The sequence below is a fragment of the Steroidobacteraceae bacterium genome, assembly GCA_041395505.1.
Classification (GTDB): domain Bacteria; phylum Pseudomonadota; class Gammaproteobacteria; order Steroidobacterales; family Steroidobacteraceae; genus JAWLAG01.
The window spans coordinates 718,701-911,357 of record JAWLAG010000002.1 but is presented as its reverse complement, the minus strand read 5'-3'; the positions used below and the strand labels follow the sequence as shown (position 1 = coordinate 911,357).

189 protein-coding genes and 1 riboswitch (1 of these 190 cut by a window edge) are annotated in these 192,657 nt (G+C 62.9%); of the genes, 129 read left to right on the top strand and 60 right to left on the bottom strand.

The window, feature by feature from the left end; all coding sequences use genetic code 11:
- Positions 1-177 precede the first annotated feature (177 nt).
- From R3E77_16870 to R3E77_16850, 5 genes are all read right to left on the bottom strand, one after another.
- Positions 178-2,481 carry an AAA family ATPase gene (locus R3E77_16870; protein MEZ5501092.1) on the bottom strand — a complete coding sequence of 768 codons (2,304 nt, stop codon included), beginning with the start codon at positions 2,479-2,481 and terminating at the stop codon, positions 178-180.
- 9 nt (positions 2,482-2,490) lie between these two features.
- A complete protein-coding gene (locus R3E77_16865) occupies positions 2,491-4,848 on the bottom strand; it encodes a DEAD/DEAH box helicase family protein (GenBank protein ID MEZ5501091.1) in 2,358 nt (785 codons plus the stop codon).
- Positions 4,845-5,996 (bottom strand): restriction endonuclease subunit S, encoded by a 1,152-nt coding sequence (locus R3E77_16860; GenBank protein ID MEZ5501090.1) that lies wholly within the window; start codon positions 5,994-5,996, stop codon positions 4,845-4,847. The genes R3E77_16865 and R3E77_16860 overlap by 4 nt, the downstream gene beginning before the upstream one ends.
- On the bottom strand, positions 5,993-7,534 hold the full coding sequence (locus R3E77_16855; protein MEZ5501089.1) for an N-6 DNA methylase: 1,542 nt from the start codon (positions 7,532-7,534) through the stop codon (positions 5,993-5,995). Before R3E77_16855 ends, R3E77_16860 begins: the two co-directional genes overlap by 4 nt.
- A 309-nt stretch (positions 7,535-7,843) precedes the next feature.
- Positions 7,844-9,088, bottom strand: a complete 1,245-nt coding sequence (locus R3E77_16850; GenBank protein MEZ5501088.1) for a serine hydrolase — start codon at positions 9,086-9,088, stop codon at positions 7,844-7,846.
- A 218-nt stretch (positions 9,089-9,306) separates the two neighbouring features.
- Between R3E77_16850 and R3E77_16845 the strand changes: the two genes are divergently transcribed.
- The 7 genes from R3E77_16845 (at position 9,307) to R3E77_16815 (ending at position 20,393) form a co-directional block, all read left to right on the top strand.
- Positions 9,307-11,730 (top strand): TonB-dependent receptor, encoded by a 2,424-nt coding sequence (locus R3E77_16845; GenBank protein MEZ5501087.1) that lies wholly within the window; start codon positions 9,307-9,309, stop codon positions 11,728-11,730.
- Between the two features lie 32 nt (positions 11,731-11,762).
- Complete coding sequence (locus R3E77_16840) at positions 11,763-13,493, top strand: amidohydrolase (GenBank protein ID MEZ5501086.1); 1,731 nt, start codon at positions 11,763-11,765, stop codon at positions 13,491-13,493.
- A gap of 18 nt (positions 13,494-13,511) precedes the next feature.
- Positions 13,512-14,777: an SLC13 family permease gene (locus R3E77_16835; protein ID MEZ5501085.1), complete on the top strand. Its 1,266-nt coding sequence runs from the start codon at positions 13,512-13,514 to the stop codon at positions 14,775-14,777.
- Positions 14,774-16,321, top strand: coding sequence for an amidase (locus tag R3E77_16830; GenBank protein MEZ5501084.1), 1,548 nt, complete (start codon positions 14,774-14,776; stop codon positions 16,319-16,321). The genes R3E77_16835 and R3E77_16830 overlap by 4 nt, the downstream gene beginning before the upstream one ends.
- Positions 16,322-16,412: 91 nt before the next feature.
- On the top strand, positions 16,413-18,146 hold the full coding sequence (locus R3E77_16825; GenBank protein ID MEZ5501083.1) for an amidohydrolase: 1,734 nt from the start codon (positions 16,413-16,415) through the stop codon (positions 18,144-18,146).
- A complete protein-coding gene (locus tag R3E77_16820; GenBank protein ID MEZ5501082.1) occupies positions 18,124-19,281 on the top strand; it encodes a hypothetical protein in 1,158 nt (385 codons plus the stop codon). Before R3E77_16825 ends, R3E77_16820 begins: the two co-directional genes overlap by 23 nt.
- Positions 19,278-20,393: a P1 family peptidase gene (locus tag R3E77_16815; protein MEZ5501081.1), complete on the top strand. Its 1,116-nt coding sequence runs from the start codon at positions 19,278-19,280 to the stop codon at positions 20,391-20,393. Before R3E77_16820 ends, R3E77_16815 begins: the two co-directional genes overlap by 4 nt.
- A 28-nt stretch (positions 20,394-20,421) precedes the next feature.
- Here R3E77_16815 and R3E77_16810 read toward each other — a convergent pair whose 3' ends face one another.
- Genes R3E77_16810 through R3E77_16795 form a run of 4 tightly spaced genes read right to left on the bottom strand, consistent with a single transcriptional unit; the run spans position 20,422 to position 25,760 of the window.
- Positions 20,422-21,489, bottom strand: coding sequence for a DUF1838 family protein (locus R3E77_16810; protein ID MEZ5501080.1), 1,068 nt, complete (start codon positions 21,487-21,489; stop codon positions 20,422-20,424).
- A complete protein-coding gene (locus tag R3E77_16805) occupies positions 21,482-22,663 on the bottom strand; it encodes an efflux RND transporter periplasmic adaptor subunit (GenBank protein MEZ5501079.1) in 1,182 nt (393 codons plus the stop codon). The genes R3E77_16810 and R3E77_16805 overlap by 8 nt, the downstream gene beginning before the upstream one ends.
- Complete coding sequence (locus R3E77_16800) at positions 22,663-25,035, bottom strand: FtsX-like permease family protein (GenBank protein ID MEZ5501078.1); 2,373 nt, start codon at positions 25,033-25,035, stop codon at positions 22,663-22,665. The genes R3E77_16805 and R3E77_16800 overlap by 1 nt, the downstream gene beginning before the upstream one ends.
- A complete protein-coding gene (locus R3E77_16795) occupies positions 25,035-25,760 on the bottom strand; it encodes an ABC transporter ATP-binding protein (protein MEZ5501077.1) in 726 nt (241 codons plus the stop codon). The genes R3E77_16800 and R3E77_16795 overlap by 1 nt, the downstream gene beginning before the upstream one ends.
- 334 nt (positions 25,761-26,094) lie before the next feature.
- On the opposite strand from R3E77_16795, the gene R3E77_16790 reads away from it, so the two are divergent.
- The 42 genes from R3E77_16790 (at position 26,095) to R3E77_16585 (ending at position 54,970) form a co-directional block, all read left to right on the top strand.
- A complete protein-coding gene (locus R3E77_16790) occupies positions 26,095-26,526 on the top strand; it encodes a hypothetical protein (protein ID MEZ5501076.1) in 432 nt (143 codons plus the stop codon).
- A gap of 1,538 nt (positions 26,527-28,064) precedes the next feature.
- The gene (locus tag R3E77_16785; protein ID MEZ5501075.1) at positions 28,065-28,355 is read left to right on the top strand and encodes a hypothetical protein; all 291 of its coding nucleotides are present in this window, start codon (positions 28,065-28,067) and stop codon (positions 28,353-28,355) included.
- A 1,427-nt stretch (positions 28,356-29,782) separates the two neighbouring features.
- Complete coding sequence (locus tag R3E77_16780; GenBank protein ID MEZ5501074.1) at positions 29,783-30,106, top strand: DUF4258 domain-containing protein; 324 nt, start codon at positions 29,783-29,785, stop codon at positions 30,104-30,106.
- Positions 30,103-30,318 carry a hypothetical protein gene (locus tag R3E77_16775; protein MEZ5501073.1) on the top strand — a complete coding sequence of 72 codons (216 nt, stop codon included), beginning with the start codon at positions 30,103-30,105 and terminating at the stop codon, positions 30,316-30,318. Before R3E77_16780 ends, R3E77_16775 begins: the two co-directional genes overlap by 4 nt.
- A gap of 178 nt (positions 30,319-30,496) precedes the next feature.
- Positions 30,497-30,682, top strand: coding sequence for a hypothetical protein (locus R3E77_16770; GenBank protein ID MEZ5501072.1), 186 nt, complete (start codon positions 30,497-30,499; stop codon positions 30,680-30,682).
- A gap of 1,473 nt (positions 30,683-32,155) precedes the next feature.
- Positions 32,156-32,608: a hypothetical protein gene (locus R3E77_16765; protein MEZ5501071.1), complete on the top strand. Its 453-nt coding sequence runs from the start codon at positions 32,156-32,158 to the stop codon at positions 32,606-32,608.
- Between the two features lie 100 nt (positions 32,609-32,708).
- Complete coding sequence (locus tag R3E77_16760) at positions 32,709-33,125, top strand: hypothetical protein (GenBank protein ID MEZ5501070.1); 417 nt, start codon at positions 32,709-32,711, stop codon at positions 33,123-33,125.
- 132 nt (positions 33,126-33,257) lie between these two features.
- Positions 33,258-33,755 carry a hypothetical protein gene (locus R3E77_16755; GenBank protein ID MEZ5501069.1) on the top strand — a complete coding sequence of 166 codons (498 nt, stop codon included), beginning with the start codon at positions 33,258-33,260 and terminating at the stop codon, positions 33,753-33,755.
- A 759-nt stretch (positions 33,756-34,514) separates the two neighbouring features.
- Positions 34,515-34,790 carry a type II toxin-antitoxin system RelE/ParE family toxin gene (locus R3E77_16750; protein MEZ5501068.1) on the top strand — a complete coding sequence of 92 codons (276 nt, stop codon included), beginning with the start codon at positions 34,515-34,517 and terminating at the stop codon, positions 34,788-34,790.
- A gap of 3 nt (positions 34,791-34,793) precedes the next feature.
- Positions 34,794-35,075 carry a putative addiction module antidote protein gene (locus tag R3E77_16745; protein MEZ5501067.1) on the top strand — a complete coding sequence of 94 codons (282 nt, stop codon included), beginning with the start codon at positions 34,794-34,796 and terminating at the stop codon, positions 35,073-35,075.
- Between the two features lie 382 nt (positions 35,076-35,457).
- Positions 35,458-35,778 (top strand): hypothetical protein, encoded by a 321-nt coding sequence (locus R3E77_16740; protein ID MEZ5501066.1) that lies wholly within the window; start codon positions 35,458-35,460, stop codon positions 35,776-35,778.
- A 161-nt stretch (positions 35,779-35,939) separates the two neighbouring features.
- Positions 35,940-36,170: a ribbon-helix-helix domain-containing protein gene (locus R3E77_16735; GenBank protein ID MEZ5501065.1), complete on the top strand. Its 231-nt coding sequence runs from the start codon at positions 35,940-35,942 to the stop codon at positions 36,168-36,170.
- Positions 36,157-36,420, top strand: coding sequence for a type II toxin-antitoxin system RelE/ParE family toxin (locus tag R3E77_16730; GenBank protein ID MEZ5501064.1), 264 nt, complete (start codon positions 36,157-36,159; stop codon positions 36,418-36,420). Before R3E77_16735 ends, R3E77_16730 begins: the two co-directional genes overlap by 14 nt.
- Before the next feature lie 129 nt (positions 36,421-36,549).
- A complete protein-coding gene (locus R3E77_16725; protein ID MEZ5501063.1) occupies positions 36,550-36,828 on the top strand; it encodes a type II toxin-antitoxin system RelE/ParE family toxin in 279 nt (92 codons plus the stop codon).
- The gene (locus R3E77_16720; GenBank protein MEZ5501062.1) at positions 36,828-37,121 is read left to right on the top strand and encodes a HigA family addiction module antitoxin; all 294 of its coding nucleotides are present in this window, start codon (positions 36,828-36,830) and stop codon (positions 37,119-37,121) included. The genes R3E77_16725 and R3E77_16720 overlap by 1 nt, the downstream gene beginning before the upstream one ends.
- A 1,019-nt stretch (positions 37,122-38,140) precedes the next feature.
- Complete coding sequence (locus R3E77_16715) at positions 38,141-38,401, top strand: helix-turn-helix transcriptional regulator (protein ID MEZ5501061.1); 261 nt, start codon at positions 38,141-38,143, stop codon at positions 38,399-38,401.
- Positions 38,402-39,473: 1,072 nt separating this feature from the next.
- A complete protein-coding gene (locus R3E77_16710) occupies positions 39,474-39,932 on the top strand; it encodes a VOC family protein (protein ID MEZ5501060.1) in 459 nt (152 codons plus the stop codon).
- 122 nt (positions 39,933-40,054) lie between these two features.
- Positions 40,055-40,282, top strand: a complete 228-nt coding sequence (locus tag R3E77_16705) for a hypothetical protein (protein MEZ5501059.1) — start codon at positions 40,055-40,057, stop codon at positions 40,280-40,282.
- Between the two features lie 280 nt (positions 40,283-40,562).
- Positions 40,563-40,802, top strand: a complete 240-nt coding sequence (locus tag R3E77_16700) for a hypothetical protein (protein ID MEZ5501058.1) — start codon at positions 40,563-40,565, stop codon at positions 40,800-40,802.
- Positions 40,803-40,825: 23 nt separating this feature from the next.
- A complete protein-coding gene (locus tag R3E77_16695; GenBank protein ID MEZ5501057.1) occupies positions 40,826-41,221 on the top strand; it encodes a DUF1801 domain-containing protein in 396 nt (131 codons plus the stop codon).
- 168 nt (positions 41,222-41,389) lie between these two features.
- Positions 41,390-41,770: a RidA family protein gene (locus tag R3E77_16690; protein MEZ5501056.1), complete on the top strand. Its 381-nt coding sequence runs from the start codon at positions 41,390-41,392 to the stop codon at positions 41,768-41,770.
- Positions 41,771-41,816: 46 nt separating this feature from the next.
- Positions 41,817-42,443 carry a DUF1697 domain-containing protein gene (locus tag R3E77_16685; GenBank protein ID MEZ5501055.1) on the top strand — a complete coding sequence of 209 codons (627 nt, stop codon included), beginning with the start codon at positions 41,817-41,819 and terminating at the stop codon, positions 42,441-42,443.
- A gap of 7 nt (positions 42,444-42,450) precedes the next feature.
- Positions 42,451-42,795: a DMT family protein gene (locus tag R3E77_16680; GenBank protein MEZ5501054.1), complete on the top strand. Its 345-nt coding sequence runs from the start codon at positions 42,451-42,453 to the stop codon at positions 42,793-42,795.
- Positions 42,796-42,864: 69 nt separating this feature from the next.
- A complete protein-coding gene (locus tag R3E77_16675) occupies positions 42,865-43,302 on the top strand; it encodes a cupin domain-containing protein (GenBank protein ID MEZ5501053.1) in 438 nt (145 codons plus the stop codon).
- Between the two features lie 53 nt (positions 43,303-43,355).
- Positions 43,356-44,198, top strand: a complete 843-nt coding sequence (gene bla, locus R3E77_16670; GenBank protein MEZ5501052.1) for a class A beta-lactamase — start codon at positions 43,356-43,358, stop codon at positions 44,196-44,198.
- A gap of 40 nt (positions 44,199-44,238) precedes the next feature.
- Entirely contained in the window at positions 44,239-44,652 is a 414-nt protein-coding gene (locus R3E77_16665) for a GNAT family N-acetyltransferase (protein ID MEZ5501051.1), read from the top strand.
- Positions 44,653-44,677: 25 nt separating this feature from the next.
- Entirely contained in the window at positions 44,678-45,358 is a 681-nt protein-coding gene (locus R3E77_16660; GenBank protein ID MEZ5501050.1) for an SDR family oxidoreductase, read from the top strand.
- A 62-nt stretch (positions 45,359-45,420) separates the two neighbouring features.
- Positions 45,421-46,266: a GFA family protein gene (locus R3E77_16655; protein MEZ5501049.1), complete on the top strand. Its 846-nt coding sequence runs from the start codon at positions 45,421-45,423 to the stop codon at positions 46,264-46,266.
- Positions 46,267-46,342: 76 nt separating this feature from the next.
- Positions 46,343-46,681 (top strand): YciI family protein, encoded by a 339-nt coding sequence (locus tag R3E77_16650; protein ID MEZ5501048.1) that lies wholly within the window; start codon positions 46,343-46,345, stop codon positions 46,679-46,681.
- A gap of 71 nt (positions 46,682-46,752) precedes the next feature.
- Positions 46,753-47,016: a DUF1272 domain-containing protein gene (locus tag R3E77_16645; GenBank protein ID MEZ5501047.1), complete on the top strand. Its 264-nt coding sequence runs from the start codon at positions 46,753-46,755 to the stop codon at positions 47,014-47,016.
- 143 nt (positions 47,017-47,159) lie between these two features.
- The gene (locus tag R3E77_16640; protein MEZ5501046.1) at positions 47,160-47,696 is read left to right on the top strand and encodes a hypothetical protein; all 537 of its coding nucleotides are present in this window, start codon (positions 47,160-47,162) and stop codon (positions 47,694-47,696) included.
- Positions 47,693-48,739 (top strand): MBL fold metallo-hydrolase, encoded by a 1,047-nt coding sequence (locus R3E77_16635; protein ID MEZ5501045.1) that lies wholly within the window; start codon positions 47,693-47,695, stop codon positions 48,737-48,739. The genes R3E77_16640 and R3E77_16635 overlap by 4 nt, the downstream gene beginning before the upstream one ends.
- Positions 48,718-49,497, top strand: a complete 780-nt coding sequence (locus R3E77_16630) for a glutathione S-transferase family protein (GenBank protein MEZ5501044.1) — start codon at positions 48,718-48,720, stop codon at positions 49,495-49,497. Before R3E77_16635 ends, R3E77_16630 begins: the two co-directional genes overlap by 22 nt.
- 46 nt (positions 49,498-49,543) lie before the next feature.
- On the top strand, positions 49,544-49,903 hold the full coding sequence (locus R3E77_16625) for a hypothetical protein (GenBank protein ID MEZ5501043.1): 360 nt from the start codon (positions 49,544-49,546) through the stop codon (positions 49,901-49,903).
- 307 nt (positions 49,904-50,210) lie between these two features.
- Positions 50,211-50,468, top strand: a complete 258-nt coding sequence (locus R3E77_16620; GenBank protein ID MEZ5501042.1) for a hypothetical protein — start codon at positions 50,211-50,213, stop codon at positions 50,466-50,468.
- A 119-nt stretch (positions 50,469-50,587) separates the two neighbouring features.
- Positions 50,588-51,139 carry a DUF1566 domain-containing protein gene (locus R3E77_16615; protein ID MEZ5501041.1) on the top strand — a complete coding sequence of 184 codons (552 nt, stop codon included), beginning with the start codon at positions 50,588-50,590 and terminating at the stop codon, positions 51,137-51,139.
- A gap of 86 nt (positions 51,140-51,225) precedes the next feature.
- Positions 51,226-51,543: a glyoxalase/bleomycin resistance/dioxygenase family protein gene (locus tag R3E77_16610; protein ID MEZ5501040.1), complete on the top strand. Its 318-nt coding sequence runs from the start codon at positions 51,226-51,228 to the stop codon at positions 51,541-51,543.
- A 56-nt stretch (positions 51,544-51,599) separates the two neighbouring features.
- Entirely contained in the window at positions 51,600-52,097 is a 498-nt protein-coding gene (locus R3E77_16605) for a DUF3291 domain-containing protein (protein ID MEZ5501039.1), read from the top strand.
- 6 nt (positions 52,098-52,103) lie between these two features.
- On the top strand, positions 52,104-52,574 hold the full coding sequence (locus R3E77_16600) for a hypothetical protein (GenBank protein ID MEZ5501038.1): 471 nt from the start codon (positions 52,104-52,106) through the stop codon (positions 52,572-52,574).
- A gap of 43 nt (positions 52,575-52,617) precedes the next feature.
- A complete protein-coding gene (locus tag R3E77_16595; GenBank protein ID MEZ5501037.1) occupies positions 52,618-52,995 on the top strand; it encodes a cupin domain-containing protein in 378 nt (125 codons plus the stop codon).
- Between the two features lie 213 nt (positions 52,996-53,208).
- Positions 53,209-54,015, top strand: coding sequence for a class I SAM-dependent methyltransferase (locus R3E77_16590; protein MEZ5501036.1), 807 nt, complete (start codon positions 53,209-53,211; stop codon positions 54,013-54,015).
- A 178-nt stretch (positions 54,016-54,193) separates the two neighbouring features.
- Positions 54,194-54,970: a VOC family protein gene (locus R3E77_16585; protein ID MEZ5501035.1), complete on the top strand. Its 777-nt coding sequence runs from the start codon at positions 54,194-54,196 to the stop codon at positions 54,968-54,970.
- 29 nt (positions 54,971-54,999) lie between these two features.
- Here the strand turns inward: R3E77_16585 and R3E77_16580 are convergent, their stop codons facing one another.
- The 5 genes from R3E77_16580 to R3E77_16560 all read right to left on the bottom strand — a co-directional run bounded on the left by R3E77_16580 (position 55,000) and on the right by R3E77_16560 (position 61,020).
- A complete protein-coding gene (locus tag R3E77_16580; protein ID MEZ5501034.1) occupies positions 55,000-55,437 on the bottom strand; it encodes a hypothetical protein in 438 nt (145 codons plus the stop codon).
- Positions 55,438-55,527: 90 nt separating this feature from the next.
- Entirely contained in the window at positions 55,528-56,496 is a 969-nt protein-coding gene (locus R3E77_16575) for a VOC family protein (GenBank protein ID MEZ5501033.1), read from the bottom strand.
- A complete protein-coding gene (locus tag R3E77_16570; GenBank protein MEZ5501032.1) occupies positions 56,489-58,246 on the bottom strand; it encodes a hydantoinase B/oxoprolinase family protein in 1,758 nt (585 codons plus the stop codon). The genes R3E77_16575 and R3E77_16570 overlap by 8 nt, the downstream gene beginning before the upstream one ends.
- 2 nt (positions 58,247-58,248) lie before the next feature.
- Positions 58,249-60,351 carry a hydantoinase/oxoprolinase family protein gene (locus tag R3E77_16565; GenBank protein MEZ5501031.1) on the bottom strand — a complete coding sequence of 701 codons (2,103 nt, stop codon included), beginning with the start codon at positions 60,349-60,351 and terminating at the stop codon, positions 58,249-58,251.
- Positions 60,352-60,369: 18 nt separating this feature from the next.
- On the bottom strand, positions 60,370-61,020 hold the full coding sequence (locus R3E77_16560) for a hypothetical protein (GenBank protein ID MEZ5501030.1): 651 nt from the start codon (positions 61,018-61,020) through the stop codon (positions 60,370-60,372).
- A 106-nt stretch (positions 61,021-61,126) separates the two neighbouring features.
- On the opposite strand from R3E77_16560, the gene R3E77_16555 reads away from it, so the two are divergent.
- Genes R3E77_16555 through R3E77_16530 form a run of 6 tightly spaced genes read left to right on the top strand, consistent with a single transcriptional unit; the run spans position 61,127 to position 68,978 of the window.
- Positions 61,127-62,779, top strand: coding sequence for an acyl-CoA mutase large subunit family protein (locus R3E77_16555; GenBank protein MEZ5501029.1), 1,653 nt, complete (start codon positions 61,127-61,129; stop codon positions 62,777-62,779).
- A gap of 4 nt (positions 62,780-62,783) precedes the next feature.
- A complete protein-coding gene (locus tag R3E77_16550) occupies positions 62,784-63,188 on the top strand; it encodes a cobalamin-dependent protein (GenBank protein MEZ5501028.1) in 405 nt (134 codons plus the stop codon).
- Between the two features lie 21 nt (positions 63,189-63,209).
- On the top strand, positions 63,210-64,751 hold the full coding sequence (locus R3E77_16545) for a long-chain fatty acid--CoA ligase (GenBank protein MEZ5501027.1): 1,542 nt from the start codon (positions 63,210-63,212) through the stop codon (positions 64,749-64,751).
- Positions 64,752-64,753: 2 nt separating this feature from the next.
- Positions 64,754-65,713, top strand: coding sequence for a methylmalonyl Co-A mutase-associated GTPase MeaB (gene meaB, locus R3E77_16540; GenBank protein MEZ5501026.1), 960 nt, complete (start codon positions 64,754-64,756; stop codon positions 65,711-65,713).
- Complete coding sequence (locus R3E77_16535) at positions 65,710-67,464, top strand: acyl-CoA dehydrogenase (GenBank protein MEZ5501025.1); 1,755 nt, start codon at positions 65,710-65,712, stop codon at positions 67,462-67,464. Before meaB ends, R3E77_16535 begins: the two co-directional genes overlap by 4 nt.
- Positions 67,461-68,978, top strand: a complete 1,518-nt coding sequence (locus R3E77_16530) for a long-chain fatty acid--CoA ligase (GenBank protein MEZ5501024.1) — start codon at positions 67,461-67,463, stop codon at positions 68,976-68,978. Before R3E77_16535 ends, R3E77_16530 begins: the two co-directional genes overlap by 4 nt.
- A 45-nt stretch (positions 68,979-69,023) precedes the next feature.
- Here R3E77_16530 and R3E77_16525 read toward each other — a convergent pair whose 3' ends face one another.
- The gene (locus R3E77_16525) at positions 69,024-71,471 is read right to left on the bottom strand and encodes a TonB-dependent receptor (protein ID MEZ5501023.1); all 2,448 of its coding nucleotides are present in this window, start codon (positions 71,469-71,471) and stop codon (positions 69,024-69,026) included.
- Between the two features lie 133 nt (positions 71,472-71,604).
- Between R3E77_16525 and R3E77_16520 the strand changes: the two genes are divergently transcribed.
- Both R3E77_16520 and R3E77_16515 read left to right on the top strand, forming a co-directional pair.
- The gene (locus tag R3E77_16520; protein ID MEZ5501022.1) at positions 71,605-73,629 is read left to right on the top strand and encodes a 3-hydroxyacyl-CoA dehydrogenase/enoyl-CoA hydratase family protein; all 2,025 of its coding nucleotides are present in this window, start codon (positions 71,605-71,607) and stop codon (positions 73,627-73,629) included.
- A gap of 44 nt (positions 73,630-73,673) precedes the next feature.
- Positions 73,674-74,717: an LLM class flavin-dependent oxidoreductase gene (locus tag R3E77_16515; GenBank protein ID MEZ5501021.1), complete on the top strand. Its 1,044-nt coding sequence runs from the start codon at positions 73,674-73,676 to the stop codon at positions 74,715-74,717.
- Here R3E77_16515 and R3E77_16510 read toward each other — a convergent pair.
- The 6 genes from R3E77_16510 to R3E77_16485 all read right to left on the bottom strand — a co-directional run bounded on the left by R3E77_16510 (position 74,714) and on the right by R3E77_16485 (position 80,788).
- A complete protein-coding gene (locus R3E77_16510) occupies positions 74,714-75,925 on the bottom strand; it encodes a thiolase family protein (GenBank protein MEZ5501020.1) in 1,212 nt (403 codons plus the stop codon). The two genes, R3E77_16515 and R3E77_16510, sit on opposite strands and share 4 nt — an antisense overlap.
- A gap of 3 nt (positions 75,926-75,928) precedes the next feature.
- On the bottom strand, positions 75,929-77,512 hold the full coding sequence (locus tag R3E77_16505; GenBank protein MEZ5501019.1) for a GMC family oxidoreductase: 1,584 nt from the start codon (positions 77,510-77,512) through the stop codon (positions 75,929-75,931).
- Positions 77,500-78,084 (bottom strand): gluconate 2-dehydrogenase subunit 3 family protein, encoded by a 585-nt coding sequence (locus R3E77_16500; GenBank protein ID MEZ5501018.1) that lies wholly within the window; start codon positions 78,082-78,084, stop codon positions 77,500-77,502. Before R3E77_16500 ends, R3E77_16505 begins: the two co-directional genes overlap by 13 nt.
- A 5-nt stretch (positions 78,085-78,089) precedes the next feature.
- Complete coding sequence (locus tag R3E77_16495) at positions 78,090-79,202, bottom strand: LLM class flavin-dependent oxidoreductase (GenBank protein MEZ5501017.1); 1,113 nt, start codon at positions 79,200-79,202, stop codon at positions 78,090-78,092.
- 2 nt (positions 79,203-79,204) lie between these two features.
- Positions 79,205-79,696: a MarR family transcriptional regulator gene (locus R3E77_16490; protein MEZ5501016.1), complete on the bottom strand. Its 492-nt coding sequence runs from the start codon at positions 79,694-79,696 to the stop codon at positions 79,205-79,207.
- 63 nt (positions 79,697-79,759) lie between these two features.
- A complete protein-coding gene (locus tag R3E77_16485; protein ID MEZ5501015.1) occupies positions 79,760-80,788 on the bottom strand; it encodes an NAD(P)-dependent alcohol dehydrogenase in 1,029 nt (342 codons plus the stop codon).
- Between the two features lie 43 nt (positions 80,789-80,831).
- On the opposite strand from R3E77_16485, the gene R3E77_16480 reads away from it, so the two are divergent.
- Positions 80,832-81,650: a methyltransferase domain-containing protein gene (locus R3E77_16480; protein MEZ5501014.1), complete on the top strand. Its 819-nt coding sequence runs from the start codon at positions 80,832-80,834 to the stop codon at positions 81,648-81,650.
- Positions 81,651-81,685: 35 nt separating this feature from the next.
- On the opposite strand, the gene R3E77_16475 is transcribed toward R3E77_16480, so the two are convergent.
- A complete protein-coding gene (locus R3E77_16475; GenBank protein ID MEZ5501013.1) occupies positions 81,686-82,396 on the bottom strand; it encodes a hypothetical protein in 711 nt (236 codons plus the stop codon).
- A gap of 149 nt (positions 82,397-82,545) precedes the next feature.
- Between R3E77_16475 and R3E77_16470 the strand changes: the two genes are divergently transcribed.
- The 21 genes from R3E77_16470 to R3E77_16370 all read left to right on the top strand — a co-directional run bounded on the left by R3E77_16470 (position 82,546) and on the right by R3E77_16370 (position 96,029).
- Positions 82,546-83,712 carry a sensor histidine kinase gene (locus R3E77_16470; protein MEZ5501012.1) on the top strand — a complete coding sequence of 389 codons (1,167 nt, stop codon included), beginning with the start codon at positions 82,546-82,548 and terminating at the stop codon, positions 83,710-83,712.
- 3 nt (positions 83,713-83,715) lie between these two features.
- The gene (locus R3E77_16465; protein ID MEZ5501011.1) at positions 83,716-84,357 is read left to right on the top strand and encodes a response regulator transcription factor; all 642 of its coding nucleotides are present in this window, start codon (positions 83,716-83,718) and stop codon (positions 84,355-84,357) included.
- Positions 84,358-84,414: 57 nt separating this feature from the next.
- A complete protein-coding gene (locus R3E77_16460) occupies positions 84,415-84,672 on the top strand; it encodes a ribosomal protein L7/L12 (GenBank protein ID MEZ5501010.1) in 258 nt (85 codons plus the stop codon).
- A complete protein-coding gene (locus R3E77_16455; GenBank protein MEZ5501009.1) occupies positions 84,672-85,133 on the top strand; it encodes an isoprenylcysteine carboxylmethyltransferase family protein in 462 nt (153 codons plus the stop codon). Before R3E77_16460 ends, R3E77_16455 begins: the two co-directional genes overlap by 1 nt.
- 51 nt (positions 85,134-85,184) lie before the next feature.
- A complete protein-coding gene (locus tag R3E77_16450; protein MEZ5501008.1) occupies positions 85,185-86,156 on the top strand; it encodes a class I SAM-dependent methyltransferase in 972 nt (323 codons plus the stop codon).
- Between the two features lie 42 nt (positions 86,157-86,198).
- A complete protein-coding gene (locus R3E77_16445; GenBank protein ID MEZ5501007.1) occupies positions 86,199-86,549 on the top strand; it encodes a TfoX/Sxy family protein in 351 nt (116 codons plus the stop codon).
- Between the two features lie 104 nt (positions 86,550-86,653).
- Positions 86,654-87,115, top strand: a complete 462-nt coding sequence (locus tag R3E77_16440; GenBank protein MEZ5501006.1) for a hypothetical protein — start codon at positions 86,654-86,656, stop codon at positions 87,113-87,115.
- 59 nt (positions 87,116-87,174) lie between these two features.
- Positions 87,175-87,465 carry a hypothetical protein gene (locus tag R3E77_16435; GenBank protein ID MEZ5501005.1) on the top strand — a complete coding sequence of 97 codons (291 nt, stop codon included), beginning with the start codon at positions 87,175-87,177 and terminating at the stop codon, positions 87,463-87,465.
- A 67-nt stretch (positions 87,466-87,532) separates the two neighbouring features.
- On the top strand, positions 87,533-87,979 hold the full coding sequence (locus R3E77_16430; GenBank protein ID MEZ5501004.1) for an SRPBCC family protein: 447 nt from the start codon (positions 87,533-87,535) through the stop codon (positions 87,977-87,979).
- A 13-nt stretch (positions 87,980-87,992) separates the two neighbouring features.
- Positions 87,993-88,427 (top strand): hypothetical protein, encoded by a 435-nt coding sequence (locus tag R3E77_16425; GenBank protein MEZ5501003.1) that lies wholly within the window; start codon positions 87,993-87,995, stop codon positions 88,425-88,427.
- A 43-nt stretch (positions 88,428-88,470) separates the two neighbouring features.
- Positions 88,471-88,830: a DUF5683 domain-containing protein gene (locus R3E77_16420; GenBank protein ID MEZ5501002.1), complete on the top strand. Its 360-nt coding sequence runs from the start codon at positions 88,471-88,473 to the stop codon at positions 88,828-88,830.
- Entirely contained in the window at positions 88,827-89,582 is a 756-nt protein-coding gene (locus R3E77_16415; protein ID MEZ5501001.1) for a hypothetical protein, read from the top strand. Before R3E77_16420 ends, R3E77_16415 begins: the two co-directional genes overlap by 4 nt.
- A 67-nt stretch (positions 89,583-89,649) precedes the next feature.
- Positions 89,650-90,237: a GNAT family protein gene (locus R3E77_16410; protein MEZ5501000.1), complete on the top strand. Its 588-nt coding sequence runs from the start codon at positions 89,650-89,652 to the stop codon at positions 90,235-90,237.
- Positions 90,238-90,288: 51 nt separating this feature from the next.
- Positions 90,289-90,756, top strand: coding sequence for an OsmC family protein (locus tag R3E77_16405; GenBank protein ID MEZ5500999.1), 468 nt, complete (start codon positions 90,289-90,291; stop codon positions 90,754-90,756).
- A 3-nt stretch (positions 90,757-90,759) separates the two neighbouring features.
- The gene (locus R3E77_16400) at positions 90,760-92,118 is read left to right on the top strand and encodes a sulfatase (GenBank protein ID MEZ5500998.1); all 1,359 of its coding nucleotides are present in this window, start codon (positions 90,760-90,762) and stop codon (positions 92,116-92,118) included.
- A 56-nt stretch (positions 92,119-92,174) separates the two neighbouring features.
- Positions 92,175-92,573 (top strand): HIT family protein, encoded by a 399-nt coding sequence (locus R3E77_16395; GenBank protein ID MEZ5500997.1) that lies wholly within the window; start codon positions 92,175-92,177, stop codon positions 92,571-92,573.
- On the top strand, positions 92,570-93,787 hold the full coding sequence (locus R3E77_16390) for a serine hydrolase (protein MEZ5500996.1): 1,218 nt from the start codon (positions 92,570-92,572) through the stop codon (positions 93,785-93,787). The genes R3E77_16395 and R3E77_16390 overlap by 4 nt, the downstream gene beginning before the upstream one ends.
- Positions 93,788-93,793: 6 nt before the next feature.
- Positions 93,794-94,426 carry a DUF2238 domain-containing protein gene (locus tag R3E77_16385; protein MEZ5500995.1) on the top strand — a complete coding sequence of 211 codons (633 nt, stop codon included), beginning with the start codon at positions 93,794-93,796 and terminating at the stop codon, positions 94,424-94,426.
- A 49-nt stretch (positions 94,427-94,475) separates the two neighbouring features.
- Positions 94,476-95,000 carry a GNAT family N-acetyltransferase gene (locus R3E77_16380; GenBank protein MEZ5500994.1) on the top strand — a complete coding sequence of 175 codons (525 nt, stop codon included), beginning with the start codon at positions 94,476-94,478 and terminating at the stop codon, positions 94,998-95,000.
- Between the two features lie 12 nt (positions 95,001-95,012).
- Entirely contained in the window at positions 95,013-95,393 is a 381-nt protein-coding gene (locus R3E77_16375; GenBank protein ID MEZ5500993.1) for a VOC family protein, read from the top strand.
- Between the two features lie 27 nt (positions 95,394-95,420).
- Positions 95,421-96,029 carry a carbonic anhydrase gene (locus R3E77_16370; protein MEZ5500992.1) on the top strand — a complete coding sequence of 203 codons (609 nt, stop codon included), beginning with the start codon at positions 95,421-95,423 and terminating at the stop codon, positions 96,027-96,029.
- Here R3E77_16370 and R3E77_16365 read toward each other — a convergent pair.
- Positions 96,026-96,478: a DUF3024 domain-containing protein gene (locus R3E77_16365; GenBank protein MEZ5500991.1), complete on the bottom strand. Its 453-nt coding sequence runs from the start codon at positions 96,476-96,478 to the stop codon at positions 96,026-96,028. The genes R3E77_16370 and R3E77_16365 overlap by 4 nt on opposite strands.
- A gap of 30 nt (positions 96,479-96,508) precedes the next feature.
- Here R3E77_16365 and R3E77_16360 point away from each other — a divergent pair, with 30 nt between their 5' ends.
- On the top strand, positions 96,509-96,685 hold the full coding sequence (locus tag R3E77_16360; protein ID MEZ5500990.1) for a hypothetical protein: 177 nt from the start codon (positions 96,509-96,511) through the stop codon (positions 96,683-96,685).
- Here R3E77_16360 and R3E77_16355 read toward each other — a convergent pair whose 3' ends face one another.
- Entirely contained in the window at positions 96,686-97,843 is a 1,158-nt protein-coding gene (locus R3E77_16355) for a glycosyltransferase (protein ID MEZ5500989.1), read from the bottom strand.
- 122 nt (positions 97,844-97,965) lie between these two features.
- Here R3E77_16355 and R3E77_16350 point away from each other — a divergent pair, with 122 nt between their 5' ends.
- The 4 genes from R3E77_16350 to R3E77_16335 are packed head-to-tail and all read left to right on the top strand — an operon-like array spanning position 97,966 to position 102,779.
- Positions 97,966-99,282 carry an amidohydrolase gene (locus R3E77_16350; GenBank protein ID MEZ5500988.1) on the top strand — a complete coding sequence of 439 codons (1,317 nt, stop codon included), beginning with the start codon at positions 97,966-97,968 and terminating at the stop codon, positions 99,280-99,282.
- A gap of 20 nt (positions 99,283-99,302) precedes the next feature.
- Entirely contained in the window at positions 99,303-100,700 is a 1,398-nt protein-coding gene (locus R3E77_16345) for an MBL fold metallo-hydrolase (GenBank protein ID MEZ5500987.1), read from the top strand.
- Between the two features lie 5 nt (positions 100,701-100,705).
- On the top strand, positions 100,706-101,494 hold the full coding sequence (locus R3E77_16340; GenBank protein MEZ5500986.1) for an SDR family oxidoreductase: 789 nt from the start codon (positions 100,706-100,708) through the stop codon (positions 101,492-101,494).
- Entirely contained in the window at positions 101,484-102,779 is a 1,296-nt protein-coding gene (locus tag R3E77_16335) for an MFS transporter (protein ID MEZ5500985.1), read from the top strand. Before R3E77_16340 ends, R3E77_16335 begins: the two co-directional genes overlap by 11 nt.
- A 25-nt stretch (positions 102,780-102,804) precedes the next feature.
- Here the strand turns inward: R3E77_16335 and R3E77_16330 are convergent, their stop codons facing one another.
- The gene (locus R3E77_16330) at positions 102,805-104,097 is read right to left on the bottom strand and encodes a protein kinase (protein MEZ5500984.1); all 1,293 of its coding nucleotides are present in this window, start codon (positions 104,095-104,097) and stop codon (positions 102,805-102,807) included.
- A gap of 12 nt (positions 104,098-104,109) precedes the next feature.
- A complete protein-coding gene (locus tag R3E77_16325) occupies positions 104,110-106,074 on the bottom strand; it encodes an energy transducer TonB (protein ID MEZ5500983.1) in 1,965 nt (654 codons plus the stop codon).
- A gap of 308 nt (positions 106,075-106,382) precedes the next feature.
- On the opposite strand from R3E77_16325, the gene R3E77_16320 reads away from it, so the two are divergent.
- From R3E77_16320 to R3E77_16305, 4 genes are read left to right on the top strand one after another with little or no spacing between them, the layout of a single operon-like run.
- On the top strand, positions 106,383-107,720 hold the full coding sequence (locus R3E77_16320; GenBank protein ID MEZ5500982.1) for a cytosine permease: 1,338 nt from the start codon (positions 106,383-106,385) through the stop codon (positions 107,718-107,720).
- A gap of 8 nt (positions 107,721-107,728) precedes the next feature.
- Complete coding sequence (locus tag R3E77_16315; GenBank protein ID MEZ5500981.1) at positions 107,729-108,673, top strand: endonuclease/exonuclease/phosphatase family protein; 945 nt, start codon at positions 107,729-107,731, stop codon at positions 108,671-108,673.
- A gap of 46 nt (positions 108,674-108,719) precedes the next feature.
- Complete coding sequence (locus R3E77_16310; GenBank protein MEZ5500980.1) at positions 108,720-109,655, top strand: hypothetical protein; 936 nt, start codon at positions 108,720-108,722, stop codon at positions 109,653-109,655.
- A gap of 7 nt (positions 109,656-109,662) precedes the next feature.
- Complete coding sequence (locus R3E77_16305) at positions 109,663-110,154, top strand: GNAT family N-acetyltransferase (protein MEZ5500979.1); 492 nt, start codon at positions 109,663-109,665, stop codon at positions 110,152-110,154.
- On the opposite strand, the gene R3E77_16300 is transcribed toward R3E77_16305, so the two are convergent.
- Genes R3E77_16300 through R3E77_16290 form a run of 3 tightly spaced genes read right to left on the bottom strand, consistent with a single transcriptional unit; the run spans position 110,148 to position 113,334 of the window.
- On the bottom strand, positions 110,148-110,864 hold the full coding sequence (locus R3E77_16300; protein ID MEZ5500978.1) for a DUF4197 domain-containing protein: 717 nt from the start codon (positions 110,862-110,864) through the stop codon (positions 110,148-110,150). The two genes, R3E77_16305 and R3E77_16300, sit on opposite strands and share 7 nt — an antisense overlap.
- Positions 110,865-112,493, bottom strand: coding sequence for a hypothetical protein (locus R3E77_16295; protein ID MEZ5500977.1), 1,629 nt, complete (start codon positions 112,491-112,493; stop codon positions 110,865-110,867).
- Positions 112,494-112,497: 4 nt separating this feature from the next.
- Positions 112,498-113,334 (bottom strand): OmpA family protein, encoded by an 837-nt coding sequence (locus tag R3E77_16290; GenBank protein ID MEZ5500976.1) that lies wholly within the window; start codon positions 113,332-113,334, stop codon positions 112,498-112,500.
- A 183-nt stretch (positions 113,335-113,517) separates the two neighbouring features.
- Here R3E77_16290 and R3E77_16285 point away from each other — a divergent pair, with 183 nt between their 5' ends.
- Positions 113,518-113,721 (top strand): dodecin family protein, encoded by a 204-nt coding sequence (locus tag R3E77_16285; protein ID MEZ5500975.1) that lies wholly within the window; start codon positions 113,518-113,520, stop codon positions 113,719-113,721.
- Positions 113,714-114,202, top strand: coding sequence for a rhodanese-like domain-containing protein (locus R3E77_16280; protein ID MEZ5500974.1), 489 nt, complete (start codon positions 113,714-113,716; stop codon positions 114,200-114,202). The genes R3E77_16285 and R3E77_16280 overlap by 8 nt, the downstream gene beginning before the upstream one ends.
- Positions 114,203-114,205: 3 nt before the next feature.
- On the opposite strand, the gene R3E77_16275 is transcribed toward R3E77_16280, so the two are convergent.
- The 9 genes from R3E77_16275 to R3E77_16235 all read right to left on the bottom strand — a co-directional run bounded on the left by R3E77_16275 (position 114,206) and on the right by R3E77_16235 (position 125,648).
- Positions 114,206-115,942, bottom strand: a complete 1,737-nt coding sequence (locus R3E77_16275; protein ID MEZ5500973.1) for a DegV family protein — start codon at positions 115,940-115,942, stop codon at positions 114,206-114,208.
- Between the two features lie 74 nt (positions 115,943-116,016).
- Entirely contained in the window at positions 116,017-116,757 is a 741-nt protein-coding gene (locus R3E77_16270) for a general secretion pathway protein GspB (GenBank protein ID MEZ5500972.1), read from the bottom strand.
- 8 nt (positions 116,758-116,765) lie between these two features.
- Complete coding sequence (locus R3E77_16265) at positions 116,766-118,415, bottom strand: AAA family ATPase (GenBank protein ID MEZ5500971.1); 1,650 nt, start codon at positions 118,413-118,415, stop codon at positions 116,766-116,768.
- A gap of 98 nt (positions 118,416-118,513) precedes the next feature.
- The gene (locus tag R3E77_16260; GenBank protein MEZ5500970.1) at positions 118,514-119,704 is read right to left on the bottom strand and encodes a DNA polymerase IV; all 1,191 of its coding nucleotides are present in this window, start codon (positions 119,702-119,704) and stop codon (positions 118,514-118,516) included.
- Complete coding sequence (locus R3E77_16255) at positions 119,683-120,441, bottom strand: DUF3667 domain-containing protein (GenBank protein MEZ5500969.1); 759 nt, start codon at positions 120,439-120,441, stop codon at positions 119,683-119,685. The genes R3E77_16260 and R3E77_16255 overlap by 22 nt, the downstream gene beginning before the upstream one ends.
- A 105-nt stretch (positions 120,442-120,546) precedes the next feature.
- Positions 120,547-123,141: an acyl-CoA dehydrogenase gene (locus R3E77_16250; GenBank protein MEZ5500968.1), complete on the bottom strand. Its 2,595-nt coding sequence runs from the start codon at positions 123,139-123,141 to the stop codon at positions 120,547-120,549.
- Between the two features lie 68 nt (positions 123,142-123,209).
- On the bottom strand, positions 123,210-124,193 hold the full coding sequence (locus R3E77_16245) for a malate dehydrogenase (GenBank protein MEZ5500967.1): 984 nt from the start codon (positions 124,191-124,193) through the stop codon (positions 123,210-123,212).
- Between the two features lie 31 nt (positions 124,194-124,224).
- Positions 124,225-125,064, bottom strand: coding sequence for a hypothetical protein (locus R3E77_16240; GenBank protein MEZ5500966.1), 840 nt, complete (start codon positions 125,062-125,064; stop codon positions 124,225-124,227).
- Positions 125,061-125,648 carry an RNA polymerase sigma factor gene (locus R3E77_16235; protein ID MEZ5500965.1) on the bottom strand — a complete coding sequence of 196 codons (588 nt, stop codon included), beginning with the start codon at positions 125,646-125,648 and terminating at the stop codon, positions 125,061-125,063. The genes R3E77_16240 and R3E77_16235 overlap by 4 nt, the downstream gene beginning before the upstream one ends.
- Positions 125,649-125,917: 269 nt before the next feature.
- On the opposite strand from R3E77_16235, the gene R3E77_16230 reads away from it, so the two are divergent.
- Genes R3E77_16230 through R3E77_16215 form a run of 4 tightly spaced genes read left to right on the top strand, consistent with a single transcriptional unit; the run spans position 125,918 to position 128,389 of the window.
- Positions 125,918-126,109, top strand: coding sequence for a hypothetical protein (locus R3E77_16230; protein MEZ5500964.1), 192 nt, complete (start codon positions 125,918-125,920; stop codon positions 126,107-126,109).
- 33 nt (positions 126,110-126,142) lie between these two features.
- Positions 126,143-126,583, top strand: a complete 441-nt coding sequence (locus tag R3E77_16225; protein MEZ5500963.1) for a GntR family transcriptional regulator — start codon at positions 126,143-126,145, stop codon at positions 126,581-126,583.
- Positions 126,567-127,445: an ABC transporter ATP-binding protein gene (locus R3E77_16220; protein ID MEZ5500962.1), complete on the top strand. Its 879-nt coding sequence runs from the start codon at positions 126,567-126,569 to the stop codon at positions 127,443-127,445. Before R3E77_16225 ends, R3E77_16220 begins: the two co-directional genes overlap by 17 nt.
- Positions 127,442-128,389 carry a hypothetical protein gene (locus R3E77_16215; GenBank protein ID MEZ5500961.1) on the top strand — a complete coding sequence of 316 codons (948 nt, stop codon included), beginning with the start codon at positions 127,442-127,444 and terminating at the stop codon, positions 128,387-128,389. The genes R3E77_16220 and R3E77_16215 overlap by 4 nt, the downstream gene beginning before the upstream one ends.
- 21 nt (positions 128,390-128,410) lie before the next feature.
- On the opposite strand, the gene purT is transcribed toward R3E77_16215, so the two are convergent.
- Positions 128,411-129,607, bottom strand: coding sequence for a formate-dependent phosphoribosylglycinamide formyltransferase (gene purT / locus R3E77_16210; GenBank protein MEZ5500960.1), 1,197 nt, complete (start codon positions 129,605-129,607; stop codon positions 128,411-128,413).
- 59 nt (positions 129,608-129,666) lie between these two features.
- Between purT and R3E77_16205 the strand changes: the two genes are divergently transcribed.
- The 5 genes from R3E77_16205 to R3E77_16185 are packed head-to-tail and all read left to right on the top strand — an operon-like array spanning position 129,667 to position 133,386.
- Positions 129,667-129,909 (top strand): CDGSH iron-sulfur domain-containing protein, encoded by a 243-nt coding sequence (locus tag R3E77_16205; GenBank protein MEZ5500959.1) that lies wholly within the window; start codon positions 129,667-129,669, stop codon positions 129,907-129,909.
- Between the two features lie 34 nt (positions 129,910-129,943).
- Complete coding sequence (locus tag R3E77_16200) at positions 129,944-131,053, top strand: ABC transporter permease (GenBank protein MEZ5500958.1); 1,110 nt, start codon at positions 129,944-129,946, stop codon at positions 131,051-131,053.
- Positions 131,053-131,823 carry an ATP-binding cassette domain-containing protein gene (locus R3E77_16195; protein MEZ5500957.1) on the top strand — a complete coding sequence of 257 codons (771 nt, stop codon included), beginning with the start codon at positions 131,053-131,055 and terminating at the stop codon, positions 131,821-131,823. Before R3E77_16200 ends, R3E77_16195 begins: the two co-directional genes overlap by 1 nt.
- A complete protein-coding gene (locus R3E77_16190) occupies positions 131,813-132,748 on the top strand; it encodes an MlaD family protein (protein MEZ5500956.1) in 936 nt (311 codons plus the stop codon). Before R3E77_16195 ends, R3E77_16190 begins: the two co-directional genes overlap by 11 nt.
- Positions 132,745-133,386 carry an ABC-type transport auxiliary lipoprotein family protein gene (locus R3E77_16185; protein MEZ5500955.1) on the top strand — a complete coding sequence of 214 codons (642 nt, stop codon included), beginning with the start codon at positions 132,745-132,747 and terminating at the stop codon, positions 133,384-133,386. The genes R3E77_16190 and R3E77_16185 overlap by 4 nt, the downstream gene beginning before the upstream one ends.
- Here the strand turns inward: R3E77_16185 and R3E77_16180 are convergent.
- Positions 133,347-134,837, bottom strand: coding sequence for a phospholipase D-like domain-containing protein (locus R3E77_16180; protein MEZ5500954.1), 1,491 nt, complete (start codon positions 134,835-134,837; stop codon positions 133,347-133,349). The two genes, R3E77_16185 and R3E77_16180, sit on opposite strands and share 40 nt — an antisense overlap.
- Positions 134,838-135,103: 266 nt before the next feature.
- On the opposite strand from R3E77_16180, the gene R3E77_16175 reads away from it, so the two are divergent.
- The gene (locus tag R3E77_16175) at positions 135,104-135,898 is read left to right on the top strand and encodes a hypothetical protein (protein ID MEZ5500953.1); all 795 of its coding nucleotides are present in this window, start codon (positions 135,104-135,106) and stop codon (positions 135,896-135,898) included.
- A 43-nt stretch (positions 135,899-135,941) separates the two neighbouring features.
- Here R3E77_16175 and R3E77_16170 read toward each other — a convergent pair whose 3' ends face one another.
- Positions 135,942-138,440 (bottom strand): EAL domain-containing protein, encoded by a 2,499-nt coding sequence (locus R3E77_16170; protein ID MEZ5500952.1) that lies wholly within the window; start codon positions 138,438-138,440, stop codon positions 135,942-135,944.
- 181 nt (positions 138,441-138,621) lie between these two features.
- Between R3E77_16170 and R3E77_16165 the strand changes: the two genes are divergently transcribed.
- Positions 138,622-139,371: a M15 family metallopeptidase gene (locus R3E77_16165; protein ID MEZ5500951.1), complete on the top strand. Its 750-nt coding sequence runs from the start codon at positions 138,622-138,624 to the stop codon at positions 139,369-139,371.
- Here the strand turns inward: R3E77_16165 and R3E77_16160 are convergent.
- The 4 genes from R3E77_16160 to R3E77_16145 form a co-directional block, all read right to left on the bottom strand.
- Positions 139,346-140,296, bottom strand: coding sequence for a hypothetical protein (locus R3E77_16160; GenBank protein ID MEZ5500950.1), 951 nt, complete (start codon positions 140,294-140,296; stop codon positions 139,346-139,348). The genes R3E77_16165 and R3E77_16160 overlap by 26 nt on opposite strands.
- 199 nt (positions 140,297-140,495) lie before the next feature.
- The gene (xth, locus tag R3E77_16155) at positions 140,496-141,269 is read right to left on the bottom strand and encodes an exodeoxyribonuclease III (protein ID MEZ5500949.1); all 774 of its coding nucleotides are present in this window, start codon (positions 141,267-141,269) and stop codon (positions 140,496-140,498) included.
- Between the two features lie 16 nt (positions 141,270-141,285).
- Positions 141,286-141,903 carry an SH3 domain-containing protein gene (locus R3E77_16150; protein MEZ5500948.1) on the bottom strand — a complete coding sequence of 206 codons (618 nt, stop codon included), beginning with the start codon at positions 141,901-141,903 and terminating at the stop codon, positions 141,286-141,288.
- Positions 141,900-143,939, bottom strand: a complete 2,040-nt coding sequence (locus R3E77_16145; GenBank protein ID MEZ5500947.1) for a M3 family metallopeptidase — start codon at positions 143,937-143,939, stop codon at positions 141,900-141,902. The genes R3E77_16150 and R3E77_16145 overlap by 4 nt, the downstream gene beginning before the upstream one ends.
- 182 nt (positions 143,940-144,121) lie before the next feature.
- Between R3E77_16145 and gorA the strand changes: the two genes are divergently transcribed.
- Entirely contained in the window at positions 144,122-145,474 is a 1,353-nt protein-coding gene (gene gorA, locus R3E77_16140) for a glutathione-disulfide reductase (GenBank protein ID MEZ5500946.1), read from the top strand.
- Positions 145,475-145,486: 12 nt separating this feature from the next.
- Here the strand turns inward: gorA and aroE are convergent, their stop codons facing one another.
- A complete protein-coding gene (gene aroE, locus R3E77_16135; protein ID MEZ5500945.1) occupies positions 145,487-146,332 on the bottom strand; it encodes a shikimate dehydrogenase in 846 nt (281 codons plus the stop codon).
- A 91-nt stretch (positions 146,333-146,423) separates the two neighbouring features.
- Between aroE and R3E77_16130 the strand changes: the two genes are divergently transcribed.
- The 3 genes from R3E77_16130 (at position 146,424) to R3E77_16120 (ending at position 148,153) form a co-directional block, all read left to right on the top strand.
- Positions 146,424-146,960, top strand: coding sequence for a sigma-70 family RNA polymerase sigma factor (locus R3E77_16130; GenBank protein MEZ5500944.1), 537 nt, complete (start codon positions 146,424-146,426; stop codon positions 146,958-146,960).
- An 11-nt stretch (positions 146,961-146,971) separates the two neighbouring features.
- Positions 146,972-147,670 carry a DUF3379 family protein gene (locus R3E77_16125; GenBank protein MEZ5500943.1) on the top strand — a complete coding sequence of 233 codons (699 nt, stop codon included), beginning with the start codon at positions 146,972-146,974 and terminating at the stop codon, positions 147,668-147,670.
- A gap of 63 nt (positions 147,671-147,733) precedes the next feature.
- Complete coding sequence (locus R3E77_16120; protein MEZ5500942.1) at positions 147,734-148,153, top strand: hypothetical protein; 420 nt, start codon at positions 147,734-147,736, stop codon at positions 148,151-148,153.
- Positions 148,154-148,196: 43 nt separating this feature from the next.
- Here R3E77_16120 and rlmJ read toward each other — a convergent pair whose 3' ends face one another.
- The 5 genes from rlmJ to R3E77_16095 all read right to left on the bottom strand — a co-directional run bounded on the left by rlmJ (position 148,197) and on the right by R3E77_16095 (position 154,582).
- On the bottom strand, positions 148,197-149,069 hold the full coding sequence (rlmJ, locus tag R3E77_16115; protein MEZ5500941.1) for a 23S rRNA (adenine(2030)-N(6))-methyltransferase RlmJ: 873 nt from the start codon (positions 149,067-149,069) through the stop codon (positions 148,197-148,199).
- Positions 149,066-151,570, bottom strand: a complete 2,505-nt coding sequence (locus R3E77_16110; GenBank protein MEZ5500940.1) for a DNA topoisomerase I — start codon at positions 151,568-151,570, stop codon at positions 149,066-149,068. Before R3E77_16110 ends, rlmJ begins: the two co-directional genes overlap by 4 nt.
- An 88-nt stretch (positions 151,571-151,658) precedes the next feature.
- On the bottom strand, positions 151,659-152,132 hold the full coding sequence (locus tag R3E77_16105) for a DUF494 domain-containing protein (GenBank protein ID MEZ5500939.1): 474 nt from the start codon (positions 152,130-152,132) through the stop codon (positions 151,659-151,661).
- Complete coding sequence (dprA, locus tag R3E77_16100) at positions 152,129-153,244, bottom strand: DNA-processing protein DprA (GenBank protein MEZ5500938.1); 1,116 nt, start codon at positions 153,242-153,244, stop codon at positions 152,129-152,131. Before dprA ends, R3E77_16105 begins: the two co-directional genes overlap by 4 nt.
- Positions 153,245-153,334: 90 nt before the next feature.
- Complete coding sequence (locus tag R3E77_16095; protein ID MEZ5500937.1) at positions 153,335-154,582, bottom strand: LysM domain-containing protein; 1,248 nt, start codon at positions 154,580-154,582, stop codon at positions 153,335-153,337.
- 185 nt (positions 154,583-154,767) lie between these two features.
- Between R3E77_16095 and def the strand changes: the two genes are divergently transcribed.
- Genes def through R3E77_16065 form a run of 6 tightly spaced genes read left to right on the top strand, consistent with a single transcriptional unit; the run spans position 154,768 to position 161,765 of the window.
- Positions 154,768-155,301 carry a peptide deformylase gene (gene def / locus R3E77_16090; GenBank protein MEZ5500936.1) on the top strand — a complete coding sequence of 178 codons (534 nt, stop codon included), beginning with the start codon at positions 154,768-154,770 and terminating at the stop codon, positions 155,299-155,301.
- Between the two features lie 23 nt (positions 155,302-155,324).
- Positions 155,325-156,269 carry a methionyl-tRNA formyltransferase gene (gene fmt / locus R3E77_16085; protein MEZ5500935.1) on the top strand — a complete coding sequence of 315 codons (945 nt, stop codon included), beginning with the start codon at positions 155,325-155,327 and terminating at the stop codon, positions 156,267-156,269.
- The gene (gene rsmB, locus R3E77_16080; GenBank protein MEZ5500934.1) at positions 156,262-157,638 is read left to right on the top strand and encodes a 16S rRNA (cytosine(967)-C(5))-methyltransferase RsmB; all 1,377 of its coding nucleotides are present in this window, start codon (positions 156,262-156,264) and stop codon (positions 157,636-157,638) included. Before fmt ends, rsmB begins: the two co-directional genes overlap by 8 nt.
- Positions 157,635-158,207 carry a DUF4390 domain-containing protein gene (locus R3E77_16075; GenBank protein MEZ5500933.1) on the top strand — a complete coding sequence of 191 codons (573 nt, stop codon included), beginning with the start codon at positions 157,635-157,637 and terminating at the stop codon, positions 158,205-158,207. The genes rsmB and R3E77_16075 overlap by 4 nt, the downstream gene beginning before the upstream one ends.
- Positions 158,204-160,390, top strand: coding sequence for an ATP-binding protein (locus R3E77_16070; GenBank protein ID MEZ5500932.1), 2,187 nt, complete (start codon positions 158,204-158,206; stop codon positions 160,388-160,390). Before R3E77_16075 ends, R3E77_16070 begins: the two co-directional genes overlap by 4 nt.
- Before the next feature lie 10 nt (positions 160,391-160,400).
- A complete protein-coding gene (locus R3E77_16065; GenBank protein MEZ5500931.1) occupies positions 160,401-161,765 on the top strand; it encodes a sigma-54 dependent transcriptional regulator in 1,365 nt (454 codons plus the stop codon).
- 47 nt (positions 161,766-161,812) lie between these two features.
- Here the strand turns inward: R3E77_16065 and R3E77_16060 are convergent, their stop codons facing one another.
- The 4 genes from R3E77_16060 to R3E77_16045 all read right to left on the bottom strand — a co-directional run bounded on the left by R3E77_16060 (position 161,813) and on the right by R3E77_16045 (position 167,483).
- On the bottom strand, positions 161,813-162,541 hold the full coding sequence (locus R3E77_16060; GenBank protein MEZ5500930.1) for a putative Ig domain-containing protein: 729 nt from the start codon (positions 162,539-162,541) through the stop codon (positions 161,813-161,815).
- A 110-nt stretch (positions 162,542-162,651) separates the two neighbouring features.
- Positions 162,652-162,741: riboswitch (cyclic di-GMP riboswitch) on the bottom strand.
- Positions 162,742-162,869: 128 nt separating this feature from the next.
- Positions 162,870-163,427: an SPOR domain-containing protein gene (locus tag R3E77_16055; GenBank protein ID MEZ5500929.1), complete on the bottom strand. Its 558-nt coding sequence runs from the start codon at positions 163,425-163,427 to the stop codon at positions 162,870-162,872.
- Positions 163,424-165,181, bottom strand: a complete 1,758-nt coding sequence (locus R3E77_16050; protein MEZ5500928.1) for an arginine--tRNA ligase — start codon at positions 165,179-165,181, stop codon at positions 163,424-163,426. The genes R3E77_16055 and R3E77_16050 overlap by 4 nt, the downstream gene beginning before the upstream one ends.
- A 79-nt stretch (positions 165,182-165,260) precedes the next feature.
- Entirely contained in the window at positions 165,261-167,483 is a 2,223-nt protein-coding gene (locus R3E77_16045) for a primosomal protein N' (GenBank protein ID MEZ5500927.1), read from the bottom strand.
- Positions 167,484-167,646: 163 nt separating this feature from the next.
- Here R3E77_16045 and R3E77_16040 point away from each other — a divergent pair, with 163 nt between their 5' ends.
- From R3E77_16040 to R3E77_16025, 4 genes are read left to right on the top strand one after another with little or no spacing between them, the layout of a single operon-like run.
- Positions 167,647-168,240, top strand: coding sequence for an RNA polymerase sigma factor (locus R3E77_16040; protein ID MEZ5500926.1), 594 nt, complete (start codon positions 167,647-167,649; stop codon positions 168,238-168,240).
- Complete coding sequence (locus R3E77_16035) at positions 168,237-168,608, top strand: DUF3619 family protein (GenBank protein ID MEZ5500925.1); 372 nt, start codon at positions 168,237-168,239, stop codon at positions 168,606-168,608. Before R3E77_16040 ends, R3E77_16035 begins: the two co-directional genes overlap by 4 nt.
- Positions 168,605-168,859 (top strand): hypothetical protein, encoded by a 255-nt coding sequence (locus R3E77_16030; protein ID MEZ5500924.1) that lies wholly within the window; start codon positions 168,605-168,607, stop codon positions 168,857-168,859. Before R3E77_16035 ends, R3E77_16030 begins: the two co-directional genes overlap by 4 nt.
- Positions 168,860-168,864: 5 nt before the next feature.
- A complete protein-coding gene (locus R3E77_16025) occupies positions 168,865-169,392 on the top strand; it encodes a DUF3106 domain-containing protein (protein MEZ5500923.1) in 528 nt (175 codons plus the stop codon).
- Positions 169,393-169,409: 17 nt separating this feature from the next.
- Here the strand turns inward: R3E77_16025 and hemH are convergent, their stop codons facing one another.
- The 4 genes from hemH to R3E77_16005 are packed head-to-tail and all read right to left on the bottom strand — an operon-like array spanning position 169,410 to position 173,325.
- Positions 169,410-170,486, bottom strand: a complete 1,077-nt coding sequence (gene hemH, locus R3E77_16020; protein ID MEZ5500922.1) for a ferrochelatase — start codon at positions 170,484-170,486, stop codon at positions 169,410-169,412.
- A gap of 12 nt (positions 170,487-170,498) precedes the next feature.
- Positions 170,499-171,890 carry an NAD(P)(+) transhydrogenase (Re/Si-specific) subunit beta gene (locus tag R3E77_16015; protein ID MEZ5500921.1) on the bottom strand — a complete coding sequence of 464 codons (1,392 nt, stop codon included), beginning with the start codon at positions 171,888-171,890 and terminating at the stop codon, positions 170,499-170,501.
- Positions 171,887-172,195, bottom strand: a complete 309-nt coding sequence (locus tag R3E77_16010; protein MEZ5500920.1) for an NAD(P) transhydrogenase subunit alpha — start codon at positions 172,193-172,195, stop codon at positions 171,887-171,889. Before R3E77_16010 ends, R3E77_16015 begins: the two co-directional genes overlap by 4 nt.
- Positions 172,192-173,325: a Re/Si-specific NAD(P)(+) transhydrogenase subunit alpha gene (locus tag R3E77_16005; protein ID MEZ5500919.1), complete on the bottom strand. Its 1,134-nt coding sequence runs from the start codon at positions 173,323-173,325 to the stop codon at positions 172,192-172,194. Before R3E77_16005 ends, R3E77_16010 begins: the two co-directional genes overlap by 4 nt.
- A 169-nt stretch (positions 173,326-173,494) precedes the next feature.
- Here R3E77_16005 and R3E77_16000 point away from each other — a divergent pair, with 169 nt between their 5' ends.
- Positions 173,495-174,121 carry an HNH endonuclease gene (locus R3E77_16000; protein MEZ5500918.1) on the top strand — a complete coding sequence of 209 codons (627 nt, stop codon included), beginning with the start codon at positions 173,495-173,497 and terminating at the stop codon, positions 174,119-174,121.
- Here R3E77_16000 and R3E77_15995 read toward each other — a convergent pair.
- Complete coding sequence (locus R3E77_15995; protein MEZ5500917.1) at positions 174,083-175,660, bottom strand: hypothetical protein; 1,578 nt, start codon at positions 175,658-175,660, stop codon at positions 174,083-174,085. The genes R3E77_16000 and R3E77_15995 overlap by 39 nt on opposite strands.
- Between R3E77_15995 and R3E77_15990 the strand changes: the two genes are divergently transcribed.
- The 13 genes from R3E77_15990 to R3E77_15930 form a co-directional block, all read left to right on the top strand.
- On the top strand, positions 175,639-176,526 hold the full coding sequence (locus tag R3E77_15990) for a 5'-3' exonuclease H3TH domain-containing protein (GenBank protein MEZ5500916.1): 888 nt from the start codon (positions 175,639-175,641) through the stop codon (positions 176,524-176,526). The genes R3E77_15995 and R3E77_15990 overlap by 22 nt on opposite strands.
- Positions 176,527-176,731: 205 nt before the next feature.
- Entirely contained in the window at positions 176,732-177,562 is an 831-nt protein-coding gene (locus tag R3E77_15985) for a DUF6502 family protein (GenBank protein ID MEZ5500915.1), read from the top strand.
- Positions 177,559-179,010, top strand: a complete 1,452-nt coding sequence (locus R3E77_15980) for a DUF5666 domain-containing protein (protein MEZ5500914.1) — start codon at positions 177,559-177,561, stop codon at positions 179,008-179,010. The genes R3E77_15985 and R3E77_15980 overlap by 4 nt, the downstream gene beginning before the upstream one ends.
- 43 nt (positions 179,011-179,053) lie before the next feature.
- Positions 179,054-180,433: a DUF5666 domain-containing protein gene (locus R3E77_15975; protein MEZ5500913.1), complete on the top strand. Its 1,380-nt coding sequence runs from the start codon at positions 179,054-179,056 to the stop codon at positions 180,431-180,433.
- Between the two features lie 40 nt (positions 180,434-180,473).
- On the top strand, positions 180,474-181,712 hold the full coding sequence (locus R3E77_15970) for a glycosyltransferase (protein MEZ5500912.1): 1,239 nt from the start codon (positions 180,474-180,476) through the stop codon (positions 181,710-181,712).
- Positions 181,709-182,968, top strand: a complete 1,260-nt coding sequence (locus tag R3E77_15965) for a glycosyltransferase (protein MEZ5500911.1) — start codon at positions 181,709-181,711, stop codon at positions 182,966-182,968. The genes R3E77_15970 and R3E77_15965 overlap by 4 nt, the downstream gene beginning before the upstream one ends.
- Positions 182,961-184,313 carry a glycosyltransferase gene (locus tag R3E77_15960; GenBank protein MEZ5500910.1) on the top strand — a complete coding sequence of 451 codons (1,353 nt, stop codon included), beginning with the start codon at positions 182,961-182,963 and terminating at the stop codon, positions 184,311-184,313. Before R3E77_15965 ends, R3E77_15960 begins: the two co-directional genes overlap by 8 nt.
- The gene (locus R3E77_15955) at positions 184,310-186,259 is read left to right on the top strand and encodes an alginate lyase family protein (GenBank protein ID MEZ5500909.1); all 1,950 of its coding nucleotides are present in this window, start codon (positions 184,310-184,312) and stop codon (positions 186,257-186,259) included. Before R3E77_15960 ends, R3E77_15955 begins: the two co-directional genes overlap by 4 nt.
- A gap of 2 nt (positions 186,260-186,261) precedes the next feature.
- Positions 186,262-187,689: a phosphotransferase gene (locus tag R3E77_15950; protein MEZ5500908.1), complete on the top strand. Its 1,428-nt coding sequence runs from the start codon at positions 186,262-186,264 to the stop codon at positions 187,687-187,689.
- A complete protein-coding gene (locus R3E77_15945) occupies positions 187,689-188,966 on the top strand; it encodes a phosphotransferase (protein ID MEZ5500907.1) in 1,278 nt (425 codons plus the stop codon). Before R3E77_15950 ends, R3E77_15945 begins: the two co-directional genes overlap by 1 nt.
- Positions 188,963-190,732, top strand: coding sequence for an ABC transporter ATP-binding protein (locus R3E77_15940; protein ID MEZ5500906.1), 1,770 nt, complete (start codon positions 188,963-188,965; stop codon positions 190,730-190,732). The genes R3E77_15945 and R3E77_15940 overlap by 4 nt, the downstream gene beginning before the upstream one ends.
- Positions 190,729-191,964 carry a glycosyltransferase gene (locus R3E77_15935; protein MEZ5500905.1) on the top strand — a complete coding sequence of 412 codons (1,236 nt, stop codon included), beginning with the start codon at positions 190,729-190,731 and terminating at the stop codon, positions 191,962-191,964. The genes R3E77_15940 and R3E77_15935 overlap by 4 nt, the downstream gene beginning before the upstream one ends.
- On the top strand, positions 191,954-192,657 hold the 5' portion of the coding sequence (locus tag R3E77_15930; protein MEZ5500904.1) for a hypothetical protein. The gene runs 85 nt beyond the window's last position; the window shows 704 of its 789 coding nt (coding positions 1-704); the start codon lies at positions 191,954-191,956; its stop codon lies beyond the right edge, outside the window. Before R3E77_15935 ends, R3E77_15930 begins: the two co-directional genes overlap by 11 nt.

Genomic DNA, 192,657 nt, shown 5'->3' with positions numbered 1-192,657 from the left:
ACCCACTGGGGCGGCCATTGTCTCCGGTGTTTCCAAAGAGCGCGCCGATACTTCGTGGCCGACGTACCTTGATATTCTTGCGGCACTAAGGATAGAGAGTTCCCGATGCAATCGCTCGGTGGTTGTATTCACCTTCTTTGGTCCAGCCATAAGAAGGTGAGCTGGGAGCACGAAGCGCTATGCTACTGCGTCCACCATCCCCTTGAAGTGCGTTGGGTCTTCCTCTTCTATTAGGGAAAGAACATCCCTCAAGACCCCAGGCGTTTCGGCGAGAAGTGTGGGGTCGTGTTCTTCACCAACGACACCTTCGTGGGAATACGTGTGGACAAAACGCAGCACCCGAGATCGTACAGCAGGCTCACATGTGAGCCTGCTCATGCGCTGATACAGGCCACCGGTTTCTGCTGGAAAGCGGAATGAGAGGAACGACTCCAAGAGGCGACGGGCAATATTTGGGAGACTATAGTAGGTCTCCAACGGCGCACCAGCGGCTAATGCCGACCCGTCCTGCACCTTCTTGAATAGGTAGTGATACTCAGAATCGAACTGTTCCAGTAAGTCATCAAGTGGAGCGATGCGGCTGTTTCTACCAGTTGCCGTATGCTCACAATCCAACATGTAGAAGTGGGCCACCGGTGGCACCTTCTTCTTTCTGCCGCCATTTTCGTGACCAAACCAATTCCGAATTTGGCAGAAGAGAGGAAAGCTGTGCGTAAGGATGAACAATTGCCCGGCGTCTTTCGTTCGCTCCTTTAGATAGCCGAACGCGCAGAACAGCGAGTTGGCATCAAGGCTCGAAACTGGGTCGTCGATTACCACAACGTCATTCGTTAGGTCGAAGGACCTATCTCCCAGGCTCTTCAGGAAGTAAAGGAAAGCGATGGCGGTCTTCTCGCCTTCACTCAGATTCGCAGCAGTCACGCCTCCTCGCGTAATTGCATAGCCAGTTCCCTGAACAGAAAACGTTAGTTCTTTGCGCCCGAGGTACCTCGACAGCTCATCGTTCAGTTCCTCAGCGGCCTGATGATGTTCGACAATGACTCGTTCCAATTCTGCAATTCGTGCTCTAGTCTCGGCTATCTGATCGTTCGTGCTCGTTTCAGTGGCGCTGGCTTCAGCGAGAGTCTTGGTCTTGGCACTAAAATCCTGAAGCGACTCTGCGATCGCACTTTGTGCCAGAGCCTCTCGCGATTCCTTGACGATGGCGTCGAAAGCCGCGCACTCGTTGTTGTTAGTCTCAACTGCTGCCGTGATGGCCCCTATCAGTTCAGCGATCTTCGAGAAATGGTGGGGTTCCAGATGCTCCGTGTAGCTAGATAGAGTCAGCGCGACAAACGGCTTCTTGTTCTTTGCGGCCAGTGCCTTGAGGAGGGCATCCAAGAGCGCAATGGCAGCCTGGAGTTCCTTTAGAGTTGCGGTCCGGTGTGCTTTGAAGTCTGCTTGTAGGTGCTCGCCGATCTCAGACGGTACTGGGATGGAGACGGCCTCCAGCTGCTTCTTGGCGTCGCGGATGGAGTTGACTGCATTCTCTATATCGCTAGCGAGTCGTTCGTACTCTTGATTGAAATGGCCTTCGAGTTCAGCAACCCGCTTGGAAGTGAGCGGCTCACCACAAAACCGGCAAGCATCGCTGGGAGTTGTACCGGAAGTCCTTGGGACGTTGTGGAGTGGCAGTCCTTCTCGTACCCATGTCTCCAGTTGTGGGTCTGCAGCTATGGCTGGAATGGCTGCGGACGTGACCTTTCTGGCAAGTAGGGCTTCGACCGATGATTTGTCCTTCTCTGGGTCCTGCAGAGTAGGCGGTGTCCAAACGATAGGCTCTCGTCGGGTGGCCTTTATCTTTGCTGTGTGCGCGTTCTTCTGCTTCTCGGAAAGACAGTGCGACGCGACGGAAGCCGCATCTAAAAGGGTCATCGCCTCCGCTTCTGTGCGGTAGTTCGCCTTGTTGAAGTTGTTGTACAGATTGTCAGACCCGGGCGAACGAAGTGTTTCCTTGATCTTCTGTGCCTGAGTCTGACAAAACGAGTCGAGGTCACGATCAGCAGACCGAGTCGCATCGGAAGCCTTTCTGGATGTTTCAACTAGTCCACCGGGACCAGCGAGTCGTGCGTTGAGAGTCAAGACCTCCTGCTGCTTCTCCTTGCTTTCTTTGCCTATGTAGAAGATTGGGCGAACCCCTCCTGCAGAAAAGACATTGTCTTCTACAAACGCTCTATTGAATACCCGGACCTTTGGGATCGCAGCTGCCGGGCCTACGTCAACGCCGCGCAGAGACGTCCCGTCAATGTTGAATGTAACGTCCCCATCCGCGATGGGAGAGCGCTGTTCGAGACAGCGGAAGAGGTTGGAGAGAGTCGACTTCCCAGAGCCGTTCCAACCATAGATCAGATTGAGCCGCGCAAACAGAGGTAACGACACGGGCCAGGTAAAATCCTGGAATATCCTGTGCTGTCGTATGCGGCTGATGCTCTTGATCTGCATGGCGACCGGCTATTTCGATATCTGTGCCGGAGTGCTGTAGAGAAACCTCTGAAAGCCCGTGAAAACTCTGGAAATATCTTCTGGCTTTCCAAGATCTGCCATCGCGTCGGCGATAGAGTCGCGGTATTTGAGGCGAAGCAGGGGCGTCAGTTTGGCACGGTCGAGTTCTTCGACCCCGTCGGATACGTAGTGGGACAGGACAAACTCAAGAAAGATCTGTTGTTTGTAGTTGAAGCTGCCGGCGATGTAAGGCCGGGCCTTGGCGGCTCGTTCTGACCTGCTCTCTGTGGGGACAGCAAAGGCGACGTGAGCAAGAACATCGAACAGGTCGCTGTTCTCGGCGTCGATGATTTTCTGCATCTCGACCAGCTGTTCCCTGCCGAAGCCCTTGTCCGCGAGACCCTGCAGAAGTTTCGCGCGGGTATCAGGATCGCTCCAGAGGGTGCGGAGCTCGGCCTCATCCTTAAAGAACTCCGGGAGTTTTCCGAATAGCATCTCCAAGAACTGCTGGGCCGACATGGGTGTCCCGTCTGGGTGCCAGAATGATGTGACCATCATGTGCTGGATGTTCCTGGCCTTGCCGTCCGCGAGGCGAATCTTCGCTTTGCGTGGTCGCGGCGTCGGCTCGGGCATAGGCGGTTCCCCCTCGGGACCATCTGTGCCAGGAGGTGGTGGCGGGTTGCCGGGCTCCTCGGGTGCGATGGGTTCGCCATCCCACTCGGGATCGCTGAAGTGCTGGTGCGCCTTCACGAAGTCATAGATCGTGAAGTAGTCCTTGCCGTCATAGAGGCGAGTTCCACGCCCAATGATCTGCTTGAATTCGATTATCGAGTTGACCGGTCGCATGAGGACGATATTGCGTATGTTCCTGGCGTCGACGCCGGTCGAGAGCTTCTGGGAGGTCGTCAGAATCGTTGGGATGGTCTTCTCGTTGTCCTGGAAGTCGCGGAGATGCTGATCACCTAGCGCGCCGTCGTCAGCTGTGACCCGGTGGCAGTAGTTGGGGTCTTTGCTCTTCTTCATCTGGTTGATCAGATCTCGGACGGCTAGGGCATGCGTCTGGGTGGCGCAGAAGACCAGCGTCTTCTCGTTCTGGTTGATCTGATCCATGAAGATCTTCACGCGCTGGGCTTCGCGCTCCTTGATCTCGATGATCTTGTTGAAGTCGGCTTCTGTGTATCGCTTTCCTTGCTCAACTTCTCCCTCGACCACTTGGTCATCCGGTGTGTAGACGTACTCGTCGAGAGTTGTCGAAATCTGCTTCACCTTGAAAGGTGTGAGGAAACCGTCGTTGATGCCCTCCTTGAGGGAGTACACCAACACTGGGTCGCCGAAGTACTTGTACGTATCCACGTTGTCCCGGCGCTTGGGTGTCGCAGTGAGCCCAAGCTGAACCGCAGGAGAAAAGTATTCGAGAATGTCGCGCCACGTACTCTCGTCGCTGGCGCCTCCGCGGTGGCACTCATCGATGACGATGAAGTCGAAGAAGTCTGGCGGGTAATCGCCGAAGTAGGGCGATGGCTTCCCGTCCTTTGGTGGTCCGCTCATGAACGTCTGGAAGATGGTGAAGAACACGCTCCCATTCGTGGGAACCCGCCCCTTCTTTCGGATGGAGTCGGGCTCGATTCGGACTAGCGCGTCGTCGCTGAAGGCGGCGAATGCCGTGAAATCGTTATATGCCTGATCGGCCAGAGTATTGCGGTCGGCCAGGAACAGGATTCTCGGGCGTCGCGTTGGCTCCCCGTCGACCTCGCAGTCTGTGAGGTTCCAGCGCGCGGAGAAGAGCTTCCAGGCAATCTGAAAGGCGATGGAGGTCTTGCCCGTGCCCGTGGCAAGCGTCAGCAGGATGCGGTCCTTGCCGGCGATGATTGCCTCCAAGACTCGGGTAACCGCCGTTTCCTGGTAGAACCGAATCTGCCATGTTCCGCTCTTGTCCGGGAAAGGAACGGCCGCGAAGCGCTCGCGCCAGGAGCTTCGGTTGGAGAACGTCCGATCCCAAAGCTCGTCGGGAGTCGGGTATCGATCCGCGTCCCCCTCCTTCCCTGTCGCCATGTCCACGGCGTAGATGCCACGGCCATTTGACGAGTAGGTGTACCGGATGGAGAGCTTGGCAGCGTAGTTCTTGGCCTGTCCAATTCCTTCTGATACTTCCTCATCCCAAGCCTTCGCCTCAACGACCGCCAGCTTCGTGTTGCGGTACTCCAAGACGTAATCAGCAGTGAGTGGCTTTCCACGCCGCCCGCGGCCTTCTATTCGACCAAGCGTGATCGGAAACTCGCGGCGGATGCGGCTTCCCTCGACAACACCCCAGCCTGCCGCCTTCAGCGCTGGGTCAATGTGCTCCGCTCTGGTCTCTGCTTCGTTCATGCCGCTTTGGTGAGTTGGCCCGTAAACGCCTCGTGGAGCAGAGACTTCTTCAACGCTTCGAGGGCGTCGAGTTTGCGTTCGTAAATGCCTTCGAGAATGGTGGTCGTGCTTTGAAATGATTCGAGTGTGGTTACAATTTCACGCTGCTCCGCAAGGCCAGGTACTCCCACCGGTAGGAGACGTAGATCTTCGATGTTGATGCCTACATATGCAGCACCCTTCTTGACACCACCGAGCCACTCTTGCGTTTCCCGAGAACCGATCAAGTAGCTAACAAACCTAGGGTCTATCCGCTCCGAGTCGATCGGAACGACTGCCACTTCACGCGACACATTCCATCCGACCATTTCTGGTCCAGCAACCGCGACACCTCCGAGCGTACCGCGAACATTCACCAATACTTCACCTCCTTTGAGGATCGTCCGGGAGTATTCCTTCGATAGGTCGCTCGTGATGTGTTTTACGCCATTTGTGTCGATGTGCAGCCACCGCACATTGCTAGTGCGAAGGCATGGCACGCCGCCCGGTGTTTCTTCGCCGAGTTTGATAACCCCGTACGTGATAACCCGCGGGGCCTCGCATAACGTCGCAAGGGGCTCTCGTTTCCAATCGCTACCACGGGAAGTGAAAACGGATTGCAGATGGCTATCGAACAGAGCGTTGGCGTTCTTAAGGTTCCTCTCGGAATTGGCCTTGGCGGTAGCAATGCCGTCAAATGCGTTATCGAGCATGCGAGCAATCCGCTTCTGCTCAGTGATTGAAGGAAACGCTATCGGCAATTGTTCGAAATGACGCCGGCGCAGCGACTTTACGGTGGCGCCCACAGCCACGCTAGGGAAATAGTCTGCGCGGTAGTGTAGAAAATAGAAGAGAAATCGCACGTCGATATCAGGAGAGAAATCAAAGAGTGCATAGGCGCGTTGGTGTAGATCAAACTTCCCCCTAAAGTGTCTCGGTAAGAACTCCTTTCCTTCTCCTGGGATGATTAGAGCTTCGCAGTCATAGAGAAAACGTCCACTTCGCTTGACGGTCTTCGAGCGGTCGAAAAATGCGAAGGGGCCGTCAGGGATAGCGTCCTTCGTGTCGGACTCACCGCTGGAGATTGAGCATAGTGTGCCCATAGGAGTGATGTTCCACGATGTGTTCATAGACTGATCTTGATGCGTTCCAACACGGCTGCGCTTTCCGCATCTAGCGCGGTGATCTCGCCAAGAATGTCAGCTGGACTGCGATGGGAGGCTGTCTCGCCGCCGTTAGGATTCTTTACGGAAAGATCGAACGTATCAGTATCAAGCGTCTTCGAGGCGACACTCCAACTCTTCTGCGAATCAGCGAAAGTCTTCTGAAGGGTCACAAACTCTGCCAGGTCGCCATCGTTCAGCGGATTGGTCTTTCCAAAATTTCGACCTGGGTCAAGTTGGTAGTACCAGGTCTCACGTGTGGGAGCGCCCTTCTCGAAGAACAGTACGACGGTCTTTACTCCAGCACCCTGGAACGTGCCACCAGGGCAATCTAGAACTGTGTGGAGATTGCAGCTCTCCAGCATGAGTTTGCGAAGACTGATTGACGCGTTGTCGGTGTTAGAGAGAAATGTGTTTTTGATGACGATCGCAGCGCGACCTCCTGCTTTCAGTAGCCGAATGAAATGCTGAAGGAAGAGGAGTTCTGTGGCGGCAGTTCTTATCGGGAAGTTTTGTTGAACTTCCGTACGCTCCTTTCCGCCGAACGGCGGATTGGCAAGAATCACGTCGTAACGATCCTTCTCCTGCACATCCGCCAAGTTCTCCGTCAACGTATTGGTGTGGATGATGTTCGGTGCCTCGATGCCGTGCAGGATCATGTTCATGATCGCGATCACGTACGCGAGGGGCTTCTTCTCCTTTCCATAGAAGGTCTTGGTCTGGAGCGTTTCCAGGTCCTTCGTCCGTAGACCAGGCTTCGCCTTGAGGTACTCGAAGGCCTCACACAGGAAGCCCGCGGATCCGACTGCGCCGTCGTAGATGCGCTCGCCGATCTTGGGAGCGGTGACCCTGACCATGGCGCGAATGAGCGGGCGAGGGGTGTAGTACTCCCCGCCATTTCGCCCGGCGTTCCCCATGTTCCGAATCTTCGCCTCGTAGAGATGGGAGAGCTCGTGCTTCTCCTTCTGCGAGCGGAAATGGAGTTCATCGATCTGGTCAATGATCTCGCGGAGGTTGTATCCGCTGGTGATCTTGTTCTTGATCTCGCCGAAGACTTCGCCGATCTTGTATTCGATCGTGTTCGGTCCAATCGCCTTCTGCTTGAAGCCCTGCAGGTACGGAAAGAGCTTCTTGTCGACAAAGTCCCGGAGGTCGTCGCCAGTCAGTGCGACGTTGTGGTTGATCTTCCCGTCCTTCCCCTTTGGCGCCGCCCAGCTCGCCCAGCGGAAGTTGGGGTCCAGGATGTATGTGTATTTCTTGCTCTGAAGTGCTGCCTCCGCAGCCTTGTCCTCCTCCAGCGCATCCAGGTACTTGAGGAACAGCAGCCAGGAGGTTTGCTCGGTGTAGTCGAGCTCGGTAGTGCAGCCAGCTTCCTTCCGGAGCGCATCGTCGACGCTGCGAAAAACCTGCTCGAACATGGGCGGGGTAGCGGTCCTTGCTGTGGGCTGGGTGGCGGCGGGGCGCCGTCCTCGGGGCTTGGGGGTCTTCTTCTTGGCTTTGGGCATGTAGCTCTAGTGGACCAATCGGTCGCGTTCGTTCTATTTATACAACAAGGCCTTGAATTGACAAGAAAAAGGGCCTGTTTGATCGTTCAATGCCCGCTGTCGCTCGTGTTTGAGAGCGCGGAAAGCGCTTTGAGGGACTTTTGCGGGACCTGGTCCCGCGTAACTGTGCTCTGTCGTGCAAACCTGCAACGGACGCCCACGGCAAGTTATTGAATTGCCGTCTCCTCTAATTAGACCCCCGGACTCATAATGCCGGGGTCGAGGGTTCGAGTCCCTCCCTTTCCACCAGTTCGATCTTGCCGCATATTTCTAGGGCGCCGCCGTCGCCTGCGGCCGTGGATGAATTTCTCCCGGCATCGACGTGAGGCCACGCAGCAGAAGGTTCGGCAGTACCGCATTGTCCCATTCGGGCGATGAGGGCGGCCTCGTGCCCATGCGCAGGATCACGAGTTTGGCCGACGGGATCACGTAGAGAACCTGGTTCGCATTGCCGTCGAGCATGTAGAGATCTTCGGCTTCGAACGGTTCGCCCTGCAAGGGATTGTGCGGCGGTCGTCGCGGCGTATAGACGCCCGCGGGGTAGATGCCGGCGCCGTAGTATGGATTTTGCATCGAACCGCGACGGATTTCGGCGACGAACCCCTCTGGCAACAAACGCTTGGTGTTCCAAAGGCCGTCGTTCAGCAACAGGATCCCCATGCGCAGCCAGGTTTCGGCAGGTAGCATCGTGCAGCAGCCCGAGTGGGCGAGGCCGCCTTCGCGATCGACCCACACCGTGCCGCCGCGACCGCCGGTCGGCTGGATGAGTTCCCGGGACAGGAATTCCGCGTAACGACGCCCCGTCGCCCGTTCGACCACGATTGCCACGAGGTCGCCGTTCGCCTGCGAGTAGGCGTAGGTCGATCCCGGTGGGTCGGTCAGCGGGTAATCGGCGATCAACGTGTCTTCGATGTGCGTGCCCAGGTAGGCGCGGTTCAGGATGTTTTCTGGGTCGGCAACTTCGGCGCCCGCGTACTCCTGCTTTTTCAAGCCGGAACGCATCTCCAGGACCATGCGCAAGGTCATCGTGGCCTTCGGCGTGCCTTGCCACTCGGGGATGAAATCGGTCATGGATTGATCCAGCGACTTGATGTGCCCAAGAGCCATCGCTCGCCCGACCGCCAGTACCGCCAGCGGCTTGGCCAGCGATAGCGACACCAGGGCATCGCTTGCGCGAGTGCCCCCGAAATACTCTGCCGTTTGAATCGTCCCTGCGCGCCAGACCAGGAAGGCGGTCGAATTGTTCTCGCGCGCATAGGCTCGCGCCGCGTCCAAGGCGGCAGCGTCGATCGATCGATCGGCCGGACGCGCAATCGGTAATGGGCGGAAGCGCCTTGCGCCCGGTATGGCTTCGACCGGAGCATAGTAAGCCGCGGTGCGCGCTCCACGCAGGCGCTCGAATCGGGCGCGATAAACAGGATCATCCAGCGCAGAAGGTTGCGAGGCGACAATCGGTTTTGCTGCAATGAACATGGCAACAGCAAACGTCAACATAGGCCGGGAAGCGCCGCTCATGCTCGCAAGTATACGGACTGCCCGCGGGCAAGCATTTTGTTGTTTTGCCGCATCGGATTACGGTCCTGAAACCGGGCTGGCTGGCGGCTGCGCGCTCGTACTAGCGGTTTGCGCAATACACCAAGCACGATTTCCGCGCGATTGGCGATGATACATGCAGCTTGCGGCGCCGACAGCCGAGGCGGTTCGCGACACATATATATAGGGGAGGGGTGCGCATGGTCCATGGGTCAAAATGGCTGGTTGCCGTCGTTTGCGGTCTGATGATCAGCCCGATACTGCAGGCGCAGGGAATCCAGGAGGTCGTGATCACCGCGCAAAAGCGCGAGCAGTCGATCAACGACGTGGGCATCACGGTCAATGCATTTACGGGCGATCAGCTGAAGGATGCCGGCCTGCGCGCCGCCGAGGACATCGCCCAGTTCACGCCCGGCCTGACGGTGAACGCAACCGCAGCCACCGGCGTGCCGGTCTACACCATCCGTGGTGTCGGCTTCCAGGACTATTCGACAGCTGCCTCATCGACTGTCGGCCTGTACTTCGACCAGGTCGCCATGCCCTATACGGTGGCGAGCCGCGGTGTTGCCTTTGACATTGAACGCGTCGAAGTATTGAAAGGACCGCAGGGCGATCTCTACGGCCGCAATACGACCGCCGGGCAAATCAACTTCATCAGCAAGATGCCAACGAAGACCTTTCAGGCCGGCGTCACCGCCGGACTGGGCAGCTTCAGCACCTATAATCTCGAAGGATTCATCTCGGGTCCCATGGGCGAGCGCGCCCGTGGTCGACTCGCCGTGCGCACCGACCAGTCGAGCGACGGCTGGCAGAAAAGCCTGACGCGCAACGACAAACTGGGCAAACTCGATACCAAGGCGCTGCGCGCCATGGTGGAATTCGATCTAAGTGACGCTGCGACCCTCCTGCTGAAGGCGCAATACGTCGATGACCAGTCCGAGAACCTGGCGAACACCGCTTACAATGGCCAGCTTGCAGGTCTCGGCGAGTTCAACCTTCCCTACACGCCGCTCGATCAATACCTGCTCCCGACCGGCGCGAATTTCGGTCAGGTACCGCCCTGGTATTCAACCGACAACAATCGGGCGGCGGATTGGACGAACAGCTATACCAGTCCGATCACCGGTCGCACCTTCAACCTGCGACCGCAGCGCGACAATCAGCTCAAGAGTGTCGCGGCCACGCTCAACTGGGACATCAACGGCTACAAACTGACCTCGATCACGAGCTTCGATCAGTTCGATCGCGTCGAGTCGAATGATTGGGACGGTTGCTTCTGCAATGATTCAAGCAACATCAACACGACCGATCTGTCGATGTTCTCGGAGGAATTGCGCGTGACCCGCGAATCCGAGCAGCTGCTGTGGATCGCCGGCGTGTATTACTCGACCGACGACATGGACGAGTACTACCACTACTTCATGTCCGACTCGGTATTCGGTGAGGGTTCCATCCCCTGGGGGGTCGGCCTCTTTGCACCGACGCCCATTCTCGAGCTCGACACCAAGTATCGGCAGAAGACGGATTCGGCGGCGGTGTTCGGGCACGTCGAGTGGAAATTCGCCGATCGCTGGCGCGCAACCATCGGCGCGCGCTACACCCAGGAAAAACGTGACTGGTCGGGCTGCACATTTTCGGCCGAAGACGGCACACTCGGGGCATTCCTCAATGCCCAGTTCGGTTCGACGCTGGCGCCCGGTGACTGTGGCACGATCGACGACGATCCAAACTCGCCCACTTACATCTTCGCCCTCATCGGCGGACCCAACGTCAACGATGCCTTCCATGTCTACACCGACAAGATCGACACCAAGCGCTGGATGGGCAAGCTTGGACTTGATTTTGCTGTCAACGATGACGTGCTCATCTACGGCACGATCTCCAACGGATTCAAGTCCGGTGGTTTCAACGGCGCCAACTCGAATACGACGCTGCAGCTGAAACCCTACAAGGAAGAGGTGTTGACCTCGTTTGAGGTTGGCACCAAGGCGACACTGGCGGAGGGGCGCGCGCAATTGAACGTTGCTGCGTTCTATTACGATTACAAGGACAAGCAGGAGCAGGATAGCGCTGTCACTTTCGTGGGCAACATCGCCGGTTTGGCCAATGTGCCGAAGTCGCGTATCCAGGGCGCCGAGATCAATCTCGACTGGGCGCCGACCGACGCCCTGCACTTGAGTTTCGGAGCGGCCTTCCTGGATACGGAAATCACCGAATGGATGGCGGTCGATCGGACACTCAGTAGCTGGCCAACTGTCGTGCGTACCGACGCATCGGGTGTCGAACTCGCCCAATCTCCGAAAGTGCAGTTGAACGCCATGCTTGGCTACCAATGGCATGTCGCTGGTGAGCGCGTTGTCGATCTGAGCTTCGATGCCGCCTACAAGGACAAGACGACAGGCGGTGTGCAGACGACGGATGCGACCGACAGCTATACGCTGGTCAACGCCCGACTTGGATTCGGGTCGGCGGACGGCCGGTGGCGCGCGATGGTGTGGGGCCGCAACCTGACGGACGAGTATTACTATCCGGCGGCGTATGTGGGCGGCAACGGACCGTTGATTCGAAGCGTTGGCATGCCGCGCACCTACGGCATTTCGGTCGATTACCGCTTCGGCAATTGACCGCTGGTCGAGCGGGCGGGACCATGTTGCCCATGAAGACATGGCTGTGCGCATCCGCGGCCCTGCTGGTCGTGGTGGGCTGCGCGAGGGACTCGAAACCGGCTGCGATGCAGCCGGCCGATCTCCTGCTCATCAACGGTGCGATCTACACGGTCGATCCGCAGCATCCCTGGGCGGAAGCCATCGCCGTGGATGATGGCAGGATCGTCTTCGTGGGCGACAGCAAAACGGCGCGCCAGTACGCCGGCGAGCACACCGAGGTGGTGGACCTCGGCGGTGGTTTCGTCATGCCGGGCATCGTCGACATGCACGTGCATCCCATCATGGGTGGTCTCAAGTCGCTCTACGAATGCAGCTTCCCGTTCTCCGCAGGCCCGGACGAAATCAAGGCCACGTTGCGCGGCTGTGTGGCCAAGGCGTCGCCGGGTCAATGGATTCGAGGCGGGCAGTGGGGCAGCAGCTTCTTCGAGCAATACGCGATTCCATCACCGCGTAGATTCCTTGACGAAATTTCGGGCGACCATCCCGTTTACCTGTACGACGATTCGGGTCACAACGCCTGGGTCAACAGCAAAGCGCTCTCGGCCGCAGGGCTTGACCAACCCAAACCGGACCCCGAAGGCGGCAAGATCGTTCGCGAGCGGGACGGCGCGGCCAACGGCGTGTTGCTGGAAACCGCGGCGCGGGTATACGACAAAGTCGTACCGCCCTGGAGCGATGAGCAGGTACTCGCGGCGGCCAAGGAATCCAGCCGCCTGGCCAACGCCTATGGAATCACGGCCATCAAGGATGCGGGCGCACCTTTCGACACTTCGGCGGCGGCTTTCAGTTCGCTCGACAAGGCAGGTGAACTGACCCTCAACGTCGCGGTATGCGCGCGCACGCCCTATGGATCGCGTACGGAGCCGCTCGACTATGCGGATATCGAGAAGCAACGGCAATCGTATCGCACCAAGCACGTGCACACGGACTTCGTCAAGATTTTCCTTGATGGCGTGCCGACACCGGCAAGAACGGCCGCCATGTTGGCGCCGTATCTGCCGGACGAAGCCCATGGCGACAAGTTCACAGGCGAGCTGCATGTCGACCCTGCCTTGCTCGCCCGCGATGTCACGGAGCTCGACAAGCGCGGTTTTACCATCAAGATGCACGCTGCGGGTGACCGCTCGATTCGCGTCGGGCTCGATGCCGTCGCGGCGGCGCGCAAGGCGAACGGCCCGAGCGGCCTGCATCATGAGCTCGCCCACGCAGGGTATATCGACGATACAGACATCGCGCGCTTTGCCGAACTGGACGTCGTCGCCGACTATTCACCGATCATCTGGTATCCCTCGCCGATCATCGATGCGGTGATCTCCGCGGTAGGGGAGCGCGGCCAGCATTACTGGCCGACACGAAGCCTCCTTGCTGCCGGCGCATCCGTGGCTGCAGGTTCCGATTGGCCTGCCGCCGTGCCGGATGAGAATCCATGGGTCGGCATCGAGGCGCTGGTCACGCGGCGCGATCCGCGCGGCAGTTCCGAGCGTACGCTGTGGCCCGAGCAGGCGGTATCGCTCGAGGACGCGATTCGCATCTATACCCTGAACGGTGCCCGCGCTTTGCGACTGGAGACTGAAACCGGCAGCATCGCCGTCGGCAAGTCGGCCGATATCATCGTTCTCGACCAGAATCTCTTCAAGGTACCGATTGAGCAGGTCGGTGACACGAAGCCGCTACGTACCTATTTCGAAGGCCGGCTGGTATTTGACGCAACCGGCATGTAAGCAGCGGCGCTACACCTCGTGAGTGTTGCGCTCGTCACCGTGCTGGCCTTGGTTGCGGCGCTTGCCCTGTCGGTCGTCTCGCGCACCAACATCGGGATCATCGCGCTTGCTGCGGCCTGGCTGATTGGCGTGTACGTGGCGCAGGATGCGCCCAAGGCAGTCATCGCCGGATTCCCGCTGGGACTTTTCATTACGCTGACGGGAACGAGCTTGCTGTTTGCGGTAGTCGCGCTGACCGGTGTGCTCGCGCGACTGGCGGCGGCTGCGGTTGCCGCGCTCGGCAATTCCGTGCGAGCACTGCCGCTTGTATTCTTCGCCATTGCCATGCTGGTGTCTGCATCCGGCGCCGGCGCGATCGCAAGCGTCGCACTCATCGTGCCGCTCGCCGCGACGATGGCCCGACAACATGGATTGCCGCCCATGCTCACTGCGCTGATGGTCGCGAATGGCGCCAATGCGGGCAATCTCTCCCCGGTGAGTGTCGTCGGCATCATTGCCAATTCACGCATGGCCGAGGCGGGCATCGTCGGGCACGAAACCCTCGTCATGATGACCAACCTGCTCGTACACGTGCTGGTGGCGGCGGCCGCCTATGCCTGGTTCATGCTCCGCAGCGCCTCGCCCGTCGCGACGGGCGCGGCCGGTCAAGCGCTGCCGCGAACCGGGGCCTGGTCGAGCCGCGAGATCGCGACATTACTCGTGCTGATGGCGTGGATAGCCGGCGTTCTGATCGCGGGCTTCGACCTCGGTCTGTCAGCATTCGCCGCAGCGGCAATTCTGATCCTGGCACGATGCGCTGATGAGGCTGCGACCATCAGGCACGTACCATGGGGCGTGATCCTGATGGTCTGCGGTGTCGCGACGCTTGTCGCGCTCGCCGAAGCGAATGGCGGCACGGAGTTGTTTGCGAAATTGATAGCGGCTGTTGCAACGCCCGGATCCATCAACGCAATCATCGCCTTCGTCACGGGCGTCATCTCCTCCTACAGCAGCACCTCGGGTGTCGTGCTGCCGACTTTTCTGCCTGTCGTCCCGGAGCTGGTTCGCCAGCTGGGTGGCGGTGATCCGCTTGCGATTGCGCTCAGTATCAATGTCGGTGCATCGCTGGTCGACGTATCGCCGCTGTCCACGCTCGGAGCATTGTGTATCGCAAGCCTCACCGACGGCGATGCGGGGCGGGCGCTTTTCCATCGTCTGCTGATCTGGGGATTCGCGATGACGCTGGTGAGTGCGCTTTTTTGTCTCTGGGTCGTACCTTGGCTTGCCGGGAGCTTCGCGACATGAATTTGAGCCGACGTGATTTGTTGTTGGCGACAGGTTTGTTGCCGGTGCAATCGGCATTTGCAGCAAGGGCTGGCACATCGAGGACGGCTGTCACCGGTACCGGGAACGACATCGTTTCTCTCGACGCACTCGGTTTGTCGCGTGCCATCCGCGCCCGAGACATATCCTGCGTCGAGGTCATGACTGCCTACTTGCGGCAGATCGAGGCGTTCAATCCACAGTTCAACGCCATCGTGAACCTTCGGTCGCAGGATGAATTGCTCGCCGAGGCCGCAATCCGCGATCGCGAGCTGGCCGCCGGAGTATGGCGCGGCTGGATGCATGGCTTTCCGCATGCGGTCAAGGACCTTGCCAATGTTCGCGGCCTGGCCACAACCTTCGGTTCGCCGCTCTTTGTCGACAACATCGCGGCCGCCGATTCGATTCTCGTTGAGCGCATCCGATCGAGCGGCGCAATCTTCATCGGCAAGACCAATGTGCCGGAGTTCGGCATGGGTTCGCAGTCGTACAATCCCGTGTTCGGTGCCACACGCTGCGCTTACGATCCGACCCGCACCGCCGGAGGCAGCAGCGGCGGTGCGGCGGCGGCGCTGGCGCTACGCATGGTGCCGGTTGCGGATGGCAGCGACATGATGGGCTCGCTCCGCAACCCGGCGGCGTATAACAACGTCATCGGACTGCGGCCGACTTTCGGTCGCGTACCCGCGGATGCGGCCAATTTCCAGCAGCAGCTGGGCTGCTCCGGTCCGATGGCGCGCACGATTCCGGAGCTTGCATCGCTCCTGGCGACCATCGCCGGATTCGATGCGCGGGACCCGGGGTCGCTCGGGGAAGACCCGGCGCCCTTCGCCGGTTCCCTCACGAGCGAACCGCGCGGCTTGCGGATTGGCTGGCTTGGCGACTACGACGGATACCTCGCCATGGAAGCGGGGGTCCTGGAGCAGTGCGACAAAGCGCTGCAGGTGTTCGCCAATCTGGACTGCGTCGTCGAGCCGTTGTCGATTGGTTTCGACATGGCGGATCTGTGGCAGTGCTGGCTCAAGCTGCGGCATTGGACCATGGGCTCGCGCGTGCTGGCGCTTTACCAGGACCCGCAGAAGCGGCTACTCCTGAAACCCGAAGCCGTATGGGAAGTGGAGGGGTCGCTCTCGCTTACAGCCGCGACGATCGCGCAAGCCATGGCGACGCGCAGCCGTTGGTATCAGCATCTGCACAAGTTGTTTCAGCGCTACGATTTTCTGGTGTTGCCGAGTGCGCAGGTGTTTCCTTTCGCGGTCACACAGCACTGGCCGCAGGAAATCGCCGGCCGGCGCATGGACACTTATCATCGTTGGATGGAGGTCGTCATCGGCGGCACCCTGGCCGGATGCCCGGTGCTCAATCTCCCGGCTGGTTTCAACACTGCAGGTCTGCCGATGGGTATACAGGTCATGGCCGCGGGCCGTCGTGAGCTTGCGCTTTTGCGACAGGGTGCGGCTTATGAGGCGGCGGCGCAGCATCTCATTGGGCACGCACCACCCGCACTTGGCGCGAAGGGCAGCTGATGCAGTATTCCGCATTGACGCGATACGCAACCGGTGGCGAGTCCGAGCGAAGGTGATGCCTGCGCGCGGCGAATCGAAGGAGGGGATGCTGATGCGAATAACGACGTTGCTGCTTCTGGCGGGTCTGCTCCCGTTCACATTGCAGGCGCACGCGGGTGACGGCCGCCCGACGGCCGCGGAGCTTGTCTTTGTCAACGGCAACATTCACACCATGGACCCTGACCGTCCCGCGGCTCAGGGCATGGCGGTTGCCCATGGACGCCTGATCGCGGTCGGCAGCAATCGGGAAATGCGCCGCTTCCGCGGCGCGAAGACCCGGCAGATCGACCTGCAGGGGCGAACCGTGTTGCCGGGGCTTTTCGATGCGCATGTCCATGCCGCACGCGGTGCAATGGAAGCCCGGTATTTCTGCAATTTCTCCGCGCAGGCGACGCCGTCCGAGATCGCCGCTGCCGTCAAGCGTTGCGTCGCACGAACGATATCCGGCCGCTGGGTGATCGGCGGCCGCTGGGGAAGCAGTTTCTTCAGTGAGCACCAGATCGACTCACCGCGCGAATGGCTAGATGAACTGAGTGCGACCGTGCCCATCGTGCTGCGCGATGACTCCGGCCACAATGCCTGGGCGAACAGCGCGGCCCTCGCGGCCGCGCAGATCGAAGCGAATACACCCGATCCCGAAGGCGGAAGCTTTGCACGCGCGGCGGACGGCCAACTGACCGGACTCGTGTTCGAGCTTGGCGCGGAAAAGCTCCTGGCCGCCGTGCCGCTGCCCAGTGATGACGAATGGCGCGAGAGCATCGGCATCGCGCAGCGCACGGCATTGTCTTTGGGTCTCGTCGGCCTCAAGGAAGCGGATACGGCGGAGAACGAAGTCGCTGCCTATCACCGCGCCGATGCACGAGGAGAACTGCAGACCTATGTCATGACCTGTATCAACGCGTTCGAAGACCAGGCCAGCTTCCAGACAGCGGTCGATATTGCGCGCCTCGAACGCATACGCGATGAGAACCGCTCGGCGCAGCTCGATACCGGCTGCGTCAAGTTCTACCTCGACGGTGTGCCGACACCCGCGCGCACGGCTGCCATGCTGGCGCCCTATCGCCCGGACAAGGCGGGGCACGTCACGGCGGGTTCCGTGCATGTCGAGGCGGCGAAGCTCGCCCGGGCCATCACGGATCTCGATCGACGCGGTTTCGTCGTCAAGATGCATGCCGCGGGCGACGGATCGGTGCGTGCCGGACTTGATGCCATCGCCGCTGCGCGGCGCGCCAACGGGCCGGGCGGCGCCCGTCACGAGCTGGGACACGCCGGATTCGTCGATCCTGCCGATATCGGGCGTTTTCGCGAACTGAATGCGGTGGCGGAATTCTCGCCGGTCATCTGGTATCCGTCGCCAATCATCGATGCGGTGATCGATGCCGTTGGTGAGCGCGGCAGGCATTATTGGCCGATGCGGGACCTGCTCGCGAGCGGCGCGCCTGTTGCAGCGGGGTCGGATTGGCCGTCGGTGGTTCCATCCATGGATCCCTGGAGTGGCATCGAAGCGATGGTCACGCGCGCCGATCCCAGTGGCGCGCGTTCTGGCCAACTATGGCCCGAGCAGGCAATTACGCCGGCGCAGGCGCTGCACATCTATACCATCGACGGCGCGCGCGCCTTGCGCCGCGATGCCGATTCCGGCTCGATCGCCACGGGCAAATCAGCCGATTTCATCGTCGTCGACCAGGATCCGCTCGCTGTGGCACCGTCCGCGATCGGTGACACCCGTGTCATGGAAACCTGGCTACAAGGTAGACTCGCCTATGCACGCGAGAACGGCGACTGACGAGCCTCAATCCGCGTCCGCGGCAATCGCGGCAGTGGTGGTCAGCGTCGTCGCAGTTGCGGGGTTCCTGCTGCTGCCCATGCTTGTGGCCGCCGCGACCAGTTCGCTCAGGCTCACCGCAGGCCAGATCGGCGTGATGTCGGCATCGTTGATGCTCGGTTCGACGCTGGCGTCGGCGCTCGCGGTGTTCTGGGTGCGACGCTTCGAGTGGAGAATCGCATCGCTCGTACTGCTTGCTGGCCTCAGCGCGAGCTGCGCCCTTGCTGCGGTGAGTCATCAATTCACTGGATTCCTCCTGGCCCTGGCCGCGGCCGGCCTGTTTGGCGGGTCGGCGTATTCGCTGGCGCTGACTATGCTGTCCGATCGCCGCGATCCGGCTCGATGGTTTGGTATTTCCGTTGCCGCGCAGGTTGGCTTTCAGGTGGTCGGACTGTGGCTTGGACCCGCCGTGATCGCAGCGGCGGGTAGCCCGGGACTGATGGGCCTGTTCGCTGCGCTCGCCCTCGCTGCGATCGCGACCGTGCGCTACTTGCCGCGCCGGTCGGAGACCAGCGCCGAGGTGCTCTCGGCAACGTCGTCATCGCTCCTGGCTCGCGGCGCTGTCCTGCTAGGTTGTCTGTTGTTCTTTTTCAATGTCGGTTGCTACTGGACCTATGTCGAGGTGATCGGTACGAGTTGGGGCATTGCGCCGCAGACCCTGGGTACCGTGCTTGCGATCGGTGTATCCGCGGGCATCCTCGGCGCAGCCTGCGCGGCGAAATTCGGCGAACGACATGGTCTGCGCGCACCGTTGCTGATCGGTGCGATACTGACGGTCGTCGCGGCGCTTGCGCTGCGCCAACCGACTGGCGTTTGGCTATTCTGCGCCGGTGTCGCTTGCTACAACTTTGCCTGGAATTATTCCTTGAGCTACCAATACACTGCCGTCAATCGCATCGATCCCGGCGGCCGCAGCGTTGCTTTTGCGCCCGCTTTCCATGGCGCCGGAGGCGCGATCGGCGCTGCGGTTGCGGCGGCCGGCGTCGACGCGCTGGGATTGCAGGCGGTGCCGTGGTTGACCAGCGTCGCGGCCATCCTCAGCCTGGGGCTCTTTGCAGTCGCGCTGCGGGCACGTACCGGTAGTCCTGTCGAATGAGACCACGCGCGCGAGGCCTCGGAATTCCATTCGATGGCTTGCCCGGACCCGGCAACGCGATTACCGACGTGCCCGGTATTGCCGTCGGTATGACAACCCTGATCCGCAGGGCCGCTGCCGCGCAACCACAGCAGATTCAAACGGGCGTCACCGCCATTTTGCCACGCGGTTTTTCCAAACCGGTCACGCCGGTCTGGGCCGGGCAGTTCACGCTGAATGGCAATGGCGAGATGACGGGGACTCACTGGTTGAACGATGCCGGGTATTTTTCCGGCCCCGTCATTCTCACCAACACACACGCGGTCGGCATTGCGCATCATGCCGCGGCGTCCTGGATGATCGAGCACTACGCCGAATACTTCCAGAACCACCATGCCTGGGCCATGCCCGTCGTTGCCGAGACCTACGATGGCATATTGAATGACATCTGCGGACAGCATGTAACGGCTGAACACGTACTGGCGGCGATTCGAACTGCAACGACCGATGCACCCGCGGAGGGCAATGTCGGTGGCGGTACAGGCATGCAGACCTATGAATTCAAGGGCGGTACAGGCACGAGCTCGCGTCGAGTCGACCTGGCTGGCAACCAATACATGGTTGGCGCTCTGGTCCAGTCCAATTTCGGCGTGCGGCATGAACTGGCCATCGCCGGCGTGCCGGTCGGGCAGCATCTTGCAGACAATGCGCTGCTGACAGAACTCGGCGGCACCGAGCACGGCTCGATCATCGTGATCATTGCAACCGATGCACCGTTGTCACCGGTTCAACTGCAGCGTCTCGCGCGCCGCGGCGCGCTCGGCATCGGCCGCACCGGAACGAGCGGCGGGCACTTTTCCGGCGACCTGATGCTGGCCTTCTCGACCGCGAATCCGGTCTACCAGGGCGCCATCGGCGAGGCGCAGCCCTTGCTCTGGTCGGTTGGCTTTCTGAATGATGCGCACTGCGACTCGTTCCATGCGGCTGCCGTCCAGGCCGTCGAAGAAGCCGTGGTCAACGCCCTGGTGGCCGCCGAATCGGTGCCGACATTCAAGCCGCCTGGCCATGTCCTCAGCGCCATCGATCACGAAGCATTGCGCGACGTGTTGCGCCGCTTCGGGCGGCTACGTTAGGCAAGCCGAGCGTTGCCTGGCGGCCGATCTACGGCAATGGCTTGCTGCGTGCACCGCGTCCGGTCGGCACCCGGAAACTGGACGGTTGCCAGTCATAGTCCGGATTTTCCGGCGGTACGTCCGCGGCGTAAGCTTTCCAGGTCTCGAGTCGGTCGCGTTGTGGCTCCCAGCCCGCGGGGATCTCGAGCATCTCCGGTGCGTGTTTTTCGACATATGCCAGCACTTTGGGTTGGACGTCACCAAAGCCATTCAGGCCCTTGTGGCTGAACATGCGGCCAAACAATGCGCCGTTCGCAAATTTCGTTCCGCCCATTTCCATGAAAGGCCAGAACTGCGAAATACGCGAGAAGCCCGCAATCGATCGTACGGTGGGTAGATCGCGATCCTCGAGCGCCTGCCGGGAAACCGCGAACGTAAAGTGCTCGGATGGCGACACTCGCGGTCCCGTCGATGAGCGCGGCCAACCCTCGACGGTCACCGGGTTGGAATATTCATGCGTGTAGTCCCAGCTGAGCAGTGCGTCGTCGCCGAAAAACTGGAAAGGCAACAGGAAGGGGAAGTTGCCTTGCGCGTCGGGAAATGCCGTGCCTTCGTTCATGAGCGTCGGTGAATCGCTGTCGCCGCCAACGAAGAAGCGTGGAATCTCCTTGCCGATCCTGCCAATGAGTGCGCCATTGTAGAAGTGATAGACCTCGACCGTCCGCTCTGTAAATGGGTTGTACCAGTGTTCCAGTACGTCGCCGGTTCGCAGGTCGGTAAAGTACGCGGTCTCCCTGGACTTCAGCCAAAGATCGCCGTTGCCATCCTGGCGCGCCAGCAACACGCCCGTACCCGCGAAGCCAAAAACCGGAATCATGCGTTGGTCGCCAAAGCGCGCGTACATCAACCCATGGAAGCAGCCAATCACAGGCTCATCGTAGCCAGCCCAGATCTTGCCGAACGCATACAGGTTGTCCGCCGGATCGGTGTAATCGATGGAGCGGCGCACGGTTTTGGCCTGCGCCATCGGCGCCGCGGCACTTGCGCCGAGCGCAATGGCTCCTTTCAGCAGTGCACGACGATCGATCATGAGATCGGAAACGAGTTGGCTATTCATTGTTGCCCGGGTTTGTTGTGCGTTGTTTGACGCGCTTGCCGTCGCTGATCTGTCCCGCCGGAAACATGATAACGACATCGCCGGCGGCCAGGCCACTTGTGACCGCGCGATAGTCCGCGTCGGCGATGCCCGTCTCGACGTGCGTCAGCTCCGCCCGGCCATCAAGAACGCGGTAGACCGCCCATTGTTCGCCATCCCGGAACAGCGCGCCGAGCGGTACGCGCAACGCATCGGGTGCTTCCGCCACCGTGACCCGGGCGTCGACCCGAAAGTCATGACCGAAGCGGCGCGCGGCTTCCGTATCGTCGAACTGCAGGATGACATTGGTGCGCTGCTCCTCGACACCCAGCGCGGAAATCTTCAAGTGCGCCACCGGCTCGATGCGGTCAACGCGTGCGGGTAGTCCCGGACCGCCCCAGTTCTCGATCTGCGCCCGCTGGCCAGGCCGCATGCGCACGGCGTCCTGCGACAGGAATTCGGCGACCACCTCGATGTGCGTGGGATCGCCCAACTGCAGAATGGGCGTGCCGACGGGCACGACGGCCTCGCTTTTCTGCGCCACGGTGAGCACATCGCCGTTGATCGGTGCACGCACCAGAACATTGCTGCCGTCGGCGCGACCAGGCGGTTGCAGGGCACTGCGCGCGCGTTGCAATTCTGCCCTGGCCGCATCGCGCGCGGCTCGCGCTGCATCCAGTTGCGCCTGGCTGTTGTCCACTGCGGCCGCGGAGACCAGGTTCTGGGCGGCCAGCTCGCGCGTGCGCTGGTGTTCGCGACCCGCCAGTTCGAGCTGCGTTTCGGCTGCGCGCAGTTGTGCTTCGCTGGCATTGACCGCGGCACGGGCTTGCTGATCGGACCGCGTGTCCAGAAAGCCAGCGGCAGCCTGTGTCATGCGCGCCAGGATGTCACCTGCCTTGACGCGATCGCCTGGCTCCACGTCGACGCGCAGCAGCTGTCCGGAGACGGGCGCCGAAATTACGTAGATGTCGTGCATGCGCGTGCGTCCCTCGTCCACGATATCCTCGTGCACGTTGCCACGATCCAGCACGGCCGTGTCCACCTCGGCCGGCCGTGGCATCAGGCCCCAGCCGAGCACGAGTGCAACCACCAAGGCAGCGCCGATCCAGGCACCGCGAATGCGCCGCGAACGTTTGTTGTACTCATCCAATGCCATTATTCCCTCGCCTTGAGTACGGCCACGAGATCGAGCCGATCGATTCCCTGTCGCACCACCAACGTCGCCACGGCAACCGCCAATGAGACGATCAACGCCGACACGGCATAGGCCGCTGCACTGGTGACGAACGGAAAATTGAACAGCTCTGTTTCAAACTGCGCCATGAGCCAACGTGCGAGCACTGCACCCATCACGGCGCCGACCGGCAGGGCGAGCAGCAGCAACCCCCCGAGTTCCGCCAGCAGGACATAGGAGGCCTCGCGGCGACTGAATCCCAGCACGCGCATGGTGGCGAGGTCACGTTCCTGTTCTGCAAACGTGACGCGCGCAGCCGAGAAGGCGACGCCAGCGGCCATCAGCGACGAGAACAGCACGAACATTCCGGCAAAGAAGCCGCTCCCTTCGTTGAGAAGCTTGCGCATGGACGCCGAGGCATTGTCGGTGAAGCTCACGGATACGATACGTGGCAGTTCCTTGGTACGGGCAGCGAAGGCCTCGCGCTGCCGGCGGTCGAGCAGCAGATAGGCCGCCGTGACGCGTCCCGGCTCACGGAGCAATCGTCCGAGTGCGTCGAGCTCGATATAGGCCGGCGCGCTGAGATAGGGCCGGACGATGGCCGTTACCGCGAGATCCAGGGCGACGCGATGTCCATCCGTCGCCTGCATGTGCACGTGATCGCCGAGTTTTACTCCGAGTTTGTTGGCGAGGTTTTCCGATAGCGTCAAGCCGTCATTGCGTGGCGCGACGGCGCGCAGGTTCTCATCGAGAACGCGATTGAGCGACGCATCGGCTGGTACGCCGATGACCGTATTGCGCTGTCTGTGGCTGCCCGCTTCGAAGATCATCTCGGCGCCGCGCAGGGGCTCCACCTTCAGGACTCCGGGCAGGCGGCCGAGATCCGCAAGTATGCGCTCATCGGACGCTTCCGAGAAAGTCACCATCACATCCATGCGCTGCGCGAGGCCGAAGGTGACGTTGACGATGTGATTCATCGACAGCGGAAAGTGGCGCGACGTCACCAGCAGCGCCATGGCGAGCGCAATGCCGCCGAGCGTCGTGAGCGAGCGGCGCGGATAACGCAGGATGCGTCGCGCAACCATGCGCGTCTTGCCATCGAGGTTCGCGGTCGCGGCTTCAGCCGAAAGTCCGAGCCGACCGAAGTGCGCGGGTGCGGGCGGCGCCAGTGCGGCCGCCGGCGGCAGACGGGTCGAGCGCCAAACGGCCTGGGCGGAGCCGATCAGGGCCGCGAGCAGCGCGACCAGCATGGCGGCAAGATACACACCGGGTCCGGCGTCGAATGCGAGACCGGGAATGCGGTACACCTTGGCGTAGATATCGGCCACTACGCCGCCGACCCAATAGCCGCCGATGATGCCCAGCACATATCCAATCAGGGCGAAGCCGAGTCCGAACTTGGCATAGTGTCCGGCGATCACCGCATTGCGATAGCCGAAGGATTTCATCAGGCCGATGTTGGCTCTTTCGGTCGCGACCAGCCGCGACAGAGACACATTGAGCAGGAACGCGGCGACTGCCAGAAAGAACGGCGGCAGCACCGATGCCATGGTACGGAGCGAGGACAGTTCGTCCGCCAGGAATTGCGCCGAGAGCATGCGGTCACGGCCGTATGCGCCGCGTCCACCGTCGCGCGCCAGCACGCGGTCGACGTTCGCGGCCACGGCCCGCAGGTTGGCGCCCGGGTCGGTACGCAGCACCAGATCGTTGAAGGCGCCGTCCAGATCGAAGGCGCGACCCAGGGCCTCGCGGCCCATCCAGACGACGCCGAAACGCTCCGGTTCGGGAAGCAGCGCGCCCGGTGCCACCGCAAACACGAATTCCGGGCTGCTTGCAATGCCGACAATGGTCACTTCGCGGCGCTTGCCGTAAATGAGCGCACCCAGGGAATCGCCGGGTGCAAGGCCGTTGGCTTCCGCAAAGGCCTCGTTGACGAGCACCTCGCCGCCACGCGCAGGGCTTGGCAAGCGCCCCTGCCGCAGCACGATGTCATTGACCCGCGGTGCGCGATCCGGTGGCAGCGATACGAGGCGGGCGGATACCGGCTCGGCGCGACCCGGCAGATCGAGCAGGCCCACGCCGGAGACCCGCGCCTCGATCGCCCGTACGCCCGGGAGATTCGCGACTTCGCGTTCAAGCCCCTGCGGTGCGCGCACAACGCTCGCGGCAAGATCGGCCATCCGGCCGCTGTCGTAGTAGTCATCGCGGGCGCGTGCCAGGGATCCGTACATGCCGGTGGCCATGACAAAGAGCGCCACGCCACAGGCGAGCACCGCGCCGACCGCCGCCGCTTGCAGCTTCATGCGCGACAAATCGCGCAGCAGCTTGCGATCGAGGACATGCAGCCATGTCATCACCAACGCAGATCTCCCGGTGACTGCCGCGTCGCATTGGATTCGATGGACCGGATGTTGCCATCCGCGAAGCGCACGATGCGATCGCCGATCCTGGCGATGTCCGCATTGTGGGTGATGAGTAGGGTGGTCGTACCGAGCGACTCATTGGCCTTGACGAGTGCGGCGAGCACACGGATACCCGTGTGCACGTCGAGTGCGCCGGTGGGTTCGTCGCAGAGCAGCACGGTGGGGCGCTTGGCGATAGCGCGGGCGATGGCGACACGCTGCTGTTCGCCACCCGAGAGCTGCGCCGGAAAGTGACTGGCGCGCTCGGTGAGATCCACCAGCGCGAGCGCTTCGTCCGTGGGCATGGGGTCGTCGGCCACCTCGGTGACGAGATCGACGTTCTCGCGCGCTGTCAGGCTCGGAATCAGGTTGTAGAACTGAAATACGAAGCCGACATTGCGCCGCCGAAATTCGGTAATGGCCTGCTCGGTCGCCGCACCGAGATCGAGTTCGCGAAAATAGGCTGTGCCAGCCGTCGGGCGATCGAGCCCGCCGAGGATATTGAGGAGCGTTGATTTGCCCGACCCGGAGGGTCCAAGCAGGACGATGAGTTCGCCGGCTTGCACCGTCAGATCGACGCCCCGCAGTGCCAGCACTGACGCTGGCCCCGTGCCGTAGCGCTTCTGCAGGCCTTCAAGCCTGAAGATTGCAAGTGGGTCGGTGTCGGGAGGGTTCACAGGATCATGATGCGCGATGGGTCAGCGCGGGGCAAATCAAGTCCGATACAGTGGCGTTCCCGGCGTCTGCGTGTTTCATTCGCCAGCGACTCTACGGCAGTTCGTATATCTCACGAGAATCCCGCGCGGACTGGAATGAGTCCTAAACGTACCTCCTCGTGTCATCTTGTAGTGTATAGAGGTGCTGCGATACGCTCATGGCAACAACAACAAGCGGTGTAGCATGGCACGACAGAAACGCTCGCGAACGAGGCGATCGAATCAATTCCGGTTCACGCACCAACAGGGCTATAACGTTACGGTAAAGCCGGCCGAGTTCGTCTACTTCAAGTCCTTGCGTCTTATAGATCAGTCAACCCTCAGCCGGGGTCGGCACAAGATTGAAGTCGGCTATCTAAAAGCGCCGTGTTGCAAACGTCTGGTGACGGCGGTTGTTGCACGGGGCGTCATTACTCGTCTCGAGGTCGAGCCGTGTTCCGATACGCAGCCCGTGCCGCCGGAGTTTCGAAGACCTGTCGATCGCGCACTTGAAAAGCTGCGTTCGCGAAGCAAAGTGCCGCAGAAAATCACATTCGCCGCCTTCGCTGCACAGAAGATTGATGCCGGGGCGCTGTTTCCCTGCGGGTGGATCATCATCACACCCAATGTGCCCGGCACTCAGCAGGGCATCGTAGTCTTCTGCTGCATCAAATTCATCGACTTTGGTCCGATCAAGTTTCCGGTACTCAATTGTGGCGCGCTGCCGTACCCGCCCATATCCAAGTAGGTGGCTGCGCGCAGTGCATGACGGTGAAAGTTGCCGTGACCGGCACGGGAAGGTGCCTGTTCAAGCAAATCGAATAGTACTGTGAATAGATACAGCGCAAGCCCATTTTCGTATAGAACCCGGGTAGTTACACACCCGCACAGTCTGGATATTTCAGCATGGTGGTAATGTTATGCGCCGTGGACCGCACATCTACAACGCGTTAGGCGTCACGACCCACATGACCGCGAAACCTTTTCCACCGGCACGCGCTGTCACAGATCCAAACGCACAGACAGCAAATCCTGAGCTCCCGCCGTGGCTCGCTCCGCCGAAGGGGTCTCCTGTTTACCATGGCTTTCCGTTGCTGGGAGGCTCCGCGAAGGATGGCTTCGTATTCGGTGTAATCACAAGCCCAGACTCTGACTCAGGTGAGGCTATCCCCTGGGGCGATGCGTATGTGGTTGCACCCGACGGTTCACGCGCCGGCATTGTGTGGCACGCTGACGGCGACCCTGAGCCAGTTGTACTTCCACCGTCTGAAGGAAGGTGGGGTGTTTACGCATTCCGTTTTGTCCATCCCGTTCGAAACGCCAAGGATCTGGTGCGCAATCTTCACGAAGTACTGCCTCAACTTCGGGCGTATTTCGAGCAAGCGCGAGTCAGTCATCCGAACTCAACCAACAGTGGCTCTTGTCGTGACGCCTAACAAATCGCTGCAGCGGGCGGGTGGCCAGTGGTACTTGGCATGCAAGTCGTTGGCTGTCATCGATAAAGTGCCAATGATTAGCCTCGGCGAGCCACCCGCCGCTGAGCTCAGTCGTTAGAGCGCACGCGGCCGTGGCGCTTTTCCGCCGACTCTATCTTTCTCCCAGAGGACGGGTGGGGAGGTTTTCCTATTGCGTATACCTCGCTATTCCGTGCGTCGTTCTCGGCTTTGTACTAGGACTGATCAGCCTTCGCGACCTTCGAACCGGCGCGGTCTTTCTCATCGTCGTGGGAGCGCTTACGATCTGGCCAGGTGTCGCGATGACGATTAAGCGCCTGCACGACCTAGAGCTGTCTGGCTGGTGGCTATTACCGTGTTACCTTTCGCCCATTAGTTTGTTTCTGTTTCAGCTGCCATATGCACGAGTGCTGGCTTCGCTGATCAATCTTGTTATCTTTGTCTTGTTCGTGTCTTTGCCGGGCACGGATGGCCCAAACAGGTACGGAGTGAAGCCATGAAGTTGCGCTCTAACAGCGCGCTGCATCGGACCGGCTTGGCGTTATCGCGGGCGCGCGTCCATGCGCGCCCGACAGGATGCGCCGGCCGCGCGCTGTCAGCGCGGGGGCCGGCCGCTGAGCGCGAGCGTTAGGTGTCTGTGCGTAGGCTGTCTCAAGCATTTGTGGTTGCCCTTTTGCTCGTGGCTGTCGCGTCAGCTCGTCCAGTTGAGACGCCTAACGATTCGGCGACCATCCGTGAAGTGCGAAAAGATCTAATGTCTTGGAAAGGAAAACTGGTCGCCTTTCGCGTTCAAGTCCAAGAAGTCCATTTCGAAGCTAGAGGACAACCCATCTTGAAGGTAGCGGTGGGCGGCGCGGGAGAGCAAGAATCCTTCTGGATTGCCTCGCTGGTGACAGACCAGTTTTTGCCAGGTGACGACGTTTTCGTGCTTGGGCTCATGACGAGGACATCATTGGCTCCAGAAGCGACAAACGTCGCGAAGCTAAATAGGGATCCGTTCCTGGTCTTGGGTTTCTGTTTCATGAACATGACCCAGAGTTGGGGCGCGGGGGAGAAGAACTACTGGAAGCTCTGTGACGAATGGTTCATGCGCCGTATGCCCGGAACACCGTCTGACACCTAACACGTCGCTGGAGCGCTCGCGTGAGGGATAAAGTGCCACGTACAAACACCTGTGCGCGCGGCGCTCAGCGAAGCCGTTATGCCTCTGCAATCGGTCTCGGAACTCTGAAGAGTCTGTAGTTCAGATTGGCTCCGGTTGACGCCGCATCAACCGAGCCGTTTCGCCTTCGATCGTCCCTTCGTTTCCGCGGCGCCCATTTCCACAGCCAGCTATTCGCCCGCGCTCGCCGCCGCTACCCCGCGGCAGTAAGTTCCGGCATCGGACTGGTTATGTCGCCCTTCGTTGAACGTCACTCAAGGTCGGCGTAGATTGTTGTGGACTTCAGTCCCATCGGCATCGGAGGCGTGATGCGGCAGAGGCATAACAAATCGTTGCAGCGGACCGTCCCTGGTCCGCTGAAGGCGCGCGTCCTGCGCGCCGGAACGATTGTCGCAGTCCGCGCGCCGATACCACTGCGCGCGGCCGCTGAACTCGGGCGTTATGGCGCAATGGTGGGCGCGGCTGCGCTAGCAGTCACGGGCTTGCTCTGGAGCGATCATGCTGGCGCTGCGGAGATCTCTGCGCGACAGATGCAACAGAACGCCTACGAACTGACCCTCACCAATGACAGAGTTCTTGATGAGAGAGTGGCGCGAGGCTACCTGGCGCAGGCCGCGGCATCCGTCTGTCGAGGCCTTTCGCCGGTGCTGGGAAAGTACAAGTTTGAATCGAAAGAGGCGCTAGGAACAGGGCTTCTTGCGCGAGAGCCGCCATCGTACAAATTCGTCCAGGAAGTCTCTTGTGCGACGCCGTCTCAGTCGTCCCCTGCTAAGAGAACGCCCACCGTCACCTCACCGGCGGAAATGCAGCGTGTTCGGGAAGAGGTCAAGAATCTATCGGAGGCATACTTCCGACTTCTGGCAAATGGAGACTTTGAGGAAGCATACGCGCAAGTACGCCAAGCGGTCCTTGGTACCGACAAGGCGACATGGACTCGAGAGAAGCAAGCGTTTCGGTCGCTTGCTGGAGATCCCTTGTCCATATCAATCGTCAAGGTTACTGTCTATGACAATCCTGCGGAGGCGCCAGAACCGGGACTGTATGTGGCAGCTGATTTCCAGAACTCATACAAGAGCGTTCCGTATGAGTGTGGCTACCTGATGTGGTACCGCGGAGATAGCGGCCCTTACACAATAACGAGAACGGAGACGGGACACGTTACAGCGGAAACGCTCAAGACCATACCTACGGGACAGCGATCGGAGCTGCTCGGCAAGCTTCGGTGTGTTGCGCCATAACATCTCGTTGCAGCGGCGGGGATCGATAAAGTGCACGCGTCCGACCGACATCTAGATCTGCAGGCCTGCGGTATTGCGCCGGGACGCTTGCGTGCCGCCGCTGAACTCGGGCGTTAGACGGCAATGACACGTGTCGCGGAGTGACGCCCTTTGAGTGCCACACTTAAACGCATTCGTGCACTCGTCGCCGCAGGCAAGGTGCTCATTTCCAATCATGGCTATGATGAACTCGCCGCTGACGACATCTTTGTTGCAGACGTCCTGGCTGGCCTCGCGGCAGCTCAGGTAGTGGAGGACTATCCCGACGCTACACGCGGTCCCAGTGTGCTGGTGCTCGAATCTGACGCGGTAGGTGACTTATTTCACGCCGTTTGGGGCATTCCCCAAGGAAAATCTGAACCCGCGGTACTTGTTACCGCCTATCGGCCTGATCCACAATTGTGGGTGGAAGGCTTCCTTGCAAGGCGCAAATGACAAAGACCCATAGCAAGAAACTTGTGCACGAGGGCAGCTTCGCCGCTGAGGTGGAAGTTGAGCTGCTGCACGATGAGGGTTCTTGGTCTCCATACCTCTCAGTAGACGAAGCGCTCAAGGTAGATAAAGTGCGGGCGGCGCTTCGTGCAGGTGACGTCAAGAGCGCATCCAAACTGGCGCGTGTCTTTTCGCTGACGCCGATTGCCGTCTAACTACGTGTTGCAGGGGGCGCTGCGATGCGCATGTGAATGCTCGGCGCGCGCGACAGACGAGTTTGCGCGCGCCTCGCGTAGGTGGCTTCATCGGGGCGCCCCTGAACACGGGCGTTATGTGTCATTCGCGCCAGATTCGATGGTGTGGCACTATTTGGCGGTCTAGGAGAATGCGCCTATGTCGACGCTAAAAGAGGAACTGACGCGCCTCATTCAAGATCAGCCGGAGGATAGCTCCAGCGAGGATATTGTGCGGGCGCTTGCGTTTCACGTAATGGTCAAACGCGGCCTCGCGGATTCTGACGCAAAGCGGGTGATCTCGAATGAAGAGATGGGGCGTCGCATCCGCTCGTGGCAACAATAAGGTGGACTGCTGAAGCTGAGCGCTGGTTAGCGGAAATCTACGAATATATTGCGGCCGATAATCCTCGCGCCGCAGCCGAGACAGTCGAGGGGATTTATCAGCTAGCTCAAACGCTGGTGGAGCATCCCGAGAGAGGCAGCCGATATAGCGTGTCTCCGCGCAACATTCGAATCTTGCTGTACAGCCACTACCGGGTTGTGTATCTCGTCAAGGATGACCGAGATGTCGACATCCTTGGTGTCTTTCATGGTGCCCTGGATATCACCAGATACCAGCTTTAGGGAATGACACATAACAAATCGCTGGAGCGGACCGTGAGATATAAAGTGCCAAGACTACAGTGTTCTCGCGCGGCCGTTCAGCTCGGACGTTAGGCAACGCCGCATGGTTCCGGTCATCTACAAGATTGATCAGATCGGAGACGGGTGGCTTGCCATCATGGGTAGGCCACGCGCTGGGGAATGGGCTCAAGACGAGTTCTCGGGCCTGGCTCAGCTTGGCGTCACGGATGTCGTTTCATTGCTCGAGCCGGCAGAAGCACGAGACCTCGACCTGCAAGACGAAGCGAAGTTGTGTAGCGCCGCCTCCATCAAGTTCTACTCCTTTCCAATTCCAGATCGAGGCGTGCCTCCATCAGTCGCTGAGCTCTCAACTTTCGCGTGGGGCTTGCACGTCCAAGTCACTCAGGGTCGCAGCTTTGTCATTCATTGCCGCGCTGGCATCGGGCGATCCAGCCTTGTAGCGGCCGCTGTGCTCCTGCGCGCTGGCTACACACCAGAGCAAGCATTCAGCAAGATCTCCGGGTCCCGCGGCATGCCCGTTCCAGACACTCCACAACAAGCCAAGTGGCTCACTGATCATCATTCGGTCCTCGCGCCCCGCGACCCTTCAAAAGGAAAGTCTCGGCATGGCTAAACCAGCGTCGCCTAACAAATCGCTGCTGCGGGCGGGTGGCCGGTGGTACTTGGTATGCAAGTCGCTGGCCGTCATCGATAAAGTGCCCACGATCAGCCTCGGCGAGCCACCCGCCGCAGAGCTCAGACGTTAGGCGACGACTTTGACCACTTGCCACATCCGACGATGAGGTACCGTAGCTGTGACTTACGAACTTCGCTCAATATCTCCAGCACGTTTCTCAAGAGTCCTCGCGTGGTGTACTGGCGCGTTCTTTCTAGTTATCTCGCTCTTCATTGTTCCAATGTTTTGGCTCGCGCCGTTTCCAGACGACGCTCCAGGTGCGCCGCCCAAAATTCTGTTCCTACTGTTTCCTATTCTCTATCCTCTTATTGGCGTATTGTGGGCTTGGGTCTTTGGCCAAATTGCGGCTCGCGTGTACAACCTTGTGGCTCGGAAATTTGGTGGCCTGATTTTCGACGCGGCTTCGCTTGATGCGGCACAGCAATGATCTTCTCGTCGCCTAACAACGCGCTGGCGCGGCCGCGCCGCTGAGCGCGGACGTTCGGTGCCACTAACATGAACGTACGCGTCATGGTAGCCATCGCTTGTCTTTGCCTGTCGGCGTGCGCCTCCGCGCCGCAACCTGAGGTCAATGCCCGCTATTCTGTTGTGTTCGGTATAGTCTCAAAGCCCGATCAGAAGCCACTGGTAGTCGACCGCATCACAGACATGATTCCGCTCAACTCAGACGGATCGATGCCTCGTATTGCCGCGCGCGTTGAAGCCCCAGACGCGGCGCCATTCCTGCTTTCCTACGTCGTCTATCGTCGCGATACTGCTTCCGGTAAATATGTGCAGACTGAAACTAGCCCTACCTGGCGAATCAAGTCGAATCCTCCGCCTGCTACGGCATTCATTAGGCCCGATTTCCTCGACGGGGTGTTTTTGGGGAAGTACCGGTTTGAAATCTTTGTCAACGAGCGCCTTGATTCAACGTTGCACTTTTCGGTGGTGCCAAGTGGCACCTGACAACCCGCTGCAGCCGACGGCCCAGCGCACGCTTCGGGCGCCGGGCTGCCCTCGCTTGCTTTGCTCGCTCGGCGCGGCTGAGCGGTGGCGTTAGGCAACCGTGGACCGCGCGGTACCCAGGTTTGTCGTTGCGGTAGCCGTCGGAACCATCGTTGCGTGGCTTCTTGGCTTTGCTTACGACCGCCTGTTTATTGTGCATCTAGATGCGGCGTGGCGCCCGCCAGCATGGACGGCAAACTTTGATGAGTTCGGAAATCTGCTCCCAGCCATCCTCGCCGGAATTGCCGTAGGTGCAATTCGGCCGCCGCTGCCACTTCTAGCCGGAGCGACTTCGGCGTTAATTCCATTTGCAGTATCAATCCTTTCAGATATTGCCGATAACAGCTGGCTCTTTTCTTCCAGATTTGGGCTGTCGCTAGTTCTTCGCGATGCTTTACTACTAGGCATTGCCGCCGTCGCTGGTACAACAATAAGGCGGTTGCCTAACAAGTCGCTGGAGCGGGCGAATGAATCATAAAGCATACACTTCGCGGCGCCTGCGGCGCGCCGCTCAGCGAGAGCGTTAGGCGAAAGAGCTGTGTTCACGGTAAGCGCTGGGTTCATCGGTGATTTCAAACTGGGGGACAACATCAACCACAACCTCAGCATAATGAAGTACATCTACGCGCGTCAAGGTGATCCAAGAGACTCGGAATCGTGGCTATTGCGGAAGCCCGCCATAATCATCATTGGCTCGATCTGCGAGGCGATTCTTCACGATCTTCACATGCGGATGAACGTCTTCACCAGGGAGGGCGTGACGGGTATAGCATCCTCGGTCCTCTCCCATGTACGAGGCAAGAAGATTGATAAGTTCGAGAAGTACATCGCAAGTGCGCGGAAGCACAGTTTGCTCGGCCGCAGTTCAGGTGCGATCTATGACGATCTAGAAGAACTGAGAAAGCTCCGAAATCGCGTACACATCCAGAACGAGAAGGGCCATTTCGAAGCCAATGAAGGACAGGCGTTTAGCTCCTCCAGGCAAGCGTCGGCGGAAAAGGCGCTGGAAAGGCTTATGAAAGTCGTAGCGAAGAACCACCCGCGCCCGACGCACGCGTCAGGTCATGTTCAGAATTTCACGATACCTTGGAGTGAGCACTTTCCATGAGTCACTCTCTAACGGGCCTTTCGCCTAACTAATCGCTGGAGCGGGCGCGTGAAATATAAAGTGCCAAGCTCACCTGTCGGCGTGCGTGCCGCTCAGCTCAATCGTTATGCGACTGGTTCCATTGCCGTGCATGAGTCCGCATGAGTGTCCCGCCGCGCGCCAAGCCACGCTCCGTCGCGGAATATGTGGCTGGTCTCCCTCCCGGGTCAGCTCTCGTCGTCAGAAAGGTTCTGGCCCTGGTCAAGAAGAACGTTCCGGGCTGCTCGGAAAAGATCAGTTACGGCATGCCGGCATTCGCTAAAGACCGCACCTTCATGTACTGCGCTGCATTCAAGTCCCACATTGGCATCTATCCACCTGTCCGGGGTAACGCGAAGCTAATCCAGCAACTCCGACCCTACGCCAATGCCAAGGGCAATCTGCGCTTCCCGCTCTCTGAGCCCGTGCCCTACCCATTGATCACCCGAGTGGCAAAGGCTCTCGCCAAGTCCTACGCTACAAGACCTGAGACCAAACCAAGGAGCAGGGGGTCTAAGACTGGTGCCAGCGTCGCATAACAAATCGTTGCAGCGGACCGTCCATGGTCAGCTGAGGGCGCGCGTCCTGCGCGCCGGGACTATTCTCGCAGTCCGCGCGCCGATACACCTGCGCGCGGCCGCTGAACTTGGACGTTAGGCCGCAGTTGGGAGCTGGTGCTGCGTTGACACGGCGTATCCGAATGGATACAATATCGCGGTGTATCAGCTTTAGTCATCTCCAATCTTCGACGACTGGATTCTGAACCTCCGAGACCGTAGAGGCCGCGCCCGAATTCTTGCGCGCCTCGAAGCGATGGAGAATGGACACTTGGGAGACGTACGGAACCTTGGGGACGGAATCCGCGAGATGCGTGTGCATTTTGGCCCTGGCTACCGCATCTACTTCGCGCAGAAGGGTCGGGTGTTGATCCTGCTTCTCTGTGGGGGCGACAAGTCAACGCAGGCGCGGGACATTGTGAAAGCGCGCCGTGCGCTGGCTGATTTTGGAGAGGAATGAGCCATGGCAAAGTTCAAGCGGTTCGATATCAGCGCCTACCTCGATGATGATGAGGTCATTGCCGAGTTTTTGACCGCAGCCCTCGAAGATCCGAATCCGGACGTCTTTCTGTCCGCAGTAGGCAAGGTCGCCAAGGCACGTGGTATGACGGCTATCGCCGAGCAGTCTGGTCTCGGTCGAGAAAGTCTCTATAAGGCGCTTTCGCCGGGGTCAAAGCCGCGGTACGACACGGTGCTGAAGGTACTGCAGAGCCTCGGCGTCAAGCTTACGGTTTCTGCGGCCTAACAATGCGATGCATAGGTCGTCGCGCGTCGTCACGCCGCCTGCAAGATCAGTTAGTGATGTTGACAGGTCTCTGTGGGCAAGCGGCGTGCCGACTGTGCGCCGCCGCTGATCGCGGCCGTTAGCACGCATTGCCGCGCAGGCTTTACGGGCGTACCATCGGGTCGTGATTGACTGGAGTTCATGCGCGGCGGTTGAACGTAATCCTGGACACGTCAGTGGTGCTTGGGTGTTTCGTGGTACCCGAACTCCGGTTGAGGCCTTGTTCCAAAATCTTGAAGATGGCGCCACCGCTGCGGACTTCGTTCGTTGGTTCCCAGGGGTGACGCCTGAGCAGGTTCGGGTCGTGCTCGAGCACGCCGCGCGCTCGCTGCAAGTTGCGTAGGTGCGACTCCTATTCGATCAGGGAACACCTGTCCCGCTTCGCGCGCACCTGACGAAACACGAGGTCTCAACCGTATTTGAACTTGGCTGGTCCTCGCTTGCCAATGGCGAGTTGCTTGGCCGCGCTGAGTCGGCGGGTTACGCTGGCTTCGTTACGACCGACCAGAATCTCAAATACCAGCAGAATCTGCCTAATCGCCGCATTGCCGTCGCGGTTCTCCTTACTACAAGCTGGCCACGCATTGAGCGACACGCCGCGGTGGTGGTTGCGGAACTCGACAAATTGACTTCCGGCGCGTTCGTAGAGATCGAAATCCCGTGATGCGCGCTAACAACGTGCTGCAACGGACGGCCCGGCGCGTGCTTCGCGCGCCGGGCTTCCCTCGTTCGCTGCGCTCACTCGGCGCCGCTGAGCGCGGGCGTTATGTGGCTCTGGAGGCCTCCTGCTTGACGTCATGACGTCAAAGCGTCACAATTAGAGCCATGAGCACCCCGAAGCGCGCGACGGTCTATTTCGATCCAGAGGTCCACAAGGCCTTGCGGCTACGCGCGGCAGCAAACGATCGATCCATCTCGGATATGGTCAATGACGCCGTGCGGGCCTCACTGGCGGAGGATGCGGCTGACCTTGCTGCCTTCAACAAGCGCAAGAATGAGCGCAGTACGTCATTTGACAGCTTCGTGCAGGGCATGAAGCGCCGTGGCCTCATATAGCCTTCTGATCAAGCCTTCCGCGGGGAAGGAGCTTGCAGCGCTCGGCTCCAAGACGGATCGCCAGAAGATCATTGCCAAAGTTCAGGCTCTCGCCGCAGACCCTCGACCGCGCGGATCCGAGAAGCTCGCGGGCTACTCTGATCGCTATCGCATCCGGCAGGGCAATTATCGCGTCGTCTATTTGATCGACGAATCCGCCAGCACAGTGACGATCTACAAGATCGGGCACCGCCGAGAGGTTTACCGATGAGCCGCATAACCCGTCGTTGGAGCGGCCGTGAACGATAACCTGCTCATTATGTGGCCTCAGCGCGCGGCCGCTAAACTAGGTCGTTAGGCCGCACTTGTTGCGCGTCGCGCAACGCGGTATACTCTGGCGATGATCCAGTCCTTCCGGCACAAGGGCTTGCGCCGTTTCCACGAGACCGGAAGTTCTGCTGGGATTCAACCGAAGCACGCGAAGCGCTTGCGAATGTTGTTAGTAGCGCTGGATACGGCGCAGACCATCGACGATATGGATGTTCCGGGTTTCAATCTGCACCCCCTGAAGGGTCAGGCCAAGGGTCGGTGGTCGGTTTGGGTGAACGGCAACTGGCGTGTCACTTTCAAATTTCGAGAAGGGCACGCCCATGTATTGGACTACGAGGACTACCACTAATGGCCATGCACAATCCCCCGCATCCGGGCGAGTTCATTTCCGAAGTCTATTTGGAGCCCAATGGCATTACCGGACGGCAATTGGCCGCAATGCTTGGCGTGTCCGCATCGACGCTTAATCGGATTCTGACATGTAAGAGTGGCATCAGTCCTGAGATGGCATTGCGGCTATCGAAGTGCATTGGCCGCACACCAGAGAGCTGGCTCGCCATGCAGCATAACCACGACTTGTGGCAGGCCAAAAAGCGCGTGAATCTGAAGGGCGTCCAAACATTGAATGTGGGTGCGGCCTAACAACACGATTGAGCGGACGCGTGATCCATAAAGTGCCAATCCTGATATGCGTTGCCCGCGCCGCTCATCGCAGGCGTTAGGCCGCACGAATGCCCATTTTCTGGCGCCCGCGCGATTCCGTCGAGATAACTACTGTGGCGGAGGTATAGACCGATGATTGAGGGGTCCTGCCACTGCGGTGGAGTAGAGTGGCAATTTGACGGTCATCCCGATGGCGCGACCACCTGTAACTGCACTGTCTGTCGCCGCTACGGCGTGCTATGGATATATGACTTTGAGGGTGAAGGGGTTAGAGTTTCTGGGCCCACAAACTACTATGTCAGGGGCAAAGCGCTGCAGTTTCATTTCTGTCCCGTCTGCGGATGTGTTACTCACTGGCGGGGACTGAGGCTTGAGCCAGATGGCCGCAGGCGCATGGCGGTTAATGTTCGCTTGGCTGAACCCGAAGTAGTAGCGAAGATTCCGATCGATCACTTTGATGGCCTCAATACCTTTGAAGACCTACCGCGCGACGGTCGATGCGTCGGCGACTACTGGGCGTAGGTGCACGTGCGGCCTTACTACGCGTTGCAGCGAACCGCATCACCCTTTGCGCGGGCGCGCGTCCTGCGCGCCCGGAGTATTTTCGCGCAGTCCGCGCGCTGCGACCGCCATCGTGGCGGTCGCTGAGCTCGGGCGTTAGGCCGCTGTTTGGAGGACGTTGACAGACCATTTATGGTCTAGGTACACCTCGGCATGTGGCAGATCGTCGAGCATCCACACACCGGGCAGCCGCTAGACTCTGCTCCACTCGAGATTCAGAAGCGTTACGAGAAGTGGAAGGACATCGCGAGGATTTCCGGTCCACTGGGTCTGAGAGCGATTCGCGGGTTCCGGGACGAGGCTCTTTCGGGCAAATGGCAAGGTCACCGCTCCTCCCGACTGAACTTGCAGTACCGCATTATTTTTCGCGTGGTTGCATCACAGCTGTTGTTCCAGGTGGTTGAAGTAACCCCACATGATTATCGGAGGCGCTGAGCATGAGTGAATTCCGATCCGCCAAGCGTCGTGTGAAAGTTTCCGTTGGCGACTCCGTGCGCATCGTTCGCGAGTTGCAGGAACTCAGCCAGAACCAGCTCGCCAAGCTCACCGGGATTCCCCAGACCACTATCTCGGCGATTGAGAACGGTCGCGTTCGCCTTGGCGTCGAGAGGGCCAAAGTTCTGGCTCGCGCATTGAAGTGCCACCCGGCCGTTCTGGTCTTCCCCGGCTGGGAGTCGGAAGAGCAGTCCGCGGCTTAACTATGCGATGCATCGGTCGTCGCGCGTCGTCACGCCGCCTGCAAGATCGGTCAGGGATATTGACAGATCTCCGTGGGCAAGCAGCGTGCCGACTGTGCGCCGCCGCTGATCGCGGGCGTTCGGCGCAATGAACCGGTTCGTCAGCGTCGGTCTTTCTATAGCGGTGGCGCCGGCTATTCTACTTGGGATAGCGGGGCTCGCAGGTTGGGAGGACGCGATCCCGGTCTCAGAGATGGTGTTGTAAAAGATCGCCTTGTCGATTGGCGCCCTGCTGGTTTTGACCGGCGTACTATTCGCTGCGGCGAAGGGGAACCAAGGGCGCAGACTAACGGCGGGCATTAAGCCAATGTTGGTCACGGCGATCTCGAGCGCTCGCGTATCCCTCGGACGCCGGCTCTTGGCAATCGTGTTTCTTTCGGCTGCCGTGCTGATCCTCACGAGTGTGAGCCCGGAAAGCGTCGCCGCTATTCAATTGGTCCCGGTTCTGCTGGTTGCCGATTCCCTTGGTCTTGGTGGCGTTGTCGCTGCTGCGATAGTTCTAGCGGTACTTGGATGGGCCGTCGCTAGGCGCTTTCCGAAACGCACGGCTATTGCCGGTGGTTGCTTGCTCGCATTCCCATTGCTTCAATGGCTATCGTGGGACTTCGTCGCGTGCAAGGGTCCCGAATGCAACGATCTAGGCCTCTTAGTCGTCTGGCGGGGCCTGGCCCTTTGGGCCGCGCTGCCAGGGTTGATCATGCTGGTAACCAGCGTATTCACCCTTAAAAAAAGTCGAACGCATCATGGTGCCTAACAAGCAGTTGCAGCGGACGGTCATGGATAAGGTGCCACTCCAGGTGCGGCAACGCACCGCCGCTGAGCTGCAGCGTTATGCGTCGGTTCTAGCGAGGGTTCAGCGCTAACCCATAACAACGCAGTCGCCTTGGGGTTATCGATGCTGCGAAAGCTTTGGCCGCCACTCGAAGAACTCTATTATTCTTTCCTAGTCTCTGGGCGGGCGACAGCACAGCGCCAGCGCGGGACGGCAACCGCGCTGTGTTGCATACCATCGCCCACATTAAGGAGGGGACGAATGATCGCTGGAGCAAAATACGGACACACGAACCTCATCGCAAAAGACTGGAAGGCACTCTCTCGGTTCTACCAGGAATTGTTTGGATGCGTGCCCGTGCCGCCGGTGCGCGACTTCAAGGGGCCGGATCTGGAACGCGGCACGGGGATACCGGGCGCGGAATTGCGCGGCGAACATCTGCGCCTACCGGGGCACGGCCCAGAAGGGCCAACGCTCGAGATTTTCAATTACAACATCCTCAAAGAAGCACCAAACGCGGCAGTAAATCGACCCGGGTTCGGTCACATCGCCTTCGTAGTAGATGACGTGGCAGCAGCGCGTGAGGCCATACTCGCCGCTGGAGGTCGACCGGTCGGTGAAATGGTCACGCTCACGAACGCGCTGGGAAAAAAGCTCACGTGGGTTTACGTTACAGACCCGGAGGGCAACATACTAGAAATCCAGTCACGGCCGAAGTGACCGGCCGTGTACACAGATCGGGCCACGCGGCCTCACAAGGCGTTCCACGCGCACTCGGCTCACGGCGTAAGCACCGGCGTTGGACATTACAGGTGTATCTATGATGCTCGTGCCAATCAGAAATGACGGCGAAGTTGAAGTCGCGGCGCCCGATCCATCCGAATCGTTGGCAGGAGTTCTCGAGCAGACAACCGCGCTTTATCGCCGCCGCGGAGCGTGGGCTTAGTTTTGTTGCTCTCACGTTGCCGCAGCAAAGCGCGTCCACTGGCATTCTGAAGCGGCTCGGTTTCCGATTGCGGCAATCGATCGATCATCCGGAAGACGGAGAAGTTTGGAAGTGGAGCAAGTGACGCCCAACTACGCTCCACATCATCGGACCGATACCCCATACAGCAGCGAGACCATCGCGTCTCTCCGACGCGTGGCCGCTCGATCAGAGTTTTCGGCAGAAGGCGTGGCGTCGTGAGATCACTCGCAGCCTCGGAATCCCGGATCGTGTCTGGCGCACCGGAAAAGCTGCAACCCATAGTACTGGCTCTTCGGAGTTTGATCCTGTCAGTACACCCTTCGGCTACCATAGTGGCGTGGCCTAGGCAGCGGATCATCAGTTTTGGGCTCGGCCCACACAAGATGACGGAGCACTACGCCTATGTTGCGGTGTACGCGAGTCATGTGAATCTGGGCCTATACCATGGTGCCCATATCACCTGTTCCAGCGTATCCCTGGACGGTACGGGCAAAAACCTGCGGCATATCAAGTGCCGCGCGATCGCCGACACCAAGGTCCCAGGACTGCACTCGGTGATTCGCATCGCTTACAAGGAGCGCAGCGCTGCGATTGCGGCCGCCGGACGGCGGCGTTCCAACTAGCTTTTGAACAATGTGGACGCGCCATGCCAAGACCCGAAGATACCAAGTCGTATAACCAGTCCCTGTCGCTACGTTACAGGAAGATTGGCGACCTTTTGGCAAGCGAAATCGACGCAAATCTCCGAGGCGCAGAAAACAAGATCTGGCACGGACATCCAGTCTGGTTTATCGACGGTAACCCAATCGTGGGCTATAGCGAGCTGAAGGACTGCGTACGACTTCTCTTTTGGAGCGGACAGTCTTTTGAAGATGCAAGCCTCAAAAGGGAAGGCAAATTCAAAGCCGCCGAGATTCGCTTTACGTCTGTCGAAGACGTTTGCACGAAGGACCTGGCCCGTTGGTTGGAGAAAGCTCGAAAAATCCAGTGGGACTACAAGAATCTGGTCAAACGAAAGGGGCGCCTTGAACGTCTGAAGTAATACGAATGAGTCAAATGTGCACAAGATGTACGGACTACATGCCAGAGCGATAGCCGTTCAAGAACTTGTCGCTGCAGCGCATGAACGATAAAGTGCGGGTGCTCAGCGGTTGGCGTGGATCCCTGCGTCCGCATCGCAAGTAGAGTTTCCTTCTTTTCTGGAGCTGCTATGTCTCGCCGAGTCATCGCTACTAGCAACGCTGCGAAGGCACCACCCACTTATAGTCAGGCCGTGGTGGCTGCGGGGCTCATTTTTGTTTCAGGCACGGCACCCAATGACCCAACTAACGGGGCAATCGTCGGCACTACGATCCAGGAGCAGACGCGGCAGTGCCTCAAGAACATTTCCGCCATCCTTGAAGCCGCTGGAAGTTCCCTCGAGAAAATCGTCAGTGCTACGGTGGTACTTGCAAATGAAGATGACTTTTCAGGCATGAACGAGGAGTGGCTCAAGTGGTTTCCGAGAGATCCTCCCGCACGGCAGGGCGCAAAGTTGCCGGCCCGGATTCCCGGTCTGAAAGTGTCAATTGCTGCGATTGCGGAAGTCTGACGACGCGCTCAACCGCATCCACGGCGGCACGCGGTGCGCCGCCACAATGATTCGCGGGGGATTTTTTACCCGGAGACCTAATGCTCGCCCCATTTGGCGTCGCACTGGCCAAGGTGTTCCAACCACGATGTACACACATGTAGTCCTTCTTCGGGGCGTCAACGTTGGCAAGGCCAAGCGCGTTCCCATGGCGGACTTCAAGGCGCTGCTCCTCGCGCTTGGCTGCAATGAGGTGCAGACCCTGCTCAATAGCGGCAATGCTGTCGTGGCCATGCCCAAAGTATCAGCCGCTACCCTGTCTGACGAGACCGCTGCGGCACTTCACGACAAGTTCGGATTCGACGTCCCGGTCGTTGTGAAGTCGATCGCAGATTTTCGAGCAATCTTCGCAGGCAATGGACTTGTATCGGAATCATCCGACCCCTCCCGTGTGCTGGTGGCGTTCGCACAGACGGCAACCACCCTCAAGGGCCTGGCGGAGATCTCCAAGATCGTTCGTCCACCAGACCAGTTCCTGATGGGCAAGAAGGCGGCCTACCTCACTTGCCCGAACGGCATACTCAAAAGTTCGGCCGCTATTGCGCTGCTGGGTAAAGCGGGGCAAGCCGTTACTACCAGAAACTGGGCCACCGTACTCAAACTTCACGATGCGGCGACGGTCCCAAGGATCTGACATGCCCATGCGTCCTGCCTTGATCACAGTCTTGCTGCTACTCGCGAGCAACGTCTTCATGACATTCGCCTGGTACGCACATCTCAAGGAGCTCGCGCACAAACCATGGGTGGTGGCGGCAATTATCAGTTGGGGTATAGCCCTGTTCGAGTACCTGTTCCAGGTTCCCGCCAATCGAATCGGGTTCGGCGTCATGAGTGTTGCCCAGCTCAAGGTCATCCAGGAAGTCATTACACTGACGGTCTTCGTCCCATTCGCGCTCCTGTACCTCAAGGAGCCCATAAAGCTCGACTATCTTTGGGCTGGTTTCTGCATACTTGGGGCCGTGTACTTCATATTCCGTGGTCAGTGATTGCGGCGCCAGTCTCAGACTGATCTGCAGCGTTACGAGGTGCAAAAAAATGCAAAGGGAGAATTCCAAATGACCAGGTCACGGGTACATCTGATCGTACTGGCGTTTGCGGCCGGCTTGGCCGTGGGACTTGCCGTCCCCGCACTGAGCGCTTTGGAGGGATCAAGAGTCACCAATCTACTGACCGCCAGCCTATCGGACGAGTTCACGCACGGGCGTGAAGTACTCATCGACATTGTCGAGATCCCTCCCAACGGGAAACTCGACTGGCACTGGCACCCTGGAGAGGAGTTTCACTATTACCTCGAAGGCAATCCTGTCATCAACAGGGTCGATGCACCGCCCATCATTGGCGCGCCCGGTACGGTCGGCCATGTCGCCTTCAAGCAGCGCCATCAGGCAACGGCCGGTGATCAAGGCGCGAAGATACTCGTGTTTCGAGTCCACACGAATGGCGAGCCGTGGCGTTACCTGGACAAAACAAGAAATAGTGAGGGCGAGAAGTGATACCGGGATTCTTTTGCTGTACTGCCACGAGAACAAATCGATGATTACCAGGCGTGAGCTCCTGGGTGTATCCGCACTCCTGCCGGCACTGGTGGCATACCCGCAAGGCGTTCGAGACCGGTCAGTCGCGCCTGGGTGTTTGTTTTCTCGACGTCGTAACCGGGGAGACGGGTGGCAATCGAATGGATGAGCGCTTCGCAATGTGCTCAACGTTCAAGTTGCCGATGGTCGCAGTCTGCCTGCGCGAAGCGGACCATGGTCGGCTGGATCTGGCGGAGTTGCTGCCCTACACGGAAGCTGACTTGCTGCCATGGGCACCCGTGACGCGCAAGAGTGTCGCCCATGGCGGACTTAGCATCGAGAGGTTGGCGCAGGCCGCACTCGAGTTGAGTGATGGAACAGCCGCAAACCTCCTGGTCAAACGCCTCGGCGGGCCGGCCGCCGTCACCCGGAAGTTCAAGGAAATGGGCGATGCGGTGACTCGACTTGACCGCTTTGAGCCCGACCTGGGCCTGGTGCTCTCCGCCGACATGCGTGATACCACGTCGCCTCTTGCAATGGCCCAACTCGTCCGGCGGTTTACGACAGGAGACCTTCTTCGGTCGAGCACGCGCGAGCGTCTTGTGCGCTGGATGCAGAACACGAAAACCGGCTTCACTCGCCTGCGTGCGGGCCTGCCGACTGAATGGCGATCCGGCAACAAAACTGGAACCGGGCGCGTGCAGGGCACTACCAACAAGTGCAATGACATCGCCATTACTTTCCCGCCCGGCCGGCCGGCGGTCATCATTACCGCATATTTTGACAGTGGTGAGTACACGGAGCAGGTCGAAGCACGGCATGAAGCCGTTCTGGCAAAGATTGGAGCGCTTGCTGCCGATTGGGCTCTTGGCTAGTCACGTACGGCATCGCGAACCGCCGGACGGCTGTCAACACATGTTGCGTCCGGCGGTCCGTTCCGATATTCCTGCCATCCAGCGAGTGCGACGTGCTGTGCGCGAGAATCGCCTGGTCTCGACGACGATCAGCGATCAACAAGTCTGCGAGTCCATAGAAGTGTCGGGCCGCGGCTGGGTTGTCGAATCCGCTGGTGAGGTCGTCGGCTTCGCGATAGGCAATCGGACGACGGGCAATATCTGGGCACTCTTCGTTCACCCGGATCACGAGCAGCGCGGTTACGGCCGGCTCCTGCACGATGAGATGGTTTCGTGGCTATGGTCGCAGGGTCTGGAGCGACTTTGGTTGACGACAGAACCCGGCACGCGGGCACAGGGATTCTACGAAGCGGCAGGATGGCAATTCGTTGGATCGACCGCCAGTGGTGAGCTAAGGTATGAACGCAAGCGATAGGACCGAAACAGAAATCGTGAGCAAAATGCAGAATGCCCTCGCGGGCAAACGCGTTCTCGTCACCCATGCATCGGAGTTCATGGGTCCCGCCTTGTGCGAAATTTTCGCCGAACAGGGGGCGGAGGTTATTGCCAGCACCAACGAATTGTCGAGTCAGGAGGAAGTCGATGCGGCGCTCAAGGCGGCCGGTCACATCGATAGCCTGGTTGCCAATCTCGCATTCAAGGCACCCACAACGATAGCCGCTGAAGTGACGGAGCAGGAGTGGCGTTCAGCGTTCGCCGCTCTTGTGGATCCGCTGCCACGCCTGGTCAAGGCCGTGGCCCCAGCCATGGTTGCACGTCGATCGGGAAAGATCCTTGTGATTGGCAGCGCCGCTGCGCTACGCGGCATGAAGCGCACTTCAACCTACAGCGCAGCGCGTGGCGCTCAATTGGCCTACGTTCAGGCAGTGGGCGTCGAACTCGCGCCGCACAATGTCCAGGTCAACGCCATTGCGCAGAACTTCGTCGACAACCCGACATACTTTCCGCCCGAGGTACAGGCCAATCCAAAATTCCAGGACCGGTTGGCAAGGGAAGTGCCCCTGGGGCGGCTCGTTGATGCCCGAGAAGATGCACTATTCGCAGCCTATCTTTGCAGTGATGCGGCGAGCTGCTTCGTCGGGCAGGTTTTCCCCGTAGCGGGCGGGTGGGCCGTGCGATGAATTTGCCGTCCAAATGGAACACAAACTGCCAACAGGCCAATTGTTCAGGCCGAGGGTGAACAATGATCCGCGGTGGCTGCCTGTGTGGTGCTGTTCGGTTCGAAGTAGTGAGACTCATCGGGCCCTTTGAGCTCTGTCATTGCAGCCGCTGCCGTAAGGCCAGCGGCTCGGCTTTTTTGCCCTGGTTGAGCGCACATCGCGAGGACTTCAAATTTCTGCAGGGCGAAGAACTATTGCGCCGGTATGAAGCTCCGCTTCGCGATACTCCACCGCCGTATCGAACGTGCTTCTGCGGCCGGTGTGGCTCGCCGGTGCCCGACTTGCAGGCGGCGGTCGAGTTCCTCGAAGTGCACGCTGGAGTGCTCGATGACGATCCGGTTCTTCGTCCCGAAAGACATATCCTGGTGGAGGCGAAGTCACCGTGGTTCCGAATCTATGACGAATTGCCGCAGTTGGATCGAGTGGCTCTCTCTGCCCTTCGAAGCCGTACCGTCCCGCCACCGTTCTCCGTCGAACGTATCGATCACGTGGTATTCCGAGTACGAAGTATCGATGCGAGCGTGTCATTCTACGAATCAGTACTCGGCTGCAAGGTAGTCCGCAGCCGGCCGGATCTGGGTCTCGTTCACATCCGTGCCGGCGCCTCCATGGTGGACCTCGTTGCCATCGATGGAAAACTCGGGCGTCGGTGCGGCAAAGACCCTGTAGCCGGTGGACGCAATGTTGATCACCTATGCCTGCGAGTAGAGCCGTTTGATGAAAAGACCATCGTCGCGCACCTCGCAAAGTTCGGCATCCAACCTTCCGGACCTGCCGGTGAAAACTTTGGCGCCGAAGGCGATGGTCTGTCGCTCTCCTTCCAGGATCCGGACGGAAACATCATCGAGCTCAAGGGTCCGGGGATATGAACTGCCTAATGCCTGATTCATTGCGAAACCTGATATCCACCCTCTCAACCAAACTTTGATCGGAAGCGATACGATCATGAAATACCTCATATCCTTTCCAGCGGCTGCAATGAAGGTTCCGAGCGACGAGATGGCAGCCGTCGGCGAGGCGGCGCGCTCTGTGATTCGGGAGGCGAAAAAGGCAGGTGTGTATGTTTTCGGGGGCGGCATCAACGCCAGCATCGCGCCAGTGCTGGTCGGAGCGGACGGTGGAATCACCGATCGGACGTATCCCCAAACCAGGGAATTTGATGGCGGCTTCTGTGTTCTCGAGCTCAACTCGCGCGAGCTGGCGGTTCACTGGGCCGCCAAAATCGCAAAAGCCTGCCGCTGCGCGCAAGAGCTGCGTGAGTTCATGTACGATCCGGAAAGTTGATTCTGAAGGATTACCGTGTCATTGCATTGATCCAATTGCGAGGCATGTAATGAACATCCTGGTCCCGCCAAATGCTGGCCGTAGCGATGCTTGAACTCCGCCCGAACTGCGAGTGTTGCGACCGCGATCTCCCTCCTGACTCCACCCAAGCAATGATTTGCTCATTTGAATGCACGTTTTGTCGATCGTGTGCTGAGACCGTGCTCTCGGGTTATTGCCCAAATTGCGGCGGAGAATTGGTCGTACGGCCACGCCGGCCGAAATCCGAACTCGGAACCCATCCGGCATCGACACGTCGAGTTGTGAGGCCCGGCGGTTGCGGGAGTGCCGCATGAACCAATCCACGACCTTCTGGCCGGTCCGCGCGGTCCTATCGAGATTCCGTGGCCTGTTCGCTACGACGATCGAGAGGCACATTTAGAGCGCTCAGGGTTCGGGTGCCAGGTCCGCCACCGCTCACATGCCAGGTCGAACTGAAATGCTGTACGCACTCATTGTTGGCTGCGAAATCGGGTTCTGGATCATTTTGCTTCTTGCTCTTGCACTTCGATACCTGCACCGAAACGAACCCGTCAGCCGAGCGCTACTGTTGTGCCTCCCATTGATCGACGTCTTTCTTCTTGTATTCACCGCGCTCGATTTGCGTGCAGGATCGACCTCGACCTTTGCACATGGTCTTGCTGCTGCCTACATCGGTTTCACCATTGCCTTTGGCGGCTTGGTAGTGCAATGGGCTGACGCGCATTTTGCGCATCTATTTGTCGATGGTCCGAAGCCAGAGCGGGCACCGACTCGCGGCTGGGACCTGGTCCACTATGATCTTGGTCTATGGGTACGCTGTATCATTGCATGCATTGTTACGGTGGCGCTGATTGAAGTGCTCGCTCGTTTTGTCGACAACGGCGACGCCGCAGCCGTTCTGCGGACTTGGCACAAAACTGCATTCGGGTGTGTACTTTTATGGTTTGTTTTTGGACCTGCGTGGAGTCTCGCAACCGCATGGCGCCCCAAATGAACGCAAGCATTTGGCAAAGCACTCTGCTGGTGGTGGCATTTTCAATTGCCGGTACCGCCAATGCGCGTGTTGCAAATGCTGCTAATCACGTCGATACAACAGCCCGCGAGCCCGCAATTCGCGTGACGCTGCTTGGCACTGGGCGCCCAGAACCAGTGATCGATCGTTTCGGCCCGAGCACCCTCATCGAGGCGGGCGGCGAGACCTTGCTGATCGATTGCGGACGCGGGGCCACGCAGCGGCTTTGGCAGCTCGGCATCCCGCTGTCGCGCGTCAGCGCCACCTTTATCACACATCTTCATTCCGACCACACGGTTGGATTGCCCGATCTGTGGTTGACCGGGTGGCTACCGACTGCTTTCGGGCGTCGCGCGGCTCCGCTCCGTGTTTTTGGCCCAACCGGCACACTGGCCATGACCAACGCGCTCACTATCGCATTCGCGTGGGACATCGACCGTCGAGGTCGCGGTGAGGGCCTCCCGCCGGCGGGAATTGCGTTCGACACGCACGATGTGCAGCCGGGCGTCGTGTTCGAACGTCATGGACTTCGAGTGACCGCATTCGCAGTGGATCACGGTGGTTTGCTCGAGCCGGCTTACGGTTATCGCGTCGATTTTCATGGGCGGTCGGTCGTCGTATCGGGCGATACGCGTCCGAGCGAAAACCTGGTTCGTGTGGCGGAGGGAACGGATGTGCTCGTTCACGAGGTGATTGCTGCGCCTATTGCTTTGCTCGAACGGTCGGAGACTGCACGGCGAATCGCCGCCTTCCACACAGCTCCAGAGGAGGCTGGGCGCATATTCACGCGAGTACGACCCCGACTGGCCGTGTACTCACATGTGGTCCTGCTCACCACCGATCCGGCCTATCCCGCGCCGAAAGCGGGCGAGCTCGTGCCGCGAACGCGAACGACCTATGATGGCCCTGTTCAGGTCGGCGAGGATCTCATGGAAATCGAAATCGGCAGCGAGATCAAGGTTTGTCGGCGGGCCAGCAATGACGATCGCAACGAGCCACCACAATGTCCAGCCCGGCCAAACTGATCACGATTCGATTGAGTCATTACTGCGAAAAGGCCCGGTGGGCTCTGGACCGGGCGGGCGTTCCTTACGTCGAAGAAGCCCACATTCCCTTGGTTCATCGAATCTTCACGACTCGCAACAAGGGCAGGACCGTGCCGCTCTTGGTGGTGGGTTCCAATGTGCTCGTCGATTCCCCTGCTATCGTTGCCTATGCAGACAGTTTCGGCGGTGGCGATCTGCTTTATCCAAAAGACGACGCGCGTCGGCAGGAGGTCAACCGATGGGAGTCGTACTTTGATCGGGAGCTCGGTCCCCATGTCCGCCGCTGGCTCTACTCATATCTGCTCGATCGAAGGCGACTGATGATTGACCTGTGGTCCGATGGCGTTCCGGCAATCGAAGCTTGCATGACACCCATCGTTTACCCGCTCGCGCGGCGGCTAATTCGCCGGGGCTATCGAGTCACGGCAGAGGACGCAGCACGATCCCTCGACGCCATCAAAACAGTTTTCTCCAAGGTGGGTGCCAGTCTCGAGGAAGGAAACCAATTCCTCGTCGGCGAGCAATTTACCGCAGCCGATCTGGCTTTTGCGTCGCTGGCTGCGCCATTGTTGCTGCCCCCGACGTGCCCCGCCGCGCTGCCGACTCGAAATCAGCTACCACAATCTTTGTTGGACGGACTGGAAGAATTTCGAACCAGCAAAGCCGGCATGTTTGCCTTGCGGCTTTATGACCAGGCACGACACGATGCGAGACGCGGGCGGGTTACCAGCGTCTGACCAACGAGCAGTAGTCGGGTTGCGCAAATTGCAGGAAGGTATGGCCGTGCGAAAACAAGAAAAAATCGGTTGGGCTGGCGGTTGGGCGGGCGGATTTGTCTGGGTTTTGATTCTCTCGGTCGTGCTCGCTGCGCGTGGCGAAACTCTGAAGGCAATGATTGGCGTGCTGGTTTGCATTGGGGCTCTTGTCGCCATCAAGTATTTGTCGCCCTGGAGGCATCCCAGGACCCCCTATCGGCAGCTCATGCTACCGATCTATGCGGTTTTTCTGGGCGCGATCGCCTGGGGCATATGGTCTTTCGGACCGCGCGAACTGGGCTTGCATGGATGGTGGTCGCTGCTGCTGCTGTTGCCGCTAACGATGCCGCTGTGGCTCATTGGCGATCGACGATGGGAAGACGAATAATAGTCACGGTTGCCATCGTCCTTTGTTTCAATTTGCATGAGCGTTGTACCGATGATCCTGCAGGTCAAAGTCAAGCCGCGATCAAGTCGCTCTGAACTCGTGCAGGAGCGCGACGGGTCCTGGCTGGCCCGGTTGAAGTCGCCGCCGGTTGATGGTCGCGCCAACCAGGAACTGATAGCGCTGGTTGCGCTACACTTCGGCTGCCGAAAGTCTCTGGTCACTATCAAATCCGGATCGCGTGGCCGGACCAAATTGGTCAGTGTCGACCAACCATGACAACTGCAATCTCATCAAGGACCTGCACGTAATGAGCGACATTGAAAAAATCCTCGAGCTACTCGGCCGCATAGAGGAAAATCAGCGCCGTGCGATAAATACGCAGCAAGAGCATCTCCAAATCGCCCAGGCGCAATTGGACCGCAGCAATAAAACAGTCCAGGAGAGCATCGATCTGCAGCGTGCGGCCGTCGCGAGACAAACGCAGGTGACGCGAATCGTCGTCCCGGCCATTGTCATTCTGTTGATCCTGTTGGGATATTTGTTGCTGAAATGGCGCGTGCTTTGAATCGACTCAAGGCGGGTCGATTTCGCATCAGAAAATCATGCTGTTCGCAGCCGCTTACGGTACGCTAATTGCGATCACTCCCAGCGGGAGGCCGCTGCTATGACAAAGTAGGAGGCAATGTGCGTCCAGGTTCGTTGTTTGTTGCGCTGGCGATCGGTTATTGCACTTGCGCGTCTTCGGGTGAGCAGACTTGCAGTGGCGCACCGACCCGAAATGCGAGCGACTTCATATTTGTAGCGGGAGGAAGCCAAGTTCTGGACAAAACGTCCGGACTTATATGGATGCGTTGCCTCGAGGGCCAGTCGTGGACAGGAGACAATTGCGTCGCCGATGATCCGAACGCCGTCAATCCGGGGCCGAATATCAGCTTTGCCGAAGCAAAGGTACTGGCGGCTTCCAGAACGACCGACGAGGAATCCTGGCGATTGCCTTCGAAGTCTGAACTACTGACCTTGCGTGAATCGCGCTGCTACAATCCGTCCTTCAGCCTCATAGTCTTTCCGACCAGGCCGGCTTGGTCGTCAGACGGGTTCTTCTGGACCTCGACTCCGGAGGCAGAAGGTGTCGCACTTGTTTCGGCCATAGGCACCAGCGATGCCTGGTCGAGCACTGACGAATCAAATATCTACCACGTCCGCCTGGTCCGAAACATGCCAAAACCGGGCGAGTAGATCCCGACATGCTGGATGGACCGACGACCGAACCCGACGAGCGTCCCACCGTCGGTGTCGCACACGTTGTTCTGGAGACAGACTGCATGGAAGACTCCGCTCATTTCATGCGAATCGTGGGCATGCGCAGCATTTTTGACGGAGCCGAAGTTTCGGTCTATGAAATGCGTGGTGGCACACATCTGGTCCTGATGCGAAAAGACTCAGTTAGCGCCGGCGCCGCCTCTTTCGATCTCATGGTTGACGATCTTCGAACAATGCATCATCGGTTGGTTCAACATGGACTCAATCCGTCGCCTATCGAAGCCCGTCCGTCGATCGATCACGAGGTATTTGCCGTTCGAGAACCTGCGGGACATATGATTACATTCTTCTCAAGCCATTCGTCAGGACAGCCGATATGACCCGCTCGGTCGATATGCCGGACCAGGCAGTGGCATGAATTCAACGCAGCGCTCCGGTGGCTGAGTACGAACTCGCGCAGCTGAACGTCGCGCGTCTCATCGCGCCGATCGACTCGCCTAGGCTGACGGCTTTTGTCGCGAATCTCGATAGGATCAATGCACTGGCTGAGCAGTCGCCAGGATTTGTCTGGCGACTGCAGACCGAGGACGGTGATGCGACAGCGATTCGACCTTTTGGCGTCGATTACATAGTCAATCTCTCGGTATGGACCGACATCGCTTCGTTACATAGCTATGTGTATCGAACCGCGCATATCGAAGTCATGCGACGGCGCAAGGAGTGGTTCGCACCGATGGGAGAGGCCTATCTGGTGCTGTGGTGGATCGCGGCTGGGCACAAGCCGACGGTCGAGGAAGCCAGGGCCAGGCTCACCGCGTTGCAAGCCAATGGACCATCGTCACAGGCGTTTACGTTCAAGCGCCCTTTCCCGAACCCAGCCGAACAGCAAAGCGCCGACCTTGCGTGCTTTGACGACACTTGCCCCGCCGGTTAGCGAGTGATGAACCTCGATCCGGCCAGTGTATTGCGCGCGGCAGAATCCTCCCTGATACGCCGCAAGGGCCCATCCGGGCGAGTCTGGGAACTGACAGGCTCATCGAAGCGCACCGAGGTCGTTCGAAACCAGCTCCTGCAATGTGTTTTGGCGAACTGTACGCGCGTACTTGTCTGCTACGACGAAGAAGAAGCGCCCGACGCAGCACTTCAGCCACATCTGGCAAACATGGGCCGCGGACGATTCGCCATTACGGGTGGCGCACCCGTCAAATCCTTGCGTGATTGGCTTTACCTCGGCAACTGGCAGATGATGGGTCCCCACGATCCACAGGACCTGGTCGATATCGTGCGTGCATCGGAAGGTCAGGCGGTTCGCTTCGTTGACGAAAACAACCTGGATATCCTGATCGACTCCTTTCACGACGACTCACCATGGGTGGTCGTTCTCGGCCGACAATCGGCCTTGTCCGATTGAGCGAATCGCACGATAGATCAGCGGCGTCCACGAGGTAGCCTTCATGCCGAAGATCAACCTTGATGCCATATCGGTAGAACCTGGTTCAGGCTATCCGGCGCCATTTGACTCCCCGTGCGCACAGCGTCTGCGCCAGCGCCATTGGCACAGCCACGAAGACGAGTTCGTCTACGTCCTGGCGGGCGAGCTCACATTGGTAGAAGACATGGGGCCCACGGTACTCCGCGCAGGCGACTGCGCCGGCTTCCCCAAAGGCACGGGGAATGGCCACCATTTGCAGAATTCCGGCGGCATCGCAGCTGTTTACCTCGAAATCGGATCGCGCCAACCTGACGATTTGGCCACCTGCTCCGATATCGACCTGATGAGCTACAACTCCGATGGCAAGTGGCGGCACAAGGATGGGACAGCCTATTCGTAGATCAAGGCGTCGTTCTAGTGATATGGTGCTAGCATCGCTGCACTAAGCGTATGGGTCTCATGAGTGGCGTTCTGACGCCTAACGCTACGCGGGATGAGCGTGCAACAGAGGCTAGGTAGTTTGCATAGACAAACTTGATTCCTCACGCGCAGTTTCGCATGGGTGTCGGGCGTTGCTCTGGCCTCTTCCTGTTAGTCAAAAGGAGACCAGCCAATGCAAAGCCAATTCGATTCAAAAACAGTTGCGCAATTTGAGAACGAAACCTGGTCGCGCTGTGCCGCCAGTTACATGGATGGGTTCGGTGCGCTGGTTGGCGAGGGGATCACGCCGCTACTGGACGAGGTTGGTGCCAGGAAGGGCGATCGGATTCTCGATGTCGGAACGGGCCCTGGCCTCACTGCGGGAATGGCTGCGAAGCGAGGAGCGAGACCAGTCGGGCTCGATTTTTCCGACACCATGCTTGCTGAAGCCCGGCGAAACTATCCAGACATTGAATTTCGTGTCGGTGCTGCGGAAAAACTACCGTTCGCCGACAACGACTTCGATGTCGTTGTAGGCAATTTTGTACTTCATCACTCCGGTGACCCAGACGCCGTCCTGCGCGAAGCGTTCAGAGTGCTCCGGCCAGGGGGCCGGGTTGGATTTACCGTTTGGGGTGATCCCGGCAAACTTGACGCATTCGGCTTGTTTTTCGCGGCTGTGGAAGAACACGCGGGTGCAGCGGAGCTGCCTCACGGACCGTTGTTTGGCGTCAGCGATTTTGCGGTTTTCGAAAGAATTACCCGCGACGCCGGATTTCGCAATCCCAAAGTGCGCGAGTTGCCAATCGCATGGAAAACCAAATCAATGGATTCGTACTTGGCAGCATTCCGCGACTGGGCGAACATGGTTTTGTTTCCGGCCGATGTGCAGACGGCTATCGAAAAGACTGTAAGGCAGCGCGCGAACGCCTTCATGCAGGGTGACACCTACTCATTGCCAAACCCTGCGATTCTGGTTGCCGCCCGCAAGCCGGGTTGACAACCGTAGGGCAATAATTGAATTGACAGGGTGGCTCAACCGAACGCCGATGCTAAGGACTGATAACGGCCAAACGCTCGCTGCCGTGGCCCATGTCGACGTCAAGCTGGGGCTGGTCAAGCGCTGACAGCCGTGCGAGCATCGCGCCGGTGGCGCAAACCCTGTCGTGTGTGAAATCATGACCAACTATCGATACGTAATCTGCTTGATATTGTCAACGATCGCCGGCTGTGGTGCCGTGGCCGAAGAAAGCCCGCCTGGTTTCGTATCCGAACTGATCGATAAGTCCTCGGCGGCGCCAGTAACCAACCCACCGACCTCGATCTGGCAATACCGGTTTCGCGACCAACTTGTTTTCTATGTGCCGCCCTCATGTTGCGACGAGCCGAGCGCACTTTACGACCAGGACGGTAGAGTCATTTGCAGCCCAGATGGTGGCCTGACCGGCAAGGGCGATGGACGCTGCCCGGACTTTTTCGACGAGCGCACCGAAGAGAAATTACTTTGGCGCGACAAACGGGGGTCCAGAGGCAATGTCATGCCCGCCCCCGCAGAGAGCAAGGAGACCCCGATGAAGCGAATCACCGGAATTGGCGGAATCTTTTTCAAAGCGAAGGATGCGAGCGCCCTACGCGCCTGGTACCGGGAACATCTGGGCATCGATGTAAAAGACTGGGGCGGCGCGGTATTCGAGTGGACCGACAGCGCAGGTCGTCCTGCGAACGGCATGACGACCTGGACAATCAGCAGCGCCGACAGCGATTACTACGCGCCGAGCAAGTCGCCTTTCATGATCAACTATCGCGTTGCGGACCTCCACGCCCTGGTTGCAACGCTCAAATCCGAAGGCTGCCAGGTGCTGGAGAAGATCGAAGAATCAGAATTTGGCAAGTTCGCGTGGGTCATCGATCCGGAAGGCAACAAGATCGAGCTTTGGGAGCCACCGTCGCATTAGCGTTCCGCCACGAGGGCTATCGCCAGACGCTACCCCAATACGCCGCGCGCAGCCATTTTCCGGGCGTAGACGAACAGCGCGATCCCGATTACCACAATGACAAGCGTGAACAGGCTTGGTCCGGCACCGAACAGCGCAAGCGCATCGGACAGGCCGAACTGGTAGAGGAAGGCGACGGCCATGCCAAGCAGCGAGAGTCCGAAGGCATGCACGGCGAAGCGCTGCCGCAGTAGCAGTAAAATGGACCCGGCGAGGGCACCCCAGACGCCGAGGGCCCAGGCGGCGTCTGCCCAGGCTGGAAACGCGCCGAAATAATCGATCTGCTCCGGAGTGAAAGCCTTCAGGTAATTCATGTTCTTCGTCTGTGTCATGAAGTAGTCGACACAGCCGACGGAATTCCAAAGCGTGGCCAATATGCCGACGACCCAAAGGTGCTTGGGTGTTGCGGTGGCAGTCTGTTCGTTCATATGGCCCCCTTTTGTCGTTGTTATGTGGGTGAGACTACTACGCGTGAGGCGACGCGGCAAACCCGAGCTGTCAGCTGGCGCATCACGACTCTATAGGCCTGCCTGCACGATCTCCACCCGCTCGCCATCCGGTCCGCGGAAAACGAAGGCACGTCGTTCGTCCCAGATGCTCAAGGGCAGTGGTCGTCCGACAATTTCGGCAAACCTGGATGCGGAAACGGCATCGAAGACCGCGTCGATGTTCGTCGTGTCGTAGGTGATCATGCAGGCGCCACCGTCGAAACGCCACGCGTCGGGCGTGTCGTCGTCAATCACCTCCGCGGGATAGCCCGTGAGCTCGATTGCACCGAGCCCGGTACCCGGCGCATTGCCTTTAAGGATATGCAGTTGAACGTCGGTCGGCTCGGGCAGTTTCCAGATTCGATGCCAGAAGCCGCGCTCGAAGCGCGATTCGAGCACGGGTTGCATGCCAAGCACGCCAACGTAGAAAGCGCGCGCCCGATCGAAGCGCGTAGTCACCAGAGGCAATTCGAACACGTGGCCGGCACGGGCGTTGCTGGTTGGAAAGCTGCGCCCGGCCGGCTCGGTCAGACCCATGGTGAACGCGAGGTGGGTGCCGCCATGCGCACTCAGGATAAACGCGCGGTGCAGATTGCTGCCGAACTCCGACCAATCCGTGTCGATCGGTGGCTGCAATACGGTAATGCCAGGTAGCTGGCGAAGCTCTTCGTAGAGCGCATCGAGATCGCGCGGCACGATCATTTCGATGCCGGCGAATCGCGATGCAATCGGTCGGCGGCGCGATCGTTCCCGGCCGGCAACGATGCGCACCTGTCCTCTCGTCGTGTCTGCAGGCGCCAAAGTGATGGCTTGCGAACCGGCACTGCCGGGGGCGATGCCCCAGTGTGCGGCGATGTGCTCATCGAGCGCGTGCTGAGCCACCTTGCGCCAGCCGAGGCCTGTGCAGAAGAAATGCTGCAGCGACTCGGGATCGCGCGCGCTGATGGTGATGGTGGTCAGCGTGCGTACGAGCGGTGACACGGCAATCGCGTCAGGCACCGCCTCGCAGCGCCCGTGTTGCTGCTTCGTCCACCTTGAGTGTCGTGGAATCGATGACGACGCCGTAATCCTCGCGCGCCTTTGCGACCGACACGATCCCGTCGCGAACGTCGGCGCTCACCTTTTCGATGGAGCGCTTGCGTGGATCACCGAAGCCCCCGCCGCCGCTTTGGAATATCTCGAACACATCACCTTTGTCGCACTGGAAGAAACTCTCGGTATCGGCCGCCGTTCGAGTGCCACCTTTCTGAAGGTAGACCTCGTGCGGCGGCGCTGCTTTGCCGCCTTCGAGCCCGAAAGGCGCCGTCGATTCGGAAATTCCGCCGCCGAAATTCGCAAGCGGAATGCCATCCGTCTCGATCCGCCAGCGATAGATCGTCCCCATGCCGCCACGCCATTCGCCGGCGCCTGCGCTATCGGGCCAATACTCGTATTGAAGTACCGTGTATGGGTCGACCAGTTCGTGCAGCTCCGGATCCGGCGCACGCAGGCTGCCGGCGCAAAAGGAAGGCGCCAGGTGGTCCCAGCCGTCACTACCCTGCGACGCGCCGCCGCCACCCTTGCACATGAAGTGAATGTCGCCGAAAGGCCGCCCGGTGCGTGGGTTCATACCCATCGAAGCGGGCGCGCACCAACGTGACCAGGCAGCGTCGACCCGATCGGGCGCTGCTTGCGCCAACGCCAGCCACACCGCCTCGACGATGGCCTGGGAGGTCGATACGGTACAACCCGTTACCGGTGCGGGCTCGCGGGGATTGACGATGCTGCCCTCCGGAGCGACCACGTGCAGGGCGCGCAGCGCGCCTTCGTTGAAACGAATGTCGGAACCGAGCGAGAGAAACAGCGCTATGAATGCCGAGGAGGTCGTGTTCGGCAAGGTGCTGTTGACGTAGCCCGCGACCTGCGGATCCGAGCCCTCGAAATCGAACGTAAGGTCGCCGCCCTTGATTTTGATCGCGACGCGAATCGTGATCTGGCGATCCTTGTTGATACCGTCGTGGTCAAGCTTGGCTTCGCCGCGATAAACACCCGATGGCACGGTGCGGATTGCCGCGCGCATCTGTTCCTCCGAGGCGTCGAATATGGCATTGATAGCGGAATCGAGCGTCGATTTGCCGTATTTGTCTAGGAGCGCACGCAGACCCCGTGACCCGATGGTCACTGCGCCGACCTGGCAGTTGAGATCGCCTTCGACGAGGAACGGCAAATGCACATTGAGGAGTATCGTGTCCCACAACGCCTTGTTGGGCTTGCCCGCGATATAGAGTTTGGACGGTGGTATGCGCAGGCCTTCTTCCCAGATGAATTTTGCAGCCGGGTTGTAGCCGGCGACACCGCCACCGCCGACATCGGCATGATGCCCTTTGGATACGGCCCAGAAAGCCACCTTGCCGCCTTGAAGCACCGGCTTGATGATATTGATATCGGGCGGATGATTGTTGCCGGCGCGATAGGGATCGTTGCAGATGAAGACGTCGCCTTCCTGCACATCGTCGCCAAAGGTCGCACGCAACTGGCGTATGACGAATGGGAGTGCACCCATGATCACGGGAATGTAGGCCGTCTGTGCAACGAGCCGCAGTTCGCCATCGAAAATGGCCGTCACGAAATCACGCGCTTCGGAAAAGATTGGCGAGCGCGAGGTGCGAAGCATCGTCTGGCCGATCTCCTTGCTGATCGCATCGAGTCGATTTCCAATGACCGAGACGATGATGGAATCCAGGCGGCGGCGTGCGGTGGTCTTCGGCATGTTCAGCTCCTTCGACTCAGGCGCTTGATCAGCGCGCTTACATTGGAACCCTTTGGATACATGAGGTAATTGTTGAACTCATCGCAACGCAAATCGTAGTCCGGCGGCACGACGATGGTCGTCGTGGGCTGCTGCACGATAGCCGGTCCCTTCACGCCATGGCCGTGCTGCAACTTGAGGCCGTCATACACGGGCGTCTTTACCCACTTGCCGTCGAAATAGGCGTCGCGCTTGCCAACCAATGCCGCTTTCGCCGTGGTACCGGCGCGTCGCGAGCGCTTGAAGGTTGGCTTTGGCGTAAGGCCGCGTGCCGTGACGCGCAGGTTGATGAGTTCGGCCGGCGCACCCTGCATGGCATAGCCGTAGAGCGCATCGTGCCGCTCGTGAAAGCGTGCCAGTGTCTTCGCCATGCGCTTGGCATCGAGGGTGCCATTGAAATCGAGCGGTACCTCGACCTCGTTGAATTGGCCGACGTAGCGCAGATCGGCGCTGTATTCGAGGCGGATATCCTTGCGCGGTACGTGTTCATCGAGCAGCGTTTTCTGCGCGGCGGCAGCCATTTCCCTGAGCAGGCCGACGATTTCCTTGACATCGACCTTGTCGAAATCGCGCGCATAGGTGCGCACGAAATCGTGCTGCAGGTCGGAAATCAGCATCCCGGCGGCGCAAAACACCGAGGATTCGCGAGGTATGAGCACCAATGGGATATCGAGTTCACGCGCAATAGGTGCCGCGTGAATCGGCCCCGCACCGCCGGCAACGATCAGCACGAACTCGCGCGGGTCATAACCACGCTGCACGGATACGACGCCGAGCGCCGCGGCCATATTCGCGTTGATGACCTGGTAGATGCCTTCGGCGGCGCGCGTCACGTCCGTACCCAATGGCTTGGCGACGTGATCGTCCACGGCCTTGCAGGCGCGTTCGTGGTCGAGCGTGAGATTGCCGCCGTGAAAAGCCTGTGCGTCGAGGTAGCCGAGCAGGAAATCCGCATCGGTCACGGTCGGCTGATCGCCGCCGCGACCGTAGCAGGCCGGTCCAGGTTGTGCGCCGGCGCTGGCCGGGCCGACTGCCAGCAACCCGCCTGTGTCGACGCGGGCGATTGAGCCGCCGCCAGCGCCGATCGTGTGTATGTCGAGAATGGGCGAGGCGATGCGATGTTCGCCAATGGAGCCTTCGGTCGTGACGGTCGGCCGTCCGTCTTTCACGAGTGCGACGTCGAACGATGTCCCGCCCATGTCGACAGTGATGACATTGCGAAATCCGTGTGTGCTGCCGTAGAACACACCGGCGCCCGGTGCGCCAGCGGGCCCTGAAAGCAATGTATTGGAAGCAAAGCGCTGCGCGACCTGCGGCGACATGACGCCGCCATTCGACTGCATGATCAGCAAAGTGCCCTTGTAACCGCGCCGTTCGAGTTCTTTCTCGAGGCGCGACAGGTAGCGCGTGAGGATCGGACCTGAATAGGCATTGAGTGCCGTGGTGCTATGCCGCTCGTAGACGCGAATCTGCGGCAGTATCTCGACCGACAGCGAGATGTAGACGCCGGGTAGCGCAGACTCGAGAATTTCGCGCGTGCGCAGCTCGTGCGCCGGGTTGAGGAAGGACCACAGGTAGGAGACGGCAACGGCTTCGACCTTATCGCGCTTGAAGACCTCGGCGGCGGCGCGAACATCGCCTTCGTTGAGCGGCACCGCGACGCTGCCGTCGACCAGTACTCGTTCCTCGACCGGACAGGTAAGGCGGCGCGGGACCAATGGCGCCGGTGGCGCATAACGCTCGAACTGCCGCTCCTTCAGGCCGCGGCGCATATTGAGGACGTCGCGAAATCCTTTGGTGGTAACGAAACCGGTGCGCGCACCCGTTCCGGTCAACACCGCATTCGTGGTGATCGTCGTGCCATGCACGATGGTGTCGACCTTGTCGAGGAACTGCTGCAACGTCAGGTCATGGTCGCGAGCGGCCTGTTCGAGCCCGTCGAAGAAGCCAATGGTCGGGTTATCCGGCGTCGTGGAGGACTTGTAGACGCGTGCGTCCTTGCCCTTCGCCGAAACCAGGAAATCGGTGAACGTGCCACCGACGTCTACGCCAATTCTGAATGCCATCGTGCGGACCCCGTGAGGTTATTTGCGCGGTTTCTTCCAGAAGAACGTCTGGCAGGGTGTGCCAGTTACACGCCCCTCGGCATCGAAATCGCCGTAGCGGCCGCTCATCACCGGCAATCCCCACTCGCGCGGCATGACGTCGAACCACAACGACGTATGACCGCAGTAGTAGGGTACGCCCGCCTTGCCAAACGTCCACTCGCGCGGCTCCTCGGTAACACCATGTTGCAGCGGATGACGATTGTCGCCCTTGAGCTTGCCTTCCTGCATCAAGCGCTGTCCGCTCGGGCAATAGTCCAGATGAAAGGTAATCTTGTCGTCGTCTTCATCGACGCGGAATTTGTAGCGGTGCGAGCGCAGGAACATGGCATAGAGTCCGGCCATGGCTTCGACACCGCCGGTCTTGACGGTATGTTCGTAGACCGGACGCCAGAGCCTTTCGCCCAGGTATCGCCAGGCTTTCTCGACACCCGCTTCGCCGAGCTCCTCCTTGATGAAATCGCAGAACGTGGCGCACATGTCGCCGTAGAAATCATGAATTGGCAGCGCCTCGGCCAATACGCCGTCGACGGCGGCGACCGCATCGTTTACACCCTGTTCGCGGATTGCGGTCACAGCGCGTTCTCGTGCTGTCATGGTCCATTCGGGACGGGGATTGCTCTGGCTCATCAGCTGTCCTTTCCTGAAAATGCGGCGTCAGGTTGCGGTGGCATTGCGGCCACCCCGGTAGCATACTTTAAGCTTATAACAATTTTGCAGGCACCGGAGTTACACCATGCCCAAGCCAGCGCCGGCCGCGTCCGTCGGCGTCGCCCGTGATGCCGAAGAGCAGCTGTTCGAGACCAATTCCGGCATCGAGATCGAGGCACTGTACGGTCCTGGGCATCTCGAAGCCCTCGACCCCGAACGGGATCTCGGTCAGCCCGGCGAATACCCGTTCGTACGTGGCCCCTATCCCGGCATGTACCGCAGCCGCATCTGGACACGCCGCTTCCAGGTCGGCTTCGGCTCGCCGCAGGAGACCAACCAGCGCATACGCTACCTGCACGAGAATGGTGCCAACGGCTTCGTCATTACCATCGACCTGCCCACTTCCTACGGGTTCGATTCAGACGACGAGATCGCCGACGGTGAAGTCGGGGTGACCGGCGTTGCGATCAGCACGCTCGAGGACATGGCGGCGCTCTACGACGGCTTCGGACCGGACAAGGTCTCGTATGCATTGTCGATCCGGCCGCCGGTCTCGAGCGTCACGCTCGCCATGCTGGCCTGTGTCGCAGAAGACAAGAACGTACCCCTCGAGAGCGTTATCGGCACCCAGCAGAACGATCCGTTCTTCCAGATGAGCGGCGGACCTCTGCAGACCATCACGCAGTTCTTTCCACTCGAGGGTACGCTGCGACTGTGCATCGACAACATCGAATTCATCTCGACACGCATGCCGCGCCTCAACTGGATGGTGACCAACGGCTACAACCTCCGCGAGACCGGCGTCAACGCAATCGAGGACGGCGCGTTCACGCTGGGACATGCCTTCGATGTTTATCGCATGGCGCGCGAGCGAGGCCTCGATGTCAACGTGTTCGCTCGTCGCGCGTCGTTCTTTCTCTCGGCATCGATCGACTTCTTCGAGGAAGCCGCCAAGTTTCGCGCCATGCGGCGCATTTACGCACGCACCATGCGCGAAGAATTCGGCGCCACGAATCCGGAGTGCTGGCGGCTGCGGTTCTCGGTGCAAACGGCGGGCAATACGCTGACGACGCAACAGCCCGAGGTCAATATCGTACGGGCGGCCTACGAAGCGATGGCCGCGGTACTTGGTGGTGCACAATCGGTGCACCTGTGCTCCTACGACGAGGGTCATGGCCTGCCGACTGAGGAGTCATCGCGCATTGCGCTCAGGACACAGCAGGTGCTGGCCTATGAGACCGGTGTCACCAAGACGATCGATCCACTCGCGGGATCCTATTACGTCGAGGCGCTCACCAATCGGATCGAAGAGGCGATTCTCGCCAAACTGCAGACGGTGCGTGACCTCGGCGGCATGAGTGCCGCCGTGCGCGAGGGCTGGCTCGAGGGGCAGATCAATCAGGCGCGATATCGCAACCAGGAATCGATCGACAGCGGCAGGCGGCCGCTGGTCGCCGTCAATCGCTTCACGATTCCGGCACAGGAGGAAAGGCCGGTTGAGGTGCACAAGATCCGCGCCGACGAATGGGGCGCAAGGCGCGGCGAATATCTTCGGCGCTATCGCATACAACGCGATGCGACGCGCTGGGGCGAGGCGCTCGCGCAACTCGAGTCGGCATGGCAGCGCCGCGAGAATATGGTGCCCGTGATCATGAATGCGCTTCGCAACAAGGCGACCATGGGCGAGATCCACGAAGCGATGCGCCGCGCACAGAAAACCGCTGTTCGTCAGGAGTAAACCCATGGGCGCACCGAGAAGACTGCTGCTCGCGAAGACCGGGCTCGATTGTCACGATACCGGCATCGTGACCGTCGCACAGAAGCTCAGGGAAGCCGGTTATGAAGTCATCTACCTCGGGCTGCATAACAATGCGCGGGAAGTCGTCAAGGCGGCCATCGAGGAGCATGTCGACGGGATCGGACTCAGCTACCTGTCCGGCCAGCACATGACCCAGATGCGGCGACTGATCGATGCCATGCGCGCCGAGAAGCTTTCGCTGCCGGTGTTCTGCGGCGGCGTCATCCCGGCGGACGATGTAGCTGCGTTGAAGGACATGGGCGTCGCGGAGGTCATTCCGCCCGGCACGCTGACAGCCGATCTCCTCGAGCGCGTCGCGAACGCGTTGCGGCAACCACTGGCGGTCTGACGGATCGCGGCAAAAAGCCAGATGCCCATGACGCTGGATGACATACCGCGCCGCAACGCCTTGCGTTTTCCGCATCGACCCGCGCTGCGCATGGGTGATCGCAGTGCCACCTGGGCGGAGCTCGACGCCCGTGTCGATCGACTGGCGGGAGCGATGCGCGCTCAGGGACTCAGGCAAGGCGATCGCGTCGCGGTGCTGCTCGGCAATTGCCCGGAATATCTTGAAATCTACTTCGCCTGCGCCCGTAGCGGCTGCATCGCCGTCCCCGTCAACTACCGACTGACTGCAGCGGACGCACTGGTCCTGTTGCGTCATGCCAGGCCGGCGCTGTTGATATCGAGTGTCGAGTATGCGGCTACGGTTGATGTGCTGCGCGGTGCACTTGGCGACTCTATTGTGGTCTGGAACGTTGCGAAAGAGGGGTTGCGCGATGCACGATCCTACGAGGCGATCATCGCGGCTGGCGATGCCAGGCCCCGCGAATCGTCCGCGACCGAAACCGATTGCTTCGCCATTTTCTATACCAGCGGAACGACCGGCTTGCCCAAGGGGGCAATGGTCTCGCACCTCAACCTCGTGGCTAACGGCTACAACCAACTGATTGCCGACGCCGCGCGTGCCGATGACGTGAATCTGGTCGCGACGCCGCTTTATCACATGGGCGCGGTGTTCATGGCGGTTACCTACATGATGATCGGCGCACCACAGATCATCCTGCCGCAATTTACGCCGCAGGCCTGGCTCAGCGCCTTGCAGCGCGAACGCGCAACCGTGTCTTTGCTCATCTCGACCATGATCAATGCGGTCCTGAACGATCCGCAGGCCGATCGGGCCGACATGAGTTCGCTGCGACTCGTCTTCTACGGCGGCGGACCCATGCCGCCGGCGGTGCTCAAGCGCGCCATCCTGCGTTGGAACTGCGGGTTCACACAGGGCTATGGACTTACGGAAACCCTGGAGGCGACATTCCTGGTGGCTGCCGATCACGTGCTCGATGACGCGCCGCGGCGTCTCGAGCGCCTTGCCTCCGCCGGTCGTGAAGCCGTCGGCGCCGAGATCCGCATCGTTGATGACAAAGGTCGTGACTGCGAAACCGGCGCCATCGGCGAGGTGCTGGTGCGTTCGAAGTCGGTGATCGCAGGTTACTGGGACGCGCCGGATGAAACCGCCGCCGCCATTCGAGACGGATGGTTTCATACCGGCGATCTCGGCTATCTCGACGAGGAACGTTACCTGTTCCTGGTCGATCGCAAAAAGGACATGGTGATCAGCGGCGGCGTCAATATCTACACCAAGGAAATTGAAGCCCATCTGTTTGCACACCCGGCGGTGGCCGAAGCCGCCGTATTCGGTCTTCCGGATGATCACTGGGGAGAGATTGTCTGCGCTGCCGTCGTAATGAAACCTGACATGACCCTCGACGAGCCGGCGATCGTGGCGCACTGCCGCGAAGGCCTTGCCGCCTTCAAGAAACCGAAGCGCGTGTTCTTCCTCGATGAGCTGCCCAAGAATCCGAGCGGCAAGGTCCTGAAGCGCGAGCTGCGCAAAGCGCTGCAGGGTTGAGCATGGTCGACACCGATTCCTCCACGCTTGCGGCGGCCATACGCAGGGGCGAGCGACGCGCGATCGCCCGAGCCATCACACTCGCGGAGAATGATCGGTCCGCCATGCGCGCGCTCGCGCCCGGCCTCAGCGCCGGGCTGGGCAGGGCGCGACGCATCGGGCTGACGGGTCCGCCGGGCGCCGGCAAGTCGACGCTGACAATGCGTCTCGCGGCGCGCCTTGGCACGCTTGGCAACTCGGTGGCCGTGATCGCCATCGACCCGTCGAGCCCGTACAGCCATGGCGCGTTGCTTGGCGATCGCATCCGCATGGCTGCCGTCGCAGGCGATGAGCGGGTATTCATACGCAGCATGGCCAACCGCGGCACGCTGGGCGGCCTTGCCGCGGCGAGCGCCGATGCGGCCGACATCTTCGATGCCGCCGGGTATCAATACATTCTCATCGAGACCGTCGGCGTCGGCCAGAGCGAAATCGAAATCGCGCGGGCGACCGATTGCACGATTGTTGTCGTTACACCGGAGTCGGGCGATGAAGTCCAGGCAGCGAAGGCCGGACTGCTGGAAATCGCCGACCTGCTGGTCGTCAACAAGGCGGACCGGCCGGCAAGCGATGCCATGGTCGCGACTTTGCAGTCGATGCTCGATGGCCGTCGGCAGGATCTTGCACCGCAGGCGTGGCTCCCGCAGCTGTTGTCTACGGTGGCGACCGATGATCGCGGAACGGATCGCCTGTGCGATGCGATCGAGCGCCATCAGGCACACCAGCAACAAACGGGCTTGCTCGCCGAGCGCCGATTGCAGCGCATATGTCGACGGTTGGAATCGGCTACCAATAGCTTGCTCGTCGAGCGGTTCTGGTCGAGCGAGAGGCGCGCGCGACTGGACCGCCTGGCGATCGATATTGCCGCCGGGCATCGTGACATTGCCGGCGCGATCGAGACCATCACGGGAGATAACGAGTGACTGACAGCTACACGGCGCCCGTCGAGGAACTCAACTTCATCCTGAACGACGTGCTCGGCTGCGAGTCGCTATTGGAACTGCCTGCGTTTGCAGACCTCGATCGCACCATGGTCGACTCGGTCTTGACCGAAGGCGCGCGCTTTTGCGAGCAGGTGCTGGCGCCTCTGAATGCAGCAGGCGATGCCCAACCCGCGTTCCTCGAGGCGGGGCGCGTTCGGATGCCAACGGGCTACCATGCGGCATACCGGCAATTTGCGGCCGATGGCTGGCTCGGGCTCGACCTGCCGCCCGCCTGCGGCGGACAGGGTCTGCCGCGAACGGTGCAAGCCGCGTTTGCCGAAATGGTCAATGGCGCCTGTGTCGCCTTCGCCATGCTGCCAGTGACACAACGCGCCGCGGCCCGGCTGCTGATGGCGCATGGCAGCGAGGCGCTGAAGGCGAAGTGGCTCGAGCCATTGGTGCGAGGCGAGGTCGGTGCAACGATCGTCATCACCGAGGCCGGGGCCGGCTCCGATGTCGGTCGCATCGCAACGCTCGCAACTCCTGCCGGTGACGGACGCTACCTGCTCAACGGCACGAAGATCTTCATCAGCAACGGCGACCAGGATCTGACCAACGGTATCCTGCACATGGTGCTCGCACGTACGCCCGACGCTCCGGCCGGGACACGCGGCCTGTCGTTGTTCCTCGTGCCAGCGCATCCAGACCACACGCAGGTAGTGCGTCTCGAGCACAAGATGGGGCTCAAGGGTTCACCCACCTGCGTGCTGAATTTCGACGGCGCGAGCGGCTGGCCGCTGGGTGAAAGCGGCAGGGGCCTCAATGCGCTCTTTACGATGGTCAACACCATGCGCCTGGAGGTTGGCGTACAAGCGGTCGCCCTGGCCGGTGCTGCGCTCGCGAAGGCGCTGCGTTATGCCGTGGAACGCCGGCAGGGAGGCGCGCCGGATGGGCCAGCCGTTTCGCTCATCAAGCACGCCGATGTGCGGCGCATGCTCCTCGAGATGCGCGCACGCACGACTGCGTTTCGTGCACTGACGCTCGAAGCCGCCCTGCAGCTCGACATTGCGGATAATCACCCGGGAGCGGATGAGGCCGAACGCGCGCGACGACGTGCGGAGTGGCTCCTGCCCATCTGCAAAGCGGGCGGCACCGAGGCCGGCATGCGCGTGACCAATCTGGCGGTGCAACTTTTTGGCGGCCACGGTTACGTACACGAGTCGGGCGTCGAGCAGTACGTACGCGATGGCCGCGTCGGCGCGATCTACGAAGGCACGAACGGTATCCAGGCGCTCGATCTGATCCAGCGCAAGCTCATGAGCGATGGCGGTGAGCGCTATCATGATTTCGTGACACGCATCCGTCGCGATATCGATGCCGCTGCGACGCCGGCCGTTGAACCGCTGGCGACACGCCTCGCCACGACGCTCGATGACTGCGATGCCGCAGTGGCCGGTCTCATCGCGTCAGGTGGACGCAAGGACGCCGAAGCATTGCGCCGGATCGAGTCGGCAGCGACGCCATTGCTCGAGCTCATGGCGCTGCTGGGTGGCGGGTGGATGATGCTTCGGGTTGCGGCGGCGTCGCGTAGTGAAAGCGCGGCGGATCGTGCCCGGATCGCGGCCGCTGATTTCTACGGACAGTACCTCCTGCCGGAAGCCAAGGTTGCTTTGGCTCGCATTGCCGCCGGCCATCGTGCTCTCGATACGCTCGCCGACCACGAGTTTGGCGCCGGCCTGGTGAATGAATGACGGCTCTGCCGCATGTTCACGCGACCGTTGTACACATGCTCGATGCGACCGCGCGTGCCCATGGAGAACGCGAAGCACTCGTCTGCGGTAGCGAGCGCCTGAGCTACGAAGCCTATCGTGCCGCCGTTGCAGGGTTTGCGAACGAGTTGCGCCGTCTCGACCTCGCCGGCAAACGCATTGCACTGGTGCTGGGCAATTCGATCGATATCTGCATCGCGATGTTTGCCGTCCACGCGGCCGGCGCAGTTTGTGTGCCGCTCAACCCGATCTACACGATTCATGAGCTCGGACCGATACTCGAGGATGCCGATCCCGCGGCAATTGTTTTCTCAGAGAGCCTGGGCGCCACGCTCCATCCCGTGCTCGATCGACTCGCTGTCGGTGCACGGTTTGCAATTGGCAGTGCCGTCGGAAGCCGCAGATTGCATCACGCTGCCGCGGACGAGTCGTTGCCCGAGCCCATGCCGGCGGCAGCGGACATCGCCACGCTGCAATACACCGGCGGCACGACCGGCCGCTCCAAGGGGGCGATACTCACGCACGGTGCGATTGCAACCAATATCAGCCAACGGCAAGCGCTGGTTCCGACGGGTACGGGAGGTGAGCGCATCCTCTGCACGATGCCGCTTTTTCATGTGTATGCGGTTGCGATGTGTCTGCACAATGCGGTCTACAGCGCGGCAACGTTGGTGATTCTGCCGCGATTCACGGCCGATGCCGTTTTCGCCACGCAGGAGAGCGAACGCTTCACGATTCTCGCGGGCAGCCCGACGGTCTTCACGGCCTTGATGGCCGACCCGAGATTCGCCGCCGGGCGTTTCGAGCACATTCGCATGAGCTATTCCGGTTCGGCGCCGTTGCCTGCGGCGCTACTCGGGAAGTGGGAGGATTTGACCGGCGCGCCGGTGCTCGAGGGCTATGGATTATCCGAGTCCGGCCCGGTACTGAGTTTCAATCCATCGCAGGGCGTACGCAAACCGCTGTCAGTTGGGCTGCCGGTGCCGGGGACGCAACTGCAGATCGTCGATGCCATCGAAGGCGAGCGCGTGCTCGGTATCGGCGAGATCGGTGAAATTCGCGTGCGTGGACCGCAGATCATGCGGGGATATCGCAATCGCCCCGAGGAAACCGCCGCCGCGTTGCGCGATGGCTGGCTTTATACCGGTGATCTTGGCGAGCTCGACGCGGATGGGTACCTCTATATCCGCGATCGCAAGAAGGACATGATTCTGGTCTCCGGCTATAACGTCTATCCGCGCGAAGTGGAAGAGGTGTTGTTTGGGCACCCTGATGTGCTCGAAGGGGCGGTCATCGGTGTGCCGGATGACTACCGTGGCAACAGCGTGAAGGCGTTCGTCGTCGTCCGTGAAGGCCAAGGGCTCGACGAAAAGGCGCTCGACCGCTGGTGTCGGGAGCGACTCGCAGCCTACAAGGTGCCGCGCATATACGAATTCATCCAGGCCCTGCCGAGGACGCCCGTCGGCAAGATCGATCGCAAACAGCTGCGCGCATGAAAAAGCCGGCCACCCTTTCGGATGGCCGGCCGGGTCATGCCGTAATCAGAAGTTGATACGAAGCGAAAGCCCGTAGGTCCGCGGCGGGCGATAGGACACTTCGTTGCAACCGCAGAGTGTCGCCAGGTCGAAGCCCATGATGCCGACGCGCTCGTCGGTGATGTTTTCGATTGAAAAGCCGACGTCGAAGGCCTCGCTGGCGCTCGTCCAGTTGATGCCTGCGCCGAGCGTGGTGTAGCTCGGGTACTGGTCGGCGGAGAAATTGCGCAGGTTGTAGTAGTACTTGTCCGAGTACTGGAATTTGCCGCGCACCGCCATCGTGCCATTGAGCGCAGGCCAGCTGTAACGCGCGAAACCACTTGCCTGCAGCTCAGGTGCATAGGTCGGGTTGACATCCCGGCTGATCGGTCCGCCGACACGCAACGGCACGTCCTTGACGGTGGCATCGTAGGCCGAAATGCCGATGCCCAGGTCGAGTCCGTCGACCGGCGTCGTCTGCAGTTCCAGTTCGCCGCCGAAGTTGTCGGCGTCCTGGTTGATGACGACACCGCTCACGCCTGTGAACAGGAAGGACTGATAGTCTTTATAGTCGTAGTAATAGATGCTGCCATTGACATGAGTCCGGCCGCTCGGCGAAGTCCACTTGATACCGGACTCGACGCTGGTCAGCGTCTCCGCGCCATAGGGAATGACGGAGGCCGGCGTCGGCAAGCCGCCCGGCAGCTGTGCATTGAAGCTGCCCGCCTTCACGCCGCGATTGAAGCCGAGGTACCAGAGCAGGTCCTTGTGTGGGCGGAACTCGAGCTGCACCTTGCCGGCCCAGAGCGTGTCGCTGGTGCTGTCCGCGAATGGCGTCGGCACGCCGCCCGGAAAGGTCGGCCCGATGACGATCGGCGTGCCGACCTGCACGTCTCGCGAGGTCGGCGTGAAGAACAGGCCCTGGGTGAAATTGTATTTCTTCTCTTCACGAATCAAGCGACCACCGGTGATCAGCGTCAGCCGGTCGGACAATGCCCATTCGTACTGGCCGAAGAGTGAAACCGAATCGGTCTTGAGCTTGGCGACTGCGGCCACATCGAAGGGGGCGCCGGGTACGATGCTGCCCGGCGGGATCTTGAGGCCGTTGTCCGAGTCGGTGTCGATGTTCAGGTAGAAAAGGCCCGCAACCCAGTTGCTGTCGCCGTGTTTGCCGTTGAGGCGAAGTTCCTGGGTGAAGCTGTTCGCCTTGACCCGTCCGTAGTTGGCGAGCTGGTTGCCGGGGCCCGCGTCGACATCGATGAACAGGAGTTTCTTGTAGTCCTTGTAATCGGTGATCGATGTCAGCGTGGTGGATTCCGAAGCATCCCAGTTGATGCGAAGGCCAATGCCGTCGACATCGACCTTGCCCTGGTTCTTGAACGCGAAGTCACTCGAGAAACGGAAGTCCGCGCCGTCCGGGTCGATGTAACCGAAGAAGTCGCCGCCCGGTACCGGTCGGCCGAACGGCGCGCCAAACACACCCGTGTTGCCGACATCCGAGCCGAAATCCGAGCCGTCAGACGCGATGGATGCGCGCGTCTCGGTGGGCGAAACATCGATGACATCGACCAGCTCGCCTCCCGCGTCGAACACGCCGATGGTCGGTTTCTGTTGATACGGTCCGGTTGCGACCTTGGATCGCGCCGTGTTGAACGCAAGTGCGATGCTGCTGGCGTCGTTCGGGCGGAATTCGAAGGTAATACGACCCGCGATCGTATCGTCATCGCCGAGGTCCGCGCCGGCATCCGGTCCCGGGGCGCCGCCAACGGCACCCACCGGGTACTCGTTGATGAGATAGGGATCCTGCTTGTTGTACTTGAACGCCGCGCGTGCGGCAAAGCGTTCGCTGAACGGTCCGCCGATGGCGGCTTCAACACTGTACTGGGTTGGATCATCGGGGCTGTCGAACATGCCCCAGTTCAGGTTGACGTAGCCCTCGACCTTGTCGAAGCTCGGCTTGCGGCTGATGTAGTGCACGAGACCGCCCGTCGCATTGCGGCCGAAGAGCGTTCCCTGCGGCCCTTTCAGTACCTCAACGCGATCGATGTCAAAAACCGCGAAGGTCTGGGCGTTGGCAAGCGCCAGGTAGCCCTCGTCGAGATAGACGGCGACCGGCGCTTCGACCACGTCGTTGAAGTCGTTCTGGGTGACGCCGCGGATGGTGAACTGGCTGTTCTGGCCGGCAAGGCTGCCGCCGATGTGCACGCCGGGGGTCAGCGCGGCAACGTCATAGCTTTTCTCGACGCCAAGCGCTTCGAGTTGATCGCCGGTGAAGGCCTGGATCGCAATGCCGACATCCTGGACCGACTGTTCGCGCTTGTTGGCGGTAACGACGACTTCCTGCAGCACGCTGGAAGACGAAGATGTCTCCTGTGCCACGACCGTAACGGCGCCACTACCCAAAGTCGCCGCGGCAACGGTGGCCGCGACTGCCCGATGCAAGTGCGCCAGCCGAGAATCCGACGAATTGGCCATGTAGATCCCCCTGTGGTTATTCAGTTGAGCCGACCGTGGAAACCGATTTAGGATCGGTTCCTGGCAATGCTTTAAATATAAAATACACGCGTGCCACGGCGGGCACAACTCCATTGAAGGCGGTTGAAAGAACATGATTCCAAGTGTTGCGGGGCACCAACAGAACCCGTTGCTCGAACAACCGGATCGAGGGCCACCACGGCGCCTCGGCGTCATCGGCGCGGGAACGATCGGCCCGGATATTGCGTACTACCTGCTGAGCGAATTTGCAGCCGCCGAACTGGTGCTGATCGATATTCGTGAGCCTGCCCTCGAGCAGGCCAGGACGAGGCTCGCAGCCTATGCTGAAAAAGGTCGTCAACGCGGCAAATTGACCGCCGATCGTGCCGCCGGATTGATGCCCCGGTTGACGACGTCCTGCGACTACGCCGCGCTCACGGGTTGCGACTGGGTGATCGAGGCGGCGACCGAGAATCTGCCACTCAAGCGGCAGATTTTCGCGAACATCGAACAGCATGCCGGCAAGGACTGCCTCATCACTTCGAATACGAGCTCCCTGCCGGCGGCCCGGCTTTTTGCCGAGCTCGACATACAAGGGCGCGCGACCGTCACGCATTTCTTTGCGCCGGCGTTTCAGAACCCGATTGTCGAAATCGTCGCCTGGCCTGGCATCACCGCGCGGAATCTCGCCTGGTTGCGCCGATTGTTCGCCGCCACTGGCAAGGTGCCGTTGACCACGGCCGATGTCGTTTGTTTCATGCTCGATCGGATTTTCGACAATTGGTGCAACGAGTCGGGCCTGCTGCTTGCGAATGGCACGGCCGCCGAAATCGATGCCGTTGCGCGCGAATTCGTGCACGCCGGTCCGTTCTATGTGCTCAACATGGCGAACGGCAATCCGATCATCGTCGAGACCAACAGTCTGCAGGCGGATGAAGAGGGCGAGCATTACCGGCCCGCGGCGATCTTCTCGTCGGTACGGCGCTGGCAGACCCTGGAACCTGGCCAGAAGGCCGAAATACCCGAGCCTCGTCGTGCGGCCATTCGCGAGCGCCTGCTTGGCATCCTGTTTTCGCAAACCGCCGACATACTCGATCGCCGCATCGGCGAAGCGCAGGATCTCGAGCTCGGCGCCCGCCTCGCTTTCGGCCTCAGGCAAGGTCCGCTCGCGCTGATGAGGAGCGCCGGCGAGACGGAGGTGAAACGGATCGTGGCGCGATTGCACAAAGAGCGTCCGGGCATGCCGGGACTGCAGCGGCCGCTTGCTGCCTATCTGGATTTTCAACGCTTCGTACTGGTGGATCGCTGCGATGAGGTGGTGGTTATCACCCTGCGACGTCCCGAGGCGTTGAACGCGCTACACGATGAGCTTAACGCCGAAATCCTCGGTGCCATCCGGGCATTCGAAAACGATCCGACCGTGCGCGGCTTCGTGCTCACCGGCTATGGCACCCGCGCATTCTGCGCCGGTGCCGATATCGATCGGTTCCCCTCGATGCTCGGCGATGCGCAGGCTGCCGCGCAATATGCGAGGGATTGCTCGCCGGTGCTGTTGCATCTCGATCGCATGCAAAAGCCCGTCGTGGCTGCCATCAATGGCATGGCGCTCGGCGGCGGCCTCGAACTTGCAATGCGCTGCCATGCGCTGGTCGCGATCGATGAGGCGGTGTTGCAGTTTCCGGAGGTGACGCTCGGCATCGCACCGGGTATCGGCGCGCTCGTGGTGCCCTACCGGCGCTGGCCCCGGGCTGCCTCGACATTCCACCGCATGTTGGCAGCAGGCGAGAGAGTTACTGCCCGCGAGGCATTGGCAGCGGGAATTCTCGACCGCTGCGTCAGCACGCACGGGGAATTGCTCGCCAGGGCCGTGGAGCTTGCGCGCAATCCCGGGCGCGCCCGGCCGGTTCCTGCCGCACCCGGCGCAGGGATCGGCCGACCCGAAACCGGTCAGGCCGGGCCAGGCGGCGAGCGTCTCAGCGCCAAGGTGCAGGAGATCATCGCGGCAGCGGTGGTGGCTGCGGCCGACGAGACCGATCTCGATGCCGCGCTCGAAATCGGCTACCGTGCTTTCGGTGAAAGCGCCTGCACCGAAGCAGCGCGCGAAGGTATCAAGGCTTTCGGCGAGCGGCGTAAACCCGATTTCAGCGCGACGGGTTGATCGAGCTTCGCGTATGCAATCGATCCGAACATGAGGGAGTTGCCATGAAATTCAGCTGCATGATCTGGCCGTTTTCGGCCGTCGATGTGGAGCCCGTGGTTCGACTGGCGCAGACGGCTGAACAATGCGGGTTCGAAACCGTCTATGTCGGCGACTCACAAATGATCTGGAACGACGTCTGGATCACGCTTGCGGCCTGCGCACTGGGCACCAGCCGTGTCCGCCTCGGCACGGGCGTGACCAATACCGTTACGCGTCACCCCGCGGTCACAGCCAATGCGATCATGACACTCAACATGCTCAGCAAGGGCCGTGCCGTCCTCGGTGTCGGTGCGGGCGATTCGGCCGTGCGCACGGCCGGACTTTCGCCAGCGCGGTTGCCGCAGATTCGCGAACGCATGGAGTTCATTCGGGCACTGCTCGATGGCAAGGAAGTACCGGCGCTGCGGCCTGCGGAGGAAGCGGGCAAGAAGACCTGGGGTCGCGTCGATCGCGTGAGGCTCTTCGGTGCCGAGCGATGGGGCAAACTGCCGCTGCAGCTTGCCGTCATGGGGCTGAACTCAGCCGAGGCTGCGGGTGAATTCTGCGATGGTGTCATCGTCGACGGCCACATGGGCGGAAACGCCGAAGGCGCGCGGGCGACAGTGCGGGCGGCAACGGAAGGCGCGCGCAAAGCGGGCAGGAGTCTCAAGGGGTTTCGTTTCATTGCCGCCATCGACGCGGCCATCGATGATGATCGTCGCAAGGCGCTCGACAAGGTGCGGCCTACGGCCGCCCGCAATATTGCGCGCAAACCCTATCTGCCGGACACGCTCGGCGTGGAGCACGCGGAAGTCGTCAAGGCGGTCACGGAATCGTACAAGTTCTACGAGCACCTCAACCTCGAGGCGAAACATCGCGAACTCATCACGGACGAAGTGGCCATGAAGTGCTGTATCGCGGGTACGCCGGATGACTGCATTGCCAAGGCGCGCGAGCTGGATGAAGCCGGTATCACCGAGATCTCGATCTTCATCACTTCGCAGGACGAGGCGGGATCGCATACGATCCTGAAGCGTTTCGCGAGCGAAGTGATTCCGAAGGTTTAGACCGAACGGTCGCCGACACGTAGCACGACTGCCATGGCGGTGTCGCCCGCAGCGCAGCCGGCGAACAGTCCGCAGCCGCCACCGCGTATCACCAGCTCCTCGATGAGTTCGATGCAGCCGCGCAAACCGGTGGGCGCGTTCGGATGGCCGTACACCAGCGAGCAGCCGTAATTGTTCATGTGCATGACATCGAGGCCGAGCTCGCGCGCGAGCACAAGATCGTTGACTGCGAACGGATTGTGCGTCTTGACTGCGGCGAGATCCTTCGCGGCGATACCTGCGGCATCGAGCGCCTGCCGAGCCGCCGGCACCGGGGCGAGCGGCATGAACGCGAGCGCGGCCCGGGCCTGCCCGAAGCCAAGGACCTCGATCTTGATGGCCTTGTCGCTCGCAAGTTGTGCGGCCCGATCGGCGCTCGTCACGACAATGGCGGCGTTGCCGTCGGCCGGATGCGTCTGGCCGCCAAAAGTCACCGTGCCGCCTTCGATGACCGGCTTCAGTGCTGCCAGTCCTTCGGCGGTCGAAAACCGCACGCCGGAATCACCATCCGCTTGTGCCATGGTCTTGCGAAGGCGCGCATCGGGAATCGGGAAAGGCAGCCGCATGTACCGCTTCTGGAAGGCGTGGTCGTCCGCCAGGGCGTCGCGGTACTGCGCTTCGCGCCGCAGCACGACTTCGTGCTGCATCGCTGTGCTGATATCGAACTTGCGCGCGCAATTCTCGGCGGTCTGCGCCATGGAATGATCGCCGAGTGGATCGCGGGCCATGTTCTCCATGATGAAGTCTTCGGACTGGCCCGTTCCACCAGGCGCGTGAGGGTCCGGGTAATAGATGTGTGGACCGTTCGACGTGCGATCGCAGGCGATGGCCAGTGCGCAGTGCGCCGAACCATCCGCAATCTCCTGGCAGACCGTACGCAGTGCGCGAACGCTGCTCGCGCAGGCCTGCGCGACGGTGGGGCCACCTACGCCCGGTGCTCCGGCAAGACCCATGAGCCAGGGCACGCCATAGAACGCGTTCTTTTCTGGTCTCGTCATCCCGAGCGTCGCGAAGTCGATGGCTTTTGGGTCGATCTGTCGCGCGGCGAGTTCGATGGCGAGCGTGTGTGCCGCAAACCGCAGGCTATGCAGGTGCGCGAAGCTACCCTGCCAGCGAGCGAAGGGCGTGGACCAGTAGGCGCCGTAGGGAATTTGTGGAAGTGCCGTCATCGCTCAGGCGATGGCATCGCGCCAGTTGGCAAGGATATGCGCCGCGGAGCGTGATGCCAGAGCATGGACGGTGAAGGTGGGATTGACACCGCCGCTCGATGGAAAAAGACCCGGGCCGGCGATCACGACATTCGGCATATCATGCAGTTGTCCGTAAACGTTGGTGACAGACATCTCCGGCGAATGTCCCATGGGCGTGCCGCCCATGATGTGCATGCCGCCGTGAGGGCCGGTCCAGACTTCGCGCGCGCCGGCGGCTTCGAAAACGCGTTTGCCCTCATCGAGCACCGCCTCCCACAGCTTGCGGCTGCGCGGGTCCGCATCATGGTGCACGCGCGCCAGGGGCACGCCACGGGAGTCGCGCGCATCGCCGAGGCTGACGCGGTTGCCAGGCTGTGCAATATCCTCGATGACCGCGGTCATGCTGGCGAATCCGCGTGCCGCCTTGTGCATGAACTCATCGAGCGCCCTGCCCGTGAGGTCCGGTCGCGTCGTGCTGATGCCGAGGAGATCATTCGGCTTCACGGCCTGGGCAATCATCCACTGATAACTGCCGAGCGCAGCCTTGTCAGCGTGCCGCTTCTTGTCGTAGCCGTCCTGGTTGAGCAATTGGCCGCCAAAGGCGCCCATGTAGCACTTGCTGTCCTCGTCGAACAGGCCATACACGAGGCCTGCCGCATGCGTCATGATGCCGCGCCCGACGAGGTCGCGGGCATTGCCGAGTCCTTGCGGGTGCGAATCGGAAGTCGACGCGAGCAACAGCCGCGGCGTTTGCACCGCAAATGCCGCGACGACCACCAGGTCCGCCAGCTGCTCGTGGCGCTCGCCCGCGGCATCGACGTATTCCACGCCGATCGCACGCTTGCCCTTGGGATCGGTCAGTATCCGCGTAACCGTCGCGTTGTGGCGCAGTTGCGCCCCCTGGGCGAGCGCAATCGGCAGGTAGACGGTCAACGGATTCGCCAGTGCGCCGATCGGACACCCTGCGTCGCACCAACCATCCCAGATGCAGGCCGGACGATTGCGATAAGGCTTTGAGGTGACCGCGAGCGGCAGCGGCGCCGTCGCCATGCCAAGTTGACTGAACCCACGGGCAATCATTTCGCCCTGGGCATGGACCGGGACCGGCGGCAACGGGTAGGGATCGCCCGGTGGCCGCCATTTTTCGAGCTTCGCATCACCGGAAATTCCCGCCTCGGCCTGCACCGCATCGTAGTGCGGGCGCAGATCATCGTAGGTGATCGGCCAGTCGTTGCCGGCATCGAACCGGCTGCGCAAGCGGAAGTCGTCCGGATGCAGGCGCGGCCAGACTGCATAGTGATGCAGGGCCGCGCCGCCCGTGCCATAGCCGGAATTGAGCACATAGGCGACGGGGTGATCGCCGCTTTCGGTCACTGGGTCCCCGTGCCACTTGAGGCGGCGGGCCCACAAGGTCGAACTGACGAGGTCCGCATTACGTCGCTCGGGCCCCGCTTCGAGCACGATGACCTGTTTGCCGCCCGTTGCAAGGCGTGCGGCCATGACACTGCCAGCGGCTCCGGAACCGACGATGACCGCGTCGACCTTTTCGTTGATCAGCTTGGCCATGGTGTGGGCGGCAGGATGTGCGGCATGTACGGAACGCCGAGTTTTTCGAACCCCTGCGGATGGCCATAGACGACATCGATGGCGTCATTGCGCAGTACGAAACTGAAAAAAGGCGCCGGCGGGCCCTCCCAACCGGGCAGGTTCGCACCGCTAGCCGCGCTCGTGAGGATCCGCGTGCGCGCACTGTCGTCGAGGGCGGCGAATTGTTTGTTGCCATCTGCTCGTGCTGCCGCGTCGAGACCCGCGAGGCCACCGCGGTAGAAATCAAGAAATGGCGGCGCGACACCGAGATATTTGATCATCAGGACCTGCCGCTCCGGTGGTGCGGCGAGTTCTGCATCGATGAACTGGGCAAGGCCCAAGTCCCGGGCACCCGGTACGAAGAAATCGGCCAGCGCATCCAGGGTTGCTGCTTCGGCGGCGGTCAGTACGGCAAGCGTTGCCCCCCTGGCGCGCGCGTCCTCCGGCGTGGTCTTTACTTCGCAGCCACCGATCAGATACGTCGTAGCGAGCGCGCCTGCGGCGCCGAGCAGGCGTCGGCGCGCGGGATCAAAGGGCAGGTCTGCTGCCATTGCAACTAGGCCTTGAACGGTCGGCGCAGACCCTTGCGTTCGAGTCGCGGCAGTACCTCGTCGCGAAAATACGGAAACTCCTTGACGTAGTCGACGAAGCTGAGCGTGCAGCCGGCGAAGCCCGCCGCAGGAATTTTCTCCATTTCGGCCGCGATGCTGTCGGGATCACCAACCAGGGGATAGGTACCGTGGCCGGCAGCGAAGCGGCTGCGCATGGTTCGCAGAGCCTCGGGCGGGAAGGACTGTGCATGCAGTCCCTGCAAACGCATGAGGTTATCGACAGCGCCCCAGTCGGCCTGTTCATCAGCGTAGTAGCGGTAGTACTCCTCGGCTTCTTTCTTCGTCGGACGGCAGACGACGTGGCAGAGGGTGAATACGCCGGTATCGCGGCCGAGTTTTCTTGCGTTGGCTTTGATTTCGTCGACTTCGCTCTTCTCCGCGGCGACGTCGATCGCGATCTTGAACAGGAAGTCGGCGTTCCGCGCGGCGAATTGCCGCCCTTCGCCCGAACCTGCGGCATTCATGATCGGCGGGACACCGTCGTAGGGGCGGGGAAATCCATAAATGCCCTTCAGCTTGTAAAACCTGCCGTTCCAGTCGAAGGGTCCGTCGTGATTCCAGATGCGGGTAATGACGTCGAACCACTCCTGCGCCAATGCATAGCGATCGGCATGAGCTTGTGGCAAGTCAATGCCAAAGGCATCGTATTCGGGCTTGTTCCAGCCAGCGACGACATTCAGGCCGAGGCGACCATGGCCGAGCTGATCGGCGGTCGCCAGCTGCTTGGCGGCCACGACTGGATGGATGAAGGCGGTGTGCACCGTTGCGAACACATTGATGCGCCTGGTATTTGCCAGCAAGCCCGTGGCCCAGGTCAAGGTCTCGAGTACGCTGCCATGAAAGTCGGTCTCGCCGCCGTAGCCAATCCAGCGAGCGATGGGCAACAGAAACTCGATGCCAGCATCGTCCGCCAGTTTTGCCAGCGCGATGTTGTTGTCCCAGGAATTGACCCAACGCTCCTTGACCTTCGTGACCGACATGCCGCCTGAGCAGTTCGGTGAGAAGAATCCGAGCTTGAGCTTGTTGTCGTTGAGGATGGGTGATTGCTTGCGTCCCATGATTACACCGGGTTGTTGTCTACGGATTTGCGTAATCTCGCCAGATCGTCCAAAAGCGCGTTGATCTCATCGTCGCCAAGATCGCCGAATATCTGGTCGATCCATCGTTCGTGTACTCTTGCCATGCGCGAGAATGAGTCCCTGCCCTTGCGTGTCATCGTCACCTTGACGACACGGCGATCGCTCGTGTCCTCGATACGTTCGACCATGCAGTCATCGATGAGACGCGCGACGACACCCGTCACGTTGCCGTTCGATACGAGGATCTGTCGCGACAACTGGCTCATCGTCAAGCCCTTGTCATTGCGCTCGAGCGCGGCGAGGACGTCGAAGCGCGGCAAGGTGGTGTCGAATTCGTCGCGTAGTTTGTTGCGGATGCGTTTTTCGATCACGATGGCGCAGCTGAGCAGTCGTAGCCACAACCGCAGTGATCGCTTGCTATGAGGCGCGCCGTGCAGTTTCTCGCGCAGATCCAGGGCAAGGTTGGATGCCATGAAACTACTTTAACGTTAAAACAAATGCCCGGCAAATGTCGGCGATGATTCGACCTGCGACGATCAAACTGTAACGACGATCTTGCCGAAATGACGGTCCTCGGCCATTGCGCCGTAGCTTTGAGCCGCCTGTGCGAAGGGGATGCGTCGATCGATGATGGGCCGGATGGAGTGGCGTGTCATGAATTCGAGCAGACGCAGAAAATCCGCCCTGGATCCTACGGTGATGCCGGTGACGGTAGCGCTCTTGCCGATCAGCGCGAGGGTCGGGACTTCGCCGCCAAATTCACTCAGGCCACCGATAATTGCGATCTGTCCGCCACTCGCCAACGCATTCATCGAGCGCCCAATGGTTGCCTTCCCGCCCAGCTCGAAGATGCAATCGGCGCCGTGTCCTTGAGTACGCTCGAGGAGAGCCTTGTCCCAGTCAGCGGTCGAGCGGTAGTTGATGGTGAGGTCCGCGCCGAGAGATTGCGCGCGTGCGAGCTTCTCGTCGCTTGAACTGATGATGGCGCAACGCGCTCCAGCGGCTTTCGCCAACTGCAAGCCGAATATTGCGACACCACCGGTACCCTGCAGCAGCACCCAATCGCCCTCGCGCATGGCCAAGCGCGCGAACAGCGCGCTCCAGGCGGTCACCGCGGCGCAGGGCAATGTCGCTGCTTCCTCGAGCGAGAGATATTTCGGCAACCCGACCAGCGCATGCTCGGGCAAGGTGACGAATTCGGCGAGCATGCCATCGACGCCGGCGCCGAGCGCCGTGGCCATGCTGGCGGCCGGCATGCGTCCATCCTGCCAGTCACGAAAAAAGCACGCGGCAACATGATCACCCGCCTTGAGCTGCCGGACACGCGGGCCTGTCGCAACGACTTCACCGGCACCGTCGGAAAACGGCACGACCCCCTCAGGTCGCGATGTCGGATAGATGCCGGCCGCGATCATGAGGTCGCGTCGGTTGATCGAAGCGGCACGAACCCGAACCAGGACCTCGTCATTGCGCGGCTGTTCGACCGGCGCTTCCACCAGCGTCGCTTCGAGGTTCGCGCCACGCTTGCGTAGTTCGTATCGTTGTTGTTTGGCGGGGAGTTTCATGTCGCGGTCCCTGATATTGCTATCACGCGGTTATGATATCCCGATGCCGACTTCCACCCAATGGCAGCTCGCCCGAGAGGCAGCCGAACGCTACGAACGCATCCTGGTGCCAGCGATCCTGGGGCCGGCTGCGCGCGCACTGGTCGATGGCGCCAACCTGCAACCCGGACAAGCCATCCTGGATATCGGCTGCGGTACCGGCGCGGCAACGAGGTGCGCCGCCGAGAAGGTTGGCCTCGAGGGTCGAGCTGTCGGCGTCGATGTCAATACGGGCATGATTGACATTGCCCGATCGCGCAGCACTGCTGGCGCGGCGGAAATTGAATGGCATGCAGCCAGTGCTTGTCAGCTGCCGTTCGATGACCAACAGTTCGACGTCGTGCTGTGCGCGCAGACCGTGCAATTTCTTGACGATAAGCCAAAAGCCTTGTCGGAAATGCTTCGAGTCTTGCGGCCGGGCGGTCACGTCGCCGCAAGCCTCTGGTCAAGGATCGAGGAGAACCCCTATTTCGATGCCCTCCTGCATGCGGTGGACGACCACATCGGCGCCGACGTAGCCCAGGGGCTGCGAGCCGCGTTCGCGTTTAACGATTGCGAGGCGATCTGCAAGTTGGTCAGTGCGGCTGGCTTCTCCCAGGCGCAAACGCGATCGCAATGCCTCAACCTCGAGCTGCCCGTGCCCACACAGTTCGTGCCCGAGCACGTCAGTGCAACGCCGATGGCAGGTGGATTCGCAAACGCAAGCCCGGCGGCTCGAGCAGCCGTAGTGCGGGATGTCACCGACAAGATGGCGCCTTTTGCGTCCGCCGGAGGCATATGCGTGCCCTTTGCCATGCAGATCGCCACCGGCATACGGAAATAGCCTGCGTCGCTGCGCGGCAGCCAACGCACCAGACCCTATGCGTTAACCGCGGTTGTTGGTGATCGCGAGGCACGGGCGCCGGCGTATTTGCGATTGAGCATGATGGCTGCGATGGCCGCTGTCGTTACCGGCAAGGCCCAAGCGAGCAGACTGACGGTGCCCGGCAATTGCATGCCGGCGGCCTGAATCAACCGATTGAGTCCAATCGACAGGAATGCGACATGTGTCGCGATGCCGCAGCCGAGCATTGCGCCGTAATGCTCCATGATCCACCAATTGGAAACGCCCAGCGGTGAACGGAGTCGACGCAGATTGCCCACGCCGATTGAAATGCCGATGAACGATATGCCGCTTAACAGGGGGCTGGTATTCGCAAGACCGAGCGCGAGCACGAGTAGTCCCGCCGCGAGGTTGGCGACGCTGACCGCAGGGTACGACCCGGCACGGAAGCTGGACTCGCTGCGTTTCAGGCGAATGGCGCGAAAGCCACCCCACATCGCGGTCGCCGTGATGAGCACGAGATAGCCGAGGAACACGCCTGGCACGGTCCTCCCGCGCGCAAGGAAAATCGCAGCCATCGGTATTGCGGTGGCACATATGCCGAGCATTGCGAGCAGGTAAATGCGACCACTCACGATATGCAGCGGTGATCCTTTGCGTGCGAGTGCCGCCGCCCAATAGGTGACGAGTGCGGCTACGCCGACCAGGCCGTGCATCGATAGCAAAATATCGTAGGTGTTTTCCATGACCAGCCTCCTCGGAAGTCTTCACGGCCAGTATTGCCTCGCGTGCGAACATCCAGGAGGTGCCAATGGTCACGAATAGGGGGTGCCAAAAGTCATATTGCGGGGGGCGAGGGTTCCACCAGCGCGGTTGGCCTGCCATGCTTGGAGCCATGGGAAACGAGGGTCCACAATCGACGCAGCGTCGCAATCCACGGACGAATTCCGCGCAATTGTTCGCACCGCTCAATATCGCGGCCTATGTCACCTGGTTAGGCGTCAGCGCGAAAGTGCTCGACTGGCCGGCCATGCAGGCGGGTCAAGCGCGCGCGTGGTTCGGTTTCCTGGCACTCATCGGCATGCTGGTTCTGTTCGTGGTCCATTCGCTGCCCCGCCGCACTTCACAGACCACGCGCGGCAGGCTGAACGTACTGTTGCAGGGCGCACTAGTACTGCTCGCCGACTACCTGCTGCGCGGTGGCGACACCGCCGTGCTGCTGATTGTCGTGGCTGCACAGCTGGTGTCGGTCATGCCGCTGGCATCGGCGATCGGCTTCGTCTGCCTGTTCGATGCCTTCCTGATATTGCATTGGTGGTCGCTCACCGGCGACCTTGTGGATGCCCTTCTCGACTTCGTGCCATTGTTCGCTTTCGAGGGATTTGCCGCGGTGACTGGCTATTACATGATGGTGAGTGAGCGACGCCGCGAACATCTCGAGCATGTCAATGCCGAGCTACTGGCGACGCAACGGTTGCTCGAGGAAAGTGCACGCAGTGGTGAGCGCCTGAAACTGTCGCGGGAATTGCACGATGTCGCCGGGCACAAGCTGACGGCACTGAAGCTCATCCTGACGCGTCTCGCACGCCGTGTCGATGCTGAAGTGCGAGACGACATGGAGCTGGGCGCCAGTCTCGCTGATGAACTACTGGCCGACATTCGCGGCGTGGTAAGCGCATTGCGCCAACATGACGGTCTTGCCCTCGGGGAGACGCTCAAGGCGCTCGCCCGTCCGGTCGCAGGAACGCACATTGCCGTGGATGTTGAACCGGATTTGCGCGTCGATTCAGTAGCCCAGGCAGAGACCATCCTGCGCTGCGCGCAGGAGGCCATCACCAACGCATTGCGTCACGGTCGGGCGAGCGAAATTCGCCTGCTTTGCCGTCGCGATGATGATGGACTCCTGCTCGAGGTTACAAACAATGGCGCAACACCGTCACGCATCACATTTGGCAACGGCCTTACGGGCATGCGCGAGCGACTGGCGGCGCTCGGCGGCAGATTATCAGTCGATACGGATGCGGCAGGCGGCGTGCGTCTGCGGGCATGGCTGACGGCCTAGGGGATGGCGAGCGAGCAACGGCCAATACGTATCGCATTGTGTGATGACCAGGCGCTTGTGCTGCGCGGGCTCGCGGCCCTGTTGACCGATCTCGGGATCGAGATCGCGTTGGAAGCGCAGAGCGCAACGGCTCTACTGGCGGCATTGCCGCAACGGCCGGTCGATGTCATTGTCAGTGATATTCGCATGCCTGGCATGGGCGGCATCGAACTCATTTCCAGTCTGCGCGAAGCGGGAAACGCCACCCCGGTCATCCTGCTGACAACCTTTGATGACAGCGAACTGCTTCTACGGGCGGTCCAGGCAGGCGCCCAGGGATTCCTGCTGAAGGATGCCTCCCCGGAGGATCTGCGCAGTGCCATACAACGTGTTGCGCTTGGAGATACCCTGTTGCAGCCGGTCAGTCTCGGGCCCATTCGTGCGGCCTGGACGCCGGAGGCAAAATCATCCGGGCTGCATCTGACCGAGCGCGAACAGAGCATCCTGCGCCTGGTGGCCGGCGGCTACAGCAACAAGGAAATCGCCAGAGTGCTGCATCTATCCGAGGGTACGGTAAAGAACTACATATCGGAGGTCTTGCTGCGACTCGAGTGCCGCGATCGCACGCATGCCGTGTTGAAAGCGATCACCCACAAATTGCTTTAGGGCCCCGCCGCCTTATGATTGTAGTTGAATCCGCCTGCGGCTGAAGGAATTGAGGTCATGACAAGCACCCACGACCTGCCATCCGAAGTTATCGATGCGCTGCGCAAGGGCCGCAAGATCGAGGCCATCAAGCTGCTGCGCGAGCGACATGGAGTCGGCCTGAAAGAAGCCAAGGACATGGTCGAGGCCGGCGAAGGAAAAGCTGGACCCGATTTTCCGATGGAGGAACCGAAGATGGAAACCGGCATCGGCCGACTGTTTGGGCTCGGGATCCTGATCGTGATGCTCTACGTTTTGTACCGCACGCTGGCGTGATGAAACTCGATCTGAAAGTACCGCCACCCCTGGTGCTCGTTATCGCGGGAGCGGCGATGTACGCTGCGGCGCGCCTGACACCTGCTTTGAGCGTGCATGCATTCGGCGGTCAGCGGATATTCGCAGCATTGTTCGCAGCATCGGGCGTCTTGCTGGTTCTGCCGGCAGTGTTGCGTTTTCGCCGTGCGGACACGACCGTCAGCCCGTTGTCGCCCGAGAAGGCATCGACTCTCGTTACCGCCGGCGTATATGCCTATACGCGCAATCCGATGTACCTCGGCCTGCTGCTCATTCTCATCGGCTGGGCCATGTATCTGGCCAACGCAACGGCCCTGTTGATGTTGCCGGCATTTGTCGCGTACATCAGCCGTTATCAGATCAGGCCGGAGGAGGAGGCGCTGTCGGAGAAATTCGGCGAGGCCTTCCTTGCCTACATGCGGCGTGTGAGGCGATGGCTTTGAGCGGGAGCCGGCCGGGGCAGGCGGTCCACCGGGCACGGCGACACGGACCACTTGGGTACTAACTACGACACAGCGGCAGTTGCTGCCTTCATTGCCGACTTCGAAGCACTGCGCCTGCCGCGTGAACGCTGGACGCATGAGGCACATCTGACAGCGGGGCTGTGGTACCTGTGGCGCGCAGGTCATGACGGGGCCTTGCTGGAATTGCGCCGACGCATCCGCCTGCACAATCAATCGGTCGGTACACCGAACACGGACGACAGCGGCTATCACGAAACCATCACTCAATTGTATGTCGATGGTATTGCCGCCCATGCCGAGGCTTGCTTGGACCTGGGTTTCGACGGCGCGCTTGCGTCGCTCCTGGCCTCGCCGCTGAACGACCCCAAGTGGCCGCTGAATTTCTATTCGCGCGATGAGCTGTATTCCGTACAGGCGCGACGGGAGTGGCTGCCGTCAACTGCATGGGAACGAGCGGCGCAGCCTTTCATCCGGGCCGTCCAGGGTTCGACGATCGGTATGGAGGTTATCCGCCGCTGGGCAAAGGGACTGCGCCAAGGCGCCGCGCTCCTGGATCTCGGTTGCGGACCAGGGTCGGGGCGCTCCGATGTACTCGCCGAGCGGGGCGCGGAGCTTTACGCCCTCGATGCCGCACCGACCTTCGTCGCTGCCTATCAAACACGCTATCCACACGCACGGGTGCGCTGCGAGACGATCGAAGGCTCGGACCGGTTCGACCGGCATTTCGATGCCGTAATTGCATGGGGGTTGCTGTTCCTGCTCCCGGGCGAGTCCCAGCGACGGCTGATTGAGCGATTGGCGCAGAGCCTGACTGCCGGCGGGAGGCTTTTGTTTACCGCACCAGCAAAGGCTTGCGCGTGGTTTGACCTCACGACGGGTCAGCCGTCGCGGTCACTTGGTGCACGAGCTTACGCGGAGCTGCTGTGCGCATACGGATTGGTTCTGCAGGGAGAATATGATGATGATGGTGACAATCACTACTATGACGCACGCAGACCCTGAACAACCCTGAGACAGGACGGCCGAACCCGCGCGAGCACATCGATGGCATCGAGCATTGAGATGATCCATTACATCTGCGACCAGGCTGGTCTCGGTAAGCGCCTGGTCTACCGCAAGATGTTTGGAGAATACGCCCTCTATGTCGATGACAAAGTGATCGCGCTGCTGTGCAATGACCAGTTGTTTCTCAAGCCGACGGCCGAGGGCAAGGCGCATCTCGGTGAAGTTGTGCTGGCTCCGCCCTATCCGGGCGCCAAGGACCATTTCCTGCTCGCTGCCCTTCTCGATGACCCAGACGCGCTACGCGATGCCCTGCTGATTACCGCGGGAGCCCTGCCGGCTCCCAAACCCAAGCGCCCGCGGCCCAAGGCCGGGAAGCCCCGCAAGTCATAGGCGGTCGGCTGCGTCGCCGGGCGATACATGAACTGCTTTGGGCGGTTGGCGGCAAGACCTTAGAATGCTGCAATGGGCGCTACCGCTCGCGCCTGGAATGGATCATGCATTCGCTGACCCCGGACGATCACGAATTTGAGCAGCGAGTGCTGCTCGGAGAGGTTCGCGCTGCGGATTTCGATCACCGGGCTCATTTGCGACTGGCCTATATTCAAATCGCACAGCATGGGCCCGAGCAGGCGGTGGCGGTCTTTCGGCGCACGCTCATCCGCTTTCTTGAACACCACGGCATCGATCCGGTCAAGTACCACGAAACCCTGACCCGGGCCTGGCTGCTGGCTGTCGGGTATTTCATGCGCAAGGCCGGATCCACATCCGGTAGCGATGATTTCCTTGCCCGTTGCGTCGCATTGCATGAGCCGAAAGTGATGCTGTCGCACTATTCGAGGGAGTGCCTCAACAGCGAGGCCGCCAGGCAGTCCTTCGTAGCGCCTGATCTCGATCCCATCCCGGTGGAGGAGAGCCGATCCGGGGCGGGCGCGCATTCGGGACGGGCGCGGCAATGACCCGGCTCTATGAGTCAAAATCGCAGCCGCCGCTGGGCCGGCGGAAATTCTTGTTGCGAATGCTACGGCATGTTGTCATTGCGGCAGCACTGCTCGGGGCGTCACTCGCTGCGGGCGTTGCAGGCTACATGCACTTCGAGAAACTGTCGCCTCTCGATGCGCTGCTGAACTGCGCAATGCTGCTCGGCGGAATGGGGCCGGTCAATGTGCCGGTGACAACAGGTGGGAAATTGTTTGCCAGTGCCTACGCGCTCTATGCTGGCCTCGTGTTCATCATCACCGCTGCGCTGATACTGACGCCGTTGCTTCACAGATTGCTACATCGGTTCCACTTTACCGACCGGCTGTGACATGCGGCTGGGAACCAAAGTCGCGCGCGTTCGTCACACCCTGCAATAATCCTGAAGGAGCGCTGCCATGACCGCCCAACGCGTCCAACTGCATCGAGTCCTGCGCGCCAAATCCGCGCGAGTGTATCGCGCATTCCTCGACGCAGAGGCCTTGGCGAAATGGCTGCCGCCCTACGGTTTCACCTGCAAGGTTCACGCGCTCGAGGGGCGCGTCGGTGGCCGCTACAAAATGTCGTTCAGGAATTTCACGACCGGTAACGGTCACTCTTTTGGCGGCGAATATCTCGAATTGGTCGAGAACGAGCGCATCGTCTACACGGACAAGTTCGACGACCCCAATCTCGTCGGCGAGATGGTGACGCGCGTCGAGATGCGCGCCGTCTCCTGTGGGACCGAGTTGACCGTCGTGCAGGAGGGTATACCTGAGGTCATCCCGGTCGAAATGTGCTATCTGGGGTGGCAGGAATCGCTCGAGCAGCTCGCGAAGCTCGTCGAACCGGAAATTCCAGACTAGAGGGACAGCCAATATGACCCTGGCAAGAATACCCATGTGGTTCCGGGCAATTGCGGGACTCAGCCTGCTATGGTTCCTGATGGATCTTTTTTCGTTTTACATGCGGGTGTTTCAAACGGACGCGTTCCTGCAGTCCATGCCGCCGGACCAGCAATCGCTCTTTCGAGATATACCGTCCTGGGTGAATGTCGTTTACGGCGCGGAAGTTTTTGGTGGCGTCCTTGGCTCACTGGCACTGCTGTTTCGACGTGAGTGGGCAATGCCGTTGTTCCTGCTCTCGTTCATCGGAGTCGTTTGTCAGACTTTTTATGTCGAGTTTCTCTCTGACGCGATCAGGGTGATGGGTAAGCCCGCGATCGTCATGCCACTGTTGTCGATTCTGATTGGTGTCGGCATGATTGTTGCGACTCGAACGGCGCGAGTCCGCAACTGGCTGGGACAATCATGAACACTCAGGGCCCACTGACCGCCCAACTTTTCCGGAACTCCGCGTGAGCCGTACGGTCAAGGCGGTGTTGCTCAGCGGTCTCGTGTTGCCGGGAATCGGCCAGTTGTATCTGCGACGCATCTGGCTTGGTCTCGTACTGGTGCTGGCGTCTCTCGCCGCTGCGGGCTATGTCGTCGTCACTGCCATGGATACGGCGTTGGCCGTTGTCGATCGTATCGAAGCGGGCGAGGTGGCCATGGATGTCGGTGCGATATCTTCCGAAGTCGAGCAAACGTCGCAGGCAACCACGAGAAAGTCGGGTATCGCGATCTACTCCCTGCTGGCGTTGTGGATTGCAGGCATCGTTGACGCTTATCGCGCGGGAAGAAAGCAGGACAGCCTTGCGGATAAGGACAAAGCATGAAAAATACCATCGCGTCGACCGCCAAGGTGCCCGAAGTCACCTTTCTGTTCTGGGTCATGAAGGTCGTTGCAACGACACTTGGCGAAACCGGTGGCGATGCCGTATCGATGTCCATGAATCTTGGCTATCTGGTCGCAACCGGGATCTTTGCCGCAATTTTCATCATTGCGATCGCAATCCAGATCTACGCCGATCGATTCCATCCGCTGATCTACTGGACGACCATCATCGCGACGACGACAGTCGGCACGACGCTCGCCGATTTTGCCACCCGATCGCTCGGTATCGGTTACACGGGTGGTAGTACCCTGTTGCTCGTCCTGTTGCTCGCATCACTCGTCGTCTGGTATCGCGCGCTGGGTACGATTGCGGTCGAGTCGGTGAGCACGCCGCGCGCCGAGATCTTCTACTGGGTGACCATCATGTTCTCGCAGACGCTCGGCACGGCGCTCGGCGACTGGACCGCCGACACCGCCGGTCTGGGTTATACCGGGGCTGCGATTATCTACGGCGCGATGCTCGCAATCATCGCAGCGGCCTATTTCTGGACACGGCTACCGCATACCGCTCTGTTCTGGGCGGCTTTCGTACTGACCCGACCACTAGGCGCGGTACTCGGCGACTTTCTCGACAAGCCCATCGCTTCGGGCGGCCTTGCGCTCAGTCGTTATGGAGCATCCGCGGTGCTCATCGCATTCATTGCGCTGTGCCTGCTGCTGTTCCGGCAGCGACCAGCGCAATTTGGCCATTGACCAAGTTCAGTTTGACATCGTTCCCCCACGCAGCGGCAGGACTGACCGCGACGCCGGGTCGCGCGGCGTGATCAAGCCGGTGCCCATCACCCTCGAAGGCTTCGGCGTGCGGCTCGAACCCATGAGGCTCGAACACGCAGCGGAGCTCGAGGCGGCCGCGGCCGACGGTCGATTGTGGGAACTGCGTGTGACTTCGGTGCCTGCACCTGGCGAAACGGTGGCGTACATCGGTGCGGCGCTCGAAGGGGCGCGCGCCGGTCAGATGCTGCCCTGGGTCGTTCGCGACACGATCACGAACACCGTAGTCGGCAGCACGCGTTACCACGACATCGTAGCGCACATTGATCGCGCGGAAATCGGTTACACCTGGTATGCGCGACGCTGGCAACGCACGCATGTCAACCCGGCCTGCAAGCTCCTGTTGCTGCGTCACGGCTTCGATGATCTCGGGTGTGCCGTCATCGGGCTGCGTACCGATATTGACAATCATGCGTCGCAGCGCGCAATAGAATTTCTCGGCGCCCGCAAGGACGGTATCATCCGGCATCATGCGCTGCGGCGCGATGGCACGGTCAGGGATACCGTGATGTACAGCATCCTGCATCGCGAATGGCCAGAGATTGAAAGACGCCTGCTGGACAGGCTGCAGGTCTAGGCGGTCGGGCTGCGCGCCGCAAACATTTTTCGTGACCTGGGAGATCGATTCATGGCTGAGCACGGCGTCGACGTCAGCTGGACTCGTGGTGATCAGACATTCACGGACAACCGCTATAGCCGTCGCCACCAGTGGCATTTTGATGGCGGCGTCGATGTTACGGCATCGGCATCACCGCATGTCGTACCCCTGCCATACTCCTGCGAGAAAGCGGTCGATCCGGAGGAGGCATTTGTCGCTTCCCTGTCCAGCTGCCACATGCTGTGGTTTCTTTCCATCGCCGCCCAGCAGGGGTTTACCGTCGATCACTATCACGACCAGGCCCGCGGAATCATGGGTCGCGACGAAAGCGGACGGATTGCCATGACTGAAGTCACGCTGCGACCCCGTGTAACATTCTGTGGTGAACGTCAACCGACGGCAGCCGAGCACGAGCATATGCACGAGCGCGCACACGATGCCTGTTTCATCGCGAGCTCGGTGCGCACGCGCATATGCTGCGAGCCAGTGATGGCCTGAGCGATGTCGATTGCGCCGACATGGCAACCCGTCGTCCTGGTGCTTGCGGCGCTGTCGGTGCCAAGCACCGCACTTGCCGTATCGAGCGCAAATCGTCCACCCAACGTCGTGCTGATCGTCGCTGACGACCTCGGCTATGGTGATATCGGCAGCAGCGGAAACGATATCATCGCGACACCCAATCTCGATCGAATCGCCAGACGCGGCGCGCGCTTCACGCAATTCTATGCCAGCGCCAATGTCTGTTCGCCGTCACGCGCCGGCTTGCTCACTGGTCGCTACCCGGTGCGTAGCGGTCTCGCCTGGGACGTGGTGCATGCCGGCGATGAAGGTGGCCTGCCGACAGATGAGATCACCATTGCCGAAATTCTGCGCGCACGCGGCTATGCGACCTACATGGTCGGCAAATGGCATCTGGGCAATGCGATGCCATTCTGGCCGACAGGCCAGGGCTTCGACCATTTCCTGGGTGTGCCCTTCAGTAATGACATGCCGGGGTTTGCGCTGTACCAGGATGAGCAGGTCATCGAGCCCAACGTGGATCAGGCGACGCTGACCCGCCGATTTACCCGTGCAGCCGTCGAGTTCATCGAGTTGCCTCGCGAGCAACCGTTCTTTCTCTACCTGGCGCATACCGCTCCGCATATTCCCCTGCATCCAGGCGCCGGATTCGCGGGCAAGTCTGCCGCTGGTCACTATGGCGATGTCGTTCAGGAACTCGATGCCAGCACGGGCGAGATCCTGCGCGCATTGCGAAGCGCGGGGATCGCCGAGAATACCCTGGTCATATTCACCAGTGACAACGGCTCATGGTGGGAGGGCCGCAGCGGCGGACGCGGCGGCAAGGGTGAGACCTGGGATGGCGGCTTTCGCGTCCCGCTGCTCCTTGCCTGGCCGGGAGAGATCAAGCCGGCCTCGACGGTAACGGTGCCTGCCATGAACATCGATCTGCTGCCGACCATTGCGGCGGCTGCCGGCGCGGCATTGCCGGCTGATCGCATCATCGACGGACTGGATCTGTTGCCATTGACAGGTCGCGCAGGTGCTTCACACCATCACGAGTTCCTGTATTTCTTCACCAATGAAGAACTCGCCGGAATCCGCGCGGGTCGCTGGAAATTGTTGACGCACGCCTTCTACCGCCAGAGTCTCGGCGCACTGGAGAACTTCGACCTCCTGCCTGGCTTTGCAGCTCCGTATGCCTTGCTGTTCGACATCTCCGGACCAACGGGCGAATCCTATGACCTGTCGAGCCGCTATCCAGACGTTGCCGCACGGTTGAATGGGCAATTGCAGGCAGTGCGCGCCGAATTCAATGCACTTCGCAGGCATGCGCCGATGCCGGTCTATCCAGCCAGATGATGTCGCCGCAATCAGGGACCAGCGATTGTCCTTTCTGCACGCACGATCCCGTCGCGATGTCCCAACTGCACGCCATCGCGAAGCAACGGGTCACGACACTCTATCTCGACCGCGACCAAACCTATCGCGGCCATGTCGTGTTGATATTCACGCCGCGCCACGTCGCGCGGCTCGATCAGCTGTCGTTGCAGGAGTGGCTCGATCTCGCCGCCGATCTCTACGCCGCGCAAAGGGCCGTGGTGAAGGTCGTTGCACCGGACCATGTGAACACCGAGAGTCTCGGAAACGTGGTCGCGCATCTGCATTGGCATGTCTTTCCGCGCTATCGCGCCGATCCGCGTTGGCGCCAGCCGGTATGGATGACCAATGCGTCCGATATGCCGCGACAGCAACTGGCGGAGCAGGAATTTCTTGACCTTGCGGCAGCCATAGGCGCTGCCCTGGAGAGATCATGAACGCAATCGCACCGCGCGCGCGCCGCTTCGGGTGGATCGCATCGATGGGATTGGTCGCGCCGGCCGCAGTGGCGGAGGTCGAAGGTCCGGTGGGCGAGCCGTTGCAGGTACTGACCGAGCCCTATCTCCTCGGTTCGTGGACACGCATGGCGGAGATTTATCCCAGCCGGTTGATCGCCCGTGGTGGCGCCGTGCGCCCACTCGCGCGAGCCGACAGGAAGTTGACTTCCGTGCAATACACCCTGGACGGCAAGACATTCACGCTCGAGGACTATCTTCGGCGCAATGCCGTGACATCGCTGCTGGTCGTCAGGAACGGCCGGATCGCTTATGAGAAGTACCTGCGCGGAACCGATGCCAATACGTTGTTCGTATCCTGGTCCATGGCGAAATCTGTGACATCCACTCTGCTCGGGTTGCTCGTGCGGGATGGTGCAATCAGTTCGCTGTCGCAGCCCGCGGGCGCCTATGTCGCCGAACTCAACGAGTCTGGTTACGGCGATGTGCCATTGCGCGACCTGCTGCAGATGAGCTCGGGCGTCAAATTCGTCGAAGATAATTTCGACCAGACGAGTCGCGAGGGGCGGGCATGGATCGACGGTGTCATCGAGCGTCGACTGCCCTATAACCAGACCATACTCTGGTTTCATGAAAAGCTGCGACCGCCCGGCACGGCCTTTTATTACGCCAGCATCGAACCACAGGTCGTGGGTTGGGTTGTTCGTCGGCGCGCCGGCAAGCCGCTGGCGGAGTACTTCTCCGAGCGCATATGGCAAAAGCTGGGTGCCGAGCATGATGCGAGCTGGGTGCTGGACCGACCGGGTGGCATGGAGATCGCCAGCTGCTGCATCAACGCAACGACGCGTGACTACGCGCGATTCGGCCTCCTGTTCCTGAACGATGGACGGGTTGGCGACGAACAGGTCGTGCCTGCCGAGTGGGTACGCCTCGCGACACGACCCGATCCTGAGCGACCCTACCTGCATCCGGGCGCGATCGAAAAGCGCAACGGGCTCGGCTACCAGCATTATTGGTGGCTCTGGCCGGACGACGATGCCTACAGCGCGCTCGGTCACGGCGGGCAGTGGATCTACGTCAATCCGCGGCGCCAGCTCGTCATCGTGCAGACCGCGACCTGGAGTCCATCCGCCGAGGGGTCGGGTTATCCGGAAACCCAGGCCGTATTTCGGGCCATTGCCCGCAGCTTCGACTGAGTGATCATGAACCCGGGCAACAGCCTGCGCCTCGTTGCGCTCCTCGCCGCCATCATCGTCATCGCGCTTGCGGTGTCAGCGGTACACCCCTATGACCGGACCACGTGGTGGCTCGAGGTTTTTCCCGTGCTGATCGCCCTGCCGCTGCTTGCAGCGACTTGGGCGCGATATCCATTGACACCGCTCGCCTACGGCCTGATTGCCCTGCACGCATTGGTCTTGATCCTCGGTGGCGCCTATACCTATGCCCGCGTGCCGCTCGGCTTCCTGTTGCAGGACGCATTCGACCTTGCGCGCAATCCCTATGACCGGATCGGGCACTTCTTCCAGGGCTTCGTGCCGGCCTTGCTCGCGCGCGAGATCCTGCGGCGCGGGCACTACGTACGAGGTCGCGCCATGCTTGCCTTCATCGTGCTCGCGATCGTACTGGCAATCAGCGCCTGCTATGAACTCATCGAGTGGGCGGCCGCCCTGGCATTGGGACAGGGAGCCGACGAATTCCTGGGGACGCAGGGCGATGCCTGGGATACGCAATGGGACATGTTCATGGCGCTCATCGGCGGAAGCTGCAGCCTCGCAGTGCTCTCCCGCTGGCATGATCGCCAGTTGGCGAACCTGACCGGACGCCAGTCGATTTGACCTGAAGCCTATCTCGTCAGGCCAGGTGAGCGGCATAATGAGCGCAGCGATGACGAGCACTGCAAAAGACAATGTCCTGCGCACCGAGCGCCTCACGCTGCGCCAGCTCGACATGGCTGATGCCGAGTTCATTCTCGAATTGCTGACCGATGCAGATTTCAAGCGATACATTGGCGATCGCGGCGTTACGGATCTCGCCAGTGCGCGCCGCTATATCAACGAAGGACCGCGCGCGAGCTACGCAAGATTCGGCTTTGGGCTGCTCAGGGTGGGGCTTGCCGAGGACGATCGCGCCATCGGCATCTGTGGTCTCCTCCAGCGCGACACCCTCCCGGATCCCGATATCGGCTTTGCCTTCCTGCCTGCCTGGCGTCGCAGCGGCTATGCCCTCGAAGCAGCGCGCGCCGTGCTCGACTGGGGACAACGGGAGCGCGCGATGCGGCGGATTCTCGCGATCGTGACACCGGAGAACGAGCGGTCCATCCGGCTGCTCGAGCGGCTCGGACTTCACCATGAAAGCGAAACGGAAGCGGATGCGAGCGGCAAACGCCTCAAGATATTCGCTTTGTCCTGAGGGGGACTGATCATGCACAGGAGCCGTCTCGCCGGCTTTATCATCGATTGTGAGACCGCGGATCCGTCCGCCGCAGCACAGTTCTGGTCGGCGGCGCTCGGCATGCCGATGACCGCGCTGCCGGGGGAGGAGGGCGAGAAGTACGTGCGCCTCGAGCCGCAGGCGATGCAGCTTCATGTCGAAGTGCAGGCAGTGAGTCATGCAAGCCGCGTTCACCTCGATATCGAGACCGACGACATCGAAGCCGAAGTGCGTCGCCTCGAACGGCTCGGCGCGAAGCGGCTCGAGTTCGTGCATACCTGGTGCGTGATGCTGGCGCCCACCGGCCAGAAGTTCTGCGTCGTTCGCGCCAGCAATCCGGATTTTTCGTCGACTGCGCATCACTGGGACTGACACGAGTCCTGCAGGAGGAAATCAATCGTGCGTTACGCGCCGCAACTTTTCGTCAACAACAAGCGCTGGGCAAGGGAACGTACCCAGGTCGACCCGGAATTCTTCACGAGATTGTGCGGTCTGCAGGCGCCGGATTACATGTGGATAGGTTGCGCCGACAGCCGCGTTCCTGCGAACGAAATCGTCGGGCTTGCGCCCGGAGAGATGTTCGTACATCGCAACATCGCCAATATCGTGCCGACCACTGACGTCAATTGTCATTCGGTCGTGCAATATGCGGTGGATACGCTCGGCGTGGAGCACATCATCGTCTGTGGACACTATGAATGCGGTGGCGTGCGCGCGGCGCTGGGCCCGGCCGTTGCGGAGCCCCTCGAGTCATGGTTGCAGCACCTGAGAATGGTCGTGGATGCGCATCGCGCGGAACTCGATGCACTGCCGGACGAAGCGGCGCGCTGGCGCAGATTATGCGAGCTCAACGTCCTGGCGCAGGTGCGTCAGGTTGGCAGCCTCGCGATGGTGCGCCGGGCATGGGATCGCGGTCAGAAATTGTACGTGCACGGCTGGATATACGATCTGCACGATGGCCTGCTGCGCGATCTTGGTGCCACGCTTGCATCCGACGTCGTGAGCTAGCTGGCGTTGGCGAGAGAGCCGAGCCCGAGCACCTGGCAATAGCGGCGGTCGCAGTCATCGCAGCGTCCACGCGAACTGCACCAGCGCAGACTCTTGCCATTGACGCGGCACCAGAATAGCCCTTTGGGGTCGGCATCCACTTCGCGCAGCAATGCGATGAAGCTCGAGTCAGACGCATGCGGCCGGTAGCGCCGCCAGCCGCGCGGGTCCGCCACGTGCAGAGTCCAGCGGCCCGTTGAACCGGAAAATCTGAACTGGGCGATAGCGACCGGATGCGGCGCACCCGGCACACCGCAGAATGAACGCAATTCGTGCAATGTCACCCGGGTGTCATCGAGCCGCCAGCCCAGTCGCACGGCATAGCGCGCGCTCGGCGGGCAGATACGCGCGCAATAGGCGTCAAGCGTGCGTCGCAGAATTCTTTCGGTCAGTGCCGGTAGTTGCGCCAAGCGGTCCTCGATGTTATCTCGCGCCCTGTTATGCTACGAGCGAGCGGGCAGCTCGACAACATGCGGCATCAGGACCTAAGCGCAAAGTTTCGCATTGCAATTCCGCCGCGGCCGGTGCCGGCGGCCAAGCGCGTCATGTGGTGGTTGGTGCTGCGGCTCGCGCGCTGGCGGCTTGGCATGGCGCTGCTGCGCCGCTGGCTGGGCTGATCAGCTCGTCGGCGTGCGCAGTTCGATGACCTCGGTGCCCGCCTCGACGCGCATGGGTTTGATCGCGTGTCCCTGGGTGATCGCAACATAGGTTGCCTGCTGGCGCTCGAAGCAGCGCTGCCAGGTGAACTGCGATACGACGCGTTCGCGCGCAGCCAGGCCAAGCTGCGCGGGGTTTCTCGAATACAGCGTATCGATGGCCTCGGCAAGGCTCGCATCGTCAAGCGGCTCGGCAAGCTGACCCACCTGTTCGTCCACGAGTTCCGGAATGGCGCCGGCCCTCGCCGCGACCACTGGTCGCCCGCAGGCCATCGCCTCGAGTATCACAAGGCCGAATGTTTCGCGCGTTCCGGCATGGACCAGAGCATCGGCAGAGGCGAGCCACTGCGACAGTTCGACCGGATCGCGGCAATAGGGGATGCGGGTGACATTGCTGGCCGGCCGCGCCAGGGTATCACCGCCGATCAGCAGCAGATGGTAGCGCCGCCCGAGGCGCGCAAATGCGCGCAGCAATACCTCGATATTCTTCTCCTGCGAGAAGCGCCCGGCATAGACCAGCAGCCTGGTACCGGGGGAAAGGTTGAGACGCGTGCGCGCTTCCTCGTTGCGACGCGCCGGATGGAATACCGTGGCGTCGACGCCGAGCGGCTGCAGGCTCGTGTACCGGACGCCTAGGTCGTTGAGGTACTCGCACATGAAGCGGCTCGGAGCGAACACGACATCGAAGCGCGAATACAACCAGCGCACATAACGTCGTACCTGTGATTCGATTCGAGCGCCGTATCGCTGCCCGATGATGCGCGGCAGATTGGAGTGGTAGAACGCGCAAACCGGAATGCCATGGCGCTGGCCATGTCCCGCCGCCACCCACGCGGTGTGGAATGCGTCGCCCACCTCGATGCAGTCCGGATCGAGGATGCGCATCGCCCGTGACCAGGCACGCGGATTGAGCGGCAGGCGATAGTTGAATGTGCCCGGGACCTTCCAGCCCGCCACGGTGCTGATCGCGCCAGCCTCGAACTGCGTGGATTCGCCTGGAACGAGGACGCTGTGCCGCCAGCTCGAATTGACAGCAAACCAGCGTTGCTTGGCGGTGAGATAGCTTTTTACACCGCCGCTGGTGGGCGAGTAGAACAGGGTTGTATCGAGAAGATGCATGGGGTGCAACCCGTTATACTGTAATGAATGCGCCGCTGCCGCTCAGCGGGAGATTCCACTCGCTGCGCGGTTGCCTGTCAAGCTCGGGCTTGACTGCAAGCATTGCGCAACGGGAGTAGAAAATGAAGCAGCATTTGCGCGTTCAGGTACTGGTTTTCGCGGCTTTTTTCAGCGTCTCGACAATGCCGGCTCGAGCGGACGCGGCGAGTATCGATGACAGCATCGCCGCAGTCGCGCCCGCTGTCCTCGAATGGCGACGCGATTTTCACCGCAATCCGGAACTGTCAAATCGTGAATTTCGCACCTCCAAGATCGTTGCCGCGCATTTGCGCAAGCTCGGTCTGGAAGTTCGTACCGGCATCGCGCACACCGGCGTGGTCGGCATACTGCGCGGCGGACAGGCCGGCCCGGTGATTGGCCTGCGCGCTGACATGGATGCCCTGCCTGTCATCGAGCAGACCGACCTGCCGTTTCGCTCGCTCGCCAAGGCTGAATACCGCGGCGACACGGTTGGCGTCATGCACGCCTGCGGGCACGATGTGCACACAGCGGTGCTGATGGGCGTTGCCCAGGTCCTCGCCGCAGCGCGCGCCGACCTGCCGGGCACGGTGATGTTCGTGTTTCAACCGGCCGAGGAAGGCGCGCCGGTCGGCGAACAGGGCGGCGCGAGCCTGATGATCAAGGAGGGGTTGTTCGCCGATATCAAGCCGGAGGCGATGTTCGGTCTACATGTCATGGCCAATCTGCCCGCGGGCCTGATCGGATACCGTGCGGGACCATTCATGGCGGCGTCGGATTTCTTCAGCATCAATGTGCGTGGCCGGCAGACGCACGGCGCGCGACCTTGGGGCGGCGTCGACCCGATCGTCACCAGCGCACAGATCATCAACGCGCTGCAGACGATCGTCTCCCGGCAGATCGACATCACCGAAAATCCCGCGATCGTTACCATTGGCGCCATCAAGGGAGGCGTACGTTACAACATCGTTCCCGATGAAGTGGAGATGCTGGGCACACTGCGTACCTTCACCGGCGAGCAGCGCAAGGACATACTGGAGCGCATGGAACGTATCGCGCAAAATGTCGCGCTGGCCAATGGTGCAACCGCGACGCTCACGGTCAATCCGGGCAATAACCCGGTGACCTACAACAACCCCGAACTGACCGAGCGAATTTTGCCGTCATTGCGCGCCGTCGCAGGCGCCGATCAGGTCAAGGGGCTGTCGCTCATTACCGGCGCCGAGGATTTCGCCTACTATGCGAAGGAAATTCCCAGCGTGTTTTTCTTTGTCGGTGTGACGCCGCGTGACCAGAATCCATTGGCTGCGCCATCCAATCATTCGCCGCTGTTCTTCGTGGACGAGTCCGCCATTCCCGTCGCGACCAGGGCGTTGACGCGCGTAGCGCTCGATTATCTGCGGGGCGGCGCCACGCACTGACGGGCGATCGCAGCCAGCGGATGGAAATCGAGTTTTTCGGCGCCGCCGGCGAGGTGACGGGATCCTGTCACATCCTGCGCGTCAATGGACGCGAGCTGCTGCTCGACTGCGGAATGGTGCAAGGCGGGCGCGACGCCTATCTGCGCAATCGCGAAGCATTTCCATTTCAACCCGGCAGCATCGATGCGGTCCTGCTGAGCCACGCGCACATCGACCACTGTGGGCGCCTGCCGCTGCTGGTCAAACGTGGCTATCGCGGTCCGATCTATACCAATCGGGCCTGTCGCGACCTGTTGCCGATTCTGCTGCGCGATTCGGCTTCGCTCGCCGTGCGCGACGCACAGCGAGTCAACCGCCATCGCAAGGCCGGCGCACCGGCGGTCGCACCGCTCTACGATGAGGACGACGCCGAACAGGTCCTGCGTCTGGTACGCGCCGTCGATTACGACAAGCCATTCGAAGTGATGCCCGGCGTGACCCTGCTCGTACGCGAGGCCGGTCACATCATGGGTTCGTCGAGCCTTGATCTGCAATTGCAGGAGGGAGGGTTGCACCGTCGCCTCGTGTTCAGCGGCGATCTCGGTCAGTACGACTCACCTATTCTGCTGGACCCGTTTGGTTTCGAAGCGGCGGATGTCGTGCTGATGGAGACCACCTACGGCGGGCGCCGGCATCGCGATCGGACTGCCACCGAGGCGGAATTCGGTGAGATCCTCGGCGCGGCGCGCAGGTCCGGCGGCAATATCATCATTCCTGCCTTTGCCATAGGCCGCAGCCAGGACGTGTTGTACATGCTGGCTTCGCACTATCGCGAATGGCAGGTGGACGAGTGGCAGGTATTCCTCGACAGCCCGATGGCGATCGAGGCAAGTGAGGTCTACTGGCGCCATACGGAACGCTACGACGATGATGCATTGGCACTGCGACGGCGGATTTCGCGCATGCCGGAGCTTCCGAATCTGGTCCTGTCGAAGACGCCACATCAGTCGCAGGCGATCAATGCGATCAAGTCGGGCGCCATGATCATCGCAGGCAGCGGGATGTGTACCGGCGGGCGGGTGCTGCATCACCTGAAACACAATCTCGAACGCTCGAGCTGCCATGTGGTCATCACCGGATTCCAGGCGCCGGGTACACTAGGCAGACGACTGGTTGACGGCGATGAAGAAGTTCGAATTCATGGCCAGAGCGTGCCGGTGGCTGCAACAGTGCATACTCTGGGCGGTTTGTCGGCCCACGGTGACCAGGAGGACCTGCTGCGTTGGTACGGGTCTTTTGCCAACCGGCCGCCGGTCTATCTGGTGCATGGCGATCCGGAGGCTGCGCAGGCATTTCGCGAACGCCTGGCGGGTTTGGGCGCCCAGGGTCAGCTGACCGAGCCCGGGTTGAGAGTCGATCTGGCGGACTTGCGGAGGTAGGTTCCATGATGCAAAGCACAATCAACAAATCCTTGCGCGCCGGACTGCTGGCCGTGCTGGCAGCAATCACGTCGGGCTGTGCCGGCGGCGGCCGCGCGCCCGACCTGCCGCCACTGCTGCTGGTCGCCGGCGCGACCGGAGGTACTGGACGGGAAGTCGTCACCCAGGCACTGGCCCGGGGCTATCGGGTACGTGCGCTGGTTCGCGACGAGGCGAAGGCGCGCGAACAATTCGGTGATTCGGTGCAATACGCGGTCGGTGACGTGCGCAATGCCGGTTCCTTGTCCGGCGCCATGGCAGGTGTCAGCTACGTGATCTCGGCCGTCGGTTCGAACAGTCGCCGCGAGCCCGACAACAAGCCGGAGCTGGTCGATTATGGCGGTGTCAAGGCGCTGGCCGAGGCCGCGCGCGAAGCGCGTGTGCAGCAGTTCGTGCTGGTCTCGTCCATGGGAGTGACGCACGAAGATCACATGCTCAATCGCATCCTCGACAACATCATGATCTGGAAACTGCGGGGCGAAAACAGCCTGCGCGATTCAGGAGTCGACTACACCATCGTGCGTCCCGGGGGCCTCAACAACGAGGCGGGCGGCAAACTCGGCATTCGTGTCCTGCAGAGCGACCCGAAGGATTCGGTCGGGCAGATACCCCGCGCCGATGTCGCTGCCGTGTGCGTCAACGCCCTGGGCAATCGATCGGCCATCAACCGCACGCTGGCAATCGTCTCGGATCCGACACGCGGTCCTGCAGACTGGGCGAGCTTTTTCGTTGGCTTGAAACCGGATGAGCGATGACGCGGCGCGCGCCGGTGCGCTGGCGCGCCTGCTGAATCGTGTTGCCCGGGTCGAAGCGCGCGAATCGTCCGCGGTAGTCATCGCCCTCCTGTTGTTCTTCTTCGTGCTGGGCGGCTACTTCGCGGTGCGTCCGGTGCGGGAAACTATCGGCACGCTGCTTGGCCGCGAGCGCGTGGGGGAGCTCTGGGGCTACACGGGCATTGCAGCGATCGCGATCGTGCCGATCTATGGCGCATTGGTCGCACGCGTCCGCCGCGGAGTGTTGCTGCCCGCGATCTATGCCATCGTTGCGTTGTCACTGTTCGGCTGCGCTCTTCTTTTCGCCCGCGAGTCGAGCGCCAGCTGGGCGGGTGAGTTCTTCTACGTCTGGATCAGCGTGCTGAATCTGCTGCTGGTGTCCGTGTTCTGGAGTTTTCTGCTGGAACTGTTCGATACCGGCCAGGCGAAGCGTCTGTTCGGGTTCATCGCTGCCGGCGGTACGGCGGGCGCGCTGCTTGGGCCGGTGCTTACGGATCTCAGCGTCCAGCACATCGGTAACAGCGGCGTGCTCGTGCTGGGCGGCGTGATGTTCACGGCGGCGATCGTCTGCCAGCGCCTGCTGATCAACATCTGGAAGACGGCGCCCCTGCAGGTTGCAACGACGGCGGACAGGGCCCTGGGCGGCAATCCCTTTGCCGGATTCGCACTGGTGCTGCGCTCGCCCTACCTGCTGGCCATCGCCTTGTATGTCGTTTTCATCTCGGTGCTGAATACCTTTCTGTATTTCGAGCAACTGCGCCTGGTGGAGTCGACCTTCGCCGACGTCGAGAAGCGCACGCAGGTATTCGCGCGGCTCGATTACAGTGTGCAGACACTGACGGTGCTCTCGCAGGTTTTCCTCACCGGCCGCATCGCACAACGATTTGGTGCGGGTGCGCTGCTGGTGCTGGTGCCGCTTGCGATGATCGGCGGCTTTGCCGCCCTCGCCATGGCGGGCAGCTTCGCCGTGCTCGCCGTGGTATTCGTGCTGCGGCGCTGGGGCGAATATGCATTCATCCGGCCGGCGCGAGAAATGCTCTTCAGTACGCTCGATGCGCAAAGCAAGTACAAGGCCAAGAACCTGATCGATGTGCCGGTCTACCGTGTCGCGGACTGGACGACGGCACAGGTGCGCAACTGGCTGGAGTCGGGGATGCTGGGCGCGACCGGTGTGGCCTGGCTCGGCGCCGTGATCGCAGGTGCCTGGGCGATCAACGGCTGGTGGCTCGGGCGCCGGCATCGCGAACGCGCAACGCTTCAGCCTTGAGCGCAGCGGCCGCGATCGCGACCGCTCAGAGTGCCGCGGCGAAGCGCTGTTCCGGGGCCTCGCGCTTGTCCTCATCCCGGCGCATCTCGCGCAATGCGTCGATCAGTGCCTCGGCGCTCGCGAAACGATCCTCGACGCGCTTGGCGAGCAGCCGGTCGATGATGGATTGAAATTCGCTCACGTCGTCGGGCAGGCGCGGGATGTCGCCAGTCACGTGCGCGTTGAGCACCTCCATCGCGGTGGCGCCCGTGAAAGGCTTGCGCTCGGCGAGCAGCTCGAAAAAGATCACTCCGAGACTGTACAGGTCCGTGCGCGCATCCAGCACCATGCCCTGCGCCTGCTCGGGGCTCATGTAATAGGGTGAGCCACGCAAAACGCCCGTGCGCGTGCTGCCAGCCTCGCCATTCGCTTCGCGCGCCAGGCCGAAGTCGATCAGCACGATGTCGTCGTTGTCGCGCAGCATGACATTGTGCGGTTTGAGGTCGCGGTGAATGAGCCCGGCCGCATGGACCACTTCGAGCGCCTGCGCAATGCGGGTGACGTAGCGCAGGGCCTCGTTCGCGTTCAGTGGATCGCGCATGCGCGCCTTGAGGTCCCCGCGCGCGAAATACTCCATCACCAGGTATTCGCGACCCTCATGCACACCATAGTCATAGATCTGCACGATGGAGGGATGCTCGAGCGCCGCGATGGCAGCGAACTCGCGCGCCAGCCGCTGTCGCTCCTGGTCCTGGTTGGCGACCTCGGCGTTGATGACCTTGATGGCCACATCGCTCTGCGACTCGTCGCTGAAGGCCTTGAAAACCGTCGCCTTGTCCGAGGCGCCGAGGCGCTCCTGCAGCCGGTAACGCGGAATCGAGAAGTTGGGACCCGGGGCATTGGCCGCGACATCCGAATGCATCGCCGCCTCGACGCGGCGCTCGATGACCCGCGCGATGACCTGCAGCGCCTGTTTGATGCGCTCCGAAGTCAACAAGCGTCGCGGCAGATAATCGACAGCGCCGAGGCGCATGGCCCGCACCGCGGTGAGTTCATTGCCGTCCTGGGCAACCGCCACCAACGATGGCAGATTCGACTGCTTGCGCAACTCGCGCAGCCAGAACAGGCCCTCGGACTTGGGATCCTCGGGGCTGTCGCCGAACTCGAGATCGAGGAAGATCAGATCGCAGTCGCGATCGGTCAGTGTGCGACGCTTGCGCGAAAATTCATTGACATCGAGGAGCCGTACGCCGCAGTCGGGCCAGATCGTGTCGATGTGATGACGCAACCAGGAGGCATACTTCTGGTCGCGACTGACGACGATGATACGGTAGGCCACGATCGCGCCCGGTCATTGCAGCGAGAAACGCAGGCGCAGCCGGGCACGTTGCGTGACGGCCGCGCCATCGCGCATGACCGGCTCATAACGCCAGCGACTAACGGCGGTCAGTGCGGCGCGGTCGAAAGTGCCATCCGGTTCGGAGTTCAGTACGCGTGCATCCGCGACACTGCCATCAGGCATGACGCTGAACTCGACTTCCACCCAGCCCTCGATGCCACGGCCGCGCGCGGCCTCCGGGTAGTTCGGCGCGACATAGCGATTGAGCTTGAGCGAGCCTGCCGCTACCACGGTGTTGGCCGCCGCCGCCCGAGCCTGGGCATCGGTTATCTGTTTGCGCACCGCACCGACATCGCCGGCACCAGCGCCTGCACGCTCGGCTTCGCCGAGCCAGTTGCTTGCGCCAGTGAAATCCGCCCGCGCCAGCGCGAGGCGCGCTTCGTTCAAGGTCTCGCGCGCGAAGGCGGCGCGTGCGTTGACCGTGCTCGGGTGCTGCGGATCGGTTCGCTGCAGCGAGTCGAGGTAGAAGCGCGCGCTGTCATTGGCGGGCGTCAGGAGCCGGTTGGCGGTGAGGCGCTGGTTGAACAACCCTGCCAGCCTCGTGAGGTCGTTGTTCTTGACGGCTGTGGTGCGCGTCGCAAGGGTTTCGCGAATCTGGGCAATCGTGCCCCTCGAAACGCCGCTTTGCTCCGCAGCGCGCAGCAGCTGCTCGGTGTTGTCCGTGTCGGCCGCTTCCGCTGCGGTGCGCGCATCGCTGATCAGGCGGTTTGCGAGCGCCCGCTGGGCTTGCTTGACCGAATTGTTGTCGGGCGCGAGGGCAGCCGCGGATTCGATATAGAACTGGGCGTTGTTACCTGCCGGATTGATGATCGCGCCGCTGCGCAGGCGATCGGTGGCCTGGCGCAGCAGGTCACCAACGCGCGTGTCGACCTGCTGCTGCTCGTAGGCGCGACGCGTCTCGGAGACCAGCGAGGCATTCTGGTTGGCCCCAGGCGCTTCGCCCAGGACTTCGATGGCGCGATCGAGATTGCCGCTTGCGGCGGCACGTCGCGCACGCAAGAGAACGGCGCGCTCGCGTTCCTTGGCAAGCTGCGTGCTCAAAAAAGCGATGCGCGCATGCTCGGGGCGCAGTTCGCGCGCGAAGCCGAGCAGGCTCTCGGCAACGTCGAGTTGTTCGGCCACGAACGCGGACTCGACGCTCGCCAGGAGTTTGTCGACTACGGCGTCGATGCCGCTCTGTGCAGTGGCATTATCCGGCGCCAGCTTGAGAACATCGCGATAGAGCGCCGCTGCGTTCTCGGTCTCCGGAGTGACGAGATCGCCCTTCTCGAGCGCCGCCGCCGCGCGTTGCAGCAGCCCAGCGATTTCAGTTGCCGGCCCTTTGTTCTGGCCCGTCGTTGCCGGGGTTGCCGTTGAGGTCCCGCCGGGTGACGTCTCGCGTTGCAGGAACCACCAGGCGCCTGCGCCGACGCACACGAGCGCTGCAATCGCGGCGAACAGCGCGGCTCGCGGCGGCCCGGCTGGCTTGGTGCGCTGCGCCTTTCGCGCTTCGACGGCAACTCGCGCCGCGGCAGCGGCGGCTTCGGCCTCGGCGGCGATGGTGATGGCATGCTCTTCATCGTGGCGACGCATCGCGGCTTCGATGAACAGGCGTACCCGCTGTGCGGAGACCGGCTTGTGCAGGAAGCGATAGACGGTACCGTCGGTCACGAGCGGTGACAGGGGCACCTGATCTTCTGTCGTGCCGGCTACGACCAGTACGAGATCGGGAAACTGCCGGCGCAATTTGCTGCAAAGCTGATCGACTGGCTCGGCGATGGCTGCGCTGTCGAGCAGGGCAACACCAGCGGCGGCGCTGACGATGCGGTCCGTGAGCTCGGCCGCGCTCGCAACCCGCAGGAGCTCGTGGCTTTCGCCGACCACGTCGCCGAGCGTATGCAGAAGCGTGCCATCGACTGATAGCACAGCAATGCTCATGCCCGTAGCGGCAGCCGGTTTTTCAAGCACTGGGCCGACCTCGTGGATCGCTTTTGCCGTCGAGCCAAATTCCAATGCAGTATGCCCCGCTGCACGGTGGAAAACTGGCTCTTTGTACCGCGTTCGGCCGCTTCCGGTCCGTGACGCGGGTCATCGCGTGAGACTAACGCGGTCGATGCCGATTGCAAGGCCCGCCTCGGCGATGCCGGAGGCGAGTACGGGGGCTTGCGGTATCGGCGCCTTGCGCGTATTAAATAGGAAAAACGTCGATCCGGTCACAAACCGCCGGACACAACTGGGGGAAATCCATGCTCGATGCAATACGGCGATGGTGGTCGCTCGATGCCCGCGATGAAAGCCAGACCGCGGACAATCCGCTGGAACCGTTGCGCGATGAGCAGCGCCGCGAGACGGGACCGCTGCTGACGCTGGCATTCGGCTGGGGATTTCTGGTCACCGGCCTTTTCGTCGGGGGATCCCTAGGTGCCGGCCTGCCATTTTGGCCCGATCTCCTGCGCAACGCGCTCTACGGCAACCTCATCAATTTCGTGATCGGAGCGCTGGTGGGCTACATGGGCTATCGCACGGCCTGCAACAGCGGACTCCTTTATAGACTCACCTACGGCAACGTGGGTGCCGCATTGCCGGTGCTGTTTCTGGCCGCACTGACCATAGGCTGGCAGGGCATCGTGGTCGGCGCCTTCGGGCTCGCCTGGGCGGGCAGTTTCGACAGCCCATGGTTCTATCCGGTGGCGATCTTCGCGGGCATTCTCTATACGGTCACCACCTATTTCGGAGTGCGCGGACTCGAGCGGGTCGCGGTGCCTTCGACGATCGTACTCATCCTGGTGGGCATCTACGCCGGCTACATCAATATTGACCGCGCCGGCGGCGTGGAAGCCTTCCTGGCGAAGTCGCGCGACGTGGCTGCTGCGCAACCCATGACTGACATGCAGGCCATCAACCTGGTCATCGGTTCGTGGATCGTCGGTGCCATCGTGATGGCCGAGTACACGCGCTTTGCGCGCAAGACCTGGGTGGCCATCGCGATACCGTTCATCGTATTGGTCATCGCGCAGTTGTTCCTGCAGCTGGTTGGCGCAATGGGCGGCGTCGTTTCCGGCACCTTCGACTTCACCGCATACATGCGCACGGTGGGCCCGGTAATCGCCATGTTCGGCATCATTGCGATGAGTCTCGCGCTATGGACTACGGGCGATGCGAACCTTTACCTGCCATCGATCCAGACCGCGAGCGTGTTTCGTCGGCCCAAGCGGGTGATGGTGGTTATTTGCGGACTCGCGGGCACCGTGCTCGGACTCGGCATCTACCAGCACTTCATGACCTGGATCGACCAGCTTGCGCGCATCGTGCCGCCACTGATCGGACCGGTCATCGTCGATTACTATGTGTTTCACAACCGCAGCTATCGCAACGATCTGTTGGCCCGATTGCCGGCGGTGAATCCGCTCGCGATCATCGCCTGTGTAGCGGGCATCGTCTGCGCCTATGCCTATACCCCGGCGTGGATTGCGGCCGGATTGTTCGGGTTGTTCGTCTCGATGCTGACCTACGCGGCGCTCTTCGTCGTTGCTCGTCTGCTCGGTGTGCGCGTCGGCTACGCCCGCGCGCAAGCGGACCGATAGCCCGCGCAATGCCGCGCTGGGTGGGTGCTGGCGCGCTGGCGCTCGCACTCTGCGCGGCGTCGTCCCTGCTCGCGCGCTGGTTCTGGCCTGGCGAGCTCGCGGTCAATTTCGTATTCCAGCAGCTACTCGCCTGTGCCGCGCTCGCCGCGCTCGCCTGGCGCGGACGGCTTTGGCGTTCATTGGCGTGGCTTGCGCCGAGCGCCGTCGTTTGCGCCTTCCTGCTCGCGCGACAACCGCCGCCCGCGACTGTCGCCGAGCGCAGGACCGACGCCGCGCTTACCTTGATCGTTGCGAACATGTTCTATCGAAACGAGGAAACCCATCGCCTGGCGCAGTGGCTGCGTGAGCGCAATGCGGACATTGTCGTGCTGAGCGAAATGAGCGAGGCACGGGTGCACGCCGCGCTGGCGGAGCAATTCGCCTACCGGTACTGCAATGGTGCAGTCGGCACCGGTGCGCTGTGTGTCGCCTCGCGCGTGGCTTTGCAGGATGTCTCGACGGTGCGGCTCTCGGCTGAGGGTCCGCGCGAATTGACGATGTCCTTGAAGTGGCGCGGCCAGCGCATCCGTCTGCTCGCCGTCCATCTGACCTGGCCGCTCACACCAGGTCACCTCAGCAGGCGCGACGCCGAACTCGCCGCAATGCGACGCTGGCGCGGCGAGTCGGCCGATCCGGTGATCATTGCAGGCGACTTCAATCTCTCGCCAGCATCGCCCCGCTTTGCGGCTTTGCTCGCGGACACCCATCTCCGTTGGCTGTCGCCGCCCATGGCGCAGCGTGCGACCTGGCCGGCCTGGTTTCCGCCCGTAGGGCTTGCAATTGACCATATACTCTTCGATGAACGCCTACGGCCGGTGGCGGTCGCGCGTGGCCCGCGCATTGGCTCGGATCACTGGCCCCTGCTCGGGCAGTTCGAACCCGGCAGCCGGGCATCCGCCGGGAACATGCGCTAGCGGCGCCGGTCGGAAAAGGAAGTACGCAGCAATGGACAAAATACCAATGACAGCAAGATCCCTATGGACCGCCTGCGCGCTCTGCCTGCTGTTTGCGGGTGCAGCAAGCGTGTCACACGCCGATTCGGCAACGGGCGCGCAGCGCAAGGCAGCCGAGGAATACCTGGCCGCCACCGCGAGCGGCAGCGCCCAGGCGCTTGCTTTCGCAATCCACCCCGATGAGCTCGCGGCATTGCGCGAGCGCATACTGAAGCAATTGCGCGATGAGAACGAGAAAGCCGACAACACCATTCGTACGCGCTTGTTCGGTGTCGCGGCGCCGCTCAACGATCTCGAGCGCCTGACACCCGTCGGTTTCTTTACTCGCCTCGCCGATCGGCTGGTATGGCGCGGGCGTGTGTATGAAAGCCTGTCGGCGCTTTCCGCGACGCCGGACAGCAACGGCGTCGTGCACCTGATCGTCCGCGGCAAGCAGCCGCGCGAGCGCGGCCGGCAGCAGGTCATCGAACTGGTGACCATCATGCCCTATGGCAAGGATTGGAAGTCCGTATTGCCACTCGAATTGGCGGCACAGATCGAGGATCTCATCGATGGTCGCAGCGCTGCCAATGTCGGCGCCGCATCGGCGGCACCTTCGAGCGCAAAACGCAAGAGCGAGAACACCCCGGAGATTCGTGAGCTGCTCGACCGCGCCGAGCGGGTGTTGCTGGCCGAGGATTGCGAAGGCTATTACAGCGATGTCATGAGTCCGAATTTCCAGCGCCTGCTGTCCAAGACCGCGCGCGAAACGCTGGTCAAGAACTGCCACAACAGCCTGGGTACCCGCGAGACGCTGTTGGCGGCCGTGCGCCTGGTGCGGGAACTCCCTCCCGCCTACGAGTACGACAACAAGCGCGCTGTATACGACGTATCCGACAAAGGCCTGCCTTTCGATCGTTACGTACTCGAGTTGATCAACCGTCGCTGGTACGTAGCGGAGTGAATGACCGTTGAAGATTCGCGACGCCACGCCCGCCGACGCGGCGCTTTTGCACGAGTTGATACTCGACCTTGCACGCTACGAGCGTCTCGAGGACGAGGTGGTTGGCACAGCGCAGGATCTCGCGCGCCAACTGTTCTGCGAGCGGCCCCACGTGTTTGCGCTGGTTGCCGAATTCGACGGGCAGGCTGCCGGCTTCGCGCTCTATTTTTTCAATTTCTCGACTTTCCTCGCCCGGCCCGGTCTGTACCTGGAGGACTTGTTCGTCAAACCCGACTATCGCTCCAAGGGTGTCGGTCGGGCGTTGCTCGCTGCACTGGCGGCGCGCGCCATGGCTCGCGATTGTGGGCGTATGGAATGGGCAGTGCTCGACTGGAATGAACCGGCCATGGCGTTCTACCGGGGTCTAGGCGCCCAGGCGGTGAGCGAATGGCAGATCTTTCGTATGCGCCGCCCGGCGATCGAGCGTCTGGCGAACGAGGCCGAGCCTGCCGCTCAGTGACCGAGTGCGCCCAGTACTTTCTGCAGCAGGCGGCTGCCCTGGCCGACCGGATCTTTGCGCAACGCCTGCTCTTCGCGCGCCATCACCATGAACAGGCCGTTGAGCGCCTTGTCAGTAACGTAGGAGTCGATCGTGGCGTCGCGCTCGCTCACCAGGCCATAGCGTGACAGCTTGCCCGCGAGGGCGTCATAGCGGCTCGCAAGTTCCGCTCCCGCCGTAGTCTTCCTTACGATCGGCTGAAACCGGGTGCGCAGGTCCGCCTCGGTCGCGCGACGAAAGTATTGTGTCGCGGCATCATCGCCACCGGTCAGGATCTGCTTGGCATCGGTCACCGTCATGCGCGTGATCGCACCCTTGAAAAGCGCCGCCGCCTCAGGCACGGCTGCTTCGGCAGAGCGGTTCATGGCGACGACCAGGTCGTCGGCCTGTTTGTCCATGCCAACCAGCTTGAGAAGCGAGCGGGCCTTGGCGAGCTTCCCGGGCAGCGGAATCCGCACTTCCGGATTGCCGAGGAACCCGTCCTTGATGCCGAGCTTCGCAATGGCGCGCGATGCTCCCTGGGTGAGGGTCTCACGCAGTGCGCTGGTCGAGTCGGTCTGGCTGAACGCGTCGAGCACGCTGGCTGCATGCGCGGCTGCGCAGACCAGCAGCAGTGACAGCGAGCTCAGGCCGACGGCGGTCGTCGTGCGGCGAATTCCTTGCATGGTCATTTATGAGTCCTTTCCGTACTTGCGCCGATGCTCGAGTTTCGCGCCCTTGATCCAGTTATCGCGCTTGATGCGTCCCTGGAATTCGGGGAGAAGTTTTTCGATGGCTTTGATATCCGCTGCCTTCCAGGCCGCGATCTGCGCAAAGGTGTTGATGCCATTGCGATTGAGCAGGCGCTCGATCTTGGGGCCGATGCCATGGATCAGTTTGAGGTCATCGCGACGTGGCTGCGCAGTCCGGGGCGGTGCCAGCGGCGGCACCACCCGGCGCGGCGCGGTCGCGGGCGTGACCTGCATGACCGCCGCCGCAGGCGGAGCACTGCGCAGCTCGTCGAGCTCGCGGCGCAAGCGCGCAATGTCGCGATCGCGGCCGTCGATGCTCTCGCGTGCGCTCGCCTGCAACTCGCCGAAGCGACGCTGACAATCCTGCAGGTCGCCCGCCAGTTTCTCCTGGCGCGATGCCGAGGCGCGCAACGATGCCAGCTCCGCGGACAACCGCGCCTGCTGCTCGTCACCCTGTGCGCCAGCGCGTTCGCGGTCCGCGAGTCGCCGGCGCAGATCTTCGATATCCCGGCTGTACTGTGCGCAGCGTTGCTGTAGCTCACCCGCTTCACGCTCGCGCTCGGACAGGCTCGTGCGCAACTCGCCCAGCCGCCCGATTTCGCCGCGCAACGAGGCAATCTCGCTGTCGCGCTGTCCGAGCAGATTCTGCAGCTCATCATGTCGCGCAAGGCGTGTTCGCAGCATGGCGATTTCGCTGTCGCGGCCGGCAAGTTGCTCGCGCATCGGCTCGGCCTTGCCCAGACGCTCGCGCAGGCCGCCGATTTCGGTGTCCCGCTCCTGCAGCTGGCGACGCAGGATGACGAGTTGCTGCAGCTCGCCATCGAGCTCGCCGACCCGGGTACGAAGGCCATCGACGGTTTCATCCCTTGCGGTCACCTGCTGGCGCAGGCTGCGAGTCTCGTCGTCGCGAGCGAGCAATGCATCGCGCAGGCGGCCGAGTTCACCGGCGTAATCGCCATGCTCACCCTGCAATTTGTCGGCACGTGAGCGCTGTGCGTCGAGGTCGGCGCCCAGCCGCTCGATCTGATCGGCCTGTTCGTTGCTGCGATCGCGCCATCGATTGCATTCTTTCTCGAGTTCGGAGATGCGCAAGTCGCGTTGCGGCAGGAAGCCCGCCGCCTTTTCCAGCTGCTCCGCGCGCGTGGCCCGCTCCTGCAGCTGCGACTCGAGGTCGCCGAGGCGTGCGGCTGCACGATCCAGCTCGCCCTTGAGGCGGGCATGCTCCTGGGCAGCGGCCTGCAGTCGCGCGGTGCGCGCCTTGATCTCATCGCCCAGCGGTTCGAGCTGTGCGAGTCGGCCGCGCAGGCGCGTGGTCTCCGATTCGAGCAGCGTGCGCCTGCGGTCTTCATCCTGAAGTTTTCGATTCGCTTCGCCAAGACGCGCTTCGATGCGGCGCATCTGGGTGCGCTGCTCCTCGCTGTCACGGGTCGCGGCCGTGATGCGATTGTTGTGTTCGCTCTCGAGCGCAGCGATCTGCTTGCGGGTCGCGAAGCCGCGCAACCCGTGACCAATGAGCAGACCGCCAGCGAGCGCCAGCAGGCAAGGCAAGAGGTCGATGAGAATCTGCATGCGCCTACTCCCCGATCTGCACGAACTCGATGCGCCGGTTGGTCTGGCGACCCTCGTCCGTGTCGTTGCTGGCGATGGGTTTCTCATCGCCATAGCCTTTCACCACGAAGCGGTCGCGCCCGAGACCGACCGCCACGAGGTAATCGACGGCTGCGCGTGCGCGGCCCAGCGAGAGAATGCGGTTCTCGCGTGGATCGCCGACATTGTCGGTGTGACCCACCACATCGAATCGCGTACCGGGTGCGGCGGCGATGATGCGCGCGACTTCATCGAGCGTCTGGCGACCGCGCGCCGTCAGGGTCGTGCTGCCAGAGTTGAATTCGACGCTCTGCCGTTGCAGGAAATCCGAGAGCTTCGCCTGCACCGGTGGCACGGGCCGCAGACGTGTTTGATCGGCGAGCCGATACTGCCCGCCGAGGCCGGAGCGCGCCTCGGCAAGCACACGCTCGCGGGTTGCCTGGTCGGCCAGCTCACCCGCAATTTCCAGGACCTCGCCGTTGAAATTCGATTTGCCGAGCTGTGCGCTCTGCAAGGGAAGATACAGGGCGTCGGTCTCGACCCAGCTGCCGCGCGCGGCTGGATCGATGAGCACTTCATCGATGACGGGGCGCCCGCCATAGAGCTGCTCGGCGCGCCGGCGCACTGCATTGCGCAATTCCTCGCGCGGTAGTGTGCCGTATAGCCGTATTCGCTCGCCGTACTCGACGCCGAGCGACGCCGGGGCCGCCACGGCCGCTGTTTCGCTCGTGGCCGGAGCTGGCGCGTGTTCGCGGCGCGCGCACAGGAAGAGTGCGAGCAAGGCGAGTACGACGCCGGCGCCAATCTTGATGCTGTCTGTCATTGCCCGGCAACCTCTTGAAGCTTGTTGGTCTTGGCCAAGCAGCAGTCGGCAATTTAACTGTGCAATCAATGCTTTGCAAATCGCGCGCCACGCGAGATCAAGCGTCGATGCCGGCAGGCAGATCGCTATTGGCCTACAATGACGGTTCGGATTCGTCTTTTCACCGCAGCCAGGAGGCCCATCATGTCCGTTGCCCGCGTAACCGAACTCATCTCGGTGTCCAAGAAGAGCTTCGACGATGCAATCAAAAATGGCGTCAAGCGCGCCGCCAAGACCCTGACCGGCGTGACGGGTGCCTGGATCGCCGATCAGGAAGTGATCGTGCGCGGCGGCAAGATCGCCGAATATCGTGTCCGGCTCAAAGTCACGTTCGTCCTGAATGACTGAGTGCGTGCGCAGGCTGGCGGCGCGATTCGTGCCGGCGGGCCTCATAGCGATTTCGCTGCTGGCGGGCTGCGCCGCGGTCGAACCGGTCGCATCGACCGGTGCTGCCGCGCCGCAAGCCGCGGCACCCGCCGTAGCACCGGTGGCCGAGCTCTCGCAGAGCGAGCTGCTCGGCTGGATCAATCGCAATGACGGCGAGGCGCTCATCCTCGATGTTCGTACGAGCGATGAGTTCGCGGCCGGCCACTTGCCGGGCGCGGTCAATCTGCCGCACGATCAGGTTGCGGCGCGCATCGGTGAATTGGCGGCTTTTCGCGACCGTCCCGTGGTGGCCTATTGCCGCAGCGGCCGACGTGCCGGCATGGCGCTCGAAGTCCTGCAAAATGCCGGGTTCAAACAACTGAACCATCTGCAAGGCGATTACCTCGCCTGGCAGGAAGCGGACATGCCGATCGAAGGGGCGAGCCCGGCCACGACACCCTGAGCATCAGCCGGGAGCGGACCGCGGCAGTTCCTGAATCGCGACCACCAGCAGGCCCGGGCCACCGTGCACGCCGAGCGCGGCACCGACGGGAACGATGGGCGCGCAGTCGAGGTCCGGGCGCATGGCGAGCAGCGCGGCGCGCAGCTCGGCCGCGCGCTCGGCCGCATCGCCATGGCCAACTGCGGCTCGATAGCGTTGCCCCTTGCGACATTGGCGCACTACCAGGCGCGCGAAAGCCTGCACGCTGCGACCGCGGCCCCATAGCAGGCCGCCAACGCCAACCTTGCCATTGCTGCGCGTGCGCAATACGGGCGAGCAACGCAGCAAGTCCGCAATCGTCTGCGCGACCGGCGAGATACGGCCGCCACGCACCGCGTACTCGAGGGTTGCCGGCAGGGCGAAAGTCCAGGTGCGCGCAATGATGTGCTGCAGCTGCGCAAGCAATTGCGGCATGGTCGCGCCGCGCGCCGCGCACTCGGCGGCGTAGCGTGCGATCAGGCCCTGGCCGAGCGAGGCATTGCGGGTGTCCTGGACGTTGATGCCGTCGCAGGCGCATCGCCGGGCCGCCGCCGCCGCCGCGTCATGGGTACCGCTCACACGGGCTGTCACCGTGAGCGAGAGCACCTCATCGTGGTGTGTGCGCAGGAACTCGTACATGCGTCGGTAATCGCCCTGCGGTGGTTGCGAGGTCTGGACGCGGTCGCGATTGGCAACGAGGAGCCGGAATAGTTCGCTGCTGCCAAGCGACACACCATCGAGATAGCTGCGGCCGGCAAATTGCACGCGCAACGGGATGACGTGAATCACATGCGCGTCGAGTGTGTCGTCATCCAGATCGGCGGCGGAGTCGGTGACAATGGCGATGCGGCTCCGGGCGGCCGTGCTCGCCGCCTGGCGCAGCATGTCGTCGGCCTTCTGCTGCGTTACGGTGCCCAACTGCGCGGCCAGGGCGAACACCGCCTGCGGATCGTTGGTATGGATATGCAGCCGCAGCCGTCGAGCGGATCCAGCGACGACCAGGCTGTCGCCCAATGCGGCGCAGCGTTCGCGCAATGCCCGCTGGTCGATCTGCGCGCCGGCGAGAACGAGCTCCGTGCAGTAGCGGTAATTGCCGGCGCCAGCCGCGATGGCCGGCAGCTCGGCCGGTGACCAGGCATCGTCGGGCGGCACGAGAGCCACACCCGTGCGCATCTGCATTTCCATGCCCCTGACCCAGGCGACGAAACCGGCCGCGCCGGCATCGACCACATGCGCGCGTTCGAGTTCTGCCAGCTGATGCTCGGTTTCCGCAAGGGCACGTTCCAGTGGCGCCAGGCAGTTGCCGAGCAGGGTGGGAAAATCGATCCGCGGATTCGCAGCGACTGCGGCTGCGGCGGAATCGGCCAATGAGTCGATCAGGGTGAGTATCGTGCCCGCGCGCGGCTCGGTCACAGCAGTAGTGGCGTACTGCGCGGCAGCACGCAATGCCGCAATGAAACTCTTGGGCCGCAAAATGGCGAACCCGCCGCAGGCGTCGGCCAGGCCGTGCAGGAATTGCGCGAAAATCGCTCCTGAATTGCCGCGCGCGCCATCGAGGGCAGCGTCGGCGACGAGGGCGAGCAGTTTGCCGCAATGGTCGCTGTCGGCGGCGGCGATGGCTGCGTCGATGCACCGTGCGGTTATTGCGAGGTTGGTGCCCGTATCGCCGTCGGCAACCGGAAACACGTTGATCCGATTGAGATCCGGCGCGCAGTTGACCATGCTCGCGAGACCGGCGCGCAAAGCGGCGCCCAGAGCGACTGCCGAGAGTTGCGGCGGTTTGACGCCGGTTGCGTCTATTCGCGCACCAGTACGAAGCGGCGGCCGCGGTAGGCGAGTTCCGCACCCGTTGGCGTGATTCGCTCGACGGTCACGCCTTCCTTGGTGACCGCGCCTTCCTGGTATTTCTGCATGTTGATGAACACGAAGCGCGCGGCCGGATCTGGAGCATAGGCATGCAAATCGAGGTGCAAGGCAGGCAGGCTGCCATCCTGCGCGATGGCGTCTTCGTAGGATTCGCTGTCACGTCGCACGGTGCCGGCACCCGCGACGCCTGGCGGCGGCGGATAACCCACGCCGACATCATTCTGCGCCGGCGCAAAATCTGCGGGTGACTCGTAGGGTGGCAGGCCGCCATCGAGCGTGGGCTCCTCGATGAGCGGCGCATTGTAGGGATCGCGCGCTGCCGGTGCCGCCGGTGGTGCAAGGGCGGGTGCGGCCGCGTTGGTGAGTGCCGGCGCAGCGCCCGGCGCTGGTGCAACGCCCGGCGAGCTGGCCGCTCCGGGTCGCGCAGCCGCTGCCGCCGTATTGCCTGCAACGGTGCTGTTCATGGTCCCCGGCTCCGCTGGCAAGGCGCTGCGCCGCCAAAGGTACCAGCTGACGAACAACAGATTGACCAGCAACAAGCCACCGAGCACCCAGGCCCAGACCGGCAGGCGCGGCCGCGGCTGCGCCACACGCACTTCGAGCAGCGCCGGCCCGGCATTGCGCTGGCGATCGTGTTCGGATTTCTTCAGGGCGTCGAGAATGAAGGACATGCTGCTCTCTAGCCTCCCTGGGCGGATCTCGCCACCAGCATCGGCGTGTCGTTGCCGGCCGTAACCGAATCGAGCATCACCAGTGTCTGCACGCCGGCAATACCGTCAGCGGCGAGCCGATAACGGCGTTGGAACTGCACGACCTGCTGGGCCAGGTCGGCATCGTAGATATCGGAGTCGTCGGGCGCGCTGGTGCCATTCACCCGTGCCAGGCTCTCGCGCAACTGCCGAACACTCGCGCCGCGCATGCCGAAACGAAAATCCCGCGTCATGCCGCCTACTGGTCGCCACAGCAGCACGTAGTCGCCGAACCAGTAGCGTGTGAGATCGCCAAGGCCCACCTCACGTGCCTCGCCGCCCAGGCTGAGCACGGCCCGATCGCCTGCCAATGAAGCCAGTACGACCTGATGCACATTGCCCGCGTCATCGGACAGCGACAGGATTGCCGGTCGATTGAATCGTTGCAGTTCGGCGAGGGTGCCGCGACGGGTGAGGCACTCGAGACCTTTCTGTGTTGCCTGGTTGCACGGATCGACACGACCGGCGACATACTGTGCGCCCCACAGCGCGAACAGCTTGTTGAACGCGTTGTCGGTGTCGGTCTCCGGGGCAAATTGCGCCAACAGTTCCACGACCGTAGGTGGCGCCGGCGGTGGTTGCGGAGCAATTACCGCAGAGTTCGCTGCGCCAGCCGGCACATCTTCCTGCACGGCCGCGACCTGTGACGTTGCAATTCCGGTCGTTGCACGGCCTGGCCCGACGGTGCGCCAGAACCCGATGACGGCTGCGATGGCGAGGAGCGACGCCGTCGCCCCGAAAAGCCAGGGAAGCCACAGCGGCCATAGCCGCTTGCCGAAGACTTCGCTCGCGGCGCGCCGCACCAGCGTTGCGCCTACCCGGTGCTGGTCCTGGGTATAGGCGCCGAGCAAGGCCCGGTCGGCGATCACGTTGATCAGCCGCGGTACGCCGCCCGAGAGGCGGTACATTTCGTTGAGCGCCGGGCGCGTGAAAATGTCGTTGGTCGCACCGGCAACGCGCAGGCGATGACGCAGGTAGGCTGCCGTCTCGTCGCGCGACAGCGGATCGAGGTGATAGCGCCCGGTCACGCGCTGAGCGAGCTGGCGCAGTTCGTTGCGCTCGAGGAGCTCTCGCAACTCAGGCTGCCCGATCAGGATGATCTGCAGCAGCTTCTGCGTGGCTGTCTCGAGGTTGGTGAGAAGCCGCACCTGCTCGAGCACGTCGGTGGCGAGATTCTGTGCTTCGTCGACCACCAGTACCACGCGCCGGCCTTCTGCATGTTTTCGGAGCAGATAGCGATTGAGGATATCGACCAGGTCCTTGACGCTGCTCTCGGCGGCATCGGGCACACCGATGCCGAGTTCCTCGCAGATCGTCAGCAGGAATTCCGGTGCGCTCATGCGCGGATTGAGGATGAGCGCTATCTCGGCATGCTTCGGCGCCTGCGCGAGGAGCGAGCGCACGATGGTGGTCTTGCCGGTGCCGACTTCGCCTGTCAACTGTACGAAGCCGCCCGCTTCATTGATGCCATAGAGCAGGTAGGCGAGCGCCTCCGCGTGCCGCTCGCTCAGGTACAGGTAACGCGGGTCAGGCGTTATCGCGAATGGCTTCTCGTTGAGGCCGAAAAAGGAAAGATACATGGCGGTATGTCTGGGCCAATGGCTGGCGCGCGGTCAAGGCAGCATCTGGTCCGATCTGCCCGGCAAGTATTGCATGCCCCGGCCCGGCACGCGAGCGCCTAGCCGCGTGGACGGGGGTCGCCGAGGAGTCGCGCCGGGCGCAGTGCCGCGCCGCCGAAACGCTGCCGGACCGCGTCGACCGTGCTGTCCAGTTCGTGACGCTTGTCCGTGGCCGCGAACAGATCGAGTTGTTCATCGTTGCAAAGATCGCTGACGCCGACACCGAGCAGGCGGATACGCGCGCCTGGCGCGAGTTGCAGCCACTGCGTGAGCAACTCCTGAGCCAGGTCGCGGATGGCGCGACTGTCGGCGGATGCCGGCCGCAGCGGTCGTTGCCGGGTATAAGTGCGAAAGTCATGGCGCCTGACCTTGATGAATACGGTTCCCGCATGCAGATGCCGGGCACGCAGTCTCGTACTCACCCGCTCCGCGAGCGCGATCAGTTCACAGTGCAATTGCGCACTGTCGCTGCGATCGCGCTCGAATGTCTCCTCGGCGCTGATCGATTGCTCGGCAACGGCGGTCTCGACCTCGCGCTCATCGTGCCCGGCCGCACGCTCGCGCATGTGCTGGCTGTGCTTACCGAACAGCGGCCACAGCGCCGCGTCGGAGGCCAGGCGCAATTGCCCAAGCGTCGTGATGCCGGCCGCGCGCACCTGATCGCCCTTCTTGCGCCCAAGTCCCGGCAGGCGCTGCACCGGTAGTGGATCGAGGACCGCCTGCAACTGATCGGGTGCGACGACGGTCAGCCCGTCGGGCTTGTCGAGATCCGAGGCGATTTTGGCGACCAGCCGGTTGGGTGCGACGCCGACCGAGGCCGTGAGGCCGGTCATTTCCTGGATGCGTCGCTTGACGGTGATGGCGATGGCGCGTGCATCGCCATGCAGTGACTGGCAGTGGGTGATGTCGAGGAAGGCTTCATCGAGGGACAACCCTTGCACGATAGGCGTGAGCGATTCGAAGATCGCGAAAATCTGCCGCGAAACCTCACGATACCGCGCCATCCGCGGCGCCACACAGACTGCATGCGGACAGCGTTGCAGTGCCTCTCGCATCGGCATGGCCGAGCGCACGCCGAAACGGCGCACTTCATAACTCGCCGCAGCCACGACGCCGCGTGCGCCGGTACCACCGACGATGACCGGCTGCCCCTTGAGATCTGGATTGTCACGCTGTTCGATGGAGGCGTAGAACGCGTCCATGTCTACGTGCAGGATCGTGCGCGCGATCACAGCGATGCCACGCTCCATATGGCGGTGATGCCCATCATGGCTGCGCCGAGGACCAGGTAGGCGCCGAGCAGCAGCAGGTACTTGGCCGTGGTCAGCAGGCGCGATTGGGCGTACATGACGCGCATCGAACGAAACATGTAATAGAGCGCGTAGATCATGAACAAGCCTTCGAACGCCGAACTGAGGCTCTCCGGCAACACACTGGCGAGCGCGCTGGAGAGCGTGAGGCCAAGGAACATGAAGGAATGATTGTGCACGAGCAGCAACAGATGCTCGACGTAGTGACGCCGCGGTCGCCAGTACATGAGGCGGGCGATTGCCGCGAACAGCGGCAGGAAAAGGAACATTGCGCGCGGAATGTTGGCCGCCATGGCCGATGCGAGGCCCTTGCCCTTGTCGGCAAGCAACTTGGCGCAACCTGCACGGATGCGCTCGCCAAAGTACGTCGCGAAGGGTCCGGAGTACGTGACCTTGCTGCAATCGACCGACTGCATCTTCTCGCCATTGACTTCGTAGACCACGCCCGGCGACGACATTTTGGCACCCGGCAGCGCGGCACTCACCGAGAAGAACAGCACGCTCACCACGAGGTAGAGGCGCACTGCCGGCAGGTAGCGCGCGCGATGGCCGGCGAAGAATTCCCAGGTCAGCCGACCAGGTCGGAACAGCAGCAGGGCAATGGTGCGCCACAGCCGCGAATCCGCGTGCGTGATGTTCTCGAAGGCCTCGGCGAAGAAGTGGCCGAGAGAGTGCACTGATTCGACTTCGCGTTGCCCGCATTGGTGGCAATAGGGGCCCTGCAGCAAAGTGCCGCAGTTTGCGCAGTTGGCGGCCAAGTCGTCGCTCGCGTCAGTGGACGATCAGGCGACCTGCACCAGCGCCGACGCATCGGCGTCGGCCCGGGTACCTATCTCGGCCGGGTCGAAGTCATCGACGTGCACGATTTCCATGACCTTGCGGTCGTAGTCACGAAGCATGGCGGCTTCCGTTTCGGAGATGATCCCGGCCGCCAGTGCCTGGGCGATCTGTCCCGGCAGGTCGAGTGCGCTCACCCGCCCGGTCTTCACGCCATCGACGCGAATACGCTTCTCGACGGGTTCGGCAAGCTGCGACAGTTCGAGCAGCTCCGCAAGGAGCCCGAGCGGGTTGCCCGGATGGACGGTACGGTAGACGTACTGGCAGAGGCGGTCGCGCGTGGCGCCGCTCGCCATGACCGCTTCGGCGAGCTGCCGGCCAAGGCGGTCGTTGGGCGCGTAGTAAGTGAGGCCGCGCGGGAAGATCAGGGCGCGCATGATCCCGGCGATGAATGAGTTCGGGAAATTGCGGAGGAAGCCATGCATCTGCTCCTGTGCCTTGTAAAGAAGATCGCGACAGGCCCACTCGACCAGAGGCAGGTCCTCGGCAGGGCGACCCTGGTTCTCGTAATGCTTGAGCACCATGGAGGCGAGATACATCGAGGAGAGCACATCGCCGAGACGCGCGGAGAGGTTTTCTTTCTTCTTCAGGTAACCGCCGAGCGTGAGCATCGCCACGTCGACGGCAAAAGCGAAAGAGGCGGAGAATCGGACGATGTGCTGGTAGTAGCGTCGCACCGGACCTTCGACCGGCACGCTGGTGAAGCGCGCGGTGGTGAGCGCCATGATGAGCGAGCGCACGGCATTGGATATGGTGAAGCCGATGTGACCAAACAGCGCCCGGTCGAAGTCATCGACCCCTTGCCTGCGATCGGGATTGCGCGCCGATGTCATCTCTTTCAGCACGAAGGGATGGCAACGTATGGCGCCCTGGCCGAAGATGATCAGGCTGCGCGTGAGAATGTTGGCCCCTTCGACCGTGATCGCGACCGGCGTCACCTGATAGCCACGTGCGAGATAGTTGCGCGGCCCGAGGCAGATGCCCTTGCCGCCATGGATGTCCATGGCATCGTTGGCAACCGTCCGGCTCATCTCCGTGGCGTGATACTTGAGCATCGCGGAGGGCACCGACGGCTTCTCGCCGCTGTCGATGGCACCGGCTGTCACCGAGCGTGCGGCGTCCATGGTGTAGGTGAGACCGACCATGCGCGCGAGGATGGCTTCAACGCCTTCGAACTTGCCAACCGGCATGTTGAACTGCCGGCGGATGCGCCCATAGGCGCCGGTTGCGAAGACCGCCGCTTTCGCACCGCCGGTCGAATTCGATGGCAGCGAAATGCAACGGCCCACCGAGAGCTGCTCGACCAGCATGCGCCAGCCCTGGCCGGCCATCTTCGGCCCGCCGATGATGAAATCGAGCGGCACGAACACGTCCTTGCCCTGGATCGGTCCATTCTGGAACGGTACGTTGAGCGGAAAGTGGCGCCGGCCGATGCTGATGCCGGCCGTACCGCGCGGGATCAACGCGCAGGTGATGCCGATGTCCTGCTTCTCGCCGAGCAGCTTGTCAGGGTCGAACATGCGAAACGCGAGACCGATGACGGTCGCGATCGGCGCCAATGTAATGTAGCGCTTGGAGAAATTGAGCTTGAGGCCGATGATTTCCTTGCCCTGCCAGTTGCCGCGGCAGACGATGCCGGTGTCGGGCAGGGAGGCCGCGTCGGAGCCCGCGCGCGGTCCGGTCAATGCGAAGCAGGGAACCTCTTCACCGCGCGCGAGACGCGGCAGGTAATAGCTTTTCTGCTCGTCGGTGCCGTAATGCAACAGCAGCTCCGCCGGCCCGAGCGAATTCGGGACCGCAGTCGTCGAGGACAGGAGCGATGAACGGCTGGTGAGTTTGACCAGCACGCAGGAGTGCGCGTAGGCGGAGAAGCCAAGTCCCCCGTAAGCCTTCGGGATGATCATGGCGAAAAAGCCACGCGACTTGAGGAATTGCCATACCTCGGGCGACAGATCGCCGCGCCGGTGCGTGAAATCGAATTCGTCCGTCATCCGGCAGAGTTCTTCGCAGGGTCCGTCGAGGAAAGCCTGTTCCTCGGCGGTGAGCACGGGCGTTTTGGCGGCGAGCAATTGCTTCCAGTCGGGCTTGCCGGTGAACAGCTGGCCGTCCCACCACACCGTGCCGGCCTCGAGCGCTTCGCGCTCGGTCTGCGACATGGTCGGCAGCATCTTCAGGTAGGCCTTCATGAATGGCCGCGTGATCAGCGCCTTGCGCAACGGCCGGAGGTTGAACAGCCACAGCAGGGCGAGTGCAAGCCAGAGTGTTCCCTTCCAGACGTTTCCCCAGAATCCGGCCGCTTCGCCGTAGACCGTATAGAGCCCGAGCATCGCCGTGAACACCAGCGTGAAGGACAGCAGGCTCCAGCGTTTGTAGGCGAGCCAGAGGACGGCCGCGACCAGCGCAAGCGAAATGACGCCGCCGGCCTGCGTCACCGCATAGGCAATTGCCGCGAGTATGCCAATAGTGATGATTGCACCCAGCATGTTGATGCCTCGCAATACCTGTGGTTGACGGGCGGTCCGATCGTTATCGGCCGCCACCCAAGGGCACTATAGCCCGCAGCGCTCGCCGGCGGCCAGCCGTGCGGCCGCCTGAGGCAATGCCAGGCTCAGTTGGGGAGCAGTTCCTTCACCCCGTCGCGCTCTTCGCGCAGTTCCTTGTCGGTGGCATCCAGGCGATGGCGGCTGAACTCGTCGATGGCAAGGCCCGGCACGATCTGGTAGTCGCCGTTCTTGCAGATGACCGGATAGGAATAGACGACACCCTCGCGGATGCCATAGCTGCCGTCGGCCGGCACCGCCATGCTGAGATACTCGCCGGCGGGCGAGCCGCGCACCCAGTCGCGCACATGGTCGATGGCGGCGGATGCGGCCGAGGCCGCTGAGGACGCGCCGCGCGCCTTGATGATGGCCGCGCCGCGCTGCTGAACGGTCGGAATGAATTCCGACTCGATCCACTTCTGGTCCACCAGGCTCCGCGCGGGCTTGCCGCCCACCAGGCAATGGCTGAGGTCGGGATACTGTGTCGACGAGTGGTTGCCCCAGATGATCATCCGCGAGATGTCGTTGATGTGCTTGCCGGTCTTCTCGGCCAGCTGGCTCAACGCCCGATTGTGATCGAGCCGTGTCATGGCAGTGAAATTGCGTCGCGGCAGGTCCGGCGCGTTGCTCGCGGCGATCAGCGCATTGGTATTGGCCGGATTGCCGACCACCAGCACGCGCACTTTGCGGCTCGCGACATCGTTGAGCGCCTTGCCCTGGGCGGAGAAGATCTGCGCATTGGCGAGCAGCAGGTCCTTGCGCTCCATGCCGGGGCCGCGCGGCCTCGCGCCGACCAGCATCGCGACGTCGCAGTCCTTGAAACCCACGCGCGCATCATCCGTGGCCACGACGCGGTTGAGCGTCGGGAAAGCGCAGTCGTTCAGCTCCATCACGACGCCCGCGAGCGCCTGCAGGGCCGGCGTGATCTCGAGCAAATGCAGGTTGATGGGCTGGTCCTGGCCCAGCATCTGGCCAGAGGCGACGCGAAAAGCGAGCGCATAGCCGATTTGTCCTGCCGCTCCCGTGATGGCGACGTTGACGGGTGATTTCATGCCGCAAAGCTCCGCGCAAAGGGCGAGGATTCTAGGGCAAATCCGCCGCGCGTTGGGGATAGCTTTCGCGGAAGAGGCGCGCCTCCTCGGCGGCGGCCGCCAGCTCGCCCGCATCCAGCAGTTCGCGGATGCGCGCGAGCCAGCGCTCGGGGTCTTGCCGATAGTTGGGCGCAGCTGCGGCCGATTTTGATGTATCGGGCGATGCAGCCGCGCCGCTCGCCACCTCGCTGGCGGCTGCCGTTTGCTCGCGGCGCGCCGCGCTGACAGCCGCGGCCTCGCTTCGCGGCGCGGCATCCCGATCCTCGCGGGCCTTGTCTTCCAGCGTTGCGGCCAGGCCGTCCAGCGCCGGTGCGGCATTCGCACCGGGTGGTGGTGGAGCGGCCGGTCGCTCGGCAGTCCGCGCGGCAGGTTGGGGCATTGCGCGTGGTGCCGGCGTCGTGCGCGCGATCGCGGCGGGCTCGCGCGGCTGCGGCACTTTCGAGGCGATCGGCGGTTCGGCTTCGTCCGTTTTGGCCTGAGCCTGACCGGCCGCCGGCTGGTCGCTGTCTGCGATTGTCGCGGCCACCTCCGGCGCCGCGACAGGCGCCTCGCCCGGCAGGACCGGCCGCGGCTCGAGGTTCCACATGATGCCGAAGGCGAGTACCAGCGTGGCGGCCAATGCGACCGGCATGGTCCAGCGCGAGCCGGTGATGTAGCGCGGCGCATTGTCTTCGGCTTCGGCGCGGATGCTTTGGCGTGCATGACGCAGGATCGCGGCATCGAGTTGCGGCGGCGGCTCGAGCGTGTGTTCCGTGAGATCGGTTTCCTGCTCGAGCAAGCGCTTGCCGCTACGCAAATAGGCGTCGAAATCCCGATCGTCGAGCCCGCTCATTCGGGTTGCTCCACTAGATAGAGCGGCGCCTTGCCGGCACCGGATGCCAATGCTTTCTTGAGTTTGGCCACGGCGTAGCGCAGCCGGCTCTTGGCGGTTTCGGCGGCGACGCCCATGACGCCGCCAATATCGTCGAGTGACAGCCCCGCCTCTTCGTACAACAGGAACGTGTCGCGTTGTTCGGCCGGCAAGGACTCCAGCGCGCGAAGGTAGCGACGTCGCATGACAGCGGCCTCCACACGCTGCGCGGGATCGCTGCCCTCATCGGCAGCGATGCGCTCCTCGAGGCCGGGCTCCGCGCCGACTTCGGGGCGCGCCTTGCGGCGGCGGTAGTGATCGATGAAACAGTTATGCGCAAGGTGAAACAGGTAGGTGCGAAAGCGGGCGGTTGGCTGGTAGCGCTCCCGGCTGCTGATGACGCGCGACCAGGTCTCCTGGAACAAATCATCGGTCACGGCGGCGTCGCGGGACTGGCGCAGCAGGTAGCGATAAAGCGCCGTGCGATGACGTGCATAGAGCGTATCGAAAGCACCGGGCTCGCCAGCCGAGTAGCGTTGCATCAGTTCCTCGTCCGAGCCCTCCATGCCGGCCAATCTACCGGCGTGACGCTGCCGCGTCGCCCGCTTTCTTGTGGGTGGAGGCACCCCCAGGCGTCCTGGTTCCTGCAGGTCCATGCCCCTCTAACGCGGGGTGCAACAGCCTGGGGCTAACTAAATATTTCATATTTTCAATGAGTTACAAATTTATCGAGCTGGCCCCCTTGCGTCTGATTGAGTGTTGTAGTTATATATAACACCACAGCAGCAGCACACTCACGGTGAGAGTGCCGCAGACAGACACCAAGGAGATCATCATGAACACCAAGACCATCAATTTCGGCGAAGTCGTCCTCAGCTTTCTGGCCGCCGTCATCATCACGTTTGCCTCGGGCATCAGCTTCGTCAATGCGACGGCCGTTTCCCACTGGGCCGCAGCGGGCGATGACGCCGTGGTCGTAGTCTCGAGCGAATCCAAGGCGGGCGACAGCGCGGTCCGCGCTGGCTGAGAGGGTGCTCTGCTACTCTAGCAGGCTAGGCTAGTGCAACAGACAACGCGACAGACCCTGATGGATCCGAAGTGGGATGACGGCCAACCGATTTATCGCCAACTGCGCGACCGCGTGGTGGCGATGATCCTGGAAGGCGTGCTGGCCGAGGGCGACCCTCTGCCCTCGGTGCGCAGCGTTGCCGCCGAGTTTCGGCTCAATCCACTCACGGTACTGAAGGGCTACCAGCAGCTGGTCGACGAACAACTCGTCGAAAAGCGCCGCGGCCGCGGCATGTTCGTGAGCCCCGGCGCACGCAAGGCGCTGATGAAGGATGAGAAAATGCGTTTTCTGGAGGACGAGTGGCCCAAAGTGCATGCCACCATCCTCCGCCTTGGGCTCGATCTCGGCGAACTGATGGCGCGCGAACCCGCGCAGCCGAACGCCGCACCCTGGGTCAAAACAACGGACAGCGACAATGACAGCTCTGATTGACGCAAAAGGGCTCTGCAAGTCCTACGGCGATACCCGGGCGCTCGACAACGTCAGCTTCAGCGTCGAGCCCGGACGCATCGTGGGAATGGTCGGGCCCAATGGCGCCGGCAAGACCACAGCGCTCAAAGCAATACTCGGTCTCACACCATTCACGGGCGAGTTGAACGTACTCGGCCGCGACCCGCGCCAGGCACGCGATGAACTGATGCGGGATATCTGTTTCATCGCCGATGTCGCCGTGCTGCCCCGGTGGATACGTGTGTCGCAGACGCTCGATTTCGTGGCCGGCGTGCATCCGCGTTTCAACCGCGCCCGTGCCGAGGAGTTCCTTGCACGCACCGACATCAAGCCCGACCGTCGCGTGCGCCAATTGTCCAAGGGCATGGTGACGCAGCTGCACCTCGCGCTCATTCTCGCAATCGATGCGCGGCTGCTGGTGCTCGACGAACCGACGCTCGGGCTCGATCTGCTCTACCGGCGCGCGTTCTACGACACCCTGCTCAACGACTATTTCGACAGGGAACGCACCATCATCCTGACGACACACCAGATCGAGGAGATCGAAAACATCCTGACGGACATCGTCTTCATCCGTCATGGCAAGGTGATCGTCGATTGCGCCGTCGAGGACATCGGCTCGCGCTTCGTGCAGGTGACGACCACGAGCGAGCGGGCTGCCGAATTGCGGCCGTTACGCCCGATACACGAGCGCGAAGTCTTCGGGCGTCTGGCGATGATTTTCGATGGCGTGCCGGCCGAGCAGCTGCGCGCCTTCGGCGAGCTGCGCACGCCATCGGTGGCCGACCTCTTCGTAGCGACCATGCAGGCCGATGCCGGCGCAGCGGGAGCAAAGAACGCATGAAAGCCATGATCATGCTCGTGCGACGCGAGTTCTGGGAGCATCGCGCATTGTGGATTGCGCCGCTGATCACCGCGATGGTGCTATTGCTCGGCGCGACGATTTCGCCGGGTAGCGGCGTTCAGGTCCGTATCAATGCGGGCGATGTGCAAATCAACGACAGCAAGGTCGATGCCGACTCGGCCATGCAATGGCTGTCGGCAATGACGCCGGAACGGCAGCAGAAGATCACGGTGGCCGTCATCGGCGGGCTATTCGTGGCACAGCTCCTCGTGATGCTGGTGCTGCTGGTTTTCTACCTGGCCGACGCGCTCTATGGTGAGCGCAAGGACCGCAGCATCCTGTTCTGGCGTTCGTTGCCGGTGTCCGATACGGCAACCGTTGCATCCAAGCTTGCGACGGCGTTGATCGCCGTGCCTGTCCTGGTGCTGTGCTACTCGCTCCTGACGGGGGCGATCGCCGTACCAATACTCGAGTGGAAGTTCAGCGACACGCCGTTCGAACCGTTGCTCAACTGGCAGTTCGGGTTGTGGCTGAAGACGAGCGCCCTGATCGCACTCGACATGCTGGTCGCCATACTGTGGTATGCGCCCCTGGCAGCGTTCCTGTTGCTGGTGTCGGCCTGGGCCAAGCGCAACGTGTTCGTCTGGGTATTCGTCCCGGTGCTGGTGCTGATCGTCGCGGAGAAATGGACCTTCGATACGGACCACGTTGCCGATTTTCTCGGGCACCGTTTCACGGGCTTTCTCACCGCCCTCGGCGCCAGCCAGAAAGTCGCGGTCAGCGGCGGGTCCGCTGACAAGGCTGTCGGGACGGTCATCGACAGCATGGACCGATTCGATGCCAGTGGGCTGCTCGGCAGCGCCGAATTGTGGCTCGGTGTGGCTATCGCGGCGGCGCTCGCGTTCCTGACCGTGCGCGTGCGCCGCTACCGCGACGATACCTGAGCCGCGGCAGCGCGGCCGCGCTCAGCGTCGAGCGATGTGCGCTCCCGCGCTCACCGCCGTCGCGACGTGCCGGGCGCGTTGCAATGCCTGCTCGAGATCCTCGCCGCGGGCAAGCGCCACGCCCATGCGCCGTTTGCCGTTGATTTCCGGTTTGCCGAAAAGCCGCAGCGATGTATCGGCTTCGCCGAGCACCGACTCCAGGCCATGGAAGCGGATGTCGTTGCCGGCGCCCTCGAGGACGATCGCAACCGACGCCGACGGACCGTGCAGGCAGATATTCGGGACCGATAGCCCAAGGATGGCGCGCAGGTGCAGGGCGAATTCGCTCAGGTCCTGCGAAATCAGCGTCACCATGCCGGTGTCGTGCGGCCGCGGCGAGACCTCGCTGAAGTAAACCTCGTCGCCCCGGACGAAAAGCTCGACCCCGAAGATGCCGTGGCCGCCCAGGTTGGCGGTGATCGCGCCGGCGATCTGCTGCGAGCGCTCGAGGGCCGCGGCGCTCATCGGCTGCGGTTGCCAGGACTCGCGGTAGTCGCCATCGATCTGCAGGTGACCGATCGGCGCGCAGAAGCTGGTGCCGCCCGCATGGCGCACGGTCAGCAGGGTGATCTCGTAGTCGAAGCGGATGAAGCCCTCGACGATCACGCGTCCGGCGCCCGCCCGGCCACCGGACTGGGCGTAACGCCAGGCCGGCTCGATCTCGGTGTCGTTGCGCACCAGGCTCTGTCCCTTGCCCGAACTCGACATGACTGGTTTGACGACGCAGGGCAGGCCGATCTCAGCGACGGCAGCGCGATATTCCTCTTCGGTCGAGGCGAACCGATACGGCGACGTGGGTAGCGCGAGTTCCTCGGCAGCGAGACGGCGGATGCCTTCGCGGTCCATGGTCAGGCGCGCGGCGCGCGCCGTCGGGATGACGCGAAATCCGTCGGCCTCGAGCTCGAGCAGCTTCGGCGTCGCGATGGCTTCGATTTCAGGCACGATCAAATCGGGCCGGTAGCGTCGCACCAGCGCATCGAGCGCCGCAGCATCGAGCATGTTGACCACTTCCGCGTGGTGCGCGACCTGCATCGCGGGGGCATTGGCGTAGCGATCCACCGCGATCACTTCGACGCCGAGGCGCTGTGCCTCGATAACGACCTCCTTGCCGAGCTCGCCTGATCCCAGCAGCATGAGCCGGGTTGCGCCGCTGCCGAGCGGCGTGCCGATATCCGTCATGGTCAATCCTGCTTACAATCTGCAGGAAGTTTGACACAAAGCGAAGGAGCGAGCGCCACATGGCCGAAGCCGTAGTAGCCGATACCAAGCCGATTGCCGTCGAGGTCGAAGCGGGCAAGACCTACTGGTGGTGCCGCTGCGGAAAATCCGCGAATCAGCCTTTCTGCGATGGTGCGCACAAGGGCAGCGAATTCGCTCCGCTGAAGTACCAGGCGGAGAGTTCGCAGCAGCTATGGTTCTGCTGCTGCAAGCAGACCCACAACGCGCCGCTGTGCGACGGCAGCCACAAACGCCTGGGCTGACCAGCGCACCCGCGCGGTTACCCTGCGGCGCGCCATGACGCTCATCCGCCGCCAGGAGGCCGAGGGCAGCTACCGCCTGTGCGGCGAGTGGACGCTCGCAAAGTCGCGACAGATCACGGCCGAGCTCGACGCGCTCGGTGGCGCTTCGGCGCAGCACCTGAGTTTCGACACCGGAGAACTCGTAGCACTCGACGTTTCGGCTGCCTGGCTGCTGCAGCGCTTCGTCTTGGCGGTCGAGGCGCGCGGCGGTGCGGTGCGCTTTTTGCCGCAGGAGCCCGAACCGTTGCGCCTTGTGCGCACGAGCGCTGCGAGCGAAAGCGGCCGCGCTGCCGCCGCGGCGGGCGAAACACGGCCCGCGCTCGAGCGGCTGGGCCTTGCTGCCGTACGGCGCTGGCGCGACAGCATCGCCGGGCTCGCCTTCATCGGGCTGCTTGCAAGTCGCGCCGGCTCTATCCTGCGCAGGCCGCGACGCAGCCGTCCCGTATCCATCGCACGCCATATCTACGACACCGGCATCACTGCCATACCGATCGTCGCGCTGATCGCCTTCCTGATCAGCGTGATCGTCGCCTACATGGGCGCGCAGCAGCTGCGCAAATTCGGTGCCGACATCTTCGTGGTGGACCTGGTGACCGTGGGCGTGTTGCGCGAAATGGGCGTATTGCTCACCGCAATCATCGTTGCGGGCCGCTCGGGCAGTTCGTTCGCCGCCGAACTCGGCGCGATGCAACTGAACGAGGAGGTCGATGCGCTCGATGCCACAGGTGTCGACCCGGCCGAGGTGCTGATCATGCCGCGCATCGTCGGACTCGTCATCGCCCTGCCGCTCTTGACCATCATAGCCGACTGCGTTGGCCTTGCCGGCGGCGCCATACTGTGCCGTGCCCTGCTCGACATGCCCTTCGTGCAATATGCGTCGCGGATGATCGAGGCGATTGCACCAACCACCTTCTGGGTCGGCATGATCAAGGCGCCGGTATTCGCAATGTTGATCGCGGCTTCCGGCACGTTTCGCGGCCTGCAGGTGCGCGGCTCGTCGCGCGAGCTCGGCCGCCTGACCACGGTCGCGGTCGTACAGTCGATCTTCCTGGTCATACTCGCCGATGCCCTGTTCGCGGTGCTGTTCATGGAGCTCGATATCTGATGGCGTTGCTGGTCGAAGTCGAGGGTGTATGCAATCGCTTCGGGCCGCAGGTCGTGCACGATGGGCTCGACATGCAGGTCGACGAAGGCGAGATCTTCGGCATCGTCGGCGGATCGGGCTCGGGAAAGTCCGTGCTGCTTCGCACCATCCTTGGCCTGCACAAACCCGATGCCGGCCGCGTGCGCATCGGCGGTCGCGATCTTGCTGCGCTCGATGATGGCGAGCTGCGCCGGGTGAAGGCTGGCTACGGCGTGACGTTCCAGCAAGGCGCGCTCTACAGCTCGCTCAATGTGTTGCAGAACGTGCAGTTGCCGATGCTCGAGCATCTTGACCTCGATGCAGCCGTGCTCGACGGGCTCGCGCGGCTCAAATTACGCCTGGTCGGCCTGCCACCTGATGCCGCGCAGAAGTATCCGGCGCAATTGTCGGGCGGCATGATCAAACGCGCGGCCCTCGCGCGCGCACTGGCGCTCGACCCGCGATTGCTGTTCCTCGATGAACCAACCTCCGGTCTCGATCCGATCAGCGCGGCCGACTTCGACGAGCTGGTGCTCGAGCTGCAGCAGCAGCTCGGCCTGACCGTGGTGATGATCACGCACGATCTCGACACGATCTTCAGAGTGTGTAACCGTGTCGGAGTGATCGTGGATCGGAAAATGCAAAGCGGAACGCTCGCGGAAATCGTTGCGAATCCCCACCCGTGGATCCAGGCTTATTTCCACGGCCTGCGCGGCCGTCGCCACGCCGCGGAGGAAGCGTATGGAGCGTGAGGCCAATTACGCGGCGGTCGGCGCATTCGTGCTGCTGGTCATCGTCATGGGCGGGCTGTTCGTCTACTGGTATTCGGATGCCAGTGACAAGCGTGAATTCACGCGCTATGAAATCTATTTCGACTCGAGTGTCAGCGGCCTCACCAAGGGCAGCACCGTGCGCTACCTCGGTGTCGACGTCGGTCGCGTGGTCGACATCCGCATCGACAAGCGATCCGCAACGCGCGTGCAGATTGTGGCGGATGTCGATTCCACCGCGCCCGTATCCGACCAGACGGTCGCCGAATTGTCGCTCCAGGGTGTCACGGGACTGCTGTACATCGACCTGGTGCGCTCGCGCGACTCGAGCACGCTGACCGCCGCAGTGCCGAGCGAAAGGTATCCGGTGATCCCCTCGGTGCGCTCGAATTTCGACGAATTCGTGCGTAGCCTGCCGGATGTCATGGCGCGGGCGGGCGATGTTGCCTCGCGATTGAATGCCGTCCTGAGCGACGCCAACATCGCGGCCATCACCCGGACCGTGAATTCGATCGAAACAGCGGCGACGGGGCTGCCGGAGGTGGTGCGTGAATCGCGTGCCTTGCTCGGTGAGCTGCGCCAGACCGCGCGCGAGGTCGGCGCGGTCGCGAGTCAGGCACGGGCGGTCACAGACACCGCTGGGCCCGATTTCAAGCGCACCATCGCACGCGTGCGCGAGGTGGCCGATAACCTCGCCAATACCACGGCGCGGCTCGATGCCGTACTCGCAGCCAACCAGGATGATCTGCAGGCCTTCTCGGCGCGCACCTTGCCCGAGTTCGAGCGCCTGTTGCGCGACAGTCGCCTCGCGATGCAGGAATTCGACCGGCTCTCGCGCAGCCTCAAGGACAATCCGTCGCAGATCATTTACCAGCCGCAACCCAAAGGCATGGAGATCGCCCGATGAGACTTTGCTCGCTACTGCTGGTTGCGGCGCTCGGCGCCTGCAGCAGCGGTTTCGTCAGTCGCGATACGCAACCCACGGTCTATGTCCTGCGCGTAGCGGGCACAGCCGGTCCGGCGACAAGCGAGGGCCCGACGATCGCGGTTGCGCGGCCGTCGGTCGCGCCCGGACTCGCCAGCGAACGCATCGTGCTTCTCGGACCCGATCACCGCCTCGATGTGTTTGCGGCAAGCGAATGGGCGGCTGAAACGCCCGACATGATCGGTGCCCTGGTGCGCCAGCAATTGCTCGACAGCGGCGGCTTCAGGGCGGTGGTGGAGGAGCAGGATCCGTTCGCGGCCGAACTGCTGCTCTCGCTCAGGGTGACGGAATTCTGGGCCGATTATTCGCAGGCGACGCCGCCCGTCGTGCGGGTTCGGTTCGACTGTCTGCTGGGGAGCGAGCGGCAGCGGCAATTGCTCGGGACATTCACCGTAACTGCCGAGGTCCAGGCAGCGGCGAATCGCATGGCGGCCGTGGTGACGGCATTCGAGCAGGCAACGCAACAGGCGTTGCGCGAGGTGAATCGCGAAGTCATCGCGCGCGGCGAGGCGGCTTCGGCTCAGAACGAGGACAGTCCGGTCGCCTCCATCACGCGATAAGCGATATAGGAGCTCTGCCTGGCATCGGCGTACACCGGATACTCCGCGCTGTATTCCACGCCGACCGGTGCGCGGTTCTGCCACAGCAGCTCGAAATAATCGCCAACCATCTGCGCAAATCCCGAACCCGCGGGCGCACGCACGCTGAGATTCGCCTCGAGATTGAAATCACCGATGTTGCGCCGCGTGAAATTCGCCGAGCCGGCGCTTACCCAGACAGTCTCGCCGCTCTGCACCAGCAGCAGCTTGCTGTGGAATTGCTCGCCGTGGGTGCGATACCAGCGCACCCGTATGGCGCCGTTGCTGGCGCTGACCAGTTCCGCGGCGACGGGCCGGTTCGGCCGGCCGGACTTGACGCGACCGAAAGCATCCTTGTTTGGATCGAGCAGCAACCGGATGACGACGCCGCGCTCGGCCGCCTCGAGCAGTGCATCGATGATCGGTCGATACGACAGGTAGAACATCGCAATGTCGATGCGATCGCCGGCGCGCGTCGCCGCGATGCGTTCGCGCGCAAAATCCGCAATCGCACCCTCCGTGTGCACCGCGACATCGAGTGTCGCGCCGGGTTGCGGCGCGATGGGCGGCAGCTCGCGCAGGATCGGTTCGAGCCAGTCACCGCGCCAATGCGAGAAGCGTGCTATCGCAAGCTCGCTCGCAAGCAGGGGCTGCAACGCTCCGCCGCTCAGCTCGATGGCAACATTCGAGTGCGCCGAGCTCGCATCGTGGGCATTGGCCGAGCCGACGATGCCGACGATGCCGGCCCCACCGTCGTCGGCCAGCAGGACCTTGCGGTGATCGGCCTTGAGATTGGCAAGCCGCGCCCAGCTGCCGAACCCGACGCCATCCGGTCCGGATTCGAACGGATTGGGCAACCAGCCCGGCTCCCTGGCGGGCTTGAGCCACCAGGACAGCAGCAACCGCCAGGCGCCTGAGTACCAGGGATTGGAATCGCGCAGCCGATCGAGGTCACAGCGCACGACGTCGATTCCGGCGTCCTGCAGCAGGGCGAGGTCGGGGGACGGGTCACCGCCGTAGACGTCGTTGATGGGATCGACGATCAGCAGTACCCGCAGTTGCGGTGTCCGCGCGCGCGCCGCCAGCAGGGCATCGCGCAGCTCGCGCGACAGAGGGCGCAGTGGTGCGCGCTCCGTACTCATGCGGCCGCTGTGGTCGTTGAACAGGAACATGTCGATGACGATGTAGCGTCGCGCACGCGCGATCACGGCGAACCATTCGTCGAAAATTTCCTGGCGGATGATCGGCTGGCCGTAGGCGTCGGCGCCGGTCACGTCGGCAAGGAAGCGCAATTGATCGGCTGGAACGCTCTGCCAGGCGCCATCCGTGTGCAATCCGGCGGGCAGCGGCTTGTGCAGATGCCACAGCGTTGTACCGGCCCACACACAGCCGATGAGCAGGGCGATCAGACGTCGTCGGCTCAGCCAGCGCATGCAGAGCCCGAGACCGGGTGGTTTGTATAGGTCTTGTACAGATTCGGCCTATTCAAATACTTGACAACACCTTGCGCCAGCGGGAAAATCTGGTTGGTCAGACGTCTCCCGCAGACGGTTGACCCCCCAACGGGGGCGGGCTGCGCAAGTGGCTCGCCCTTTTTTCTTCGCAGCTTCCCACTGCCGATCTTCGCCTAACCCGGGGCGCTTGGGTACGCCGTTTTACATCCACGCGAACGCAACCAATCCGCGACGTGGAGACTTTCATGCCCAGATACACCTCCGTGCCTTTGCTGTTGCTAGCGCTTGCCGGCGCCAGCTTGCCGTTGCAGGCGCACGAACCTGTAGCCCCCGAGCTGCGCATGGCGCCCGTCGAGGTCTCGGTCGAATCCCTGGCCGGCGAGCCGTTGCAGGCGATTGCACTGCAGCCGGCGGCAGCCGGGCAGCAGCGTGCCTACCTGCTCGCCCTTCCCGGGCAGCGCTATCGCATTCGTCTGCACAACCGAAGCGGCGCACGCGTTGCGGCGGTCATCGCCGTCGATGGCCGCAATATCATCAATGGTGCGCGCTCGGACCTGTCGGTCGAGGAGCCCAAGTATGTGCTCGACCCTTATGTGGAACAGGAGTATTCCGGGTGGCGCAGTAGCCTAGAGACCGTGCAGGCGTTTTATTTCACGCGCTGGCCGCAGTCCTATGCCGCCGCCTTCGGCGATGATTCTGCTCCTGGCGTGATTGCCATTGCGATCTTCGAAGAGGAGCACCCGCCCGCGATCGCCCCGGAGCCCGAGGTGGCGCAACCTGCGGCGCCTGCAAGCGAGAGCGCTGCGCGGCGCGCCGACAAGGCCGCTAGCGCCGGCACCGGCTGGGGTGAGTCGCGGCGCGAACCGGCGCGCCGAGTCCATTTTGTCGCTGCGGCAATGCCGAGCCAGAGAATCTTCCTGAAATACGAATGGCGTGAAACGCTCTGCCGTCGCGGCCTGCTCGATTGCATCGATGATGCCGTGCCGAACAGATTCTGGCCGCCGCCGGCCTTCGGGTTTGCGCCGCCGCCGCCGCGCTAGTCATGCGTCGACTGCGGCCCACGCCCGTCGCGGGCGGTCCCGGTCAGGCCAGCCGCGACGTCGAGCTCTCGGGTGTCGCCGTATCGTCGCGAACGAGGTTTGCGAAAGGCAGTTCACCGCGCGCCTGCGACGCGAGCAATGCGAGCAGTTGTTCGGCCTCGCATGGCTCGCCGAACAGCCGGCCCTGGCCAAACTGGCAGCGATTGCTGCGCAGGAAGGCGAGATGCGCGCGTGTTTCGACACCCTCCGCAACCACCTGCATGCCGAGGCTGCGGCCCATGTCGATGATGGTGCGGACGATCGTGGCATCGCCGCTGTTCTCATTGACCTCGCGCACGAAGGAGCGGTCGATCTTGAGCGTGCCGATCGGGAATTGCTGCAGCGCCGACAAGGACGAGTAGCCCGTGCCAAAATCGTCGATCGACAGATGCAGGCCCATGGCGTAGAGCTCATCGAGCAGACGCACCGTGCGCTTGCCGTCCGCCATGAGTGTCGTCTCTGTAATCTCGAGCTCGAATGCCGTCGGCGCGACACCGTGGCGGCGAAATACCGATCTGCAGCGCAGGATGAAGCTCGCCTGGCGGAGCTGCTTCAGCGACAGGTTGAGCGAGATACGGCCCGGATCGCCAACCTCCGCATGCAGTTCACGGTAGTCGCGACACACCCGGTCCAGCACCCACTCGCCGATGTCGAGGATCAGGTTGGTTTCCTCGGCGAGGGGAATGAACTGCGCCGGCGGAATATCGCCATGGCCAGGCAGGCGCCAGCGCAGCAGCGCTTCGGCGCCGACGATGCGCCCGTCACGCAGATCGACCTTGGGCTGGTATTGCAGGACCAGTTCATCGCGCTCGAGCGCGCGGCGCAGCTTGCTCTTCAGCATGAGCCGCTCGACCGCGGCGGCGTTCATGTCGGCGGAGTAGAACGCGAACGTATTGCCGCCGTTTTCCTTGGAGTGGTACATCGCCGCATCGGCATTGCGGATGAGGTCGATGACGTTTTCGGCATCGCGCGGGCAGAACGCAACGCCTATGCTCGCCGTGAGGAACACCTCGTGCTGGTTGAGGTGATAGGGCTTGCCGATTTCGTCGAGCAGCGAGCGCGCCAGATGCGCGAGCGGACCGCGATTGTCGGCATCGAGGGGGAGGTTCTCGACGAATACCCCGAACTCATCGCCGGCGAGGCGTCCGGCGACCGCTTCCTTCGGCAGGCAGCGCGTGAGCCGCTCGCTCAGGATCTCGAGCGAACGATCGCCCGAGGCGTGTCCGAAAGTGTCGTTGACCTCCTTGAAGCGATCGAGGTCCACGTAGAGCATCGCCAATGCATTGCCCGTGCGCAGGCTGCGCGCGATGGCTTGCTGCAGCAGGTGCTGGAATTGCATGCGGTTAGGCACGCGCGTCAGCGAGTCGTAGCGGGCCAGGTAGCGGATGCGCCGTTCGGCGCGCTTGCGGTCCGTTACGTTGCGCGCAACGAACACCGTGCCCTGCAGCTGCGGATCGTCGCTGCTGATGCACGAGCCGCTGATGGTGACCGGGATGGTCTGGCCCTGCCGCGTGCGCAGCACGGTCTCGAGCGGTTCGTTGTAGGTGGCCTCGGCGCTGAAGGTGGCGCGGGCCGTCTCGTCGATGATCGACGTGAGCATGCGGTTCAGCAGCTCTTCCTCGGCGTAGCCGGTTAGCTTGCAGGCAGCGCGATTGGCGATCTTGATGTTGCCCTCGGGCGAGGCGACGAAAACCGCATCGCTCATGCCGCTCAGGACGTCGATCAGGTAGTGCCGGCCGATGGTGCCCTGGCGCAGCTGCTGGCGGCTGCGCTCGAGCGCGCTCTGCAACGGCGCGAGCTCCGTGCCCTGCTCGATGCGCACCGGCCGCGTGTAGTCGCCCTGGCCGAGGCGCTCGGCCTGGCGCGTGAGATCGGCAACCGAGGCCCTGGCGCGGCGCAGCGCCAGCCATGCCATGGTGAGCGCGGCGGCGAGCGAGAGCGCGCCGAGAGCGCCGGCGGCCGCAAGTGCGATGGCGAGGCGCTTGTTGCCAAGTGCCCGTGCCTTGTTGCGAAGATCGGTGACGATGTGACGCGCCGCGCCGACCTGCAAAACGACGCGAGCCTCGCCGATGGTCTGCGGCAATATGGCGCCCGACACATCGCGCTGGCGCACGCGGACCGGCTCGGAAGCCTCCTGCAGCGGACCCGAGCCTTCGCCCGGCCGGCCCCAGCGAAACAGCTCGCTGCCACGCGTATCCGTGATGACGATGGCGGCGAGATAGTCATCGGCCTTGAGCGGCTCGAGCGCGAGGCGGACGCTGTCCGGATCGCCAATGTCGACACCGGGGGCCGCGAGATCGGCGGCGTGGCGCGCAAGCGCGCGGGCCCGGCGCCGCGCCTCGAGCGCCACCTCCCGCGTGAGGTCGTCGGTGACCAGGTAGGCGTAGCGGTTTGCCTCGGTGCCGACGAAGTAGCCGGCAAGAGCCAGCGCGCCGATCGTTGCGAGCAGGGCGGAAACGCAGGCTGCGGCGATGTATCGGGACTTGAAGCTCGAGAAATTCATGTTTGTTATCTTCGTCAACCTGCGCGCGCCGGCACGATCGGGCGGCGCCTTGATGCAGCTCCGCACAGGATGGCGTGGCCCCATCTTATGCCTGCCGGCGAGCACTGGCCACCGCGAAAATACGCCGGCTGGGGCACAATCGGATGGATTATGTCTTTTTTACGCGACAATACGTGACGCCATGCGCACTAACCCCGGCGATGAGAACAGGATGGCGATTGAACCCTTGAGCGAACTCGAGTTGACCGGCCGCGCGTCGAGCCACGTGCTGCACTGCGACGATCTCGGTTGCCCTGTGCATCGCGCCGCCATCGAGCCGTTGCGGCGCATGCGCATCGCGGCCGAGAAGGCTGGCATTGCGCTTCGGGTCGTGTCCGGATTTCGGGATTTCGAGCGCCAACGGCAGATCTGGAACCAGAAGTTTCGGGGCGAACGTCCGGTCATGGACAGCGAGGGACGGGAGGTCGACGTCCTTCCTCTGGACAGCGCGAGTCGCGTCGCACTGATCATGGTCTGGTCGGCGCTGCCCGGCGCGAGCCGTCACCATTTTGGCAGCGAAGTGGATCTGGTCGACGGCAACGCGCTCGCGGCCGGTCACAAGCTGCAGCTGATCCCCGCGGAGTATGCCGGCGCCGGTCCGTTCGCAGCGCTGTCAGGTTGGCTCGACGAGCATGCCGCACGCTTCGGTTTTTATCGACCCTACGAGAACTTTCGCGGCGGCGTACGGCCCGAACCCTGGCATCTGAGCTACGCGCCGGTGGCGGTGCCCTCGCAGCAGCGGCTCGACAGCCGCCTGTTGCGCGAGACGATCGAGGCCGCCCAGATCGACGGCAAGGAGGCGATACTTGCCGAGCTCGAGACGCTGCACGCCCGTTACTGCGCCAACGTCGACCCGGCGCCCGGGGTCAGTCTCCGGCCCAGGCTCGCTTGAGATAGCCGAGCATCAGGCTGCGCATGCTCGTGGTTGGATCCGGAACCGCGGCAAACACCGGCGGATTGCGCCGCAGCATTTTCCAGCTCTCGGAACGCAGTATCTGCGTGAGATAGCTGAGGTTTCGCTCCAGCGATTCCATGTAGGGATTGCGGCCATCGAACAGCGCTTCGACATGGCGGTAGGCGCTGCGAAATTCTCCGTCGAGACGCTTGCGACGCACGTCGGTGATGAATCCCGGCGTCTGGCGCAGAAGGTCCAGGCCCGAGGCGTAACGTACCTGGCGGCCATTGACGGACGTCTGCAAGGCAATTCCGCCGAGCACGAATTCGAGATAGAGCCGGTCGCGGCATTTTTCGAGATAGCAGCGATCCGACATCTGGGCGATGTAATCGGCAGTACCCAGCAGCTCGCCGAGTTGCCGGTCGAGCGGATCGGCCAGCGGAATATCCCGCAGGGGAATCTCATAGCCGGTGTAGTGAACGAGCAGGCTCGCGCGTTGGGCGAGTTGGGCGCAACCGATGCGCGGCAGATAGTCGCTGAGGAAAGTCGCGCCGCGCGAGACGTGTCGCGCAGTGAGCTCCGCGCCATTCTCGAGGGGGCCATCGGTTGCCTGCCTGAGGTAGCCCACGTCGTGGAAGAGCGCGGTCAGGATGCCAAGCTCGGCGCGCTCAGCGCCGAGGCGGTCCGGCGGATTCGCGGTGAGTTCATAGCCGCACATCAGCCGCGCCATGGCAAGCGTGATATCGAGCGTGTGCTGGGTATCGTGGTATGCCGTGTCGACGCCGTTGTAGCCTGGCATGCGGCCGGCGAAATAGTCCGCAAAATCGGCAAAGGCGTCGGGGAGCTTGCTGAACTGCTCGCCAGGCCATGCCCGGGCGAACAGGCGCTGGATGGCCGCAAGCACCGCGTGAGGCGAACTCACCTGCACGGTGTTGGTGACGTCATAATCGCTGCGACGATAGCTGCGGTTTGCGGTGTCGTTGTTCAGATGGACTGCCTTGCCGTGATTGGTATTGGAATTTCAGCAATGGCGATACTGCGGGCCAGTGTACGGTGAGCCGCGCCGGCGAACCGCGGGTTGGCGCACAGTTCCATGCACGCCATGGTCCATTCGTCGCACCCTATATGTCAAAGGTGGCCAGAACCGGTGTGTGGTCCGAAGGGCGCTCGTAGCGGCGCGGTTCCTTGTCGATCTGGCAGGACTGGCAGCGCTCGGCCAGCGCCCGGCTCGCGAGTATGAGGTCGATGCGCAAACCGTGGTTGCGGCGAAATGCCGCGGCCCGGTAATCCCACCAGCTATAGCTCGCCGCCGCCTGGTCGAAATTGCGAAACACATCCACGAGCCCGAGTGCCAGCAGCCGCTGCAGCGCATTGCGCTCTGCGTCACTCACGAGGACGCTGCCGCGCCAGCTGTCCGGATCGTGTACGTCGCGATCCTCCGGTGCGATGTTGAAATCGCCCATCACCAGCAGGTGCTCGTGTTGCTCGCGTTCGCGTTGCAGCCACCCGTGCAGCGCGTCGAGCCAGCGAAGCTTGTACTGGTATTTTTCCGAATCGATCGACTGGCCGTTCGGTACATAGAGATTGATGACACGCAGTCTCGCGAAGGTTGCCGCCAGCACCCGGCGCGACGGGTCGTCGAACCCGGGAATGTCGACCAGCACATCGCGCGCCGGTTCGCGACTCAACAGCGCGACCCCGTTGTATGCGCGCTGACCGCTCGCGGCAATCGACCAGCCGTGGCGGGTCAGCTCCTCGCGCGGGAAATCTTCGTCGCGGGTCTTGGTCTCCTGCAGGGCGAGGACATCGACCTGCCGTTCGGTGAGCCATTCGAGCAGCTGCGGCAGGCGCAGGCGCAGCGAATTCACGTTCCAGGTGACCGCGGTGACTGGCATATCGGCTAGCCCACGTTCAATAGATGCGCAAGCCGCCGTACTTGCGCCGAATGCGCCGATCGAGCAGCCACCAGCCGAAGCCGGTGCCCGCGCCGAAGGCGAGCAGTGCCGCGAGCAGACTGACCCCGATCGAAGCGCCGCGTGAGGCAGTCTTTGCGGCCACATCGCCCCGGCCCATGAGCGGCGGCGCGCCGGTTTCCGCCTCGGCCTGGTCGGTCGGTGAGGCGTCTTTGGCGACCGTGGGCGCCGCCGGCGCGGGTGCGGCCGGCGTGGTCTTGTCGGAGCTCCCGGATCTTCGCTCCAGCTGACGTTTGGCATCCGCCAGTTCGCGCTTGACCTTGTCAAGTTCCTGCTGGCGCTGGTCGAGTCTTGCGCGCAGTGGTTCTTCGCGCGAGAGGTAGGAGCTTTTCATCCAGCCCTCGACGCCCGAGCGCAGTTGCACGCGCGCGAATCCATCCTGCTCCTCGAGCACCTCGACGGCATCGGCGCTGCGCGCGCTGGCGAGACGCTCGCCAGCGCCCGGCTCGGTGGTCAGGTTGATGACCAGCTGCTCGACGACATAGCGGGTGTCGCCGACTGCGAGTGCCGGCAACACGAGTCCGGTTGCCAGGATGGTGGCAGCGAGTGTCTTCATTGGCGGATTCCGTCCTGTTGCAACAGTGCGTCGATGGTCGGTGGCCGGCCCCGAAACTGCACGAAGCCTTCGAGTTCGTCGCGGCTGCCGCCACGGCTCAGGATGGCGTCATAGAATCGCTGTGCGGTTGGCGCATCGAAGACGCCGTGCTCGCGGAACGCGCCGTATGCATCGGCCGCCAGCACCTCGGCCCACTTGTAGCTGTAGTAGCCCGCCGCGTAACCGCCGGAGAATATGTGCGCAAAACTGTGCGGCATGCGATTCCATGCCGGCGGCTTGACGATAGCCACCTGATCGCGCACACGCTGCAGGGTCTCGTAGACGCTGGCGCCCCTGGCCGGGTCGTAGTCGGCGTGCAGATGAAAGTCGAAGAGCGCGAATTCGAGCTGGCGCAAGGTGGCGAGCCCGGCCTGGAAGCAACGGCTCGCCACCAGTTTCTGACGCAGCGCCGGCGGGAGTGCTGCGCCGCTCGCATAGTGAACCGCGATGCGTTCCAGTACCTCGGGTTCCCAGGCGAAGTTCTCCATGAACTGGCTCGGCAGCTCAACGGCGTCCCAGGCCACGCCATTGATACCGGCGATACTCGGATAGTCGACCTGGGTGAGCATGTGGTGCAGACCGTGCCCGAACTCGTGAAACAGGGTCAGGGTGTCGTCGTGCGTCAGCAGCGCCGGCTGGCTGGACGAGGGCGGCAGTGAATTGCAGACGAGATAGGCGACCGGCAGCGCCTGCGTCTGTCCTATGCGCATGCGATCGACGCAGTCATCCATCCAGGCGCCGCTGCGCTTGCGCGGGCGGGCGTAAGGATCGAGATAGAAGAATGCGCGATCAGCTCCCGTGCGGTCGCGCACCGCATAGAAGCGAACGTCATCGTGCCAACGCGGCACGCCGTCGAGTTGCGCGATGTGGATGCCGAACAGTCGTTGCGCCACGTCGAACATTCCCTCGAGTACGCGCTCGAGGCCGAAGTAGGGGCGTAATTCTTCCTGTGAAATGCCGAAATCGCGCTGTTGCAGCCGTTCCGAGAAGAACGTGATGTCCCAGGCGTCGAGTGGTCGGCCGGCGAAGTGCTCGAGTGCCGCGTATTCGCGTTCGGCAGCGGGTCGCGCGGCGCGCGCCAGATCATCGAGCAGCGCCAGGACCTGCTCGCGGCTCTTTGCCATGCGGCTGGCGAGCGAGTAGTCGGCGTAGTTTGCAAATCCGAGGAGGTTTGCAGCCTCGTGGCGGCGCGCCAGGATGTCACACATGACTTGGCTGTTGTCGAAACGGCCGCCATCGTCGCCGGCATCGGCAGCCCGCGTGTTCCACGCGCGGTAGAAATCGCGCCGCAAAGTCGCGTGCTCGGCTTCGGAGAGGATGGCGACGTAGGTGGGTTGATCGAGCAGCAGAAGCCAGCCGCCGACCCCGGCATCCCGGGCGCGCCTCGCGGCGGCGTCGATGAGCGCATCGCTCAAGCCGGCGAGTTCGGCTGGATCGGTGACCCGGCGCTGATAGGCCTGGGTGGCATCGAGCACGTTCTCGTCGAACTTCGAGCCAAGCTGTGCGAGCTCGTTCATCAGCGTCTTGAAACGCACCCGTTTTTCGCCCTTGAGCGCCACGCCGCCCAACCGGAAGTTGCGCAGTGCAAGTTCGAGCAGGCGCGACTGTTGTGGCAGCAAGCTTGCCGACTCGTTTGCAGCAATACGCTGGTAGGCGGCGAACAGCTGCTCGTTCTGGGACAGATCGCTCTCGAAATCCGCGAGCAGCGGCAGGCAGCTGTTGTAGGCGGCGCGCAAGTCATCGTTGCTCGCCACCGCGTTCAGGTGGGAGATGGGCGACCAGCGGCGCGACAGCTCGTGGCGTAGTCTTTCGATTGGCTCGACGACGGTGGCGAACTGCGGCGGCTCGACGGCGCACAGCTGTTCGATCTGCTGCCGTTGCGACGCCAGCAACGCCGACAGTTCGACGTGGACTGCGGCGGGGCGTATGGCAGCGAAATCGGGCAGCAACGGGTGCGGCGGTAGGGTTGGCGCCGCCTGCGGCATGGATGCGGACATTGCGGAATTCTACACAGTCGCGCCTGCCGACCGGCCGGCCGTCGCGGCTTTCGGCAAATCCCCGGGGAAAACGCGGCGATGGCAAGCGCCCCCGGGTAGCGGCGAAGTCGCTTTGCGGCCGCGCCGTGTTATGAGATAGGTTCTACCATCGGCGCCGTCGTGCGCGATTTGCGGGGCCCGGCGTGGCGGAACAGCAATACGATCTCGCGGTCATAGGCGGTGGTAGCGGCGGACTCGCAGCGGCACAGCGGGCTGCCGAATACGGCGCGCGGGTATTTCTTGCCGAGGGGGCGCGCCTCGGCGGCACCTGCGTCAACGTCGGTTGCGTGCCCAAGAAGATCATGTGGTATGCGGCAGAGCTGGCGCACCAGATCAGCGATGCGCGCGGCTACGGCTTCGAGGTTTCGGCGAGCGGCCACGATTTTGCGGCGCTGAAGGTCGCCCGCGACGCCTACGTACGAAGACTGAACGACATCTACGCGAGCAATCTCGCACGGCGCGGCGTGGAGTGGCAAAAGGGAGTGGCTCGCCTCACCGGCCCCAACGAGATCGTGATCGACGGTCGCGAGCTGCGAGCGCGACGCGTCCTGATCGCGACCGGCGGCGAGCCGATGCGTCCGCCGATCGCCGGCGCGGAACTTGCGCTCACCTCGGATGATTTCTTCGCGATGAGCGAGCGCCCCGAGCACGTAGCGATCATTGGCGCCGGTTACATCGCCGTGGAGCTCGCGGGTGTGCTTCGCTCGCTCGGCGCCCGCGTGACGCTGGTGATACGCGGCGCGCAGGTGTTGCGGCACTTCGATTCCATGATCGCCGAAACCGTGACGGCGCAGCTCCTGGCCGACGGTGTCGCGCTGGTGCCGGATAGCGAGGTGACGGCCATCGAGGGCGGTGACCAGGGTGGTTTTTCCCTGCAGCTGCGAGGCGGCGCAGGTGTTGGCGGCTTTGACTCGGTCATGTTGGCCATCGGGCGCAGCCCGGCCAGCCGCAACCTCGGTCTCGAGGCAATCGGCGTCGCGCTGGATGCCGATGGCCATGTACTTACGGACGAGTGGCAGGCCACCAATGTCGAAGGCGTGTTCGCACTGGGTGATGTCACCGGGCGGGCGCCGTTGACGCCGGTCGCAATCGCTGCGGGGCGCCGGCTCGCAGACCGATTGTTCGGCGGCAGGCCCGAACGGCGCCTCGACTATGAGCATATCGCGAGCGTCGTGTTCGCCCACCCGCCGGTGGGCACGGTGGGTCTCAGCGAGGCCGATGCCCGTGCGCGTCATGGCGATGCGGTCAAGGTCTACGAAGCCGGCTTCCTGCCCATGTATCACGCACTCACCGAGCGCAAGGCGCGCGCGCGCATGAAACTGGTCGTGCTCGGCGAGGAGGAGCGCATCATCGGTTGCCACGTGGTCGGCGCGGGCGCCGATGAAATGCTGCAAGGCTTCGCCGTGGCGATACGCATGGGCGCGACCAAGCGCGACTTCGACGATACGGTGGCGATACACCCGACCAGCGCCGAGGAGCTGGTCACGATGCGCTAGGGCAGAGCTCCCCTAGGCGATCGAGCGATCGCGCGTCTGCCCCGCAAGCGCGGCGAGCACGGGCAGTGTCTCGGGCCGCACGCCATGCCAGAGCCAATAGGATTCTGCGGCCTGTTCGACCAGCATGCCCCAGCCCTGGTGGGTATTGATGCAGCCGCGATCCTTGGCCCAGCGGATGAAGGGTGTATCGGTGCGACTGTAGGAGAGGTCGTAGCAAATCGTGTCGGCGTTGCAAACGCCGGGATTGATTTCGGGCACTTCGCCGCTCAAGCCGGCAGAGGTTGCATTGATCACATAGTCGTAATGCTCGCCGGAGAGATCAGCGAGTGCGCTTGCGCGCACCGGCCCCAGATCACAGAAAGCGGCGGCCATGCCATTGGCTTTCTCGATGTTACGGTTGGCGATGACGATTTCCGCCGGGTCGAGTGCGAGCAGGGGACCCAGGATGCCGCGGGTGGCGCCGCCTGCGCCGATGATCAGCAGTGTCTTGTGAGTGACGGTGAGTCCAAGGTTGTCGCGCAGATCGCGCACCAGCCCGCCGCCGTCGGTGTTGTCGCCGAGTATGCGATCCTCCTGGCGGGCCAGGGTGTTGACCGAGCCGGCACGCTCGGCACGTGGCGTGAGTTCGTTGGCAATTTCGGCGGCAGCGCGTTTGTGCGGCACCGTCACGTTGAGACCATTGCCGCCCCTGGCGAAAAACGCCAGTACCTTGGAGCGGAAGTCGTCGGGCGGGTATTCGAACAGCCGGTAGGTGAACTGGTGGCCGGTCTGTTTGGCGAACAGGCCATGGATGAATGGCGACCAGCTATGACCGATAGGGTAGCCGACGACACCGAATTGGGCGGATTTATCTGTCATGGATGGGTGCTGGTCCTGGGATTTTAGGGGCCAGCGCGGAATTGAGGTAGATTTCGCTGCAACAAAAAAGCCGGATTGCGGGTCTTTATACATGAACAAAGGTGGGTCGGAACAGCCTGGAGCCGGCGAATTTGAGCGCCAGCTCGCGCAGTTTCGGCCACAAATGTTGCGTTTTGCGCTGTGGTTGGCACGCGATAGGACCGTGGCCGAGGACGTCGTGCAGGATGCGATGGTCAGGGCCTGGAAGGCACAGGGCGATCTGAAGGAGCCGCGCGCGCTGCGCCAATGGCTGTACACCATAGTCCGGCGCGAGCACGCGCGTTTGCACGAGCGCAAGCGGCTGGAATTGACCGATATCGATGCATTGCTGGGCAGCGAGGACATGCAACTGGCGCAGACCGACGACAGCGAAATCGACGATTTGCGAGGCGCCATCCTGGCATTGCCCGAGGAATACCGGGAGCCGCTGGTCATGCAGGTGCTGGGTGGATTCTCGACGACCGAAATCGCGAGCGAACTCAATTTGACGCAGGCGGCGGTCCTGACCCGCCTGTTCCGGGCGCGGCACAAATTGCGCGATGCCCTTGGTGGAGCTGCAGTGGTGGATGAGGACGACAGTCAGCGATGAGTACGCCAGGCATGTCTTGTGAAGCGGCACGGCTTCGCATCGGTGGCGAACCGGGAGTCAGTGACGAGGCGCTGCGAGCGCACATCGCCGGCTGCCCGTCCTGCGGGCAGCTGCAACGCGAAATGCAGGAACTCGACGCGCGTATCCATCGCGCCCTGCACACGCAATTGCCCGCGGCCGACAATGTCGTGGCCTTGCCGGCAGCGGCTGGCGCGCTCGTGCGACGGCCACAATGGCAGCGCATGGCGCTCGCCGCCACGGTGTTGGTCGCGGTGCTCGGCGCAGTCGTGACCTTCGCGATCCGGCCGACGCCATCACTCGCCGCCGCTCTCGCCGCCCACGTCGCGCACGAACCGACAAGCTGGGACGAACGACCGCGCGTCGATCCCAGGGATCTCGAAGCCGTGTTGCGCCGCAGTGATCTGCACCTGTCGCCGGATGGCGCCAGCCGCGTCACCTACGCCATGAGTTGCTGGTTTCGCGGCTCTTTCGTTGCGCATCTGGTCGTGCACACCGAAGAGGGACCGGTCACCATCATGCCGTTGCCCGGGATTTCGGTTGCAGGCGAGGAGGCATTTACCGAAGGTGACTATAGCGGCGTGATCGTGCCGGTAAGTCATGGCAGTATTGCGGTCATTCGACGCGGCTCCCAGCCGCCGGCTGACCGTACGCGACAGTTGCTGTCGGCACTGGCGCTCGATGTTGGCTGAAGCGGATATCCGCAGTCGATGTGTTCAACGTACGTTCGTTCAAAATGTTCTAAGGAGAGCTCGATGTCGAAGACGTTCCTGAAAAAACCCGTTGCCATGGCGGTCGGCGCCGCACTGGTGACTTCTGTCGCGGCGATGAATGTATCGGCCGCCAACGCCTTCAGCGCCGAATCGCTGGCGACGGCCTACATGGTCGTTGGCGAAGGCTCCTGTGGTGGTGACAAGGCGAAGGAAGGATCCTGCGGCGGCGACAAGGCCAAAGAGGGTTCCTGCGGCGGCGACAAGGCCAAAGAGGGTTCCTGCGGCGGCGACAAGGCCAAAGAGGGTTCCTGTGGCGGTGACAAGGCCAAAGAAGGATCCTGCGGTGGTGACAAGGCCAAAGAGGGCTCCTGCGGCGGTGACAAGGCTGCTGAAGGCAAGTGTGGCGAAGGCAAATGCGGTGAAGGCAAATGCGGCGAGGGCAAGTGCGGTAGCGACAAGTAATCGCTGACCGCGCAGGCTCGACTGCGCATTTGGCAAGGCCCGCTCAGTGATGATCGGGCCTTGTTCTTTTTGTGGCCGTCTCGTGGTGCAGGATCCGCGCGTTCGCGCGGCCGGTCCTTGCAAGGCAGCCGCCCAGGTAGTCCTGCCAGCCTTGCAGGCCCCTGGCGAAAGCGAATGGCGGATTGATCACGGCGAAGCCCGATCCGGTGAGACCGGGTGCATCCTCGGCCAGCAGCGACAGCTCCGCTTGCAGCCACGGACGGCCGAATGCCGCGCACGCGCGCGCAACGGCCGCCGACACGCGGCGCTCACGGGAGAGCGGATACCACCACAGGCAGACCGCGGTCTCGCAGCGCTTGCGCACATCGTCGAGCGCAGCCTGCAACGCCGGTAATTCGCTCGCCGTATCCTCGTAGGCAGGATCGATCAGCAACAGGCTGCGTGCCGACTTTGCGGGCAGTAACGCACGCAATTGGCCGGGTCCGTCGGCACACAGAATTCGCGTGCGAGGCCAATCGGCGAGCGCGGCCTGCAGTTCCTGCGCCACCTCTGGCTCGCGCTCGATGGCGATGACGCGATCCTGCGCGCGCGCCACCATGGCGAGGAAGCGTGGTGATCCAGCATATTGCAGCAGGTTTCCGGCGCCCGGGTCGTCACGACGCAGCAGCGCAACGTAGTTTGCGATCTCGGGTGGTGGTGCAACCTCGTCGATCGCCGTGAGCAGACGCCAGATACCCGAAGCGGCCTCGGCGGAGTTGTCGGAGCGCTCGAGCCGATAGCGTCCGGCGCCTGCGTGGGTGTCGATGCATTGGATTGCAGCAGGTTTGGCTGCCATGGCGGCATGCACGGCGATGACCGCGATATGCTTGTGCACATCGGCGAAATTACCCGCGTGGTAGAGGTGGCGGTATTTCAATCCGCGGTGGCGTCTGCCTTTGTGGTGGCTGCCTTGCGCGGCGCAGCCTTCTTCTTCGCGGACGCACTCTTCCTGGCGCCGGTCTTCGCCTTCGCCTTGCCCCCGGCCTTGGCCTTGGCCTTGCCCGTCTCCCGCGTCGTCGCGGTTGCCGGCGCCTCGGCGCTCGCAGCCGGGCGCGCGGCGCTCTTGCCGCGACGGCCGCGCTGGCCGCGCAACGGCGCATTGGCGAGCAGCTCGCGGCAGTCATCGAGCGTCAGCGCCTTGGGTTCGCGATCCTTGGGAATCTTGGCATTGCGCTTGCCGTCGGTGACATAGGGCCCATAGCGGCCATTGAGTACCTGGATGCCCGCATCGGCGAAATCGTTGATGATGCGATTGGCATCGGCTTCCTTCTTGGCCCGTATGACCTCGAGCGCGCGCTCGAGCGTCACGGTGTAGGGATCGTCGTCTTTCAGCGATGCGTACTTGCTGCCGTATTTGACGTAGGGGCCGAAGCGCCCGATGTTGGCCGATACCGGCTCACCCTCGGCGGTCTCACCGAGGTCGCGCGGCAACTTGAACAGCTCCATTGCGTCGGCCAGCGTGATGCTGTCCATTTTCTGGCCCGGGCGCAGCCCGGCGAAACGCGGTTTTTCGTCGTCGTCCTTGGTGCCGATCTGTACGAAGGGACCGAAGCGGCCCATGCGCACCGTAATCGGTTTGCCGGTTGCCGCGTCGCGGCCGAGCTCACGTGCCTGAGCCACTTCCTCGCGCGTGACGTTCTTGTCGATGTCGCGCACGCGGCTGATGAAGGGCCGCCAGAATTTCTGCAATGGCTCGGTCCAAGGCTCCTCGCCGCGTGACACCGCGTCGAGCTCATCCTCCATGGCAGCGGTGAAGCCGTATTCGACGTAGCGATGGAAATGCTTGGTGAGAAAATCGTTGACGATCTTGCCGATGTCGGTCGGCGTGAAACGCCGATTCTCGTTGTCGACGTATTCGCGATCGCGCAGCGTCGACATGATGGTCGCATAGGTCGACGGACGGCCGATGCCGTGCTCTTCGAGCGCCTTGACGAGCGATGCCTCGGTAAATCGTGGCGGCGGTTCGGTGAAATGCTGGTTCGCAGTGACTTCGACGAGCTTCACTGCATCGCCTTCGCTCATGGGCGGCAGGATCCGGTCGGACTCGTCGTCACCGCCGGGCTCGTCACGACCTTCCTGGTACACGGCCATGAATCCCGCGCTCACCATGGTCGAACCATTCGCGCGCAGTACATGGCGTGCCGGGCCATCCTGACCTGCCAGCATGTCGATGGCGACCGTGTCGAACACCGCATGCGCCATCTGGCAGGCGATCGCACGCTTCCAGATGAGCGAATAGAGCCGGAACTGGTCTGGCTCGAGATACTGCTCGATCTCCGCCGGCACGATGGCCGCGGACGTCGGCCGGATGGCCTCGTGCGCCTCCTGGGCGTTGCGCGACTTGGTCTTGTAGGCGCGCGGTTCAGGCGCGACCGACGCTTCACCGTAGAGGCGGGCGGCCGTGGCGCGAATTTCCGTAACGGCCTCCGCAGCGAGTGCGACCGAGTCGGTACGCATGTAGGTAATGAGGCCGACATTGCCGGTGCCGATATCGACACCTTCATACAGCTGTTGCGCCAGGCGCATGGTGCGCTGTGCTGAATAGCCGAGTTTGCGCGAGGCTTCCTGCTGCAGCGTCGAGGTGGTGAACGGTGGCGCCGGATTGCGCCGCCGCTGCTTGCGGTCGATGCTGTTGACCTTGAGCTGACCGGCGGCCGCGCTCAGCAGGGTGGCTTCGACCTCACGTGCCGATGCGGTATTGGTGAAGCTGAACTGTTCGACCTTGGTGCCAGCGTACTCGACGAGCTTCAGCGGGAATTGCTGTTCGCTGTGCTCGCCTGCGGCATCGATGGTCCAGTACTCGCGCGGCACGAACGCCTGGATCTCGGCTTCGCGCTCGCAGATCATGCGCAGCGCCGGGCTCTGCACACGGCCCGCGGACAGGCCGCGGCGTACCTTCTTCCACAACAGCGGCGACAGATTGAAACCGACCAGATGGTCGAGTGCGCGCCGCGCCTGTTGCGCGTTGATCAGATCCAGCGACAGGTCGCGCGGATGCTGGACCGCCTCGCGAATCGCGTTGCGTGTGATCTCATAGAAGGCCACGCGATAGACCTTTTTGCCCTTCAGGTCGCCGCGTTCGCGCAGGATTTCGTGCAGGTGCCAGGCGATGGCCTCGCCCTCGCGGTCCGGGTCGGTCGCGAGATAGAGTGCATCGCCCTTGCGCAGCGCCTTGGCAATGGCCTCGACATGGCGTTCGTTCTTCTCGAGCAGGCGATACGTCAGGGCGAAATCATTCTCGGCGTCGACCGCGCCTTCCTTGGGAATAAGGTCGCGGACATGACCATAGGAGGCGAGCACCTGGAAATCCTTGCCGAGGTATTTCTTGATGGTGCGCGCCTTGGCGGGCGATTCGACAACGACGAGATTTTCAGCCATAGCGGTTAGATTGTGACCAGTCGCGTCAGGGGTTCAGCCACGGCGCTGCGCCAGCCCGGCGAGGCCGCGGCCCGTACCGCGGGAGAATTCAATGCGCGGTGCCGCTCGGCGCGTCGAGGAGCATGTACTCCATGCGGGCGAACGACAGATCCGGGTTGGGTTGGCTCGACAATACCATCAGCACCACCCACTTGATCTGCTCGATGCCGAGTTCCTCGGTTTCGAGTGCCAGCAGACGTTCGATCACCAGTTCGCGTTGCGGTGGTGAGAGCACGTTGCGCGATTCCAGCGCGAGCAGAAAGCCGCGGCACTCGGTGGGCAGGCGGGTCAGTTCGCCATCGGTGAAGACGCGGATGGCGGTGCCGGCCGGCTGCAGCGGCCCGTGCTCGCCCTTGGCCGCGAGATCCGCCAGCCAGTCGAGAGCCCGGTGGACGCTCGATTCGGCGAAACCGGCTTCGGCCAGGTCGCGCACGAGTTCCGGCCGCGGCGGGACTTCGCCGCCATCGGCAAGCATGTAGTGATCGAAAACGTAGATGAGAACGTCGAGGATATTCTGATTCATAGTCTGTTATCGGGGATCCGACTGTACCGGCCACCCGGGCACGGCTCGATCAGGTCCTTGAGCTCGAGAATGAGCAGCATGGAGGCTATTGAGTCGCCCGCAATCCCGGTTCGCGCGACCAGCTGATCCACGCTGGTCGGCTCGAAGCCGAGCGCATCTAACAGGATTTCGTAGTCCTTGTCCAATTGCGGCGCCGCCCCGGTAGCCGTCCGGCCGCGCGTAGGGGTGCTCGTAACTACTTGATTTATATTGCATAAACGCAATTCCTCCAGGACGTGTCGGGCGGTTTCGACGAGCTTGGCGCCGTCGCGTATCAGCTGGTGGCAACCATGGGCCAGCGGATTGTGGATGGAGCCGGGTACAGCGAAGACTTCGCGGCCGTACTCGCCGGCCTGGCGCGCGGTGATGAGCGAGCCGCTGTCGCGGGCGGCCTCGATGACCAGGCAACCCAGGGCGAGGCCGGCGATGATGCGGTTACGCTGCGGGAAATGGTGTCGTCGCGGGGCTGTGCCTGGCGGAAATTCGCTCACCAGCGCGCCGCCCGTGGCGAGGATGCGCGCGGCGAGATCCTTGTGCGCGGCCGGGTAGATGGCATCGAGTCCGGTGCCGCAGACCGCGATGGTGACACCATTCGCCGCCAGGCAACCCTCGTGACAGGCGGCGTCGATACCAAGCGCGAGCCCGCTGGTGATGGCGAGGCCCGTGTCGGCAAAATGCCGCGCGAACTGCCAGGCTGTCTCGCGACCGCTGGCGGTGGGATTGCGGGAACCGACCATCGCGAGTTGCGCCTGGCTGAGCGCTGCAACCTCGCCCCGCAGGTAGAGTGCGGCCGGCGCGCCGGCCGTGGCGGCGAGCAGGGGCGGATAGTCGGGCGGGCCGGCCAGCAGTACCCCGAGGCCCAGGCGTTGCCGCCATGCCAGGTCGCTCGCGACGAGGGCGGGATCAGGCCGGCGCAGCCAGTCGATGGCGGGGGCAGCGATGCCACAGGCTGCGAGTTCGTCGCGGCTTGCCTGCAGCAGGGCGTCGGTCGAGCCGCAGCGAGCCAGCGCCGCGAGCAGTTGCGCGGCGGTGAGCCCCGGCGCGCGGGCGAGGATGGCGTCGCTGTCATGCATTGCGCCAGAGCATAAAGCAATCGGCCGGCATCGCTGCCGGCCGATCTGTCCTGGATGAACTGAAAGAGCGCTGGCTTCGCGCCCGGCCGTTTACGGCGTACGCACCCTGTCGGCAATGCGTATCGGGCTCGTCGCCGCGACGATCAGGCCGTAGCTGACGCGATCATAGGTGCGAAACACCAACAACGTGCCGGCGCGCTCATCGGGCAATTTGACGCGCTCGGCAAAGGCGTTGCCGACGCGGCGCCCAACCAGCCCACGACCGGCATCGCGATCGCGAACCGTCTCGCCTGCCTGATCGACCGCGAGCACATGACCGGGCAGCAGGCCATGGCGCGCGCCACGGTTGATGACCACGATCTTGTATTGGCCGATGAGTTCGACACCGTCGATGACGGAAATGATCTGACCGTCGACATTGTTGTCAGGTGCGCGCGGCACGAAGTCGAGCGGTACGTCGGTTTCGGTCTTGATGAGCCGATCGCCAGCGAGGGTCTCGCGAGCCGCATCGGTGAGGCGAACCTTGCCCGGATCGCCGGCATTGACCACTTCGGCCGTGCCCGTGTAGACACCCTGGTAGCCGACCAGGGCGCCATCGTCCGGGTCGACCAGCGGTTCGCCGACATGCACGATGGCAAAACGGCCGCCAGCGTCGCGCTGCAGGTTGCGCACATAGGCTTCATGACCGGTACCGCCGACCATGTGACCATCGCGGAAGGACAGCACGCGCGGCGCGACCTGCGCCTGATCCGAGGTAATGACGGTCGGGCGTTCGAGGAAGGCTGCGATCGCGGCGTAGGGAATGGTCGCGATGGCGCCGGCGAGCGGTTCGCTGCGCAGGCGCGGATCGAGCCGCGCCGCACCGGCGCTGCCCAAAGTAATCTGCGGCGAGCCGTTCGCGCCGAAGGCGAGCACCAGCTCGTCGCCGGGATAGATGAGATGCGGGTTCTTGACCTGCGGATTGACGTACCAGACTTCCGGCCACAACCAAGGATCGCGCAGGAACATCGATGCGATGCCCCAGAGCGTGTCGCCGCGCTTCACGATGTAGTTGCGCGGGGCATCGTCGCGGATGATGTCGCCTGATGGCGCAGCGGACTGCACGGCAGCGCCGTCGCCCTGCGCGGCTATGGCCGCTTCGGTGGCCGTGAGCGCCTGTCCTTCGTCGACGCTCGTGTCATCGTCGGGCGCCATCGCGCGCGGCGCGGACGCGCCGACCACGGCGGCGCTGTCATCGCCACGGGAAGTGCTCGCGCAGCTTGTGAGCAACGCGAGACCGGCCAGCACGCCCAGGCCGAGGACCAGGGAATGCCTAACAAGTGTCTGATTCAAAAACATCCTTTGCTCCTGGGCCACGGGTGAGGCAGGGGCTGCCGCTGTTATAATCGCAACCAGCGCGCAAACCCACGGTTTAATGTCAACTTTGTGCGCTGTGTCACGCCCATGCGGCAGCGCACCCGGACCTTGAGTGATACGGGCAAGCGGCCCGGTGGAATGAAACAACAGCTACCATATTTCGTCAAATGTCACGGCTCGCCATACTCGAATACCCCGACCCCCGGCTACGCACCCGGGCCGCGGTGGTCACCTCCTTCGACGCCGCGCTCGAGCGGCTGATCGCCGACATGTTCGAGACCATGTATGCCGCACCCGGTATCGGCCTTGCGGCGACCCAGGTCGACGTACACCAACGCATTATCGTCATGGACGTCTCGCGCGACCGTGACCAGCCGCGCGTATTCATCAACCCCGAGATCCTGGTCCGTGACGGACAGACCGTAACCGAGGAAGGCTGCCTGTCGGTGCCCGGAATTTTCGATGAAGTGGAGCGCGCGGCTACGGTGCGCGTGCGCACACACACGACGAAGGGCGAGCTACGTGAACACAGCCTGGCAGATCTCGAGGCCGTCTGTTTGCAGCACGAAATGGACCACCTCGAGGGCAAGCTGTTCGTCGACTACCTGTCGGACCTGAAGCGCGAACGGATCCGCAGGAAACTGGCCAAGGCGCGGACCGAACGGACCGACAAGCTGGCGCTGCGCGAACCGGCGCTCTAGAGATCGCGACGGCCACCGCGCCCGTGAAGTCCCTGCGTCTCGGCTTCGCCGGAACACCGCAGTTCGCTTTGCCCTCGCTGGCCGCCCTGCTCGCATCCGTGCACCAGGTAATCGGCGTGCTGACCCAACCCGACCGGCCTGCCGGGCGCGGCCAGCGGACCGCGCCGAGTCCGGTGCGCGCGCTCGCGCAATCGCATGGCGTCCCGGTCGCGACCCCCGTAACCCTGCGCGATGCCGCGGTCGAGTCCCTGCTCGATGGCTGGCAGCTCGATGCGCTGATCGTGGTCGCCTATGGCCTGCTGCTGCCGCCCGCCATTCTTGCCCTGCCGCGCGCGGGTTGCATCAACGTGCACGCATCGCTCCTGCCGCGCTGGCGCGGAGCCGCACCCATCCAATGGGCCTTGCTCGAGGGCGACGTGGCGACGGGTGTCACCATCATGCAGATGGACGCCGGTCTCGATACCGGCCCGATACTCGCGCGTCGCGAGCTGGCGATCGGCGCCCGCGAGACGGCACCGGAACTGGGCGCCCGGCTGGCGGCACAGGGTGGCGAATTATTGCTCGGGGCCCTCGCGCGTCTGGCCGCGGGAACTCTTGCCGGCCAACCGCAGCCTGACCTAGGAGTAACCTACGCGCGCAAGTTGAATAAAAAGGACGCCCGGGTGGATTTCAGGCGCAGCGCTGTCGAAATAGATCGCAAGGTAAGGGCCTTGTGTCCGTGGCCAGGCACGGAGGCATCCCTGGGTGGCGAACTACTTCGGATTCATGCGAGCCGCCTGCGCCCGGAAACGGCACAGCCTGCGGCCCGCCCCGGCGCCGTGCTGGAGTTTGCGGACGACGCCCTCTGGGTTCGCTGTGGCGAGGGCGAGCTCGGGATCACGCGCATGCAGCGGCCCGGCCGGCGCGCGGTCAGCGCGCGGGACTTCGTGAACAGCGAGCGGGTCCTGGGCGGGCAGTTCGATGTCTGAGCCCGCCGTACATCGGCACCCCCGACGCCACGCGAAAGCGCCCGAGCGCGCGAAGCTGCCGGGAGCTGCCGTCTTTGCGGCGGCCGCAAGCGCCGTGGATGCCATTGCACGCCAGGGTTGTTCGAGCGAAATTGCCCTGGCGAGCGCGCGCGAACATAGCGACAGGGCGGCCGTGCGTGCCGTGACACTGGGCAGCGTGCGCTGGTACCTGCGCCTGCAAGCAGCGCTCGCACCGCTCCTCGCCAGACCGCCCGCGAGCCTGCAGCCGCCACTGTTCGCCCTGCTCGTCACCGCCGCGCACCAGATTGTCTATTCGCGCACGCCTGCGCAGGTGTGCGTCAACGTCGCGGTCGAGGCGACACGGGTGCTCGGCGCCGCGCGCGCCGCCGGCCTCGTGAACGCCGTGTTGAGACGCTTCGTCAAGGAGCGCGACGAGATCCTGGGCGCCGTCGACCGTGATCTCGCGACGCGCCATGCGCATCCACCGTGGTTCGCAAGCGAACTGCAACGCGACTGGGCGTCGCAGGTGGAGGCGATACTGGAGGGCAACAACCAGCACCCGCCGATGACATTGCGTGTCGATGCCGCGCGTGGCAGTACTGCGGAATACCTTGGCGCGCTCGATGCAGCGCATATCGAGGCGAAGGCCGTTGCCTGGCGCGACAATGCCATCGAGCTCATGCAGCCCATCGCGGTACGCAGGTTGCCGGGCTTCGAGGACGGACTGGTGACGGTACAGGATGCCGCCGCGCAGCTCGCCGCGGTCCTCGTCGATGCCCGCGAGGACATGCGCGTGCTCGACGCCTGCGCTGCGCCGGGCGGAAAGACCGGCCAGTTGCTCGAACTCGCGCCGCGTCTGCGCTTGATTGCCGCCGACGTCGACGCCGAGCGGCTGCACTTGTTGCGCGATACCCTGCGCCGCATCGGTCGCAGTTGCCAGGTGGAGTGCGAGGATCTCACCCAGCCGTCGCCGGCGCTGCGCCAGCGTCGCTTTGAGCGCATCCTGCTCGATGCCCCCTGCTCCGCGACGGGCGTCATTCGTCGCCACCCCGATATCAAGCTGCTGCGCCGCGCCAGCGATCTGCAGGCGCTCGCAGCAACGCAGCTTGCGATGCTTCGCCAGGCGCTCGATCTGCTCGCCCCAGGCGGCGAAATCCTCTACTGCACCTGCTCGGTGCTCGCGGTGGAGAACGATCGCTGCATCGAGGCGCTGCTCGCGGCGGATCCCCGCGTCCAGGTGCTGCCCATCGAGCACGGGTCGGGCCTGCCGCCGGATGCGGCATATACGCGCCATGGACTGCAATTGCTGCCCACCGCAGCAGCGGGTTGTGATGGTTTCTATTTCGCGCGCCTGGGGCTCGGCCGATGAGAGGCCCGCTGCGACGCTCATTCCTGCTGCTTGCGGGGCTACTCGCAACCGCGGGCCTTGCCAGCGCCGACACGCTCGACGGCAGCCTGCAGATCGAGTCGGCCTATGTCACGGTCGATGGCGGCGTCTATCGCTTGAACGCCGTGATCCGATTTCCGCTCAATGAGGAAATTCATGCCGCCCTCAAGGAAGGGGTGAGCCTGCGCTTCAATGTCGAGACCGTCATCGTGCGCGAGAGACGTTACTGGTTCGATGACAGCATCGTCGGGCTTGCCATCGAAAAGGAGCTCTCCTACCACAGCGTGAGTGATCGCTACGTGGTGCGCGACCTGCGCAACTCCGACCAGGCATCGTTCGTAAGTCTCGAGGATGCGGTCGATGCGATCGGTCGCATCGAGAATCGGCCGATCCTGGTCGAGCCGCAACTCGATGCCAGTGCCAGTTACCGGGTGAGCGTTCGCGCCGGCGTGCGCCGCGGCCGGGTCCCGGATGCGTTGCGCTTCTTTGTCTTCTGGAGTGATTCCTGGCATCGCGAGAGCGACTGGTACTCGTGGACACTGCCGCATTGAGACGATTGCGCCCTTATCTGCTGATCGCGGCCTGGGTCGTGCTCGGTGGCATCGCGCTGCTCGCGCTCGCCAAATCGGCGCAGAACTCCGCGCAGTTCAGCCGCTGGCAACCCTGGATCCTTCTGGTCAACGTGCTTGCGCTGGTCATGCTGGTCGTATTGCTCAGCCGCAAGCTCCTGCAACTGTTGCGCGACTACCGCAACCAGGTACCCGGATCGCGGCTCACGCTGCGCACTGTGGGCGTATTCAGCGGCCTGGTCGTGGCGCCACTGCTGGTGGTCTACCTCTTCTCGCTGGAGTTCCTAAATCGCGGTATCGACAGCTGGTTTCGCGTCGAAATCCGCCAGGGCCTGAACGATGCCGTGGTGCTCTCGCGCGCAGCGCTCGATCTTCGCATCCGGGAGCATGTCGAGCGCACCGAAAGGCTGGCAGCCGACCTCGGCACGATAGCCGAATCGCGCATGCCGTCGGTCATCGACACGGAGCGACGCAATGACTCGGCGCTCGAGATCGCTGTATACGGTCCGCAGGACCGTTTGCTCGCGATCAGCGGCGCGGCGCTCGATGTCATACCCGAGCGGCCGGCGCGCGAAATAGTCCGCCAGGTCGGGGGCGGCCAGACTTATGTGTCACTCGAACCGGCGGCCAAGGGCCAGTACGTGATACGCACCGCGGCGCCGATACCGGGAGCGACACCGAATTCCTCGCGCTATGTGCTCGTCGTGCACGAGGTGCCAGCACAGCTCGCGGCGCTCACCGACGCCGTGCAGTCGAGCTACTCGCAATATGGCGATCTCGCGGCCTTGCGCGAGCCGCTGAAGAACATTTTCAGGCTCACGCTGACCCTCGTGTTGCTGGTGGCCATGCTCGCGGCCATTTACGGCGCGATCGAATCGGCACGACGCCTGGTGCGGCCGGTGCAGGACCTGATCGCCGGCACCCGTGCGGTAGGCAAGGGTGATTTCGCGACCCGGTTGCCACTGCCGTCGCGCGATGAAATGGGCTTCCTCGTGCATTCGTTCAACGACATGACCAAGCGGCTGCGTCGGGCGCGCGCGGAAGCCGATCGCAACCAGCAGCAGCTGGAGCGCCAGCGCGCCGGTCTCGCGGTCATCCTCGCGCGCCTGTCATCGGGTGTGATCGTCATCGACAAGGAGTTGCGGCTGCGGGTCGCGAATGACGCGGCCGGCGCGATCCTGGGTGTCGATCTGACGGCGGCGGTGGGTTTGCCGCTCGCCGAATTGCGCGCCGGCAGCGCGAGACTCGAGCAGCTGGTCGCGGCGCTGCTGGCCCATTTTGCCGCCGACCGTGACGAATGGCGCGAACAGCTCGAGCTCGACGGCGAGGCCGGCGCGCGCGTCCTCATGTGCACCTGCACGCGGTTGCCGCGCGACAGTGAAGAGGAGCCGGGCTATGTCGTGGTCTTCGATGACCTGACGGCTCTCCTCAATGCCCAGCGCGACGCCGCCTGGGGCGAGGTGGCGCGTCGCCTCGCCCACGAAATCAAGAATCCGCTTACGCCCATACAGCTCTCCGCCGAGCGCATGCGCCGCCGGCTGATGCAGCACATGCAGGCCGAGGACGCCGACGTGCTCGAGCGCGGCACCCGGACCATCATTCAGCAGGTCGATACGATGAAGCAGATGGTGAATGCGTTCTCCGAGTACGCCCGCGCGCCGGAGACCAAGCTCAGCCGATTCGACTTCGACGAACTGGTCCGTGAAGTCGCGGAGCTCTATCAGACCCAGGACCCCGCGATCGCCATCGTGACCGAGCTCGCCGGGGTCCTGTGGATCGAGGCCGATCGCGGACGATTGCGCCAGGTGCTGAACAATCTGCTCACCAATGCGGTCGAATCGCTGAGTGGTGTCGCCGGTGCGCGGATCGAAATCAGTACCAGCCGCATTCAACGTAATGAACGCGCCTACGTGCGGATTCTGATCCGCGACAACGGGCCGGGTATCGCGCGCGAGCTCCTGGGACGGGTATTCGACCCCTATGTCACCAGTAAACCGAAGGGCACTGGACTCGGTCTCGCCATTGTCAAGAAGACCGTCGAGGAGCATGGTGGCAGCATAAGCGCCGACAATATTGCTACCGGTGGTGCCTGCGTTACGCTTGAGTTACCGTTGCGCAGTCGGATCAAGGATGAGCACGCTGCGGCGGTCGTTGAATCGGGTTAGGGGAAGCTGGATGAGCGGTGCGAGCATACTCGTCGTCGATGATGAAGCGGACATACGCAGTCTGCTGAGCGAGATACTCGCCGAGGAAGGCTATCGCGTCGAAGTCGCGGCCGATGCCACGGCGGCGCGGGCTGCGCGCGCGAGACGTTCGCCCGATCTGGTGCTGCTCGATATCTGGATGCCGGACGTCGATGGCATCACCTTGTTGCGCGAGTGGTCGACCGACGCGGCCGCTGGGCCGCCTGTCGTGATGATGTCCGGCCACGGTACCGTCGAGACCGCCGTCGAGGCGACCCGGCTTGGCGCCTTCGATTTCGTCGAGAAACCGCTCTCGCTCGCGAAGCTTCTGCGCACGGTCGAACGCGCGCTCGAGCATGGCAAGCGCGGACGCAGCGCCGGACGCAATATCCCTGCACCGCTCGGCGTGCCGGTCGGCAAGAGCCGGTTGATGCAGGAATTGCGCACAGAGATCGAGCGTGTGGCGGCCCTTGCCGCGCCGGTGCTGATGATTGGCGAGGCAGGCACGGGCCGCGAGTCCTTCGCGCGCTATCTGCACGATCGTTCGGCGCGCGGCAATGAGCCATTCGTAACCCTGGTGGCGAGCGAGCTGCGCGACACCGACGCCGAAACCGCGCTGTTCGGCGCGGAGACCGCGCAGGGACCGAGCCGCGGCGCACTCGAGCGTGCCGGCAACGGCACCTTGTTCATACTCGAACTCGAAGACTTGCCAGGCAACGCGCAACGATTGCTCTTTGGCGTGCTCGAGACGGGTTCATTCTGCCGAGTGAACGGCACCGAACGCATCAAATTCGCCGCCCGGATCGTATCTGCGGCGCGCCCCGGCATCGAGACGCGCGCACTCGAGGATGGTTTCCGGCGCGACCTGCTTGGGCAGCTGAATACCTTGCTCGTGCGCATTCCGCCACTGCGCGAATACGCAGAGGACGTGCCCGAGTTGTTGCGCCACTATGTCGACCGGTTGGTTGACGTCGAGCAGTTGCGCTATCGGCGCTTCAGCGTCGCGGCGCAGAACCGCCTGCGCAATTATCCCTGGCCGGACAATGTCCGCGAATTGAAGGGCATGGTGCAGCGGTTGCTCATGAAGCCTACCGCCGACGACGTCTCCCTCGAGGAGGTCGAGCAGCAGATCAAGAGCTATGCCCCGCCCGATGAGCCTCTGGTGAAGCAGGACCTGCTGGCATTGCCGTTGCGCGAGGCGCGCGACCAGTTCGAGCGCGCGTACCTGCAGCAGCAATTGCTGCTCTGTCACGGCAAGGTGGGTCTGCTCGCGAAGCGTGTCGGTATGGAGCGCACGCACCTGTATCGCAAGCTGCGCTCGCTCGGCATCGATTTTCGAAGTTCGCCGGACGACTGAAAGACCCGGCTACGCCCGCCGGCGTGGTGCAAAGCCGGACGTGATTTTCAGCTGATGGTTTTCGATACGGTCGCCGAGCGCGGTCCTTCGAGGCCGGCAGCATTGCGCGCGCTCACCGCAAAGTGGTAAGTCCCCGCATCGAGCGATTCGACGACGTAGCGCGTGATACCAGGGTTGTCCACGCGCACGCTGTTGGTCATCGCCGCCGGACTCGCGCCGTAGTAGATGACGTAGCCGGCCAGGTTGGTCAACGCGCTGCCGTCGGAATTGCTGGTCGGCGCCTGCCAGGAAAGCGTCGCGCTGCCGCTCTTGGGCGCGCTCGACACCGGCAGGGCCTTCACTTCGATGCTGAACGGCGACAGCGATGCCGTCGCGAGTCCGTCGGTCACCGAGATCGTGACATTGCGATAGGTGCCGACGCTGCCCGTATCGGGCGTACCGCTCAGGCGCCCGGTGCGGGTATCGAAGGACGCCCAGTTGGGCAGATTGGCGATACTGAAACTCAAGGCCTGACCTTCGGGATCCCGGGCCGAGGGTTGGAATGCATAGCTGCTGTTGGCTGTGACGGTCGTGCCCGGCGTACCGCTCACCTGTGGCGGCTGGTTGGCGGGCGCGATCGGCACCGGATTCCCACCCGATGAGATGCCGACCCGGGGACGCGTTGCGCTTGCGCTGCTGCTGGAGTTGCCATCGCCCTGGCAGGCGGCGATGAGAGGTAGCAGCGCTGCTGCGACTGCAATGCTCTGCAGCAGGGATCGGCTCGGAACAGTGGGCATCTGTCGGTACTCCGTCGCGCAACTGGTGACAGGCAGAACCAGCTCACTGACGGGACGCGACGGTTGCGGCGCCAAGCGCTCGACCGGACGGAGTGAGCATGAGGGCTCATTCCGGCAACCCCGCTGTCATGGGCGCACGAGGCGCCTTTAGACCGGTGGCTTTGCGTCCCTGTCTTTCAACAGGTTTGCCAACGATTACGAATCTACCTACGAAGTCGGATGCGTCGCGCGCAACTTAACACTGCGAACGAGTCGATCCGCAGAATTGTGAATCCTGTGCAGTGGGTCGCAAATTGGAGACGCGTTTCGGGGCGAGTTCTCGTTCGGCTCAGTCGCCCACGCGTATCACCAGCGCATCGAGCTCGGCCTCGCGCAAGGCATTGCGCGTGCGTTCGAGCTCTGCCAGATCGGTAAAGGGGCCGAGCCGCACGCGATGCCAGACATCGCTGTCGACCGCAACCCTCTGCACCTGCGCGCGCATCCCGAGCACGGCGAGCTGGCGCGCGACGCGATCCGCATCTTCGCGGCGGCGATAGGATCCCGCCTGCAGGACGTAGATGCCCGGGCGCTGCACGGGCGCTTCGGTGCCATCGCGCTTTACATCGCGCTCCTGCTCGGGGACGACGACCTCGAACTTGGGCAGCATCTCGTAGAAGTCGAACTGCGAGCCTTCATCCGCGGCATCGGCGGTGCTCGTCGCGTCGGTTTGCGGCTTCGGTATGGGCGCCGCGTTGTCCACAGCGTGCTGCCGGCGCGATGCATAACCGAAGAGCACGGCGGTCAAGGCCGCGCCGGTCAGCGCGCCGACTGCGAAGTCGCGCAGGCGCGCCATGTCCAGATGGCCACTGCGCGGCTTCTTGAAGTCACGCGATGTCAGTCGTGTCACATGCTCTCCGGCGTACCGATTCCCAATATCCTCGCGCCGTTGACGATCACATGGCGCAGGGCGGCGAGCATGGCGAGCCGCGCGTTGCGTAATGCACTGTCTTCGATGAGTACCTGCTCGGCGTTGTAGAACGTGTGGAAGGCCTGCGCGAGATCGCGCAGGTAGTGTGCGAGCGTATGCGGACTGCGCTGCGCTGCCGCCTGTTCGATGATTTCCGGGTAACGCGAGAGCGTGCGCATGAGCTCGACTTCGTGGGATCCCCGCAGTTCGCCGGCAGCAGCGAGGCCAGCCGCCTCGTCATAGCCAAGCCCGCGCACGGCGAGTTGCCGGTACACGCTGGCGATGCGCGCGTATGCATATTGGATGTAGTACACCGGGTTGTCGTTGTTGCGCGCCTTCGCCAGCTCCAGGTCGAAATCGAGGTGTTGCTCATGCCCGCGCATGACATAGAAAAAGCGGCAGGCGTCGTTGCCGACTTCCTCACGCAGTTGCCGCAGCGTGATGAAATTGCCTTCGCGCTTGCCCATGGCCAGCTTCTGGCCGGCCCGAAACAGATTGACGAGCTGCAGCAGGCAGACCTCGAGGCACGCGGGCGGTTCCCCCATCGCCTCGAGTCCGCCGCGCACCCTCGCCACATAGCCATGGTGATCGGCGCCCAGCACGTCGATCAGCAGATCGAAGCCCCGCTCGCGCTTGTCGAGGTGGTAGGCGATGTCGGAGGCGAAGTAGGTCGTAACGCCGTTTTCCCTGACGACCACGCGATCTTCGTCATCGCCGAAGGCGCTGGCGCGAAACCACAACGCCCCGTCGCGCTCGTAGACATTGCCCTGCCGGCGCAGCCGCGCTATCGCGCGGTCGATGGCACCGCCCGTGCTCAGGCTGCGCTCCGAAAACCAGCGATCGAATTGCACGCCAAATGCCTCGAGGTCGGCGCGAATGTCCGCGACCATGCCATCGCTTGCGAACATCGCCATCTCATCGAACAGCTCATCGCCGAGCAGCGCGCGCGCGCGGCCGATCAGCGCATCGATATAGGCTTCCTTGTCGCCGGTCGGCGCATCGGGCGGCAGGCCGGCGGCGATATCGGCGAGCGGTCGATGCAGTCGAGCGCCGAACGCGGCGGTGATTTGCCCGGCGAGCGGCAGCAGGTAATCGCCCTGGTAACCATTCGCGGGCATCGCAAGATCGATGCCCGCAGCTTGCAGGCAGCGTACCCAGCAACTCGCGGCAAGGATGTCGATCTGCCGGCCCGCATCGTTGACGTAGAATTCGCGGTGGACATCATGGCCGGTGGCGGCGAGCAGGTTGGCGAGCGTCGCGCCATAGGCCGCGTGCCGACCGTGGCCGACATGCAAGGGCCCGGTGGGATTGGCCGAAACGAACTCGAGCAACACGCGCCGCCCGCTGGCGCTCGTGCTGCGTCCATAGGCTTCGCCCTGCGAGAGTATTGCAGCGAGTTCGTCGCTCCATGCGACGCTGCTCAGAAACAGATTGATGAAACCGGCGCCCGCCACTTCGGCGCGCGCGAGCAGCCTGTTGGCAGGCAGGGATGCCACGATGCGCTCGGCGATGTCGCGCGGCTTGCGCCGTGCAGTGCGCGCGAGGCGCATCGCGATATTGCAGGCGAACTCGCCGTGGGCTGCGTCGCGGCTGCGTTGCAGTTCGATGTCCGCCGCGGCCGGTGCCGGAAAATCCAGGTCTCTGGCGACCGTGTCGATCGCCGTCGTGAGCATTGCGTGGAGCTGGGCTTTCAATGATCTAACCGTTGTCGTTGTGCTGCGGCATTCTACGCAATGCCTGGTGCCGGCGGCCACGCGGTGTCGCGGGACAGCTTCAGTTGAATAGCTCGAGCGGATCGACGTCGAGCGCAATGCGCAGGTCGCGTGGCCGGGCAAGTTCTTCGCAGGCTCCCTGCCAGAGATCGAGGAAGCGTTGCAGGTCGCTACGTCGCGCGCTCTCGACGGTCAGCTGCGCGTGGTGGCGGCCGGCCCGCCGCGCCATGATCGCGGGTGCCGGCCCGACCAGACGGACGCCGGGCCGGTTCGGGGCGATGCCGCGCGCCTGTCGCAGGAAATCGAGTGCCGCAGCGGCCGAAATTGCCGATGCGCGCAATACAGCGAGGTGCGCGTATGGCGGCCACTGCGCGTTGCGCCGCTCGACGAGCAGCGCATCGCAGAAGCCTTCGTAACCCTGTTGCAGCAGGCTCTGCAGCAACGGATGTTGTGGATAGGCAGTCTGGATGAGGACCTCGCCCGGCTGTTCGCCCCGGCCGGCGCGCCCGGCCACCTGGACGATGGTCTGGGCGAGTCGCTCGGGGGCGCGGAATTCCGTGCTGAACAGGCCCTGGTCGGCGTTGAGCACGACCACGAGGGTCAGCTGCGGGAAGTCGTGCCCCTTGGTCACCATCTGCGTCCCCACCAGGATGCGGGCGCTGCCACTGCGAATGCGCTCGACCACGCGCGCGGCATTGCCGCGCCCGCTCGCCGTATCGCGATCGAGGCGCGCAAGCAGTGCCGCGCCGAATCGCTCGGCGAGAACCTGCTCAACACGCTCCGTGCCTTGTCCCACCGCGCGCGTGGCAAAGCCGCATACCGGACAACGCTCTGGCAAGGGTGCCTCGGCGCCGCAGTGGTGGCAGCGCAGGTCGTTGGCGCCGCGATGTACGGTCATGCGCGCATCACAATTGCGGCATGGCGCGATCCAGCCGCAGGCCGTGCAGGCCAGGGTCGGCGCGAACCCGCGCCGGTTGATGAAAACCAGTGCTTGCTGCCCCGACTCGACGTGACGGGTGAGCGAGTGCAGGACGGTGTGCGAGAGACCCTGGTGGACCGGTTCCTGGGTCAGATCGATCAATCGCAGCTGCGGCATGCCGGCGGCGCCGGCGCGCTGGCGCAGATGCAATGCGCGATAGCGGCCCGTGCGCACGTTGTGTAGCGTCTCGAGTGCGGGCGTCGCCGAGCCCAGCACCAGCGGCACACCGCGTTGGCGGGCGCGCACCGCCGCGACATCGCGGGCCGAGTAACGGAAACCACCTTCCTGCTGCTTGAACGAGGCATCGTGTTCTTCATCGACGATGATCAGACCCAGTTCACGCATCGGCGCGAACACGGCCGAACGGGTGCCGAGGACGATGCGCGCGCGCCCGGAGTCGGCATCGCGCCAGGCGTCGAGACGCTCGTTGTCGGTGAGCGCGGAATGCAGCACCGCGATACCACGCTCGTCGAATCGACCGCGGAAGCGCTCGACCAGCTGGGGCGTGAGACCGATCTCGGGTACCAGCACCAGCACGCTGCGCCCGGTCTGCAGGGCGTGGCTGGTCGCTTCCAGGTAAACCTCGGTCTTGCCGCTGCCGGTGATTCCCTGCAGCAGCTGCACGCAAAATCCCGGCAGGGAATCGCAAATGGCCTGCGCGGCTTCACCTTGTTCCGGGCGCAGCTGCGGCTTGCTGGCCCCGCTTCTTATCATGGCCTCGCCGGACAGGCGGGGCGGCTCCGCCTCGAAGGTCTGCAGCCAGCCGCGCTGGAGCAGCGCTCCACAAACCCGCCGCGCCGCGGGCAGGGCCTCGAACACGGTCTGCAGCGGCAGGGGTCCGCGGGCCTTCAGCATCTCGAGCAATGAGCGCTGGGTCTTGGCACGGCTCAATTCCCCGCTCGCAAGCGCCGTCTCGCCGGGCTCGCCAAGGAGCAGCATCGTGATGTGGCGGGATCGCGCGGCGCCGTCACGGAGCTTGCGAGGGAGCGCGGTGAATAACACCTGCCCCAATGGATAATGGTAATAGCCCGCCGCCCAGCGCAGCGTCGCGAGCAGCGGCGCATCGAACAGCGGTTCGTCATCGATGAGCGCTGTCACCGATTTCAATTTCTCCGGTGAGAGATCGCTTTTCTCCACCACCGCAACGATCACCCCGATGCGCTGGCTGCGGCCGAATGGCACGCGCACGCGGCGGCCCGGCAGTGTCGTGCCGTCGGTGACCGTCGAGCCGAGCCGGTAGTCGAAGCACTGCCGGGTCGGGAGATCGACGGCGACGGCAACGATCTGGGGGCTCGAAGGATCCATGGCGGCAGACAAAAATAATTTCTATAAAAACAATAGGTTACAGTTTTTCCAATGGACGTTCCCGGCGGCGGTGCCGCCAGCGCGCCCGGTGGTCAACCGTTGGTCGCCTGCAGCGTTATCAGGATGCATGGAAGCTTTGGCCGGTTCGCCGCAGTCTTATAGCATGCAGCTCGTGAATGATGCGGCTGCGAAACAACGCGAGCACGCGCAGCTGGCGCGCGGCAAGGCGTTGGAGATATTCCTCGCCGACATCGAGCGCAGGGCCTACAGGATTGCGCTGCTCGGACTGCGTAATGAGGACGATGCGCTCGATGCCGTGCAGGAGAGCATGCTGAGCCTGGTGAAGAACTACGCGTCGCGGCCGCAAGCCGAGTGGAAGCCGCTGTTCTACCGCATACTCACGAACCGCATGCACGACATGCGCCGCCGGCGCGCGAGCCAGTCGCGCTTCATGGCATGGTGGCCGCTGCGCGCCGGGGCGGACGAGGACGCCGAGGACGATCCGGTCGCGGCCGCGCCGGATCCGGGCCCCTTGCCGGCCGAGCGCATCGATTTGCAGGATGCGATGGAGCGGCTCGAACAATCGCTGACATCGCTCCCGGCGCGACAGCAGGAGGCGTTCCTGCTGCGCAGTCTCGAAGGACTCGACGTTGCGGCCACCGCGGCTGCCATGGGTTGCTCCGAGGGCAGCGTGAAGACACATTATTTCAGGGCACTGCAGAGCCTGCGTATCAAGCTGGGTGATTTTTCGCCATGAACGAAACCGAATTCGAAAAACAGGTTGGCAAGATGCTCCGCGAAAGTGCCGAGCACCTCGACGCGCGCACCCGCTCGCGGCTTACGCAGGCGCGTTACGCGGCGCTCGCCGAACTGCAACGACCCAAGCGCCTTTGGCTGCAACGCTTTGCGCCGGCCGGTGCCTTCGCTGCCGCGGCCGTGCTTGCCGTCCTCATCTGGTCGACCCGTACCGTAGACCATTCGGCGGCGCCGGCGGCAACTCCGGTGCTCGCAGATATGGAGTTGCTGGGCGACGCCGAGACCTTCGATCTGCTCGCCGAGTCGGATCCGGAATTCTATGAGTGGGCGGTGGCGCAGGATGTGCTCGACAGCGGGGTCAGCGGATGAGCCGGCAAGGCGAATATCTGCTCGGTGCGCTGCTTTCGCTCGGTACGATGGCGCAGCTCGCGCGCGGCGAGGAACTGCCCACTGCGGCAGGCGAGTCGCGCCAGGCAACGGAGCCGGACGAACAGCTCCTGCTGTTTCTCGGCAGCGTGGATGCCGAGGCGGATGATGGCAGCTGGCTCGAGTACCTCGAGCAGACGGATATCGAGAAAGTCGCGCAGCAGGCCAAGCCGCAGGCGTCGACATTGAGGTGAATGACATGAGCAAACTGATCCAGATCATGCTGCTGGCCGCGCTTGCGATGATCTGCGCCGAGCCGCAGTGGGCGTACGCCGACGAGGCGCCGGAGGCTCTGGCCGCTGCCGCGATCGAGTGGCGCGACCTCAGGCCCGAGCAGCACGCGCTGTTGAGGCGATTCGAGGCCGATTGGGCGCAGTTGCCGCCGGCACGGCAACAGGCGCTGGCGCGCGGTACCGAAAGATGGCTCGCCATGAGCGACAGCGAGCGCGCCGCCGCACGCGAGCGATTCAAGGCATGGAACGAGTTGCCCGCCGATCGGCGCGAGCGCGTGCGCGAGCGCTGGGAAAAATACCGCGACATGACACCCGAGCAGCGTGCGGCCGTGCGTCGCAACTTCAAGCGCTTCAGGGAGCTGCCGCCGGCGCGTCGCGAGGAGCTGCGTCGGCGCTGGCAACAGGCGACACCGCAGGAGCGGCGCGAAATGCTGGAGCGGCTGCGTCGTCTGCAGGAGTTGCGCGATCGGCGCCAGTTGCAGCGCGATCGCTGATCGGCAGGTCGCTGCGGTCAGGTTGTGCCGGGTTCGCGCACGGCGTTGCCTGCGCGCAGTCCGGCGTTACTAACCCAGCCGCCACAGTGAGTCTCGATCAATCCCGCGAGCAGCGCCGCATGGCGGTCGGTGTCATTGAGCGCCGGCACATACTGGAACTCCGTGCCGCCTGCCGAGATGAACCGCTCACGCCCATCGAGCGCGATTTCCTCAAGTGACTCCAGGCAGTCGACCGCAAAACCCGGGCAGGCCACCGTGACGCTGCGCACGCCACGCCTTGGCAGCTCGCCGAGCACCGTGTCGGTATAGGGCTGCAACCAGTTGCCGGGTCCATAACGCGACTGAAAGCACAATGACCACTGCTCGTCTTCAAGCTGCAGCGCGTCAGCCAGGAGGCGCGCTGTCTTCTGGCATTTGCAGAAATAGGGATCGCCGCGGCGAAAATAGGCCTGCGGTATGCCATGGAACGACAGCAGCAGGTGACGCGTGCGGCCGTGCCCCTGCCAGTGAGCTGCGATGCGCTCGCGCCAGGCGTCGATGTACTCCGGGTGATCGTGGTATTCGTTGACGAAACGCTGCTCGGGCAGCCAGCGCCAGCGCGACAATTCCCGCGCGACCTGGTCATGCACCGCGCCCGTGGTGACACCACAGTATTGCGGGAACAGCGGCAGGACAAGCAGGCGTTGTGCGCCCTGCGCCGCGAGGCGTTCGAGCCCGGAGGCCACGCTCGGGCTCGAATAGAGCATGCCGAGCTCTATGCTGACCGGCGCAAGAACACGCCGCGCGAGTCGTGCACGTACATTGGCCGCGAGCGCATCGGAAATCCTGCGCATCGGTGAGCCCGCGTCCGACCAGATCTTGCGGTACTTGCGCGCGGTACGATAGGGGCGCGTGCGCAGGATGATGCCGTGAAGGATCGGCAGCCAGATCGCACGCGGGACTTCCACGACGCGGCGATCGCCAAGCAGGCCGGCAAGGAAGCGCCGGATATCACTCGTGCGCGGCGAATCCGGTGTGCCGGAGTTGACCAGCAGTACGCCGATGCGCTCGGCGCCATCGTGTGCGAACTTCGGCGACCCCTTGAAGCGCGGCATCCTTCGTCCGGCTCAGCTGATTGCCTTGACTGCGCTGATCAACTGGCTCGCAACCGCCTGGCCGTCGCCGTAGAGCATGCGGGTATTGTCGGCGAAGAACAGCGCATTTTCGATGCCTGAGAAGCCAGCGCCCTTGCCGCGCTTGATGACGACGCAGTTGCGCGCCTTGTCGGCGTTGAGGATGGGCATGCCATAGATCGGGCTCGACTTGTCGGTGCGGGCGACCGGATTGACCACGTCGTTCGCGCCGATGATGAGCGCGACGTCGGTGGTTTCGAATTCGGCGTTGATCTCATCGAGGTCGGCGATCAGGTCATAGGGCACGCCCGCCTCGGCAAGGAGCACGTTCATGTGACCCGGCATGCGACCGGCAACCGGGTGAATGGCGAATTTCACGGTCACGCCGCGGTCGATCAACAGCTGGCAAAGTTCCCAGACCTTGTGCTGCGCCTGCGCGACCGCCATGCCGTAGCCGGGCACGATGATGACCTTTTCGGCGAATGCGAGGTTGACGCCGACGTCGCTCGCTTCGATCGATTTCATCGTGCCGGTCACTGCCGTGCCGGTCGATGCGCCGGTATCGCCGAAGCCCGAGAAGAGGACGTTCCCGAGCGAACGATTCATGGCTTTGGCCATCAGCTGCGTGAGCAATGTGCCGGCTGAGCCGACCACGGTGCCGGCGATGATCATCGCCGCGTTATCGAGCACGAAGCCCTCGAACGCGACGGCAAGGCCGGTCAGCGCGTTATAAAGAGAGATCACCACCGGCATGTCGGCGCCGCCGATGGGCAGGGTCATCAGCACGCCAAGGAGCAGCGCCATGACGAACAGGCTCGTCACCACTTCGGCGCTGGCATTGACATGGAAGGCAATCAGGCCGGCGGCGACCAGCGCGGCCGCCAGCAGCAGCAGATTGACGAATTGCTGGCCGGCGAAACGCGGCGAGCTGTTGAGCTTGCCGTCGAGCTTGGCCCAGGCGACGAGGCTGCCGCTGAAACTGACGGCGCCGATGATGCCGCCGACCACCGCGAGCACGCTGGTCACGATGCCATGCGTTTCGCCGCGGTAGAGTTCCACGGCCGCGATGGCTGCCGCGGCACCGCCGCCCATGCCGTTGTAGAGCGCGATCATCTGCGGCATGTCGGTCATCGCGACCCGCTTTCCGCTCCACCAGGCGAGCAGCGAGCCGACGCCGATGGCGGCGAGGATCAGCACATAGTTGGTCATGCCCGGATAGGCGAAGGTGACGATCGTCGCGACCAGCATGCCCCAGCCAGCCCAGAGCACGCCCGAGCGCGCCGTCACCGGCGAGCTCATGCGCTTCAAGCCCATGATGAACAGAAAGGCCGTGACGAAATAGCTCGCCTGGATGACGAGGTCGCGATCGAGGAAGTCCGCCATCATTGCGCTTCCTTCTTCGCGGCGGCGCGTTTGCCGCTCGCCTTGAACATCTCGAGCATGCGTTCGGTCACTACGAAACCGCCGACGGCGTTGCCGGCTGCCAGAACCACGCCGATGAAACCGATCACGCGCTCGAGCGTCGTGTGGGCATTGCCCAGTGCCACCATGGCGCCCACCAGCACGATGCCGTGCACGAAGTTCGATCCGGACATCAACGGCGTATGCAGAATGACCGGCACCCGGGAGATGACTTCATAGCCCGTGAACGCCGCGAGCATGAAGATATAAAGCGCCACCATGCCGGTCATGTCGATTGCCCTTCGATGAGTTTGCGGGATGCTTCGTGCGTGATCCTGCCGTCGCGGGTCAGGCAGGAATCGCGGAACACCTCGTCCTCCCAGTCGATCTTCAATTCGCCATTGCTGATCGCAGGGGAGAGCAGGTTGAACAGGTTGCGCGCATACATCTCGCTCGCATTGAAAGCGAGCTGCGCCGGCAGGTTGACCGGCCCGATGATCTTCACGCCATTGTGATCGACCGTCTCGCCGGCACGCGTCAGTTCGCAGTTGCCACCCTGCTCGGCGGCGATGTCGACCAGTACTGAGCCGCGGCGCATGCGCTCGACAGCCGCGCGCGAGATGATTCGCGGCGCCGCGCGACCCGGCACCGACGCCGTGGTGATGACGGCATCCGCTGCGGCAATGCGCGCATCGAGCACTTCCTGCTGCCTGGCTTTTTCCTCGGCCGTGAGTTCGCGCGCATAGCCGCCGCTGCCTTCGGCGCTGACGCCGGTGTCGACGAACTTCGCGCCGAGTGACTTGACCTGCTCGCGGGTTGCGCTGCGCACATCGTAGGCTTCGACCACCGCACCGAGGCGGCGCGCAGTGGCGATAGCCTGCAATCCGGCAACGCCGGCACCGATGATCAAGACCTTGGCCGGCCGGATGGTGCCCGCCGCCGTGGTCAGCATGGGCATGAATTTCTCGAGGGCATTCGCGGCGATCAGCACCGCCTTGTAGCCGGCGATGGCCGCCTGCGAGGACAGTGCGTCCATCGACTGGGCGCGCGAGATGCGCGGCACGAGTTCCATGGCAAGACTCGTGATGCCGCGCTCACGCAACGCGCGAACTTCGCCCTGGCGCAGGTGCGGCTGAAGGAATGCGACCACCACGGCCTTGCCCGGCAGGGCCGCGATCCGCGCCGCGCTCGGCGGCTGCACGGCGAGCAGCACGTCGCAGCTGCTCAATACGTCAGTTGCGCTGGCCGCCCACTGCACGTCGTTGTAGAGCTCATCACCGAAGCCTGCCCGGCGGCCGGCGCCGCGCTCGATCAGGACCCGTGCCCCGGCTTTGACGAACTTGCTGGCAACTTCGGGTACCAGGGCCACGCGCGACTCGTTGGGAAGCTCTTCGGTGGCAACACCGATGGTAACGGGCATGAAAAGACCACTCCGGAGATGAAAATCGTGGGTTGGATCCCAGGATCGTTAAAATCTCATGAATTATTAACGCGTTGCGGCGTTGAATTGTCACATAAAGCTACCGTATCTTACAGGCGCGATGACAACGATAGATCTGGAGTATTCCCCTACTTCTCCGTCTCGTAGCGTGACTCAGTCGGCGCCTGGTGCCACGCTCGCGCTGTCGCATCATGCGCTGCGCACGGATGTCTCGGGAATGCCGCTCGAGTGGATCGACTACCGCGAGGCGGCGCGATTGTACACGCAGGAGCAAGTCGCATACAGCTGCGGTTCGACGTTGTATCGGCTGCATGGCGGCACGTCGGCCAGCACGGGCCAGCGCACCGTGCTCGAGATCAACAGCATCATTGCCACCGTCGGTCATACGGGCAATCCGGGCAGCACGCGCCACGATTACGTGCCGCCGCTCAACAACGAAACTTTGTTCCGGCGTGACGCCTATCTGTGCATGTATTGCGGCCAGCGCTTCCACGCGCGCGAGTTGTCGCGCGATCATATCCGTCCGTTCAGCCAGGGTGGCGCGGACCTGTGGACCAATGTGGTTGCAGCCTGCCGTCGCTGCAACAACTACAAGGCATCACGAACGCCCGAACAGGCACGCATGCAGCTGATCGCCGTGCCATTTACGCCGACCTATGCGGAATACATCTTCCTGAAGGGCCGGCGCGTGCTCGCCGACCAGATGGACTACCTGCTCGCGCACTTCCCGCGCTCTTCACCCATGCACGAGCGCATCCAGCGCTGGCTGGCCTGACCAGCGCGCTACCCGCTCCGCAGGCAGGGCCAGGAGCCTGCGCGCAAGTTCCCGGCCGTCGGTACGATCGGTGTCCGACTCCTGGTCGCTCGCCAGGTCGGCGATTGCATATTCAAGACTGCGCGTCGCGATCTGGCATCTCCCGGTCGGTGGCGATGCTTCCAGATAAGCGCGCAGCATCGCGTCGGCAAACGCGCGCAATCCGCAGCGCGCAAGTCCGAGGGCGAGTACCTTGCCCAGATCGAAGGCGGCGTCACCGCGGGTGACCGCGCGTTCGAAGTCGATGAGGCCCAGGTCATTGCCCGCGATCAGAATGTGCGCGGCGCAAAGCTGGCCATGTATCACGCCGATCGGCAGGTCGGCGTTGCGGTGCCGCTCCGCCAAGGCCTGCATTGCGTCATGCCTGACCAGCCGCGCGACCGCGCGTTGCAACAGTCCCTCGCGCAGCTCGATCCAGCGCGGCCCATCGCCGATATCGCCGGACCAGAAGCCATCGGGAGGAGGTGGCGCCCCGTGCAGTGCGGCCAGCCAAGCACCGAGCGCCCGGCCGTGCAAGGCAGACGCTGCGCCAGCGCCCGGAATTTCGGCGAGCGAGGGTGAGCCGGGCATTACTTCCGTCGTCACCAGCGTGCGGGTCGCGCTGTCGAACGCAACCACCGCCGGTACCTGCACGGCGCGAGGCAGGCCGGATGCGCGCAACTTCGCGACATGCTGCAGGGCGAGCTGTGCAGCGCGCAGCCGGCGACGCGGCTTGGGCCGTGCCGGGTCATCAAATGTCTCGTCCGATACGGTGTCGCCTGCATAGCGGGCGACAAGACGCCGGCCGTCGGCATCGTGCAGGCGATATACCGGATCGACCCGTCCTGGCGAGAGCGGTTTGAGCGCCTGCGGCACGATGGCGCATCGCGCCGGCAACAGTTCGCGCAGTCGCCGGGCAAAGATCGCCTCCACTGGCTCGAGTCCTTGCCGGCAGCGCTGCCAGACGGCTTCCCGTACCTGCGGATCGAGTCCCGATGGCAGTAGTTCGATGAAGCGTTGGCGGCCCTCGCTGCCGCGCAGCAGAGCGTCACGTAATTGCGTCGCTCGCACTTTTATCCTCCCCGTTGCGGCTGCCACGACCGTCGCATCGATACCGCGCGACCTGGCGGTCTCGATGGCGGCGAAACGAGGATCACCGGCCGCAAAGTCCTCCTCGCCGAGGCAGAAGCGCAATTGATCGCCGGGCGAAGCGCGATCGATCCAGCCCAGCGCATGGGCGATGGCGGTGTGGGGCGCGATTTCGATGCGCACCCTGGGCTCTGTCCCGAGGTAGAGCAGCCATACGTCACGCGCGAGCTCCGGCGCGAGCGCGAGACTGGTGTTGGGCAACAACCGCGCACGGCGCGAGATGATGATCACCACATCGTCGATGTCCGGGCGGGAGAGCAACTCGCGCACGGCCGCGAGGTGTGCCTCATGCGGCGGACGAAAAGCGCCCGGATAGAGCGCGATCCGGCGCGAGGACGTAAACTCACCTGGTGATCTACCTGGTCGATGCATCGGTTTATGTCTTTCGGGCCTATTACTCCATGCCGCCCGACATGGCCGACAGCGACGGCAATCCTGTGCACGCAGTATTTGGTTTCGCGCGATTTCTCGGCGATCTGATCGAGCGTGTCAAGCCACAGTACATCGCGGTCGCATTCGATGAGTCATTGTCGAGTTCCTGGCGCAATCGTATCTATCCAGCCTACAAGGCGAATCGCGATCCGGCACCGGCCGATCTGTTACTGCAGTTTGGTCGCTGCAGGGAGTTCTGCCAGCACCTGGGGGTGACCGCGCTCAGTTCGGCCGAGTACGAGGCCGACGACATCATCGGCACACTGGCAACGCAGTTCCGTGCCCGTGGCATTCCGGCGACGCTCGTCACGCGCGACAAGGATCTTGCACAACTCGTGCGTGAGCACGACGTGTTCTGGGACTACGCATCGAACCAGCGCTATCGTTACGCCGAGATCCCGGATCGCTTCGGCGTTCTGCCCGAGCGCATGGCTGATTACCTGGCACTGACAGGCGACAGTACCGACAACATTCCCGGTGTGCCGGGCGTCGGACCCAAAACCGCTGCGGCACTGTTGAAGCACTTCGAATCGCTGGATCATCTGTATGACAACCTGCCGGCGGTCGCGGCGCTCGCGATCCGCGGCGCCAGCAAGTTGCCGGCCCGTCTTGCCGAGCATCGCGATGCGGCCTACCTCGCGCAACGCCTGACGCGCATCGCCTGCGACATGCCGCTCGAGTTCGATGGAGAGGCAATGCGGCGACGCGCGCCGGACCAGGCCGGCCTCGCGAAATTCTTCGATGCGCAGGGATTTGGCGCCATGCTGCGCCGTCAGGCCGAGCGTCTCGCTGCCATCACCGGTTGATCGCCCGAGGTTGGCGTTCCTGTCGCGGTCTGCACTGACCGCAGAGTGGTCGCCGATTCCGTTGCCGCGGCACCCAGGCATCGGCGGCAACTACCCCAACTTGCTGAAAATCTGAGGGTTTAACCCTATATCAATGCACTGTCTTCGCACAGAGACAGTTGCGTCTGTGGACAAGAATCCATATTTGGTTACTCTATGACCAAATATGGCAGACAACCTCAAATCACGGGTCATCGCTGCTTGCCGCAGATTACTGCGGCCGGTCGCACGGCTGCTGCTGAAAAGCGGGATCAGCTGGAAGGAGTTTGCTGAGGTGGCCAAGACCGTGTTCGTCGAGGTCGCGACAACCGAATTCGGCATTCGGGGCCGACCGACCAATCTCTCGCGAGTCGCGATCCTGACCGGCATAAACCGCCGCGAAGTGGCGCGGCAGCGCGAATTGCTCGACAAGGGAGAGATTGAAGATCCTGTTTTCGTCAACGTCGGACACCGGGTGCTCGCCGGTTGGCACCAGGATGTCGACTACCTCGATTCCGACGGCTCGCCGCAGCTTCTTGGCGAAGAGGGACCTGCGCCTTCGTTTGCCGATCTGTGTTCCCGTTATGCCGGCGACATACCCGCGAGCGCGCTGCTGAAGGAACTGCTCACGACCGGCGTCGTGCAGCGCTGCAATGACGGGCAGCTGCGAGTAGTCGGACGCAATTACATCCCCGCGCGCGTCGATTCCGAACGCGTCGTACTCGGCGGCATCGAGCTCGAGGACATGGGCGCAACAGTCGTGCACAACGTGACGGCACCGCCCTCAGCCGCGCTGCGTTTCGAGCGGCAGGCCGAACATCCCGCCGTCGCGATCGCGCATTTACCCGAATTCCGCAAGTTCATCGAGGCCGAGGGCCAGGCGTTACTCGAACGAGTCGATGCCTGGCTCACGGAGCATCAGGCCAGCGCCGAGGAGGTCGAACGCGGCACATCGATTCGTCTTGGGCTGGGCATGTATCACATACAGACCGATTCGCAACAAGGACAGAAACCATGAATACGAATTCAATCCTGCGCCTCGTCATCGTCACGCTGCTCGCCTCAGCCGCATCGTCCTGTGGTGGTGGCGGCGGCAGCGGCAGCGTTGTCACGCCGCCGCCGCCACCACCACCCACGGGCGGCATCCGTGGCACCGGGATCGCACTCGGGCCGGTCACCGGCTTTGGCAGCGTGTTCGTGAACGGTATCGAATTCAGCACCAACGGCGCGCAGATCACCGTCGAGGACAGTTCCGGCACCGAAGCGGATCTCAAGGTCGGCCAGATCGTCGAAGTGCGCGGCGATATCGACGCCAGTGCAGGCACGGGTACAGCCACCAGCATCGTGTTCAGCGATTCGCTGGAAGGCCCCATCACCGCCATCGATCTCGCGACCAACAGCCTCAACGTGCTCGGCCAGACGGTGCGCGTCAACGGTGCAACGATATTCGACGACCGGATCAGCCCGGCTTCACTCGCGGGGCTCAATGTCAACGACATCGTGGAAGTGAGCGGCAACGCGGACAACACCGGTGTCGTGATTGCCTCGCGGATAGAGCCCAAGGCCGCCGGCAACCTGTTCGAACTGAAAGGCACGGTGAGCAATCTCAGCGGCAACACGTTCAGCATTGGTCCAACCACGATCGACTTCAGTAGCGCGCTCCTGGTCAACGGCTCACCGAGCAATGGCGCCTGCGTGGAAGTCAAAGGCAATGCATTCAACCAGGGCACGCTGGTGGCCACCCGCGTCGAGGTCAAGAGCTGCACCCTCGGCGCCAGCGCCAATGACCTCGGCGAAATCGAAGGGTTGATCACCCGTTTCGTGTCGGTGAGCGATTTCGACGTCGGCGGCCAGGCCGTGACCACCAATGCGTCGACCACGTATGAGGGCGGCACCTCGGCCGACCTGGGCGTGAATCTCAAGGTCGAAGTGGAAGGCAGTTTCAACGCCAGCCTGGTTCTGGTCGCACGCAAGGTCCAGATCAAGCCGGACAACTCCACCCGCCTGCTCGGCGTCGTCGACTCGTTGAATGCCGGCGCGTCGACCTTGACCATGTTCGGTGTCACGGTCGAGACCGGTTCCGCCACGAGCTGGAACGACAAGTCGGCGGCCAATGCGCGCCCCTTCGACTTCAGTGATCTGCGCACCGGAGATTACCTCGAAGTGCGCGGTTTCGAGGCAACTACGGCAGGCCGCATGATCGGCGTGTTCATCGAGCGCGACGATATCGGCAGCCGGCGCGAGATCCGCGGCAAGGCAACCAATATCGCGCAACCGGATCTGAGAATCCTCGGGGTCGATATCAGCACGTCCGCAGGAACCATTTACCGCGATGTCGACGGCACGACGATCAACGCCAACGACTTCTTCGCAACCGCGGGCAATGCCAATCGCTTCGTGAAGGTTCGCGGCACATGGAACGGAACTGTCTTCGCGACGAGTGAAGCAGAACTCGAGACGCCCTAGCGCAATAGCGTCGCAAACAGCAACAACCGGGGGTTATGGAACCATGAAAAAGAATCTGGGCATCTTGGTCGCGGGACTCTTGCTCGCCGCGATGGCAGGTGGTGGCATTCGCGGCACGGGCCGCACGCTCGGCACGATCACCGCATTCGGCAGTATCTTCGTCAATGGCGTCGAGTACGAGCTCGGCGGCGCGCAGATCCGCATCAACGGCGAGCCCGCGACGGAAGCGGACCTGAAGGTCGGCCAGGTCGTCGACGTCACGGGCATCGTCAACGATGACGGCATCACCGGCACGGCGGCGAGCGTTGAATTCGCGAGCGACCTGCGTGGCGCCGTGACGGCGGTCGACGCCGCGGGCACAGAGTTCACGCTGCTCGGCCAGACGGTCAGGGTCAACAGCGCAACAGTATTCGACGACTCCTTGTCGCCTGCGTCCTTTGCTGGCATCGCTGCGGGCGCAGTGCTCGAAGTCAGCGGCTACCGCGATGCGGCCGGTGCGTTGCTCGCGACCCAGGTTGAATCGTCGGCCAGCGTCGATGACCGTGTCCGCGGCGTCGTGAGCCATCTCGACACGGCCATCTTCCGCTTCACCATCAACGGGCTCACGATCGACTACTCCGCCCCGCAGCAGCTCGAGGGTACGCTCGCGAACGGCGCCCTGGTCGAAGTGCGCGGCCCGCGCGCAATCGGCAGCGTCCTTGCCGCCGACAAGGTCGAGGTGTTGCCTGCCGTGATCGCCGCTGCGGCGGGGGATGCCGGCAGCGTCGAGGGCCTCGTTACGAGCACGCTGGCTGCCGGCGCGTTCAGCCTGAACGGCCAACCGTTCATCCTGACCGCCTCCACGGTGTTCGCGGGCGGCACGGCTGCCGATCTCGTGGCCGGGCAGAAGGCGCAAGCCGAGGGCCGCTTCGACGCGGCCGGCCGGATCGTCGCCGAGGCCGTCGTCGTGATCTTCGATGACTCGGCCAGAGTCTTCGCGCCTGTGCAAAGCGTCGATGCAGCCGCGGGCAAATTCACGGTGCTGGGCCTCGCGGTCGAAGCGCCTTCGGGCACACAGTTCGAGGACAAGAGCCGGGCGCGCCAGCGCAATTTCTCACTCGCCAGCCTGCGTGCGGGAGATCTTGTCGAAGTGCGGGGCGTCGAATTGCGCGAGCCACGCCAACTGCGCGCCTCGCGGGTTCGGCGCGAGGATCCCGACAGCGAGCGCTGGCTCGCGGGGCGTGTCTCCGGTGTTAACGGCAATCGGCTGACCCTGCTCGACACGCCCATCGTCATCGGAACGAACACGGAACTGGGCTACGAGAATGGTGTGGCGCTCGATCGCGCGCAGTTCCTGCGCGTCGTCGGCAACGAAAACGTCAAGGCCGAGGTTCGTCTGGTCAATGGTGAACTGGTCGCCGACCGCGCCGAGATTTCGCTCTGAACCGACCCTATCCACCGAATCCACGCCTGCGAGGCGCGCCATGAAACGCATACTGGTTTACTCCCACGACACCTACGGCCTCGGCAACATCCGCCGCATGCTGGAAATCTCCCGGCATCTGGTGGATCGCGACCCGCGCGTGTCCATCCTCATCCTTTCGGGCTCGCCCATGCTGCATGCTTTTCGCATCCCGGCGCGCATCGACTACGTGAAGCTCCCCTGCCTGACGCGCACGCGCAGTGGCGGCTACGCGGTGAAATTCCTCGAGATGGATTACGAGGAAATCGTGCGCATGCGGCGCAACCTCATCCTCAATACCTTCGTCGACTTCGACCCCGATCTGGTGCTCGTCGACAAGAAGCCGCTCGGCATCAGCGATGAACTCGCACCGATGCTCGAGCTCGCGAGCCGGCGCGCTCATCGCACGAAAGTGGCGTTGGTGTTGCGCGATATCCTCGACGCGCCTGAGTCCACCCGCCAGGTGTGGGCGCGCAATCGCTACCATGAGGCGATCCGTGACCACTACGACCAGGTGCTGGTGCTCGGCAGTCCCTGCGTATTTGACTTCGCGCGCGAGTACGACTTTCCCGAAGAGACGCGTGCCAAGCTGACCTATTGCGGCTATGTCGGTCGCGAGCGAGGCAGTGGCTTCCGCGAACGCGTGCGCGCGGAGCTTGGACTTCAGCCCGACGAGAAGCTCGTGCTCGCCACGGTTGGTGGCGGCGACGATGGCGATCGCATCCTCTCCTGCTATGTCGACGGCTGGCGCCAGGCGCAGTCGCTGCGCGACCGCAAGGTGAAGACCCTGCTCGTCTGCGGACCCGAGATGAGCGCGACCAACCGGCGGATGATCATCAACGGCGGCGAAGAGAACGGCCTCATTGTGCGGGAGTTCTCCGACGACATGATGACCTGCATGGATGCCGCCGACGTCGTCGTCTGCATGGGCGGCTACAACACGGTGTGTGAACTGCTGACGCTCCGGAAGCCGGCGGTCGTGGTGCCCCGCGCGCGTCCCGTGCAGGAGCAGTGGATCCGCGCCGAACGCATGGCCGCCATGGGGCTGATGCATGCCATCCACCCGGACCAGCTCCAGCCCTCCGTGCTGATGGATGCGGTCACCGCCGAGCTCGACCGAATCGATGCGGGAGTGGATGCGCCCGTGCCGGCCATCGATCTCAAGGGTCTCACGCGCCTCTATGAAGCGACCAGTAGCCTGCTCGAAGAGGGCGAGAGCACCAGCGGCTCCTACCTGCGCCCCGCACAGGTGCTGCGATGAACCGTGAGGGTCGTCGGCCGCTCGCCGTACTCACGCGGACGTTCCCGAAGCTCTCGGAGACCTTCATCCTCGAGGAGCTGCTCGGCCTCGAGCGCAGCGGTGTCGCGCTGACGGTCTTCGCGCTCCAACGTCCGACCGATACGGTCGAGCAGCCGGCGATGAAATTCCTGCGCGCGGCCGTGCACTACCTCGATGCGCCGGGCTGGCGCCAGCGGATCGCGCTGCATATGGGCGCGCTGCTGCACAACATGAGCGGCTATGTGCGGGCGATCGGTTTCGCGCTGGCGCGTCCGCATGCCGGACGCCTCGCCGATTTCAATGTCGCGCTCAAACTCGCGCGGCGCCTGCGGTCGCTGGGTATCGGCCACCTGCATGCACACTTCATCGACCGCCCGGGGGACATCGCAGCGCTGGCGGCGATGCTCGCAGGCATCGGCTTCAGCCTGTCGGCACATGCCAAGGACATCTACCGCAGCGCACCCCGGGCGCTGGCCCGGAAGATGCGGGCCGCCCGCTTCACCACGACCTGCACGGGCTACAACCATCGTGAGCTTAAAGCGGCTGCGCCGGATGCTTCCGTGCACCGCATCTACCATGCCATCGACACGACCCGCTTCCACTGCGCCGATCGAGACTGCCGGCATGAGTCGGTCACCGTGCCCCACCTGCTCGCGGTGGGACGCCTGAAGCCGAAGAAGGGCTTCGCCACACTGGTTCGCGCCTGCGCCGAGTTGCGCGCTCGCGGCCTTGCATTCCAATGCGACATCGTGGGCTATGGCGAGCTGCGCGGCGATCTCGCCGCGCTGATCGAGCGGCTGGGTCTCGTCGAACACGTGACCTTGCACGGCAAGCTGACGCACCGCGAACTGCTGCCGCTCTACGCCCGCGCCCGCGTCTTCGCCATGCCCTGCGAAATCGCGTCCGATGGCGACCGCGACGGCATTCCGAACGTGCTGCTCGAAGCCATGGCCATGCGGCTGCCGGTCGTCGCGAGCGAAGTTTCAGGCATCCCGGAGGTCATGACCCACGGCCACAATGGCAGCCTCGTGCCACCCGGGGACGCCGTGGCACTTGCCGATGAGATCGCAGCGCTGCTGCGTGAGCGTCACCGTGCCGCGGCTCTCGCAGCCGCCGCACGCACCACGATCCTGCAGCGCTTTGCGCCGCAACGCAGCACCGATGAGCTGCTCGCGCTGCTACCGGCCGCACCCGACGTGAATCGTGCCGATCCTGCCGTGGAGCGCCGCTATGCGTGAGCGCGACGGCGAAGTCGCCTATGTGCTGATGGGTTTCCCGCGCCTGTCCGAGAGTTTCATCAGCAACGAGATCGTGATGCTCGAGTCCTTCGGCCTCAAGCTGCGCCTGTTCGCGGTCAAGAAGGGCGAGGACGCGCGGGTGCACGAGTCCGTCGGGCGCATCCGTGCGCCGCTCACGGTACTGCCGCCCGTGACCCGGCTCTCGAGTGCGTCCTTCCTGCCGTGGCTGCGGACGAATTTCCCGGCCTACCGCGCCGCGCATGCGCGGCTGCTGCGCGCGCGCCCGTTCGCTTACCTCGCGACGCTCGCGCGTGCGGCGATCATGTGCGTAAGGTACCGCCACCGCATGCTGGGCTGGCCACGCAAGGTGTTCATCCGCGAATTCCTGCAGGCCGGCTACATTGCCGCCGAGTTGCTCGATCGGCCCCAGGTTCGCCATCTGCATGGCCATTTCTGCCACGGCGCCACGACCATCACCTGGCATGTCGCACGTCTGCTGGGGTTGCCGTTCAGCTTCACGGCGCATGCCAAGGACATCTACCAGGTCGAACAGAACCCGGGCAATCTGCTCGAGCGCAAGCTCGGCGCCGCGCAATTCGTCACCACCTGTACGACGGCCAATTGCCATCACCTGCACGGGAACCTGCGCCACGGCGAACGCGTGCGCACGGTCTATCACGGGCTCGACACGACATTCTTCAGTCGCGAAGCGGCGCGATCGCCTGCGCCCGAGCAGCCGCCGCGGCTGCTCGCGGTGGGGCGCTTCGTCGAAAAGAAGGGTCTCCTCTATCTCGTTCGGGCCTGTGCGCTCCTTCGCGATGCGGAGCTGGAATTTCGCTGCACCTTGCTCGGCGAACCGGGCGATGAACTCGAGCGGATTCGTGAGGAGATCAGGCTTCTCGATCTCGGGTCCGTGGTCGAGCTGCGGGGCATGGTCACGCATGAGGTGCTGCGCGAGATCTACGCGGCCGCCAGCATCTTCGTGCTGCCCTGCGTGGTGGCCGCGGACGGCGATCGCGACGGCATTCCCAATGTCATGGCGGAAGCCATGGCGATGAGCGTGCCGGTCGTGACGACGGCCGTTTCGGGCATCACGGAAATCGTCCGGCACGACGAGAACGGGCTCATCGTGCCCGAGCGCGATGCGTCAGCGCTTGCCGCCACCCTCGAACGCCTGCTGCGAAGTCCCGCGTTGCGCCAGCGCATCGGCACTGCGGCGCGCCGGACGATACTCGAGAAATTCGATGCCGCCGTCACCAATCGCGAGCTGCTGCGTCTTTTCCGCGCCCAATTGAACGGGACGTCACCGGCGGCCGAAGTCACCGCAGCCGAGGTGCGTTCATGAATGCTGCGCTGCAAGACCTGCGGGCGATGCCGGCCGTGGGCCGGGCAGGGGCGCCGCGTCTCCATGCGCGGTTCGCGAACCTGAGCGACTCCGAGTTGCTCGCGCATTTCGCGACACGCCTGGGCGTTCAGCTCTTCTCCCTGCCCGATCCCGACGAGTCCTCTCGCGAGCAGGCGGATCGCATTGTCGCGGGCAAGTTCTGCTTCAATGGCGAGTGCCACGCGCTGACCGAGGGATTCGACTGGCAAATCAATCCAAGCCAGGACGTCGAGTGGCACATCCTTCTGCACAAGTTCTATTACGCGACGGGGTTGTCGCTCGCGTGGCGCGAGACGGGCGACGCCCGCTACCTCGCGACCTGGACGACGCTGACCGAGAGCTGGATCAGCCAGGTGCCGCCGGGGTTCATCGCCGCCGATGTCACCGGGCGGCGCGTCCAGCACTGGGTCTACGCTTTCCACCACTTCGTCCTGCAGCAGCCTGCCGCAGTGTTGCCATCAGGGTTCCTCCACCGGTTCCTGGCGTCCCTGGAAGAGCAGGTGGCCTTCCTCGCCGCCAATCTCACCGCCAAGCGCAATCATCGCACGCTCGAACTGCATGCGATCTTCCTCGCCGCGGTTGCATTCCCCGAGTTCGAGCGCGCGACGCAGTGGCGGGAATTCGCGCTCACGGAAATCGCGGCCAATATCACCGCTGACATCCTCGACGATGGCGTGCATTGCGAGCTGTCGACCGATTACCACCACCTGGTGCTCAAGAACTACCTGAGCGTTCGCCGCCTGGCCGCGATGAATGGCATCGAGGTGCCGGCCGGATTCGATGAGCGGCTCGAGAAGGCACTCGAGTTCTCGCTGCACGTGCACCGCCCGGATGGCATCGCGCCGTCATTGAGTGACGGTGATTCGCGCAGCTTCCTCGAGCTGCTGGGCCAGGGCGCCGAGCTTTTCGACCGCGAGGACATGCGTTACGTGGCTACCGGTGGCCGCACCGGGCAGCCGCCGGCGCAGCTGCTGCGTCACTTCGATGCCAGCGGCTACGTGACGCTGCGTTCGGGGTGGGGCAGGGGTGCCCGTGCTTTTGCGGATGAACACTACCTGGTGTTCGACTGTGGTCCGCTCGGCGAGGGCAACCACGGCCATCTCGACTGCCTGTCCTTCGAGCTCGCGGCCAACGGTGCACCGATCGTCGTGGACCCGGGCCGCTATACCTACCATGAAGGCGGCGACGTCAATTGGCGCGTGCGATTTCGCGGCACGGCCTACCACAATACCGTGACGGTCGATGGCCGCAACCAGACGCGCTACGAACCGCGCGCGGTCAACGGGCCATCGCGCCATGGCCAGGGCGTCCTGCGGCACCGCATCCAGGGGCCTGCGCCGGTGGCGCGCCTCAATGGCAGCGCGGTCGGCCCGGATCTGTTGTTCGTCGGCGGTACGGCGATGAGCGCCGAGTACGATGCGGTCCACGAGCGGCAGATCGCCTTGGTGTTCGATCGTTACTGGGTGATCCTGGACCATCTGCGCGCCCCGACCTCGCACCGCTACGATTTGTGGCTGCACCTGTCGGGCGCGGGGCAGGGCTGCACGACGCTCTGTGCGCGAGGCCACACGCGGATCGTGCGCAGCGCCCTGGCGAGTTTCGCTTTTCCGGCGATGCCGGCGCAGGACGTCGCCCTGGAGCCGGGGTTCGTCTCGACGCGTTATGGCCACAAGGAAGCCGCGCCGGTGATCCGGGTCGGCGCATCCGGACGCGAAGCGCGGTTCCTCACGGTCATCGACCCGAGCCCGGGTTCGGCCGGCGTCGAGTTGCGACTGCCCTCGGCCGATGTTGTCGAGGCGAACGACGGCTTTGCCTTCGAGATCATCGATCGTTCGCGCCGCGACGGGAAAAGAATCGCGGTTCATCTCGCGCGCACTGCTGCGGACGTTCGCGTGGAGGCCCTGTGACAATGGCATCTGTCGTCCCGACGTTGCCGCAGGATCCGATGCTGCCGCAGCTCGCGGCGCTGTTCGATCACGCCGGCTTGGCCGCGAGGCTCGATGCGCACTTCCTGCAACTCGCGCCCGGTGCGGCGCTTCGCGTCCTTGCCTGCGAGATCGAACGCGTCAAGTTCCGGCCCGGGCGCAACTGTGTCGTGGGGTATTGCCTGCGCGTACAGGCCGGCGGGCGCCGCCGCATGCAACGCCTGACGCTGTGCATGTATACGGCCGAGGAGGCGCGCGAGCGCTACGCACGCCACGCCAGGGCGCAGCGATCCGAGGCTGCACCCTTCTTGCCTGCAGTCAGCCTGCTGGCCGGGATCGATGCCCTGTGCTGGCTCTTCCCGCATGATCGCAAGGTGACGAGCCTGCCGGCGTTGACCGACCAGGGACTGATGCGCAACGTCCTCATGCCGCAGGTCGTCCAGGCACGCTGGGGCGACGTCTGGCAACTGCACAAACAACGCAGCAACATCGTGAGCTATTTCCCGGAGCATGGCTGCACCGTGCGCGTGCGCTGCTATCTGCGGCATCGCAGCCTGCCTCGCCAGCGCGTCTGGACGGTGTACGGGCACATGTGCCATGACGACACGGGCGCGCGCACCTTTGCCACCATGCAGCGGCTCGAGGCCGGCCGCGAGCAGCGGCCGTCGCAGGTCGGATTCGCGCGTCCGGTCCTCTATGACGCCTCGCTGCGCCTGCTCTGGCAGGAGGGCGTGGATGCGCCGACGCTCGATGCGGCGCTTCGCGCTGCGCCCCATGACCGGGCGCTGTGGCGCAGGGTCGTCTGCGCAGCGGCCTACCTGCACGGCCAGGACTGCCCGAGTCCGCGACAGGTCGATGATGCCCTGCTGTGCGCCGAGTTCGAGCAGGTGCAAGCGGCGGCGCGTCGCGCGCTGCCGTCGGCCGCAGAGCGCATCGATGCCCTGGTGCAGCGATTGCTGGCGAGCATGCCACCGGCGCCGGCGCGCGCGGCCACGCTGCATGGCGACCTGCACAGCAAGAACATCCTGGTTGGCGAGAATTCGGTCACGCTGATCGACCTCGATCGGGTCTCTCGTGGCAACGCGCTCGCGGAATCGGGCGGCCTGCTCGCGGAGATTGCCTACCGCGACTGCGTTGCGCGGCGCCCTGTGGCATGGCGGCTGCTCTTCGAACTCGCGCGCGTGCATCGCGACATACTTCGAGACGGCGTGCCGCTTTCGGCCTACGCATGGCATACCGCGGCAGCGCTCGTGCGCGAGCGGGCCTATCGTTCGCTCACCTCGCTCAAGCCGGGGCGACTGGTGGCGCTCGACGCGCTGCTCGATACGGCCACCGCACTTCTCGATTTCGCAACACGACAGCGCGGATTCGCGGCACCCCTGTGTCCGACGTCTTTGAGGGAGGCCGGCTGATGCCCGCGCTCGAACCTTTCCTGCGCGAACGGGATGCTGCAGGGTTCATCGGTCCGCGGATCGGGGATCTGCTGGGTCGGCCGGCGCGCCTCGAAGGCTTGCGCATCCTGCATGCCTGGCGGCGCAGTTACACGAAGCCCCAGCGGCAGACCGACGCCTATCTGCGGGTCTGCTACGAAATGACATTGAGCGACGCGAACGGCGAGCTGACGCCGCGTCTGGTCCATGGCACCGTGCATCGCCGTCGACCCGACGGGCGCGCGCTGCGGCATGCCGAGGGGGCGCAGCAGTTGCTGGCGAACGATGACGTCTGCTTCGCAGCGCAGGTCTTCCCCGCTGACCATGGGTTGCCGCAACTGGCTGCCTGCTACGATGGCGAGGCTTTGCGGCGTCGATTGCCGGACGCGGTTGCCGCTGAACTTGGCCAGCTCGCGCGTTTGTCGATCACGGTTGCGAGCTATCGACCGGGCGAGCGCTGCACCCTGCGCATCGGGAATGGGGCAGCGACGGTCTATCTCAAGCTCTTCCGTCCGTCCGCTGCGGCCGCCATCGCGCAGCGCTGGCAAGAGCTCGGTGCGCAGCATGGCGCATCGCGGTTCCCGGTCCTGCTCGCCATTTGCCCCGCCGACGACGCCCTGTGGTTTAGCGCCGCGAAGGGCATCAATGCCCGCGATGCACTGCGTGCGCGACGCTACAACGATGCCATGCCGGCCATCGCCGCGGCGCTCGCCGATCTGCATGGTCGCGAGGCCAATGATTCCGTCGTGTCGCCGTGCGACCGCGCGGTGCTGGTGGTCGAAGCGCAGCGCAAGCTGCGCAAGATGCTGACCGCGCAACTCATCGACGATGAGCTTTGCGGGCGAGTGGGTGTCACGCTCGGCCAAGAGAACGCGGCGATACCTCAGCGGCAATCACGACTGTTGCACGGCGATGTCCACGCCGGCCAGTTCGTGCTCGATGCCGGTCATGCCAAGGTGCTCGATCTCGATGAGATGACTGCCGGTGAAATCGAGCGCGATCTCGCCATGCTGATCGTGGATACCCTGTTTGCAGACCTGGGCTGCGTGCCACCCGCCGCGGCGATCAGCACGCTCCTCGCGCGCTACACCCGCCATGCAGTCGAAGCACCGGATCAACGCTTGCTCGACTGGTACTGCCGGTTGAGCCTCATTGATCGCGCATATCGGGACTACTGGCGTTTCGGGCGGCAGGCGGCAGCTCGCTGTCGCGCGATACTCTCCCGCGCCGCCGGTTCGGGCCGCGAGGTCTGGCGGTGATCCGGCCGAATCCGCTCTGGCGGGTGATTCGCGCCGAACTTGGACGCCATCGCGCGGGCGTGTTGCTGTCGCTCGTGAGCCTGGTCGGCGTGCTGGCGATGGAGCTCGCGGCGCCCTGGCCGCTGAAGCTCATCGTCGATCATCTGTTGCTCGCGCGGCCGCTGCCGCCGCAGCTTTACGCCCTGCAGCCGCTCCTCGATCTCGGTGCCACGACCGCTCTCGCACTGCTCGCCGCGTCCATCGCCATCATCGCGTTCGTCGCCGGCGTATTCTCATATCTACAGACCTACATCAGCTCGCGGATCGGCCACGACATCGTGCACGCGGTGCGCTGCGAAGTTTTCGCGCACCTGCAGAGACTGACACTCGCCTTCCACAGCCGAGCTCGCTCGGGTGAATTGCTGACGCGCGTCGCTTCGGATACGACGCTCATCCGCGACGTGCTGGCCGACTGGCTTATGACCGCAGCGGGTCAGCTGATGCTGATACTCGGCGCGCTGATCGTCATGCTCGGAATGAACTGGCGTCTTGCATCGATTTCGCTTCTGGCGCTGCCGATACTCTTCTATGCCGTGGTACGACTCGGCCATCCGATCCGCATGTCGGCGCGCGCCCAGCGCCACCAGGACGGTCGGCTTACGTCGCGGCTCGCCGAGTCGCTCGGATCCATGGCACTCATCCAGGCCTTCGGCCGCGAGGAATTCGAGCAAGCTCGATTCGATGCCGAAAGCGAACAGAGCCGTGCCGCCGGCGTGACCAGCGCACGTGTCTCGGCGGTGGTCGCCAAGACCGTCAACCTGATTGCCGCGCTGACGCTCGCGGGAACGGTATTTTTCGGCGGCCTGCTGGCCCTGCGCGGTGCGCTCTCGCCTGGTGACGTGCTCATCTTCGCCGCCTACGTCACCGCCCTGTTCAAGCCGGTGCGCCAGATCGGCAAGCTGTGGGCGAAGTTCGCTCGTGCGCGTGTCAGCGCCGACCGCCTGGGAGCGCTGCTCGCAACGCAGCCCGATATTGCCGATACCGCAACCGCCCGACCGGCCGCGCGCCTCGGCGGCCGAATCGAGCTCGATCGGGTGACATTCGCCTACGACAACGGGCGTACAGTCCTTGATGAGGCAAGCCTGACGATTGCGGCAGGCGAGCATGTTGCCGTCATCGGGCCCTCGGGCGCCGGCAAGTCGACCTTGCTAAAATTGATACTGCGGCTCTACGAACCGCAGGGCGGCGAAATACGGATCGACGGCGAGCCGCTCGCGGGCTATACGCGCGATTCGCTGCGCGAACATATCGGTGTCGTATTGCAGGATGCGCTGTTCCTCGGCGCGACCGTGCGCGAGAACATCGCCTACGGCAAGCTCGATGCCAGCGACACGGAAATCGAAGCCGCCGCAAGGCTCGCAGGCGTCGATCGATTCCTCGCTGACCTGCCCGAAGGCTTCGACAGCGTCGTCGGCGAGCGTGGTTGCGTGCTGTCGGGCGGTCAGCGTCAACGCATCTCGCTTGCACGCACGGTGCTGCGTGATCCCGCGATCCTGATACTCGATGAACCGACATCGGCGATCGATACGGAATCGGCTGCTGCCATCGAACAGGCAATCACCACGCGGCGTCGAGGGCGCACGACCATCGTCATTGGCCATCAGTTCGCGGCGGGTCACAGCTTCGACCGGGTGATCGAGGTGCAGGATGGCGCCATTCGCGACCTCAGGCCCGGAGAGGAGACATTGCCCGAGCGCCGGCTGTTCGCGGCACAGGTGGCGTCATGAAACCCGTACTTCTCTTTTACTGCCAGCACTCACTTGGTATCGGCCACCTGATGCGCTCGTTCGCGATGGCGCGCGCGCTCGGCGCTGACTATCGTGTGGTATTCCTCAATGGCGGCCCGCTGCCTCCGGGAATCGAGCCGCCCGTCGGCATCGAACTCATCAACCTGCCGGCACTCGGCATGGGCGATGCGCATACGCTGGTGGCCCGCAACTCCGTCGAGGATGCCGCCACGCTACTTCGGCATCGTCGCGACTTCATCCTTGCCTGCTTTGCACGGTTGCGGCCCGCCGTCCTGCTCGTGGAGCTGTTCCCTTTTGGGCGCAAGAAATTCGCAGGCGAGATCCTGCCGCTTCTGAAGCGCGCGCGCGCCAATGGCGCCTCACGCCCGCTCGTTCTGAGCAGCGTGCGCGACATACTGGTCAGCGAGCGGCGCGATCAACGTCATCACGACAACCGGGCCGCCTGGCTATGCCGTCGCTACTTCGACGCCGTGCTGGTGCACTCCGACCCTCGCTTCGCGGAACTCGAGGAGTCGTTCCGGCCGGATTTGCCTCTCGGTGTGCCACTGCACTACACCGGTTTCGTGACCGAGCGTGCTGTTCCCCCGGCAACGCAACCGCGCGGATCGCAGGTACTGGTTTCGGCGGGCGGCGGCATTGTCGGCATGCCCCTGTTCGAGGCGGCCATTGCCGCGTTGCCGTATCTGCCGCCGCGGCTCGTGAGGAGCCTGCGCATCGTGGCGGGGCCCTTCCTGCCCGAATCGGACTGGCAACGGCTGCAGCAGCGGGCGTCGCAGCAGGAGCGGATCGAACTCCTGCGCTCGGTTCCGGACCTGTCCCTGGAGATGGCCCGATGCGCGCTCTCGGTGAGCCAGTGCGGCTACAACTCGACACTCGATATCCTGATGTCGGGTACGCCCGCATTGGTCGTCCCCTATGCGGCGAAAGGCGAGAACGAACAGAGCAATCGCGCGCTGCGACTTGCCAATTTCGGTCTGGTCAGGATGCTGCCGCCGGAACAGCTTACGGCGGCACGGCTTGCAGAGCAGATGCAGGTTGCCCTTGGCTTCCGCCCGCAGCGGATGCAGCTGATGGTCGATGGCGCGCAGCAGACCCGCGAGATCGTCAATGCAGAACTCGCCAGGCATTGTGCGGCAGGCGAGCGGGTCGCTGCGGCTGACTCGCGCACCGAGGATGAAGCCCGCATTTGGAAGGTGGCCCATGGTGCATGAAATTTCCGGCGAACTCGCTGATGCATTGGCGCTTCGCGCAACTCCCGTCCGGATCTTCTTCCGTGACGACGACGGCGGCTGGGACGATGCGGCCCTGTGGGCGCTGCTCGATGTCTTCGCCGCTGCGGATGCGCCGGTCGATGTGGCCATAATTCCGACCGAAGCCGATGCTGTCACGATCAAAGGGTTGCGCGAGCGACGCCAGCAATTCGGCGCCATGCTCGGACTGCACCAACACGGCCTTGCGCATTTGAATCACGAATCGACCGGGCGCAAGCAGGAGTTCGGACCGTCGCGCAATGCCGGGCAGCAGCTCGGGGACATTGCCCTCGGACAGCGGATCCTCTGCGGCGAGCTTGGCGAGCTGCTCGACCCGATCTTCACCCCGCCCTGGAACCGTTGCACCCAGCAGACTGTCGACGCGCTCAGGCGCCTCGAGTTGCAGGGTTTGTCGCGCGACTGCACGGCGATTGCGCTCGACACGACCGGGCTCGCCCGGCTCGATGTCCAGCTCGATTGGGAGAAATCGCGAGCGCCATTCGGATTCTGCGCCACGAGCCTGCAGGCGCGCCTCACGCGCCTGGTCAGCGAGTTCGACCAAGTCGGCATCATGCTGCACCACGCGCGTATGGCGCATGCCGACCGCGAGCTGCTTGCCCATCTGCTGCGCTTGCTCTCGCGTCACCCGATGGT

Excerpts from the sequence above, each read along its gene's own strand:
- R3E77_16870 (MEZ5501092.1), bottom strand. The coding sequence starts at position 2,481 with ATGCAGATCAAGAGCATCAGCCGCATACGACAGCACAGGATATTCCAG.
- R3E77_16865 (MEZ5501091.1), bottom strand. The coding sequence starts at position 4,848 with ATGAACGAAGCAGAGACCAGAGCGGAGCACATTGACCCAGCGCTGAAG.
- R3E77_16860 (MEZ5501090.1), bottom strand. The coding sequence starts at position 5,996 with ATGAACACATCGTGGAACATCACTCCTATGGGCACACTATGCTCAATC.
- R3E77_16855 (MEZ5501089.1), bottom strand. The coding sequence starts at position 7,534 with ATGCCCAAAGCCAAGAAGAAGACCCCCAAGCCCCGAGGACGGCGCCCC.
- R3E77_16850 (MEZ5501088.1), bottom strand. The coding sequence starts at position 9,088 with ATGAGCGGCGCTTCCCGGCCTATGTTGACGTTTGCTGTTGCCATGTTC.
- R3E77_16845 (MEZ5501087.1), top strand. The coding sequence starts at position 9,307 with ATGGTCCATGGGTCAAAATGGCTGGTTGCCGTCGTTTGCGGTCTGATG.
- R3E77_16840 (MEZ5501086.1), top strand. The coding sequence starts at position 11,763 with ATGAAGACATGGCTGTGCGCATCCGCGGCCCTGCTGGTCGTGGTGGGC.
- R3E77_16830 (MEZ5501084.1), top strand. The coding sequence starts at position 14,774 with ATGAATTTGAGCCGACGTGATTTGTTGTTGGCGACAGGTTTGTTGCCG.
- R3E77_16825 (MEZ5501083.1), top strand. The coding sequence starts at position 16,413 with ATGCGAATAACGACGTTGCTGCTTCTGGCGGGTCTGCTCCCGTTCACA.
- R3E77_16820 (MEZ5501082.1), top strand. The coding sequence starts at position 18,124 with ATGCACGCGAGAACGGCGACTGACGAGCCTCAATCCGCGTCCGCGGCA.
- R3E77_16815 (MEZ5501081.1), top strand. The coding sequence starts at position 19,278 with ATGAGACCACGCGCGCGAGGCCTCGGAATTCCATTCGATGGCTTGCCC.
- R3E77_16810 (MEZ5501080.1), bottom strand. The coding sequence starts at position 21,489 with ATGAATAGCCAACTCGTTTCCGATCTCATGATCGATCGTCGTGCACTG.
- R3E77_16805 (MEZ5501079.1), bottom strand. The coding sequence starts at position 22,663 with ATGGCATTGGATGAGTACAACAAACGTTCGCGGCGCATTCGCGGTGCC.
- R3E77_16800 (MEZ5501078.1), bottom strand. The coding sequence starts at position 25,035 with ATGACATGGCTGCATGTCCTCGATCGCAAGCTGCTGCGCGATTTGTCG.
- R3E77_16775 (MEZ5501073.1), top strand. The coding sequence starts at position 30,103 with ATGACAAAGACCCATAGCAAGAAACTTGTGCACGAGGGCAGCTTCGCC.
- R3E77_16770 (MEZ5501072.1), top strand. The coding sequence starts at position 30,497 with ATGTCGACGCTAAAAGAGGAACTGACGCGCCTCATTCAAGATCAGCCG.
- R3E77_16765 (MEZ5501071.1), top strand. The coding sequence starts at position 32,156 with ATGAACGTACGCGTCATGGTAGCCATCGCTTGTCTTTGCCTGTCGGCG.
- R3E77_16755 (MEZ5501069.1), top strand. The coding sequence starts at position 33,258 with ATGAAGTACATCTACGCGCGTCAAGGTGATCCAAGAGACTCGGAATCG.
- R3E77_16745 (MEZ5501067.1), top strand. The coding sequence starts at position 34,794 with ATGGCAAAGTTCAAGCGGTTCGATATCAGCGCCTACCTCGATGATGAT.
- R3E77_16735 (MEZ5501065.1), top strand. The coding sequence starts at position 35,940 with ATGAGCACCCCGAAGCGCGCGACGGTCTATTTCGATCCAGAGGTCCAC.
- R3E77_16725 (MEZ5501063.1), top strand. The coding sequence starts at position 36,550 with ATGATCCAGTCCTTCCGGCACAAGGGCTTGCGCCGTTTCCACGAGACC.
- R3E77_16720 (MEZ5501062.1), top strand. The coding sequence starts at position 36,828 with ATGGCCATGCACAATCCCCCGCATCCGGGCGAGTTCATTTCCGAAGTC.
- R3E77_16715 (MEZ5501061.1), top strand. The coding sequence starts at position 38,141 with ATGAGTGAATTCCGATCCGCCAAGCGTCGTGTGAAAGTTTCCGTTGGC.
- R3E77_16710 (MEZ5501060.1), top strand. The coding sequence starts at position 39,474 with ATGATCGCTGGAGCAAAATACGGACACACGAACCTCATCGCAAAAGAC.
- R3E77_16705 (MEZ5501059.1), top strand. The coding sequence starts at position 40,055 with ATGACGGCGAAGTTGAAGTCGCGGCGCCCGATCCATCCGAATCGTTGG.
- R3E77_16700 (MEZ5501058.1), top strand. The coding sequence starts at position 40,563 with ATGACGGAGCACTACGCCTATGTTGCGGTGTACGCGAGTCATGTGAAT.
- R3E77_16695 (MEZ5501057.1), top strand. The coding sequence starts at position 40,826 with ATGCCAAGACCCGAAGATACCAAGTCGTATAACCAGTCCCTGTCGCTA.
- R3E77_16690 (MEZ5501056.1), top strand. The coding sequence starts at position 41,390 with ATGTCTCGCCGAGTCATCGCTACTAGCAACGCTGCGAAGGCACCACCC.
- R3E77_16685 (MEZ5501055.1), top strand. The coding sequence starts at position 41,817 with ATGATTCGCGGGGGATTTTTTACCCGGAGACCTAATGCTCGCCCCATT.
- R3E77_16680 (MEZ5501054.1), top strand. The coding sequence starts at position 42,451 with ATGCGTCCTGCCTTGATCACAGTCTTGCTGCTACTCGCGAGCAACGTC.
- R3E77_16675 (MEZ5501053.1), top strand. The coding sequence starts at position 42,865 with ATGACCAGGTCACGGGTACATCTGATCGTACTGGCGTTTGCGGCCGGC.
- R3E77_16665 (MEZ5501051.1), top strand. The coding sequence starts at position 44,239 with ATGTTGCGTCCGGCGGTCCGTTCCGATATTCCTGCCATCCAGCGAGTG.
- R3E77_16660 (MEZ5501050.1), top strand. The coding sequence starts at position 44,678 with ATGCAGAATGCCCTCGCGGGCAAACGCGTTCTCGTCACCCATGCATCG.
- R3E77_16655 (MEZ5501049.1), top strand. The coding sequence starts at position 45,421 with ATGATCCGCGGTGGCTGCCTGTGTGGTGCTGTTCGGTTCGAAGTAGTG.
- R3E77_16650 (MEZ5501048.1), top strand. The coding sequence starts at position 46,343 with ATGAAATACCTCATATCCTTTCCAGCGGCTGCAATGAAGGTTCCGAGC.
- R3E77_16645 (MEZ5501047.1), top strand. The coding sequence starts at position 46,753 with ATGCTGGCCGTAGCGATGCTTGAACTCCGCCCGAACTGCGAGTGTTGC.
- R3E77_16640 (MEZ5501046.1), top strand. The coding sequence starts at position 47,160 with ATGCTGTACGCACTCATTGTTGGCTGCGAAATCGGGTTCTGGATCATT.
- R3E77_16635 (MEZ5501045.1), top strand. The coding sequence starts at position 47,693 with ATGAACGCAAGCATTTGGCAAAGCACTCTGCTGGTGGTGGCATTTTCA.
- R3E77_16630 (MEZ5501044.1), top strand. The coding sequence starts at position 48,718 with ATGTCCAGCCCGGCCAAACTGATCACGATTCGATTGAGTCATTACTGC.
- R3E77_16620 (MEZ5501042.1), top strand. The coding sequence starts at position 50,211 with ATGAGCGACATTGAAAAAATCCTCGAGCTACTCGGCCGCATAGAGGAA.
- R3E77_16610 (MEZ5501040.1), top strand. The coding sequence starts at position 51,226 with ATGGAAGACTCCGCTCATTTCATGCGAATCGTGGGCATGCGCAGCATT.
- R3E77_16600 (MEZ5501038.1), top strand. The coding sequence starts at position 52,104 with ATGAACCTCGATCCGGCCAGTGTATTGCGCGCGGCAGAATCCTCCCTG.
- R3E77_16595 (MEZ5501037.1), top strand. The coding sequence starts at position 52,618 with ATGCCGAAGATCAACCTTGATGCCATATCGGTAGAACCTGGTTCAGGC.
- R3E77_16590 (MEZ5501036.1), top strand. The coding sequence starts at position 53,209 with ATGCAAAGCCAATTCGATTCAAAAACAGTTGCGCAATTTGAGAACGAA.
- R3E77_16585 (MEZ5501035.1), top strand. The coding sequence starts at position 54,194 with ATGACCAACTATCGATACGTAATCTGCTTGATATTGTCAACGATCGCC.
- R3E77_16580 (MEZ5501034.1), bottom strand. The coding sequence starts at position 55,437 with ATGAACGAACAGACTGCCACCGCAACACCCAAGCACCTTTGGGTCGTC.
- R3E77_16570 (MEZ5501032.1), bottom strand. The coding sequence starts at position 58,246 with ATGCCGAAGACCACCGCACGCCGCCGCCTGGATTCCATCATCGTCTCG.
- R3E77_16565 (MEZ5501031.1), bottom strand. The coding sequence starts at position 60,351 with ATGGCATTCAGAATTGGCGTAGACGTCGGTGGCACGTTCACCGATTTC.
- R3E77_16560 (MEZ5501030.1), bottom strand. The coding sequence starts at position 61,020 with ATGAGCCAGAGCAATCCCCGTCCCGAATGGACCATGACAGCACGAGAA.
- R3E77_16555 (MEZ5501029.1), top strand. The coding sequence starts at position 61,127 with ATGCCCAAGCCAGCGCCGGCCGCGTCCGTCGGCGTCGCCCGTGATGCC.
- R3E77_16550 (MEZ5501028.1), top strand. The coding sequence starts at position 62,784 with ATGGGCGCACCGAGAAGACTGCTGCTCGCGAAGACCGGGCTCGATTGT.
- R3E77_16545 (MEZ5501027.1), top strand. The coding sequence starts at position 63,210 with ATGCCCATGACGCTGGATGACATACCGCGCCGCAACGCCTTGCGTTTT.
- meaB (MEZ5501026.1), top strand. The coding sequence starts at position 64,754 with ATGGTCGACACCGATTCCTCCACGCTTGCGGCGGCCATACGCAGGGGC.
- R3E77_16530 (MEZ5501024.1), top strand. The coding sequence starts at position 67,461 with ATGACGGCTCTGCCGCATGTTCACGCGACCGTTGTACACATGCTCGAT.
- R3E77_16525 (MEZ5501023.1), bottom strand. The coding sequence starts at position 71,471 with ATGGCCAATTCGTCGGATTCTCGGCTGGCGCACTTGCATCGGGCAGTC.
- R3E77_16520 (MEZ5501022.1), top strand. The coding sequence starts at position 71,605 with ATGATTCCAAGTGTTGCGGGGCACCAACAGAACCCGTTGCTCGAACAA.
- R3E77_16515 (MEZ5501021.1), top strand. The coding sequence starts at position 73,674 with ATGAAATTCAGCTGCATGATCTGGCCGTTTTCGGCCGTCGATGTGGAG.
- R3E77_16510 (MEZ5501020.1), bottom strand. The coding sequence starts at position 75,925 with ATGACGGCACTTCCACAAATTCCCTACGGCGCCTACTGGTCCACGCCC.
- R3E77_16505 (MEZ5501019.1), bottom strand. The coding sequence starts at position 77,512 with ATGGCCAAGCTGATCAACGAAAAGGTCGACGCGGTCATCGTCGGTTCC.
- R3E77_16500 (MEZ5501018.1), bottom strand. The coding sequence starts at position 78,084 with ATGGCAGCAGACCTGCCCTTTGATCCCGCGCGCCGACGCCTGCTCGGC.
- R3E77_16495 (MEZ5501017.1), bottom strand. The coding sequence starts at position 79,202 with ATGGGACGCAAGCAATCACCCATCCTCAACGACAACAAGCTCAAGCTC.
- R3E77_16490 (MEZ5501016.1), bottom strand. The coding sequence starts at position 79,696 with ATGGCATCCAACCTTGCCCTGGATCTGCGCGAGAAACTGCACGGCGCG.
- R3E77_16485 (MEZ5501015.1), bottom strand. The coding sequence starts at position 80,788 with ATGAAACTCCCCGCCAAACAACAACGATACGAACTACGCAAGCGTGGC.
- R3E77_16480 (MEZ5501014.1), top strand. The coding sequence starts at position 80,832 with ATGCCGACTTCCACCCAATGGCAGCTCGCCCGAGAGGCAGCCGAACGC.
- R3E77_16475 (MEZ5501013.1), bottom strand. The coding sequence starts at position 82,396 with ATGGAAAACACCTACGATATTTTGCTATCGATGCACGGCCTGGTCGGC.
- R3E77_16470 (MEZ5501012.1), top strand. The coding sequence starts at position 82,546 with ATGGGAAACGAGGGTCCACAATCGACGCAGCGTCGCAATCCACGGACG.
- R3E77_16465 (MEZ5501011.1), top strand. The coding sequence starts at position 83,716 with ATGGCGAGCGAGCAACGGCCAATACGTATCGCATTGTGTGATGACCAG.
- R3E77_16460 (MEZ5501010.1), top strand. The coding sequence starts at position 84,415 with ATGACAAGCACCCACGACCTGCCATCCGAAGTTATCGATGCGCTGCGC.
- R3E77_16455 (MEZ5501009.1), top strand. The coding sequence starts at position 84,672 with ATGAAACTCGATCTGAAAGTACCGCCACCCCTGGTGCTCGTTATCGCG.
- R3E77_16445 (MEZ5501007.1), top strand. The coding sequence starts at position 86,199 with ATGGCATCGAGCATTGAGATGATCCATTACATCTGCGACCAGGCTGGT.
- R3E77_16440 (MEZ5501006.1), top strand. The coding sequence starts at position 86,654 with ATGCATTCGCTGACCCCGGACGATCACGAATTTGAGCAGCGAGTGCTG.
- R3E77_16435 (MEZ5501005.1), top strand. The coding sequence starts at position 87,175 with ATGCTACGGCATGTTGTCATTGCGGCAGCACTGCTCGGGGCGTCACTC.
- R3E77_16430 (MEZ5501004.1), top strand. The coding sequence starts at position 87,533 with ATGACCGCCCAACGCGTCCAACTGCATCGAGTCCTGCGCGCCAAATCC.
- R3E77_16425 (MEZ5501003.1), top strand. The coding sequence starts at position 87,993 with ATGACCCTGGCAAGAATACCCATGTGGTTCCGGGCAATTGCGGGACTC.
- R3E77_16415 (MEZ5501001.1), top strand. The coding sequence starts at position 88,827 with ATGAAAAATACCATCGCGTCGACCGCCAAGGTGCCCGAAGTCACCTTT.
- R3E77_16405 (MEZ5500999.1), top strand. The coding sequence starts at position 90,289 with ATGGCTGAGCACGGCGTCGACGTCAGCTGGACTCGTGGTGATCAGACA.
- R3E77_16400 (MEZ5500998.1), top strand. The coding sequence starts at position 90,760 with ATGTCGATTGCGCCGACATGGCAACCCGTCGTCCTGGTGCTTGCGGCG.
- R3E77_16395 (MEZ5500997.1), top strand. The coding sequence starts at position 92,175 with ATGTCCCAACTGCACGCCATCGCGAAGCAACGGGTCACGACACTCTAT.
- R3E77_16390 (MEZ5500996.1), top strand. The coding sequence starts at position 92,570 with ATGAACGCAATCGCACCGCGCGCGCGCCGCTTCGGGTGGATCGCATCG.
- R3E77_16385 (MEZ5500995.1), top strand. The coding sequence starts at position 93,794 with ATGAACCCGGGCAACAGCCTGCGCCTCGTTGCGCTCCTCGCCGCCATC.
- R3E77_16380 (MEZ5500994.1), top strand. The coding sequence starts at position 94,476 with ATGACGAGCACTGCAAAAGACAATGTCCTGCGCACCGAGCGCCTCACG.
- R3E77_16375 (MEZ5500993.1), top strand. The coding sequence starts at position 95,013 with ATGCACAGGAGCCGTCTCGCCGGCTTTATCATCGATTGTGAGACCGCG.
- R3E77_16360 (MEZ5500990.1), top strand. The coding sequence starts at position 96,509 with ATGCTACGAGCGAGCGGGCAGCTCGACAACATGCGGCATCAGGACCTA.
- R3E77_16355 (MEZ5500989.1), bottom strand. The coding sequence starts at position 97,843 with ATGCATCTTCTCGATACAACCCTGTTCTACTCGCCCACCAGCGGCGGT.
- R3E77_16350 (MEZ5500988.1), top strand. The coding sequence starts at position 97,966 with ATGAAGCAGCATTTGCGCGTTCAGGTACTGGTTTTCGCGGCTTTTTTC.
- R3E77_16345 (MEZ5500987.1), top strand. The coding sequence starts at position 99,303 with ATGGAAATCGAGTTTTTCGGCGCCGCCGGCGAGGTGACGGGATCCTGT.
- R3E77_16340 (MEZ5500986.1), top strand. The coding sequence starts at position 100,706 with ATGATGCAAAGCACAATCAACAAATCCTTGCGCGCCGGACTGCTGGCC.
- R3E77_16335 (MEZ5500985.1), top strand. The coding sequence starts at position 101,484 with ATGAGCGATGACGCGGCGCGCGCCGGTGCGCTGGCGCGCCTGCTGAAT.
- R3E77_16325 (MEZ5500983.1), bottom strand. The coding sequence starts at position 106,074 with ATGAGCATTGCTGTGCTATCAGTCGATGGCACGCTTCTGCATACGCTC.
- R3E77_16320 (MEZ5500982.1), top strand. The coding sequence starts at position 106,383 with ATGCTCGATGCAATACGGCGATGGTGGTCGCTCGATGCCCGCGATGAA.
- R3E77_16315 (MEZ5500981.1), top strand. The coding sequence starts at position 107,729 with ATGCCGCGCTGGGTGGGTGCTGGCGCGCTGGCGCTCGCACTCTGCGCG.
- R3E77_16310 (MEZ5500980.1), top strand. The coding sequence starts at position 108,720 with ATGACAGCAAGATCCCTATGGACCGCCTGCGCGCTCTGCCTGCTGTTT.
- R3E77_16300 (MEZ5500978.1), bottom strand. The coding sequence starts at position 110,864 with ATGACCATGCAAGGAATTCGCCGCACGACGACCGCCGTCGGCCTGAGC.
- R3E77_16295 (MEZ5500977.1), bottom strand. The coding sequence starts at position 112,493 with ATGCAGATTCTCATCGACCTCTTGCCTTGCCTGCTGGCGCTCGCTGGC.
- R3E77_16290 (MEZ5500976.1), bottom strand. The coding sequence starts at position 113,334 with ATGACAGACAGCATCAAGATTGGCGCCGGCGTCGTACTCGCCTTGCTC.
- R3E77_16285 (MEZ5500975.1), top strand. The coding sequence starts at position 113,518 with ATGTCCGTTGCCCGCGTAACCGAACTCATCTCGGTGTCCAAGAAGAGC.
- R3E77_16280 (MEZ5500974.1), top strand. The coding sequence starts at position 113,714 with ATGACTGAGTGCGTGCGCAGGCTGGCGGCGCGATTCGTGCCGGCGGGC.
- R3E77_16275 (MEZ5500973.1), bottom strand. The coding sequence starts at position 115,942 with ATGGTCAACTGCGCGCCGGATCTCAATCGGATCAACGTGTTTCCGGTT.
- R3E77_16270 (MEZ5500972.1), bottom strand. The coding sequence starts at position 116,757 with ATGTCCTTCATTCTCGACGCCCTGAAGAAATCCGAACACGATCGCCAG.
- R3E77_16265 (MEZ5500971.1), bottom strand. The coding sequence starts at position 118,415 with ATGTATCTTTCCTTTTTCGGCCTCAACGAGAAGCCATTCGCGATAACG.
- R3E77_16260 (MEZ5500970.1), bottom strand. The coding sequence starts at position 119,704 with ATGGAGCGTGGCATCGCTGTGATCGCGCGCACGATCCTGCACGTAGAC.
- R3E77_16245 (MEZ5500967.1), bottom strand. The coding sequence starts at position 124,193 with ATGAAATCACCCGTCAACGTCGCCATCACGGGAGCGGCAGGACAAATC.
- R3E77_16240 (MEZ5500966.1), bottom strand. The coding sequence starts at position 125,064 with ATGAGCGGGCTCGACGATCGGGATTTCGACGCCTATTTGCGTAGCGGC.
- R3E77_16235 (MEZ5500965.1), bottom strand. The coding sequence starts at position 125,648 with ATGGAGGGCTCGGACGAGGAACTGATGCAACGCTACTCGGCTGGCGAG.
- R3E77_16230 (MEZ5500964.1), top strand. The coding sequence starts at position 125,918 with ATGAACACCAAGACCATCAATTTCGGCGAAGTCGTCCTCAGCTTTCTG.
- R3E77_16220 (MEZ5500962.1), top strand. The coding sequence starts at position 126,567 with ATGACAGCTCTGATTGACGCAAAAGGGCTCTGCAAGTCCTACGGCGAT.
- R3E77_16215 (MEZ5500961.1), top strand. The coding sequence starts at position 127,442 with ATGAAAGCCATGATCATGCTCGTGCGACGCGAGTTCTGGGAGCATCGC.
- purT (MEZ5500960.1), bottom strand. The coding sequence starts at position 129,607 with ATGACGGATATCGGCACGCCGCTCGGCAGCGGCGCAACCCGGCTCATG.
- R3E77_16205 (MEZ5500959.1), top strand. The coding sequence starts at position 129,667 with ATGGCCGAAGCCGTAGTAGCCGATACCAAGCCGATTGCCGTCGAGGTC.
- R3E77_16200 (MEZ5500958.1), top strand. The coding sequence starts at position 129,944 with ATGACGCTCATCCGCCGCCAGGAGGCCGAGGGCAGCTACCGCCTGTGC.
- R3E77_16195 (MEZ5500957.1), top strand. The coding sequence starts at position 131,053 with ATGGCGTTGCTGGTCGAAGTCGAGGGTGTATGCAATCGCTTCGGGCCG.
- R3E77_16190 (MEZ5500956.1), top strand. The coding sequence starts at position 131,813 with ATGGAGCGTGAGGCCAATTACGCGGCGGTCGGCGCATTCGTGCTGCTG.
- R3E77_16185 (MEZ5500955.1), top strand. The coding sequence starts at position 132,745 with ATGAGACTTTGCTCGCTACTGCTGGTTGCGGCGCTCGGCGCCTGCAGC.
- R3E77_16180 (MEZ5500954.1), bottom strand. The coding sequence starts at position 134,837 with ATGCGCTGGCTGAGCCGACGACGTCTGATCGCCCTGCTCATCGGCTGT.
- R3E77_16175 (MEZ5500953.1), top strand. The coding sequence starts at position 135,104 with ATGCCCAGATACACCTCCGTGCCTTTGCTGTTGCTAGCGCTTGCCGGC.
- R3E77_16170 (MEZ5500952.1), bottom strand. The coding sequence starts at position 138,440 with ATGAATTTCTCGAGCTTCAAGTCCCGATACATCGCCGCAGCCTGCGTT.
- R3E77_16165 (MEZ5500951.1), top strand. The coding sequence starts at position 138,622 with ATGCGCACTAACCCCGGCGATGAGAACAGGATGGCGATTGAACCCTTG.
- xth (MEZ5500949.1), bottom strand. The coding sequence starts at position 141,269 with ATGCCAGTCACCGCGGTCACCTGGAACGTGAATTCGCTGCGCCTGCGC.
- R3E77_16150 (MEZ5500948.1), bottom strand. The coding sequence starts at position 141,903 with ATGAAGACACTCGCTGCCACCATCCTGGCAACCGGACTCGTGTTGCCG.
- R3E77_16145 (MEZ5500947.1), bottom strand. The coding sequence starts at position 143,939 with ATGTCCGCATCCATGCCGCAGGCGGCGCCAACCCTACCGCCGCACCCG.
- aroE (MEZ5500945.1), bottom strand. The coding sequence starts at position 146,332 with ATGACAGATAAATCCGCCCAATTCGGTGTCGTCGGCTACCCTATCGGT.
- R3E77_16130 (MEZ5500944.1), top strand. The coding sequence starts at position 146,424 with ATGAACAAAGGTGGGTCGGAACAGCCTGGAGCCGGCGAATTTGAGCGC.
- R3E77_16125 (MEZ5500943.1), top strand. The coding sequence starts at position 146,972 with ATGTCTTGTGAAGCGGCACGGCTTCGCATCGGTGGCGAACCGGGAGTC.
- R3E77_16120 (MEZ5500942.1), top strand. The coding sequence starts at position 147,734 with ATGTCGAAGACGTTCCTGAAAAAACCCGTTGCCATGGCGGTCGGCGCC.
- R3E77_16110 (MEZ5500940.1), bottom strand. The coding sequence starts at position 151,570 with ATGGCTGAAAATCTCGTCGTTGTCGAATCGCCCGCCAAGGCGCGCACC.
- R3E77_16105 (MEZ5500939.1), bottom strand. The coding sequence starts at position 152,132 with ATGAATCAGAATATCCTCGACGTTCTCATCTACGTTTTCGATCACTAC.
- dprA (MEZ5500938.1), bottom strand. The coding sequence starts at position 153,244 with ATGCATGACAGCGACGCCATCCTCGCCCGCGCGCCGGGGCTCACCGCC.
- R3E77_16095 (MEZ5500937.1), bottom strand. The coding sequence starts at position 154,582 with ATGTTTTTGAATCAGACACTTGTTAGGCATTCCCTGGTCCTCGGCCTG.
- def (MEZ5500936.1), top strand. The coding sequence starts at position 154,768 with ATGTCACGGCTCGCCATACTCGAATACCCCGACCCCCGGCTACGCACC.
- rsmB (MEZ5500934.1), top strand. The coding sequence starts at position 156,262 with ATGTCTGAGCCCGCCGTACATCGGCACCCCCGACGCCACGCGAAAGCG.
- R3E77_16075 (MEZ5500933.1), top strand. The coding sequence starts at position 157,635 with ATGAGAGGCCCGCTGCGACGCTCATTCCTGCTGCTTGCGGGGCTACTC.
- R3E77_16065 (MEZ5500931.1), top strand. The coding sequence starts at position 160,401 with ATGAGCGGTGCGAGCATACTCGTCGTCGATGATGAAGCGGACATACGC.
- R3E77_16060 (MEZ5500930.1), bottom strand. The coding sequence starts at position 162,541 with ATGCCCACTGTTCCGAGCCGATCCCTGCTGCAGAGCATTGCAGTCGCA.
- R3E77_16045 (MEZ5500927.1), bottom strand. The coding sequence starts at position 167,483 with ATGGATCCTTCGAGCCCCCAGATCGTTGCCGTCGCCGTCGATCTCCCG.
- R3E77_16040 (MEZ5500926.1), top strand. The coding sequence starts at position 167,647 with ATGCAGCTCGTGAATGATGCGGCTGCGAAACAACGCGAGCACGCGCAG.
- R3E77_16035 (MEZ5500925.1), top strand. The coding sequence starts at position 168,237 with ATGAACGAAACCGAATTCGAAAAACAGGTTGGCAAGATGCTCCGCGAA.
- R3E77_16030 (MEZ5500924.1), top strand. The coding sequence starts at position 168,605 with ATGAGCCGGCAAGGCGAATATCTGCTCGGTGCGCTGCTTTCGCTCGGT.
- R3E77_16025 (MEZ5500923.1), top strand. The coding sequence starts at position 168,865 with ATGAGCAAACTGATCCAGATCATGCTGCTGGCCGCGCTTGCGATGATC.
- hemH (MEZ5500922.1), bottom strand. The coding sequence starts at position 170,486 with ATGCCGCGCTTCAAGGGGTCGCCGAAGTTCGCACACGATGGCGCCGAG.
- R3E77_16015 (MEZ5500921.1), bottom strand. The coding sequence starts at position 171,890 with ATGATGGCGGACTTCCTCGATCGCGACCTCGTCATCCAGGCGAGCTAT.
- R3E77_16010 (MEZ5500920.1), bottom strand. The coding sequence starts at position 172,195 with ATGACCGGCATGGTGGCGCTTTATATCTTCATGCTCGCGGCGTTCACG.
- R3E77_16005 (MEZ5500919.1), bottom strand. The coding sequence starts at position 173,325 with ATGCCCGTTACCATCGGTGTTGCCACCGAAGAGCTTCCCAACGAGTCG.
- R3E77_15995 (MEZ5500917.1), bottom strand. The coding sequence starts at position 175,660 with ATGCATCGACCAGGTAGATCACCAGGTGAGTTTACGTCCTCGCGCCGG.
- R3E77_15985 (MEZ5500915.1), top strand. The coding sequence starts at position 176,732 with ATGGCAGACAACCTCAAATCACGGGTCATCGCTGCTTGCCGCAGATTA.
- R3E77_15980 (MEZ5500914.1), top strand. The coding sequence starts at position 177,559 with ATGAATACGAATTCAATCCTGCGCCTCGTCATCGTCACGCTGCTCGCC.
- R3E77_15975 (MEZ5500913.1), top strand. The coding sequence starts at position 179,054 with ATGAAAAAGAATCTGGGCATCTTGGTCGCGGGACTCTTGCTCGCCGCG.
- R3E77_15970 (MEZ5500912.1), top strand. The coding sequence starts at position 180,474 with ATGAAACGCATACTGGTTTACTCCCACGACACCTACGGCCTCGGCAAC.
- R3E77_15965 (MEZ5500911.1), top strand. The coding sequence starts at position 181,709 with ATGAACCGTGAGGGTCGTCGGCCGCTCGCCGTACTCACGCGGACGTTC.
- R3E77_15960 (MEZ5500910.1), top strand. The coding sequence starts at position 182,961 with ATGCGTGAGCGCGACGGCGAAGTCGCCTATGTGCTGATGGGTTTCCCG.
- R3E77_15955 (MEZ5500909.1), top strand. The coding sequence starts at position 184,310 with ATGAATGCTGCGCTGCAAGACCTGCGGGCGATGCCGGCCGTGGGCCGG.
- R3E77_15950 (MEZ5500908.1), top strand. The coding sequence starts at position 186,262 with ATGGCATCTGTCGTCCCGACGTTGCCGCAGGATCCGATGCTGCCGCAG.
- R3E77_15945 (MEZ5500907.1), top strand. The coding sequence starts at position 187,689 with ATGCCCGCGCTCGAACCTTTCCTGCGCGAACGGGATGCTGCAGGGTTC.
- R3E77_15935 (MEZ5500905.1), top strand. The coding sequence starts at position 190,729 with ATGAAACCCGTACTTCTCTTTTACTGCCAGCACTCACTTGGTATCGGC.